Here is a 230686-nt window from a genome sequence, read left to right on the forward strand (position 1 = left end):
ATTCCTTTTTAAAGACAATCTCGTGAAAGTTTTCGTCTTTTTTCAGAATTTCTAAAACATCTTGTATTTTGAGCATGGGTTTTCTGCCTCCTTTATTTATACCATTTAACTCCGGAAGAGAGCTAAATTATAAGGCACTTCACTTAAATGTGGATAGGTGCTTTTTTCTTATACGTAGGCTTAATTATACCATTTTCACCTATATTTTTGTAACTTGATAACCGCTTCATGTTTTCGTGAACAAGAGACGATAGTGTTATAAGAAGTGTTTATCTTGCTTTTACTACAGTCTCTAAGCTTTTAATTTCCTGTTCAAGTTTCAGAGCAATTTGATAGGATTCACATCGTTCAAAAATATATTGACATTTTTTCATTGTTTCTATAGCGCTCGTATCTCCAAAAACCACTTCAAAATGCGCTTTTTGGTATATGAAATTTACTCTTTCAAAAAGATCGATTTCTGGAATGTTTAAAGAAGCAATAAAATCAAGTAACTCTTCTGCTAAATATTTCTGTCTATTTTTAATAAAAATCTTGAGGAAGGTTATTCCAGTTTTTATTTGAGCTTTTTGGGTAAGAGGATGAATGTTTCTGCATCGTGCTGTTTTGAGTATTTTATGGCTAAACTTTGATAAGCTACCTAAGTCTAGAAATCCAGCTATGTCACTCAACAAATCAAATTCATATTCGCCCCATATTTTGATGTTAATTAAGTAGTGTTTAATGACAGTAAGACTTTTAGAAGAGAGGTGATAATGGGGATCTATCTGCTTCATGGTTGCCTCTAAGCGAAATTTATCCAAGTTTAATCTTTGAGTGGAAGATGAGCTTTGTATAAGTGATTTTTCATATTTTTGGATAATTTTTTGAAGATGGAGCGTATTACTGTTTAGATGAGCCATATCACGTTCTTCAAACCAGTCCAAAGGATTGAGTTGGGTATTAAGATGATGGAAAAATTCGTGAGGTGCTACATTTATATTATTCAAGAGATAGAGCAAAACAATGCAAGAAACATAACTGCGTCCATTTTCAAAATTAGAAAGTTGGGAAGTGGAGATGCAGTCCTTCGCCGCTTCCTTAAGGGCGAAATTTTTAGAGGTACGAAAATAACGATATATTTCTCCGATGGGCAGTGTTTTTTTCATAAAAGACTCCTATATTTTTAATATCTTTATGCTTTGAAACTGTGGTAAAAGAGCAAGAAAAAGCTTGTTTATGGCAATTTTTCTATTAACTAAGTCGACAAAGAACTGTCAATATATAGTAATTTAAGCCTAAGTTATAACTGTTTTTAGCTGTAATGTTGTTATAGACTAACTATAAGCGATATAAAGGGATAGGGTTAATCAAGTTCTTCAAGTATTATTCGTATCTTTGCTGAAAAATTCACACATAAAAAATCATAATCACAGGAAGGAAAATTTAATGAAAAGACAAACTAAAAAAGGGATAGTTGGTATGATTGCGCTCACTCTCTTATTTTCGACAGTTGGGCCGTCTGTGACAGGGCTAGTACAAGCGAATGATATTCAAGTAAATCAACAACAAAGTGAAAATTGGGATTCGCTTGAACAGGTTACATTTGATGAATCTGACTTGGCTTTTTTACAACAAAAAGAAAAAGAATTGATGGCAAGTCAAAACGTGCCATTATTGGCACCGCGTGCTTTTTCTATCCGAATGGTCGGAATGAATTTGGAAGGCTTGTGGCATCGTTCAGCAGGGATGCGCAGGGCTTTAACTGCGGTAGGGTTTGGTTGACACAAATTAAGGCTATCGCGCGTGGCGTATATGTCTATAGCTATAGAGTCATTGCGGCTAAAATAGCAACAGTTGCAGCTTGGAACTGGGCCGTTGGCGCTGTTATTGGTGTTTCAGCAGGAGCAGCTATCTATACAATGGGAAATTTCCGGCTTTTTTATTAATCATCCTTATGAATAAAAATAACCAAACTTATATTTTTAGCGCTCTGATTTTCCTTGGTGGTAGTTTTCTTATCTTTGTTTCAGAGGAAAGTGTATTCACGGATTTTGATTCACTTTTAGGGTTTCTTGCGGTAATTCAGAGCAGTTTCATTCTGAATTACATTGGTATATTCATCTTCCAAGACGTGGCATTCATGGAAAGAACAGTGGAGCTGAGCTATTACAAAAAACAACTGCCAAAAATTCAGGCTCTTTCTTACCTGATGGCCCTATCTTGTTTTACTGTAGCTTCGTCCATGGATTTAACCGTAGTCTTGGCAATAGTCTTCTTAATGATGACGAATACGGTAATCCGGGCTTATTTTATCAGTATACGCATGTTAAAGTTAATGTATATCCAACGACAGATAAAGGAGTATTTTTTTAGAGGACTTCTGGGCTTAGCTTTTATCCTGCTTATAACTTATTTTAATTTTTATACCGTGACATTTTTTTCTGTGCTACTTTTATGTCAAACGTTCTGGAATTTCAAGTTAATTATATCTCACGGTTCTAGTAAATAAAGGAACTAAACTTATCCATCTAGAATTTGTAGTTCGAAATAGAACTTATTTTGTCCAAGGAGTGTTATAAACTTTTATTGTCAAAAATCCCTACTTCATGGTAAAATAGAAAAATGAATAGTACAGAAATGACTGATAATCTCAGCATGGAAGAAAAGCTCCAGCAAATGGATGCGGAAACCAAGCGTAAAGAGATTCGAGACAATAAAGCAGCACAGCAGGATACAATGATGCGCGGGACCTTGTGGTTTACTTTAGCGGATATTTTATCACGTCTTCTGGGTGCGATTTACATCATTCCGTGGTTTGCGTGGATGGGAGAACACAATAATGAAGCCAATGCCCTTTTTTCAATGGGGTATAATATTTATGCGCTCTTTCTCTTGATTTCAACTGCAGGGCTTCCTGTAGCTATTGCGCGTGAGGTAGCCCATTATAATGCGATGGGAGATGAAAATCTAAGCAATCGTTTAGTTCGTCATATCTTTATTTTTATGGTTGGGCTTGGTATTGTAGCAGCTGGTGTGATGTATATCGGTGCACCAGCATTAGCAGCTATGTCAGGTGGAGGAGAAAACCTAACAGAGGTGATGCGCTCGCTTTCGCTCGCCATTCTAATTTTCCCGGCCATGTCAGTCATTCGAGGATATTTCCAAGGGCTTAATGATATGAAGCCGATAGCTTTGAGCCAAATTTATGAACAGGTTGTCCGTGTAATTTGGATGTTAGTATTTACGTTTATGATTATGAAGCTTGGCTTCTCAGGTGGAGATTGGACACAAGCAGTTGTCCAATCCACAACAGCAGCCTTTATCGGTATGTTGGGCTCATGTGCTGTCTTGCTCTGGTATTTGATCAAAAACAATATGCTTGGCAAGATTATTAACCCAGGCCCAAGTATTACAAAAATTAGTGCTTGGCGCCTGCTTTCACAAACCATCTATCAAGCTATCCCGTTTGTCGTTATTGGCTCAGCTATTCAAATTTTTAAAATTGTGGACCAAGCGACCTTTGTTACGGTCATGCGGTGGGTATCTGACTATAGTGATACACAGCTTTTAGTTTTCTTCTCATACTTTTCTGCTAATACCGACAAGTTGACAATGATTCTCATTGGTGAAGCGATGACTTTAGGAGCTGTGGCTCTGCCACTTATTGCCTCTAACTTTGTTAAGAAGAATTATAAAGAAACAGCGCATTTGATTTCTTACGATTTTCAACTGTTTGTGGCCTTTATGTTGCCTGCGGTCCTAGGCATGACAATTTTAGCTGCACCAATCTATACACTGTTTTATGGTTCAGTAAATAGCTTGCAGCTTGCACTGTTTATCTGGGCTGTCCTCCAAAGCTTCTTGCTGGCTTTGTACACGATGGTTGCCCCAATCTTGCAAGCTTTGCATTATTCTAAAGTAGCGATGCGTTACTTCATTATTACTTTAGTGATCAAATTGATTTTGCAAGTGCCGTCAATTATGATTTTCCACTCTTATGGTCCGCTTGTGGCAACGACTATTGCTTTTGGATATGGCACATGGATTATTATTCGCAAGATTCATGAAGTTACGGGTTTCCGAGTTAAAAGTACTTTGAAAGGAATTATTGGAATCTCAATTATTACGGCTATTATGGCCGTTGTGACTCTGGTTCTTTATGGGTTGATTTCGTTGATTTTGATGCCACTTTCTCCAGGTCATTTCAAAGCCTTGCTCGTGGTAGCTGTAGCTGGTGGCGGTGGATTCTTCACCTACATTTATATTGCAGCCAAAGCTGGCTTACTTGAAAAATTAATGGGGAGCCGAGGAACAAGACTTCGTCAAAAACTTCATATTTAAAAAAATAAATAAAGCGAATTTCAGAATGCAGAGCTGTTCGGAAGTTTGCTTTTTCTTTTATGTTATAATATAAAAAACGTTTTCAGGAGGTTATAATGACACGAATACAAGATGATTTATTTGCAACAGTAAATGCCGAATGGCTTGAACAGGTACAGATACCAGCTGATAAACCTCGTATCTCTGCTTTTGACGAATTGGTATTGGAAAATGAAAAAAACTTAACAGCCGATTTGCAGCGCATGTCTGTGGAACTTCCAGAAGATAATCCTGAACTGCTAGAGGCTATAAAGTTTTACAATAAGGCAGGAGATTGGAAGAGTCGTAATAAAAACGATTTCTCGGCCGTTATTAGAGAGATGGATAAGGTAACAAATCTTAACTCATTCGAAGATTTTCGTACGCATTTACTTGATTTGATTTTTCATTCTCAAGCCCCATTACCTTTCTCAATCAGCGTTGATGCAGATATGAAAGATGCAGTGCACCACTCTCTGGGCTTCACTGGTCCTGGACTTATTTTGCCTGATACTACTTACTATGAGGAAAGTCATCCTCGTAAAGCTGAACTTTTGAGTTTTTGGCAGGAAAACTCCAAGGAAATATTAGAGCATTTTGGACAAAAAGATGCCCAAGAAATCGCGGCTAAAGCAGTGGCTTTTGATGGCCTTTTGGTGGAATCAGCAAATACTGCGGAAGAGTGGGCTAAATATGCGGAGCTTTATAATCCGGTTCCTTTTAAGGAGTTTGTAGGACATTTTAAAAATATAGATTTTGACTCATTTATTAAGGGCTTGGTTAGCACTGAACCGGAGAAAATCGTTGTCTTTGAAAGTCGTTTTTATGACTCTTTTGACCATATCATCAACGAAGAAAATTGGCCTTTAATTAAAGCGTGGATGTTGGTGAAAATCGCGCGTAAGGCAACCGGCTTACTTTCAGATGAATTACGACTTTTAGGGTCTGCATATGGACGTTTTTTATCGAATGTATCAGAGGCAAGGAGTCAAGAAAAACATCAGCTCGATATAACGGAGAGTTATTTCAGTCAAGTGATTGGCCTTTATTACGGTCTAAAATATTTTGGAGAAGAAGCTAAATCAGACGTTAAGCACATGACTTCTGAGATGATTAAAGTTTATCAAGAACGCTTAGATAAAAATGAATGGCTCAGTCGTGCAACGATTGATAAGGCTATTGAAAAATTGAGTGCAATTACTGTGTTCATAGGCTACCCGGACAAACTTCCAGAAATATATAGTCGTTTTAAAGTTGGAAATGGGAGTCTCTACGAAGATGCCTGTCATTTTGATGAATTGCTCACTGCACGTCACTATGAAAAATTTAGTAAAGAAGTTGATAAGAGCTTGTGGCATATGCCGGCTCATATGGTTAATGCTTATTATAGTCCCGACAGCAATACGATTGTTTTTCCGGCAGCTATCTTACAGGCACCTTTCTACAGTCTTGAACAGTCAGCTAGTCAAAATTACGGTGGTATTGGTGCAGTAATTGCCCATGAAATTTCACATGCTTTTGACAATAATGGAGCACAGTTTGACAAGTATGGCAATCTCAATAAATGGTGGACAGACGAAGACTATGAAGCTTTTGAGAAGAAACAAGAAGAAATGATTGCAGCTTTTGATGGACGAGCAACTGAAGCTGGTCCAGCAAACGGCAAGTTGATTGTTTCGGAAAATATTGCCGACCAAGGAGGAATCACGGCAGCGATGACTGCTGCGCAAAAAGAAGAGGATGTTAATCTTACAGATTTCTTTAGCCAATGGGGGAAAATTTGGCGTATGAAAGCCAGCATGGAATTCCAGCAAATGCTTCTTTCAATGGATGTTCATGCCCCAGCAAAATTGCGCGCCAATATTCCACCGACAAACTTAGAAGAATTTTATCAGACTTTTGAGGTGGAAGAAAGCGACGGGATGTATCGCGCGCCTGAGCAACGTGTCAAAATATGGTAAAGGACTTTGAAGACCTTAAGCCGGAAACGCAGCGGATACTTAAAGAAATCAAAGCGGTACCCTATGGACAAGTGAGTTCATACAGAGATATTGCACTACGGGCAGGCCTTATAAATGGTGCGCGGCAAGTTGCCAGAGCGCTTCACGGTCTATCGGAAAGCCATCACTTACCTTGGTGGCGAATCATCAGATCAGATGGCACTATAGGGATGCACGGTGAAGGGCGTCTAGAACAAATTCGTTTGTTAAAATTAGAAGGTGTTGAGGTGACGGATAGAGGTAAAGTTAAGCTGAAAGAAAAGTAATTCAAGGGTATTTAGACCTTGTAAAGACAGTCGATAAATGATATAATATAGGGTAATGGTTTGTCGACAAATTCTGTGGGAAATATTGTCCCCACGGGTTTTGTAAGCAACGAAACGTCAAGTTTTCGTTGCTTTTTTGCCGTTTCTGAACTGTAAAAAATCTAAAAAGTAATGAAAAAGACAAACTACTGACTTTTCAGAATTTTTCATAAGAAACTTAAAATCGACAAATCTTGTATAACACATCCAGAAAAACTGGAAAAATAGAATGAGGAGAATCAACTTGGCAGGACATGACGTAAAATACGGTAAACACCGTACAAGACGCAGTTTTTCACGAATCAAAGAAGTAATTGGTTTGCCGAACTTGATCGAAGTTCAAACAGCAAGTTATCAAAACTTCCTTGACGAAGGTTTGGCTAACGTCTTCAAAGAAATGTTTCCAATTGACAACTTTGCGGGCACAATGGAGCTTGAATTTGTTGGATATGAAATGAAAGCCCCTAAATACACTGTGGATGAAGCCCGTGCTCACGATGCAAACTATTCTGCACCGATTCATGTGACTTTCCGCCTTGTAAATAAAGAAACAGGCGAATTGAAAACACAAGAAGTTTTCTTCGGTGATTTCCCACTTATGACTGAAATGGGTACATTCATCAACAACGGTTCTGAACGTTTGATCGTCAGCCAGTTGGTACGTAGCCCGGGTTCATACTTCCACCTTAAAACAGATAAAAATGGTTTGGAATCTTATGGTCATACAACTATTCCTAACCGTGGTGCGTGGTTTGAATTAGATACAGACGCTAAAGGTGTTGGTTATGTACGTATTGACCGTACACGTAAGTTAACATTTACAACAATGTTGCGTGCTCTTGGTTTTGGTAGTGACGATGAAATCCTTGAACTTATGGGACCAAGTGAACTCCTCAATACAACATTGGGCAAAGACGTTCACAAAAACCCATCAGACACACGTGTTGAAGAAGCACTTAAAGACATCTATGACCGCCTCCGTCCTGGTGAACCTAAAACAGCGGACAGCTCTCGTGGACTTTTAATTGCACGTTTCTTCGACCCACGTCGTTACGACTTTGCACCTGTAGGTCGTTATAAATTTAATAAAAAGCTTGCGCTTAAAAACCGTATTCTCGGTTTGACTTTGGCAGAGCCAATCGTTGATCCTGAAACAGGTGAAATTCTCGTTGAATCTGATACTCTTGTAACACGTGATGTTTTAGATTCTATCGAAAACCTTTTGGATAATGGTCTCAATACAACAGTTTATCAACCATCTGACGATGCTGTTATTCCTGAGCCAATTGAACTTCAAACATTGAAAGTTTACTCTCCAAAAGATCCAGAACGTGTCGTGACATTGATTTCTAATGGTCAAATTCCTGCAGAAAATCGTGTGTTGATGCCAGCTGATGTGATTGCTAACATCAACTACTGGTTAGGTCTTTCTGAAGGTATTGGTAAAGTAGACGATATTGACCACTTAGGAAACCGTCGTATCCGTTCAGTTGGTGAATTGCTTCAAAACCAAGTCCGTATCGGTCTTTCACGTATGGAACGTGTTATCCGTGAACGTATGTCATCTTCTGAAAATGAAAATATGACACCTCAAGGATTGATTAACATCCGTCCTGTAACTGCTGCAATCAAAGAATTCTTTGGTTCTTCACAGTTGTCACAATTTATGGACCAACACAATCCTTTGTCAGAGCTTTCACACAAACGTCGTTTCTCTGCCTTAGGTCCTGGTGGTATCTCACGTGACCGTGCTTCATATGAAGTACGTGACGTTCACTACACTCACTATGGCCGTATGTGTCCGATTGAAACACCTGAGGGTCCAAATATCGGGTTGATCAATAACTTGTCTTCTTATGCCAAAATCAATGAATATGGTTTCATCATGTCACCATACCGTCGTATTGATCGTGCAACGGGAACAGTTACGGATGAAGTAGAGTATTTAACAGCTGACGAAGAGGACAACTACACTGTTGCCCAAGCTAACTCACCATTGACTGATGACAACAAATTTGTCAACGAAACAGTAATGGCCCGTCACGTTGGTAACAATATTGAAGTTGATGCTTCAACTGCAGACTATATGGACGTTTCTCCTAAACAGGTTATCGCCGTAGCAGCTGCTTGTATTCCTTTCTTGGAAAACGATGACTCCAACCGTGCCCTTATGGGTGCCAACATGCAACGTCAAGCCGTTCCATTGATTGATCCACATGCACCTTGGATTGGTACAGGTATGGAACATCAAACAGCACGTGATTCAGGTGCTGCTGTGATCGCTAAACATGATGGTACCGTTGAATATGTAGATGCTGACGAAATCCGTGTACGTCGAACATCAGGTGAACTTGATATCTATAACATTATGAAGTACCGTCGTTCAAACTCAGGAACTTCATATAACCAACGTCCACTTGCTGAACTTGGTGATAAAGTTGAAGCCGGCGACATCATTGGTGATGGACCATCAATGGAAAATGGGGAAATGGCGCTTGGCCAAAACCCACTCGTTGCTTATATGACTTGGGAAGGTTATAACTTCGAGGATGCCATTATCATGTCTGAACGTTTGATTAAAGATGACGTTTATACATCTATTGCTATCGAAGAGTATGAATCAGAAACACGCGATACAAAGCTTGGCCCTGAAGAAATTACACGCGAAATTCCAAATATTGGTGATGAAGCCCTCAAAAACTTGGACGAAGACGGTATTATCCGTATTGGTGCTGAGGTTGAAGATGGGGACTTGCTCGTTGGTAAAGTAACACCAAAAGGTGAAACTGATCCTACACCTGAAGAACGTCTTCTTCGTGCTATCTTTGGTGAAAAAGCACGTGAAGTTCGTGATACATCACTCCGTGTTCCTCACGGTGGTGGCGGTATCGTTCACGATGTACGTGTATTCACACGTGAAAATGGTGATGAATTGCCATCAGGTGTGAACAAGTTGGTTCGTGTCTTCATCTCACAAAAACGTAAAATCCACGTTGGGGATAAGATGGCCGGACGTCACGGTAACAAAGGTGTCGTTTCAAATATCGTTCCTGTAGAGGATATGCCTTACTTGCCGGATGGTACACCAATCGATATCATGTTGAATCCATTGGGTGTCCCTTCTCGTATGAATATCGGACAAGTTATGGAACTTCACTTAGGTATGGCTGCACGTACATTGGGTATTCACATTGCATCACCGGTCTTCGATGGTGCAAGTGATGAAGATATCTGGGATACCGTTAAGGAAGCTGGAATGGCTGATGATGCCAAAACAGTACTTTATGATGGACGTACAGGTGAAGCTTTTGATAACCGTATTTCTGTCGGTGTCATGTATATGATCAAACTTCACCACATGGTTGATGATAAACTTCACGCACGTAGTGTTGGTCCTTACTCACTCGTTACACAACAACCGCTCGGTGGTAAAGCGCAGTTCGGTGGACAACGTTTCGGGGAAATGGAAGTTTGGGCCCTTGAAGCTTATGGTGCGGCAAATGTTCTCCAAGAAATTTTGACTTACAAGTCAGATGATGTTATTGGACGTACACGTGCTTATGAAGCTATCGTTAAGGGTGAACGTATTCCTAAACCAGGTCTTCCTGAATCATTCCGTGTCCTTGTAAAAGAATTGCAAGCACTTGGTATGGATCTTAAAGTCCTTGATGGTGAGAAAAATGTCCTTGATCTTCGTGAACTTGATGATGAAATCGAAGTTCGTCAAGAAAATATTGACATTACGCCAGAAATGCTTGAAGCTCAGGAGCAAATTGTTACTGAAGCAGTGGAAACTGAACAAGCATTGATTAGCGAAGCAAAAGAAGAAAAATAATTGTTCTTTTCTGTGAACAAGAAGTTTATTAGGAATAAGAAATAGCTTTTCGTAATAAATTTAAGATAAAAACCTTTTAAGGTAAACCGCTGTGCAAGTGTGCTAGGCGGTAATGTAGAACTGTATTTGGATGGATAACTTCTATTTTAAAAATAAGTTCTACATTGCTGCCTAGCACATGAGCTTTGATCCGTTAGATTGAAGATTTTCGGGCAAGATTGTGTTTTAAAAGATACAGCTAGCGGTCTTCACAGAAATGTTTGTCAAGAGCCAAACATTCAACAGAAAAGAAATAAATACAAAGAAAGTGGAGAAAACATTGGTCGATGTAAATAAATTTGAGAGTATGCGAATTGGTATCGCATCTCCACAAAAAATTCGTTACTGGTCATTTGGTGAAGTCAAAAAACCAGAAACCATCAACTATCGTACGCAAAAACCTGAACGCGAAGGTCTCTTCGATGAGCGTATCTTTGGTCCACAAAAGGACTGGGAATGTGCTTGTGGTAAGCTTAAAGGCGTTTTCTACAAAAACCAAGTCTGCGAACTCTGTGGTGTTCAAGTAACGACAGCTAAATCACGTCGTGAACGTATGGGGCACATCGAGTTGGCAGCACCAACTTCACACATCTGGTATTTCAAAGGGATTCCATCACGTATGGGGCTTGCACTTGATATGAGCCCACGTGCTCTTGAAGAAGTTATTTACTTCGCAAGTTATGTCGTTATTGATCCTAAGGAAACAGATCTTGAAAAGAAACAACTTTTGACAGAGCGTGAATATCGTGAACAACTTTTGAAAAATGGTTTTGGTTCATTTGTTGCGAAAATGGGTGCTGAAGCTATCCAAGATTTGCTTAACGATGTTGATATTGATGCAGAAGTTGCTGAACTTAAAGAAGAATTGAAAAATGTTAGCGGACAACGTCGTGTGAAAATCATTCGTCGTTTAGACGTATTAACAGCCTTCAAAAAATCTGGTAACAAATTAGCTTGGATGGTGCTTAATGTGCTTCCAGTTATTCCACCAGATCTTCGTCCAATGGTTCAATTAGATGGTGGACGTTTTGCCACATCTGATTTGAATGACCTTTATCGTCGTGTTATCAACCGTAATAATCGTTTGAAACGTTTGATGGAGCTTAACGCCCCTAATATTATCGTCCAAAATGAAAAACGTATGTTGCAAGAAGCTGTTGATACATTGATTGACAACGGTCGTCGTGGTCGTCCAATCACAGGTGCCGGTAATCGTCCGCTTAAATCTCTTAGCCATATGCTGAAAGGTAAACAAGGGCGTTTCCGTCAAAACTTGTTGGGTAAACGTGTTGACTACTCAGGTCGTTCAGTTATTGCAGTTGGTCCAACACTTAAAATGTACCAATGTGGTGTCCCACGTGAAATGGCTATCGAACTCTTCAAACCATTCGTAATGTCCGAATTGGTTAAACGTGAAATGGCTGCTAACATCCGTGCGGCTAAACGTAAAGTTGAACGTCAAGATGCTGAAGTTTGGGATGTCCTTGAAGAAGTTGTTAAAGAACACCCTGTCCTTCTTAACCGCGCACCTACGCTTCACCGCTTAGGTATTCAAGCGTTCGAGCCAGTACTTATTGATGGACGTGCAATGCGTTTGCACCCATTGGCTTGTGAAGCCTACAATGCCGACTTTGACGGTGACCAAATGGCGATTCACGTGCCATTGTCAGAAGAAGCGCAAGCCGAAGCACGTTTGCTTATGCTTGCTGCTGAACACATCCTTAACCCTAAAGATGGTAAACCAGTCGTTACACCTTCTCAAGATATGGTCTTGGGTAACTACTACTTGACAATGGAAGCAAAAGGACGTGAAGGAGAAGGTATGATCTTCTCTAATCCTGAAGAAGTTGAAATTGCAATGCGTAACGGATATGTCCACTTGCATACACGTATCGGTATTGCAACACAATCAATGAATAAACCTTGGACAGAATTCCAAAAAGGTAAAATCTTGATTACAACTGTCGGTAAAGTAATGTTCAACTCAATCATGCCTGAAGGAAATGAAATTTATCCAGAAGGTATGCCTTACTTGAATGAAAATACCGATGAGAACATCACAACTCAAACAGATGATCGTTTCTTCATGGAACCTGGTGAAGATATCCATAAACGTTTAGCTGAAATTGATACAGTATTGCCATTCAAGAAAAAACACTTGGGTAATATTATCGCTGAAGTCTTCAAACGTTACCGTACAACAACAACTTCTGAGTTCCTTGACTTGCTCAAGAACTTAGGTTACCATCAATCAACATTGGCTGGTTTAACAGTTGGTATTGCGGATATCCCAGTGGTTCCTGAAAAAGCAGAAATCATTGGTGCAGCACACAAACGTGTAGAACAAATTACTAAACAATTCCGTCGTGGTTTGATTACTGATGATGAGCGCTACAATGCGGTTACTGATGTTTGGCGTGGTGCAAAAGATACACTTGAAAAACGCTTGATTGAAGAACAAGATTTGACTAACCCAATCGTTATGATGATGGACTCTGGTGCCCGTGGTAACATTTCCAACTTCTCGCAATTGGCCGGTATGCGTGGTTTGATGGCTGCTCCTAATGGTCGTATCATGGAATTGCCTATCATTTCTAACTTCCGTGAAGGTCTTTCTGTCTTGGAAATGTTCTTCTCAACTCACGGTGCGCGTAAAGGTATGACCGATACAGCCCTTAAGACTGCCGATTCTGGTTACCTTACACGTCGTTTGGTTGACGTCGCTCAAGATGTTATCATCCGTGAAGTGGATTGTGGTACAGACCGTGGACTCTTGATTTCTGATATTGCCACTGGTAAAGAAATGGTAGAACCGTTGGTTGAACGTCTCGAAGGACGTTACACACGTAAAACAGTTGTACATCCAGAAACTGGTGAAGTAATTATTGGCGATGATCAATTGATTACAGAAGATATCGCGAAGCAAATCGTTGCTGCAGGTATCAAAGAAGTTACAATCCGTTCAGTATTTACATGTAAAACACCACATGGTGTATGTAAACACTGTTACGGTAAAAACTTGGCAACAGGTGAAGCCGTTGAAGTTGGTGAAGCTGTTGGTACAATCGCCGCTCAATCAATCGGTGAACCAGGTACACAGTTGACAATGCGTACATTCCACACGGGTGGTGTTGCATCAAGCTCAGATATCACTCAAGGTTTGCCTCGTGTACAAGAAATCTTTGAAGCACGTAACCCTAAAGGGGAAGCAATCATTACTGAAGTTACTGGTACGGTTGAATCTATCGTTGAAGATGCTGCGACACGTACACGTGAAATCACAGTCAAAGGCAAAACAGATACACGTTCATATACAGTATCAATGGCTGATGTACTTATGGTTGAAGAAGGTGAATTTATCCACCGTGGTCACCAATTGATCCAAGGTTCAATTGAACCTAAGCACTTGCTCCAAGTACGTGATGCTTTATCTGTTGAAACTTACTTGCTCGGTGAAGTTCAAAAAACTTACCGTTCACAAGGGGTTGAAATCGGGGATAAACACATCGAGGTTATGGTTCGCCAAATGCTTCGTAAAGTCCGCGTAATGGATACTGGTGATGTGGATATCTTGCCTGGTGGACTTATGGATATTTCTGACTTTGAAAAAATCAATGAAGAAGCTCTCCTTTCTGGTAAAACACCAGCGACAGCACGACCTGTTCTTATGGGTATTACCAAAGCATCATTGGAAACAAATTCATTCTTGTCTGCTGCATCCTTCCAAGAAACAACACGTGTCTTGACCGATGCTGCAATCCATGGTAAAGAAGACCACTTACTTGGTCTTAAGGAAAATGTCATTATCGGTAAGATTATTCCTGCCGGTACAGGTATGTTCCGTTACCGTAATCTTGAGCCATTGTCAGATTTGTCAAATGCTCCTGAGGTCACTGTTTCAGAAACTGAAATTGAAGAAGTAAAATAAAATAAAAAATAGCGATGATTATATCGCTATTTTTTTGTAAAAGAAAAATGGAAGATGAACTCTTATTGAAAAGATAGTCTTCCGTTTTATTATTAACAAATAATCTTTCTTTTTTCAGAAGTTAGAGTCAAAGTGTCATTGGCTTGGATAGTAAAAGACTCTCCATCGATTTGAACGGGTTGAACGGACTGCGATGTTACTGCAGCTGCTGTGGAAACACTATGATGGAAAAGGTTATTGTCTAAATGTTTTCCTTTAAGCAGACTAGGAATTAACGAAAATATTTTCGGGATACTATATCTGTCCAACTCAACCAAATGAATTTCCTGGCTGAGATTAGTCGCTTCAGGTGCAATTTGAATACCACCGCCAAAATAGGGATGCTTAGTAAAGGTCAAGAGAAAGGCATTATCAAACTTAAAAGCATTTTTCATGTTATAAACGCTAAGCTCAAACGGTTTTTTGCTAAATAAAACATGAAGGGCAGTCAGAAAGTAAGAAAGCCTGCCTAACTTGAGTGCATTAAGTATGCTTTTCATACGTCCACTGTTAGTTGCTTTGACAATGGCTGCATCTAAACCGATTCCTACATTATTGAGCGCGTAGCCAGAAAACGATTGCGATTTATAATGGATAACATAAAAGTCTTTGGTCTTATCTTGGCGAATATTTTCGAAGGCTTGGATAGGATCAAAAGAAAGCCCCAAACTCCGGGCAAAATCATTACCTGAACCAGAAGGAATGTAACCAAAGGACAGATCATCCGGTAAAGCATTGAGAGTCAAAGAAATGGTACCGTCACCACCTAAGATGACAATCCGGTCCTCTGCTGATTTCTCTTCCAGGATTTTTTGGATAAAAGCTGCTTCTTGCCCAGTATGTTCGGTCGCAAAGAGTTTGTAAGAGAGGCCCTCTTTTTCAAGATAGGGCAGTAAAAGTTTCAATGAACGCTCCCCTTTGCGTGAACCGGCATTGGGATTGGCAAGAATGTAATAAATCATAGAACTATTTTATCAAAAAAATATATTTTAGAGGTAAATAACATAACAATTTCCAATGATACAAAAAATTTCGTAAGAGTAACAAAGTAAAAAAAGAAAGTTTTCGAGTGAATGGCAAAAAACGCGAACAGCCTTTTATATGTTATAATTAGAAGAAACAGTTAAATATAAGAAAAAATATTTCTGCAATGAAAACTAAAAGTTATGGTTCTCATGCAGGTTAATGAAGAATAATAGGTTAAAAATATGCAATACGAAGAAATAAACGAAAAAACGATAAAGATTAGCCTAACCTTTCAAGATTTGGTTGATCATGATGTCAAACTCTCTGATTTTTTTACAAATCAGTCAATGGTTGAAAATCTTTTTTATGAATTAGTAGAAGAACTAGGACTTGAGGAAAGGTTCTCATCAGGACTTTTAACTTTCCAAATTCAACCTTTCCCTAAAGGGGTGAATATTATTGTTACTGAAGAAAATATTGATATTGATCCCAATAATCTCCCAGATGATCCCGAAGAATTTGAGCAGCTTATGACGGATTTCTTTGGACGTGTGGAAGATTTAAAACAAAATGGCGGAACAATGGCAGATACAAGTACAACTGAAACAAAAGAAACAAAAGTAGAAAATAAACCAGATCCAGATTTTGTCTTCTATTCTCTAGAATTTGAAAACATGTCTCAACTTTTAACAGCAGTAAAAAATGTTAAAATTGATGCAGAGGAATCTGAACTTTATAGCTATGAAGATAAGTTTTATTTGATTATTTTGGACAATCAAAAGTCAAAAGGAAAGACAGCCGTAAGTTCGATGCGTGCCCGAATGTTAGAATACGGACAGGAAACGATCAACAGTCGCGAAACACTACAAGAATACGGCGAGATACTAATCAATACACGTGCTTTGGAAGTTCTCTCAAAAATTTAAGATATGATAGATACCATAAAAGAAATCCCAATTAAGGGGATTCCCTTCACAGTAGAGTTCTTCATTGTGCTCTTCGTGACATTTGGAATGTCCTTGATTTTCACCCCATTAATGACCTTTGTTTCACGCCGAATTGGAGCTGTAGATAAGCCTAACAAGCGACGTGTCAATACTAAAATAATGCCCTCGGCAGGGGGAGTAGCTATTTTTGCATCCTTTGCAATTGCGACACTTTTTATCCTCCCGATGATTGTTTATCCACAACTTCCCCTGATGAGCCCCAAACAGTTGGCGGAAGGAATTAAGCCACATTTTGTGACTTATATCAACTACATTGCACCTTTTATTGTAGCAGGTGGTATTGTTGTCCTTACGGGATTGATTGATGACATCAAAGAAATCTCCCCTAAGATGAAGATGGCTGGGTTGCTTCTCGCTGCTTCAATCACATGGTTTTTTACCCATGCACGTTTTGACAATCTTAAAATTCCTTTCGGTGGTCCTTTTCTTGAGTTTCCCGCTTGGTTATCCTTTATTTTTACCGTTTTTTGGATTGTGTCGATTACAAATGCGGTTAATCTGATCGATGGCCTAGATGGTTTAGCCAGTGGTGTCTCCGTGATTTCACTCTTTACCATGGGGATTGTGTCTTACTTCTTTTTACCAGGTTCAAGTATCTTCTTGCCTATTACCATTTTTACCTTAGTTGCCGCCATTATGGGCTTCTTCCCATATAACTATCATCCAGCAATTATCTATCTAGGAGATACTGGTGCACTGTTTTTGGGATTTATGATATCGGTTGTGTCCCTGCAAGGTTTAAAGAATGCAACGGCAGTAGCTGTTCTAACACCACTTTTGATTTTAGGTGTTCCATTAACAGATACAATCGTGGCAATGGTGCGGCGAAAACTGAATAATCAAAGAATTTCTAGTGCGGATAAAATGCACCTGCACCACCGTTTAATGTACATTGGCTTCACTCATCGAGGCGCTGTATTAGTTATTTATGGCATAGCTGGAATTTTTGCCTTTATTTCCTTGATCCTACAAGTTTCCAGCCGGATCGGTGGTATATTCTTAATTATTGCTTTGCTGCTTGGACTGGGGCTGTTTATTGACTTGGTCGGTATACTTGGTAAAGACCGCCAACCTTTCCTCAATGTTTTGAGGTTCATTGGCAGTTCGGAGTATCGAGAGCAAGTTATAAGTAAGAAACGTAAAAGAAAATATAAACACGACAAAACAGAACGGAAATGAGCTTTTCGTCTGTTTTTTTTGTTATAATGGAGGGTGAAGTGTAAAAGATATTTTACTTATGAATTGAAGGAGTTAGAATGGCAACTTTAGAAATTAAAAATCTTCATGTGAGCATTGAAGACAAAGAAATCCTTAAAGGTGTAAACCTTACTATTAATACCAATGAAGTACATGCAATCATGGGTCCAAACGGTACAGGGAAATCAACCTTGTCAGCAGCAATTATGGGAAATCCAAGTTACACAGTCACTGAAGGAGAAATTCTATTTGATGGTGAAAATGTCCTTGAATTAGAAGTCGATGAACGCGCTCGCCTTGGATTATTCCTTGCGATGCAGTACCCTTCTGAAATTCCAGGGATTACAAACGCTGAATTTATGCGTGCAGCCATTAATGCTAAACGTGCAGAAGATGATAAAATTTCTGTTATGGATTTCATCAAAAAATTGGATAAAAATATGGAATTACTTAACATGAAAGAAGAGATGGCAGAGCGTTACCTCAATGAAGGCTTCTCTGGTGGGGAGAAGAAACGTAATGAAATCCTCCAACTCTTGATGTTAGAACCAACTTTTGCTATTTTGGATGAAATTGACTCTGGGCTTGATATCGATGCGCTTAAAGTAGTCTCAAAAGGGGTGAACGCTATGCGTGGCGATAGTTTTGGTGCCCTTATCATTACCCACTATCAACGTTTACTCGACTATATTACCCCAGATGTCGTTCACATCATGATGGAAGGCCGCGTTGTTATGACAGGCGGAGCCGAACTTGCGAAACGTCTTGAAAAAGAAGGATATGCTAAAATCTCTGAAGAATTAGGGATTGAATATAAGGAAGAAGCATAGGTTGAGGTCGTATGAGGTGTTAAGGGACAGAAAGTCATACATCACCAAATACATCATGGAGATACAATTAAATGAATGAAAAAATAAAAAATTTCTCGCTCATGCATGCTGAACCAAACTGGTTATCAGAGCTTCGTCAAACCGCCTTTGAGGCTATGACAGAGTTAGAGATGCCCAATATTGAGCGTGTGAAATTCAATCGTTGGGGCTTGGATAATACAGAAATAGGGGATTCTGAGCCAAGTGGAAACGTTCCAAGCTTTACAGAACTACCAAATCACCCACTTTTGGTACAAGTAGGCAGCCAAAATGTTATGGAGCAAATGCGTCCAGATTTGGCTGAAAAAGGTGTTGTTTTCACTGATTTTGCTTCAGCGATGGAAGAAATTCCTGAGATAGTCGAAAATTATTTCGGCAAAGCTGTGAGCTATACAGAAGATCGTTTAGCAGCAAGCAATGTTGCCAGTTTCAACTCTGGCGCGGTTCTTTATATTCCGGACAATGTTGAAATTGACATGCCTGTAGAAGCAAAGTTCTATCAGGATTCTGAGTCAGATTTGCCTTTCAATAAACACATCTTAATTATTGCTGGTCGTAACAGTAAGCTTGATTATTTGGAACGTTTGGAAAGTATCGGTGATGGCAACGTTAAGGTCACAGGTAATCTTTCTATCGAAGTTATTGCCCTTGAAGGTGCGCAAGTGAAATTTGCGGCTATTGACCGTTTAGGAGAACATGTCACAGCTTATATCAGTCGTCGCGGGCATTTAGCAAATAATGCTACAATTGATTGGTCTATCGGAACAATGAATGATGGCAATGTTATTTGTGATTTTGACAGCGATTTAAAAGGTGATGGAAGCCACTCACAAATCAAAGTTGTTGGATTATCTATGGGTAAACAAATCCAAGGGATTGATACTCGTGTGACAAACTTTGGCCGTAATTCAGTAGGGCATATCTTGCAACATGGTGTTATTCTTGATCGAGGCACATTAACTTTTAATGGAATTGGTCAAATCATGCGCGGGGCTAAAGGGGCGGATGCGCAACAAGAAAGCCGAGTATTGATGCTTTCAGACCGTGCTCGTAGTGATGCCAATCCTATTTTGCTCATTGAGGAAAATGACGTAACTGCAGGACACGCAGCTTCTATTGGTCAGGTTGATCCTGAGGATATGTACTACCTTATGAGTCGAGGCTTAGATGAAACAACAGCCAAACGTCTTGTTATTCGAGGTTTCCTCGGTGCAGTTGTAACTGAAATTCCAATTAAAGCCGTTCGTGATGAATTTATCTCAATTATCGAGAGAAAGTTGGCAATCTAATGATTGACTTAACAAAAGACTTTAAAATTCTTAATCAAAAAGTTAATGACGAACCATTAGTCTACTTGGACAATGCAGCCACCACCCAAAAGCCACAGCAGGTGTTGGATGTTTTGACAAACTATTATGAGCATGATAATGCCAATGTTCATCGCGGGGTTCATACGCTTGCAGAGCGTGCAACTGCAGATTATGAGGCAGCACGTGAAAAGGTTCGAAAGTTTATTCATGCTGCGTCTACGAAAGAAGTATTGTTCACTCGTGGAACAACAACGAGTTTAAACTGGGTCTCAAAATTTGCGGAGCAAACCTTAACAGCAGGTGATGAGATTATTATTTCCGTTGCGGAGCACCACTCAAACTTTGTCCCTTGGCAACAAGTTGCTGAAAAAACGGGAGCAATTCTAAAAATTGTCTATCTGAAAGACGGTGCTTTAGACGTTGACGACTTAAAAGAAAAACTGACGACCAGAACAAAATTTGTAAGCTTAACACATGCCTCAAATGTCCTAGGTTCAATCACTCCGATTAAGGAAATTGCAGAGCTAGTTCATCATCACGGTGCCTATTTTGTCGTTGATGGTGCGCAGTCTGTTCCGCATATGAAAATTAATGTCCAAGAGTTGGATGTAGATTTCTTTGCTTTTTCGGGGCATAAAATGTGTGGTCCAACAGGAATTGGTGTTCTTTATGGAAAAGAGACTTTGCTTAATCAAATGAATCCTATCGAATTTGGTGGGGAAATGATTGACTTCGTTTATGAAAGTCACTCGACATGGACGGAGTTGCCATGGAAGTTTGAAGCGGGCACACCAAATATTGCGGGAGCTATCGCACTCGGGGCAGCTATTGACTACCTTGAGGCAATAGGAATGGACAATATTCATCGGTATGAGCAAGAGCTTGTAGCTTATGTGATGCCTAAACTAAAAGCGATTGAAGGTTTGGAAGTTTATGGTCCAGAAGCTGTTGAAGAGCGCAGTGGTGTGATTGCCTTTAATATCCGAGGACTTCATCCTCACGATTTGGCGACAGCTTTGGATATGGAAGGTGTGGCTGTACGCGCTGGGCATCATTGCGCACAGCCTTTGCTTAATTACCTTGGTCAAGCGTCAACAGCACGCGCAAGTTTTTATATTTATAATACAAAAGCAGACTGCGATAAACTGGTGGATGCTCTTTTGAAGACAAAAGAGTTTTTCGGCTTATAGTATTCAAAAAAACGGAGAAAAAGAATGGCACTTTCAAAATTAGATAATTTATACCGTGCAGTAATTCTTGATCACTCTTCTGCGCCACGTCATGCAGGTGAATTACAACAGGCTTGTGTTGTTGATTTAAATAATCCAACCTGTGGAGACGTCATTCGCTTGACTGTTGCGTTTACAGAAGATAAGATTAGCGATATTGCCTTTAGCGGGCACGGTTGTACAATTTCAACAGCATCTGCCTCAATGATGACGGAAGCTGTGATTGGCAAGACAAAAGCCGAAGCTTTGGAATTGGCAAAGATTTTTTCAGAAATGGTGACAGGACACGTAGAAGAAGCGCAGGAGCGTTTAGGAGATGCACAATTCCTTGCAGGAGTGTCGAAATTTCCGCAGCGAGTAAAATGTTCAACGTTAGCCTGGAATGCCTTGAAAAAAGCGATTGAGACAGATGGTACCGCGACTGTATCTGAATCTCACTAAAATGCAAATAAAGAGAGGAAAATAATGACAGAAGAAGTTCCAGTATTAGAAGAATATAAATTTGGTTTTCATGATAATGCTGAATTAGTCATGTCTACAGGAACAGGTCTGACAGAAGATGTGATACGTACAATGTCGGCCGCAAAAGAAGAACCAGAATGGATGCTGGATTTCCGCCTCAAGTCCTTCGAAGCCTTCAAAAAATTAGATCTCCCAGAATGGGGGCCTGATTTATCAGACATTGATTTTGATGATGTGGTGTATTACCAAAAACCCACCGATAAACCTGCCCGTACTTGGGAAGAAGTTCCTGATGAAATTAAGGAAACCTTTGAAAAAATTGGTATCCCAGAAGCAGAGCGTGCTTACCTAGCAGGAGCATCAGCACAGTATGAGTCAGAAGTTGTTTATCACAACATGAAGGAAGAATTTGAAAAACTTGGTATCGTCTTCACCGATACGGATTCTGCTCTGAAAGAATATCCGGAGCTTTTCAAAAAATACTTTGCAAAGCTCGTGCCACCAACAGACAATAAATTAGCTGCTTTGAATTCAGCAGTTTGGTCTGGAGGAAGCTTCGTTTATGTGCCTAAAGGGGTAAAATGTGAAATTCCTATCCAAGCCTATTTCCGTATTAATAACGAAAAGTCTGGTCAGTTTGAACGTACTTTAATCATTGTTGATGAAGGTGCTTCTATCCAATATGTGGAAGGTTGTACTGCACCAACATATTCATCAGCCAGCTTGCATGCTGCTGTTGTTGAAATCTTCTGTGAAGAAGGCGGATATATGCGTTATTCAACCATTCAAAACTGGTCAGATAATGTCTATAACTTGGTAACAAAACGAGCCAAAGCAGAGGCAAATGCAACTGTGGAATGGATTGATGGTAACTTAGGCTCACGTGTCTCTATGAAGTATCCAGCTGTCTATTTAGACGGTCCTGGCGCACGTGGTACAATGCTTTCAATCGCCTTTGCTAACGCAAATCAAGAGCAAGATACAGGTGCCAAAATGATTCATAATGCACCAAATACAAGCTCATCGATTATTTCTAAATCCATTTCTAAATCTGGTGGAGCTGTAAATTATCGTGGACAAGTAACCTTCAACAAAAACTCTGCACATTCTAAATCACATATTGAATGTGACACGATTATTATGGATGATATTTCAAAATCAGATACAATTCCATTTAATGAGATTCATAACTCACAAGTTGCCTTGGAACATGAAGCCAAAGTATCTAAAATCTCAGAAGAACAGTTATACTATTTGATGAGCCGTGGTTTAACAGAAAAAGAAGCCACAGATATGATTGTGATGGGCTTTATTGAACCCTTTACTAAAGAACTCCCAATGGAGTATGCAGTAGAACTCAACCGATTGATTTCTTACAGCATGGAGGGTTCAATCGGTTAAAGAAAAAGCACAGCTTTTTCCCGATTGAATCAGTGGATAGAGATTTTCGTAAGAAAATCATCACGCGTATCGGATAAAGAAAAAGCACAGCTTTTTCCCGATTGAAACAGCTCTCAGACACCTTGTCTGAAACAATCTCAATATCAAACTAAAAACTCCTTATATAAGGAGTTTTTTTAGAATTGTTATATAATTTCAATACAAAAACATCTCATATCAATAAAAATATATTGACAATCGATAATTAATCTTATAAAATAAGTCCATCAATATTTATGAAAATTAGGAGTAGAACTATGGAAGTAAAAAGCAAGGAGATAATAAAAGCACTAATTGGCTTCGGTCTTCTTTTTATCGGATTTTATCTTATGGGATCTGTAAATTTACATATCGGTCTTTTTCAAGAGTTGACATTGCTAGTATTTAGCCTTTTAGCTGCTGCACTTATCTTTAAAAACTCCGCACTGGAATGGTTTAGAAAGCCAGAAGGTAAGTATCTTAAAATAATTATTCTTTGCTTTTTTGCAAATGTTATTTGGTCATTTATTGGTGGAGCTTTGGTGCAGATAATCTTTGGCTTAGCCGGAAATCATGGCAACGAGGCCATTGGAAATCTAGCGCTCCTACCTTTTGTACCTTTTATGCTGATGGGAGAAGAACTTTTTTCGATAACTCTTCTGGAAACTTTTCGTAAAAAATTTGCTTGGCCGACATGGATTAGTACCTTGCTGACAGCTTTTATTTTCGGTATGGTTCATTTTCAAACTTATTTTGGCGGGGATGTACTAAGAACAATTGTTCAAATCTTACTCGTGCAGGGAGCTGCCCGTTTGATATTTAACTATGCTTATCTGAAAACAAAATCAATCTGGACTTCTTGGACAGTGCATCTTATCTTTGATATTGTTATGTTAACCGTACCTCTTTTTTTACAGAAATAGTAAGCTGATCCTCTGGATCAGTTTTTACTTATCTGAACAAAATAATAAATGAGGAATAATCTTTACTTAAGGGTATACTCAACTTCCTACTTTTAACTTTTTGTGTTAAACTATTAAACAGTATGTAAAAAAGAAAGAGCTGTAATATGAGTATTATCAATGTAAAAAATTTATCGCATGGCTTTGGTGAGCGCGTGATTTTTGAAAATGTGTCTTTCCGTCTTCTTAAAGGCGAACATGTCGGGCTGGTCGGTGCGAATGGTGAAGGTAAATCCACCTTTATGAATATCATCACAGGAGCTTTACAACCCGATGAAGGTAAAGTAGAATGGTCAAAAAAAGTTCGCGTGGGTTACTTAGATCAACATGCAGTCTTACAAAAAGGGCAAACAATCCGTGATGTTCTTTCAAGTGCCTTTCAGTATCTTTTTGATATTGAAGCGGAAATTAATGATCTGTATTTGAAAATGGGAGATGTGACTCCAGAAGAAATGGATCAACTTTTGGAAGAAGTCGGCGAACTACAAGATATTCTAGAGCAAAGTGACTTTTATCAAATTAACTCTAAAGTGGAGGAAATCGGACGCGGACTTGGTCTTCATGAAATCGGCTTTGAGCGAGATGTTGAAGATCTGTCTGGTGGCCAACGTACCAAGGTTCTTTTGGCAAAACTCTTGCTGACGAAACCCGAAATCCTGATGTTGGATGAGCCAACAAACTATTTGGATGAAGAGCATATTGCATGGCTTAAGCAGTATCTCTTAGATTATGAAAATGCCTTTATCTTAATCTCGCATGACATTCCTTTCTTAAGTTCTGTTATTAACATCATTTACCATATGGAAAATGGTTCCTTAGATCGTTATGTTGGCAATTACGAAGCCTTCCAGTCTGTCTATGAAATGAAGAAAAAACAAGAATTGGCCGCATATAAACGCCAGCAATCAGAAATTGCAGATCTTAAAGATTTTGTTGCACGAAATAAAGCACGTGTTGCGACACGAAATATGGCAATGTCCCGTCAGAAAAAACTAGATAAAATGGACATGATTGAATTAAGTGCAGAGCGACCAAAACCGCAATTTGATTTCAAAAAAGGTGCAACTTCAAGTAAACTTATTTTTGAGACTAAAGATTTAGTTATTGGATATACGGAGCCTTTGTCACGCCCACTCAACTTACGGGCTGAGCGCGGCCAGAAGATAGTTTTTACAGGGGCAAACGGGATTGGTAAAACAACTCTCTTGCGCAGCATTTTGGGAGAAATACAAGCCATTGACGGAGAAGTTCAACGTGGTGAAAAATTAGAAATTGGTTATTTTGAACAAGAAGTGAAAAGTGACAATGGGAAAACATGTTTGGAAGAGATTTGGGATACTTTCCCGGCAATGAACCAAGCGGAAGTTCGGGCTGCATTGGCACGTTGTGGCTTAACAAAAAAACATATTGAAAGTAAAGTTGCGGTTTTAAGTGGTGGTGAAAAAGCTAAAGTTCGCTTGTGTAAATTAATGAATGCTGAAAGTAACGTTCTTGTCCTTGATGAGCCAACCAATCATTTGGATGTGGATGCCAAGGATGAACTCAAACGTGCCTTACAAGAATATAAGGGAACAATTCTTTTAATTTCACATGAACCAGAATTCTACCAAGATGTTGCAACTGAGACTTGGAATTGTGAATCTTGGACGACAAAAGTACTGTAAACAGTACTTTTTATTTATTTAAAGTAACTTTTTTAGAACCGATAATCCTTGCTGTATTTTTTCTTCTAAAAAAAAATCCGTTTTTTTATAATCTTTTTCGTAATTTCATGGAAAAAAGTTGTATAATTGTAGGAGTGCAATTAATCAGTTTTTTAAGGAGAAAACATGGAACAGCAAATCACAAGAAAGCCAGACAATGCTTTCAAAAAGTTGACCCAGTTTTTTATTGTTGATAAGGTCTTTCTTGTATCGTTTATTATCGCCGTTATTTCAGTGAGTATGGGCGGAATACAGACTGAATTTTTTGATAACAAAGTCATTGTAACTGTTTTTGGTTTAATGTTAGTTATTGCTGGTTTTCGATCTACTGGTATTTTGTCCTATATGGGCCAAACATTGGTTAAAAGAAGTAAAACAACGCGTCAGCTTGTACGATTCACCACAATGCTGGCCTTCTTTTTTGCCGTATTTTTTACTAATGATCTCACCATATTGACGATTTTACCGCTTTACTTGACGATTACTCGAGAAATAAAAAATCGTAAGTCTGTTTACATTGGAGCCGCGATGATTGTACCTGCTTGTCATACAGGCTCAAGTCTTTTACCGCAAGGTAATCCTCACAATCTTTATTTATATTCTTTTTATCAAAACCCAGCACATCATTTGGGGCAGTCATTGACAAATTTAGAATTTTTTAAAGGAACAGGATTACTATGGCTCGCAGGCTTTCTGCTCTTGAACTTGGCTTGCCAATTTATTGACAACGAACCCTTGGTCATTGAAACAAAAGTAAACAAGTTTAATCGATTAGAAACCTCAATCTTTATTGCTTTAATGATTTTAATGGCCGCAGCTGTATTTGGTTATGTTAACTTTTATCTTGCTGTAGCTATTGTTGCTGTAATTGTTCTTTTCTATCGCCCCGAACTTTTTAAGGGTGTTGATTACCATTTACTTCTTACCTTTGTTTTCTTCTTCTTGATTGTAGGAAATATCGCAAATATTCAAGTACTTACGGACTTTATTAGCAATACCTTTGTTGGCCCACAGATGTCCTTCTTAGGCACAGTCTTTATGAGCCAGATTATCTCTAATATCGCAGCACCAATTCTTATATCACCTTTTACTCCTCATGCCGTTTCTGTCGTTATCGGAGCAGATATTGGTGGTATAGGGACGATGGTAGCTTCAATGGCAACGTTGATTGCCTATAAAATCATTCGCGTTCAAGCACGTGGTGAAACGGCAGGATTTGTAAAATACTTTGCCTTAGTAAATGCTGGTTTTCTTGCTGTTTTAGTAGTTGTAGGTCTGATTATCGTGAGTTTTGGAATTTAAAAAAATTTTTATAAAAACATGTAGTGAAAAACTACATGTTTTTTCGTATTTAGAACTATGAAAAAAATATCAGAATATGTAAAAGAAAATTGGAAAATCGTTGTTGGAATTGTTTTGGCAGTAACTATTTTAGGGGCTTTTTATTGGAATAAAAAAGTTTTAGATATTCCAAAGCAAGAAGAAAAGCAGTCCGAGTGGGCGGAGCTGAGCAAGGAAAAAGAAGCTACAGGAAAGAAAAAAGTAGAAAAAGACGAAGATGAGAATGAAATCGTCGTTGATGTCAAAGGTGCTGTCAAAAAGCCAGGCATCTACAAGTTATCCTCCAAAAAGCGTGTATCTGATGCAGTAGCAAGTGCTGGGGGCTTTACAGAAGAAGCAGAAAGGAAGGGAATAAATCTGGCAAAAAAATTACAAGATGAAGCAGAGGTCTATGTTCCAGTGAGAGGAGAAACAGATACAAATCACTTGTTAGAAACCAAAGATAATACCAGTAAAACAGCTGAAAAAACTAAAATTAATATTAATACAGCTGATTTAACTGAATTGCAGCAGCTTAGTGGTGTAGGAGCAAAAAAAGCGCAAGATATTCTGGATTACCGTTCTGAAAATGGTTCTTTTGAGTCAGTGGAAGAATTGACCAAGGTAAGTGGCTTTGGTCCTAAAACATTAGAAAAGTTAAAAGAAGCAATCACTGTAGATTAAGAAAGGCTCTGGCAGTTAGATGAAACAAAAATTTACGCTTATCTATTTAGTATATCTCTTAGTTTTTGTTTATTTTCTTATTTTCAGTTTTTCATGGCCTTTACTTATTCTTAGTTTGTTTAGTCTCTTCATCGCTTTTTATCGTCAATACTATAGTTTGTTAGCCCTTTTACTGTGCTTTAGTTTCTTCTTACTCATGGTAAAAAAAGAGACAGAAGTACAGGAAATACAACAACCAGAAAAAATTTCGAAGATTACCCCTTATATGGATACTCTTCAAGTGAATGGAAACAGACTCAGTTTCAGGGGAGAAGTGAACGGAAGAGATTTCCAAGCTTTTTACACATTGACTTCGGAAAAAGAAAAAGAATACTTTAAAAATCTTAGGATAAAGGGGATTTTTTACATTGAAGGCACATTAGAGATACCAGAAGAGCAAAGAAACTTTTCAGGTTTTGATTACAGAAAGTATTTAAGGACGCAAGGTATTTCCCGACTTCTTAAAATAGAAAAAATTGAAGGATTTGAAGAAAAACATGACTTTGATTTACGGCTGGTACGCCGAAAAGCTATTCTTTGGACACAAGAACATTTTCCTTCTCCCATGTCGTCCTATATGACAGGGCTTCTTTTTGGTTGGTTGGATAAAGACTTTGAAGAAATGGGGGAACTTTATACTAGCCTCGGTATTATCCATTTATTTGCCCTGTCAGGGATGCAGGTAAATTTTTTTATTGAACTTCTTCGAAATATTTTATTAAGGCTAGGTTTATCAAGAAAGTTGGTCTATTTTATCCAAATTCCCTTTTCGATATTTTATGCTTTTCTTACTGGCTTATCTCTCTCAATCTTACGTGCGCTTCTTCAAAAAAATATACCTATTAAAAATTCAAGCGATAGATTTTCTATCACTTTTCTTCTTTTAATGATATTCAGTCCATATTTCCTACTGACAACAGGAGGACAACTGACGATGCTCTATTCTTTCTTAATCACATTTTTTTCACAAAAATTCAATGAACTAAAAGGATTAAAAAGAGCATTACTTGATTCTACTGTTCTAGCTGTTGGGGTACTTCCGCTTTTGATTTTTCACTTCCATTCTTTCCAACCATTATCGATTATATTGACTTTATTATTTAGTCTGATTTTTGATTTTTTACTTTTGCCTGGTTTACTTTTTGTCTTTCTCCTTTCTTTATTCGGCATTGATCTTACATTACTTAATCCTTTTTTTATTATTTTAGAATCAATAGTAAGACTGGTTGGCAGTTTATTTGATAAACCGATTGTATTTGGCAAACCAAATCTTATTTTTTTACTTTTGCTTTTTATGCTAAGTGGACTTGCACTCGATTTTTACAGAAAAAGGAACTGGAACTTAGTTGTAATAATTGTCCTTTTCTTTCTTTTTTTCCTTGTTAAAAATCCTAAACACCCAAATATTACAATGGTAGATGTGGGCCAAGGAGACAGCATTCTCTTGCAAGACAGGTGGAACAGTCAAAATATCTTAATTGATACTGGCGGTAGATTAAAAATAAGAGCTGATGAGCAGTGGAAGGAGGGAATTTATAAGAGCAATGCTGAAAGTACACTTCTACCTTATCTGAGAGCGAGTGGAGTGAGCAAAGTAGATGTTCTGATTGTGACACATCCAGATGAGGATCATATTGGCGACTTGGAGAGTGTAGCTCAGAAAGTACCAATAAAAAATATTTATGTATCAGCTAGTGCATTAGAGAAGAAAAATTTTGTTAAAAAACTAAGCAGCTTAAAAAGTCAGATTCACATTGTGCAAGAGGGAGACAAGCTCCCCATATTTAACAGTTATCTCCGGTTTCTAACGACAGGAGGTGAAGGAAAAAGCGATAATGATAATTCTTTAGTGACGTTTGGTGAATTTTATGGGAAGAAATTTCTTTTTACAGGTGACTTAGAAGAAGAGGGAGAGGTTAAACTCCAGAAAGAATATCCACATTTAGAAGTTGATATCCTAAAAGTTGGACATCATGGCAGTAAGACTTCTACAAAGGAAGGTTTTTTAGAAGCGATTAAGCCTAAGGTTGCTCTTATTTCTGCTGGAAAGAATAATCGATATAAACATCCGAGTCAAGAAACGCTTCACCAATTAACTGCACGAGGAATAAAAATTTATCGGACAGACCAGCAAGGAGCAACCCGTTTCCTTTATAAAAAAGGCACTTGGCAAATTCAAACAGTAAAGTAAGTTTGGGTACAAAAAATGTTACATACTATATGACAAAACAGCGTTGCTTTTTGATTGAATAGCAATGAGAATAAGGCGATATGTAATAATTCTTATGTTATAATAGTAGGAAACGTTTACTTGAATCATAAAAGTAAACGGGATGGGAGGAAAAATGGCTATTATAAATATTGAATATTACTCCGAAGTACTGGGGATGAATCGTAAGTTTAATGTGATTTATCCAGAAGCTAGTAAAACAGGTGTAAAAGATGGAAAAGATATTCCAGTGCTTTATCTATTGCATGGGATGTCTGGAAATGAAGATTCATGGCTTATAAGAACGGGGATTGATCGTTTGATTCGTCATTCTCAACTTGCCATTGTCATGCCTTCAACTGATTTGGGCTTCTATACTAATACTAATTATGGTATGAGATATTTTGATGCAATTGCAAAGGAATTGCCACAAGTGGTACATAATTTCTTTCCTAACTTGAGCAGCAAGAGAGAAAAGAATTTTATCGCAGGTTTGTCGATGGGAGGTTATGGCGCATTCAAGCTGGCTTTGGCTACGAAAAACTTCAGTTATGCAGCAAGTTTATCAGGAGCGTTAGATATGACTGACCTAAAAGAACAAAGTGCTGAGAATGAAGCTTATTGGACCGGAATTTTTGGTGACCTTGATCACTTTAATGATAGTGAAAACAGCATTCTCTATCTTGCAGAACATCATGAAGGTGAAAAGCCCAAGCTTTACAGTTGGTGTGGGGAACAAGATTATCTTATCTCTGGAAATAATAGAGCGGCTCAACTTCTTGAGGAAAAAGGCTTTGACCTTCGTTATGAAAAATCGCCGGGTACACATGAATGGTACTATTGGACCAAACAAATCGAGACCGTTTTAAAATGGCTTCCTATTGATTATAAGGAAGAAGAACGTCTAAGTTAAACAGCTTAAAATAAAAATATAAAACCTTGAAACTTAAATAAATCCTAAAGAAAACGTTTGCTCAAAAAAGGCCGAACGATTTATAGAAAAATGTTTGATAATCTTAGGTTAAGTTTTGACAAACGGATTGAATAGGACTATAATTTCATAGTAATAAAAATTTGCGAAAAATCGCACATAGAAAGAGGTCATTAAATGACAACAATCTCAATTGAAGCTCTTAAAGCAGTAGCTATTGGTATTAGTGCACTTGGTGCCGCTATCGGTGATGGACTTATTGTTTCAGCATTTATTAATGCTGTTGCACGCCAACCAGAAATGGAAGGCAAACTCCGCGGAAGTATGTTCCTTGGTGTTGCCTTTGCCGAAGGTACATTCTTCATCGCCTTAGCTATGGCTTTCTTGTTCTAAAAATCGTTGATTTAACTTTTATACTCAACAATTATTTAGAAAGGAAGACTAGCTATGGAATCAACATGGACTTTTAATGTTGGACCAATAACTTTTGACGGAGTCATTCTATATATGACAGCTTTGACCGTTTTAATTGTCTTTGGTCTGATTTATTGGGCAAGTCGCAATATGCAACTGAAGCCTACAGGTAAGCAAAACGTCCTTGAGTGGGTAGTTGACTTTATTAACGGCATCGGACGTGAAAATCTAGGTGCTAAAGAGTCACCAAAGTATGCCCTCATGAGTTTTACACTCTTTTCTTTCCTTTTGATTTCGAATATTATTGGGCTAGTTACTAAAATCACTGCACCGGGTGACATCAGCTTATGGCGCTCTCCAACAGCAAACTCAACAGTTGACTTGACTTTAGCAGTCTTAGTCATTGTACTCGCCAATACCCTTGGTGTGAAACAGTTTGGCTTTAAAGGCTATATTAAAAATGCCTTTTGGAAAGAACCTAAAGCAATGCTTCCGATGACTATTATGGAAGAGTTTACAAATGCCCTTTCTATGGGACTTCGTCTTTACGGTAATATCTTTGCCGGAGAAGTTCTTCTAGGGATTATTGCTGGAATGATCGATTCTGGTTGGTTTATTCTTCCTGTGACATGGATTTTAGCAATGGCTTGGATAGCATTCTCAATCTTTATTTCATCTCTTCAGGCTTATGTATTTGTTCTTTTGACAAATCTTTACATTAGCCACAAAATTTTAGCAGAACACTAGGAAAGGAGTAGAAATGCTTACTACATTATTAGAAACTGCTCCGAATACAGTTCTTGGTAATATTATCGTTGTCAGCGGTGCATTCATCATCTTGCTGATCTTGGTTCGTAAATTTGCGTGGGGTGCTATTACAGGTATCTTTGAAGAACGTGCAAATAAAATCAACAACGATATTACAACTGCAGAACTGTCAAAAAAAGAAGCAGAAACATTATTAGCGCAACGTGAAAATGAACTTGCAGGTTCTAAAGAAGAAGCTGCCAACATTATCCAAACTGCCAATGATACAGCTAAACAAAATCGTGCAAATATCTTGGCAACAGCCAATGAAGAAGCTGCGAATGTGAAAAAACGTGCCCAAGAAGATATTGAGCAAGAACGCAAAGAAGCGCTCAGTTCAGTTAAAGGGGATGTTGCTGATATTTCAGTACAAATTGCTGAAAAACTCATCGGTCAATCTTTGGATTCACAAGCACAATCAGAACTTATTGACAGCTATATTGCTAAGCTTGGCGAATAGGGGGTTGGTTGAAAATGACAACAGTCAATTCTCAAAAATACAGTAAAGCCTTGCTTGAAGTTGCAGAGGAACAATCTCAATTAGAAGTTATTCTTTCTGAGGTTAACGAACTGACACAACTTTTTAAAGAAGATGATCTTGCTTCTTTCTTCGGAACGGAAGTATATTCTACAGCAGCAAAATCAGAAGTTATTGACAGTATCAAAGAAAATTCATCACCTTTGATGAAAAATTTCCTTGATACTGTTCGTGCAAACGGACGATTAGCTGATTTAGCAGAAATTCTTGCTGAAATTAAAAATACAGCAGATGATATGTTTAGAATTGCTGATGTAGAGGTCATTTCAAGCGTGAAATTAACCGAAACACAAATCGAAAAATTTGTTGCTCTCGCTAAATCGAAATTTGATTTGAACGAAGTAACAATCGTGAACACAGTAGATGAAAAGATTGTCGGTGGATTTATTGTAAATTCACGTGGAAAAATCATTGATGCTTCTGTCAAATCACAATTGGCAAAAATTGCCAAAGAGATTCTCTAAGAATCTCCTTTGAGAAAAAATTCTCAGCCATTTAACATGAAAACTCAGAAAGGAGCAAAATACATTTGGCAATCAAAGCGAATGAAATCAGCTCACTGATTAAACAACAAATTGAAAATTTTACACCAGATTTTGAAGTTGCTGAAACTGGTGTCGTCACTTATGTTGGTGACGGTATCGCCCGTGCTTACGGCCTTGAAAATGCGATGAGCGGTGAGCTTGTCGAGTTTGACAACGGCGTATATGGTATGGCGCAAAACTTAGACAGTACAGACGTTGGTATTATCGTACTTGGTGATTTCCTTAGCATCCGCGAAGGAGATACAGTAAAACGTACAGGTAAAATCATGGAAATTCAAGTCGGTGAAGAACTCATCGGCCGTGTTGTAAATGCACTTGGACAACCCGTTGATGGCTTAGGCGATATCAATACAGGTAAAACACGTCCTGTTGAGGCTCCAGCTTCAGGTGTTATGCAACGTAAATCTGTTTCAGAACCACTCCAAACTGGACTTAAAGCTATTGATGCACTTGTACCAATCGGTCGTGGTCAACGTGAGTTGATTATCGGTGACCGTCAAACAGGTAAAACATCTGTAGCTATCGATGCAATTCTTAACCAAAAAGGTAAAGACATTATCTGTATTTACGTTGCCATTGGTCAAAAAGAATCGACAGTTCGTACACAAGTTGAAGCACTCCGTAAACTTGGAGCAATGGATTATACAATCGTTGTAACAGCTTCAGCATCACAACCTTCACCATTACTTTATATTGCACCTTATGCGGGTGCAGCTATGGGTGAGGAATTCATGTACAATGGTAAACACGTTCTGGTTGTTTATGATGATTTATCTAAACAAGCCGTGGCTTACCGTGAACTTTCACTCTTGCTCCGTCGTCCACCAGGTCGTGAAGCTTACCCAGGGGATGTATTCTACCTCCACTCACGTCTTTTGGAACGTGCGGCACAATTGAGCGATGACTTAGGTGGTGGTTCAATGACAGCCTTGCCTTTCATTGAGACACAAGCCGGAGATATCTCTGCCTACATCGCTACAAACGTTATCTCAATCACAGATGGACAAATCTTCCTCGAAAACGACCTTTTCTATTCAGGTATTCGTCCAGCCATCGATGCCGGATCTTCTGTATCACGTGTTGGTGGTGCCGCTCAAATCAAGGCAATGAAAAAAGTTGCCGGAACACTCCGTTTGGACTTGGCATCATTCCGTGAACTTGAAGCATTTACACAGTTCGGTTCTGACCTTGATGAAGCAACACAAGCTAAATTGAACCGTGGTCGTCGTACAGTTGAAGTCTTGAAACAGCCGTTACACAAACCATTGGCTGTTGAAAAACAAGTTCTTATTCTTTATGCATTGACACATGGCCATCTTGATGATGTTCCCGTAGAAGATATTCTCGATTTTGAAGAAAAAATGTTTGATTTCTTCGATGTCAACTATGCTGAACTTTTACAAGTCATTACAGATACTAAAGATTTGCCAGATGAAGCAAAACTTGACGATGCAATCAAAGCCTTCAAGAAAACTACAAATTACGTTAAATAAGGAGGTTCATTATGGGCGCTTCACTTAGCGAAATTAAATCAAAAATTGCTTCAACCGAAAAAACAAGTCATATCACTGGTGCCATGCAAATGGTATCTGCAGCGAAATTGCAAAAATCAGAAAAGATTGCGAAAACTTATCAGGTTTATGCAGATAAGGTGCGTCAAGTGACAACCGACTTGGTTGCTGCAGATCGTGGCCCTTCTAAAAATCCGATGATGACTAAACGTCCCGTTAAGAAAACAGGATATTTAGTTATCACTTCAGATCGTGGCCTTGTAGGAGGTTACAACTCTAATATCTTGAAGTCAGTCATGAATAAATTACGTGAAAAACACCGGGGACCAGAAGAATATTGTATTCTTGCTTTAGGTGGAACAGGAGCAGATTTTTTCCGCTCTCGTAACGTAGAATTATCTTACGAATTACGTGGTTTGACTGACCAACCAAGTTTTGAAGAAGTTCGTGAAATTGTACGTCAAGCTGTATCTCGCTATCAAAATGAAGAGTTTGATCAACTCTATGTTTGCTACAATCACCATATCAATTCATTGACAAGTGAAGCACGCATGCAAAAAATGCTTCCGATTACATTTGATGAATCAGAGGAACCAGAAGATGAAGCACCAGTATCATTGGTGAGTTTCGAACTGGAACCAAGCCGCGAAGCTATTTTAGATCAACTTTTACCTCAATATGCTGAAAGCATGATCTATGGTGCGATTGTTGATGCTAAAACAGCTGAACATGCTGCTGGTATGTCCGCAATGCGTACAGCTACAGATAATGCTAAAACAGTGATTAACGATCTGACAATACAATATAACCGCGCGCGTCAAGCAGCAATTACACAAGAAATTACGGAAATTGTTGCAGGAGCCTCAGCGCTTTAAGCATGTGGTAACCTTTCTTAAAGAATTAAAGACAGAAAAATAAACTAGGAGGAAAAATATTGAGTTCTGGTAAAATTACTCAGGTCATTGGTCCCGTTGTCGACGTTGAATTTGCGTCAGGCGCGACTCTTCCTGAGATTAATAACGCACTCATCGTTTATAAAGATGTAGACGGCGTTAAAACTAAAATCGTCCTTGAAGTGGCGTTGGAACTTGGTGATGGTGCCGTACGTACCATCGCTATGGAATCAACTGATGGCTTAACACGTGGACTTGAAGTTCTCGATACAGGTAAAGCAATCAGCGTACCTGTCGGTCAAGAAACACTTGGACGTGTCTTCAATGTACTTGGAGATGCTATCGATGGTGGCGAAGCGTTTGCTGAAAATGCAGAACGCAGTCCTATCCATAAAAAAGCGCCATCTTTTGATGAACTTTCAACAGCAAATGAAATTCTTGTTACAGGGATTAAAGTTATTGACTTACTTGCCCCATACCTTAAAGGTGGTAAGATTGGCTTGTTCGGGGGTGCCGGAGTTGGTAAAACCGTTCTTATCCAAGAATTGATTCACAATATTGCCCAAGAACACGGTGGTATTTCCGTATTTACTGGTGTTGGGGAACGTACTCGTGAAGGGAATGACCTTTACTGGGAAATGAAAGAATCAGGCGTTATTGAAAAAACAGCCATGGTCTTCGGTCAAATGAATGAGCCACCTGGAGCACGTATGCGTGTTGCTCTTACTGGTTTGACAATTGCTGAATATTTCCGTGATGTAGAAAAACAAGACGTTTTGCTTTTCATTGATAATATCTTCCGTTTCACCCAAGCCGGTTCAGAAGTATCTGCCCTCTTAGGACGTATGCCATCAGCCGTTGGTTACCAACCTACGCTTGCAACTGAAATGGGTCAACTTCAAGAACGTATCACTTCAACAAAACAAGGTTCTGTAACTTCTATCCAAGCGATTTATGTCCCAGCCGATGACTATACTGACCCTGCGCCAGCAACAGCCTTCGCTCACTTGGATGCAACAACAAACTTGGAACGTCGTTTGACACAAATGGGTATCTACCCAGCCGTTGATCCATTGGCTTCTTCATCACGTGCGCTTACACCTGAAATTGTTGGTGAAGAACACTATGCAGTAGCTATGGAAGTACAACGTGTGCTCCAACGTTATAAAGAATTACAAGATATCATTGCTATTCTTGGTATGGATGAATTGTCTGATGATGAAAAAGTATTGGTTAACCGTGCACGTCGTATCCAATTCTTCCTCTCACAAAACTTTAACGTTGCCGAAACATTTACTGGTGTACCAGGATCATATGTACCAATTGAAAAAACTGTTGAAGATTTCAAAGCGATTCTTGACGGTAAATACGATTCAATCCCAGAAGATGCTTTCCGTGGTGTAGGTCCAATCGAAGACGTTCTTGAAAAAGCTAAAAAAATGGGTTATTAAGATAGGAGGTTGCTGAAATGAGTGAAAATGTCATGGCTATTCAAGTCATCACTCCTGCGGGTGTCGTTTATGATCACCATGCAACCTACATTCTTGCGCATACGATTGGTGGAGATATGGGGATTTTACCCAACATGATTTCCACAATCGCTGGTTTACAAATCAGTGAACTTAAGGTGCGCCGTCCTGATGATGTGAAGCACGTTGATTATATTGCTGTTAATGGCGGTATTATTGAAGTGAAGGATAGTATGATTACAGTGATCGCAGACTCTGCTGAGCGTAATCGTGATATCGATGTTCCACGTGCCGAACGTGCAAAACTTCGTGCTGAAAAAGAGCTTGAAGAAGCTAAAGCGGCACATAAGACTGATGAAGCTAAACGTGCCGAAGTTGCACTTCATCGCGCGATTAACCGATTGAATGTATCGAAACACAATTAATAAAAGAATAAAAAACATCCTTAGGATGTTTTTTTTGTTATTTAATATAAATGTAACAAAAAACAGCAAATTAAAATGTTAAAATGTAAATAATAAGTCTTTTTTACTGTTTGATGAATAAATAGTTACGGATGATGGATTTTTGGAACAATTTAGAAATGTAGTATTGAGAAGAGAGAGGGAATTATGGGAAAGGAGGAAAGTGTGGCATTGGATCATTGCCAAGAACTGATGGAAATAGTCGAAACAATAGAAGACAAACTCCATCAACTTGAAGTTATAAAGATCGAATTTCGTCAAGAAATTCAGTACAAAATTAATTACCGCTCGGCTTTACTTGCGTTCAGCTTTCCTGTCCTTATCTTAGCTTTTTATATTATAAACGATTTTTCTTTTATACATGGTCATGGGCAACTGGATCGTTCCGCTTTAGAAACCTTCTTAATCACGTTTATGTTGAGCTTTGCCTTATGGGCTCTGGGAATTTTTCTAAATGATATTTTCAAAAAGATATTTGGAAGTAATACACTTCCCATTGGGCGAAAAGCTCTTGTTAAGCAACTTTTTCCTAAATACAATCAAAAAAGTCAATGTCTGATTGATAGTCTAGAGGAATCGTTGGGATCTGAGACATTAATAAGTACTGAACTCCCTGAAAAGTATCTGAATGTCAAGAGCTTGAACTATATTATTGAGGTCTTAAGTGTAGAAGATGTTCAAACTTTGCATGAAGCAGTTGAACTATTAGAGCTAGAAATAAAAAATTCTCGTGTTGAGCAAAGTTTACTGGCTGAGCCAAGTATCCGTCGAGCGCAAGAAGCGATAGCAACCCAGCATACGTTCAAACAAGGTGTATAGTAGAAATAATGAGAAAGGAGGCAAAAAGCGAATGAGAAAGAAAAGATATTGTATAATTTTAGCAACCACCATAGTATTAGGGCAAACAATCATTCTGAACCCGAGCCAAGCTTATTCTGCATCAGTTTCACGTGTCCAAGCTGAAGAACTGCAGGACAAAAGTGCCAATAATTCGTTAACCGAGGAAGCAAATACAGGCGGTGGATCGACAACACCTGAAAACCCTCAGCCTATTACGCCGACAATGCCTCCGATCGTTCCAGAAACACCAGATATTACACTTCCGCCAGTAATCATAGGTGAACCTGTTCCTATCACACCAACAGTCCCTATAATTCCGGATAATACTCTTCCTTTGGTACCTGTAGGCGAACCTGTGCCGATTACACCTACAGCACCTCCAATTGTACCAGAGCAGCCGGATAATAGTTTACCTTCAATTTCACTAACAACACCAGAAAAAGTAGAGGTACAGAACCCGGAGTCGGATACAGAAAGAGATCAACCTCTTAAAAATCTGGGAGCACATAATCAAGATAAAAAGGATACAACAGAAGTTACCCCAGCAGAAACTATAAAGCCACAAGAAATAGAAAATAAGAATACAACTACTCAAGTTTCTACCAAAGGAGAACTTCCTTATATCTGGAGGGAAGCAAATATCCCACTGATATCACAACATACCTCTATCAATTCACTTGATGATGCGGATAAGGATGCTGTAACGCGTAAACATGCCATAGCTGTGCATGCAGCTGGGACAGGAGGAGTAGTTACAGGAATAGGGACCTCTGTACTCCTTCTCGGAATCCTCAAGAAAGCCAGTTGGATAAAACAAATCTTTGGTAAATAAAAGAAAAAATCTCTGAAAAAAGGGATTTTTTTTGATACAATGAAACAAACAATGAGGAGAAATCCTCTAAAATTTAAAGGAGATTCAGATGCGTAAAGTAGGTATAATTGGGTTAGGGAATGTCGGAGCAATGATTGCTCAAATGATTGTTCAAGCAGGCTATGTTGATGAATTAGTCCTTATTGATAAAAATACTGCGAAATCTAAAGCTGAAGCTTTTGATATGCTTGATGCAGCTAGCCTACTCAATAGTCATACAAAGATTACTGTCGGCGATTATCCAGATCTTTCTGATGCAGAAGTCGTTATTTCTGCTTTGGGCCATATCAAAGCTCTTGATGCCCAAGATCGTTTCCAAGAGTTGAAAATTAATACACCCATGGTCAAAGCAGTAGCAGATGAAATTAATGCTTCAGGCTTTAATGGTGTTTTCTTAATCGTAACCAACCCTAATGACGTGATTGCACAGCTTTATTCACAAGCTCTTAACCTTTCCAAAAACCAAGTTTTTGGAACAGGAACATATTTAGATTCGGCTCGTTTGCACCGTTATATTGCTGAAGAAGCAGGTGTAGATGCGAGAAGTGTGAGCGGCTATATGCTTGGTGAACATGGTGATTCGCAATTTGCAGCGTGGTCAACAGTAAATATTGGTGGCGTACCATTTGAAAAAACAGCAGTGACAAACAATTTTGATCTTGAAAAAATCGAAGATTCAGCACGCCATGGCGGTTTTGTCGTATATGAAGGAAAGGGCTATACGAACTTTGCTATTGCTGCAGCTTCAGTGAGTCTAATGAATCTCATTTTATCTGATGCCAAAGCAGCTGTGGTCTGCTCGCATTACGATGCTGAACTTGATGCGTATTTGTCAACACCAGCACTTGTTGGACGCGATGGTGCACAAGCTTATCCTGGATTTATCGAAAGCATCAGCAAAGAAGAAGCGGATAAATTGAAAGACTCAGCACGTGAGATTCAAGAAAAAATCAAAAAATTTAGCTAAAAATAGCCTATAGATAGAAAATCTCTTATATAAGAAGAGGTTTTTTTCTCTGTTCAATTGCTTTGAAATAAAGTATAATTAAAGATATATATAATAGAAGATAAGGTGAGTTCATGGTTGAGATTTATTTGGTAAGACACGGAAAAACAATGTTTAATACAATCGGCAGAGCCCAAGGTTGGTCGGACACACCGCTCACTGCTGAAGGTGAACGTGGAGCTATGGAGTTGGGGCTGGGCTTCAAAGCTAAAGGGTTGAAGTTTGATCGTGCTTATTCTTCTGACTCTGGCAGAACAATACAAACGATGGGCTTTATCTTGGAATACTCCGAGAATAAAGATATTCCTTATAAGATGGACAAGCGTATTCGTGAATGGTGTTTTGGTTCTTTTGATGGGGGATATGATGGCGAACTCTTTGATGGGGTTCTTCCTATTATCTTTGCTGAAAAAGGTATGCAAGAGACAGGGAAGTTCCCTTCAGATGAAGAACTAGCGCGTGCTATTTATGAAGTCGATACTGCAGGATGGGCGGAAACTTGGGAAGAACTCTCTGGACGTATTATGAATGGCTTTTCTGATATGGCAACTGAAGCAGAAGCAGCGGGAGCGAAAAATATCGTCATAGTTAGTCATGGGATGACGATTGCAAGCTATATCAAAATGCTTCGTCCAGATAAAGAACGTCCGCATAATTTGGATAATGGTTCCGTGACACATCTGACTTTTGAAAATGGAAAATTTGAAGTAGGAGATATCGGATCGATGGAGTATCGCAAACTTGGAGCAGAAATCATAAAAAATGCAAAGAAGAACTAAAAAAAGAAAACTCAAAAAAAGTAGAGTAATCGGAAGTTTCATTATTCTCTTGGTCTTCATTGGACTATGTGTATTTGCTGTAAGTAAACTCAAGACACAAGTCACGAAAAAAACGGCTGAACCAAAACAAACTTCATCTTCAAGTTCGCCAGCTGAAAGTAAGGCAACTGATTTACCGGAAGCTCATCGTTCTGACTGGAATCTTGTTCTGGTAAACAGGGAAAATCCAAAAGAGGAACTCTCCCCAGAGCTTACAACTGTTGGCGCTGTGCAGGTTGATCAACGTATCGCAGATGCTCTTGTTAAATTTTTAGCAGCAGCGCAAGCTATTGATCCCTCAGAACACTTGATTTCGGCATATCGCTCAGTGGCTTATCAAGAACAACTCTTCAATACTTATGTGGAAAATGAAATGGTTGGTGCTGCAGGATCAGTCAATAACACAGGGCAACCTATATCTCGTGAGCAAGCTGAAACTAATGTTAAGACTTATTCACAGCCTGCAGGTAGCTCAGAGCACCAAACAGGCTTAGCTGTTGATATGTCGACAGTAGATGCTTTGAACCAAAGCCCTGAAGATGTAGTCGCACAAGTGAAGAAAATTGCGCCTGAGTACGGTTTTGTACTTCGTTTCCCGGAAGGCGGAAAAGCATCCACTGGTGTGGATTATGAGGATTGGCATTTTCGTTATGTAGGTGTGGATAATGCCAAATATATGACAAAACACAACCTTACACTTGAAGAATATTTGAAGTTATTGCCCCAGTAAAATAAAGGGCGTTAAAAGGAGTCACACAACAATGTTGAATAAAGCCTACTTAATTTTATATGCTAATATTGCCTTATTTCTCTATACTTTAATGATTATTGCACAACGGCTTTTAGCATCACCCAATACCTTTACGACGGTTTTTCAAAATACAAGCCGCACAATAACGGGATTTATCAATAAAACTCTGGCTCCAGTAGCCCAATGGCAAAATATAATAGAAATACTCTTGGTTTTCCTTCTCATCTTACTCATACTCCGCTTTTTCAATGTGGGATTATGGATTTTAGAGATAGCGGCTGTGCTGGTAATTGTTGATTGGGGCTATCAATATCTTATGCATCAGCAAAATCTAGCGCTATTATTTCCACTAGCTGTCATGCTTGTTAGTCTCTTTAGCATCCGTTTCATTGCTAAAGAAGTAGGATTTATTTAAAAAACCAAAAATTAGCACTCTATAAAAAAGAGTGCTAATTTTTGGTTTTTTTGCTTGACAAGATAGGAGATAAGGGTTATAATAATATTGTTAGCACTTGAGGGTGGTGAGTGCTAAAAGCGAAGAAAGGAGATAAAGATGATTACAGAACGGCAACAACAGATTTTGGATTTGATTGTCTCACTTTACGCGAAAGAGCACACACCCGTTGGTTCTAAAGCTTTATTGGAACAGATTAAAGCATCAAGTGCGACAATCAGAAATGATATGAAAGCCTTGGAAAATCTTGGACTCATTCAAAAAGAACATACGTCAAGTGGACGTGTTCCTAGTATTTCAGGTTACAAATACTTTGTAGAAAATGTATTGCGCTTGGAAGAATTTACACAAAATGATCTTTTTCAAATTATGAAATCCTTTGATGGTGAGTTTTATCGCTTATCGGATTTATTTGAAAGAGCAAGTGAAGTTCTCTCAAGATTGACCGGCTTAACTTCTTTCGTACTTAATGTTCCTCAGAAAGAGCAAGTCTTACAGTCCTTTGAACTTGTCACTTTAGATAATCACTCGATGTTGACAGTGATGACCTTAGCGACAGGCGAACTTCGGACAAATCAGTTTGTACTCCCCAAAAGTATGAGTGAACATGACTTGCAAGTCTTTACACGGTTGATTAAAGAACGTTTAGTGGGTAAGAAAGTTCTTGATGTGCATTATGCGTTGAGGACGGATATCCCACAGATAGTACAGCGTTACTTTAAAACAACTGGTGATGTCTTGGAGCTCTTTGAATCCGTCTTTGCAGATTTGTTCACAGAGCATTTGACAAGTAGCGGACGTGAATATGTCTTTGATTTTGCCACAGACAATCTTTCTGAGCTTTATAAAATTTTAAGCGATGATACACGTATGGCTCAAGAAATACGAGAATTAACAAGTACAGATGAGATGCGTTCGGTTGTCATTGACAATATGTCTTATTTTGCTAACCTAACGTTGATCAGTCAAAAGTTTGTTATTCCATATCGTGGTTTAGGAACGCTGACAGTCATTGGTCCTGTAGAACAAGATTATCAGAAAACCTTGAGTACACTGGACTTACTTGCGAAAGTCTTAAGTATGAAACTCATGGACTACTATCGTTACCTTGATGGTAACCATTATGAGATAAGTTAATATATGAAATTATTTAAAAGAAAAGGAAACAATATGGCTGAAGAAAATAAAGAAGAATTAAAGAAAAAAGATCAGGAAGAAGAAGTTGTCGAAGAGATTACTGAAGAAGCACTTGAAGATATCGTCGAAGAAGAAGTTTCTGAGCTTGATGCAGCTGTAGCAAAGGCTGAAGAATGGGAAAATAAATTTCTCCGTATCAGTGCAGAAATCCAAAATATTCAACGCCGTGCCAACGAAGAACGTTCTAGTATCTTGAAATATCGCTCACAAGATTTGGCGAAAAAGATTTTGCCAAGCTTAGATAACTTGGAGCGTGCACTTGCTGTTGAAGGATTAACAGAAGATGTCAAAAAAGGTTTAGAAATGACACGAGAAAGCTTGATCAACGCACTTAAAGAAGAAGGCGTTACAGAGGTCAAAGCAGACGGAGCCTTTGATCCAAACTTCCATATGGCTGTGCAAACTGTCCCAGCTGATGATGAGCATCCTGCAGATCATGTCGTTCAAGTCTTCCAAAAAGGCTACCAAATCCATGATCGTATCCTTCGTCCAGCAATGGTCGTTGTTGCACAATAAGAAACAAGAAGTGACCGAAATGTCCTTAAACTATAAGAATAGATAAAAACAATAAAATAAAAAAAGAGGTAAAGCATATGTCTAAAATTATTGGTATTGACCTTGGTACAACAAACTCAGCAGTAGCAGTTCTCGAAGGAACTGAAGCAAAAATTATTCCAAATCCAGAAGGAAATCGCACAACACCATCTGTTGTTGCTTTTAAAAATGGTGAAATTCAAGTTGGTGATGCTGCAAAACGCCAAGCCGTAACAAACCCAGATACAATCATCTCAATCAAATCTAAAATGGGTACAAGTGAAAAAGTTTCTGCCGGTGGTAAAGAGTACACACCTCAAGAAATTTCAGCAATGATTCTTCAAAACTTGAAAGCAACAGCTGAAGCATACTTGGGCGAAAAAGTTGAAAAAGCAGTTATTACAGTCCCAGCATACTTCAACGATGCACAACGTCAAGCAACAAAAGATGCTGGTAAAATCGCTGGTCTTGAAGTAGAACGTATCGTTAACGAACCAACAGCAGCAGCTCTTGCTTACGGTATGGATAAACAAGACAAAGATGAAAAAATTCTTGTCTTTGACCTTGGTGGTGGTACATTTGACGTTTCAATCCTTGAACTAGGTGATGGTGTCTTCGATGTATTGTCAACAGCAGGTAACAACAAACTTGGTGGTGATGACTTTGACCAAGCCATCATTGATTACATGGTCGCAGAATTCAAGAAAGAAAACGGCATTGATCTTTCACAAGATAAAATGGCCCTTCAACGTTTGAAAGATGCAGCTGAAAAAGCGAAAAAAGACCTTTCAGGTGTAACTTCTACTCAAATTTCATTGCCGTTCATCACAGCTGGCGCTGCTGGCCCACTTCACTTGGAAATGACACTTACACGTGCTAAATTTGACGAATTGACTGCTTCATTGGTTGAAGCAACACGCGAACCTGTACGTCAAGCCCTTTCTGATGCTGGTCTTTCAACTTCTGATATCGATGAAGTTCTTCTTGTTGGTGGTTCAACTCGTATCCCAGCAGTTGTTGATCTTGTTCAAAAAGAAACAGGTAAAACACCAAACAAATCTGTTAACCCAGACGAAGTTGTTGCTATGGGTGCAGCAATCCAAGGTGGTGTCATCACTGGTGACGTTAAAGACGTTGTCCTTCTTGACGTAACTCCACTTTCACTTGGTATTGAAACAATGGGTTCTGTATTTACAAAACTTATCGAACGTAATACAACAATTCCAACATCTAAATCACAAGTCTTCTCAACTGCAGCAGATAATCAACCAGCAGTAGATATCCACGTCCTTCAAGGTGAACGTCCAATGGCAGCAGATAACAAATCATTGGGTCGCTTCCAATTGACAGATATTCCTGCCGCACCACGTGGTGTACCACAAATCGAAGTCACATTCGACATCGACAAAAACGGTATCGTATCTGTTAAAGCAAAAGATTTGGGTACGCAAAAAGAACAAACAATCGTTATCAAATCTAACTCAGGTCTTTCTGACGAAGAAATCGATAAAATGATGAAAGATGCTGAAGCAAATGCTGATGCTGACGCAAAACGTAAAGAAGAAGTTGATACACGTAACGAAGCGGATGCTCTTGTTTTCCAAACTGAAAAAACAATCAAAGAACTTGAAGGTAAAGTTGACGAAGCAGAAGTTAAAAAAGCAGAAGATGCTAAAGAAGAGTTGAAAAAAGCTCTTGAAGGTGAAGATATTGCCGATATCAAAGCTAAATCAGAAGCACTTAGCGAAATCGCTCAAAACCTTGCAGTAAAACTTTACGAACAAGCAAGTGCTGAACAAGCAGCAGCAGAAGGTCAAGAAGCTGGATCAGAAGAAGGTCCTAAAGATGACAATACTGTTGATGGCGACTTTGAAGAAGTTAAATAAAAAGTGAGTTCATAAAATAAAAAAGTTCGAGACTTTGTTTCTCGACTTTTTTTGTTTTTGTGAAAACCATTTTATTTGTTTTCAATATTATAAAATAGGATAATGAAAATAGGAAAGAGAACCTGGATGTGATAGAAAGGAGGTTGGCATGCTTAAGATTTATACCATCTCCTCTAATCAGGAGACGAAAGCAGTAGAGAGCTGGCTCTATGCCCATAAAGTCAAGTTTGTCGAAGTTGATCTTCTCAAAGAACTGGTTTCGACTGAGGAAATTCTCCGAATTGTTTCTTTAACTGAACATGGAGTTGAAGAGATTATCGCAACAGAAACACGGGCTTACACACGTTTGAACCTTAATTTCAATGACTTGAAGTTAGAAGATTTTATGGAGCTGTTAGAAGAAAATGCTACTCTATTGAAAGTTCCACTTATGTTGGATGAAAAACAACTTCAAATCGGTTTTGATGAAGATAAGATGCAAAGGTTTTTAGAAAAGCCAAGTAAAAAAGTTACTGACATAGAACAGCAAGAAATGCAAACAGGCTAGGTTCTCTAAAGAGCAAAGGAAGCGTAATTCCTGGCTCTTTTTTTTATTTAAGGATAGTATATGAAGGAAATCTATATAAATTTCTTTCTTTTTTTTGTAGTTTTTGGAAGTTTTTGATTGACTTTGAAAGAAAATGGTGTATAATGTAAATGTAAACGAATTCAGGAGGAGGATCATATGCTCGCGACAGAACGCAAGGAAAAAATAATGAGCTTGCTCAAAGAGCAAAGAACAGCGACTTTAGAAGAACTTTCAACAATAACTCAAGCTTCTGTCTCGACATTAAGGAGAGATCTCAATGAGCTTGAAGAAGAAAACGCCTTACGTCGTGTTCATGGAGGCGCAGAACTCCAACAAGATCTTTCAGAAGAGTTATCTATCTTTGAGAAATCTTCCAAAAACGTTCAAGAAAAAGAAAAAATCGCAGCTATAGCTTTTGAAAAGATAAAAGAAGGCGACATTATTTACTTGGATGCTGGAACTACAGTTGCGCCACTTTGCCATTTGCTTAATCAGTCGGGCAAGCGTGTCACTATCGTGACCAATTCGATTAGCCATTTACCAAAATTAACCAGTGAAAACCTCATTGTTTATTTGCTTGGTGGTCGAGTGAAACGTCAAACTGATGCCATCATTGGCAGTTCGGCCATCGCTCAACTTAGTACTTACCGTTTTAATCTTGCATTTATCGGAGCCAATGCTTTTGATGAAGAACTGGGGGCTATGACACCGGACAGTGAAGAAGCAGCGATTAAGACACAGGCCATTCGTCAAAGCCGGACAAGCTATCTCCTCCTGGACAGTAGTAAAATCGGTCAAACAAGCTTTGTTAAGTTTGCAGAAAGTGACCAAATAAAACTTATAACGGAGAAATTATGATATACACAGTAACACTAAATCCAGCATTAGATTATTTCATGGATTTTGATCAGGCTAAACTTGGACAAGTCAACCGAGCGACAGAAACGCGTATGCTTCCTGGTGGTAAAGGGATTGTTGAAAGTCGCATGATGTCCCTTTTAAAGGTAGAAAATACGGCTCTTGGTTTTCTTGGTGGCTTCCCTGGGAAATTCATTCAAGATTATCTTGAAAATATCGGAAGTCAGTCCGATTTTACTCCAATTGCAGGAACAACACGTATTAATACAAAAATCAAAGTCAATGCGCAAGAGGAAACCTCCTTTGATGCTGCTGGACCAGACTTATCAGATGCTGAAATTCAGGCCTTCCTAAGTAAATTTGACGATCTACAAAGTGATGACATTGTCGTTTTTGCTGGTACTATCCCTAAAGCTTTAGGGGAAGACTTCTATGAAGTTTTGATTGAGAAAGTAAAAGCCAGAGGCGCACAGTTTGCTATTGATGTTGACGGACAAAAGTTGCTGAAAACATTGAAATATGAGCCACTCGTCATCAAACCTAATCGTGAAGAGTTGGAAGAAATCTATTCTGTTAAGTTTAAATCCAAAGAAGATATTATCCCTTATGGTCAAAAACTTTTAGCAGAAGGGGCACAAAATGTCATGATTTCTATGGCAGGTGATGGTGCTTTACTCTTCACAGGTAAGGAAACTTATTTTGCCGCTCCAATCAAAGGAGAGTTGAAAAACTCTATCGGTGCAGGAGATTCAACAGTTGCAGGTTTCCTGGCCGAGTGGAGCCGAAGTCAGGATACTTTAGCAGCCTTTAAACAAGGTGTTGCCTGTGGTACAGCTAAGGTCTTCTCAGAAGACATGCCGAGTGAAAGCTTCTTAAAAGAATGCTTTGAAAAAGTAACAATCGAAAAAATAAACGAAGATTAGAAAAGAGGAAGATTATGGAAATCAAAGATTTACTCAAAACAGAAGTCATGATTTTGGACCTTCAAGCAACGACTAAAGAAGCTGCCGTGGATGAGATGGTAAACAAGTTAGTCGCAGAAGGTTACGTCAGTGATTTTGATACATTTAAAGCTGGAATTATGGCTCGTGAAGCGCAAACTTCAACTGGTTTGGGCGATGGTATTGCCATGCCACACAGCAAGAATAAAGCGGTTGACGAAGCTGTTGTCCTGTTTGCAAAATCAAATGCAGGTGTGGATTATGCAGCCCTAGACGGACAACCTGTTAATCTTTTCTTCATGATTGCAGCACCAGAAGGCGCAAATGACACACACTTGGAAGCTTTAGCACAACTTTCTAAGTTCCTCTTGCAAGCTGGATTTACAGACAAAGTAAAAGAAGCAAAATATCCGCGTCAAGTGTTAGAGCTTTTCTCTGAAGATACAGAAGAAATTGAGCAAGTCACTGATAGTGAGCATTATGTTTTAGCCGTAACAGCATGTACGACAGGTATTGCACACACTTATATGGCTGAAGAAGCACTTAAAAAACAAGCTGCTGAAATGGGCATCGCCATCAAAGTTGAAACAAATGGGGCGCGTGGGATTGACCACAAGCTGACTGCTGAAGATATTCAAAAAGCTGACGGTATCATCGTTGCAGCGGATAAGAAAGTGGAAATGAATCGCTTTGCAGGGAAACCGATGGTGCAAGTTCCTGTCGCTGCCGCTATTCGTCAACCCGAAGAACTCATTAATAAGGCAGTTTCTGGTAATGCACCAAAATTTGAAGCTGATGCCGCTGATGAGGCAAAAGAAGAAAGCTCTGGCGGTATTGGTAAAGCCTTCTACAAACACCTTATGGGTGGTGTATCTGCAATGTTACCATTCGTTGTTGGTGGTGGTATCTTGATTGCTCTTGCCTTCTTGATAGACCAATCAATGGGTGTGCCTAAAGATCAATTGGCCAACCTTGGTTCTTATCATCCGATTGCGGCTTACTTTAAAAATATCGGGGGCGCAGCCTTTGCCTTTATGCTCCCAGTCCTAGCTGGTTTTATCGCCAACTCAATTGCAGATAAACCTGGTTTAGTTGCAGGTTTCGTTGCGGGTTCAATGGCTGCCTCTGGTCTTGCCTTTGGCAAACTTGATCCAGCTACAATGATTCCATCAGGTTTCCTTGGCGCTTTAGTTGGTGGTTTCATTGCTGGTGGTGTCATTATCCTCTTGCGTAAGCTCTTGACTGTCTTGCCTAAATCGTTAGATGGGATTAAAGCAATCTTGATTTTCCCACTTTTAGGGACATTCATCACAGGATTGCTCATGCTTTTCATCAATATTCCGATGGCAGCAATCAATACAGGCCTTTCAAACTTCTTGAACAGCCTTAATGGAGCATCAGCTTTAGTTCTTGGTATTATCGTTGGTGGTATGATGGCAGTTGACCTTGGTGGACCAATTAACAAAGCTGCTTATATCTTCGGTACAGGAACATTGGCCGCAAGTGTTGCTACTGGTGGCTCAGTCGTTATGGCAGCAGTTATGGCTGGTGGTATGGTTCCACCTCTTGCAACTACAGTTGCCGTCCTCTTCTTCAAAAATAAATTTACAAAAGAAGAACGTCAATCAGGTTTAACAAATATTGTTATGGGACTTTCATTTATTACAGAAGGTTCCATCCCATTTGGTGCTGCTGACCCAGCACGTGCTATTCCTTCATTTGTTGTTGGTTCAGCCTTAGCAGGTGGACTCGTTGGTGCGGCAGGTCTTAAATTGATGGCACCACACGGGGGTATCTTCGTCTTAGCTCTAACAAATGGCCCACTTTTATACCTTCTCTTTGTTTTGATTGGTGCTCTTGTTTCTGGTTTGATGTTCGGTTATTTGAAAAAAGAAAAATAGTATTTTAAATAACAAAAAAGCTTGAATTTCAGCAACAAATCTGTTAGAATATTAAGGTCTAACAAACTTTGGTCTGGCAAACAGTCCAAGGCAGAAAGGAAATTTTGCAAAATGAAAAAAGACATCCATCCTAATTACCAACCTGTTGTGTTCTTGGATACAACTACTGGTTTTAAATTCTTGAGCGGTTCAACTAAAGGTTCGAAAGAAACTGTTGAATGGGAAGACGGAAACACTTATCCATTGATTCGTGTGGAAATCTCTTCTGACTCACATCCATTCTACACTGGCCGTCAAAAATTCCAAGCAGCGGACGGACGTATCGCTCGTTTCAACAAGAAATATGGAAAATAAAAAAGTGCTTCGGCGCTTTTTTATTATCGCTCTAATTTGCTATGGTAAATCAAGTCCAACTGTAAGCAAATTCTGAACATCTTTTAGTTCATTGGGCTATAAAAATTAAAAAAAATATCATATAATAGAAACAGATAGTATACACATATAAAATTAAAGGCATGCGTGAATATGCCTTCTTTTAAACTCACTATAAAGATAAAGGAAAAATAAAATATGAAATGGTCTATTTTAGAAGTATCAAAAAAGAAAATAATTAAATTCGAAGACGCGCTTGATTTAACGCAAGAACTTAAGCAACGCTCAGAAGAAATCCTTGATGCAAAACCTGTAAATGTTCAAGGACAAATCGCCTATGACGATGGCATCTATTACTTGGATTATACACTTGAAGTGGATTTGACTTTACCATCATCACGGAGCTTGAAGCCAGTAGAGTATCTTATGTCAATCGCTGTGAATGAAGCCTTCACCACAGATGAGTTTCTTAAAAAGAATGAAGATTTACTGGACAGTGACATAATATTTACATTGGAAGCAGATTGGATTAGTCTATCAGAATCGGTAGCTGATAATATTCTTTTAGAAATTCCCTTGCAAATTTTAGCAGAAGATGAGAAAGCTGGAGCCACAAGTTTACCTTCTGGCAAGAACTGGTCTGTCTTGTCTGAAGCAGACTATCAGAAACAAAAAGAAGAAGAAGCAGATAAAGAAAATAAATCACCTTTTGCAGGATTGGCAGATTTCTTTTCCGAAGAAAAAAATTAAGAAAAATCTCATAAAACACTTGCAACAAAATTACAATTATATTATAATTTCATTATAGAGGAAATAAAATTAAAAAGAAAAGATATTAATGAGGCTAAACTATGAATTCATCTAAACGTATTTTGATTATCGAAGACGATAAAAACATTGCGAGATTTGTTTCACTTGAGCTTGAACACGAAGGATATCAAACTGCGGTTCAAGACAATGGTCGTAAAGGTCTTGAAGAAGCAATGTCAAAAGATTATGATTTGATTTTGCTCGACTTAATGCTCCCAGAGCTGGATGGCTTTGAAGTTGCACGACGCTTACGCCGTGAAAAAGATACACATATTATTATGATGACTGCACGTGATTCAACTATGGACCGTGTAGCAGGTCTTGATATTGGAGCGGATGACTATATTACAAAACCATTCGCAATTGAAGAATTGTTAGCGCGTGTCCGTTCACTCTTCCGTCGTGAAGACCATATCCACACGATTGAAAAATCAGACAATACTTCATTCCGTGATTTGGTAATTGATAAAACAAACCGCACTGTACATCGCGGAAAAAAAGTTATTGACCTTACACGTCGTGAATACGATTTGCTTTTGACCCTGATGCAAAATGTGGGTGATGTCGTAACACGCGAATACTTGGTTTCTGAAGTATGGGGTTACGAAGAAGGTACAGAAACAAACGTTGTTGACGTTTATATCCGCTATTTGCGTAACAAAATTGACGTGGAAGGCCGCGAAAGTTATATTCAAACGGTTCGTGGTATGGGATATGTCATGCGTGACCGCAAATAATATAGGGAATATATAAGAAGATTTCTAGTGGTTTTGCCACTAGATTTATTCCTTTTATGGCGATGTAAAGAAATAGAAAAATGCGACATGGTAAAATTTTTTGATTCGAAGAAGAAAAAAGCAGAAAATCTGCCCGAGCGTAAGCGAAGCATCATGCTACGTTGGGCCTTTGCAAATACGATTTTTTGTTTTATAACCTTCACTATTTTTACAGTATTAGTTTATCAACTGACCATAACAACCTTCATCAATTCTGAAAAAGAGGACATGATGAAAGCTCTGGACAATGTTGAGCAAAGTTTGTCCCAATCGGAAAGCAAACTGTCGGAGGACAATCTTGCGAATTATTTGGCTTATGCCAAAGACTACACAGCATCCAGTCAGGGAAAAGAAAATGAGCTAGAAACACTTGGAAGTATGATTGGTTCTAGGAAGTCTTTTTATGTCTTTGATGTCGGTGAAAATTTGATTTATTCGACCAATTCGTATGGTTTCCCGCTAAGGAAAGATGTGGGGGATTCTACTCATGCTGTACGTACATTTGGTGAATATTCTGGTTATTTGGTTGAACGACCCGTTCATTCTAAGAAAACAGGGAAACTGATTGGCTATGTGCAGGCTTTCTATGATATGAGTTATTATTACAGCGTGCGAACAAAGCTGCTGATTGCCCTGATTATCTTAGAAATTATTGCTCTCTTTATTGCTCAGTTTGTCGGTTATTTTATGGCAAGTCGCTATATCAAGCCTCTAGAGCGTTTGCACGATGCGATTACTACACGTGCCAATAATTTGAAGGCGGATTTCAAACCTGTAGTGATTCAAACAGGCGATGAAATTGAAGAACTGGCGACTGTTTATAACGACATGATGATTAAGCTTAACGATTACGTTGATCAGCAGAAACGTTTTGTTTCTGATGTCAGTCACGAGCTACGTACGCCACTTGCAGTTTTAGATGGTCATTTGAATCTCTTGAATCGATGGGGGAAAAATGATCCTGAAGTGCTTGAGGAGTCTTTACAGGCCAGTATAGAAGAAGTTAGCACGATGAGAACGATGTTAGAGGAGATGCTTGCATTGGCCCGTCTTGAAAGCATTGATTTTCAAGATGAAGATCTGATCTGTGATCCAACAGAAGTTTCTAATTTTCTTAAGAAAAACTTTCTCCTTATTCATCCTGATTTAAATTTAACTGTTGAGAATTACTTGACGCCGGGTAGTTTGGCTCATATTTATCCCAACCATTATGAACAAGGCTTAAAAATTTTGATTGATAATGCGATAAAATACTCGCCTAAAGATCGCCAAGAAGTGAAAATCCATCTAGAAGAAGATGACAAATACATTATTACAACAGTTGAGGATCGTGGCTATGGCATTAGTCAAGAAGATTTAAAACATGTCTTTGAGCGCTTTTTCCGTGCCGATAAAGCACGAAATCGAGATATAGGTGGAACAGGTCTTGGTCTGTCTATTATCCAACGCATAGTGGAAAACTATGACGGGGATGTCAGTGTGACTTCCATTGTAGGCGAAGGATCGAAATTTACTTTAAAAATTCCTAAGATTAAATAAACATAAAAAATCTAGTGATTATATAAAAGTACTTATTGGGCTTTTAATCTTAATCTTATTTCTTGAGTTTTTTGATAATTCGAGAAAATTGTTGACATTCGTTTAAAAAAAGGTTAAGATTTAAAATACAATATACAAATAAAATGATAGAGGTCGCAATGAATAGGAAGTTTTACTGAGCTGGACAAGCGTTGAAGTAAAACGGAGGAGACATTGCCGAAATGAATTCACTCGTCCAAGTGAGTTTGTTGGGGCAGCAAGGGATACTTGCTGAACTGTCGCAGTTTTGCGGAGTGCTATTCGTTACTTACTGATAATATGAATCACGTACAACGTTTAGCAACCTCTCTGTGTAAAGGTTGCTTTTTATTTGGAAAAATGAAAGAGAGAGTATTATGAGAAGAACAAACTTATTCTTACTTGTCGCGACGTTGTTTACGGTATTATTTATCGGTAGTTCAAAAGTGAGTGCAGAACAGTTCCGTGTCGGAATGGAAGCTGCATATGCCCCTTTTAACTGGACACAATATGATGATAGCAACGGTGCTGTCCCTATTGATGGTGTAGATGGTCAATGGGCTAATGGTTACGATGTACAAGTTGCAAAAAAACTTGCTGATAAGTTAAATAAAGAATTAGTAATCGTCAAATCAAGTTGGGATGGCTTGCTGCCAGCTCTAAAATCCGGAAAAATCGATGGCATTATTGCAGGAATGTCGCCAACTGCGGAACGTAGAGAACAAATCGCCTTTTCAGAACCGTATTACACATCTAACCTTGTAATGATGGTCAAAAGTGGCGGTCCCTTTGCTCAAGCATCGAGTTTAGCAGACTTCTCTGGTGCAAAAATCACTGCTCAGCTGGGAACTTTTCACTATAACATGATTGACCAGATTGAAAGTGTTAACAAGCAAACAGCAATGAAAGATTTTTCAAGCATGCGTGTGGCTTTACAAAGTGAAGCCATCGATGGTTATGTAGCTGAACGTCCCGAAGGAGTGACAGCAGAGAAAGCAAATCCAGACTTCAAAATGATTGAATTTGGCGAAGGAAAAGGTTTTGTCACAAACTCTGATGATACAACAGTCGCAGTAGGTTTACGTAAAAATGATCCCAACTTACCTGTAATTAATAGCTTTTTGACAGGTTTTACACCTCAAGACCAAAAAGAACTGATGGATGAAATGATTGCTGCTCAACCAGAAGCTAAAACACAAGGCGCTTGGTATGATCAAATTATCAGTATTGTAAGAGATAACGGCAAACAGTTTCTTAATGGTACAGGGATGACCTTATTCATCTCTTTGATTGGTACGATTATTGGTACGGTTTTAGGTCTTCTTATTGGCGTTTATCGTACTATTCCAGAAATTAGTAATAAATTTTTAGCCTTTTTACATAAAGTATTTGGCTGGCTTATTTCAGCTTATATTGAAATTTTCCGTGGTACACCAATGATTGTTCAAGCAATGGTGCTTTACTATGGAACAGCTCTAGCTTTTGGCTTGAGTTTGGATCGGACCTTAGCTGCGCTAATTATTGTGTCCATCAATACAGGTGCTTATATGTCGGAGATTGTACGTGGCGGTATTTTCTCTGTGGATCAAGGGCAATTTGAAGCCGCGCAAGCTATCGGAATGACGCATGGGCAAACTATGCGCAAGGTTGTTTTACCACAAGTCTTGCGAAATATTCTTCCAGCAACAGGAAATGAATTTGTCATTAATATCAAAGATACATCAGTCTTATCTGTAATTTCAGTAACTGAGCTCTTTTTCCAAGGAACAACAGTGGCGCAACAAAACTTTATGTATTTCCAAACCTTTGCTGTCATCTGTGCAATTTACTTTGTCTTAACATTTACAGTAACACGTATTCTACGCTTTGTAGAAAGAAAAATGGATGGACCAGACGCTTACGTCCCAATCCAAAATCAAATGCAAGTACAAGAACCGGGGGACGCTTAAATGACAGCAATCTTAGAAATCAATCATTTAAAAAAATCATTTGGCAGTAATGAAGTGTTAAAAGACATTCACTTAACGGTAAATCAAGGCGAAGTTATTTCGATTATTGGTTCATCTGGAAGTGGTAAATCGACATTACTTCGTTCAATCAATTTATTGGAGAAGCCATCTGGTGGAGAAATAATTTATAAAGGTGAAAATGTTTTAGCAAAAGGCTTCGATATTCCTAAATATCGCACGCATCTGGGCATGGTTTTCCAAAGCTTCAACTTGTTTAACAATATGAATGTTATCGAAAATGTTATGGCTGGGCAAGTTACAGTATTGAAAAAAAGCCAAGAAGAAGCTCGGACTATTGCGCTCGAGAATCTGGAAAAAGTGGGCATGGCAAGCTTTGCTAATGCCAAACCTGCACAACTCTCCGGCGGACAAAAACAACGTGTGGCGATTGCTCGTGCAATTTCTATGAATCCAGATGTGATATTATTTGACGAGCCGACTTCAGCGCTTGATCCCGAAATGGTAGGCGAAGTCTTACAGACAATGAAAGGACTGGCTGAAACAGGCTTAACAATGGTTATCGTTACACATGAAATGGAATTCGCGCGTGATGTAAGTGATCGTGTAATTTTCATGGATAAAGGGGTTATTGCTGAAGAAGGACGGCCAGCGGAAATCTTCGGAGCTCCGAAAGAAGAACGGACGCGCGCTTTCCTTTCACGCTTCTTGAAAGCTTAAATAAAAAGAGCAAGCTTATGCTCTTTTTTTCTTTGCAAAAGACCTCTTATTTTCACAGTAAAACTTTCAAATACAAACTCTATATTGAAAAAATAGGTAAATAGCGGTAAAATAGAGGGAAGTAGAAAGAATAGGAACAATGAAAAAAATCAAAACTTTTGAAGAAAAAAAAGTACTCATCCTCGGATTAGCAAAATCAGGAGAAGCTGCAGCACGCTTGCTTCATACTCTAGGTGCACACGTAACTGTAAATGACGGAAAGGCTTTTGAAGAAAACCCTGCCGCGCAAGCCCTCTTGGAAGAAGGCATTGAAGTTATCTGTGGTAGCCATCCCCTTGAACTTTTAGACGAAGATTTTGATTTTATGGTAAAAAATCCAGGTATTCGTTATGATAACCCAATGATAAAGAAAGCATTGGATAAAAAGATTCCAATTGTTACAGAAGTTGAACTTGCTTATCTTGTTTCGGAAGCTCCAATTATTGGGATTACTGGAACCAATGGTAAGACAACAACAACAACGCTGATAGCAGATATTTTAAATGCGGATGGTCAGTCTGCAAAATTAGCAGGAAATATTGGTTTTCCCGCCTCTGAAGTAGCTGCCCATGCGAGTGCTCAAGATACTTTGGTGATGGAACTCTCAAGTTTTCAACTGATGGGAATTGTAGATTTCAAGCCTCAAATCGCTCTCATTACCAATATCTTTTCATCGCATTTAGATTACCATGGCTCTCAAGAAGCTTATGAAGCTGCCAAATGGCGGATTCAAGAAAACTTAACTTCCGAGCAATACCTTATTCTCAACTTTAATCAGGAAAAATGTCGTGCTCTAGCAGAGCACACAGCAGCTCGAGTTGTGCCATTTGCAACTGAAAATAAAGTTGATGGTGCTTATGCGCTGGAAGGTAAACTTTATTTTCGTGATGAATTCATCATGGATGCAGATGACCTAGCTTTGCCTGGGGAACATAATTTAGAGAATGCTCTGGCAGCAATAGCTGTTGCCAAGCTTTCGGGTGCTAAAAATCATGCAATTATTGAAGTGCTGACAAGCTTTTCGGGTGTGAAACATCGCTTGCAGTATCTTGGTGAACTTGCAGGACGTAAAGTCTACAATGATAGCAAGGCCACAAATATACTGGCAACAGAAAAAGCTTTGTCAGGTTTTGAAAATAGTCGCTTATGGCTCTTAGCTGGCGGACTAGACCGTGGAAATGGCTTTGAAGACCTCGCGGATTCTGTAACAGGGATTAAAGGTATGGTTCTTTTTGGGGAGACTGCACCAAAGCTGCAAGAGCTTGCAGATCGCTTGCAGATTCCAACACTCCACAGTGAAAATGTCGCAACAGCTCTTAAAGCAATCTTTAATAAGACGGAAGAGGGGGACACTATTTTACTTAGTCCTGCTTGTGCCAGCTGGGATCAGTACAAGACCTTTGAAGAACGTGGGGATATGTTTATTAAAGCTTTCGAAGAATTGAAAGGTGAATGGAAATAGTATGAAAATTATTGTAACTGGAGGCGGAACGGGAGGTCATATCTATCCTGCGCTGGCCTTTATAAAGCATCTGAAAACTATAGAGCCAGACTCGGAGATCCTCTATGTAGGTACAGAACGCGGCTTGGAGAGTAAGATTGTGCCTGCCGCAGGCGTGCCCTTTAAAACTGTGGATGTACAAGGTTTTCGTCGTAGCCTTTCTTTAAATAACTTTAAGACAATCTACAAGTTCCTGAAATCTACATCAGATGCGAAGAAAATTGTTAAGGATTTTAAACCTGATGTGGTTATTGGAACAGGAGGCTATGTGGCTGGACCGGTACTTTACGCAGCAGCTAAGCTCAATGTGCCGACTATCGTTCATGAACAAAATTCAATTCCAGGAATTACAAATAAGTTCTTGAGTAAATATGTGGACAAAGTTGCGGTCGCCTTTGAAGCAGCCAAGCCCTTCTTCCCAGAATCCAAAACAGTTTTTGCTGGTAATCCACGTGCTCAGGAAGTTGCAACTTTAAAAGCTACCGATATTCTGGAAACAGAATATCAACTTCAAAAAAGTAAGAAAACGGTAGTTATTTTTGGAGGGTCACGAGGCGCTCAAACAATTAACGAGGCGGTAAAAGCTGCTCTACCAAAGTTTGCAGAAGCGGATTACCAAATCGTCTATGCCTCAGGACAAATCTACTTTGATGAAGATCATGAAGAGTTTGCAAAATATGCCGATGCTGCAAATATAGCTATCCGTCCATATATTTCAAATATGCTCGAAGTTCTTGCGTCATCAGATTTAATATTATGTCGAGCAGGTGCGACAACGATTGCTGAAATTACTGCACTTGGTTTGCCAACGATTTTTGTGCCTAGTCCAAATGTCACAGCAGACCATCAAACAAAGAATGCTCAAGCTCTTGTAGATATCGGTGCTGCTAAGATGATTAAAGATGTCAATCTTACAGCAGATACAATGCTTGCCAGCATTTCTGAAATCTTTTCTGACGAAGAGCTTTACCAAGCTATGTCTGTAGCCAGTGAAAAAGCAGGAGTACCTGATGCTAGCGATCGACTATATCAACTTGTGAAAGAAATTAAAAAATAATGAGTGAAGAAAACCTTACGCCTTGGCAAAAGAAACATCTTGAATATCAGCGCCGCAAAGCAGCTGAAAATCAAGAGAAGTCTGAAGAACCCAAAAAACGGAAGTTTTTTAAGAAAAAAGAAGATATTGAAGCAGATTCTCCTGAAGTTCAGGAAGAAATCGAGCAACAAGAATCTTTTGTAGAAGCAGAAGAGTCTGAGCAAGGATACTCAGATGATTTTGTTGAGGATTTTGAAGAACAAGAACCGGAACATTCTTTTTTTGAAGGAAGTTTCGAAGTGTTCAAAAAGATGTGGCCCGTCTTATTCTTGGCAATCTTATTGTTTTTAACTTCGATTTACGCGGTGTCCCCGATAAGCAAAATTGGGACGTTTACGGTTTCAGGTAATAAAAATGAGTCTTTTGAATCTATCGTACAGGCTTCACGTTTGAAGCCAACGGATAGGATTTATGGTGTGCTCAGAAATAAAAGAGCTATTGAAAACAGTATTGTTCAACAATTTCCACGTGTTAAATCTGTCAACTTACACGTAAGTTTTCCCAATAATATCGAGGCTAAAGTCACGGAGTTCGAAAAAGTTGCTTATGTAGAACAAAAGGGTAAAACTTACCAAGTGTTAGAAAGTGGTCATATCCTCAAGGATCAAGAAACAGCTAAGGATAAACTTTCGAAACTTCCGGTACTAAAAAACTTTTCCGATGAAGAAGTCGAAAAGTTTATTACAGCCTATATGAAATTGAAGCCTGAAATACGTGGTTTGATTACGACGGTTACGAAAACACCGACTAAAGCAACTAAAGACTTTATCGCTTTGGATATGTCAGATGGTAATCAAGTACGTGTTTCTCTCAGTCAAATTACCGAGAAGGTTCCTTACTATCCAAGTATTGCGAAGCAACTTCAAGCGCCACAAGTGATTGATATGGAAGCAGGAATTTATGCAAAGCCAAAAGAAGATTATCTGGCTGACCTAAAAAATCCTGAAGGAAATAAGAAGAACTCAGAAAATACAACTGAAATTACCGCAACTCAATAATAAAACTGAAAGGGGATATCCTTTCAGTTTTATTATATTATCTTGCAGAAAAAGAAAAACGTTTGTTTCTTTTAAAGAGACAAACGTTTTTGGCTTTACGCATTCAATACTTTAGATAAGAAGTCTTGTAAACGTGGATGCTGAGGGTTTTCAAAGAGGTCTTCTGGTTTACCATCTTCAAGGATAACACCAGCATCTGTAAACATGACACGGTTAGCAACTTTACGTGCAAAGCCCATCTCGTGTGTTACGATAAGCATTGTCATGCCATCGTCTGCGATACGACGCATCAGGTCAAGAACATCCCCAACCATCTCAGGGTCAAGTGCTGAAGTTGGCTCATCAAAGAGCATAACATCAGGGTCCATAGCCAAGGCACGGGCAATGGCTACACGTTGTTTTTGACCACCTGAAAGCATCTCAGGCATTGTATCTTTTTTCTCTTCTAGACCAACAGCTTCAAGCAAGCGCAGAGCTTTTTCTTTTGCTTCAGTTTTTGTAAGCTTTTTAAGCTCAACGGGCGCATACATAATATTTTCTAAAACGGTCATGTTAGGAAAGAGGTTGAAGTGTTGGAAAACCATTCCGACATGTTGGCGAACCAAGTTAATATCAGTGTTTTTATCTGTAAGGTTGTACCCATTGATAATAACATCGCCACTTGTTGCGTCTTCTAAACCATTTAGTGTACGAAGGAATGTTGATTTACCAGAACCTGAAGGACCAATAATACAAACAACATCTCCTTTGTTAAATTTTGCAGAGATTCCTTTGAGAACCTCGTTTTTACCATATGTTTTGTGAAGATCAGTAACTTCGATTTGTACAGACATATCTTTAATCTCCTTATTTCATTTTTTGTTCGATGCGACGTCCTGCCCACATTAAGAGAAGCAGCACAACCATGTAAATCAAACCAATCAAACCGTAGACACGGAAAGCTTGGAAGTTACGTGCAACGATAATTTGACCTGCTTGCAAGAGTTCAACCAATCCGATAACAGATACCAAGGTTGTATCTTTCAGCGTAATAATAAATTGGTTAATCAAGCTAGGAATGGTAATCTTAACAGCTTGTGGCAAGATTACTTTTCGCATTGTTTTCACATAAGGAATACCAAGAGAGCGGCTGGCCTCCATTTGGCCAGTTGGAACAGCAGCAATACCGCCTCGAACGATTTCAGCAATGTAGGCTGATTCGTTAAGAGTTAAGGCAATAACACCGGCTGTAAACTCATTCAAAGGACTTTGATGACCTGTGAGGAGTTGCAACATATTTGGGATACCATAGAAAATGAAAATTGTTAATACCAAAAGAGGAATTGAACGGTTAAGATCGACATAAATACGTGAAATTGTACGGAGAGCTGGTGATGGACTTGCTGAGAAAAGGCCGAAGATTACACCGACAATCATTGCTAAAACAAAGGAAACTAAAGCCAATTGGATAGTGATCCAGAGACCTTTACCTAACTGTTTCCAGTTGTTTTTCAAGATGCCAAGCATTGTACTTTCCGTATCTGACTCTGTTGCTGATTCAGTTTTTGAAGCTAAATATTTATCAACAATTTCTTGATATTGACCGCTAGCACGTAGTGAAGAAAGACCGTTGTTAAACATTTCGATAAGCTCTGGGTTCGTTCCTTTTTTCACAGCAAAACCGTACTGACCAGTTGGGATACCTTCAAAAGGAGTTTTAAATTCTTGTCCTTGTTTAATGGCATATTTTACTACAGGCTCATCGTCCATAAAGGCTTGAATTGAACCATTGTTCAATGAAGAATACATTGAAGTAGCATCAGTAAATGTTTTTAAAGTATAGCCGTATTTGCTTTCGTTTTTCGTTAAATAGTCATAAGAAGCTGTCCCGTTCTTGGCACCAACTTGTTTTCCTTTTAGGTCTTCCCATTTCTTGATGTCTTCATTTGACTTAGAAACAGCAAGTGTCAAATTCGAATCATAATAGGCATCACCAAAGTCAAAGACTTTTTTACGTGCATCAGTGATTGACATACCCGCCATCATAGCGTCAGCATGTCCTGCTTGAACTGCATCTACCGCAGGTTGGAAACCAACGTGGTTCCATTTGATTTTGAAGCCTTGTTGCTTAGCAATAGCATTAAGTAAGTCTACATCAATACCTGTGAATTTTTTATCTGTGTTTTGGAATTCAAATGGGGCGAAGCTATTATCTGAGGCAATAGTGTAAACATCTTTTTTAGGAGTTGCTTTCTTACCACCAGTATATTTTTGAACGATTTTGTCATACTCGCCATTGGCTTTCATTTGAGTCAAAGCTTTGTTGAAACCATCGATGAGTTTAGAATTTTCACCTTTCATTACAGCAAAACCGTAACCCCCAGGAAGTGAGAAGGAAGGAAGATTGATTGCCAAGTCTTGCCCTTGATTGATGGCATAAGAGATGACAGGAGCTTCATCCATCGCACCTACGATGTTTCCTGCAGCCAGTGAGGCAAACATGTGAACACCGTCAGAGTAAGTTTTGATTGTATAGCCGTATTTATCTTGGTTTTTTTGCAACCAGTCATATGAAGCTGTTCCTTTTTTAGCACCAACAGCTTTGCCTTTAAGTTCATCATAGCTCTTAAGTGTAGAAGACTTTGTTGTAGCTAAAGTAATGGCTGAAGTATAATAAGGATCTGAAACATCAAAAACTTGTTTACGTTCGTCTGTGATCGTCATCCCAGCGATGACCGCATCAGCTTTTCCAGCTTTTAAGTTTTGAAGAGCAGCATCAAATCCAGGGAAAGACATCTCAAGCTTCCAGTCATTGATTTTAGCGACTTCCTTCATGATATCGACATCGATACCTACCCAATTTTTATCTGAATCTTGGAATTCAAAAGGGGCATAAGCATTATCACTCGCGATACGTACGGTTTCCTGAGCGCTAACATTATGAGCAGTTGCAAAGGACATTCCAGTAATCGTGGCGAATATTAAAGATAATGTAAGGAATAATTTCTTCATTTCATTATTTCTCCTAAGTTTCATTAATTATATAAACAATTATATACTTGTCAGTATACCATAAAACAAGGCTGAAAAAAATAAATTGTGTCATAAAATGTGACATGAAAAACAGTCCGAATAAATAAAAATAATAATTTTGTCTAAAAAAATAGACGAATGAGAATTTGATAAAGGCAAGCTTTTAGTGTAAAATAAAAAATGCAGTAACAGCATAACAAAAGGAAAATATAAAAATATGTTTACAACACTTTCGATGTTTGGCTTCTTCAATGACTGGATTTCTGGTTTTTTGAATGCACCAGGCGCACACGTTTGGGTCTATGTTCTTTTAGGAGCTATCATCTTTATTGAAACAGGGCTGGTTATTTTTCCGTTCTTACCGGGGGATTCAATTCTCTTTTTTGTAGGATCGATGGCCGCCATGTATCCAGATAAATTATCAATGCCTCTTCTGATTTTGATTATGGGGAGTTTAGCTTTTCTGGCCAATCTTCTGAATTATGAAATTGGGCGTAAATTTGGAGATGTAATTCCAAAACATAAAACGCTATCTAAATTTTTAAAGCCAGAGTACATTGAAGAAGCAGAGCAGTTCTTTGCTAAATGGGGTTCGTGGGCTATCTTCCTCGGGCGCTTTATGCCAATCATTCGTACGGTTGTTCCTTTTACAGCAGGAACAAGCCGCATGCCGCATAAAAAATTCGTGCTTTATAATTTTTTAGGTGGTTTTGCTTGGGTTATCGTCGCTTTAGGGGCAGGTTTCCTCTTTGGACAAGTACCTTTCATCAAGAAAAACTTTGAACTCGTCATGCTAGCAATCGTTGCTGTATCCTTACTTCCAGCAGTGATTGGCGTTGCCAAACGGTATTTCGCAGGGCGCAAAGCCGCTTAAAATAAGTTATAATAGTATTAGGAAACTAATACTATTTTTTTTATGTCAAAAACAAAGGGAATACAGGTGAACGATGGAAATAAATGGATACACTCGGATGGCTGCTGTGTTAGCACATCCCATTAAGCACAGTCTTTCTCCTTTTATTCATAATCGCGCTTTTGAGCTGACCAATGAAAATGCTGTCTACTTGGCTTGGGATTTGGAAGATGAAAAAATGCTCGAACAGACAATTAACAATGTCAGAACATTGGACATGTATGGTTTGAATATTTCGATGCCTTACAAGCAAAAAGCGGTGGAATTTATTGATGAATTATCCGAAGAAGCACAGTTGATTGGAGCAGTCAACACGATTGTCAATCAGAAGGGGAAATTAATAGGTTACAATACGGATGGTCAAGGTTTCTTCAGGGCGTTAAAGTTTAAACCGTGTCATAAAAAAATCACGCTAATTGGTGGTGGTGGTGCTGCGATTTCCATAATTGTTCAGGCTGCTTTGCTTGAAATGCACGAAATCACGGTTTTTGCTAGACATTCAACCTCCTATGCACGTTTAGAACAGCGTTTGGAAAAATTGTCACATCAGACAAAAATTACCATAAAACTTTACGACCTAGCTGATCATTCACGATTGCAAAAAGAAATTATGACATCAGACTTACTCGTTAATGCAACACCAGTAGGGATGTCTGGCGAAGCAATGCCGCTCCCTACTTCGATTCTTTTGCCCCCAGGAATTCTGGTGGTAGACACGATTTACAAGGTACGTGAAACACCAATGATGAAATGGGCGAAAAGCCAAGGGAGATCAACGATGAATGGAGTTGGTATGCTTATTCATCAAGCTGCCGCTTCTTTTGAATTATGGACAGGAAAAAAAATGCCTGTTGAGCAGATTAGACAGGAATTGGAGGAAAAAGATGAGGTTAAATGTTAATCTTCCAGAGCACCCTTATGATATCATTATTAAGAAGGGAAGCTTGTCACAAGTGGGACTATGGGTTGCACAACTCTGGCAACAACAAAAAGTTGTGCTTGTCACCGATGACAATGTTGAACCTCTCTATGGAAGAGAGGCAGTTTCACAGTTAAGAAATGAAGGATTTGAAGTTTTTACTTTTACTTTTCCAGCAGGTGAAGCAAGTAAAAACTTGTCTACTGTAGAGAAACTATGGGAATTTTGTGCCTTACATGGTTTGACACGCTCCGATGGAGTGATTGCTTTAGGTGGAGGCGTTGTTGGGGATTTAGCAGCTTTTGCCGCCAGTACATATATGAGGGGCATTCACTTTCTCCAAATACCAACAAGTTTAACAGCTCAGGTCGACAGTTCCATCGGTGGAAAAACAGGAATCAATAGTGATTATGCTAAAAATATGATTGGAACTTTTGCTCAGCCAGATGGTGTTCTGATTGATCCTGAGGTATTGAAAACCTTAGAGAAACGTGATTTTCGTGAGGGGATTGGTGAAATCGTCAAGTGTGCCTTGATTGCCGATAAACAACTCTGGATCCGCTTAAATGAGATACAGGATGCCGATGAACTTTTGCAAGAAGCAGAGTATTTTATTCGGGCAGCTTGCGATGTGAAACGGAAACTTGTTGTGGAAGATGAGTTTGATCAGGGAACGCGACTTTATTTGAACTTTGGGCACACAATTGGTCATGCTGTCGAAGCTTTTGCTGGCTATGGGCAGGTCATGCATGGTGAGGCTGTAGCTATTGGAATGATTCAAATAAGTAAAGTGGCGGAAAGTAAGGGGCTGATGCCTAAAGGACTAACTGCTCAAATTAAAGCGGTACTCCAAAAGTTTCAACTTCCTCAAACTTATGAACCATGGGATGAGTCAGCTTTGTTTGAAATCCTAACCCATGATAAAAAAGCGCGAGGCAAGATGATTAAGGCCGTACTTGTTCCCGAAATTGGACAGGCCAAAATTCATGAGATAAGCCTTCAAGAAATGAAGGAATATTTGAAATGAGATACTGGGCATTTCTTCGTGGAATAAATGTGGGTGGTAGTAAACTCAAAATGACAGACTTAAAAAAAGAGTTTGAAGCAGCTGGTTTTACAGATGTTTCACTGTTTTAGCTACAGGGAATGTCATTTTTAGCAGCGAAACCTTGCCTGATCTATCTTTTTTACCTGTGCATAGTTTTATAAAAACCGAACAAGAAATAAGAAAGCTTGTTAAAAATAAACCTTTTCTCAAATTGCTCAAAGCGAGTTTAATGCTCTGAAAACAAGTAGGGAAGAAGGACTTGTCCAAGTGAATACTTTTTATTGGAAGGGGCCAAAGGACGCGACTCTATCAACATCTTTTGGTAAAGTCTTAGGTAAAACAGTCTATAAAGACCTTTTTACAAGTCGCAATATCAATACAATGGAGAGAATAATTAAAAAATTATAATGTTTGTCTATCTTGGAATAGCACTTTTTGCGGGTTTTTTACTAGCAAACCAAAACCCGATTAATGCCGATCTTCGCAAAAATGTTAATTCGCCTTTTTGGGCATCAACAATTTCTCAAATTATTGGGGTTGTTTTCTTAGGTACAATCTCATTACTTTTGACCGGTGATTTGTTCCCCTCTACTGAATTTGTCCAGTCTCATCCTGCTTGGATATGGATTGGTGGATTACTCGGTCCAGTATATGTTACATCGAATGTCTTTCTTTTTCCACGACTAGGTGCTGTGCAGACTGTTATCTTGCCTATTTTGGGACAAATTTTAACTGGAGTTGTTATTGACAGCTTTGGTTGGTTTTACGCGGTCCAAATTCCGATGAGTCCTATTCGTATATTGGGGATTATTGTTACTATACTTGGACTTTTCATTGCCGTTGTTTTACCTAGCTTACGTGAAAAAGCAGGACAAGTTGAAGCCGAGCCCAATTTGATGCTTTGGCGCCTTTGGGCGATAATATCAGGTTCATTCACTGCGGTTCAACAGGCTATTAATGGACATTTGGGCACCTTATTGCATCGGCCGTTTCAAGCTTCATTTATGTCTTTCTTCATTGGACTGATTGCCATTGTCTGTGTGACTTTAGTGATTGAACGTCGCTTAATTACAAAAGTTGAATTAGGTAAGATAAAAAAATGGAATATATTGGGAGGTATCTGGGGAGCCTTCTTTGTTCTTGGCGCCGTTTTAGCAGTGCCAAAAATAGGGGCTGGCTTAAATATAATGATGGCATTACTTGGACAAATCATTGGTTCAATGTTGGTGCAACAGTTTGGTTGGTGGCGTTCAGATCGCTATCCGATACGTCTTATCCAAGTTGCAGGTGTTGCAGTAATGTTGGTAGGGATTATTTGTATAAAATTTTTGTGAGGAAATATGTTTAAAAAAGAATCATTTGAAGTCTTTGATATAGAAGGATTGGAAATGCGTATGCAGGGAGTGCGTGCTGAAATTCAACCGATTTTTATGGAAATAGGAGAACAGCTAAAAGAAAGAATAAAGCAGTCGTTCCCTGAACAGGAGTTTTACCTGCATATTGCACAGCATCGTCGGCGGACAAGCAATGCACCTGAAAACACGTGGTCTGCTATTGGCACACAAAAGCGTGGTTATAAAATGGAGCCGCATTTCCAATTAGGGATTTGGCAAGATTACGTGTTCATCTACCTTTCAATTATTGATCAACCCAAAGGACAAGCAGATTACGCTCAGAGATTGAGTTCGGATCTCTCATTACCCAAGGATTTTGTTCTATCTAAAGATCATACCAAGTCTGATTTTTATGGAAGTAGCCATCTTGAAGAATTTGTTACTCGGTTGAAAAATTTAAAAAAATCAGAGTTAGAGATGGGTAGAGTTTGGAAAGCTGAGCGTTTTGATGGTCAACAAGATGATATGATATTACAGGAAATGCTCGAAACTATCGATGATTTACTACCAATTTACCAAAAAATAATGGAGGATTAAGATGCGCTTTTTTACAGCAGGTGAATCACATGGGCCACGTTTGACAGCAATCATTGAAGGTTTGCCAGCAGGACTTCCACTTCAAGCTTCTGACATCAATGTTGAATTGAAACGCCGTCAAGGAGGATACGGACGAGGTGGTCGCATGAAGATAGAATCTGATCAGGTCGAAATCACCAGTGGTTTGCGTCATGGTAAAACTTTGGGAAGTCCACTTACTCTTAATGTAACCAATCGTGACTTCTCACATTGGACGGAAATTATGGCTGCGGAAGAAGTTGATGATGCCGTCAAGAGACAACGTAAATTGACAAAACCTCGACCAGGACATGCTGACTTGGTAGGGGGGATGAAGTATGAATTTGAGGATTTGCGAAATACACTTGAGCGCTCCTCTGCTCGTGAAACAACGATGAGAGTAGCTGTGGGAGCAGTTGCCAAGGCTTTGCTCAAACAGCTTGATATGGAGCTGGCTTATCATGTGGTTAATTTTGGAGGCAAAGATGTTGTTGCTCAACTTCCAGAACTCACTGTCAGCGAAATCAAAGCCAAAGCTGGTACAAATGATTTGTCTATTGTGGATATTTCAAGAGCTGAGGAAATTCGTTCATATATTGATAAAATAAAGAAAGCTGGCGACACCATCGGTGGAATTGTAGAGGTACGTGCTACAAATGTTCCGGCTGGTTTAGGATCTTACGTACATTTTGATCGTAAATTAGATGCAAAAATCGCAGCAGCTGTCGTTTCTATCAATGCCTTTAAGGGCGTGGAGTTTGGTCTTGGTTTTGAGGCCGGGCGACGTCAAGGCAGTCAAGTTATGGATGAAATCCTTTGGGAAAAGCACACAGGCTATAGCCGAAAAAGTAATAATCTTGGTGGTTTTGAAGGTGGCATGACTAATGGTGAGGACCTTATTATTCGCGGTGTCATGAAACCGATACCGACCCTATATAAGCCTCTCATGTCTGTCAATACTGAAACGCATGAACCTTATAAAGCGAGCGTTGAACGTTCTGATCCAACCGCTCTTCCAGCGGCCGGAGTAGTAATGGAAAATGTTGTTGCTACAGTCCTAGCCCAAGAAATCTGTGATAAGTTTTCAAGCGATAGTTTTAGAGAGCTACAAGAAGCTTTTCAAAACTATAAGGAACGCTTAAAAAACTTCTGATGAAATAAAAACTAGTCTCAAAAATAAGGCTAGTTTTTTTATTACAAAAGTGTAAGTTTGCAGAAAATATAATTTGTTAGAATAAAAGTGTAGGGTTAAGAAAAACAAAACCTAGTAGGAAAGAGGCAACAATATGAAAAAAGTATTATTTGGCTTACTTGCTCTAGCAGTAGTGATTGGTGGTCTAGGATATGGCTGGTACAAATCAAGCTACGGGGGTACAGAACGTTACGTAAAAATTACACAAGATGGTTCGGAAAAAATTGGAAAAAGCGATTCAGGCGAACGCATGGTGTCTTATGAGTACAAGCTACCTTCTTATGATAAAAATGGCGAAGGAAAAGATATTTCCTTTACAGCTACACACAATTTACGTAAAGATGCTTATCTTAAAGTGACAGATAATAAAGCAAAAGGTGTAACAAACTGGGAAGAAGTTCAAAAAAATGACTTGCCAAGTAAAGCAAAAGATAAATTAAATTAATCATCTAAAGGTGACAAGGGAGAAAAAATGCTATTAGAAGTTAAACATATCAAAAAAGTTTTCAAAACACGCTTTTCAAAAGAAGAAACAACGGCTCTTGCTGACATTGATTTTTCTGTCGAAGAAGGTGAATACATTGCTATTATGGGTGAATCAGGTTCAGGTAAAACAACACTCTTGAATATCTTATCAACTTTGGAAAAACCTACAGCTGGTCAAGTTTTACTTTCAGGACGTGACATTACAGCCATTAAAGACAAGGATATCTCAGCATTCCGCCGTGAACATCTCGGATTTGTCTTCCAAGATTTCAACCTCTTGGATACTTTATCAGTAAGGGATAATATTTATCTTCCCATGGTACTTTCTAAAGCGCCAGTAAAGAAAATGAAAGCACGTCTAGAAAACTTAGCACCTAAGTTGAATATCGAGACACTTTTAGAAAAGCAACCTTTTGAATTATCAGGGGGGCAAAAACAGCGTGTGGCTGTTGCGCGTGCTCTGATTTCTCAACCGGATCTTGTTTTGGCAGATGAGCCAACAGCAGCTTTGGACTATAAAAACTCAGAGAGTCTGCTTGAACTTTTCGAAAATATCAATGATGCTGGTCAAACAATCATCATGGTTACTCACTCAAGCTTAGCTGCAAGTCACGCAAAACGTGTTCTCTTCATTAAAGACGGAATGCTCTATCATCAACTTTATCGTGGCGATAAGTCATCAACAGAGTTTGCAAAAGAAATTACCTTATCAATGACTTCATTCTTGGGAGCTTCAGCTGACCCAAGCGAAACGGAGGTAGCCGATAATGCTTAGTTTTAAACTGGCAGCACAAAATCTGAAAAAAGGGTTGAAATCATTTGCGCCTTTCATCGTAGCGAGTGTAACAATGTTTGTCTTGCTTTTTGTTACTGCTGCAATTGCACAATCTCCATCCCTTGAAAAAATGAAGGGTGGCGCAGCAGTTGGGCAAATGATGTCCTTTGCGATGTGGATTTTGGCTATCTTTGGTGGGATTATTCTCATTTATAGTTATCGTTTCCTACAGTTGCAACGCTCACGAGAATTTGGGCTTTATGACATTCTCGGACTAGGGAAAAAGAAAATCGCCCTTGTTTCTTTCTTTGAACTCGTAATGAGTTATATTGCGACTGTCATTATCGGTACAATCGTTGGGATTGCTTTTTCTAAGTTCCTTTTCCTGATCTTTATCAATATGATTGGTGAAAGTAACTTTAACTTAGCGATTACACCCGCTTCTATTCTAACAGTAGCAGTAATATTCTTGCTCTTCTTTACTTTGCTTCTTATTATTGGAACATTTATCATTTGGAAATCTTCAAGTCTTGATCTGTTAAGAGAAGCATCTAAAGGTGAAAAAGAGCCTAAGTCAAACATTTTCATGGCCTTGATTGGTATTGTTTTACTGGTAGTTGGCTATGGCTTAGCACTAAATGTTGATAATCCCGTTAAAGCACTCTCAACTTTCTTCCTTGCAGTTCTGGCAGTTATTTTGGGAACTTACTTTTTCTATATCAGTTTTACCGTTTGGTATTTGAAATGGCGTAAAAAACGTAATTCTTACTATAAATCGCAAAACTTTATTACGATCAGCTCAATGCTTTACCGAATGAAAGCAAATGCGGTTGGCTTGGCCAATATTACCATTCTCTTGTCGATGACTTTAGTAACTTTAGTAGTTACAATCGGTATCTTCTTAGGCTCAACCCAAACTGTTGAACGTGCTTTTCCAAAAGAAGGACAATACACTGTTTATTCACAAGAAAAAACAGGTAATCAGCTGGCCCAAGATTTACAAGAAAAAGCAGACCAAGCGGGTGTAAAAATATCAAATGTCACAACAGCTTTAAGTGTGGACTATTTGATGGGTAACGGTCAAAAAGAAGGAGAAAATACTTTAAATATTACTCCAACAGGCGACCAAAAAACCGCCATTCAATTTTCAATGACAACTTTGCAAACGTTGAAAAATTTGGATGAAAATGTTTCTGATATTTCGGACAACCAGGTTAATATCGTTGATTACTTTGGTGCCTATCCAAAACTTACAGATTTTAACTGGTTTGGAACAAAATATAAAGTGAATGACGTCATGGCTACACAGGATTTAAACAAATATCCTATCATGATAAATATCACAACGCCAATGCTTCTTATCTTCCCAAATGATGCAGCATTACATCAAGCTCTTGAGGTTTATAATAAAGCAAATAATGATGGTGAACAAGCTTATCAAGTGAGTCCATCTGTGACAGTTAACTTTGATATTGCAGAAAAAGATCAAGAAAGATTAACAAATGCGTTAGGTAATAATGATGGAGACCATATGCTCAGCTTCCGTTCAGCTGAGATGAAAGAAGTTAGAACTGGAATCGGTGCCTTTGTCTTTATCGGTTTGGTTCTTGGCATTAGCTTCATTTTAGGTGCTGCCTTGATTATCTATTACAAACAGTTGTCAGAAGGTGTGCAAGACAAACGTTCATTCAAGATTCTACAAGAAGTAGGTTTATCAAAAGAGCAAGTGTCTAAGACCATCAAGTCACAAGTAAGCATGATTTTCTTATTGCCAATCGCAATGACGATTGTACATTTCAGCTTTGCTTACATTATGATTAGTAAGCTTATTGGTATCTTTGGAATCATGGATAGCCAGTTAATTCTTTGGATTAGCTTAGGAACTATTGCTGCTTTAGCCTTTATTTATTGGTTAATCTATAAAGGAACAAGCCTTGTGTATTACAATATTGTGGAGAAAAAATAAATGGAAAAAATACCCTATTACTTACTGGTCCTTGGTGGCTCACTTACTGTTCTTACTTTCTGTGCCTGGTATGTTTGGGGCATCATTCAATTTGTTCAAAGAAAGATTAAGAACTGCAAGGATATCAAACTTTTACAGTCTTTAACGCTTAGTTTGCATATCCTTTCACTTCTCATTATTGTTGGTTTAGGCTATTATGGCTTTACAACATTTTTCTAAAAATCAGATGGAATCATCTGATTTTTTTATATGTTATAATAGGAGAAAGAAAAAATTGATAGTGAAAAAAGAACAAGTGATAACAGATCTGCAAGTTCGGGAGGAAAAAATGCCCAAAATTTTTATTGTTGAAGACGATAAAACGATTGTTAAAATGTTGACTAATGCCTTGAAAAGTGACTTTCAGGTCTATTCTGTTTTAAATTTTCGGGCAGTCAAGCAGGAAATATTGGAAGCAGATCCGGACTTAGTCTTAATGGATATTGGTTTACCCTTTTATAACGGTTTTTACTGGACAACAGAATTACGCAAAGTCTCACAAATTCCGATTATTTTTATCTCGTCGATGAGTGATGATATGAACCAAGTCACAGCCATGAATCAAGGAGCTGATGATTTTGTTACAAAACCTTTCTCCTTGGATATCTTGCAGGCCAAAATAAAGGCATTGCTTCGTCGTTCTTACAACTTTTCTGGCCCTGAGAAATTAGAATTTTCCGGCTTTATTTTATCTGACAACATGGTAAAATCAGGAGAAAGTCAGATTGATCTCACACCTTCCGAAAACAAAATCTTGAGTGTTCTTTTTAGAGCTAACGGAGCTGTTGTAAGCAAAGAAGCTATTCTTCAAGAACTTTGGCAAACAGATGAATTTATCGACAGTAATACTTTAAATGTAAAAATGACACGTTTACGTAAAAAACTAGCAGAAATTGGATTTGCACATTTGGTAACGAAACGAGGTGTAGGCTATGCCTTGGAGTAAAATAAAGCGGTTTTTGCAGACAAAAATTGCACAAATCGGAGTGTTTCTGGTGATGCTCTTTATCTTTGTGAGCAACTTTTTACTCTGGCATCTTCCGATTGAATCCCTTATCAATGCAACTATTCTTGCTTTGATTGTATTTGTGATTTACTTGGTTTCCTCATATTTTCGATGGGCGAATAGAGAAGCACTCTTATGTGACTTGAAACATGAGCTTTTGGATTTGGGAGAAAACCTGCGTGCAAAAGAAAAACACATTAAAGAAACAGAAGATATTATCAAAGTCTGGTCCCATCAAATGAAAATCCCTTTGGCCGCAATCGATTTAATGGCACAAACAGAAATTAATCCAATCGAATTAAAAAACCAAACTTTCGCTTTGGATAATTACTTAAAAATGTTATTGGAATACCAACGTATAGCCAATATTTCAACAGATTTTCATTTTGAGAAATTTTCTGTCGCTGCCCTTTTGCGAGAACTGCTCAAAAAATACAGCAGTTTTTTCATCCAGAAAAATTTATCCGTCACTATTTCAGGTGACTGGGAAATTACTACAGATCGCAAATGGTTCAGCTTGGCAATAGAGCAGTTACTCAATAATGCTATAAAATATACAAATGAAGGCAGTTTAACAATTAGTATCGAAGAAAATAAAATTATTTTAAGTGATACAGGAATAGGGATTTTACCCGAAGATTTGCCACGCATATTTGAGCATGGTTTCACAGGCTATAACGGTCGCAGCTATTATAAAGCATCGGGTTTAGGCTTGTACTTAACAAAACTCATTTTGGATCGACTTGACTTTTGTATTAAGATAAGCTCAGAGCTAGGCGAAGGAACAACCGTTGAGGTGAAAAAAAATGAACAATAAACAAGTAATACTTGCACAACATCAAAATTTTGAAACAGAACGTTTAATTTTTAGAAAAGTAGAACTTGCGGACAAAGAAGACCTTTTTGAATATGCAAGTGATCCAGAAGTTGTACGTTATGTTTCATTTCCCGCACATAAAGATTTAGCTATGACTGAAGAAAGTATTGTGGAGTATTTTATACCACAGCGCTTATTTTGCTGGGCAATTTTGGATAAGCAGAGCGAAAAAATGATTGGAACCATTGATCTAAGGCTCGACGGAGATCAAGCTGTATTTGGTTGGGTGCTTAATCGTAACTTTTGGGGGAGAGGACTAATGCCAGAGGCTGCCGCTTCCCTTAGAGATTTAGCTTTTAACCAACTTGATGTAAAAATTATTGTAGCAGAACATGATGCAGAAAATCCAAAGTCAGGACGTGTAATGGAAAAGATTGGCATGCGAAAAACGGGTCAAGTCTATACATATATGGCAAAAGAGGGACGTTCTGTCCTGTGTGACTATTGGATCTTGACGAAAGAAGAATATTTAAAAACGAAAAACTAAAAAACCACTTGCGCGTAGTGGTTTTTTTGATATAAGGTCAAGAAAAACAATACAATATTACAGCTCTTGACTTGTGCTATAATAGAAGATAAATCGTAGAGAAGAAAGTTTGAAACGCAATGAAACTCGAAATAAAGGCAAAATCACTCACAGGTAAACTTACTGTTCCTGGGGATAAATCAATTTCTCACCGCTCCATAATGTTTGGGGCGATTTCACATGGTCAAACGAGGGTTAAGCATATTTTGCGAGCTGAGGATGTCACAGCTACAATGCAAGCTTTCCAAGACTTGGGTGTTAAAATTGAAGATAAAGAGGAGATAATCTATATTCAAGGACAGGGCTTTGAGGGCTTACAGCCAGCGGATAAGCCCTTGGATATGGGAAATTCAGGAACATCGATGCGATTAATGTCGGGGATTCTCGCTGGTTTAGACTTTGATACAAAATTGATTGGTGATGCTTCGCTCTCGCGTCGCCCAATGGATCGTATTGCTCACCCATTAAAATTAATGGGAGCAAAAATCTCTGGTCAAGGAGAAACTTGCCTGCCACCTTTAGAAATTCAAGGAAGACAACTGCAGTCTATTAACTATCAACTGCCTGTAGCCTCTGCACAAGTAAAATCAGCTTTGATTTTTGCCGCACTACAAACAAAGAGTAATCAAATATCAGAAATTGTGGAAAAAGCGGTGACACGAAATCATACCGAAGAAATGCTTCAACAGTTTGGTGGAAAACTTACAGTATCGGGAAAGCATATCCGAATAAGAGGTGGACAAAAGTTAGAAGGCCAAGAAATTACAGTGCCTGGAGACATTTCCTCAGCAGCTTTTTGGATTGTTGCTGCTTTAATTATTCCAGGAAGCAATATTGAACTGCAAAATGTTGGTATCAATGCCACACGAACAGGAATAATTGATGTTGTTACTGCTATGGGAGGAAAAGTTGAAATCACCAACCAAACTGCGATAGCCGCTACACTCAAAATTCGTTATAGCACATTGACTGCAACCCAGATATCGGGCGATTTGATTCCAAGGTTGATTGATGAGCTGCCGATTATTGCTCTTTTAGCTACACAAGCTGAGGGTGAAACGGTTATTGCAGATGCGGAAGAGCTTCGTGTCAAAGAAACGGATCGTATCTCAGTTGTATCGGAAATCTTAAAAGCGATGGGAGCTGATGTTACACCCACAGCGGATGGGATGAAGATTAGAGGGAAGACAAACCTTCATGCGCCTCATAAAGACATCAATACGCACGGTGATCATCGTATCGGTATGATGACAGCAATTGCGGCGCTTCTTGTACAAGAAGGAGAAGTTGTTTTAGAAGGAAGTCAAGCCATTAAAACAAGTTATCCAACTTTCTTTGACGATCTGAAAGGTTTACTTGGGACAAGCAAGGAGGAACGAGAATGGCAGTAGTGTTGATTGGGTTTATGGGCGCAGGGAAATCAACGATTGCAAGGGCTCTAAATAAGGAAAACTTTATTGACCTTGATCAAGCCATTGAACAAGAGATTGGAATGCCCATTATACAATTTTTTCAGGAATATGGCGAAGCTAAATTTCGACAAATTGAAAGAGAAACACTTGAGGCAGCGGTGCTCTCAGGATTTAATGTTGCCACAGGTGGCGGCATTGTTCAACTTGTAGAAAATCGGGACTGTCTGAAAAAGCTGAAAAATGTCGTTTATCTCAAGGCAGATTTTGAAACGCTCTATGAACGTATTCTTACTGATCAAAAAAATAAAAGACCATTGGCTACACAACCCGTACAAGACGTAGAACAATTGTTTATGCAGCGTGAAAAATTCTACGAAGAAGTAGCGGATATTATTATTGAAACCAAGGACAAAAAACCAGAAGAAATAATTAAAGAAATTCAGGAATTAAAATGAAAATCTATTTTGTAAGACATGGTAAAACGCAATGGAACCTCGAAAAAAGGCTCCAAGGTCAAAAAGGGGACTCGCCTCTTTTGCCGGAATCCTATGAGGCGATAGCCCGAGTAAATGAAAGACTGGGACAAATTGTCCAATTTGATAAAGTGATTTCTAGTCCGCAGCCGCGTGCTGTGACAACCGCAAAATTGTTAACTGCTTTGCCAGTAAATACAGATATTCGCCTTTCCGAATGGAATTTTGGTCAGCTGGAAGGCCAGTTGGTCGCAAATGCACTCTTGAAGTATCCAGATGAAATGTTTGCTTCTCGGAATGAATTGCAAAATTTTGATGGGCGCCATTTTGGAGCGGAAACAGTAGCTAATGTTTTAGCACGTTTTGATAGTTTAGCAAATGACCTCAAAAAGCAAGAGGCTGAAAATATATTATTGGTCGGTCATGGTGCTTCAGGGACAGCGGGAATGCGACATTTAGCGGGCTTTCCGCTACAAGAGTTACGTACAGCTGGTGGCTTAGCCAATAATAGTGTAACTGTTTTAGAAACGAAAGGTCAACGTTTTGAGCTGTTGCACTGGAATAAAGTGTTATGACAGAAAAAATATATTTTACCGGAACAATTGAAGCGATTTTCTTTAGTAATCCTAGTAATTTTTATAAAGTACTTTTAGTAGAAGTGGATGATACCAATAGCGATTATGAAGATTATGAAATTGTTGTAACCGGAACAATTGGGGAGTTGATCGAAGGGGACAGTTATACCTTCTATGGTAAACTTACGACACATCCAAAATATGGGGAGCAGCTTCAAGTTGAAACTTATGAAAAAGCTGTACCGACCAGTGCTGCAGGACTAATTAAATACTTTTCTTCTGATAAATTTCCTGGGATTGGTAAAAAGACGGCAGAAAGAATCGTGGCTCTTTTTCCTGATGATACAGTTGACAGTATCTTAAGTAAGCCGGAAGAATTAGACGATATCCTTCCTTTAGCAAAGAAAAATTCCTTTATTAAAAGACTTCGTGACAATCATGGTGTGGAAAAGATTTTATCAAAGCTTGCAGAATATGGTATCCCCAGTAAGCTCCAATTTCAAATTCATGAGCTTTACAAAGATCAAACCTTGGATATTATCGCCAAGAATCCTTACCAGTTGGTTGAAGATATCAAAGGAATTGGCTTTAAAACAGCGGACCAAATTGCTCAAGAATTGGGAATTGCAGCAGATAGTAGTGACCGCTTTAGAGCGGGATTGATGCATGTGGTTAAAACACACCCTTTAATTACGGGCGATACTTATATTGAAGCGCGTGATCTTTTGCAACAAACAATCCAAGTTTTGGAAGAAGCACGCCAGATAGAAGTTAGCCCAGAGACTGTGGCTGAAGAAATCAACCATCTGCTTGAAGACGGTAAAATGCAACAAGAAGAAACTAAAATATTTGAAAATTCCCTTTATTTTGCTGAGCAAGGCATTAGTGAATACCTCAAAAAACTTATTGGACGTAGTACTCAGACCTACTCAGATGAAAAAATTTTGAAAAATATTGAGCAAGTGGAAACCAAGCTCGGCATTCGCTACGATAAACTGCAGAAAGAAGCTATTTTTCAAGCTTTAAATAGTCAGTTCTTCATTTTAACCGGTGGACCAGGAACAGGTAAAACAACGATTATCAACGGTTTTATCGAAACTTATGCACAGCTTCATGACATTGATTTAGATCCTGGGCATTATCATGATGATGTTTTCCCTATTCTTCTGGCAGCACCAACAGGAAGAGCAAGTCGCCGGATGAATGAACTTACTGGCTTACCGGCAGCAACGCTTCATCGCCATTTAGGTTTAAATACTGATGAAGCAATGGATATGGAAAGTAATGATCTTACGGGTTCACTTTTGATTGTTGATGAATTTTCAATGGTAGATACCTGGTTAGCAAATAAACTTTTACAAGCCATTCCTCCTTCCATGAAAGTACTCTTTGTAGGCGATGCAGATCAGCTGCCGTCAGTTGGTCCTGGGCAAGTCTTTGCAGACTTGCTGAAGCTTCCAGAGGTTCCTTCAGTTCGCTTGGATAAAATCTTCCGTCAAGGCGCCGAATCGACGATTATTGACCTTGCTCATGAGATTAAGGAAGGCCGTTTGCCACAAGATTTTACTAGCCGTCATCCCGATCGTTCTTATTTTGAAGCTGGAACAGGACAAGTTGCTCATCTTGTGAAACAAGTTGCGACTGCGTGGAAAAAAAGAGGAAATAATCCTTTTGAATTGCAGATTTTAGCACCGATGTATAAAGGTGTAGCTGGGATAAACACCTTAAATGGTTTGTTGCAAGAATTGTTCAACCCTCTTGATGAGCGACAAGAGTTTAATTATCAGGATATTCATTTTCGAGAGGATGATAAAGTTCTCCATTTAGTCAATGATGCAGAAAACAATGTTTTTAATGGCGATTTAGGGAGGATTGTTGAGCTTATTCCAGCAAAACATACAGAAAGCAAGCAAGACGAAATTGTGATGGATTTTGATGGTCAGGAAGTGAGCTATCCTCGCGCAGAGTGGTATAAAATTACCTTAGCTTACGCAATGTCTATTCATAAGTCGCAAGGGAGTGAGTTTTCAACAGTTGTTGTTCCAATGGTTTCGTCCTATTCAAGGATGCTGGAACGTAATCTCTTGTATACAGCAATTACGCGAGCCAAACAAAGTCTAATTCTTATTGGAGAACAAAAAGCCTTTGCCCAAGCTGTTCAAAAAGAAAGTGCCAATCGAAAAACTTTCTTAAAGGAGCGATTTACTGGCAAAGCAGAGCCTGTAGAAGAAATAAAGCAAACTTTGGATGATGATAAGAGTGAAACAACTGTGAAAGTTAGTCAACCTCAAACAGAGGAAATTTCGCTTTTTCCTGAAGAAAATTTTACTTCTGCATCATATCCGATTGAGCCTTTTTTAACAGCAGATTTGGTTAATTCGGGTGATTTTGATCCATTGATTGGGCTTACGGAAGCTGATTTTGCAATTTTTAAATAAAAAAAGACGGTTTAAAACCAGTCTTTTTTTATTTTAACTTTTAGCCTCAAAAAGTTAAATCATCAAAATCAGTGAGTTCATCTTGGAGCTTTTGTGTTAGTACTGTATAAGCTACAGCATATTTTTTAGGGTAAGCATCGCTGGCGGATAGTTCGTTTGCTTTCTCTAAAGCAGAGAACAAACCTTCAGTCATATTGACATTATTTAGTATGCACAAGGCCAAATCATGCACGCGTTGTTCTTTTGAAAGACTCATAATATTAAGCCCCTTTCCATAAAGTTGAGTAAAAAATTACGAACGATAAGCTTACCAATATTATAACATGGTAGCGGTTAAGAAAAGTTAAAATTGTTCTGATTTTTAAGGATTTAATAGCTTTCCCTTGTGATATTGAAGTCATTAATTTTTGGCCAAGGGACAACCAATACATAAGTGGCACATTCATCATCTTTTTTACTTCCGAAAATTTTTGGAAATATAAATATGAAGTAGAATTTATACGTTCTTTTAGTCTACAGTGATAAAATAACATTATAAATTTTATCTAGTACGCTTTATAATTTTCACATTTTTGTCAACTTAGGGCTAAAAAAGGTGTTAAACCTCTTGAATGTCTGAAAAATAAAAAAAGAAGCATCTAACCATTGGTTAGATACTTCTCATGAACTATTGTTATGCTAATAGTTCAAATTGGAAGGTGACGTTTAAAGTATTTGCGCGTTTTCCATTTGAAACGTGCAGTTTCTACGCCTTCAGTCATTGCGACATAATCGTCTGCTAAGGTAACAACCCAGCTTTCTTTATAACGTGGCGGTGCTATTGTAGCCCCCCACATATGTTTGACGATGCAGTCGTACTCAAGATCAGAAAGGGTAGTAATTTTTGCTGCATTACGGGCAGCGATACGAGGATGAACATAGGCATGACTTTTGTTAAATTTAGTGTCGCGCCAATCGTAGTAGAAAAGGTCGTGTAAGAGACCTGCACGGGCAGCAGATTTTGCATTCCAGCCCATCTTTTTACAAACTAAATAGCTCACATAACTTACCTTGATTGAATGAATCAAACGTGTTGAAGTATAGTGATGGGTGATTTCATCAAGCTGTTTCAGTTCCGGCATTTCAAGAAAGTGACCAACATAACTCATAAACTCGGCATCTGTCAACCATGGATTTTCATCTAATTTCATATTCATATTATAGCACCATTCTATAAAATGTAAATAGCGATATGCAATTTGACACAAGAAAAAAGAAAAATATTTCAATTTTCTTTTGACAAACAGTTGCTAAAAAGCTAAAAATCCTGTATAATTTATAGGTATTACAAAAATTTGGAGGAAATAATGGCTAATATCAAATCTGCAATCAAACGCGCTGAATTGAACGTTGTTGCTAACGAACGCAACTCACAACAAAAATCTGCAATGCGTACTGCAATCAAAAAATTTGAAACTGCACCAAGCGAAGACACATTCAAAGCTGCAAGCTCTGCAATCGACAAAGCTGCATCAAAAGGTCTTATCCACGCTAACAAAGCTTCACGTGACAAATCACGTTTGGCAGCTAAATTGGGCTAATTCTTAATTGCAAAAAAATATTCCTGTCTGCTGATAGGATTTTTTTTTACTCTAAAAATGGGAGAACTTTGGATGAAGCTGACGATAGAAATAAAACATGTAAGATAAATGTTATAATAATGTTATTAACAACGTTGAATTTATAGGTGGCATGGGCAGGGAGTCGCCAGCGACAAAGAAAGGAGAGGAAAGTAGAAAAAAGAAATAATTTTCTGCTTATTTCCGATACCAAACAATGACAGATTCTATAAAAGTAGATTTTAAAAAAACTGAAAAAGAGTTTTATTTTCCTAAAAAAATTGAAGTAATTACTGTACCTGAGATGTCTTATTTGACTGTTTCTGGTCAAGGTGCACCAGCTGGTACAGCTTTCCAAGAAGCGATTGCTTCACTTTATCCTATAGCATATGCTATTTCAATGTCCTACAAAAGAGAAGATGTGGTGATTCCACAGTTTTACCGTTTTGTTGTGCCGCCCTTGGAGGGTTTGTGGACAAGCCGGACGGCTCCAAAGGCTAATGAGCCTCTACGTAAAGAAGAACTGATTTGGAAAGTTATGATTCGGATGCCAGAATTTGTAACTGAAGAAATTGTTGAGTGGGCCAAAAAAGACACAGCTTCAAAGAAAAAACAAGATTTTTCTCAAGTAAAATATGAAAAGATTACAGACGGACTTTGTATTCAAGCCATGCATAAGGGGAGTTTTGACGATGAAGCTGAAACTTTTACTTTGATGGAGGAATTTGCCGCTGCAGAGGGCTATGAACTTATCCACAAAGAATTCCATCATCGTGAGATTTATCTTAGCGATTTCCGGAAAACTGCCCCAGAAAAGTTAAAAACCGTATTGCGCCAATATGCACAAATTAAAACGAAGGAGAAGGAAGGACAATGAAAAAAACGGATTGGAGTGAACCTTTAAGAGAACGATTGCCTCAGGAATACTTTTCAACCCTTGTTGATTTTATCAATGACGTTTATTCACAAGGCAATGTTTACCCGCCTGAGGATAAGATATTTCGAGCGATTGAATTGACTGCTTTAGCTGATGTCAAAGTTGTACTAGTTGGACAGGATCCTTATCCACAGCCGGGTAAAGCTCAGGGACTAAGTTTTTCCTATCCAGCTTCCTTCGTGGTGAATCGACCAGACTCTATTGTCAATATTCGGAAAGAACTTAAAAGCGAGGGCTTTGATAAAGAGGATTCAGATTTAACACATTGGGCTGAGCAAGGGGTTTTATTGCTCAATGCTGTACTTACCGTCCCTGAGATGAAGTCTAATGCTCATAAAGGAAAAATTTGGGAACCTTTGACAGATGAGATAATAAAAATTGCTTCGGATGATGATCGTCCAAAAGTCTTTCTCTTATGGGGTGGTGATGCACGTAAGAAAGCGAAGCTGATTGATTCTTCTAAGCATTTAATACTTGAATCTGCACATCCTTCACCTCTTTCTGCTTCTCGTGGCTTCTTTGGCTCACAGCCATTTTCGAAAGCCAATACCTTTTTAGAAAAAACAGGACAAAAAGGGATAGATTGGTCAAAATAAGAAAATTATGAAGAAAGAACCCCAAACTAGGACTCAAGTCTGATGACAGCATTGTAAATTTTTGGTAAAATAGTCTTAAAGGTATATTAGAAAAGGAGATACTATGGAAAATCCATTTATAAATAATAATAGAAGTCAAGTATCGCTGAATCAATTTTTTGCTCGCATTTATGGGATTGTCGGGATTGGAGTTGCTGTTTCAGCACTCACATCTTTTTTAACAATAAATTTCTTCTGGGAAGCAACTCAGAATTTTGTTAATCGTGCAGGTTTTGGAATGATTATCCTCTTATTCTTGCCACTGGTTCTCGTCTTCCCTATGCAAAATGCAGCCATGAAAAATAAACCCACAGCTTTGCCAATGTTTGTTGGTTTCTCAGTTTTAATGGGCTTTATCATGAGTTTTACAATTGCAGCTTATACGGCTTCTGATGTCACTTTGGCCTTTGTGTCAACTGCTGGAATGTTCTTTGGGCTTTCAGTTTATGGACGTACAACTAAACGTGATTTGACAGGTATGGGGCGTGCAATGATGGGGATGCTGATTGGTTTAATCATCGCAGGGGTTATTAACATCTTCTTAAGAAGCCCAATGGTCGTCTTTGTTTCTTCAATCATTAGTGTCCTCGTTTTTAGTGGGCTGATTGCTTGGGACAATCAAAAGATTGAGCATGTTTACCGCCAAAATAACGGTAATGTAAGTAACGGCTGGGCGATTAGCATGGCGTTATCACTCTATCTTGACTTTATCAACCTTTTCCTCTCACTCTTGAGAATCTTTGGATTTATGGGAAACAGTCGTGATTAATAAAAAACTTCATCAATTGATGAAGTTTTTTTATTTTTTGGGGGTTAGATAAGCAACTACTTCAAAAAGAGTTCTTCTAATTTATGGGCAACCCCGTCCTCATCATTTGTCCACGGAAGAATTTCAGTGGCATGTGGTGTGAGGCGAGTGGAGGCATTTTTCATAGCATAGGCTTCCTCAGCAAATTTAAACATTTCGATGTCGTTATGCTCGTCACCAAATGCTATAAGGTTTTCTTTTGGAATTTCGAGAACACGGAGAAGATGCTTGAGACCAGAAGCTTTGCTGACACCTTTGGGGACAATTTCTAAAACGCCATTAGGACCGCCCCAGCCACTTACACTGATTTTTCCGTTATAATGATCTTGGATTTGCTTGGCCAGACGAAATTTATCTTTTACTCGTGTAGAAAGGAGTACTGCATGCGGATTGTCATCGAGACGATCTGCGCGCAAACGATTGTAGGGATGGAACTGTTCGACACCAAAAAGTTTAGGGGTTACGTTCCTGAAGTTATTAAGGAAAAATTTACGGCGATATTCAACCGCAAAAAATTCTAAATCAAAGTTTTGTTGATGGCGTAAAAAGTCAAAGACGAATGAACGATCAATATAATGACCTTTGGTGTACTCCCAATTACGATTGTCTGGCTTGGAAATCAAAGCACCATTGAAGTTGATCATCGGACTTTTAAGTTCGAGTTCGCGATAAATATCAACAGCCATACGGAAAGGACGACCCGTGGAGATGCAGATGATGTGGCCTTGCTCCTCAATACGTTTAAAAATATATTTTGTATAGCGACTGATTGTACGCCCGTCGCTATGAAGCGTTGTGCCGTCAAGATCAATGGCAATCAATTTTCTATCTTTGTTTTCCATACTTAATCCTTTAAAATATTTCTTATTTTTTATTATACCAGAAAAGCAGTAAAGCTGCTTTTGGTCTAGGTTACTTTTTAAAAAATAAGATGTGGAGTGTTCATTATTAAGTAATCTACAAGACACTATGAAAAATAAAATTTATGTTTTTGACAACAATTATTAAAATGGACGAACTTTTATAAATATTTATAAGTCTTTAGTTCGGTATTTACGAACATATACGGACTTGTTTTTTTAAATGACTCGAAATTCCTTGTTTCAAACTTAAAATTTATTTATACTGAACATGTATCATTTTATGACGTGTGTCACGAAAAACGAATGTGGCATGCAACTTTTTATTAAAAGGAGAATTTATTCGTGAACAAGTTCTTTAAACTTGAAGAAAACGGCACTACTATGGGCCGTGAAATTATGGCAGGTATTACTACCTTCTTTGCTATGAGCTACATCTTGTTTGTCAATCCTGATGTTTTAGGATCAACAGGGATGCCCGTTCAGGCAGTTTTCTTAGCTACTATCTTAGCTTCAATTGTGGGTTCGGTAGCTATTGGTTTAATCGCCAATGTTCCTTATGCCCTTGCACCAGGTATGGGAATTAACGCCTTCTTTGCTTATACTGTTGTTCTTTCATTAGGCTACACTTGGCAAGAAGCTTTAGCAATGGTCTTCATTTGTGGTATTGTCAATATTATTATTACATTTACTTCAATTCGTAAAGCAATTGTTTTAGGAATTCCTGAGAGCTTACAACACGCTATTGGTGGTGGTATCGGTATTTTCATCGCTTATATTGGTATTAAAAACGCTGGTATTCTTGAATTTATTGCATCACCAGGTACTTATACGGATAACCACGGCACTATCACTGCAGATTCAACAATTGTTCCTGGCTTAGTTAAATTTGATGATCCTGGTGTTCTTGTTGCTTTAGTTGGTATTTTAGTAACAATGTTCTTTGTTCTCCGTAAATGGAAAGCAGGGATTCTCTTGTCAATCGCAGTAACGACTGTACTTGCACTTTTAACAGGTGTTACAAAAGTTGATATGTCTACACTTTTTGCAGACAACAATCTCGGGACAGCAATCAAAGAGATGGGAACAACTTTTGGTGCTGCTTTTGGTCCTAAAGGTTTTGGTAGTTTATTTTCTGATTCATCTCGAATTATTGAAGTTTTGATGACAATTTTGGCCTTCTCGTTAACCTCAATCTTTGATCCGATTGGTACGTTCATTGGTACAGGTCGTAGCACAGGAATCTTTACAGATCAAGATTTTGTGGATATGGCAAATAGCAAAGGTTTCTCATCTAAAATGGACAAAGCACTCTTTGCTGACATGATTGCTACACCAATTGGTGCGATTTTCGGAACTTCAAATACAACTGTTTATGTAGAATCAGCAGCTGGTATTGGAGCAGGCGGACGTACAGGATTGACTTCGATTGTCGTTGCTGTGATGTTTGCGATCTCAAGTCTTTTCTTACCATTACTTGCCATTGTTCCAACGCAAGCAACGGCTCCAATTTTGATCATTGTAGGTATGATGATGTTGTCATCATTCAAGGAAATCAACTGGTCTGAATTGAGTGAAGCTATTCCAGCCTTCTTTGCTTCAGTATTTATGGGTCTTGGCTACTCCATCTCATATGGTATTGCTGCTGGCTTTATCACTTATATCTTCTCAAAACTCTTTACAGGTAAGATTAAAGAAGTAAAACCAATTATTTGGGTTGTGGCAATCGCATTTGCATTAAACTTTGCAGTACTTGCTATTCTCTAAAAAACACCACTATAATTTGTACACTATCATGAGAGAAATCCGCTTTTATCAGCGGATTTTTATGTTAAAATAAAGACATGGAGACACCACTTATTATTGCATTTTCGGTGATTAGTTTTTTAGCTTTAATCCCGACCGTCATTTTTTACACAAAGTCGCATCGTTTGAAGGATATGAGAACTTTACGTTTAGGACGACTTACTATTGGTTTTTTAGCCAGTCTTTTTGTACTGTTTAACGGTATTATGGGGATTCTTTTTTCGGCTAATTATAATTCACATTCCAATATCATTTTAGCCATAATTATTATTGAGCTTGCCCTCTTTTTGATTCCTACTTTTATGATTAGTTTTGTCGTACCTGTGGGGATTGTGGTTTTAACGATTAAAATGTGGCGCCGTGAATCACATAGTTTAGCGAATTTGATTTTGCCGGCCATTATGTTTGTCTTTTTTCTAGTCGATTGGCTCTATATTCGCGTTTCTACTTTATCTGAAGGTTGGCTTTGGCTACAGCTCTTGAGCTACGTTTATCCTGTGTTGGCCTTTTATCTTGTCTGGCAATTCACGGTTTTCTTTTTTGCTAGCTGGACATATGGACGTCGTTTCCGTAAAAAGTCTTCAAAATATCACGTGGTTCTAGGCTCTGGACTGATTAATGGCCAGTTTGTTAGCCCCCTTTTAGCTAACCGTATCCGTGCAGGAATAAAGGCTGCAAATGATAAAACTATAATGGTTTTCTCTGGGGGACAAGGTAGTGATGAACAACTTGCGGAAGCACTAGCGATGCAAAAATACGCTGTCGAAGAACTGGGATTTCCCAAAGAACGAACCTTGGTTGAAGATCAATCAAAAACAACTTTTGAAAATTTAAAATTTTCATCTCAGTTGATTGAAAAAAATGAACAGAAAGCCAATGAAGAATTTCTCTTTTTCTCTTCAGACTATCACGTTTTCCGAGCGGCTCTCTTTGCTGCTCAACAAGGATTAAATGCGCAAGGAGGGATTGGAGGAAAAACACCTTTGTACTTCCGTCTTCCAGCATTTATTCGTGAGTTTATCGCAGTGATGAACAGTCAAAGACGTAAACATATTTTTTGGGTTGGCTTAATCACAGGTGTATTCATAGCATTTGCTCTTTTTATTCTTTTTATGGATCACTTTGTACTTAACCGTTAAGATATAAAGACTCGGATTTTCCGAGTTTTTTTGTTTGCCTTGTGACTTTTAGAGCTATTCTTCGTACTATTTGATATGTTAATAGCTTTGGATAAAGACGGAAAAACAATTAATCTCCTTGACAATTCTTCAATTAGTGGCCCTTTTTATTGCCCAGCCTGTAAGTCGCCCCTTCGTTTAAAAAAAGGGAAGATAAAAATTCCTCACTTTGCTCACATATCCGTAAAAAATTGTGACTCTTGGAGCGAAAATGAATCTGCACAACACTTGGGCTTAAAACTCAGTTTGTATCAATGGTTTAAGAAAAAAGAGAAAGTTGAGTTGGAAAAGTATGTGCCAGAAATTAAGCAAACGGCTGATTTGTTAGTAAATGATAAACTTGCTATTGAAATACAGTGTTCGCCGCTTTCTTTGCAACGTTTAGAAGAGAGAACGGTAAGTTACAAAGAAAAAGGATATTATGTCCTTTGGCTTCAAGGAAGGGACTTATGGCTTAAGAATAACCTATCATCTTTGCAGAAAAATTTGCTCTATTATTCAGCAGTGAGAGGTTTTTATTTTTGGGAATTAGACTGGAACAGAAAAAAACTACGGTTGAAATCATTGGTTTATCAAGATTTGAAAGGACGACCGATTTATCTTACTGAAGAGTTTGACTTCTTTCAAGAGAATCTCTTAGAGCTCTTACGCCAACCCTTTCGAGAAGGAGAAGATCTTAGTTTAGATGCTCCAAAACAGGAAGAGTTACAGTTGTTTGTTCAGAAACAACTGTATTATCAAGTGCCAAAATGGCTTAAAATGCAAGAAAAATATTATGAACAAGGAAAAAATTTGCTAGACCTCAATTGGAATAAGAGCTACTGGAGTCCTCCAGGCTTAAACTTATTGACCTTTGACTTTTCCGATGATACGCCAGAAAGCTTTTTTCAAGTAGATACTCCCTTGGAAAAATATTATCACAGCTTCTATGAAAGTTTTCAGTTACAAGAACACGAAAAACTGCATACACCAAGCTTCTATGCTATAATTAAAGATAAAAATAAAGTGAAAAACGGAGAATGGAATGGCAAAAAAACGTGATGAAATAGCTGAAAACTTAACTTGGGATTTGTCAACTGTGTTTGAAAACGATGCCGCCTGGGAACTAGAACTTAAAAGAGTTTCGGAAAGATTAGGGACGGTAAAGCACTACGAAGGACATCTTCTAGATAGCGCTCAAAGCTTATTAGAAATCACGGAAATTGAGCTGGAAATCTCGCGTGCTGTGGAGAAGGTTTATGTCTATGCCTCAATGAAACATGACCAAGATACGCAAGTGAGTCGTTACCAAGAATACGAAGCCAAAGCCACAAATTTATATGCCAAGCTTGGAGAAACCTTTGCTTTTTACGAGCCGGAATTCTTAGCTTTAACGCCAGAACGTTATGCAAGCTTTAGAAGAGAAGAACCCAAACTGGAGCAATATTCTCATATGTTTGACCGCCTTTTTGCTAAAAAGGAGCATATCTTAAGTCCAAAAGAGGAAAAACTCTTAGCCAGTGCTAGTGAGATTTTTGGTGCAGCCGCCGAAACTTTCGAAATTTTTGACAATGCTGATATTGAGCTTCCGATGATTAAAGATGAAAAAGGGCAGGAAGTACAGCTAACACACGGTAATTATATCTCGCTCATGGAAAGTAAGGAACGTCAGGTGCGAAAGGCAGCTTGTAAAGCCCTTTATAGCAACTATGAACAGTATCAGCACACTTATGCTAAAACGCTACAAACAAATGTAAAAGTCCATAATTTTAAGGCGAAGATGCGTGGCTACCATTCAGCCCGTCAAGCAGCTTTATCAAGTAATTTTATTCCGGAAGAAGTTTACGATAAGCTTTTGGAGTCGGTTAATAAATATTTGCATCTTTTACATCGTTATATTAAATTGCGTGAGCAAATTTTAGGGTTAGAGAACGATTTAAAGATGTATGATGTCTATACACCCTTATCGGACTTGGATTATAAGTTTAACTACTCCGAGGCAGTGGAGAAATCAGAAGAAGTTCTTCAAATTTTTGGACCTGAATATGCTAACCATGTTAAAAAAGCCTTTGAAGAGCGGTGGATTGATGTAGCTGAAAATAGCGGTAAACGTTCGGGTGCTTATTCAGGGGGATGCTATGATACAAATGCTTTCATGCTGTTAAACTGGCAAGAAACTTTGGATGATTTGTTCACCTTAGTACATGAAATGGGCCACAGTATGCATTCCACATTTACACGAGAAAATCAACCTTATGTTTATGGGGACTATCCAATCTTTCTTGCAGAAATTGCTTCAACAACCAATGAGAATATCTTGACTGAAAGTTTACTTGCGGAGTCGACAGATGAAAAAGTGCGGTTTGCTATTTTAAACCACTGGCTTGATGGTTTCCGTGGCACTGTTTTCCGTCAAAGCCAATTTGCTGAATTTGAACATGAGATTCATAAAGCTGATCAAGAAGGAAAAGTTCTGACTAGCGAATTCATGAACCAGCTTTATGCGGGGCTGAATGAAAAATACTACGGTTTAGCTGCTCAGGAAAATCCTGAAATTCAATATGAGTGGGCTCGCATTCCGCACTTCTATTATAATTTTTATGTCTTCCAATACGCAACAGGATTTGCCGCAGCAACTTATCTTGCTGAGGCTATCGTTAATGGTGGCCCAGATGCGCGTGAAAAATACCTCACTTATCTCAAAGCAGGATCAAGTGATTATCCGCTGGCTGTGATTGCTCAAGCAGGTGTGGATATGGAAGAAACAACATATTTAGAATCAGCATTTGCTGTTTTTGAAAAACGTTTAATTGAGCTAGAAAAATTAGTCGAAAAAGGAGCCCATTTATAATGGTTTTAACATACAAGAGAACAAGTAATCCGATGATGAATCGTCCCGTAGTCAAGGAGGAAATTGTTGACTTCATGCGCGAGCGTCAAACGCAAATTACTGGTCCACTAAAGAATGTTGAGACCTTTGCTCATGAGAACAATATCCCGATTATACCTCATGAAACAGTAGTGTATTTCCAAATGCTTTTGGATTTAATGAAGCCCCAAAGAGTTTTGGAGATAGGAACTGCTATTGGTTTTTCTGCACTTATGATGGCAGAAGCAGCACCAGATGCTGAAATAATTACTATCGATCGTAACCCAGAAATGATTGCCTTGGCTAAGGAAAATCTAGCTACCTATGATTCAAGAAAACAGATCACTCTCTTAGAAGGTGATGCTGCCGATCTTTTGGCAGATTTACAAGGGGAATTTGATTTTATCTTCATGGATTCAGCGAAATCAAAATATGTAGAATTTCTGCCTCGTGCCATGGAGTTGCTTTCGGAAAATGGTGTGATTATCATGGATGATATTTTCCAAGGCGGAGAAATACTTATTCCAATTATGGAAATTAAACGGACGCAGCGTGCACTTGAACGTGGGCTTCGTCGTCTCTTTGATGAAGTTTTAGACAACCCTAAATACCGCGCAAGTATGGTTCCTTTAGGAGATGGAATATTAATGATTAAGAAAGTTTGACATTGTAAATCAGTTTAGGTTTATTTAATGTTTTGTGTTATAATATTGTTACAAGAAACAAATGTATCAAGGGAATATACCCAACAAGGAGAAAACTTTGAAATTTAAAAAATTGAACATCTTACTCGCAACAGCTGTTGCGGCTTTAGGACTTGTCACACTTTCAGCTTGTGGAAATAATAACTCAACTGGAGCTAATATTATCACAATGAAGGGTGACACAATCAATGTAGGGGATTTCTACAGTGAAGCAAAAACTTTTCCAAATATGCCTGCCACATCTCTTTTACAAAATTTGACAATGTCAAAAATGTTTGAAAAAGACTTTGGCGATAAGGTTTCAGATAAAGATGTTCAAGCGAAGTTTGACGATACTAAAAAACAAATGGGTGAACAGTTTGCTGCAGCTTTGCAACAACAAGGATTTACTGAAAAGAGTTATAAATCTTACGTTCGTCTTCAACTCTTACAAGAATATGCCATTGAGAAAAAAATCTCAGATACACAATTTACAGATGCTAACTTGAAGGCAGCTTGGGCAGATTTCCATCCAGAAGTTGAAGCGATTGTTGTTCCAGAAACAACTAAAGATGCAGCAACTAAGGCAGTAAAATCTGCGAAATCAGATGCAGCTAAGTTTGAGAAAGACAATGCAAGTAACAAGCAAAAATTTGATTCAACAAGTACTACAATTCCAAAAGAAGTTCAAACTGCAGCCTTCAAATTGAAAAATGGTGAAGTTTCTGATGTTATCGAATCAGCAAATGCCTCAACTGGTGCAACAAGCTACTATGTTGTGAAAATGATTAAAACTTCAGATAAAGGTTCAGACATGAACAAGTATAAAGATAAACTTAAAGATGTAATCAAGGCAGAAAAAATGGCAGATACAACTTATGTTGCTGGTGTGATTGGTGAATACCTTAAAGCACATAATGTCACTGTGAAAGAAGAAGCCTTCTCAACAATCTTCTCACAATTTACATCAAGTTCATCATCTAAATAAATGAATGAAATGACTTTACAGAGAGTCGACATGTGGTGAAAGTCGATAAGTCAACGTGCTGAAAACCTCAAGGTTTTCAAATAGCAGGGAAACTGCTTTACCAAGCAAAAAGAGACGATGGATTCATCGTGAATGAGGGTGGTACCGCGTGAGTGACGCCCCTCGTTTACGATGAATTTTTTGTTTTTATATTGTGTTTTTATTCACAAATCGAAAGTAAATGAAAAATATTTTATTAGGAGAATAGCTATGAAAAAAATGACTTCAACAGAAGTACGTCAAATGTTCCTTGATTTCTTCAAATCAAAAGGGCATTCTATCGAACCTTCACAATCTTTAGTACCAGTGAACGACCCAACTTTACTCTGGATCAACTCTGGTGTTGCGACATTGAAACAATATTTTGACGGTTCAGTTGTGCCAGAAAATCCACGTATTACAAATGCGCAAAAATCGATTCGTACAAATGATATCGAGAACGTAGGTAAAACAGCGCGTCACCATACAATGTTTGAAATGCTTGGAAATTTCTCAATTGGTGATTATTTCCGTGAAGAAGCTCTAGCTTATGCGTGGGAGATGCTTACAAGTAGTGAATATTTTGATTTTCCAGCAGAAAAACTTTACATTACTTACTACCCTGATGATAAAGATACATTTAACCGTTGGGTGGAGCTCGGTGTTGATGCAAGTCATTTAGTTCCAATCGAAGACAACTTCTGGGAAATTGGTGCAGGACCTTCAGGACCAGATACAGAAATTTTCTTTGATCGTGGTGAAGCTTACGATCCTGAAAACATTGGTTTGAAACTCTTGGCTGAAGATATCGAGAACGACCGTTACATCGAGATCTACAATATCGTTTTGTCACAATTTAATGCTGATCCAGCTATTCCACGTAGCGAATATAAAGAGTTGCCACAGAAAAATATTGATACGGGAATGGGACTTGAACGTATGGTTTGTATCATCCAAGGTGGTAAAACAAACTTTGATACGGATCTTTTCCTCCCTATCATTCGTGAAATTGAACGTATTTCTGGTAAAACTTACAATCCAGATGGCGACAACATGAGTTTTAAAGTTATTGCGGATCATATCCGTGCACTTAGCTTTGCTATCGGTGACGGTGCTTTGCCAGGAAATGAAGGACGTGGCTATGTTCTTCGCCGTCTTCTTCGTCGTGCTGTTATGCACGGTAAAAAATTAGGCATTGAAGGTAAATTCTTGGCTCAATTTGTTCCCGTTGTTGGTAAAATCATGGAGTCATACTACCCAGAAGTCCTTGAAAAACAAGATTTTATCATGCAAATTATTGACCGTGAAGAAGAAGCTTTTGGCCGTACAATTGATGGTGGAAGCAAACTCTTAGATGAATTGCTTGCCAAACTTAAAGAAGAAGGCAAGACAATGCTTGAAGGACAAGATATCTTCCGTCTTTATGATACTTATGGTTTCCCAGTAGAGTTGACTGAAGAATTAGCTGAAGATGCAGGCTTCAAGATTGACCATGAAGGTTTCAAAGCAGCGATGAAAGAACAACAAGATCGTGCACGTGCTGCTGTCATTAAAGGTGGTTCAATGGGCGCACAAAACGAAACTCTTCAATCCATCAAAGAAGAATCTGAATTCCTTTATGATGTTGAAAAATATGATGGCAAACTTCTTGTGGCAGTTAAAGATGATGAAAAAGTGGATACCGTCAGCGGTGAAGCGCAACTTATTTTCGATAAAACACCATTCTACGCAGAAATGGGTGGACAAGTTTCTGACCACGGTGTAATCAAAAATGCTGCAGGCAAAGTTGTTGCAGAAGTTAAGGATGTTCAACATGCACCAAATGGTCAAAATCTTCATATGGTTGACATTCTCTCTACTCTTGTAGTCGGTGAAACTTACACACTTGAAATTGATGCAGAACGCCGTCATGGTATCATTAAAAACCACACAGCAACTCACTTGCTCCATGCAGCATTGCACAATATTGTAGGTGAACATGCACTTCAAGCAGGATCACTTAACGAAGTAGAGTTCCTTCGCTTTGACTTTACACACTTTGCTCCTGTAAGCAAGGAAGAATTGGCTGATATCGAACGTCAAGTTAACGAAGTGATTTGGCAATCATTAGCTGTGGAAACGGTAGAAACTGATATTGAAACTGCTAAAGAAATGGGTGCAATGGCTCTCTTTGGCGAAAAATATGGTAAAAATGTCCGTGTCGTTAAAATTGGTGATTACTCTGTCGAACTTTGTGGTGGTACACATACAGCAACAACAAGTGAAATTGGTCTCTTCAAGATTATCAAAGAAGAAGGTATCGGATCAGGCGTTCGCCGTATTGTTGCCGTAACAGGCCAAAAAGCTTATGAAGCATTTAAAGATGCTGAAAATACGCTCAATGAAGTCGCAGCAGTTGTGAAAGCACCACAAGCTGCTCAAGTTGTGTCGAAAGTAACAGCTATGCAAGAAGAGCTTAAAGCGGCTCAAAAAGAAAATGATGCATTAGCAGGTAAATTAGCTGCAAGTCAATCTGATGAAGTCTTTAAAAATGTTCTTAAAGCAGCAGGTACAAGTTATATTGCTAGTGAAGTTGCAGTACCAGATGTAAATGGTCTACGTAATCTTGCAGACATCTGGAAACAAAAAGAGTTGTCCGATGTTCTTGTCCTTGTTGCGAAGATTGGTGAAAAAGTGAGCCTGTTAGTGGCAAGTAAAACAGCTGATGTTAAAGCTGGAAACTTGATTAAAGAGCTTGCACCTTACATTGACGGCCGTGGAGGGGGTAAACCTGATATGGCTATGGCTGGTGGATCGAAAGCCGCTGGAATTCCAGAACTTATCGAAAATGTAGGTTCAAAACTTTCTTAATAATAAAATAAAAAAACTTTTAGTGGCTGATTAAGTCTAACTGGAAGTTTTTTTATATAGAGGTACATCTCAATATTACTATTTCGAAGAAATAAAAAAATGTAATGTGAAAAAGTGATCTGTATAGGAACTTTTTGATAAATTTAGTTTCCATTTTTCATTATCATCATGTTCTATTACATGAATGAGATGTTTTAAACATCCCGTCTAAATGCCTGATTATAAGGAGAAACGAGCTGTATTTATAGTTGATAGTTTTTATTTGCTCCTGTATTTTGTAATAAAAAATGTGCTATACTGGATGCAAGAGTAAGGAATACGGTAGAGGGAGAGAAAAAGATGCTTGAAGATAATAAGCTTAATGCGCTCAATGATTTGGAAAGTAAAATTTTTGAGGAAGTTGTTAAAGCACCAGAAATTATCATGAACATGACCATTCGTGAATTTGCTTCGACTGTCCATGCTTCGCCTACGACAATTGTACGTATGACACATAAGTTAGGTTTTTCAGGCTGGAATGAACTCAAGACTTATTTGCAAAAACAAAAACACCAAATTTCGCTGAAAGCAGAAGATCCAAAGTATGATAATCTTCTTGCCTTCGAGCTCTTTACTAAACGTTTATTGAGTCCTGAATATACTGCCCTTATTGATGAGGCTGCAAAGCTCCTAGAAGAAACCGAGTATACGGTTTTTATGGGTGTTGGAACTTCAGGTGCTTTAGCGGATTATGGCACAAAATATTTTAATAATGCCGGATTACCTGCTTTTGAAGTCATTGATCCTTATCAACCACTAATGACAAATAATGCCAAAACAATGACAGTTGTAGCGCTCTCTATTTCTGGGAAGACCAACTTTATTATTGCTCAGATTGTTGCCTATAAAAGAGATGGCGTTAAGGTTATTGCAATCACTAATGAAGTAAATAACACAATGGCTAATATGGCCGATATTTCTATCCCCTATAATGTGGCACATGAGGGTTCAAAGGTACACGCATTGGGGAATTTAACGACACAACTTCCTGTGATGGCTATTTTAGAACAATTAGCGCATAAGACACAGGAAATACGCCAAAATAAGAAAAATAAACTGATCGATGACACATTTAAAAGCAACTTTGTTTAAAGTTGCTTTTTATTTGTTTAATAAATCAGTTGCTTGAATAATAAAGCGGCCAGAACAGCGCCAACAAGAGGTGCAATTGCCGGAATCCAAGCATATGCCCAATCAGAAGTCCCCTTATGTTTAAGTGGTAAGAGTGTATGCACAAGACGAGGACCTAAATCTCGTGCAGGATTAACTGCAAAACCTGTTGTTGAACCTAAAGATAAGCCTAAAGACATGATAATAACGGCGATAAAACCAGTACTTACTCCTGAAGGAAGTTCGCTTTGTCCCACAGCTAATACAGCCAGAACAAGAAGTGCTGTCCCCTATCATTTTTATATCCTTAAAATTTTCTAGAAAGTTCAAAAGGCATCGGCTATGCTCGATGAGGAAGATACCTTTTATAACAATGAGATTGATTCGATAAAGGTAAAGATTCCTTCATCATAAGTAAAATGAAGGCAAGCCAAGTTACCGAGTGGCACAGGAGGTTGACTCTCAAAGTTAAAAACTTTCTCCTGGGTAAAAAAATGCATTGCTGCACCGTGAGAAAGGGCGAAAACCTTATCGTGCTTGTTTAAACATTCTGATAAACTTTGGTACATCCGCTCAGAGACCTGATGACTGCTTTCACCACCAAAATTTTTGAAGTATGTCGTTTTATCTATAGGCTCCAAGTAATCACTATGCCCCTCATAGGCTCCAAAATTCATTTCTTTAAGACCTTTCAGGCGGCTATATTCTTGATTGGGAAATAACAATTCTAGAGTGTCAGAAGCCCGCTCTTGTGTGGAAGAGTAGAAGGCATCAAAGCAAAGTCGTTTTGCTCGAAGTCGTTCTCTTGCCTTAAGCGTATCATCGATTCCTTTTGGTGTCAGTGGCGAATCACTCCAACCTTGCGTGCGCCCTTGCACATTAAATAGAGTTTGAGCGTGGCGCATTAAATACAATTCTTTCATTAAGAGCTCTCCAGTTGTTTATTTGTGCATTTATTATACCTTTTTCAAAAAATGGAAGCAAACGCTCTCAGGTACTCTTTCGTATTATTAAGGAATTGGTTGGAACAGCGTGATATGTATATTTAAGAGAAGTTAACAAAATAATATGGGTTGTTTTTTAGCCTTTTGTTTCGAGAAATAGTAACAGACTTTCCGTATTTCCGACAGATTGCTCTGATAATTTTTGCTATAATGAAAATATTGATAACGCATACATTACATTGATGTATCTACAATAATCTAAATTATACAAAGGAGCATATAATGCCATTATCTAAAGATTTTCTCTGGGGCGGTGCAACAGCTGCCAACCAATATGAAGGCGGCTGGGATCAAGGTGGCCGCGGACTTGCCAATGTGGATTTGGCCCCACATGGCTCACGCCGTGAAGCTATTATTTTAGGACTTGAAAAGCATTTGCAGCCAGAAGAAGGACTTTTCTATCCTGGACATGAAGCTATTGATTTTTACAATCACTGGCAAGAAGATATTGCCTTGTTTGCTCAAATGGGATTTAAAACTTTCCGTATGTCTATTGCTTGGTCGCGGATTTTCCCAAAAGGTGATGAAACTCAACCTAACGAAGAAGGATTAATGTTTTATGAAAAGGTCTTTAAAGAGCTACGTAAGTATGATATCGAGCCTTTAGTGACCATTACGCACTTTGATATTCCAATGCACTTGGTAACAGAATATGGGGGCTGGCGTAATCGTAAGCTGGTTGGTTTTTATGAAAACTTAGTCACTGTCCTCTTTACACGCTACAAAGGACTGGTCAAATATTGGCTTACCTTTAATGAAATCAATGTGCTCTTGCACGCTCCGTTTATGGGCGCAGGTGTTTATATTGAAGAAGGAGAGAATCGTGACCAAGTCCTCTTTACTGCGGCACACCATGAACTTGTTGCCTCAGCCTTGGCGACAAAAATTGGCCACCAAATAGATCCGGAAAATAAGATTGGCTGTATGGTAGCTGCTGGAGATTACTATCCTTGGGATTCTAAACCAGAAAATGTTCGTGAAGCGCTCGATAAAAATCGTGAAAACCTATTCTTGATTGATGTACAAGCACGTGGCAAATATCCAAATTATTTCTTGAAACAGCTGGAACGTGAGGGCCTTACTTTGCCTATACTGGAAGGTGATGAGGAACTTCTTGCTCAGAATACTGTTGATTTTGTATCCTTCTCTTACTATTCAAGCCGCGTTGCGAAAGTTCAGGAAGAAGGGGATGAAGAAACATCAGGTAATATCTTCGCCTCAGTTAAAAACCCTTATCTCAAAGCATCTGAATGGGGCTGGCAGATTGATCCTGTGGGGCTACGCACAACCATGAATACACTTTACGATCGCTACCAAAAACCACTTTTCATTGTTGAAAATGGTTTAGGAGCTATAGATAAACCAGATGAAACAGGTTATGTAGCAGATGATTATCGTATCGCTTATATGGCTGAACATATTTCAGAAATGATTAAAGCAGTCGAGTTGGACGGAATCGAGCTTCTGGGCTATACTTCATGGGGCTGTATTGACTTGGTATCTGCTGGAACAGGCGAGATGTCTAAACGTTATGGTTTTATCTATGTTGATCGTGATGACCAGGGAAATGGAACCCTAAAACGTACACCGAAGAAATCATTTGACTGGTATAAAAAAGTGATTGCTTCAAATGGGCAAGATTTAAGCAATAACTAATCGAAAAATTTGAAGCTAAACTTTTGAAAGAAAAGCAACATCCCTACTTTTTTGCTATAATAAAATTATGGTAAAAAATACAGTAGATAAGCCCCTGGCCCAAAATAAAAAGGCCCGGCATGATTATGAAATTTTTGAAACGTTTGAGGCAGGGATTGTTCTAACAGGAACAGAAATCAAATCGGTTCGTCAGGCAAAAATTCAACTTAAAGATGGTTTTGCTCGGGTACGAGATGGTGAAGTTTGGCTTTCAAATGTTCATATTGCACCTTTCGAGCAAGGAAACATCTTTAATGTGGATGAACTTCGCACGCGTAAACTTTTACTTAAGAAAAAAGAAATCGTGAAGATTGAGAAGGAGTTGACAGGAACCGGAATTACTTTTATTCCTTTAAAAGTTTATCTGAAGAATGGTTTTGCCAAGGTTTTAATGGGACTCGCACGAGGAAAAAAACAGTACGACAAGCGTGAAACACTCAAACGTAAAGAGCAAAATCGTGATATTGCTCGTCAAATCAAGGCCTACAATCGCTAAAAAGTAAGAGACAATTGTTTCTTGCTTTTTTTTGTAGCAATAATAAAAAGTAAAACCGTTTACTTAGCGTTTACCTAGTATTTACGAAGCATTTACAATTAGAGGTTGCCAACAGTGTTAAGATAGTATTGTAAGCGAAAGAGCTTACGGAGAACATAGAAAATTATTGGAGAAAATCTCATGAATAAAAAGTTACTTTCTGGAATTATCGCTGGTGCAGCTCTGTTGACGCTTGCAGCTTGTGGAAATGGCAATTCATCGTCTAATAGCAGCTCAGGAAGCTCAACGCCAGCTTCAGGTAAAATCATCGCTGGAGGTTCAACAGCCTTGCAACCTATGGCACAACAAGCTTCAACTGAGTACACAGCTAAAAAACCAGAAGTTCAAATCACTGTACAAGGTGGTGGATCCGGTGTAGGTTTGACTCAGGTCTCAACAGGAACCTTCCAAATCGGCAACTCTGACATCTTTGCAGAAGAAAAATCAGGAATTGATGCTTCTAAATTGAACGACCATAAAGTAGCTGTCGTTGGTTTTGCTCCAATTGTAAATAAAGATATTAACATTGATAATCTCTCAACACAACAACTTAAAGATGTCTTCACAGGTAAAGTGAAGAACTGGAAGGAAGTTGGAGGTCCGGATGAAAAAATCACAGTAATTGGGCGTGCAGCAGGTTCAGGAACACGTGTGAACTTTGATAATTTAGCTCTTGGTGGCGAAAAAGAAGTAGAGGGTCCAACGCAAGATGCCTCAGGTACGGCGGTAACTATGGTCTCTCAAACACCAGGTGCAATCTCCTACGTTGCCTTTTCTTACCTTGATAAGAGTAAAGATATCAAAGCAGTCAGTATTGATAATGTAAAACCAACAGATGAAAATGTTGCAGACAATAGCTACAAAGTTTGGTCATACGAACACATGTATACTAATAAAGAAAAAGAAACAGCAGCCGAAACAGATTTTATCAAATACGTGACTGAAGATACAAAAACAATCAAGGAACTTGGCTATATCCCGGTTTCTGATATGAAAGTTGAACGTGACGCTCAAGGAAAAATCACAAATAAATAAGAAATAAGAGTGAGCAGAGTAAAGCATTAAAATTTTCTTTTCATACCTTTGGTTTTACTTTACAAAAACTTATTCTTTTAGAAAATCCTTGTTCTTAATGATGATGCAAAGAGCAAGAGTACTTGGGCCGTGTCTCAGGTGCTCTCTTTGCCGTTCCATTTACAAACTGTTTACATTGTAAGCGGTAAGCTTTTGCTTATTTATGGTTGATTTATGCTAAAATAAGGATATGAAAAAGAAAATTTTAATGGCTTTATTTGCAGCAATGAGTCTTGTGACTTTAGCGGCATGTGCGCCCAACTCAAATCAAGTCACAGTAGGTGGCTCAACGGCAATGAAACCACTGGTTGAACAAGTTTCCTTGGACTATATGAAGAAATATCCAGAAGATATTATTATGGTTCAAGGTGGAGGCTCAGGTGTTGGACTTGCACAAGTGGTCGCAGGCTCTTTCCAAATTGGTAACTCAGATATCTTTGCAGAGGAAAAATCAGGAATTGATGCTTCTAAAATTACAGGAAATAAGGTTGCAGTTGTCGGTTTTGCACCAATCGTGAATCGAAATTTGGATTTATCAAATGTCACTCAAGATCAACTTATTGATATTTTCACCGGAAAAGTAAAAAACTGGAAAGAAGTTGGCGGTCCAGATCAAGAAATTACGGTTATCGGACGGACGGCAGGTTCAGGAACACGTGTCAATTTTGATAACCTTGCCTTGAATGGTGCGCGGGAAATTGACGGCCCTACTCAAGATGCTTCTGGTTCGGTTGTACAATTGGTTGGTCAAACACCAGGTGCAATTTCTTATGTTTCGTTCCCTTATATCCACAAGCCAGGGATTAAACCACTGAACTTAGATGGGGTTGAACCTACAGATACAAATGTAACAACTAATAAGTGGAAAATTTGGTCTTACGAACATATGTATACCAATAATAAAAATGAGAACTTTGTAGAAAATCGCTTTATCAACTATGTTAAAAATGACAAAGTAACACTGAGAAAACTCGGCTATATCCCTGTAACGGAGATGAAAATTGATCGTGATTATAAAGGTAAAGTTACACCAATTAAATAATTAGTAAGGTAGTTATGGAAAACTCAAAAATTAAAGAAAAATTACTTTCAAGTTCAAAAGATTCACGCTTGGAAAAATTTGGTAGGACATTGACATTCTTGTGTATCGCAATTATCGTTTTTGTCGTTGGACTTATTCTGGTCTTTGTCGCTCAAAAAGGTCTTTCAACTTTCTTTGTGGATGGTGTGAATCCGTTCCGTTTCCTCTTTGGAACACATTGGGAGCCTGGAGCAATCGGCCCTGACGGGAAACCTGCAGTTGGTGCTTTACCAATGTTTGCGGGCTCTTTAATCGTTACTGTGCTTTCAGCTTTGGTGGCAACTCCTTTTGCCATCGGAGCAGGAATCTATATGACAGAAATTTCGCCAAAATATGGTGCGAAAATTTTGCAACCGGTTATTGAACTTTTGGTAGGTATCCCTTCAGTTGTTTATGGATTTATCGGTTTGACTGTTGTTGTACCTATTATCCGTAATACATTTGGTGGAACAGGCCTTGGCTTGCTTGCGGGTGTGTTCGTACTCTTTGTTATGATTTTACCAACAGTTACTTCAATGACTGTCGATGCGCTTAAAGCCATCCCACCTCATTATCGTGAAGCTTCCCTTGGTTTAGGGGCAACACGTTGGCAAACCATTTGGCGTGTCTTACTGCGTGCCGCAGCACCTGGGATTTTAACTGCAGTAATCTTTGGTATGGCGCGTGCCTTTGGTGAAGCCTTGGCCATCCAAATGGTTGTTGGTAATGCCGTAACAATGCCACAAGATTTGGTTTCTCCGGCTTCAACTCTAACTTCAATTTTGACATCAGGTATTCCAAATGCGACACCAGGTATTCAATTGAATGCCCTTTGGTCACTTGGCCTCCTCCTTCTCCTTATGTCATTGGTATTTAATATTGCGATGCGTGCTATCGCTAAGAAAGGGAGCCTTAAATAATGAATGCAAAACGCACAGATAAAATTGCCACTGGCGTGCTCTATGCACTTTCAGGTATCATTGTTGCAATACTCGCTTTTCTCTTGATTTATATTTTAGTTAAAGGTTTACCTTTTGTATCTTGGGAATTCTTAACAACACCTTCAAATCCATTGACTGGCGGCGGTATCGCTATTCAACTTTTTAACTCAGTTTACTTATTAGTTGTGACTTTAATTATCTCAATTCCACTTTCATTGGGTGCGGGAATTTACCTTTCAGAATACGCCAATCAAAAACATTGGTTGACTGGTGCAGTTCGCTCAGCAATTGAGGTATTGTCATCACTTCCTTCAATCGTTGTGGGTCTCTTCGGTATGTTGCTCTTCGTTATTCAGTTTGGCCTTGGTTTCTCTGTCTTATCCGGTGCCCTTGCTCTTACAGTCTTCAACCTACCTTTGATGACACGTAATGTTGAGGAATCACTTCGTGCCATTCCGACAATGCAACGTGAAGGTGGCTTGGCTCTCGGTTTATCAAAATGGGAAACAGCCACTAAAGTCATTTTACCAGCAGCAGTACCGGGGATTTTAACAGGGGTTATCTTATCTTCAGGACGTGTATTCGGTGAAGCGGCAGCTTTGATTTATACTGCGGGTCAAACTAACTTGCCAATCAACTGGGCCAACTGGAATCCTATGTCATTGACAAGCCCATTGTCACTCTTCCGTCCTGCTGAAACATTGGCCGTACATATTTGGGCTTTGAACACTGAAGGAACAATCGCAACAGCAACTCAGATTTCTGCAGGAGCTTCTGCAGTACTTATTATCTTTGTATTGTTGTTCAACCTTGGGGCACGTTTCCTCGGAAATCGCCTCCACAAGAAACTCACATCTGGAAATTAGTAAGGAATATAGAAAAATATGGCAACTTATGATTGGAACGAACGTCACATTTTGACTTTCGACAAAAATATCGCTCTTTCAACAAACGATTTGCGGGTTTTCTATAATGGCACAAAAGAAGCAATTCATGGTGTCTCTATGCAATTTCCTAAAAATCAAGTGACGGCTTTAATTGGCCCTTCAGGTTCTGGTAAATCAACTTATCTCCGCGCTCTTAACCGTATGAATGATACGATTGATGGTGCACGAGTTACAGGTGAAATCATGTATGAAGGTGTCAATATCAGTGACCCTAAAGTCAATGTTTACGAAGTCCGCAAGCAAATCGGTATGGTTTTCCAAAGACCAAATCCTTTCCCAAAATCAATCTATGAAAATATCGCTTTTATCCATCGTCGTGAAGGCATAAAAGATAAGAAAAAATTAGATGAAATCGTGGAAACATCGCTTAAGCAAGCAGCTTTATGGGAGCAAGTCAAGGACAACTTGAACAAGTCAGCCTTGGCCCTTTCTGGTGGTCAAGCACAGCGTTTATGTATTGCACGTGCCCTTTCGGTTAAACCGGAAATTATCTTAATGGATGAGCCAGCTTCAGCTTTGGATCCTATCTCTACAATGCAAATTGAAGAAACAATGACCGAACTTAAGAAAGACTATACGATCATTATCGTTACGCACAACATGCAACAAGCCAGTCGTGTTTCTGACTATACAGCATTCTTCTATTCAGGCGACTTAATTGAATACGATGAGACAAGCAAAATCTTCACACAGCCAAATCTTAAAGCGACAGAAGATTATGTTTCAGGACACTTTGGATAATCGAGAGGACAATATGACAAAAGAAGCAATTTTAACAGTCAGCGACCTTTCGCTGTATTATAGTAAGAAAAAAGCGCTCAATCAAATCAATATGGAATTCTATCCTAATGAGATTACAGCACTTATTGGCCCTTCTGGATGTGGAAAATCAACGCTTTTGCGTTCAATTAACCGCATGAACGATTTAATTCCAACAGTAACAATTACGGGCGCAATTATGTATAAAGGACATAACATCTACAGTCCAAAAGTGGATACCGTAGATCTTCGTAAAGAAATCGGCATGGTTTTTCAACAACCAAATCCTTTTCCATTTTCGATTTATGAAAATGTTGTTTATGGTTTGCGTCTCAAAGGTGTAAAAGACAAAGCTTTGCTCGATGAGGTCGTTGAAAATTCACTTAAGGCTGCAAATATTTGGGATGAAGTAAAAGATATTCTTCATACTTCAGCGCTTGGGTTATCTGGCGGACAACAACAACGTGTGTGTATCGCCCGTGTGCTTGCTGTCAATCCTAAAATCATCTTGCTTGATGAACCAACGTCAGCTCTAGATCCAATTTCGGCAGGGCATGTAGAAGAGACACTTTTAGAACTTAAAGAAGATTATACTTTGGCTATTGTTACGCACAGCATGCAACAGGCTTCACGTATCTCTGATCGTACTGCCTTCATGCTTAATGGTGACTTGGTTGAAATGGACAATACGAAAAAAATCTTCCTTAACCCCGAAAAACAGGAAACAGAAGATTATATTGCTGGTAAGTTTGGATAATATGGTATGATGTAAGGAGCACCTATTGCTCTGAGCTTAGTTAAGAGGAGAAAAAATGTTACGTACACAATTCGAAGAAGAACTCAATAAACTTCACAACCAATTTTATTCAATGGGAACACAAGTATCTGCACAATTGAATAAAGCAGTTCGTGCCTTTGTGAGTCATGATCGTGAGTTGGCAGAAGATGTCATTACAAGTGATGAAATGATTAACCAATTGGAAACAAAATTAGAAACAAAATCACTGGAAATGATTGCTTTACAACAACCAGTGTCAGGAGACTTACGTACGATTATCACAGTGCTTAAAGCCTCAAGTGACTTGGAACGTATGGGCGATCATGTAACTTCAATCGCTAAGGCGGCAATCAACCTTAAAGGTGAAGAGCGTATCCATGAAGTCGAAGAAGACATTTCCCTGTTAGGTGAAAAAGTGAAATCAGTCGTTGATGCTTCCTTGAATGCTTATATTCAAGGTAATGATAAACGTGCGCGTGAAATCGCAGATCAATACCAAACAGTTAAAAATATGAGCGGTGAAATCCAAGAAAAAATCTTGGAAGCGATGAAAGAAAATACAGAAACAATCACGACAGGTAAAGATTACTTGATGACTCTTGTTTTCTTAGAACGTATCACTGGCTATGCGGTCAATCTTTGTGAATGGATTGTTTACTTGAAATCTGGGAATATCGTTGAGTTGTAAAATAAAAAAACTTGCTTTTGCAAGTTTTTTTTATTTAATAACTTCTAAACCACCCATGTATGGACGAAGGACTTCAGGGACAGTTACTGAGCCGTCTTCGTTTTGATAGTTTTCAAGGATTGCAGCAACTGTACGACCAACAGCAAGTCCAGAACCATTTAAAGTGTGAAGCAGGTTAACTTTGCCGTCTTCATCACGATAGCGGATTTGGGCGCGACGTGCTTGGAAATCTTCACAGTTTGAACAACTTGAAATTTCACGGTAAGTATTTTGGGCAGGGATCCAAACTTCCAAGTCATAAGTTTTAGCGGCAGAGAAGCCCATATCGCCTGTAGAAAGTGCGATTACACGATAAGCTAAACCAAGTTTTTGGAGAATGTTTTCGGCATTGACAACCATTTTTTCTAGTTCATCGTAAGATTCCTCAGGGCGAGCAAATTTGACCATTTCAACTTTATGGAATTGATGCAAACGAATCAAGCCACGTGTATCACGGCCAGCTGAACCAGCTTCAGAACGGAATGAAGGAGACATTGCTGTGAAGTAGATTGGGAGTTCAGCATTATCCAAGATTTCACCACGGTAGTAGTTGGTCAAAGGTACTTCAGCAGTAGGAATGAGCACAAAACCACGGTCATCATTTACTTCAAAAGTATCTTCTTTGAATTTTGGATATTGACCTGTACCGAACATAGAATCTTGATTGACCATATAAGGCGTAATCATTTCAGTATAACCTTCTTTAGCATGTTCGTCCAACATAAAGTTATACAAGGCGCGCTCTAAACGCGCACCAGCGCCTTTATAAAAGAGGAAACGAGAACCTGTAACTTTACCGCCACGTTCCCAATCAAGGATACCAAGAGACTCACCTAAGTCCCAATGAGGTTTGGGTTCAAAGCTGAATTCAGGCGTTTGACCATGACGACGAATTTCAACATTATCATCTTCATCAGCACCTACAGGCACATCATCATGTGGCAAGTTGGGAAGCGTTGTTGTGTAAGTGGTCAACTTTTCTTCAATATCAGCAAGTTCAGCATCAATAACTTTAATATCAGCAGAAACTTGTTTCATGGCAGTTATTTTTTCAGATGCATCGCCTTTTTCACGTTTAACCAACGCGATTTCATCAGATACGGCATTACGTTCTTTTTTTAAGTTCTCAGATTGTACGATTAGTTCACGACGGCGTACATCAAGTTCATGGAGTTCTTGCAGTGTTTCTTTTTTAACACCACGTGTTTCCAATTTTGCGGCTACTCCGTCAAAGTCTGCACGGATTTTTTTGATATCAAGCATAAAATCTCCTTTTAATATAAAATAAAAAGCCCTAATTCTCCTGAAAGAAGAATTAGGGCGCTATAAGCACGGTTCCACCTAAATTTCCTATCATAAGGATAGGACTTTAGTTCCCTTATCGCGAGAAACACGTTCCTATTTTCATAGGATAAAATCAAACAAGAAGCAGAATGTTTAAAGAATCTTTACTTGTTTTCACCACCCACAAGCTCTCTTGAAAAAGATAGTCTCAAAACTGACTTCTAATGTCATTCTATCAGAAAATTTAAAACTTTGCAAGCGCCTCATAAATCATTAGTTCTTTAAATTCCTAAATGGTATTATAGAATAAAGGGGGTTCTATGTCGATCATTGGAGTAAAGATAGATAAGCAGTTTATAAAAGATTTAATTGTTCTTATTGTAGGAGTGGGTTTTTATATTTTATCGGTAAGACTTTTTGTTATTCCTAATTACTTAGCAAGTAATGGGATTGCAGGTTTTTCAGTATTTGTTGATTTTGTTTTTGGAATCAACCCAGCACTGACTTTCTTTGTAGTTAATATTCCCTTGTTTCTCTTTGGGTGGAAATTGTTGAGCCGAAGAGAGCTTTTGCTGAGTGTTCCTGGTGCAGCTGCGATGAGTTTATGGATGCTGGCTTATGAGGCGATGGGAATTAACGGTTTTCAATTTAATCAAATTATTTTCGCTGGTATTTCTGACGGTATTTTATCAGGAATAGGTGCAGGACTTGTTGTAGTATCCAACGGGACTTTTGGTGGTTCAATCCTCTTGAGTCGAATTATGGAAGATCGCTGGCAATTTACGATTGACCGTGTCTTGTTTGGGATTGATATCGTCGTTATGGGACTATCTTTAGCGACTTATCTAGCCTTTCCAAACTTTGCTGTCACACTCTTGTCATGTTATATTTTCAGCAAAGTCACACGCTTTATTGGACGAAAGGACTACCGTGACAAGATTTTAGATCGTCTATATTTTAATTTATTTAGACGTGAACGAAATGGAACAGATACTTAATCTAGAAAATCATGGTGCATGTGCAGTATGTTTTTTTTGTAAAAAAATAGCCCCCGATGGAGGCTATTTTTTATTTCTTTTTACGGCGGAAGAGGCTAAAGAATTTATCAAAGAATCCTTTTTGACGGACGACTTTTTCATTTCCAATATATTGTCGGATGTATTTTAAGACAGTTCCAGACTCTTTGGCAGCAAAACGAACTTTTTGCTCATTACGAAAGACGATGATAAACTGACGTCCAATTTTTACTTTTCCGTTTTTGGAAACAGAAACATCACCTTCCACACGTTTAATAGAGGCCCAAGGGAATTGCATGTTCTTTTCAACATTAGTATCATTGAAAAACTCGAAAGCTCGGTCTCCAATCATAATTTTACCATATTCAGCAAAGCCAAGATAAGCAATACCAGCAGTGGTAAAGTCGACTTTAGTATTCAGTGATTGTGCCAATTTAGTGCTCCTAACGATATTATAATATATTTATTATAGCAAAAATAATCTTAATAAAAAATCGCCGCGAGTACACGACGATTTTGTTCTTGTTTTAAAATCTTATTAAGCAAGACCTGCAACGTGAAGTACGATACCAAGAACGAACATACCAATGATGATGAACAATGGTGCATTTTTGTTTTTCCATTTGCGCAAGATCCAAAGCACAAGGAAAGTCAAGAGCAATGCGATAAATCCAGGAATTAATGAATTGAACACGTCTTGAAGTGATTGTGTTTGTTCTGGGCTCAAGCCAAGACCAGATGATACTTGACCTAAGATGTTGTGCAATGTAGAACCGTCAACTGTGTTAAGTTGATCAACAGTTACGTAATGTGCGAAACCGTCTTGACCAGCAACACCGTTACCAACAACGTTACCTGCTTGGTCTAACCAATCAAACTTAGCAACACCGTCGCCTGTAGTACCTGTTTGGGCACCTTGAACAACGACTTTACCTGCTTTGTCGATCCATTCACCAACGTAAGCACCATCTGCCAAAGGTTTAGATGGGAGCATAGCGTTAGGACCAGTGAAGCTGATGTTAACCCAACGTTGGATCAATACACCAAGGATGAACATACCAAGGATAGATGCACCTTTAGTAATTTGTTGAAGCATTCCTCCACCGAGGTCGCTTGTAATTGCAGTACCTTGTTTGTAACCAAACTCTTGTGTATACCACAAGAAAGCGATACGGATTGCATTCCAAACAACGAAGAAGAAGATTGGAGCGATAATAGAACCACCAGTTGCAAGTGAGGCAGCGATGGCACCAACGATAGGACGTACTGTGAACCAGAAGACTGGGTCACCGATACCAGCGAGAGGTCCCATCATACCGACTTTCACACCTTGGATAGCTGCTTCATCGATTTCAACACCGTTAGCGATTTCTTCTTCAAGGGCCAATGTAACACCGACGATAGGTGCGGCTACATATGGGTGAGTATTGAAGAACTCCATGTGGCGTTTCAAAGCTTCTTTAGCTTCTTCAGAACCTGGTTTGTAGAACTGTTTCAATGCAGGGATGATTGAATAGAGGAAACCAAGGTTTTGCATACGTTCGTAGTTCCAAGAACCTTGAAGGAACATTGAACGGAACATAACGCTCAAGCGTGTGTTTTTAGAAAGGCTAAACTTTTTATTTGTATTTTCCATTTTTATAAAATCTCCTTCCTAATTAATAATCGTTGAGAATATCGCCGATTGGGTCACCACTTGAAGAAGCAGTTCCACCGTTACCAGCAGTATTAGAAAGATTGAGGTAGATAAGAGCGATAACAACACCAAGGATACCCATACCAATCAAAGTGATTGAAGAAAGTGGTGCGAGTACAAATCCGAGGAAGAAGAATGGCCATAGCTCTTTAGTTGCCATGAGGTTGATAACCATTGCGTAACCAACAACAACAACCATACCACCACCAACAGCAAGACCTTTAGAAACCCAATCAGGAATTGAGTTCAAGGCAGCAGTTACTGTTTCAGCAGGGATAGCAAGGATGATTGCAGCAGGGATAGCAATACGCAAACCTTGAAGAAGGAGTGCGAACATGTGCCAACCAGCAACACCTGAGTAAGAACCTTTTTCAGCAGCAGCATCAGCTAAGTGAACGATACCAACTGAAAGGAAACGAACCAATGTAGTAAGTACGAGACCAGCAGTTGCCAACAAGATAGCGGCAGGTACGATAACACCAGTGATGTGTGTCAAGTCAAAGTTACCACCTTGAACCATCAAGATAGCAGAAGCGACAGAAGCAAGTGCAGCGTCAGGTGCGACAGCGGCACCAACGTTAGCCCAACCAAGGGCGATCATTTGCAATGAACCACCCAAGATAATCCCTGCAGCCATGTGACCAGTAGCGATACCGATCAATGAGCAGGCGATAATTGGTTGGTGAAATTGCCATTGGTCCAAGATACCTTCAAGTCCAGCTAAGAACGCGAAGATAAGAACTAAAATGATTGAAATAATACTCATTTTATAAATTTCTCCTAATAATATTTAATTTTACTTAACGTCTGCTTTGTTAATCAAAGCAAACAAGTCAGATTTAGAATCGTTAGGGACTTTACGAACGTCAAATTTAACGCCGAGATCACGTAACTTTTCAAAAGCGGCAACATCATCTTTGTTTACAGACAATACTGAGTTAAGCATTGTTTTACCTGTACTGTGTGCCATAGAACCCACGTTAAGTGTTTCTACAGGTACGCCACCTTCAATAGCAGCAAGTGCGTCTTGAGGAGTTTCAAACAAGAGAAGAGCTTTAGTTTCACCAAAACGTGGATCTTTAGCAACTTCAATCATTTTCTTGATAGGGACAACGTTGGCTTTAACACCTGGAGGTGCAGCTTGTGTGATAAGTGTTTTACGCATCTCATCTTTGGCAACAGCGTCAGAAACAACGATGATACGGTTTGCTTTTGAATCTGGAGTCCAAGCAGTAGCAACTTGACCGTGGAGAAGACGTGAGTCGATACGTGCAAGATTAATTTTAATCTTACCATCACCAACAACAGTACCTTCTGGGATAGCGGCAGCGTTTACGCCAGCTTCAGCTGGTGTAGCGCTTTCTTCAGCAGGATTAAGCTCTTCTGGCAATGCTTTGATACCAGCTTTAGCTTCCTTAATAATGTTTGCAGCAACTTGTTCAACACCAGCAGAAGCATCCATCATACGTTCTGTGTAGGCTTGAATAAGCATTGGCAAGTTGAGGCCTGTGATGATAGCTACCTTGCGTTCTGGATTGGCACCCATAACAGCACTTGCTTGGTTAAATGGAGAACCGCTCCACAAGTCAGCAAGGACAAGGACTTCATCTTCAGCATCAAATGTTGCGATAGCGGCTTCGATTTTGGCGCGTAAGTCGTCTGGTCCTTCGTTAGGCATGAAAGTAACAGCTTGTACTTTCTCTTGCTCACCGAAGATCATTGAACCAGATTGCTTGATGCCCGCAGCGAATTCACCGTGGCTCGCAATAACAATTCCGATACTCAATTGAGTAACCTCCTTATAAATTTTTATATAATATAATTATTACTGTCCTAGTATACTACAAATTGAAAACATTTGCAAAAATTTGTGAAACTGGTTTCATAAATCTGATTTTTTAATTTAACTGACGAAAATAAAAACAACTTGTCAATCAAAAACAAGCTGTATATATAATGAAAATACCTAATTAAAAATCACGAAATAGTTAGATAAAGAAGTAATTTTATGGTAAAATAAATATCAGAGTTTAAGGTTTTAAGATTTGGTAATCTTTATCGCAGCTGTTGGGCAAGCCTTGGCTGCACTTATTATTTTATCATCAGAAAAATATTCTTTTTCCAGTTTATCGGAATTATTAAATTTAACGATACCGTTATCATGGTAATCGAAGACATCTGGAGCATGTAAATAACAAAGGCCACATGCAATACAATTTTCTGGTATTATGTTTACTTTCATACAATGATGATAATATAAAAAAATAAAAAAGGAAAGGAAAAAGATGTGGCAGAAAAAGAACCGTGGGATAAAGAAATCTATAAGGCCATGAAAGCAGATTCCGAAAAAAGTCGTTCGGGCAGCAAGCCAAGAAAAAAACACAATAACAAGTCATTAACTTCACGTGCTTTAACCTTTACTGTCGTGACGATGTTTTTACTGGTTGGTTTCATGATTGCCTTTATTCTTTGGAATAATCAAACGCAACATAGCGGTGGATTTGCTCAGGAAAATCCAGAAAAAACTGTAGAGCAAACCACGGAGCAACAAACAGAACAGACTACTGAAGAAGTGAAACCAGAAGAAAGTACTGTAGCTCCACCGCCAACCACTGAAGAATCTTCCACTGAAGAGGGTGGAACTTATGTTATTGTAGCTGGAGACGATCCAAGTAAGATATCAGCGAAGACAGGCGTTGCATGGTCTGTAATTGCCAGCCTTAATAATATCTCCGCAACAGGATACAATGCCGATGGTTCACCAATATCACCTGGGCAAGTATTAAAATTAAAATAATAAAAAGTATTCATATATAGGAAAGAAACATGATAAAGTTACAAATTGCTGTTGATGGTCCCGCCTCAAGCGGAAAATCAACTGTCGCTAAAATCGTTGCACAAAATCTTGGGATTATCTATTTAGATACAGGTGCGATGTACCGTGCTGCAACTTTGGTTGCCCTCCAAAACAAAACGGAGGATCCTCAAAAAATTATTGATGTGATCAAGAAAAAACCAATTTTCTTTAAAAATACGGCTGATGGACAACTTGTATTTTTAGGAACAGAGGATATTACTAAGATTATTCGTACAAACGAAGTAACACAGAATGTTTCAAAAATCTCTGCTTTAGCTCCAGTACGGGAATTTTTAGTTGCTGAGCAACAGCGCATTGCTGACGAAGGTGGCATTATCATGGATGGACGTGATATTGGTACGGTTGTCCTACCTCATGCAGATTTGAAGATTTTCCTCGTGGCTTCTGTGGATGAACGAGCAGAGCGACGTTATAAAGAAAATTTACAAAAAAATATTCCTACTGATTTGGAAAAACTCAAAGTGGAAATCGCCGAACGAGATCGTAAGGATAGTACACGAGCAGTTTCCCCTCTAAAACAAGCAGAGGATGCTATTTTACTAGATAGTACAGGAAAAACGATTGATCAAGTGGCAGGTTTCATCGAAGAAAAAGCACGAGAACTCTTATAATCAATCAATTTTTAAAGGAACAAACGGAGTAAAGGTATTCCGTTTGTTTTTCTATAAATGAAGGAGGTCAACATTGGAAATAAGAAGTATTGGGCGAAAAGACTATAAAGAAGTTGAGCAGTTAATTCGTCAATCATTTAGCAGGTCCGAACATGGTTATGGTAATGAAGCAGAGCTTGTGGAAAAGATTCGGACAGATTGCAGCTATGTCGATGGTTTAGAAGTTGTCGCCGCTGAAGGAGCAAAAATTATTGGTTATGGTTTACTAAGTGAAGTCGAGATTATCAACGATAAAGAAAGTTTTACAGGGCTGGTTCTTGCGCCATTAGCTGTTTTACCTTCTTGGCAAGGTAAAAAAGTGGGAGAAAATTTGCTGAAAGAGTTGGAAAAGCGTGCCGTTCAACAAGATTTCCCTTTTATAAGTATTCTGGGGCATCCCCAATATTATTCTCGTTTTGGCTATGTATCTGCTGAAAAATATAAGGTCACGGCACCATTGGACGTTCCAGCAGAAGCTTTTATGATTCGTCCTTTACACCCCAATGCACTAAAAAATATTTCGGGGTGTATCAAATATGCGCAAGCCTTTGATGTATAAACAGGGTGTGAGCAGCAGTAATAATATCAACTTCCACTTGATTTAAGCTATTTCTTTAAACTGGCTCACAATCTCCATTTATAAATTTTGTTATAATAAAGATAAAATTTTAAAAAAGGATTTCTATGCTTACTTATCTCCATGCTATTCAAATAGGTGTATTGCTCTTCTTTGTTTTTTTCTTGCTTAGCCTTATTCCTTATATGATTGTTCAATATCGTAAATATGGACGTGTTAACCCTTGGCGGTTTATTGTCAATTTTTCTTTTGTCCTTTATATAGTTTGTGCTTATGCGATGACTATTTTTCCTTTGCCTGATGTGGCACAGGTTGCACAGATGACAGGTCCTAAGCAAAATCTTGTTCCCTTTGAATTTGTACGTCAGTTCATCGCTTATAACCCGCTGGTACTTAACGAGCCTTCTACATGGCTAATGGCCTTGAAAGCACCAAGTTTCATCCAACCTTTTTTTAATCTTCTTTTGACGTTGCCATTTGGGATATATTTGCGTTACCTCTTTAAGCGTAATTTTTCGCAAACCTTAATGTGGAGTTTCATGCTCACCTTATCGTTTGAACTTTTACAGCGTTCGGCTCTTTTTGGTCTTTATCCTCGTCCTTATCGTCTTTTTGATGTTGATGATTTAATGATTAATACGCTAGGAAGTTTGCTTGGTTTTGGGATTGCTTGCCTACTTGTTAAGGTTTTACCAGATTTGGATGCCAAACAAGCCATTCCTGCTCAGATTGGGATGATACGTCGTAGTATTGCCTTTGGCGTAGATTTTGTTTTAGCAAATATTATTGCAAACATTGTACCTCATTTCTATATAGCAATGCTTATTACATTTGTGGGGATTCCAGTCATTTTTGGTGTCACTTTTGGCCAAAAACTTCTTAAGATAAGGATAGAAGGAAGTCGTTGGAAGATTTTAAGTCGACAACTCTTATCTTTCGTTAATTTTGGGATGATTGGTCTCTTGTCTTATTTCTTACAACGTTCAGCCTATATTCCACAAAAAGAACTGGGACAAAATTTCTTAATGGTAGTCCTTTCTTTCATTCTTCTTCTGTTACCTCTATTAGATATTCTCTTTGCCACACTTTCCCGTACACGAAAGTTGTGGTATGAACGCTTGAGTCAAACAGAGTTAAGTGCAAAAGAAATTTGAAATAAAAAAACGTTAGTAGGTCTAACGTTTTTTTTACTAAAAAGATGATTATTTATAAACGATGCCCGACACCGCGGCCAAATAAACCCGAAGTGGATATTTTGTTATAAAATTCGGTTGTCATAGGCGTTAAATTATAGCGAAGAGCTAGTGGACGTAATTGAGCCTCTAATTGGGTTAAGGCTTCTTCAAGATTACCCTGACTTTCAATGCGATTTTTAGCTTCTAATATTAAAGCACGTTCCCACTCACGAATATGTTTACTCAAGATTAAATTATACATTTCGTTCAATATTTCAGTCTGATTTAACGGTTTTTTCATAGTTAAATTATAGCATGCAAGCCTTTTCGTTGTGCTATAATGTGCTTGGAGGAAGAGCTATGAGTAAAGAAATTGCAGTTTTTGCGGGTGGATGTTTTTGGTGTATGGTTGAACCTTTTGAAACTCGTCCAGGTATACTGTCTGTTACCAGCGGTTATACCGGGGGGCATGTCGATGACCCGACATATGATGAGGTATCGGGTAAATATACGGGACACGCTGAAGCTGTGGAGATAATTTTTGAAAATACCGTTATTTCTTACGAGACCTTGCTGGGAATTTACTGGAGTCTTATTGATCCGACGGATGGAGAAGGTCAATTTTACGATCGAGGCAGTAATTATAGACCAGTTATCTACGTTGAGAATGATGAGCAACGTCAAACTGCTGAGAAAAGCAAGCAGGAATTGTCGGAGTCGGGGCTTTGGGATAAACCAATCATAGTCCCTATAGAAAATGCGCAAACATTTTGGCCAGCTGAAGATTATCACCAAGATTTTTATAAAAAGAACCCTAAAAGATATAAACAGATGCACAAGGCACGTGAACAGTTTCTGAAAGTTAAACGCTTCAGAAATAAATTTTTTGGCAAAAAAGCTTAAGAAAAGGATCTGTATTTTGCTGAGAATTATGAAAGGCTTTTATCAAAAATAAAAAATCATGATATAATAGACAGATAATGAAAGATAATAAACAAAAACGTTTTGAATACTTAAGAGCAAATAAAGCTTACTTAAGTGAACGCGAAAAGCAAGAATATTATGAACTAGTAGAAGAAATAGAAGGGTGGCAGGCCCTTGAAGAAGAATATGCGGCTGACATAGAAGAAGAGCGCGCACAGTCTGAAAGTTCTTCTTCTGAGAGACGGAGTAGATCCAGCCGTTCTTTAGATTCAGCACCAGCGCCCTTTTTATCCAAACGTGGGAAAAAGAAAGATAACCGTCGTGCGGAAGAGAGCATTGATGATGAAAGGTCTGAGGAAGCAGCAAGTAAAAAGCCAAAGAAAAAGAAAAGTTGGATAAAACGGATTTTCTTTATCTTAATCGCCTTGATTTTGATTATGATTGGTTTCTTCATTTATGGTTATCAGCGTGGGATTAGTCGAGAAGGTGGCGCGATCAAAGCCGAACAATTCAATGGTGCTGCCAATGCGGATGGCTCAGTCAATATCCTTCTCTTAGGTGCTGATCAACGACCAGGACAAAGCTCAGGAGTGGCCCATTCAGACAGTATTATGGTTTTGAATATTGGCAAAAGCGGCAAAATGCAATTGGTGAGCTTTATGCGTGATACTTTGGTCAACATTCCAGGAGTTGGTGATGTAAGCCAAGGACCTAACATGAAGCTTAATGCAGCCTTCACGATTGGTGAGCAAAATGAGAATCAAGGTGTTGAACTTGTGCGTCAAACCTTGCAACAAAATTTTGGTATAAATGCTAAATATTACGCTGTGGTTGATTTCTCAAGTTTTGCAACAGTGATTGACTCAATGTTCCCTGGTGGAGTAAAGATTGATGCCAAATTCGCCACAATTAATGGTCAAAAGTTTGATGAAGTCCCTGTACCGGATGATTTAGCAGAAACTGAAGGGATGGCTAAAAACGATAAGGAATTGAGTGCAGAAGAAGCCGCGGCCTTGGGCTATCCTGATGGTGGTGGAATCTTTATGATGATTAAGCAAGGCCCACAACGAATGGATGGACGTACACTTTTGAACTATGCACGTTTCCGCCACGATGATCAAGGAGACTTTGGACGTGTGCAACGTCAACAACAAGTGATGCAAACTCTCACATCGAAAGTTAAAAATCCGTTGACACTCTTTACTGGTGCAAGTGCCTTGGGTACAGCTCGAGCTGTTACAATGACTAATCTTTCTAACACATTCCTGATCACAAAAGCTTTACCGGCAATGTTTGGCGGTATAGAAAACACAACCATCCCATCCGACAATGATTGGCAATCTGCCTATGATATGTACGGAGGTTCAGGTATCCTCATTGATATGGACAAGTATAGTGCAAAAGCACAAGAACTTTTAGGACAATAAAAAAAGCATTCAACTATAGGTTGAGTGCTTTTTTAGTTTGTTATCCTTTATCTGCACCAGCAGTGATTCCTTTAACATAGAATTTTTGCATAACAATGAAGAGAATAGTGATAGGAATGGCGATAATCACACATCCTGCAACAAATTGGGTAAAGTTTGTTGCAGAGGAACCTCTGGAGTTGGTCATCATGTTTTGCAAGCCATAGGCAATGGTCCTTGATTTAGGATCGCCACCACCTAAGATGACACTCGCAAAGAGGAAATCAAGCCAAGGTGCAATAAAAGCAGTTAGGGATGTGTAAACAATCATTGGTTTTGACAAAGGCAAGGTAATTTTGGTGAAAATTTGCCATTTGGTTGCACCGTCAATCACAGCGGCTTCATCAATTGAAGCAGGGATTGTATCAAGGAAACCTTTAAAGATATAGAATCCTAGACCAGAGCCACCTATATAAATCAAAGTCAGTCCCACTAAGTTGGTCATATTGAATGATTTGAGGATGTAATAGAGAGCAATCATCGCCATGATACCTGGGAACATTCCAATGATAAGTGCTAACTGTAGGAAAGGTTTGCGTAATTTGAAGCGTAAACGTGACAATACATAAGACATAACAGTAGTAATCAGCGTGTTAACAACTGCACAGATAACAGCGATGACAAAAGTATTAAGGAGCCAATGTCCGTAAGGATAAACTGGGTTATTGAAAATACCAGTAAAATTATCCAGGGTCCACTGCTGGGGAATGAATGTCGAAACAAAACCAGTGTTATTTTTAGAAAAGCTGGTAAGGATAATCCATACAATTGGGAAAATCCAGATGATTGCAAGTAAGGTCAAGAGCAAGTATCTGAGTACTAATGAAGCTTGACGTTGGCGTTTATATGATTTCATTTTAGCCCTCCTTAAAAGCATTTGTACGGCGGTAAGCAAACAATGAAGCTGTAGCTGAGATGATAAAGATAACGATACCAATAGCTGAAGCGATGTTATAACTTGGAATCGACTTCATGGTTAAGCTATAAAGCCAGGTAATTAATAAGTCAGTGGAACCCGCTTGGAAGTATTCGGCGTTCAGTGGTCCACCACCAGTCAAAAGGAAAATAACGTTGAAGTTGTTAATATTCCCGATAAATTGTTGAATCAAGGCAGGTGTCATAACGAACAAAATTTGAGGGAAGGTAATAGAGCGGAAAATATCAAAACTGTTGGCACCATCAATTTTAGCTGCTTCAATCTGATCTGATGGCAAGTTTTGGATAATCGCTGTTGAAATTAACATAGAGACAGGAATACCAATCCACATATTAACGCCGATAACAGAAAACTTCGCTAACAAAGGATCCATTAAAAATGGAATAGGATGATCAATAAGACCGATACTTTGGAGCCAACTGTTGAGCGGCCCATTGTTGTCTAGGAACATATTCATCATTAAGAGTGAAACAAAAGAAGGAACAGCCATAACGATAACAAAGAGTGTCCGCCAGAAAGCTTTAAATTTAATTCCAGATGATTCAATCAAAAGAGCAAGTAAGACACCAAAGAAGAAAGTTGTCGCTGTTGCAGCCACAGCCCAAACGAGAGTCCAGCCTAAGACAGGGAAGAAAGTTCCAGCAATATTACCAGTCAGAATCTCACCAAATGAAGCGAACCCCGTCCAAGAAAATCCAATAGGATGATCTTGATTAAAATTGGTAAAAGCAATGGTAATCATGAAAAGCAAAGGAGCAATCGTGAAAACTAAAATGCCGAGTAAGGGAATCGCCATTAGTGTGTAATGGAGGCGACTGTCTAAGAGTGTAGCCAAATCCTCCATAGTCGTAGGGATATGTTCTCCGTCACGATTCAAGACATAGAGATGACGTGTGGAACGAAGGCTTGTAATATAGATAACTGCAACCATTGCAATGAGCACTAAGGACATGACACCAAAAAGGAGGATGAGCATGGAGTTGTCAGGTTGTTGAGTGACATAAATTTGTCGTGCTTCATCAAAAACGACTTGCTTAGTCTTGACATTTCCAAGGCTACTCAAAAGACTGATGGAGCTAATGCCATTGAAGATGAGCCAGAAAAGGAAGACAATTTCGATAATGAGGAAGCTAAGGCCCTTGAGCCATTGTTTATTTTTTAGTTGCGCTAAACCCATGATAAAGAAGCTGAGTTTTGTGAAAATATCACCTTCATGCCACACCTCTTTGTATGTTGCTTCAGGAGATGGTTTAATTTTCTTTTTAAACATATATTTTACCCTTTTGTATATAAAAAATAAGAGGATTAGGATGAGCCCAATCCCCTTAAGTTAATCAAAAATTATTCAGTAGCTGATGAGATTGATTTTACGAAATTATCAAGTTGTGCTTGGTATTGTGTAGCCGGAGTCTTACCTGTGTAGGCATTCTCAATAAGTGGGGCAGCCAAGTTCCAGAATGTTGCCATTTGTGGCATCTTAGGCATCAATGTATCGTTTTCTACTTGTTTGATAACTGCAAGAGCTACGGGATCTTTTGCAACTTCAGAATCTTTCTGGGCTTCTTTTGAAACTGGAATTGCATTATTGGCTTTATAGAGTGCTAATTGTGATTCAGTATTTGATAGATACTGAGCTAAAGCAGAAGCAGCAACAGGATCTTCTGATTGTGAATTCACAGCCAGTGTACCGACACCGGAGAAAGCTTGCATTTGTTTAGATCCTGATCCAAAATCAGCAGTTGGTAAGGTTGTTGCACCAAAGTTGTCGCCAAGGATTTCCTTCACTGTGCTACCGTCCCATGGGCCATCGAGGATTGCTTGTGTTTTACCAGATTTGAGGTCGGCCAGAAGGGCTGTACCTGACTGTTTAACACCAGGATTTGCTTTTTGTTGCGCAAACCAAGTCATAGCTTGAACGCCAGCTTTAGTATTTGCATCTGTACCGTCAACCGTTTCACCATCTTTACCGAAGAGCTGTGTTCCATTAGCTAGGAATACAGGATACCAGTTGTAGGAGTTTGTAAAATCTGTTCCAATTGGTGTTTCTGCTGTAAAGTCAGCCCAATCTTTTGGAGCTTCACTAAATTTTGCCTTGTTGTAGTAAACAATATTTGACTGTTCATCTTGTGGATAAGCGTAGAGTTTACCTTTCCAAGAGACAGCATCAACAGCGATAGAAATATCATTTGATTTCACCCAATCTGTTGCTGATGGTGAAAGAGGATTGATGTAGCCCGCTTCAGCCATGGCCCCCAACTGGTCGTTGGGTACTTTAAAGACATCTGCGGCTTGTCCGGGGTCTTTACTCACATCTTGTTTTGCATTTGCAGAACCATTTGGAGACTGTGTGACTGTAACTTTAATGTTTGGATATTCTTTGTTGAAGTTTTTAATTAAATCTTTATAAGAAGCAACATTTGCTGGATCGACCCAGAGAGTAACGGCTCCTTTATGATCTTTAGCATCTGAAGATGAAGAAGTTGTGCTTTCACTACCCTTACTATTCCCACAAGCAGCGAGGCTAGCAAGAGCAATCAGAGAAACGCTACTCAGAGCGATTTTTTTCCATGTGTTCATAAAATATTTCCTCCTAATGAAAATAATTATTCTAATTTGTAATTCTATTTTATGCAAACGCTTCCGTTTTGTCAAGTGCAAACTTATTACAATTTGATTACTGTATATGTTGGTATATACATGTTATGGCTGCATATAATAGAAAGTTTTACATTGGTTTTTATTTTTGATAAAAAAATATACTGCAAACGGTTGCGCAAAAGATGAGCTTGTGCTAAAATGAAAAAAACAAGAAAAAAAGAGGTATTTATTCATGAATAAAGCAGCCATTTATCACCGTCCAGAATCAGAATTTGCTTATCTCTATACAGAGGAAACAATTCATATCCGTTTACGTGTTGCACGTGACGACATTCAAAGTGTTGCATTGATCTATGGTGACCCTTATATGTTTGTAAAACGCGATGATGAATCAGAAATGGTTTGGGATTATCAAGAAGTAGAAATGAAACATGGTTTATCCACAGCAGAAAGTGATTTCTATGTGACAGAGGTCGGCGTTCCACATAAACGTATGGACTACTTGTTCGTGATTACGGATTACGATGGGGAAAAGGTTGTCTATAGCGACTCTGGTATTCTTCCTTACGAAGTAAAATTACTCACAAAAAAATATGCAGCATTTCGTATGCCATTCTTCCATGAGGTTGATCGTTTTAAGGCTCCTGAATGGGTTAAAAATACAGTTTGGTATCAAATATTCCCAGAACGCTTTGCTAATGGAAATCCAGCCATTAATCCAGTTGGAGCGAAAGAATGGGATCCAACTGAATCTCCCAATCGTCAAGACTTGTATGGCGGCGATCTCCAAGGAGTAATTAATCATTTGGATCATCTGACAGACTTAGGCGTAAATGGCATTTACTTTACTCCTGTTTTCCAAGCCTATTCTAACCATAAGTATGATACGGAAGATTATTTGAAAATTGATCAGTATTTTGGTGATTTAGAAGTTTTCAAAACATTAGTGAAAGAGGCACACCAACGAGGGATTAAAGTAATGCTTGATGCTGTCTTTAATCATATCGGTGATACTAGCCCGCAGTGGCAAGACGTTCTCAAGCATCAAGAAAATTCAAAATATGCAGATTGGTTCCATGTTAACGAATGGCCAGCAACCTACACACCAACCGAGGATTTTGAAGTTTCTGAAACAGCAACTTACGATACATTTGCTTTTACACCACATATGCCGAAACTAAATACTGCCAATCCAGAAGTTCAAGAGTATTTGCTCAATATTGCAGAATACTGGATCAAGGAATGTGATATTGATGCGTGGCGTTTAGATGTAGCAGACGAGGTCGATCATGCCTTCTGGAAGAAATTCCGTACAACATGTGATGCAGCGAAAGAAGATTTTTACATCTTAGGAGAAGTTTGGCACTCAGCACAACCTTGGCTCGTTGGCGATGAATTTTCGGCAGTGATGAACTATGTTTATACAAATGCGATTATTGATACTTTTGTGAAAGAAGAGTTAAGCTTAGAACAAATGGTTTCGGCGATTAATGCTCAACTTATGCTTTATCGTAAACAGACGAATCAAGTTATGTTTAACATCTTAGATTCCCACGACACACCTCGTCTTTTAACACAAGCTAAAGGAAGTAAGGACTTGGTCAAACAAGTCCAAGCTTTCATGTATCTCCAACCAGGTGTCCCTTGTATCTATTATGGTGACGAATATGGGCTAGATGGTGGCGCTGATCCAGATTGCCGTAAATGTATGCCTTGGACCGAAGAACATCAAGATTTAGAAATGTTTGCTTTCTTCAAAGCCTTAGTAGCTTTCCGTAGAGAATACGCGGAGACACTAAGCCAAACAGATTTAGACTGGCAGTGTGTTGATGATACTCAAGGAGTGGTGAAACTGGAACGTGGCGCACTTAAGGCAGTCTTTAACAAAGGTGAACAGCCAGTTAGTGTTGAAGAGGGAGAAATAGTCTTGGCCCATTTGGCTGAAGACAATCATGTTCAGAAAAACGGATTTATAATCTATAAATAGTAGAAATTAAACAAGAGATAGAGATGAAACGTTAGCTCATTCTTCTAAAAGATAACTTTGCCCAGATATTGCTTCTTATATGGAAAAATTTTGACATAATAGAGAAAAAGCCCCTCGGTTTCGAGTGAGTGGATGCAGAGACACCTAGAGTAAAATATTTAAGCAGAATTATAGACAAATGTCTTTCTGACTCTATTTATTGTTTGCGAAGGACTGGCTTTAATTTCAAGAGAGATAATCAAAAGGAAAAAAATGAAAAAAGACAATTTTGCGAATTGGACAGGTTACCAGATTTATCCCAAGTCTTTTAAAGACAGTAATGGTGATGGTATGGGGGATTTACAGGGAATTATCGAAAAGCTGCCTTACTTGAAAGATTTGGGGATAGATTTTATTTGGCTTAACCCCATTTACACAAGTCCACAAGTGGATGGCGGCTACGATATAGCTGATTTTTATAGTATTGATGCTCGCTTTGGTAGCTTGGAAGATTTAAAAGAACTTCTGCAAAAAGCGCATGATAACGGCTTGAAAGTGATTATGGATTTGGTTGTGAATCATACTTCCGATCAGCATCCTTGGTTTATTGAAAGTCAAAAATCAAAGGATAATCCCTATCGAGATTACTATCACTGGGCAGATGCAACACCCGAAAAAATGCCGAATGAGTGGCAATCTTTCTTTGGTGGCTCTACTTGGACTTATGATGAGCAGACGCAACAAGCTTATTTTCATGTCTTTGCGAAAGAACAACCTGACTTGAACTGGAAGAATCCCCAAGTGCGTCAGGAAATCTATACGATGATTAAATGGTGGTTGGAATTAGGTATAGATGGTTTTCGTTTGGATGCGATTTCTCATATTCAAAAGGAAGACTGGTCTTTTAATATCAAGTCTCTAAGAGGAAATGACCCTTGGCAGCCTTTTATGAATGTGTCAGGTATTGAAAATTATATGGCTGATTTAAAAGAAATATTTGACCAATATGATGCTTTAACAGTTGGGGAAGCTTCAGGTGTGACTTCAACTGAGGCGCCTGATTGGACGGATGCAAGGTCTGGCTACCTTAAGATGATTTTTGAATTGGAACACAATGTACGTCAGAAGAATTACGCAGGACGTGGCTGGATGTATGGTTACAAAAAGACAATTATACGTTGGCAAAAGGATATGCTTGCACGAGGTTGGAATGCACTTTATTTAGAAAATCATGACCAACCACGAGCAATCAGTTGTTTTGGTGATGGCAGCATCGCGTCGGCTAAAGCTTTAGCCGTATCTTATATGCTTCTTCGAGGGACTCCATTTATCTATCAGGGACAAGAAATTGGAATGAGTAATTTTCCTTTTACAGATATCACCCAGACAGATGCAACTGAAATCAAGCAGGTTTATGAAGCGTTAATTTTTCAGGGGATGACTAAAAGTGAAGCTTTGGATACAGTGATGGCAAACAGCAGAGATCACTCTCGTACACCGATGCAATGGGACACGAGCCCAAACGCAGGATTTACCAGTGGCAAACCTTGGATGCCTATTCATCCAGATTATAAGGAAGTAAACACAGAAAAATCACAGGAGCTTATCGATCTTTATAAAGTCTTAATTCATCTTCGCCATGAGGAAGAAGACATTGCGCGTGGGTCAATAAAGTTTTGGTTTGAGCAACATCTGACAGCCTTTGTTTACGAACGTGACTCATTTTTGATTATTACGAATTTAGGTACTAAAAAAGCACATCTGGACTTTAACCAAGTAGAAATAGAAGATTACCAGCATATTTTAGGAAGCCGCCCAAGAAAGTTGGAAAAGAAGATGACTTTCCTTCCTTGGGAATATCAAGTGTTTAAGAAAAAGTAAGAAAAGAAAAAGATAGGAAAAAAGATGAAAAAAATCAGCAGAATTATGGAAATTGATCCTTGGCATATCCAATCCAGTAAATTAGAAAAGGAAGAACGCCGTCTTCAGGAATCTTTAACCTCAATCGGGAATGGTTACATGGGAATGCGCGGTAATTTTTCAGAAAAGTACTCAGGCGATCACCATCAAGGTACATATATTGCAGGTGTCTGGTTTCCAGATAAAACGCGTGTGGGGTGGTGGAAAAATGGTTACCCAGATTATTTTGGTAAGGCAATCAATGCTTTGAACTTCTCGGGAGTTTCACTTTTTATCGATGATGAAGAAGTTGACCTTTATACTGATAGTACCACTAATTTCCACCTTTCCTTAGATATGCAAAAAGCAGTTCTCTCTTATTCTTATGAAAAAGCTGGCGTTGCTGTTTCCGTTGAGCGTTTTATGTCGATCGTTCATCCAGAATTAGCTGTCTTCTCCTTCAAATTCTCTAGTGTGGATGGTCAATCGCACAAAGTACGTACTGCTTCATTTATTGATGCTGATGTGCACAATGAAGATTCCAATTATGAAGAAAAATTCTGGACTGTTTTAGATAAAGGAGGCGACAAAGAAGGAACTTACATTGCCAATCAAACGATTGCTAACCCCTTTGGTGTAGAGCAATTTACCGTACTGGCAGGGCAAAGTTTTAAGGGAGATTTTCAAGCTCAAGGGCAAGAAACTCAAGAAGAAAAAGTTATTAATTACCATGAAGCAACTGTGGAACAGGAAACACTACATTTTGAAAAACGTGTGCTTGTTCTGACGAGTCGTGATTATAGTAATTTAGCTGCAATGCATGAAGCCTTAGCAAGCCTAGAAGAAGTAATTCAAGTGAAATCTTATACACAACTTTTACAAGAGCATGCAGAAGCTTGGGGCGAACGTTGGGAACTTGCGGATGTGGAAATTAAAGGTTCTGATCAAGCACAACAAGGTATTCGTTTCAATCTCTTCCAACTTTTTGCAACTTATTATGGTGAAGACGAGCGCCTCAATATTGGTCCTAAGGGCTTTACTGGGGAGAAATATGGCGGAGCAACTTATTGGGATACTGAAGCCTATGCAGTTCCGCTTTATCTTTCTTTAGCAGATCAGCAAGTGACGCAAAACTTATTACGCTACCGTCATAAACAATTGCCCCAAGCACAACACAATGCAAGACAGCAAGGTTTGGCTGGAGCACTTTATCCAATGGTGACTTTTACAGGTATTGAGTGCCATAATGAATGGGAAATCACTTTTGAGGAAATTCATCGTAACGGTGCTATAGCTTATGCTATTTATAATTACAGCAATTATACTGGCGATGAAACCTATTTGGCTCAGGAAGGTCTTGAAGTACTTGTAGAAATTTCACGCTTCTGGGCAGACCGTGTTCACTATTCGGAGAGACAAAAAGCTTACATGATTCATGGGGTTACAGGACCAAATGAATATGAAAATAATATCAATAATAACTGGTATACCAACACATTGGCAACTTGGGTTTTGAATTATACAATGGAAGGTTTGAAAAAATACCCTCGGCCAGATTTACAGGTTTCGACAGAAGAATTATCGCAGTGGACTGATATCACAACCCATATGTATTATCCGACAGATGAAGAGTTAGGGATTTTTGTCCAGCATGATGGCTTTTTAGACAAGGATTTGACGCCAGTTGCGGATTTAGATCCCAAGCACTTGCCTTTGAATCAAAACTGGTCATGGGATCGTATTTTGCGCTCACCATATATTAAGCAGGCAGATGTTTTGCAAGGGATTTATTTCTTTGGCAACCAATATAGCTTGGAAGAAAAACGTCGTAATTTTAACTTTTATGAGCCATTAACTGTTCATGAAAGTTCACTTTCTCCATCCATTCACGCAATTTTAGCTGCCGAACTTGGAATGGAAGATAAAGCAGTTGAAATGTATGAACGGACTGCACGTTTGGACCTTGACAACTACAATAATGATACAGAAGACGGTTTACATATTACCTCAATGACAGGTTCTTGGTTGGCGATTGTGCAAGGTTTTGCCCAAATGAAAACGTGGAACGGTCAGTTAAGTTTTGCGCCTTTCATTCCAAATGCTTGGGATGCTTATAGCTTCCGTATTAATTATCGTGGGCGTCTGCTCAAAGTCAGTGTAGGAGAAAAGCTTCAGATAAAATTGCTCAAAGGTGAACCGATTGCCTTAGAAGTTTATGGTGAATCAGTCCAATTGGAAGGTACTTATGAAGCAGAGGTGAAGCATGTTTAAAGCAGTATTATTTGATCTTGACGGAGTAATTACCGATACCGCAGAGTATCATTTTCAAGCCTGGAAAGCTTTGGCTGAAGAATTAGGAATAGCTGGAGTAGATAGAACTTTTAATGAACAGCTCAAAGGTGTATCCCGCGAAGATTCTTTGAAAAAAATATTGGAGCTTGGTGGAAAGAGTGAAACATATGATGCCGAAAGTTTTGCTCAGCTTGCTAAGCAAAAAAATGATAACTATGTCCAAATGATTCAAAAGGTAGGACCAGAGGATATTTATCCTGGCATATTAGATTTGCTGAAAGATTTACGCGCCCAAAATATCAAGATTGCTTTGGCTTCTGCCTCAAAAAATGGTCCATTCCTTCTTGAAGCGATGGAGTTGAGCACGTATTTTGATGGCATTGCTGATCCGGCAAAAGTTGCAGCTTCAAAACCTGCACCAGATATCTTTTTGGCTGCTGCAGCCGGTGTTGATGTTCCTATTACTTCATGTATAGGAATTGAAGACGCCCAGGCTGGTATTGCAGCGATAAAAGCAGCAGGCGCATTACCTTTAGGTGTGGGTTCTGCTGAAGACTTAGGAACGGATATTGCTTTAGTTTCAAATACAAACAGTCTGTCTCTTGAATTATTAACAAAAGTTTGGGAAAATAAGTAGAAGAGAGTAGAATCAGGAGATAGTATATGGCCGTTACGATAAAAGATGTAGCAAAAAAAGCGGGTGTGAATGCTTCAACAGTTAGCCGTGTTCTCAAAGATAGTTCGGAAATCAGTGAGAAGACAAAAGTTAAAGTAAGAAAAGCAATGCAAGAACTCGGCTACACGCGCAATGTAGCGGCTCAGATTCTAGCATCAGGGAAATCTAATACGATTGGAGTCGTCTTTCCTCCTGTCGAAGACAAATCAAACCAACCTTTTTATATGAAAGTTTTGACTTCGATTAATGAAACAGCACGCAAATACGATGTTTCAATTGCTGTTGTGACTGGTTATCAAGAGAGTGAGCTGAAACAACAAGTTGAGTTGATGTATTCCGAGAAGCGCGTGGATGGTTTTATTGTCCTTTATGCGGGGAAAGCAGATAGTGTTCGCAATTACCTTTTTGATAACAAGATCCCTTTCGTCCTTTTAGGCACGCCAACAGAAAAGCAAAATGAAATTACACATGTGGATAACGACAATGTCTTGATGGGGCATGAGGCGACCAGATATTTGATGGATTTGGGGCATTCGGAGATTTCTTTTGTGACCGATACGAAAGATGGTGAAGTCTTTGAGGAACGCTATCAAGGCTATCAAGATGAAATGCTGAAAAAACAAGGTAAGCCGAATTTACTCGTTTTTGAAGAAAACATGACCTTGAAAGATGAAACAGGCCTTGTTGTTATGGATGAAGTCTTAGCTTTGAAAGTAATCTCTCGCTTGTCAGAGCAAGGTGTGAAAGTACCAGAAGATGTCAGTGTGATTACTTACAACAACTCTGCCTTCTCAACACTTGTTCACCCTTATCTGACAACCTTTGACATCAATATCGTACGTCTTGGAGCAGCAACCGTAGAGAAGTTTCTTGGGCTGACGCAAAATAAGGAAGCCTTCCATGATAAAACAATTATTCCTTTTGAGCTTATCTTAAGAGAAACGACAGCGCCTAAAGAAAAAGAGTAAAGAAAAACAGTGAAGAAACCCCTTCACTGTTTTGTAATGAGTAAATTTCAAAAAAGATTGGCTTTCACCTTCTTTTAGCTTTAAATAAGAAAAAAAGGTCATAATAGTGTAAAATAAAGGGAAGGATGGGTAAATTTCTCGTGTAAATTTTCCCGTTAGTGTAAGAAAGATGGATGCGATGATTAAAATATTATTAGTTGAAGATGACCTCTCTTTGTCAAAATCAGTTTACGATTTCTTGAAATCTTTTGCTGAGGTAAAGCAAGTTTTTGATGGCGAAGAAGGGCTTTATGAAGCAGAAATGGGGATTTATGATTTAATCCTCTTAGACTTAATGTTGCCTGAGAAAAACGGATTCGAAGTACTCAAAGAATTACGTGATCAGAATATTGATACACCAGTTTTAATTATGACTGCAAAAGAGTCTTTAGATGATAAGATGCACGGTTTTGATGTTGGAGCAGATGATTATTTGACGAAACCTTTCTATCTTGATGAGTTGAAAGCGCGTATTCAGGCGCTCTTAAAACGTACAGGAAAACTGGAAGATGCTAACGGTCTTTCTTATGGCAAAGTGCGCTTGAATTTGACCAATAAGTCAGCATTTGTGAATGACACACCAGTGGAATTAATCGGTAAAGAGTTTGATCTTGTAGTTTATTTGATGCAAAACCAAAATGTCATCTTGCCTAAAGAACAAATCTTTGACCGCATTTGGGGCTTTGACAGTGACACGACAGTAACTGTAGTTGAAGTTTATATGAGTAAAATCCGTAAAAAACTTAAAGATACAGACTTTGCCCAAAATCTAGCTACATTGCGTAATGTCGGCTATATTTTACGGTAAGTTTTATGAAAAAGATAATTGAAAAAATAAAATCGATGCCAATTGTGAAAAATGATGGGAAAAATTTCCTTCATTTTTTTCTAGATTTCACGATCATCTTCTTTGCACTCACAGTAATTATTTTGCAAGTGCTCACAAGCGGGGTCTATAAGTCTACTGACCAAAATTTACGAGATTTAGCAGCTAATCCAGATATTTTAAGAGCGCTGGCACTTGATCAGGCGGGAGTCAATCAAGGGACATTTGAAATTAATCAAGGCAATTACAGTCCAACAAACAGTATCGTCATGTACGATGAAAAGGGCAATGTCTTAGGACCAACAGGCAGTGTTGATGCAACAACGAAACCAGGAAGCAGCAGTCAGCAACAAATCATACGTGTCGACCTCGTACGTTATCAACTTGAGAAGACAGCCAAGTTAGACAAGGACGCCCTTGGACAAATCAAGTCGATTTCTATTCGGAATCCTTATGGTCCTGATTGGCATTATCGATATGTTACCTTGGCGATGCCACAATCAAACCTGGACACAACCTATGGTGCAAGTAACATTGCTTATATTCAAGTTTTTAGTAACGTGGATCAACTTCAAGATAGCTTGAGCCGGAGTAATTTTATCATCATTACAACAATGGTTATGTTCTGGTTTATTTCCGTGATTATTAGCTTGTATCTTGCCAACTGGACGCTGCGTCCTGTTATGGTTGCCTATGAAAAGCAGAAAGCTTTTGTTGAAAATGCAAGCCATGAGCTAAGAACGCCTCTCGCTATTTTACAAAATCGCTTAGAATTACTTTTCCAAAATCCGAATGCAACAATAATTGAAGAATCTGAAAATATCTCAGAGAGTCTTTCGGAAGTACGTAATATGCGACTTTTGACGACTAATCTGTTGAACATGGCGCGACAGGACAATAACATTAAAACAAATCCTGAGCCAACAGATAAGGAATTCTTTGAAGCCATCTTTAGCAATTACCAGCTCTTGGCAGAAAGTTCTGATAAGTCTTTAAAAACTACCTTAAAATTTGAAGGAGCTTTAAGTTTAGATCAAAGCTTAGTGAAGCAACTTTTAACGATTTTGTTTGATAATGCCATGAAATATACAGGCGAAGATGGTGAAATTCAAGTTGATGTTCAAAAAAATGGAGCAACCCTTCTACTGAGTGTGTCTGATAATGGAGAAGGAATTACAGCAGCTGATAAGAAAAAAATATTTGACCGATTTTACCGTGTGGATAAAGCAAGAACACGACAAAAAGGTGGATTAGGTCTTGGCTTATCCCTTGCACAGCAAATAGCTGAGGCACATAATGGCCGAATCACGGTTGAAGATAATCAACCGCGTGGTACAAAATTTACTGTCCGTTTACGGACAAGTCCATCTCCCAAATCAGCAAAAGTGAACAAAAAGTAATAGAATAGATTGTAAACTTATGCACTATGAATAAAAGTGAAAAATGAGTGGAAAGAGGCAAAGATGACTATTTTAGATAAAGTAAATGCGCCAGCAGATTTAAAAAAGCTAAGCGCTACTGAATTAACCGAACTTGCTCAAGATGTTCGAGGAGCAGTGCTCAATAAAGTCAGTCAGATTGGGGGACATACAGGACCAAATCTGGGTGTCGTAGAATTAACCATTGCCTTGCACAAAGTCTTTCAATCGCCTGTGGATAAATTCGTTTGGGATGTTAGCCACCAAACTTATCCACATAAAATTCTAACAGGACGTAAACACGGTTTTCAAGATGGGCATTTTCATGACATCACGGGTTATACAAGTCAACATGAATCAGAACATGATTTTTTCACTGTTGGACACACCTCAACGTCTGTTGCAAATGCGATGGGACTGGCTAAAGCACGTGATTTAACAGCGCAAAAAGGTAATATTATTGCTATTTTAGGTGATGGTTCACTTTCTGGTGGCTTAGCATTGGAGGCAATCAGCAATGCTGGTGCTTATGATAAAAATTTCATCCTGATTCTCAATGATAACCAAATGTCAATCGCTGAAAATCATGGTGGGATTTATAAAGGATTAGCTGAATTACGCGCAACAGATGGTCAATCACCCAATAATCTGTTTAAAGCATTTGGATTAGATTATAAGTATTTAGCAGATGGTAATAATCTTGAGGCGCTCATTTCTCTTTTTGAAGAAGTAAAGGATATTGACCATCCGATTGTTTTACATGTCAATACCGAAAAAGGACATGGTTATCAACCTGCTGTTGACATGAAGGAAGCCTTCCACTGGCGCTCTCCCTTCAATTTAGCAGACGGTTCTTTGAAAAATATAAGTTCAGCGAAAAATTATTCCCGTATTATTCTTGATTATATGGAAGAAAAAGTTGCTGAGGGTATGCCTTTAGTCGCAGTCAATGGTGGAATTCCAATGGTGAATAACCTAAAGGAATTTGCTGAAAAGCATCCAGAAAACTATGTTGATGCTGGGATTGCTGAACAATATGTGACGACCTTTGGCGGAGCGGTTGCAGCAGGTGGAGCACGTGCAATGATTTTTCACAATTCGACCTTCATGCAACGTGCTTATGATCAATTTTTACATGACTTGGCAATCAACAAGGAACCAGCGGTCGTTATTGTAAAATCAGCCTCTATCTCGGGTTCGGATAAAACTCACCAAGGGAGCTTTGCAATAGGTATGCTCTCTAACATTCCGGATTTGGTCTACTTGGCGCCAACGAGTGAAGAAGAGCTTGTAGCGATGTTGGATTGGGCACTGACACAAAAAGACCGTCCAGTGGTACTACAAATTCCTGAGCATGGTGTTGAAAATCGTTCAACCGTGTTGACTGATTTCAGTAAAGCACAGTATGGAATTGTGCGTAAAGGTGAAGAAGTTGCCATTCTGGCCTTGGGCGGTCTTTTTAGTCACGGTCAAAAAGTAGCAGAAGAACTGGAGAAATTACAGATCAATGCTACGCTAGTTAATCCAATGTTCGTTGCAGAACTTGATAAGAAAACCTTGAAAGAATTGACTGGGGACCATAAAGTCTTTGTGACCATCGAGGATGGTATTCTTGATGGCGGTTTTGGTCAAAAAGTTGCTGGTTATCTTGGACAATTTGGTGTGAAAACATTAAATTATGGTGCAGATAAAGAGTTTAATGACTCCGTTGCTGTGGATGAACTTTATGATCGTTATCATTTGACGCCAGAACTGATGATTGCAGATATTCTAGAAGCCCTAAAATAAAAGGAAAAAATGAAAAAAGTTTTAGTCAAAACTGTACATGGTTATCAGAGATTTATTTCCCCTCTGTTACCGCCGGCTTGTCGTTATTATCCAACTTGTTCGAATTATATGATTCAAGCTATTGAGAAGCACGGAGCGACCAAGGGAATTGCAATGGGAACCTCAAGGCTTTTACGATGTCATCCATTTTGTAAACCAGGTTATGACTTGGTACCTGATAAGTTTTCCCTGCGAAGAAATTACGAGACACCTGAGGACAAAAAGAAGAAATCTTGAAAAATTTGTTATAATCATAGGGGAGGATGAATTTCCAAGACAGATTTAAACAAATCCATAATTAAAATAAGTAAACAGGACAACCTTCAAGTCATTGGGCTTGGGGGTTTTACTCTTGTAATTCTTACATTATAAGTAAAATGATAAAAGGTTAAGATAGGGAAAATATCTGACTTAAAATAATTTAGAAAGTACTTGTTAACTTTTATAAAGTATGCTTTAATTAAATATGTAAAAAGTATTTGACATTATTGGCATCTTCGAGTGACTAGAGCTAAAAAGGAAGAACTCATGTATTTTGGGGCAAAAAATTTAAATGTATATTACGGTAAAAAGCAGGTTCTAAGAGATGTATCTTTGGAAATTGAGCAGGGAAAAACGACAGCGATTATCGGAATAAATGGCTCAGGGAAGTCGACATTACTCAAAGCCCTGGGACGTTTAATCAAGTATGAAGGGGAAGTTATCTATAAAGATGAACGTCTTTCTAATCGTAAAAATCTAGAAATCGCTAAAATATTGACCTTGCTCCCACAAGCCATGCAAGCCCCGAGTGATATAACTGTGTATGAGCTAGTCAGTCTTGGCCGCTTTCCACATCAAAAGCTCACTCAACAGAACTTATCTGAAGCAGACAAGAGCTTTGTGGAGCAAGTCATGAAGGAAACTGAGATTTGGGATCTACGTAACCAAAGAGTTGCCCAACTTTCTGGCGGACAGCGTCAGCGTGCTTTTATCACGATGATTTTAGCGCAAGACAGTGAAATTATTCTTTTGGATGAGCCGACAACGTATCTCGATCTTTTGCACCAACTTGATATTTTAAAACTGTTAAAAACTTTTGCGAAAAAGATGAACAAAACAGTAGTTTATGTCATCCACGATTTAAACCACGCTGCGCGTTTTGCGGATAATTTAGTTATTGTAAAAGAGGGTGAAATCTTTGCTTCAGGCCCGGTGGAAGAATTATTTACAGAGGAAATTATTCATGAGAGCTTTGGATTACATGTTCGATTAGGTCGTGATCTTTTCTGCCAAACTCTTATGATTACAGGGGTTAAAAATGAAGATTAGGAAGTTTTCTTATCAAGTTGCACTGGCTTTGGTGACAATTATGGTCTTGTCTTTCCTATATCTCATGCTCGGTGATCAAAACTATAGCTTCAGCCAGATTTGGCACGAGAGTGTCGTCTTGCACTTGCGTTTACCGCGCTTATTGGCCTTAATGTTTGTAGGAATTCTCCTCTCCAGTAGCGGACTTCTGGTTCAAAGTATGACAGGTAATCCTATTGCCGAGATATCCACATTGGGGATATCAGGTGGTGCAAGTTTTGCACTTGCTTTGCTTTTAGTGTTCAATCTTTCCACAGGTGGTTGGTTGGGCACTGCTGTAGCAAGCTTAGGAGCATTTATTGCTCTCGTTACTGTAGCTGTCCTTACCGTGAAAAGTAAATTTCAACCGATGAAAGTTGTTCTTGTGGGAACTTCTGTTGGCCTTTTTGCGACAAGTCTTGCAAGTATTTTGACCTTTTATAGTAAAAATATGCAGTCTTATTTTTTATGGATTGTGGGTTCCTTTTCTGGAATCACTCCACTAAAATTGGAAATTTTAATGGTTGTGACTGTACTGTTTGTATCAATGGTTCTCTTATTTGCAAATCAGATAAAAGTGTTATCCTTTGGTGAAGAGATGGCAACCAGTCTAGGTATTTCTGTAAATCGTCTCAGATTGTTGATTATGGCTATGGTGGCTCTGGCAAGTGGGGTGACAGTTTCGAGTGTCGGTGTGATTAGTTTTGTCGGACTCATGGCGCCACATTTGGCAAGGCGACTGGTAGGAGGACATTTTTTAAAAAGGTTCTTTATGAGCAATTTATTAGGCGTGATGCTATTACTTGTAGCAGATGTGTTGGCCCGTAATTTGTTCAAGCCTTATGAATTCCCAGCAGGCAGCTTAACTCTTTTATTTGGCGCAATTTTCTTCATTTATATGATGAGTAAGGAGGAAAAATGAAAAAGAAATTTTTATTTTTAATATTCCTCTTGGTTGCCTTTATTATTATCGACTTGACGCACTTTTCGACAGATTGGGATTTACTATCCATATTGATTCCTCAGTTTAGAATGCCAAGGACACTTGTGGTACTTATTGCAGGAACTGCTTTGGCTATGGCTGGCTATATTATTCAGACAGTAGTGGATAATCCTTTAGCAGATGCGGGTACACTTGGAATTACAAGTGGGGCCAGTGCAGGTGCAGTACTGTTCCTTTTTCTTAGTCAGTGGTTGAAACTTTCGGGCTCTTGGATCTTTATGTATCCTTTATTTGCCTTGTTAGGAGGACTCTTTTCCTTTACCTTGCTCTATCATCTTGCGCTAAAGAAAAATGTAAGTAATATCCAAGTCCTTCTGATTGGGTTAGGAATTACCGCTCTATTTCAGGCCTTGATTACCTTAGCTCAACTTTCCATTAATCGGTTTGATTTTCAGCAAGTAGCGGTTTGGTTATCCGGAGACATCTGGCAAACAGATAAAACCTTTATTAGTGTGAATCTGGTCCTGTTGATAATTGGTCTGTTTATTTTCATTTTTTTCCGAAAAGAGCTAGACTTACTAAGTTTGGGTCAAGAAATGGCAACAAGCCTTGGATTAAATGTGAAAAAGAGTAAAATGCAATTTTATATATTGACACTACTTTTTGCATCAATTGGCGTTTTATTAGTTGGCGGTCTTGCCTTTATTGGCTTGATTGCACCACACATAGCCCGCGAACTGGTGGGATTTGAAAGTAAAAAACGAGCTTTGATGACTGCTTTGGTCTCAATGATTATTTTACTTTTAGCAGATAGTTTATCGCAAATTATTATTGCACCGTCAAGCTTACCGCTTGGTTTTATGGTTGCTCTTATAGGTGCGCCTTACTATATATACTTAATACAAAAAATTTGAAAGAGGATTTCATGAAACACCTTAAATTATATTCTATAGCTTTAGCAGCAGTTGGCCTTTTGGGTCTTTCTGCATGTTCAAACTCAGATGTATCACAATCCCAAAAAGAGGAAAAAGTAACCTTCACTGCCTTAAATGGTGAAGTAGAAGTTCCTGCGCATCCGGAACGTATTGCAGTACAGAATTATCCGGATGATGTTGCAACCTTAGGTGGAAATGTAATTGGGACGGATTCTTGGGCTTTTCCTAATCCTTATTTGTCAGATAAACAAAAGGAAAATATGGTTGATCTTGGTTCGCCAAGCTTTAATATTGAAAAACTTATTGGTCAAAAGCCTGATTTGATTGTGACAGTGGATAAAACTCAAGTTTCTGATTATGAAAAAGTAGCACCTACTGTACTTGTTAACTATCAAGATTTGAATGATATGGATAAATCTTTGGATTTCTTTGCCAAATTGTTGAATCGTGAAGATGAAAAGAAAGAGTTTCTCAAAACTTTTGACAAAAAAGCTGAAGAGCAAAAAACAAAGCTAAAAGCTCAAGGCATAGATACTGCACAATCAAGCATTTCCTTGCTAGAGCTCCAAGGCGATAAAATTTACGCTTATGGCGATAACTTTGCGCGTGGTGGTCAAGCACTTACGCGTGGTCTCGGATTCCAAGAATCGCCAAAAATGTCGGAACTATCCGAAGGAACAGGATATGCAGAAGTCAACGCTGAAAGCCTCAAAGATTTTGATGCAGACTATATTTTTATCGATTTTAAAAATGCAGATAAAGCACAATATGAGGCACTTCAAAAAAATCCCGTGTGGAAAAATCTCAAGGCAGTTAAAGAAGGGCATGTCATCACAATGGATTATGAGAAGGTCTATTTCTTTGGCGGTCCCACAGCTTCAATGGCGCAGTTGACTGATTATACAGATGCACTATTAAAACAAACGAAATAAAAATTTGGATACATAAACTCTTGGAAGCTTTTTCGAGAGTTTTTTTAGACAAAAAGGGGGATAGTGTTATTTAAAACTCCTTTTTTGAGCCAAATTCACAAGAAAACAAGAAAAACAGAAAATTTTAGACTTTTATTTTGCTATAATGAAAATAAGCATATAGTAGATGTGTTAAAGTCTCAAATGTTAAAAATAAAAAGGATTTTGCGATCCTTTTTAAAAAGGAATTTTTTCATAAAAAAAAAGATGAAATACCATGATTTCATCTTTTTGCTGTCGACTACATTTGGAAATTTTCTTTATGAAGCAGGATAAAGAGGTTATCCAAGCCATCAGAGGCATTTTTCAAATCTACTTAGCACTTGCAAATTATTTTTATTATGGTACAATTTTGTATTGTAAATGGTTTGTATCATCAAAATATCAGGAAGTACAAATGAAAACAGATTTTGACAAAATTAATGAATGGTTGATTCAACTTTTCCACGACTGCATGAACTTAGAAGAACAGTTCTTGAAGGATTCTGATTACCCAGATGTAACTGTGAAAGAACTTCAACAAATGACACTTATCCATACTTTGGGAACTTGCCGCGCTACAGACATTGCAAGGAATCAAAAATTAGCCCTTTCAACAATCACCATTACACTCAATCGCTTGGAAACTAAGGGATATATCAAGCGCGAACGATCAGATCGTGACCGTCGTGTGGCTTATATCGTATTGACTGAAAAAGGTATGGCTCTCTGTGCATCGCACAGCGAATTTTTCCGTAGCATTTCAGAAAAACTTATGTTAAGTGTTTACGGGACTACCGAAAACAAACTTGCAGGCGAACTTGAAGAATTACATAAGTCATTGGAGAATATGAAATAATGCCTTTCGCTAAAATTACCCAGGTGGCACACTATGTGCCCGAAAATATTGTGTCAAACGATGATTTGGCAAAAATCATGGACACGAGTGACGAGTGGATTTATTCACGGACGGGTATTAAGCAGCGACACATTACAGTTGACGAAAATACCAGTGATCTGGCTGCTAAGGTTGGTGAACAACTCTTAGCTCAAGCTGATTTGTCAGCAGACCAGATTGATTTTATTATCGTGGCGACTATCTCACCTGATAGCAGTATGCCAAGTACGGCAGCCTTGGTCCAAGCAAAAATTGGCGCACATCGTGCCTTTGCTTATGATTTAACAGCTGCTTGTTCTGGTTTTGTTTTCGCTTTATCAACGGCTGAGAAGCTGATTGCCGGTGGCTACAAACGTGGTATGGTTATTGGTGCAGAAGTTTTGTCTAAATCTTTGGATTGGTCGGATCGTTCTACCGCTGTTCTTTTTGGAGATGGTGCAGGTGGTGTTCTTTTGGAAGACACAGGTACACAACCTTTGATTATCGCAGAAAATCTAAGAACAGATGGCTCTCGAGGCGATTCCCTTACCTCAAATTATTTGGCACTTAATCCTGAACTTAGTGGTCAAGTTAACCATGTTACAGAGTTCATAAAAATGGACGGACGGGCGGTCTTTGACTTTGCGACACGTGACGTTCCAAAAAATATCCAAGAAACCTTGGAAAAAGCAAATCTGAAACCTGAAGATATTGACTATTTTTTATTGCATCAAGCAAATTCTCGAATACTTGATAAAATGGCCAAGAAATTAGGTGCTGTACGCAGTAAATTCCTGCAAAATATGCAAGAATATGGCAATACAAGTGCAGCTTCGATACCTATTCTCTTGTCAGAATCGATAAAAAATGGTAAACTTTCTTTGGACGAAAATTATAAAATTGTCCAGACAGGTTTCGGTGGCGGCCTCACATGGGGTACGCTCATTATTAATCTTTGATAAGATTGATAACATTTAAATTTGGTTATATGAGTGATTTATCACGCTATAATATATATACTTTCTACACATTAAAGGAGAAATAACATGGCAGTATTTGAAAAAGTACAAGACATCATCGCTGACGAACTCGGCAAAGAAAAAGAAGAAGTAACACTCGAAACTTCATTTGAAGAACTCGATGCTGACTCACTTGACCTTTTCCAAATCATTAACGATATCGAAGACGAATTCGATGTTGAAGTAGATACAGAAGCGGACATGAAAACTGTTTCTGATCTCGTTAAATATGTTGAAGCTCAACAATAAGAGAATTAATGGGGTGAAAGCCCCGTTTTTCACTTATAATAAATTTTGAAAATTAGGAAAGTGTCACAAAAATCTAAATTTTGTGAAATCTTAAAAATATGAAAACAGCATTTCTTTTTTCTGGTCAAGGCGCTCAAAAATTGGGTATGGCTAAAGACCTTTATGATGAATTTGACATTGTCAGAGAAACTTTTGATCAAGCAAGTCAAGTCTTGGGTTATAATCTTCGGGAGTTAATCGATAATGATGAAACAAAACTCAACGAGACACAATATACACAACCAGCTATTTTAACAACATCTGTAGCAATCCTTCGTTTGCTTTCAGAACAAGGTATTAAGCCAGATCTTGTGGCTGGACTTTCTTTAGGCGAGTACTCTGCATTGGTAGCCAGTGGTGCACTTGATTTTGCGGAAGCTGTTGCTTTAGTAGCAAAACGTGGTCAATACATGACTGAAGCTGCACCAACAGGATCAGGTAAAATGGTTGCTGTGATGAATACAGAAGCTGCTTTGATCGAAGAAATTTGTGAACAAGCAGCGGAACGTGGAATTGTAAGCCCAGCAAACTATAATACTCCGGCTCAAATTGTTATTGGTGGTCAAGCTGAAGCCGTTGATTACGCCGTTGAACTTCTAAAAGAAGCTGGCGTAAAACGTCTGATTGAGCTGAAAGTATCTGGTCCTTTCCATACAGCCATCTTAAAACCCGCGAGCGAAAAGTTAGCCAAAGAACTTGAACAGGTTAATTTTAATAGCTTTAAGTTGGAGCTGATTTCAAATACGACAGCGAAAGTTATGAAAGACTCAGAAGTAAAAGAACTCCTCACGCGTCAAGTTATGGAGCCAGTACGTTTCTACGAATCCATTGAAACAATGAAAGCACTTGGTGTACAGCGCTTTATTGAAGTTGGACCTGGTAAAGTTCTTTCTGGTTTTATAAAAAAAATCGACAAAGAAGCAACCTTTACGAATGTTGAAGATCTTACTTCATTCAAGGCTTTGGTGACAGAAGAAGCTTAAACTTATTCAATGAGTAAAAGTTGTCACTGTAGAACTTGGTTTGAGAGCAATTAAAAATCATAAGAACAGGAAAAAATAATGGAAATTAAAAATAAAAATGTCTTTGTGACGGGCTCAACACGTGGTATTGGTAAGGCGATTGCTTTACAGTTTGCTCAAGCTGGGGCAAACGTAGTTATCAATGGACGTTCTGCCATTTCTGAAGAACTTTTGTCAGAGTTCACTTCTTTTGGTGTTAAGGCTGTTGGCGTATCTGGTGATATTTCCCAGTCGGAAGATGCTAAACGTATGGTTGCTGAGGCAGTAGATGCTTTGGGGTCGGTTGATGTTTTGGTTAATAATGCGGGAATAACTCGTGATGGTTTATCATTGAAAATGAGCGAAGAAGATTTCGAAGCTGTTTTAAAAATAAATCTCACAGGTGCCTTCAATATGACACAGGCAGTTCTAAAACCAATGACGCGTGCGAGAGAAGGGGCAATTATTAATATTACTTCTGTTGTCGGTTTAATTGGGAATGCCGGCCAAGCTAATTATGCAGCTTCCAAAGCGGGATTGATTGGTTTGACAAAATCAATTGCACGTGAAGTTGCTGGGCGCAATGTCCGCGTCAACGCTGTTGCTCCCGGCTTTATTGATTCTGACATGACTGAAGTTCTTTCGGATAAAGTCAAGGATACAATGAAGGGTCAAATCCCAATGAAACGATTTGGTCAACCAGAAGAAGTTGCCACAGTTGTGAAATTCCTTGCAGAGCAAGAATACATGACAGGGCAAGTATTGTCTGTTGACGGTGGTATGGCAATGTAGCCTTATATCAGATTAGACTAAAAAGAAGTTTGTAACAAACTCCAAAGGAGAAAAAATATGAATCGTGTAGTCATTACAGGTTACGGTGTAACCAGTGCTATCGGTAATACACCAGAAGAATTTTGGAATGGCCTAAAATCTGGTCAAACAGGTATCGGTCCAATTACGCGCTTTGATGCTGAAGCGACAGGAATCAGTGTAGCAGCTGAAGTTAAAGATTTTCCATTTGAGAAGCATTTCGAGAAAAAAGATGCCCGTCGTATGGATACTTTCTCACTTTATGCTGTTTATGCGGCTCTTGAAGCTATGGAAATGTCAGGCATAACTCCAGAGAACACAAATTACGATCGCTTAGGTTGTATCATGGCTTCAGGTATCGGTGGCTTGGAGCAAACACAAAAGAACTCACAAGCACTTCTTAAAGGTCCACGTAAAGTAACACCACTTTATGTACCACTGGCAATTGCCAACATGGCGACAGGTAATGTTGCCTTGCGCACAGGTGCTCGTGGTGTATCGCGTGCTGAAGTAACAGCATGTGCAGCAGGTGCAAATTCTATTGGTTCAGCTTTCCGTGAAATCAAACACGGTTATGCAGATGCTATTATCGCTGGTGGTGCTGAAGCTGCAATTTGTGAACTTGGTATTGCTGGGTTTGCCAACTTGACTGCTTTGACAAAAGAGGCAGATCCTTCAATTGCTTGTCGTCCATTCGATAAAGACCGTTCGGGCTTTGTGATGGGTGAAGGTGCAGGTGTCTTGATTTTGGAAAGTCTTGAACATGCTCAAGCACGTGGTGCAAATATCTTAGCTGAAATTGTTGGTTATGGTAACACAAACGATGCTTACCATATGACAACTCCATCAGGTGTTGGTGCTGAAAATGCGATGAAGCTTGCTTTAGAAGAAGCAGGGATTTCTGGAGCAGATGTTGATTATATCAATGCACATGGTACATCAACACATGCTAATGAAGAGACGGAAGCAAAAGCTATCCACAATGTTATTGGGGATAAAGCTCTGGTTTCATCAACAAAAGCTTTGCACGGGCATGCTCTCGGAGCGACAGGAGCTATCGAAGCAGTAGCAACTGTACAAGCCATTTTAAATCAGTTTGCACCAGTTAATGCTGGAACAAAAGAATTGGACGAAGGCATGACAATTAATGTCGTTCTTGGCCAAGGTCAAGATGCTGAAATCAATTATGCATTGTCACAAGACTTTGGGTTTGGTGGACACAATGCCGTATTGGCCTTTAAAAAATTCACAGATTAGTTTAAAAGAAAGATAAGCACTCTGCTTTCTTTCTCAGAGTCTAAGTGCACTTTAACTTAGATTGTGGAAAAGAAAGCGAGCGGGATATAAAAATGAATATTAATGAAGTAAAAGATTTGATGACACAGTTTGACGGTTCGAGCTTGCGTGAATTTTCTTGGCGCACAGCAGAAGGAGAACTGTCTTTCTCAAAAAACGAAAATAAAATTCTTGCAGCGCCCACAGGAACAGCACTTCCAGAAACAAAAGTAAGTGCACCAATGCCTGTAAGCGAAAGCTCTACAGAACTTGCAGTAGAAACAGAACTTGTAGAAGAAGTTGCTACAGTAGAAGGTGAAGCAGTAACAAGTCCTTTAGTTGGTGTAGCTTACTTGCAACCAGCTCCAGGTAAACCTGAGTTCGTTAGTGTAGGAGATTCAGTTAAAAAAGGTCAAACCTTACTCATCATTGAAGCAATGAAAGTTATGAACGAAATTCCAGCACCTAAAGACGGTGTTATCACTGAAATCATGGTTAATGCTGAAGATGTAGTTGAATTCGGTCAAGAATTAGTACGCATTAAGTAAAGGAGCGGTAAAAATGGCAGAAGTAAATATTGACGTCACAAAAATTATGGAGGCATTGCCTCACCGTTATCCTTTCCTTTTAGTGGATCGTGTTATTGATATCGCGGATGATGAAATTACCGCCATTAAGAATGTGACGATTAACGAGGAATTTTTCCAAGGGCATTTTCCTCAATATCCAGTAATGCCGGGTGTTTTGATTATGGAAGCCTTGGCGCAAGCTGCAGGTGTTTTGGAACTTTCAAAACCTGAAAACAAAGGAAAACTCGTATTTTATGCAGGAATGGACAATGTAAAGTATAAAAAACAAGTTGTACCTGGCGATCAATTGATCTTGCATGCAAAGTTTATCAAGCGTCGTGGTCCAATTGCTGTTGTTGAAGCGGAAGCTAAGGTTGATGGTAAATTAGCTGCAAAAGGCACACTAACTTTTGCTTTAGGAAAATAAAAAAATAATCAATGCCACAGTTAGTCTGTGGCAACTTTTAAAAGTAAGTATACTTTGAAGTTTAAAAGCTTTGAGTTTACTGATCGTGGCTTTTGCCACTATAATCCCAAATAATGCACCGAGCTCAAGGCCTGGTGACACTCTTTTATACCAGAAACAGAGGATAAAAGAGAAATTGGTAGGAGTTATCAATCTATGTTTAATAAAATTTTAATCGCCAATCGTGGTGAAATTGCTGTACGTATTATTCGTGCGGCACGCGAACTCGGTGTCGCTACTGTTGCCGTATATTCAGAAGCTGATCGTGATGCATTACATGTAGCACTGGCAGATGAAGCTATTTGTATTGGCCCAGCCCGTGCAACAGAGTCTTATCTGAATATGAATAATATTCTAGAAGCCGCTGTTGCTACTGGAGCCCAAGCTATTCATCCAGGTTTTGGTTTTTTGAGTGAAAATTCAAAGTTTGCACGTCTTTGTGAAGAAATGAATATCAAATTTATCGGTCCCTCAGCCCAGGTCATGGATATGATGGGAGATAAAATTAACGCGCGTGCAGAAATGGTCAAAGCAGGCGTTCCTGTTACGCCAGGTTCTGAAGGTGAAGTGTATACGAGTGAAGAAGCACTGGATTTAGCCAATAAGATTGGTTATCCTGTCATGCTGAAAGCATCAGCCGGTGGTGGCGGAAAAGGTATCCGTAAAGTCAGCAATGCTGAAGAACTCGTCCCCGCTTTCGAAGCAGCTACCGCTGAAGCCAAAGCAGCTTTTGGCAATGGTGCAATGTTTATCGAACGAATGATTTTCCCTGCACGTCATATTGAGGTCCAAATCTTAGCAGACCAACATGGTAATGTTATTCACTTAGGAGAACGTGATTGTTCCCTCCAACGTAATAACCAGAAAGTTCTTGAAGAAAGCCCATCTGTCGCGATTGGACATACTTTACGCGAACGTATCTGCCAAGCAGCTGTCAAAGCAGCAGCGCATGTGAACTATGAAAACGCAGGAACAATTGAGTTTCTCTTGGACGAAGCTTCAGGCGATTTCTTCTTCATGGAAATGAATACACGTGTACAAGTTGAACATCCCGTAACCGAGTTTGTTTCAGGTGTGGATATTGTTAAGGAACAAATTCGAATTGCAGATGGTCAAGAACTGTCTGTGAAACAAGAAGATATTGAGTTCAAAGGACATGCTATTGAGTGCCGTATCAATGCAGAAAATCCAAAATTTAACTTTGCCCCAAGCCCAGGTAAAATCACCAATCTGTTTCTACCAAGTGGTGGTGTAGGCCTACGTGTGGATTCCGCTATGTATACGGGATATACTATTCCACCTTATTATGATTCAATGATTGCAAAAGTCATCGTTCATGGCGAAAATCGTTTTGAAGCCTTGATGAAAATGCAGCGTGCCTTGATGGAATTCGATGTGGAAGGTTTAACAACCAATATTGACTTCCAGCTGGAATTAATTTCAGATGATAATGTTATTGCCGGGGATTATGATACTAGCTTTTTAGCCAATACATTTTTGCCGGAGTATTTGGAAAAATAAAAGCATGAAGTAACTTGATGAGTAAATCATCAAGTTTTTCTATCCTTGTAAGGTTATGTTGACTGCTAGGGAATACATATCTCGCAGTTTTAAGGCTCTTGCTATTACCATGGTGTGATGTTATAATAAGAGTAAATAAAAATGACTTGCGCTAACAAGTCCCAAGTAGCCGTATTAAGAACGGTAGCCGATTTTTTTGTTATAAATAACGTCAACGGGCTAAAGTTGGACGTTATTTTTTATTGTCTTTATCATAAACTTTGAGCACTAATAATGCAAATGCAATCATGAGTGTCAAGGTTTCATAAGTTGACAAGAAAAATTGTCGCCTTTCTGCATTGTGAGGTTATCACCTACAATTTTTCATAAGTATCACCTCCCAGTTGGGCTACCGTCTATAAACTTCTGCTTTCATTATTATATCACACGAAAACCAACTAAAATAGGCCATAAATGGCTTACAATACTCACAAAGACTTAGTAAAATTTGAGAGCAAACTCCTATCCTTCATCAGCAACCCTAAATCCATTTTTCATCGAGAAGTACAAAAAAAATAGAAAGCTCCCACTTTCTGTTTTTTTTTATTTATCAATATTATCCTCTTTCACAAAGTAATTTGGACGTTGTTTGGTTTCGAGGAAGACCTTAGAAAGATATTTTCCAATGATACCGAGAGATAAAAGTTGTAATCCACCAAGCATAAGAATAAGAATAATCAGAGTAGGAAAGCCTTGTACAATTTCGCCCCAGATGATGGTTTTCAAAGCATAAAAAAGGCTCATACAAAGTGAGATAAGGAAGCTAATAAAACCGATAAAGGTAGCTAGGCTAAGTGGGGCATCTGAAAAGTTAATGATACCGTCAATCGAGTAGTGCAACAAGCCCCAAAAGCTCCAAGAGGTTTTGCCAGCTACCCGCTCGACATTATTGTATTCCAAATAGAAAACATCGTAACCCACCCAAGAAAAGAGACCCTTAGAAAAACGATTGTGTTCAGGGAGGTCGAGGATACTATCAACGACTTGCCGTGTCATCAAGCGATAGTCTCGCGCTCCATCCACCATTTGAGTGCTTGAGATTGTGTTCATAATCTTATAAAAAGCTCGAGCAAAAATTGAACGAATAAAGGGCTCATCTTTCCGTGAAACTCTTCGTGTTCCCACAATATCGTAACCTTCTTGAAGCTTATCATACATCTCGTTGAGCATATTTGGTGGATCTTGAAGGTCAGCGTCCATAACAGTTACAAAATCACCTGAAGCGGCACGAAGACCAGCCAAAAGTGCTGCCTCTTTACCGAAATTTCTCGAAAAGCTAATATATTTAACATTGGAATGCTTTTGACTCAGCGTTTTTATCACATCAAGTGTACGATCAGAAGAACCATCATTAATAAAATAAAAGGTTTTATCAAGTGGTAAGTCTAAAGTTTGGGCATTAACTTCATCAAAAAAGAGTTCAATCGTTTCTTCCTCGTTATAAGCAGGAACGATAATCGATAAAGTTTTATTTTTCATGAAAAACTCCCTTCTTCTTGATGAGAAATATATACATAAACCTTGTATTTTAATAGAATTAAACTCTTCATATTATAACATAGTTTGAAAGAGGTAAAGGAAGTTATGACGAAGTTTCGGCGAAATAAATATGTGTGTGTTCTTATATAATTCCGCCATTTTTGGACACTTATCTAGTTCTTGACGAATTTAATTTTTGCGTGTATAATTATATAATTAGACAATTAAAATAAAAAGAACGTAAGCAGATAAAAATCTGCTTAAAGACGTTCGTTATCAAGATGTAAAAATTTTTGATACAAAGGAGAAATAATTGGCTCTCTTTCAAAAGAAAAAATATATTAAAATTAACCCTAATCGTTCAACTGTTCAGGGAGAAATGACGAAGCCTGAAGTGCCTGACGAGCTTTTTGCTAAATGCCCGGCCTGCAAACACAGTATTTACAGCCAAGACCTTGGTGCAAGTAAAATCTGTCCACATTGTAGCTATAACTTCAGAATTACTGCGCCAGAACGTTTGAAGCTTTTAGTTGATTCAGACTCATTTACAGAAATGTTCACTGGAATTGAAAGCAAAAATCCGTTAAACTTTCCGAACTATGCTGAAAAGCTTACGGCGACAAAGGAGAAGACCGGACTGGATGAAGCTGTAATGACTGGTACAGCTATGATTAAAGGCCAGAAAGTGGCTTTAGCAATCATGGATTCAACTTTTATTATGGCTTCTATGGGGACTGTTGTCGGTGAAAAAATCACACGACTTTTTGAAATGGCAACTGCTGAAAAACTTCCAGTGGTTATTTTTACGGCTTCTGGTGGTGCACGGATGCAAGAAGGAATTATGTCTTTGATGCAGATGGCGAAAATCTCAGCAGCTGTCAAGAAACATTCTAATGCAGGTTTGCTCTACATTACAGTGTTAACTGATCCGACAACAGGCGGGGTAACAGCTTCTTTTGCCATGCTTGGCGATATTATCTTGGCTGAGCCACAATCTTTGGTTGGTTTTGCGGGACGTCGTGTGATTGAACAGACAGTGCGTCAAACGCTACCTGATGACTTCCAAAAAGCAGAATTTCTGTTGAAACATGGCTTTGTCGATGCGATTGTTAAACGTCAAGAAATGCGTGAGAAATTAGCCTTACTCTTGAAATTTCACGGAGGTGTAAAAAATGTCTGATATAGCAGAAATTATTAACAAAGCACGTGCTAACGATCGCGTTTCAGTACGGGAAATTATTTCAGAAATTTTTACGGACTTTTTTGAACTTCATGGCGATCGTCAGTTTACAGATGACGAAGCCATTGTTGGAGGGATTGCAACTTTTCAAGACAGAGCTGTCACCGTCATTGGTATTCAAAAAGGAAAAAATCTCGAAGAAAATTTAGCAACAAATTTTGGTCAACCTAGTCCTAATGGTTATCGAAAAGCCTTGCGATTAATGAAGCAAGCAGAGAAGTTTAAGCGTCCAATCATTACTTTTGTCAACACTGCCGGGGCTTATCCAGGGATTGAAGCAGAAGAACGTGGGCAGGGTGAAGCGATTGCGCGCAACCTTTTTGAGATGTCTGATTTGAAAGTCCCTGTTTTAACTTTTATCACTGGTGAGGGTGGTTCTGGTGGAGCCTTAGCTTTAGCAGTCGCAAACAAGGTTTATATGTTGGAAAATGCCATGTATTCGGTTCTTTCTCCAGAAGGTTTTGCAACAATCTTGTGGAAAGATGGCTCACGTCGTGATGAAGCAGCCGATTTGATGAAAATAAAAGCTGAAGATCAGCTTGAAATGGGGATCGTTGAGGGTGTTGTTCAAGAAGAAAACCTTATGGAAAACTTGAAAACGATTATTGAAAAAGATCTCAACAGCTTGGTACAACTTTCAGAAGAAGAACTTCAAGAAAGCCGCTACCAACGTTTTAGAAAATATTAATTTTATACAAGCAAGAGATAATTGCTTGTTTTTTTGTAAAAAAAAAACGCTCTATGAACGTTTTAATTATCCTTTTTACCGAATAAAGCGGAAGCTACAAGTACGACAATAATTGCACCAACGATTGAAGGGATGAGTGACATTCCAGCCAATTGTGGTCCCCAGTTTCCTAAAAGCTTTTGTCCAACAAATGAGCCTAAAAGACCCGCCACAATATTTGCAATACAGCCCATACTTGAGCCTTTTGATGTGATTGCTCCAGCAGCCATACCAATGAGAGCACCAACTATAAGTGACCAAATCATAAAATAATCTCCTTAATTTATATTCTTATCTTATTTTAACATAATCTTTATTTTCTTTAAAATTGCATCCCCCTGTAAAAGTAATAAAAACGAGCAGCTTTGCCCTAGTTTTTGTTAAAATAGAGAACAAGGGAGGATGACAAATGTACGACTTTTATGAATATCCTAAATGTTCAACTTGCCGTAAGGCAAAGGCGACTTTGGATAATCTAGATATTGATTATAATGCTATCGATATTAAGCTAACCCCACCAACAGCTGAGCAATTTGAAAAATGGTTTGCAGAGGTTCCTGTTAAAAAGTTTTTCAACACCAGTGGCTTGGTTTATCGTGAGATGGGCTTAAAAGACAAGTTAGCAGACTTGAGCGAGCACGAAGCAGCGAAACTCTTAGCTTCCAATGGGATGTTGGTTAAGCGCCCACTGATTGTTAAAGATGATAAAATTATTTTGATAGGTTTTAAAGAAGAAGCGTATCAAGAGCTTGCACAATAAGAAAGAAAAGCACGACAAAAGTCGTGCTTTTTAGATATTGATTTCTAAAACGATGGGAACATGATCTTGACGAGCACCTGAATCTAGGGGTTCTGCGCGTGTAATCTGCTCGGCAATGCGGTCAGAAACCAGCCAATAATCGATTCTCCAGCCAGAATTATTGATTTTAGCTGTACGAGAGCGTTGAGCAAACCATGTGTAGATACTACGTTCTGGCGCATAGTAACTTTCTACATTGCCATGAATTTTACGGAAGCTGTCTGTAAATCCAGCAGCTAATAAAAGTCCAAACTTTTCACGTTCTTGATCAGTAAATCCGGCAGAATTACGGTTTCCTTTAGGATTGGCAAGGTCGATTTCTGTGTAAGCAGCATTAAAATCACCACATGCTAAGACAGGTTTTTGGAGGTCAAGCATTTGTAAGTAGGCGCGATATTGATCATCCCATTGTCCACGTAAGTCCAAACGGTTAAGACCATCACCCGCATTTGGTGTGTAAACTGTTGTGATGAAAAACTCGGGGAATTCTAAGGTGATGATACGACCTTCGCTATCCATGGGCTCTGGCGCTCCAATCTCAGGCATGGTGATGATTGGTTCAGGCAAACTTTTCTTATAAAGAAACATCGTTCCCGAGTAACCTTTACGTGCAGGTGGTGTACTGATACGGTGAACAATTTCATATTCTGGGAAATGGCTGGCTAAAACATCAAATACTTTGTTTGTTTTTTTGAGGTCACCATTGAGCTTTGTTTCTTGAATAGCGATAACATCGGCTTCAGATGTGGCAAGTTGGTCAACCACAGCCATTGATAGAGCTGCACGATCACTCGTACCGGTCAATGCTGCGTTTAACGAATCAATATTCCATGAGATAAATTTGTAAGTCATAATAAAATCCTTTTGTCTTTATTAGGTTAATTATAACATACCTTATCGGTTGGCAAATAACACGGGAAACTGAGAGTAAATTTATTTTAGCGAAAAATCAGTAAAACTTATTTAGAATAAGATTTACTTGAAAAGGATATGCTATAATAGAAACAAGGCTTTTTTCAATCTACAATTGGAAAAATACTAATCAAGTGGCTTTCATTAGGGCACGAATTAGGAGAAAAAAATGACTGAAAACAAAAACTTTTATATCACAACGCCGATTTATTATCCCTCAGGGAAATTACATCTCGGTTCAAGCTACACAACGATTGCTTGTGATGTTCTCGCACGTTACAAACGTTTGATGGGCTTTGATACGTTTTATTTAACAGGCCTTGATGAACACGGCATGAAAATTCAACGTAAGGCTGAAGAGTTGGGAATGACACCTAAAGAATATTTGGACCCAATGGCGGAAGATGTTAAAGAACTGTGGAAAATGCTGGATATTTCTTATGACAAATTTATCCGTACTACAGATAAATATCATGAAGAAGCCGTTCAAAAGGCATTTGAACAACTTCTAGCACAAGACGATATCTACTTGGATAAATATGCGGGTTGGTATTCTGTTTCTGATGAAGAGTTCTTTACGGAGACACAGTTGGAAGAAGTTTACCATGATGCAGATGGTAAAGTCATTGGTGGTAAAGCACCATCAGGGCACGAAGTAGAATGGGTCGAAGAAGAGTCATATTTCTTCCGTATGAGCAAGTATGCGGACTGGCTCTTAAGTTATTATGAATCACATCCAGATTTTATCCAACCTGAGATTCGCAAAAATGAGATGATCAACAATTTCATTAAACCGGGCTTGGAAGACTTGGCTGTGAGTCGTACGACCTTCACTTGGGGGATTCCTGTAAAATCCAATCCGAAACACGTGGTTTATGTTTGGCTTGATGCCTTGCTTAACTATGTAACTGCTTTAGGTTATGGTTCAGATGATACCAGCAAACTGGATAAATTCTGGCCCGGTGTGAATATGGTCGGAAAAGAAATCGTACGTTTCCACACTATTTACTGGCCAATCATGCTTCATGCTTTAGGTATGCAACCACCAAAACAAGTCTTTGGTCATGGATGGTTGGTGATGAAAGACGGTAAAATGTCAAAATCTAAAGGAAATGTCGTTTATCCTGATATGTTGGTGAATCGCTATGGTTTAGACCCAGTGCGTTATTATCTCATGCGCGCATTACCTTTTGGTTCTGATGGTGTCTTTTCACCAGAAGACTTTATTGACCGTATCAACTATGATTTGGCAAATGATCTTGGAAACTTACTCAATCGTACAGTTGCTATGGTCAACAAATATAATGGTGGTGTTTTGGTTAAGAATGACGCAACAACAGAATTTGATGCTGCCTTGGAAACAGTCCTTGCTGAAACTTTGGAAAAATTCCACACAGCTATGGATAAGTTTGAATTCAATGTTGCTTTAAATGAAGTTTGGGTTCTTATCTCACGTACAAACAAATATATCGATGAAACAGCGCCTTGGGTCCTTGCGAAATCTGAAGATGACAAAGATAAACTTAACAATGTGCTTTATCATTTAGCAGAAAATCTTCGTATTGTTGCGGCACTCTTGCAACCTTTCATGCGTGCAACAAGCAAGAAGATTTTTGGTCAATTAGGTTTAACTGAAGAAGAGTTCTCTTTAGAAGATTTAGCTTTTGGTTACGAATTTACGCATAAAGTTGTAGAAAAAGGTGAACCTGTCTTCCCTCGTTTGGATAAGGAAGAAGAAGTAGAATACATCAAGTTACAAATGGCTGGTGGAAAACTTCCTGAAAAAGAATGGGTGCCAGAGGATGTTAAACTCAATCTTACTTTACCAGAAATTAAGTTTGATGATTTTGAAAAGATTGAGTTGAAAGTCGCTGAAGTTCTGGAAGTCAGCCGTGTTGAAGGTTCAGATCGTTTGCTTCGCTTTAAGTTAGATGCAGGTGATGAAGAACCACGTCAAATCTTGTCAGGAATTGCCGAATTTTATCCTAACGAACAAGACTTTGTCGGTAAAAAATTACAAATCGTGGCGAACTTAAAACCACGTAAAATGATGAAGAAATATGTCAGTCAAGGGATGATTCTCTCTGCTGAATTTGATGGTAAGTTGCGTGTGCTTGAAGCACCTGCTGACGTACCTGCCGGATCATTAATCGGGTAATAAAAATAGAGAGCAAGAAGTGCTCTCTATTTTTATTTTTTACGCTTACCCATTTGTTTCAATCCGAGATTAAAAAATTTAATATAAAGTTTAGGATGTGCACGCGCTGTATGTACCATCATACGGTCCAAAAAGGAGTTGTAATAACGAGCTTGAGCTTTCTTATCTGTTGCTGCTTTATAAAAAACTTGTGCCAAATCCGCAGAAGTCGCTGAACTCCCAAAGTTACCACTAAGTGCTGCGCGTACAGTTTGAACTAAAGGCTGGTAAGGGCTATCTGGATGAAGATTTTTTTCGGCATTTTCCATAGCGATGGTACTCCAGTTGGAAGCAGTACCGCCTGGTTGTACAACGATTGATCGAATGCCAAAAGCTTTAACTTCCGTATCAAGAACATCAGACCATTGTTGCATTGCAGCTTTTGTCGCATGATAAAAAGCACCTAGCGGCATGTAGACATCACCACCGATACTTGAAATGTTAACGATTCGTCCAAAGTGTTGTTGACGCATGATGGGAAGGACCAGTTGTGTCAATTCTACAGCTCCAAAGAAATTTGTCTCAAATTGTTTGCGAACATTTTCCATGGGAATTTCTTCAGCGGGACCATACTCACCGTAGCCGGCATTATTGATTAACACATCAATTCGTCCTGCATGATTAATGATATGTTGGATAAAGTTTTGGTTACTTTTGCTGTCTGTAACATCAAGTTTTAGTGGGATAATTCCCTCAGCAGTGGGGATTTTTTCAACACGACGTGCGCCAGCATAAACCTGCCAACCGCGTTGAGCAAAAGTTTTGGCAGCTTCATAACCCATGCCGTTTGATGCACCGGTGATGATAACAATTTTTTGATTATTTTCTGTATTTTTCATAGCTTCATTCTAGTTGAAGCAAATCATCTTGTCAAGCTGAAACAAAAAATGACAAAATAAAGCACAAAATGTTAAAATTAAAACACTAATTAAAACACTACTAATATAAGAAGAGTGATGCAGTTTCAGAAAGGAATTAAAGATGACATTTGAAGAAATTCTTCCAGAACTTAAAGCTGGGAAAAAAATAGTACGCACAGGCTGGGGAGGCGCAGAAAACTATGTTGCCTTATATGACAGTATTACACTTGATAATGGTGAAAAACTGCAAGTTACACCTTACTTTCTGATTAATGTCACAGGAGAAGGTGAAGGTTTTAGCATGTGGGCGCCTACACCTTGTGACGTATTGGCGACAGACTGGATTTTAGTGAATGACTAATCAAAAATTTAAAGGGAAAAAGGTTCTAGTAACAGGAGCAGCCAGCGGAATTGGTCAAGCCCAAGCGCAGGCTTTTATACAAGCAGGTGCAGAAGTTATTGGCGTGGACTTACAAGAATTCACTGCAGATTTTAGGACTATCGTCTGTGATGTTTCCTCTCCTGAAAAGGTAGCACAATTAGCCGCACAGGTAGGTGAAATTGATATCTTGCTCAATACAGCAGGTCAGCTCGATGACTATCGGACGATGGAAGATACGGACTTTTCACTTTGGAAAAAAATCCTAGCAACTAATCTTGACAGTATGTTTCTCGTGACCTCTGCCTTTTTGCCTCAAATGAAAAAGCAAAAGTCTGGTGTAATCATCAATATGGCTTCAGTTGCTGGTCTAGTTGCCGGTGGTGGAGGTATTGCCTATACTGCAAGTAAGCATGCTATTGTTGGTTTTACAAAGCAACTTGCCTTAGATGAAGCGCAGCATGGTATCCAAGTTGCCGGTATTGCTCCTGGCGCCATCGATACACCGATGAACGCTAAGGACTTTACTGAAAACAATGGAGAAATGGCAAAATGGGTAGCAAAAGAAACTCCTGCAAAACGCTGGGCAAAACCTCAAGAAGTTGCAGATTTGACCCTATTTCTAGCCAGTCCAGAAAGTTCCTATTTGACGGGGGCAGTGGTTCCTATCGATGGCGGCTGGACAATCAAATAAAAACTCAGTCTTTAAGGCTGAGCTTTTTTATACCTCAGAGAAGTCTTTTCATTTTTCAAGAAAATTGATATAATATAAAAGTTGCAAATTATCAGCAATCCTCAGGACTTTTAACCTTTGCCTGAGCATATTATAGGCGGTATTCAGCCGCTAAAGGAGAAAAAATTGAAAAAATCTACTGTTTACGACATGGTGACGATTGCCATTGTTGCTGCTCTTTACGTTGTCCTTACGATGACACCACCACTCAATGCTATTTCTTATGGTCCTATGCAATTTAGGATTTCAGAAATGCTCAACTTTACAGCTTTCTTTAATAAAAAATATATTATTGCTGTGACTATTGGATGTATGATTTCAAATTTCCTCAGCTTTACTTGGGTTGATGTTATCGTGGGTGGTCTGTCAACGCTTATCTTCTTGACTTTAGGAGTGCTACTTTTTGAACGTTATATGAAACAGTACTTTTTCAATGGTCAGCTCAATAAAGCCTTTTTCTACTTTGCAATATTTTTCTCAATCAGTATGGTAACTATCGCTTTGGAAATGCATTTTCTTTTCGGAATGCCTTTCTTCTGGACCTGGTTTACATTAGCTGTGGGTGAATTTGCAAGTTTGCTTATTGGTGCAATTATTATGGATAAACTGGGCAAGCGGATTGATTTGACCAGATAAAATAAGAGAATAAAAAAAGCAGTGTGTCTAGAGGACGCTCTGCTTTTTGGGTGTCTAAATAAAGTTCCAATGTTTAAAGGCATTCACAATACCTTTTTCTGTATTTTTACTGCTTATAAAATCAGCGATTTCTTTGAGTTCAGGTACCGCGTTACCCATAGCTGTACCATGGTCTGCAGCAGCTAAAAGATGGAGATCATTTCGTCCATCACCGAAAGCATAGGTTTCCCCCTTAAAGTTGAGGACGTCCTTCACATGTGTAATCCCAGTACCTTTATTGGTCGAGATGTTTGTAATATCGATAGAAGTAGGAGCATTCATAAAGAAATTAAGTTCGGGCATCTGTGCTTTGTAATAATCCACTTGTGACAGTTTATCAGTCAATAACAAGAGCATATTGACTTCTTCTGATTTGTAACCTTCGGGGTCAATCTCGGGAAGTGGCATATGTGTATAAGCATAAGCTTGACGGACAAAATCCGTATGACGATCTACCCAATAGCCCTCTTTACCATAAAAGGCAAGTGCTTCGTCTTGCTCGATAGCTAACGTGTGTAATTTTTCGATGTTTTCAATTGAAATAGGATCTTTATATATCGTTTGGCCATCTAAAACGATATATTGTCCATTCATAGCAACAGCACCGGTGATGCCAGTGGCTGCCATAATATTGTCAAGCTCAAAATGTCCACGTCCTGTGGCAATAAAGGGAAGGACACCATTACGGCGAATTTCGTGAATAGCATCGATGACATCAGGGTCTAGCTGACTCTGTCCGTTAAGTAAAGTTCCGTCAAGGTCAAAAAAGGCTAAAGCCTTGTAAGCGTTTATATTTTCCATAAGTTCATTGTATCACAATAGTTTATTTTATGGTTAATAATCTTCTTTTAGTATTATCTATCCTGGATTATTTCAAAACCACTCTAAAAGTTATAAGTCAGAATTTTTTAAATAATATACGATAAATGTTAAGATGAACTTATAGCATAGAATGAAACGAAAGGATGTGGTTGCTTTGAGGAAATATCTGATTCTCTCTGGACTAGCCTTTGTTCTTTTAGTAGGTTGTTCCAAACAAGATAATCAAAGTTCTCATGAAGGCGAAGCTAAACAAAGCACTACGATTTCGACTTCACAAAAGGCAGCATCCACCAACGAAAAGGCAACTTCGAAAAAAGAGGAGGTCAAATCGATGAAAGTTTTAGAGGCTGTAACAGAAAAGAAGAGCTTATCTGAAATTGAAAAAAGTATCAAAGCTAATCAGTCAGATATTAATGAGAGAAATGCACAAGGAGAATCACCTTTACTTATCGCGACTCATGAAAATAATGTTGCCCTAGCTCAGCTATTGATAGATAATGGGGCAGATGTTAATTTACAAGATCACATTCAAGACTCGCCTTACCTTTACGCAGCGGCTCAAGGTAAAACCGAAATCCTGCGATATATTTTGCAACACAGTAAACCTAACCAAAAAGTCTATAACCGCTTTGGAGGAAATGCTTTGATTCCAGCAGCTGAAAAAGGACATTTAGAAAATGTAAAAATGTTACTGGAAGACGGTCAAGTGGATATTGATCATCAAAATAATTATGGATATACAGCATTGATTGAAGCAGTGGCATTGAGAGATGGTTCAGCACACTATCAAGAAATCGTGAAGACCCTCTTGCAATATAAAGCAAACACTGAATTACGTGACAACAATAATTTAACAGCCTTAGATTATGCCAAACAGCTCGGATATTCAGGTATGATTAATTTATTAAGTTAAATAACATGGATATAAACCAGTTCAATGAGAAAAAAGTGATAAAAAACAAAAATTTTAAACTTTTTATTGGACTTTGATATGAAAATATCTTATAATAAAGAAAAAGGAGGCGTTTACAATGAGAGAAAATTACAAAAATATTTTAGTCGCAGTAGATGGATCTGATCAAGCAAATCAAGCTATCCAAGAAGCTATTGAGATTTCTAAAAGAAACCAAGCATCTTTATTTGTAGTACATGCTAAAGATGTTGCGCAACTTTATGGCACAGCTTACATCATGCCAGCTGTTTTGGAAGAAGCGGAAAAACAATCAACAGAAATTCTTGATGAAGCAGGAAAACTTATTGGTGACAAAGTTGAGTACAAAGCTTTTCAAGTAAGTGGTTCTCCTAAAAAAGAAATCGTTGATTTTGCTGAGGAAAATGATATTGACTTGATTGTTATGGGTTCAACAGGTAAAGGTGCTATTGACCGTGTACTTGTGGGATCAACTGCAAGTTATGTTGTTAACCATGCACCATGTAATGTTATGGTTGTAAAATAATGAAGCAAGATAAAAGTCGAAAGCACAAGCTTTCGGCTTTTTAATGTCTTAAAAGCCAGTATTGAAAGATAAGCCTGTAAAATGTTACAATAAAGAGTAATATTAAGTTTTAGAACAGAGAAATAACATGCCCGCAAAAAGAACAACAAAAAGTAAATCAAAACCAAAAGCGAAGCGTTCAACAGCAAAGAAACCATCGACTAAAAAGTCAAATACTAAATTTTGGACGGCTAATAAAAAAATGGCGGCTTTTTTTGGGAGCTTTATTATCATTTTATTTGCTTTAGCACGTTTGGGCTTATTTGGTGTCTTTTTATATAATGTCACCCGACTGGCTGTAGGATCATTAGCAATCACTTTCTTATTAATCGTTTTATTCGTCATGTTTATGACGGTTTTCAAAAAGGATTTCTTTCGTGAAAACAAACGCTTTTTACCAGGGTTAGCTCTCTTTTTCTTTGGACTTCTTCTTGTTTTTCATGCGAGATATGATGTCCTGTCTCCCAATAAAAATGCTTTAGTTTTAGCAATGTCTGATCTGAAAAAAGGACAGGTGACGCATTTTCTTGGCGGTGGTTTTTTAGGAGACTTGTTTTTTGGTCCAGCTAAAGCCCTTTTTTCCGTAATAGGTGTTTATATTATTGTGGGAATTCTGTGGCTTGTCGCATTGTATCTTATGGCACCCGCTTTGATTGCACGGCTACGTATTTTTCTTAAAAGAAATATAAGCGAAACACGTACGCGTATGGCAGATCGTGCTGAAGCAAAACGTGCAGCAGCACTCTTAGAAGAAAAAGCCAAAGCTCAAGAAGAAGCTGAAAGAAACTTACGGGCGATGGAAGCAGAAGAACTTCCTCTCCCAAGCGAGCCCATGTTTGAAGAAAATACAACTTCCGACTTTTCCGAAATTCCTATAGCTATTCCTGATACGCCAGTATCACCTACAAAAGAAATGGGGGCTATACAACCGCAAGAGGAAGTAGAGGATGACCAAGAGCCAATCAGTTTTGAACGTTCTGTTGACAACGAGTTTTATCAACTTCCGACAATTGATTTATTGGAAGAAATTCCAACAAAAAATCAAGCGGGAGAACGAGAAAATGTCCGCAAAAATATTCAAATCTTAGAGCGAACATTAGAATCCTTCAAGATTTCGGCATCAGTTGAATCTGCTGTTGTAGGCCCATCCGTCACCAAGTACGAAATTAAATTAGCTACCGGGGTGAAAGTTTCGCGTGTTGTCAACTTATCAGATGATCTAGCTTTAGCTCTGGCAGCAAAGGATGTACGGATTGAGGCACCAATACCTGGGAAATCCCTTATCGGTATCGAAATTCCTAACAGTGAAGTTGCAACCGTTGGTTTCCGAGAACTTTGGGAAAATGCTCAACCCAAAACGAACAGTTTGCTTGAGTTGCCTTTAGGAAAAGCTTTAGACGGTACGATTCGCACCTTTGATATGACACGTATGCCTCACTTACTTGTAGCAGGTTCTACAGGTTCAGGTAAGTCGGTTGCTGTGAACGGTATTATCACGTCTATCCTGATGAAAGCCTTGCCTAGTGAGGTTAAATTCTTGATGGTCGATCCTAAAATGGTTGAACTTTCTGTTTATAACGATATTCCTCATCTTCTTATTCCTGTGGTAACGAACCCTCGTAAAGCATCACGTGCCTTACAAAAGGTGGTAGATGAAATGGAAAACCGCTATGAACTCTTTAGTCAAGCAGGGGTACGTAATATTGCAGGTTATAATGAAAAAATAGAAAAATACAATGCACAGTCGAATGAAAAATATCAAACCTTACCATTAATCGTCGTTATTGTCGATGAGCTCTCTGACTTGATGATGGTAGCTAGTAAGGAAGTTGAAGACGCGATTATCCGTCTTGGACAAAAAGCGCGTGCAGCTGGTATCCATATGATTTTAGCAACGCAACGTCCATCCGTTGATGTCATCTCTGGCTTGATTAAGGCAAATGTTCCTTCACGTGTCGCTTTTGCTGTATCCAGCGGGACGGATTCTCGCACAATCATTGATACAAATGGTGCAGAGAAACTTTTAGGACGGGGGGATATGCTTTTTAAACCCATTGATGAAAATCATCCTGTACGTTTACAAGGCGCCTTCTTATCAGATTATGATGTTGAGTCAGTCGTGAACTTTATTAAAAATCAATCCCAAGCTGACTATGATGAAAGCTTTGATCCTGGTGAAGCTGAAGAAGACAGCAGCCGTGGCACAGCAGCACCATCAAATTCAGCTGATCCCTTGTTTGAAGAAGCGCGCAATATGGTTATTTCTGCTCAAAAAGCCTCGACGGCCCAGTTGCAACGTGCGCTTAAAGTCGGTTTCAACCGCGCTTCCGATCTGATGAATGAACTGGAGGCAGCAGGTATTGTCGGCCCAGCCAAAGGTACAACACCACGAAAAGTTCTCGTTACAAAAGATGGAGAGTTTTTAGAAGGACAGGAGTTTGACGAAGCATGAGCGCTTTTGAAGAATTAGAAAAAATAAAAAAAGCAGGTCTGCCTCAAATATTGGTACTTTACGGAGAGGAAGAAGATCTTGTTCAAGAACTAAAAAGTCGGCTTTTAGAGTATGTCCATTTTGACAGTACGGACTTAGGGCAAGCATATTTTGACCTGAATAATGCCAATGCAAATCTTGCCTTAGAAGAGCTAGAGAGTTTGCCTTTCTTTGTTGAGCAAAAGCTGGTTATTTTAGAAAATCTCACAAATCTTACAACAGTAAAAAAAGCGGTTTTTGATGAAAAACAGACAGTGCGTTTTGAAAATTTTTTGAATGATCCAGTCGAAACTACACAGCTGATTCTTATTTTACATGGTAAGTTAGACAGTCGACTGAAACTCACGAAAAAACTAAAGACGCAGGCCACTCTGCTCGAAGCACAAGAACTAAAACCTCAAGAGTTAAGTCGAGTTTTTGCAGAAACAGGCCTTTCTGCAAATATTCTCCAAAGGATATTTGAAAAATCAAATTTTTCTTTTCCAGTAATCAAACAAAACATCTCCTTGTTAAAAACATATGTGGGAGAACGAACAATTACTCTGGCGGATGTCGAAAAAGTTGTTCCTAAATCTCTCCAAGATAATATTTTTTTGTTGACCGACTTGATTTTGAAGGGTGATGTGAATCAAGCACGTGATTTAGTTCATGATTTGACTTTGCAAGGTGAGGAGTTAATCAAAATATTGGTTATTTTGACAAATTCCTTCCGGCTTTATTATCAGGTAAAACTGATGCAAAATAAAGGTTGGAATGAACAGAAACAAACTTCTTATCTTAAAATTCACCCCTATCGTGTCAAGTTAGCAAACCAGCAAGTACGTAATATGCAGGAAAACTTTCTGGCACAAGCTACATTGTCCCTCATTGAACTTGATTATAAAATAAAAAGCTCAGGAGTAGATGCAAATTATTTGTTTGATTTAGCCTTGATTAAGTTAGCTTTGAAAGACTTATAACAAGCCATTTATCCGGATATTTGCCAGTGGATAATTGACTTGAAAAATTAAAAAATTTCTGCTATGATTAAAGATGATAAAACTTTGATATGAAATGATAAAAGAGGACGATATGGCAACATTTAAATTTACACCTAAAGATATCTATGAAGCTGACTTTGGAACAAAAATGCGTGGTTATGATAAAGAAGAAGTTGACGAGCTCCTCGATGACGTCATTCAAGATTACGAAGCTTTTCAAGCAGAAGTATTGCGCTTGCAAGAAGAAAACGAGTTTTTGAAGAAAAAAATCGTAGAACTTGAATCTCAAGCAAGTCGTCCTAACCAAGCAAATTTGGAAGAAACACAACGTTTGGATAACATGAGCCGCGTGGTTTCAAGCCGAATCAATAAACCAAAAACAGAAATTGGTCAACCAAGTAACTTTGAGCTTCTTAAACGTATTAACCGTTTGGAACAAGCTGTTTTTGGTCCAGGAAGTACTTCAAGTGAAGAAGCATAAAGCTGACTTCATAATTTAATGAAAAAGAAAAAACAGTTTTTGGATAACTGCGTGATACCTTTGGTATCATGAGGAAAGTCCATGCTCGCACGGGCTGCGATGCCCGTAGTGTTTGTGCTTGGTGAAACAATAAACCAAGGTAGGAGTGTCATGCCTAACGGCTGAAGAAAGTGCTAAGTCTTTTGATATGCATGAGTATTCTGTAAAAGTGCCAAAGAGACGAGGCTTGCTGGAAACGGTAAGATTGGAACGTGGTAAACCCCTCAAGCGAGCAACCCAAACTTATGGTCGGGGCACTTGACTAGCCGAATTGAAGGCGTGGTCGAGGGGGAAGACTATCTTCCCCAGACAGATGGTTATCGACGGTCGCAAGACCTGAACAAAACATGGCTTATAGAAAACTGTATGACACGCTGGGCTAGTCCCAGCTTTTTTTAGAAAGAAACAAAGGAACAAATGAAAAATAATTTTAAGCTGATAGCGACTGCTGCAGCAGGTCTTGAGAGTTTAGTGGCTCGTGAATTACGCAATATGGAAGTCGAAAATGTTACGATTGACGATCGTTCTCGTGTTTTTTTTACAGGAGATACAAGAACAATTGCTCAAGCAAATACTTGGCTTCGTACAGCAGATCGTGTAAAGATTGTTGTGGGTGAATTTAAGGCACGTACTTTTGATGAACTCTTTGAAAATGTATATGCGCTTGATTGGGAAGATTATATTCCTTTTGGTTCAGCCTTTCCTGTAAGTAAAGCAAAGTCTGTGAAATCAACTTTACATAATGAGCCAAGTGTTCAAGGGATTACTAAAAAAGCTATTGTGAAGAAATTGCAAAAAGCCTATCATCGTCCAGAGGGCGTACCTATCCCAGAAAATGGTGCGGGCTTTTCCATCGAGATTGCGATTCATAAAGATAATGCGACGGTAATGATTGATACCACCGGCGATTCACTCTTCAAACGTGGCTATCGTGTTGAAAAAGGTGATGCTCCATTAAAGGAAAACATGGCAGCAGCGATTATTATGTTGACAAACTGGCTGGCAAATCCAAAACGTATGTTTGTTGACCCGACATGTGGTTCAGGAACATTTACGATTGAAGCTGCGATGTTGGCACTTAATATGGCACCCGGTCTTAATCGCAAGTTTGCCTGTGAAGCATGGTCATGGATGAAGCCAGATGTTTTTGAAGAAGTACGCCAAGCCGCAAAACAAGCTATACGTAAAGATTTAGAGCTTGATATTCAAGGCTTCGATATCGATGGTCGAATGATTGAAATTGCAAAAGGAAATGCACTTGCAGCTGGACTTGACCATGTGATAAAATATAAACAGATGCGTCTGCAAGATTTTCATACAGATGCCCTTGATGGGGTTATTGTATCGAACCCGCCATACGGAGAACGTTTGGGAGATGAAGATTCAGTTGCAGGGCTCTATAAAGAGATGGGTGCAACTTTTGCGCCCCTCGAAACTTGGAGCAAATATATTCTGACAAGTGATATTGCTTTTGAAACACATTACGGAGCTAAAGCAACGAAAAAGCGTAAGCTCTATAACGGAACATTGCGTACAGACTTGTATCAATATTTTGGAAAAAGAATAAAAAAATAAGCAAATGCTATGGAGATCTAAATGACAGAAGAAAAAGATAAAGATATCAAAAATTCTGGCGAAAAAGTCTTAAAACTGGGCGATGTCTCAGATTTCACTGTAGGCGAAATTGTAAAAAAAGCGCAAAGGGTAGATAAAGAAAATAGTGAAAGCGAAAGCGTACTTGACAAATACATTCGTCAACATCGTGGAGAGATTGAAGCTGTTAAAAATCAAGCCTTAGAAAAATATATCCAAACTGAGCGTAAGAAAATGGATCAAGAAGAAACTGTTGATCCTAATGAAGAAGTGATTGTGGCTAAAGAAGAAGCTGAAGAAAAGTTAGCTGAGGCGCCAGAGACACAAGATTCAGAAACTGGCACTCAAGAAGCAGAAACAGTTACTCCATCTAAGGAACCAAACTTCAAAGAAAAAAATAAGTCAGAGTTTGATGAAGTAAAAATTGCTGATGATGTACCTCCTGTTGTTCCTGTACCGGTAGAACTTGTCGATAAGGAAAGTGCAGCTGAACAAGCGGAAGAAACAGAAAGTACAGCACAAGATTTCCCAGAGCTTTCCAATCAAGTTCCTGACTCAAAAGAAGAAGTTGCGGAAACAAGCCCTACAGAAGAGTCAGTTTCGACTGTAGACGAGGAGCTGGAAAACTCAATAGAAGCAAAAGAAAATGTACAAGATGAGGAAAAAGAAAGTGCACCTATCGAAGAGGCACAGCTTCCACAAGAAGAAGTTGTTGTGCCTCTAGAAAAAGCACCGGTTGCCGGTGAAACTGTGCCAACACCCTTACCTGTTACACCCGTAGTTGAGTCGGAAGCTTCTGCGCAAGAAGAGCAATCAGAGAAAAAGAAAAATAAGAAACCTTTGATTATTGGACTTTGTGCATTGGTCCTTTTGGCTGCAGGAGGCGCTGGTTATGCACTCTATAATCATAATAATAATGAAAAAGCAGTCAATCAAGCAGCTGTGGAAAACAAAGCTAACTTAAATGCTTTTAATAAAGCTTACGATGAATTTTTTACTGACTCAGATCATCAAGTACTGAAGAATTCTAATTTTGATCAATTGTCAGCTTTGAAAAATAAGCTCAAAACTTTAAAAGGAAGCGATTTTGATACCGCAGAAACAAAGGTAAATGCGCTTGAAGCACAAATAAAAGCAGTTGAAAAAGTTAACGCTCTCTTTAATAAATCAGCTATTGTAGATGGTGAACTTAATAAGGAAGCTCAAGTAAAAGCGGCAGTAAGTATACCAGCGGTTCCAAAGACTGAAAATGAGAAACTGAATAAAGTATTGGCTCAAGCAATTAACTTAGCAAAAACACAGCAATCAGAGGCTAAAGCTAAAGAAGAGCAAGCAGCGACGGCTACGCAAAATAATGCAGCTACTCAACCTGGAAATCAAACCTCAGATCAAACTGCAGGAACATCAGCTTCTACTGATACATCAAATGGAACAACAGGAGCCCCAACACAACCGCAAACAGATAAAAATACAGCACAAGGTGGAGCTTCATCTGCCACAGCTGTAGCGGCTGATGGTGCCCAAAATCCGACAGGTGCTACGCCAGATAATTCCAATGCGCGTGTTCAACCCCAAGCTAATCTTAATCCACAAGATCCAGCTTTCACTTGGAATCCTGGAATCAGAGATAAAGTATTGAATATTGCGCGTCAGCGTGGTTATATCTCAGGTAATGATTTTATTCTTTTACCAGTCGCTATTCATACAATGACTTCCGGTTTCATGGCTGGTCAAGTTGCAGGTTATTTCAACTTGTATCGTCCAGACGGCAGTTACCTATTAACAATAAATAATAAAACGGGATATTTCTTCGGAAATGGTAAAGGTTTACCTACCGACTTTGGATAAAATAAAAACTTCTTTGTGGATAACAAAGAAGTTTTTTTATGTCTAAAATTATATCTATTGCTTTTCAAGATTTTGCACAATTCTGGATAGAATTAAATCAATAACTGCGACCTGAAAAGTTCGAGGGGTAACATCATAGTTGTGGTAGCTAGCAGTCGAAGTATTAGTAGAGATATTTATTTTGCTTAAACGCCCTAGGGGACTACTTTTAGCATTTGTTAGAGAAAGAACTGTGGCACCAGTATGATTGGCTTTTTGCGCAGAATTCGTCAGCCGTTTCGTCTGTCCTGATATGGAGACGTAAATAACCAGACTATGGCGATTAAGAATATTAGGCAATAAATCTAGGAGGGTATCATCCGAAACATGAACGGCAGCATAGTCAAATTGATTTAACTTATGGCTGAAGTAAGCAGCAAGAGATTTAGAAGCTTCAACCCCGGCGATATAAATGGTTTTCGATTTAGATATTTCTTGCGCAAATAACCGCACTTTGTCTGTGGTAATATCTGTGGATAAAAAATTGCAAAAGTTTGTAAGCTCCTCTAAAAAGGAAATCTCGTACTTATTACTTGTCAAACTGAGCAGTTTCTGTGTTTCAAATTTAAACTCCGAAAATCCTGAAAATCCTAATTTTTGGCAAAGTCGTATGATTGAAGTTCCTGAAGAATGGAGCTCTAGTGCAAGTTGTGTTAGATTATTATCTAAAAGCTCTGGCTGGCTATCCAGCTTTAACAATATGGATTGTTCTGTGTTGGAGAGCTGTGTACTCTGATAATTGTCAATAAATATTCCCATAAAATTATTATAACATGATTGTGGAGAATTCTCCGTTTTTTGGAGAAAGCGTTTACTTTTTCCGTGTTATAATATTTAAGAAGTAAGGAAGATAAATATAATGTTTTTCTTATAATAGCCATATCAAATAGGAGAGAATATGAATTTTGGACTTATCGGGCTTGGTAAAATGGGACTTAACCTTGTAAAAAATGCAGTTGATAAGGGTATGAAAGTGACTGTCTTAGACAACGACGAAGCACAAATCAGAAAAGCAGAACTATATTCTGAGCAAGTGATAAGCTGCTCTACTTTAGAAGAATTCATTGAAGTCATACCACAGCCACGGATTGTTTGGCTTATGTTACCTGCAGGAAGTATAACAAATAGTATCGTTGAGGAGTTGACTCAAAAGTTATCCGCTGGAGACATCCTTATTGATGGAGGAAATTCATATTATAAAGATAATCTCCAACAAAATGAAAAGCTAAAAGCTAAGAAAATTGATTTCTTTGATGTTGGTACTTCAGGGGGAATGGCTGGTGCACGTTCGGGGGGGAACTTTATGATTGGTGGTGATAGCAAAAAATCTTGGGAAAAATTGGAACCCCTCTTTCAAAAATTGGCCCAAAAAGATGGCTATCTTTATACAGGTCCGCTTGGAAGTGGCCATTATCTTAAAATGATTCATAATGGCATTGAGTATGGCATGATGCAAGCTATTGCAGAAGGCTTTGAGATTTTAGAAGCTTCTGCCTTTGAATACGACTATGAAGCAGTAGCCAAATTATGGAATCATGGGTCAGTTATCCGTTCGTGGCTTATGGAGCTTGCGGAAGAACAATTTGCAAAGGATGCAAAATTAGATCAAATTATAGGGCGAGTCCAAGCCTCGGGAGAAGGAAAGTGGACAGTCGAAGAGAGTCTAGACTTAGAAGTTCCTGCACCTGTAATTGCCATGTCTTTAATGATGCGTAATCGTTCCTTACAGGAAGATAGCATGAGTGGAAAAGTAGTCGCAGCCCTCAGAAATGGTTTTGGTGGACATGCTGTGGAAAATAAAACTAAGGAGTAAGAGAAAATGGCGCAAGATTTTAATATAATGGCGGAGACTATTCTGCAAGCAATAGGTGGAGTCGAAAATGTTGAAAATTTAACACATTGTATGACACGACTACGTTTTATCTTAAAAGACGAAAGCAAAGCAGATGATGATAAAGTAAAAAACATCAATGGGGTAATGGGGCTTGTCAAGCAAGGCGGGCAATACCAAATTATTGTTGGCAACAATGTAGCCGCAGCTTACGCAGCTATCTTAAAAAAAGGTGTTGCTGGCGGTGCTGTGGCGAACGAGTCAGGTAAACCGAAAGAAAAATTAACCTTGAAAAAAATAGGAACAAACATCCTTGATGCCATTATTGGAACTATGTCTCCTTTGATACCAGCTATTATTGGCGGTTCAATGATTAAGTTGCTCGCGATGCTTTTGGAAATGACGGGGATTCTAAGTATTGATGGTTCAACCTATAACATCTTGAATACCATTGGGGATGCTTCATTTTTCTTTTTACCACTATTAGTCGCTGTTTCTGCTTCTAAAAAATTTGGCTCAAACACTTACTTAGCGATGGCTATCGCTGGTCTAATGGTACATCCGGTCTTTATGGAATGGATGGCAAAGGCTGCTGAGGGTACTACTGTAACTTTTGCGATGATCCCTATGACATCTGTAAAGTACACTTATACTATTATTCCCGCTATCGTGATGACATGGCTCCTTAAATATATTGAAAATTATGTTGATAAAATCACGCCTGTGGTAACGAAAAACTTTTTGAAGCCAATGCTTATCCTACTTGTAGCAGCACCAATCGCTATACTTTTAGTAGGTCCAGCAGGAGTTTGGTTAGGGACAGCTATTTCTAATGGTGTGTTCTTTATTCATGATAAACTAGGGTGGTTAGCAGTAGCCATTGTTGGCGCACTGTGGCCGTTGCTTGTCATGACAGGAATGCACCGCGTCTTCACACCGACAATTGTACAGACTATTGCGGATACAGGTGTTGAGGGAATGGTTATGCCATCAGAAATTGGTGCCAACCTCTCATTAGGCGGTGTTTCTCTAGCAGTTGCTTTGAAAACAAAAAATAGAGAATTACGGCAAACAGCTTTAGCTGCAGCATCTTCAGCTATCATTGCAGGGATTACTGAGCCCGCACTTTATGGTGTAGCTGTACGTTTGAAACGACCGATGATTGCCTCAGTGATTACAGGTTTTGTTGCCGGAGCTGTAGCTGGAATGGCAGGACTTGCCAGCCACTCAATGGCCGCTCCAGGTTTGTTTACGAGTGTTCAATTTATTGACCGTGATAATCCAATGACCATCGCTTGGGTAGCTATCGTGATGATTCTCTCCATTGTATTGTCATTTGTCTTAACCTTGGTTATCGGGTTTGATGATTTGCCTGTGGAAGAAGAAAACTTAAAAGAAATCCATCTGGATCAAGTTGCTCAGACTGTAAGTATTAAATCTCCAGTAACTGGAAAAGTTAAAAAACTTTCAGAAGTTGCAGATGAGGTCTTTTCAAAAGAAGTATTGGGTAAAGGCTTTGCGGTTGTACCAAGTAATGGACAAATTGTTTCACCAATCACAGGGACGGTTACAGCTGTTTTTCCAACAAAACATGCCATTGGAATTACCAGTGATAAAGGATTAGAAGTTTTGGTCCATATTGGTATCGATACAGTAACTTTAGAAGGCAAAGGTTTTACTTCAAACATCAAAATGGGCGATAAAATTTACCAAGGAACTCCAATAGTAGAAGTTGATTTAGCACTGATTGAAGCAGCAGGACTTGCCACAGATACGATAGTTGTTGTGACAAATTCTGCTGAATATGCGAATTTTACGCTTTTAGAAAAGGATGAAGTCAGTGAGGGAGAGGTAATTTTAGACGTTGAAAAATAAAAAAGAAGCAGGAAAATTTCCTAAAGATTTTCTTTGGGGTGGAGCCATTGCGGCCAACCAAGCTGAAGGAGCATGGTTAGAAGGGGGGAGAGGAGCCAGTAATATTGATATGCTGCCTTTAGGTGAAAAACGCTTGCCCGTTAAATTAGGTGAAATTTCTCATCCAATCTTAGAGGAATCAGAATTTTACCCCAGTCATCAAGGCATTGATTTTTATCACCGCTATAAACAAGATATTGCACTGCTCGCAGAAATGGGATTAAAAATATTCCGCACATCAATCTCTTGGTCTCGTCTTTTTCCCAATGGTGATGAAAGTGAGCCTAACAAAGAGGGGATAGCCTACTATCGTCAAATGTTTGCAGAGTGTAAAAAGTATGACATGGAACTTTTGGTAACCTTAGGACATTTTGACGTTCCGATGGGATTAGTTGAAAAATATGGCTCTTGGCGCGACCGTAAAATGATTAGCTTTTTCGAAAGATATGCTCGGACATGTTTTGATGAGTTTGGAGACGATGTAAAGTACTGGATTACTTTTAATGAAATAAATATCATTCTACATAGCCCCTTTTCAGGAGCAGGATTGGCCTTTCAAACAGGTGAAAATAAAGCGCAAGTAATCTATCAGGCTGCCCATCATATGCTCCTTGCAAGTAGTTTGGCTGTGAAAGCTGCACATAAATTGGATAAGGATTTACAAATCGGGTGTATGATTGCTGGAGGTGCTTTTTATCCCTATTCCTGTAAACCTGAGGATGTCTGGCAAGCCTTGCAAGATGAACAGATGAATACATTTTTTACGGATATTCAAGCTCGAGGGTATTATCCTTCTTACACACAGAGGATTTTCCGCGAAAAAAATATCGAGTTAAAGATGGAAGTTGGTGACGAAGACATCTTGAAGCACACTGTGGACTTCGTTTCTTTTAGTTACTACGCTTCGCGTTGTTCAGTTGCAAGTTTTGATGATTTAGAAGTTAATGTAGGAAATGTGGTCAAGTCGGTGAAAAATCCATATCTAAAAACAAGTCAGTGGGGGTGGGCTGTTGATCCACTTGGGTTAAGGATTACCATGAATCAAATTTATGATCGCTATCAAAAACCTATTTTTATAGTTGAAAATGGATTGGGAGCGTCGGATAAGATTGTTGATGGAAAAATCAATGATGATTACCGTATTGCGTATTTAAAAGAGCATATCAAAGCGATGGCAGACGGTATTTCCGATGGAATCCCCTTGATGGGTTATATCGTTTGGGGAGTCATTGACTTAGTTGCAGCTTCCACAGGCGAGATGAGTAAAAGATATGGTATGATTTATGTGGATAGAAAAAATGATGGATCAGGCTCGCTTGCACGGATGAAGAAAAAGTCGTTTGATTGGTATAAGTCTGTTATTGCATCAAATGGAAATGATTTATAAAATAAAAAGGCAATGGAGACTTGCCTTTTTTTGAAAGGAAACACATGGATTATTTAATAGGTATAGATTTAGGTACCACTGCGACAAAAGCAGTTCTCTTTGATCAATCAGGGATTCAGATCGCCACAAGTTCTCAGTCTTACCCACTTTATCGTGATGCCCAAGGAATGGCAGAAGAAGATTTAGAGGAGATATTTACTGCGATGATAAGTGTTGTTGAAAAAATAACACGCCAAATAAAAACAGGAGATTCTATTTTAGCATGTTCTTTCAGCACCCAAATGCATGCCTTGATTGCCTTTGATCAGGAATGGCAGCCTTTAACGCGTGTCTTAACTTGGGCAGATACTAGAGCTGAAAAATACAGTAACGATTTAAAAAGTGAAGATACTTCAAATGCTATATATCATAAAACAGGAACACCTTTACATCCGATGTCGCCTCTTGCTAAACTATTATGGCTCAAGAATGAAAGAAAAGAGATTTTCAAAAATGCAGCGCATTTTATGGATCTCAAAGGCGCAATCTTTCAACGCATTTTCCAAAGTAATACGATGGATCTATCAATTGCTACAGGTACAGGTTTTTTTAACAATCAGAAAATGACCTGGGACGATGATATTTTAAATCTGTTAGGTATTTCAAAAACACAACTTCCTAAAATCGTATCACCTTATGCAATAGAGAAAGGTTTACCAGAAAAATGGATACGAAAGATGGGGCTTTCACCAGATACCGTTTTTGTATATGGCGCTGGCGATGGTCCTATGTCAAACTTAGGTGTTGGGGCAATTAAAAAAGGTGAATTGGCAATTACAGTAGGTACTTCAGGCGCCCTTCGCATGGTAAGTGATGTACCTCAGCTAGATGAAGCAGCGAGAACTTTTAGTTACGCACTTGATGAAGACCATTGGGTAAATGGTGGAGCGGTAAATTCTGGAGGCGATGTTTTTCGGTGGTTAAAAGACAACGTACTTGAGAAGTCTTATGACTTTGCAGCGATTACTGACTTAGCAAGAGGTGTGTCTCCAGGTTCGGATGGATTAATCTTTCATCCTTATCTAGGTGGAGAACGAGCACCATTGTGGAATGCAACAGCTAGGGCTTCTTTTTTTGGACTTAGCTATCGTCATACAACAAGCCACATGGCGCGTGCAGTTCTTGAGGGCATTTCCTTTAACTTACGTATGTTAGAAGAGACACTCACAGAAAATTCAGCATGCCCTAAAATAATAAAAGTTACGGGAGGTTTTTCTCAGTCGGAGCTTTGGTTGCAAATTCTTGCGGACATTTTTGAGTTACCAATAACGGTTCAAAAAGACCATGAGGCGGGATGCTTTGCAGCACAGATCATGGCTCAAAAAGCTTTGGGGATGATTGATAGTATTGAAGATGTTGCTAGTGGAACGATGGAAATAGTTTATAAGCCTCAGCCAGAAAATTTTAAATACTACCGCGCTTTATACCTTCTCTTCAAAAATTTAACACAAGAGTTTGCGAAAAGCTATGCCGAAATAGCTAAATACCAGCAAGAATTTTCATAAGCTCCGTACAGTTTGAGCGAGTACCGGGGGAAAATAGTGTATAATATGTAAAAATAGTTGAGGAGAGTTACTATGCTCAAAATCGCATTTATCTGTGTGCATAATTCTTGCCGTTCACAAATTGCAGAAGCTTTGGGGAAAAAATTAGCTGGGGATAAGTTTGAGTTTTACTCTGCGGGTACTGAGATAAAGCCACAAATTAATCAAGATGCTGTCCGTTTGATGAAAGAAATCTATGACATAAACATGGAAAAAACACAAAGTTCAAAGCTCTTACAAGATATTCCACCTGTGGATATTGTGATTACGATGGGATGTAACGTTGGCTGTCCTTATCTTCCTTGTCAATATAGGGAAGACTGGGGCTTAGAAGATCCAACAGGACAAAGTGATGCAGTCTTTAAGGATATCATCCAGCAAATTGAAACGAAAGTACTTGCTTTAAGAAAACGAGACTTTGGTTAATAAAAAAAGCACTGATTCAGTGCTTTTTCATTTCTGATGATTTTAGAAAATCATCAATTCTTTATTTGTTTTAGTTAAAGGCTCACATCCTGTTTCAGTGACATAGAGACAGTCCTCGATACGTACGCCAACTTTACCTGGGATATAAATTCCTGGTTCATCAGAGAAGCACATGCCTTCTTCGATGATGATGTCCTCAGAACCACCAATAGATGGGAATTCATGGACATCCATACCGATACCGTGTCCAAGGCGGTGGACAAAGTATTCGCCATAACCAGCTTTAGTAATCACATCGCGGGCTACTTTATCAATTTCAAGTGCAGATACACCAGGTTTTACGAAGTCCATAGCAGCCATTTGTGCTTCAAGTACGATTTTGTGGATATCGGCATCAAAATCAGAAGGTTTACCGATTGAGATAGTACGTGTAGCATCAGAAGCGTAGCCATTTTTCATCACACCGAGGTCAAAGAGCAAGAGTTTATTATCTTGAATTTTGACATCTTCTGGCATACCGTGAGGATTAGCTGCACGAGCGCCTGAGAGTACGATTGTTTCAAAACTCATTTGAGGTACGCCCATACGCTTCATTTCGTATTCGATTTTTGCAACAACATCTGTTTCTGTACGATCTGAATTTGCATATTCAAAACCAATTTCGAAACATTTATCTGCGTAATCCCCAGAAATTTTCATTTTTTCGATTTCATCGGCAGATTTGATCAAACGCATACGTTCTACCAATGGTGTCAAGTTGACAAATTCAACACCAGAAAATTGAGATTTGAGCCCTTCAGTTTTTGACAGAGGGATGTCAGAAAATTCGACTGCAATTTTTTGGATATTTTTTGATCCCAAATGTTCTTTTACAACAGCCCACGGATTTTGTGAATCTTCATAGCCAAAAATATCAAAGCCAGTAGTGTTTGCTTTGGCTTTTTCTACCTCCAAAGCTGGAGTGAAGAGAGATGGCGCTTTATCCGGGAAAACCATCAAACCAGCAATACGTTCATGCGGGTCAATGGCAAGACCTGTTAAATAATTCAAGGTCGTAGGATTGGTGATGAAAGTCATGTCGACTTCATTTTCGTTCAGAAAATTAGAGATACGTTCGAGTTTGCTCATAGTATCCACCTTTCTATAATTATTATCTCTATTGTACGCTAAATTCTGAAAAAAATCATGTGCGACAATATCTACAATATACTACCAAAAATTATTGAAACGGTTTTCAAAAAGTGATATAATTAAATTTGGAAAAACTTTTCATAAATATTAAAAGATATAAAAAACAGACAAAGATTATTATAATTGAGGTTTAAAAAGAATGGAAGAATCAACAACAACAATTTATGACGTTGCTCGAGTTGCGGGCGTGTCAATGGCTACCGTAAGTCGTGTAGTCAATGGTAACGCCAACGTCAAAGAGAAAACACGTCAAAAAGTCCTTGATGCAATTGAAGAATTGGACTACCGTCCAAATGCGGTTGCACGTGGATTGGCAAGCAAACGTACAACGACAGTTGGGGTTGTTCTCCCAACAATCACGTCGCCATATTTTGCTGAAATCGCTCGAGGCATTGATGATATTGCTTCAATGTACAAGTATAATGTCATTCTCGCAAATAGTGATGGTGATGAAGAAAAAGAACTTAAAGTTATTGAAAGTCTCTTTTCTAAGCAAGTTGATGGTATTGTTTATATGGGCAGCTTCATGACAGAAAAAGTTCGTAAACAGCTTAAATCAACACGTACACCGATTGTTCTTGCTGGAATGATTGATGTTGACAAACAAATGTCATCTGTGAATATCGATTATCATCTTGCAGCACACCAAACAACTGCTGAACTGGCAAAAAACAATAAACGTATTGCTTTCGTATCAGGTTCTTTAGAAGAAGTTGAAAATACAGAACGTATGGTTGGCTATCAAGAAGCTTTGAATGAAGCAGGCATTGATTTTGACGAGTCACTTGTGTTTGAAGGTAATTACACTTTTGAAAATGGACAAGCTTTAGCAGAACAAATGCTTGCCAAGAAAATTAATGCTGCCATCGTGTCTTATGATACTGTAGCAGTTGGCTTACTCAATGCTTTGCTCTCAAAAGGTATCAAAGTACCTGAAGATTTCGAAATTATCGCAGGTTCAAACAGCCCGATTACAGCATACACTTACCCAGGTTTGACTTCTGTCAATCAACCGCTTTATGACTTGGGAGCAGTTTCAATGCGTTTGTTGACAAAACTTATGCACAAGGAAGAAGTTGAGGAAAACCAATTGATCCTCGCTCATCAAATCATTAATCGTGGTTCGACAAAATAAAAAACAAAAGATACAGTGATGTATCTTTTGTTTTGGTCTCTAAGAGTAAGTTATAGCTTGGTTTTAACCATGAAGAGGAGAAGCGATTTGACTTTCTGGACAAAGCATGATACTATTAAGAGGTAAATTTAGTCTAAGTTATATATTTTTAATGTTTTCTTTCACATAATGATTTACAAATATGACGAAAGGAAAATATATACTATGACAAAAGGAACTGTAAAATGGTTTAACGACTCTAAAGGTTTTGGTTTCATCACTGCTGAAGATGGTACTGATGTGTTTGCACACTTCACTCAAATTCAAAGCGATGGCTTCCGTAAACTTGAAGAAGGCGAAAAAGTTACATTTGATATTGAACAAGGTCAACGTGGCCCTCAAGCATCAAACATTACTAAAGCATAATGATAAGGCACTCTTGGGAGTGCTTTTTTTATTTTAAAGTGCAAGATTAGGACTTTAGCTAAAAGTGTGTTACAATAGGTGTACCATTTGGATACATCCATAATGGAAGATCTCGTCCACTCAGTTATAGCGTGACTTTGGGATAGTTCAAATTTCTTCCATTTTTATTAGCGCGGGATGGAGCAGCTAGGTAGCTCGTCGGGCTCATAACCCGAAGGTCGTAGGTTCAAATCCTGCTCCCGCAATTGAGATATAGATTCCTGTTTTTCAGGGATTTTTTATTTATTTCAATTGAAAAAATATCTTCAGTGACGTTCAGGATTATGTTTGGTACGCATGCAAATGTGTGCTAAACTTAAAATATGAGGAAAACGAAAATTGTAGTACCCGTTCTTCCGACAACAGTGGCGGAAGTACAGGAATTAAACGTAGAAAAGTACAGAAAGGCTGACATTATTGAATGGCGGGCGGATTTTTTGGGAGATATAGAAAGTATTCTTCAGGCTGCGCCTTTTATCTTTGAGAAATTTAAAGATTTTTCCCTTCTTTTTACTGTACGCACAGCCAATGAAGGCGGCAATATCTCCATTTCTAAAAAAGATTATGTCACTCTTTTAAAAAAAGTAGCCAAATTTGACCCAGATTATATTGATATTGAATATTTTTCCTATCGAAAAGCCTTACCACAGCTACTTGAATTTAAAGAAAAAATTGTCTTGTCTTATCATAACTTTTTCGAGTCACCTACAGATTTAACTGCTCGAATGATGAAAATGCAAAGAGAAGAAACAGGCTTTGTAAAAGTGGCGATTATGGCACAACGCGAGTGTGATGTTTTGGATTTGCTACAGATTACACGTGATTTTACGATGGAATATGGACCAAAATTTATCGGTATTGCAATGGGAGAACTGGGTAAAATTTCCCGCGTTGCCGGAGGTTTGACCGGATCTGTATGGACTTTTGTGGCACTCGATAAGGAAGAAGGAAGTGCTCCCGGGCAATTGACATTACCTCAGATGCTGGATGTTCTTGATGCCTTAGAAGCTTAACATTCGTCTTTTCCACATATTCCGTCAATAAATTGAGAATATTAGAGAAATTCCCGAAAAAATTTCTCCAAAATGGTATAATTTATAGTAAGTTAGAAATTTGGAGGAACTATGGTTATCAATCGTTACAGTCGCCCAGAAATGGCGGCAATCTGGTCGGATGAAAACAAGTATAAGGCGTGGCTTGAAGTCGAAATTCTTGCGGATGAAGCTTGGGCTGAACTCGGAGAAATTCCAGCAGAAGATGTAAAAAAAATTCGTGAAAAAGCAAGTTTTGATGTTGATCGTATCTTGGAGATTGAAAAAGAAACGCGCCACGATGTGGTTGCCTTTACGCGTGCTGTTTCTGAAACACTTGGCGAGGAAAGTAAGTGGGTACACTATGGACTTACTTCAACCGATGTTGTAGATACAGCTTATGGCTATCTCTACAAGCAGGCTAATGATATTATCCGCCGTGATTTGGCTAACTTTTTGGAAATTATTGCTGATAAAGCGCGTGAGCACAAGTACACTGTATGTATGGGACGTACGCACGGTGTCCATGCAGAACCAACAACTTTTGGCCTTAAATTAGCAACTTGGTATTCTGAAATGAAGCGTAATATCGAGCGTTTCGAACATGCAGCTAAAGGGGTTGAAGCGGGTAAAATTTCTGGTGCTGTAGGTACATTTGCCAATATCCCGCCTTTTGTTGAAGAATATGTATGTGGCAAACTTGGAATTCGTCCACAAGAGATTTCGACACAAGTATTACCCCGTGATTTACATGCAGAATACTTTAGTACACTGGCACTGATTGCGACTTCGATTGAGCGTATGGCGACAGAGATTCGTGGTCTTCAAAAATCAGAACAACGTGAAGTAGAAGAGTTCTTCGCTAAAGGTCAAAAAGGTAGCTCAGCAATGCCACACAAACGTAATCCAATTGGTTCTGAAAATATGACTGGCTTGGCGCGTGTTATTCGTGGACATGTTGTGACAGCCATGGAAGATGTTGTTTTGTGGCATGAACGTGACATTTCACACAGCTCGGCAGAGCGTATCATTACCCCAGATACAACTGAATTAATCAACTATATGTTAAACCGTTTTGGTAATATTGTTAAAAATCTGACTGTATTCCCAGAAAATATGAAGCGTAATATGGATGCAACTTTTGGATTGATCTATAGTCAACATGTTATGCTTATGCTTATTGAAAAAGGAATGACACGTGAAGAAGCTTACGATTTGGTTCAACCATTGACAGCAAAAGCTTGGGATGAACAAATCATGTTCCGCCTACTGGTAGAAAGCAATGAAAAAATCCGTGAAAAACTGACAGATGAAGATATTGATGCAGCTTTTGATTATAATTATCATTTGTCACGTGTAGATGTCATCTTTGAACGTCTTGGTTTGTAAAAATAATAAGATCCTAACACTTTCGTTTAGGATTTTTTTGTACAAAAAATTTAGATTTGAATAGATTTAAACAATTCAGTATTGACTAATATGAGTAAGTTTGATAACATATTATTACAAACTAATATAAAGAGATGAATAATGAATTTAACCGAAAAACGTCAAAAAGTGATTCATGCCTTGTCTAATACGACAAGGCTTAATGTCCTTGAAGCATTACGTGAAAAGGAAATGACAGTCACAGAACTACTTAATAAAACTAAATCAGGACAATCTAATCTCTCGCAACATTTATCATGTTTGCGTGATTGTGGGTTAATCACAAGTCGCAAAGAAGGAAAATATATTTATTATTCCTTGACAACCCCTGAGCTTAACCATTTACTAGAAGTCATTGATGCTACAGTTGAGTCAATGCACTGGTCCCCAACAGAAGATATCCATTGTGATACATATATAAAATAAAAGGAGTTTCATATGTTTAAATCTACTCAAAACAAGGCAACACATGATGCACGCTGTGTAAAAGGTACATGTAATTGCCTCAATCACAAAGCCAAAGCAGCTCTTACTACTGCTGAAGAGAGTGAGGGCTCAAGTAGCTCAGAAGTCACAGGGAGTTCTGACGATTCAGACCCTGCCTGTTGCAACACAACAATACATCTAAATACGAGTTTAGATGAAGGTGAAGAAGAGGGTAAATATGAGCTGTTGATTATTATCATCACCGCTTTATTATTGGCCGCCTTAAGTTTTTTAGACTTTACACCACAGTTTAAAACCCCACTTTTCATTTTAACCTATTTGTTGATTGGGCACAGTGTTTTGCTCAAAGCAATCAAACAATTGCTTAAAGGAGATATTTTTAACGAATTCTTCCTCATGAGTATTGCGACTGTCGGGGCATTTGCTTTAGGAGAATATGCTGAAGCAGTTGCTGTTATGCTTTTTTATCAAGTCGGAGAATATTTCCAAGATCGTGCGATTGGGAACAGTAAAAAGTCAATCACCGCTTTGATGGACCTTCGACCAGAAGTTGCGACTGTTAAGCGACAAGGAAAACTTATTGATATGTCTCCAGAAGAAGTCAATATCGGTGAAGTTATACAAGTGAAGCCTGGAGAAAAAGTACCACTTGATGGTCTTGTATTATCGGGAAAATCAAGCGTTAATACAGCAGCTTTGACTGGTGAATCACTGCCACGTGAGGTGAGCAAGGGAGAAGAAGTTCTTTCAGGTTTTTTGAATATTAATAGTCTGCTGGAGATCAAAGTTGAAAAAACGTTTGGGGAATCATCAGTATCTAAAATTTTAAATCTCGTTGAGAATGCTCAAGAAAATAAAGCACCGACTGAACAATTCATTTCAAAATTTGCACGTTACTATACTCCAGTTGTGGTATTTGCAGCAGCGATAATCGCTCTAGTACCCCCACTTTTCTTCCAGCAAGATTGGTCAGACTGGTTAACACGCGCCTTTACGTTTTTAATTATTTCGTGTCCTTGTGCGATGGTAGTTTCCATTCCCCTTGGATTCTTTGCTGGGATTGGCACCGCATCCAAAAACGGTATTTTAGTTAAAGGGGGTAATCACCTTGAAGCTATGACCAAGATAAAACATGTGCTCTTTGATAAAACAGGTACGTTGACACAAGGGAACTTTAAAGTTACTCAAGTTTTTCCAGCAGAAGATGTTGCACGAGAAGATTTACTCTATCTGGGAGCTATCGGTGAACTTAACTCCACCCATCCCTTGGGACTTGCGCTTAAAGAAAACCAAAACTTAGATACAGTAAATGTAACAGAGTCGGAAGAAATTTCAGGTCATGGTACACGTACATTCTATGAGAGTGATGAGATTCTTGTCGGAAATGCAAAACTGATGAAAATGTACAACGTTAACTTTACCGAAAGCAACGCCTTAGGTTCTTTGATTTATGTTGCTAAAAATGGTATATATCAAGGCGTTATCCTTGTAGCGGATGTCCTTAAAGAAGATGCTGAAGAAGCAATTGCGGCTTTGAACCAGCTTCACATTTCCCAAACGATGCTGACAGGCGATAGTGAAAAAGTTGCCGCTCAGGTTGCTGGGAAACTGAACATCACGGATTATCATGCCAATCTTTTACCGGAGGATAAAGTTGCTTTGTTAGAGCAAGTAATTGCAAAAGGTGATGGTCTTACCGCTTTTGTTGGTGATGGAATTAACGATGCACCAGTTATTGCGCGTGCTGATATCGGTTTTGCGATGGGGGGATTAGGCTCTGATGCTGCGATTGAAACAGCTGACGTGGTTTTAATGACAGATAAACCATCAAGTATCGCGAAGTCTGTTAAAATCGCCAAGAAAACTAAACGACTTGTGGTCCAAAATATCGTTTTAGCTCTTGGTGTAAAAGCCGTTTTCCTGATCCTTGCGGTCTTTGGTATTGCCACGATGTGGGAAGCAGTTATCGCAGATGTTGGAGTAACACTCATCGCTATATTGAATGTTTTAAGACTCTTAAAATAAGACGAAACTCCCAAGATGGGAGTTTTTTTGCGCTTGCTTTTATCAGATGAAAATATGCTAAAATAAGGACATGAATGGTTTAAAAAACGGTGTGATCTTGCTTTTCAACTTTGCAAAAATCCAAGCCGCTTGTTGTCTCTTTCCACTTGCCGTTTTTGCTACCTTAGCAATAACACGTGGATTGACTTTTCCCAATATCCCACGTTATGATTTAATCTTTGTGATTTTACTTGTGTTTCAAGTTTTGATGGTTAAATTAAAATTTGAAACACTTGAAGAGTTAAAAATTATTTGCTTGTTTCATATCTTAGGGTTAATTTTAGAGATTTTTAAAGTCAATATCAGCCACAGTTGGACCTACCCTGAGCCGGCTTACTTAAAAATTTGGAATGTCCCTTTTTACTCGGGGTTTATGTATGCCAGTGTCGGGAGTTATGTTGTTCAATCGTGGAAAAAGTTGCAGCTAAATGTGGAATATTGGCCGCCATTAGGGCTTAGTTTTGGCTTATCCACAGTTTTGTATCTGAACTTTTTTACCAATTATTTCTTCCATGATTTACGGTATTTTATTATTCTGGCTATTGTCTTAATCTTTTGGCGCACTCAGTTCACTTTTTGTATTAATGGAAGAAAAAGATATAAAATGAAGGCACTCTTCTCTTTTGCTCTGATTGGCTTCTTTATCTACATAGCTGAAAATATTGCTTCATTTTTTAATGCTTACCGGTATCCTAATCAAGCAGAAACCTGGCATCTCGTAGGATTTGGGAAAATGTCTTCATGGTTTTTACTGGTCATTGTCAGTATTGTTTTAGTCGTTAATCTCAAATTAAAGCAGTCATCGAGAGAAAATAAGTTAATAAAAAAGACAAGGTAAAACTTGTCTTTTTTTGTTTAAGTAGGAAGGTTTATAAAACATTGCACAATGCCGCAATCATAAAAAGAAACAATTCCCTTCACGACAGATAGTTCCAATTCATGATTAGCCCCTCCAGAATATGCTATAATAAGACCATGAATAACACGATTAAAGCAAAGCTGGAGCTCTTACCGGATAGTCCAGGATGCTACTTACATAAAGATAAAAATGGGACAGTTATCTATGTAGGGAAGGCGAAAAATCTGAAAAACCGCGTACGCTCCTATTTTCATGGCTCCCACAATACAAAAACTGAGCTTTTAGTCAGTGAGATAGAAGATTTAGAATGGATTGTTGTTGAATCAAACATTGAGTCTTTGGTTCTTGAAATTAACTTAATTCAACGTTACAAGCCCAAATATAATATCATGCTTAAGGATGATAAATATTATCCTTTTCTCATGATTACAAATGAAAAATATCCACGTTTGATGATTACACGTCGTGTCAAAAAAGATGGGGCAATGTATTTTGGACCTTATCCCGATGTTAAAGCAGCCAATGAAGTTAAGCGCCTCTTAGACCGCATCTTTCCTTTTAGAAAATGTGGTTTGCATGAAAAGAAAGTTTGTTTCTACTATCATATCCATCAGTGTCTTTGTCCAGTCGTTAATCATGTAGACCCTCAAGTTTATAAAGATATGGCTCAGGAAGTGAAGCATTTTTTAACGGGTGATGATAAAAAAATCATCAATGAACTTAAAGCAAGAATGTTTGCAGCTTCGGAAAAAATGGAATTCGAGCAAGCTGCAGAATACCGTGATGTGATTAATTCTATCGGTACTTTGAGAACAAAACAACGTGTCATGAACCACGATTTAAAAGATCGTGATGTTTTTGGTTACTATGTAGATAAAGGTTGGATGTGTGTGCAGGTTTTCTTTGTACGACAAGGTAAAATGATTCAACGTGATGTCAATATGTTCCCTTATTACAATGATGCAGAAGATGATTTCTTAACTTATATCGGACAGTTTTATCAAGAAGCTGAACACATGGTACCTAAAGAAATTTTAGTACCCTCAGGAATTGATGTAGAGGCTGTTGAAGCGGTAACTCAAACAAAAGTTCTCAAACCAAGTCGTGGGGAGAAGAAGCAACTTGTAGCAATGGCGACTAAGAATGCACGCACACAATTACAATTAAAATTTGACCTCCTTGAAAAAGACCTGATTAAAACTCAAGGTGCTATCGAAAATCTCGGTAAAATTCTCAACATTCCTACACCAGTTAGAATCGAATCGTTCGATAACTCTAACATAATGGGGACCTCACCTGTCTCGGCAATGGTTGTCTTTATTAATGGCAAGCCCTCAAAGAAAGATTATCGGAAATATAAGATCAAAACTGTCGAAGGTGCCGATGATTACGCATCAATGCGTGAAGTGATTACAAGACGTTATAGTCGAGCCATGCGTGAAGGGACTGCTTTACCTGACTTGATTGCAATGGATGGTGGTGCAGGTCAAGTCAATGCAGCCAAGGCCATTCTGCAAGAGATAGGGTTAGATATTCCTGTTGCAGGTATGGCTAAAAATGATAAACACCAAACCAGTGAGTTACTTTTTGGTGATCCTTTGGAAGTTGTGCCATTGAGTCGACAATCGCAAGAATTCTTTCTCCTTCAACGCATTCAAGATGAAGTTCACCGATTTGCGATTACTTTCCATCGGCAAGTACGTGGGAAAAATACCTTTTCTTCAAAACTGGATGGTATTACAGGTCTTGGACCAAAACGTAAGCAAAAATTAATGACGACCTTCAAGTCACTTAAAGCCATTTCTGAGGCTGATGTTGCTCAAGTCGCTGAAGCAGGTGTACCTTATGAGGTCGCTGAAAGGGTAAAGGAAGTTTTGGGAAAAGAAAATTATTAATTCTTTCAGAAAAAATTCTCTCAACGAGGGATTTTTTTATTACAAAAGTGTAAGAAATTTGCTTTAAATTAGGAGTAAAATAGTTTTGAAAATAAAAATTGAGGTATAAATAAATGAAAAAAATATTGGTGACTCTTATTGCTGGAGCATTGTTGATTATTGGTGGCGGCTATACTTGGTATAATTACGAATATGGCGGTCAAGAATATTATGTTCAGATACACACAGATGGGGATAAAATTTCGAGCAAAACTACTGATGGTGGAACTTGGCAGGGATTTAACTATAAACAAAAAGGTTATGCAGATTCTGGCAAAGAAAAGGATCTAGAATTTACTTCAATTCATAATCTCAAGCATGATGCTTATTTGAAAGTTACTTATAATAATAAGAATGGTGTGACTAAATGGGAAGAAGTTCAAAGAAAAGATGTGCCCCAAAAAGCATTGAATAATATTTAATTAGCAAGCCTGTTTAGGACAGGTTTTTTTGTTCCCCAGATAAAGTCCTCTTTAAGAGCTTACTATTTGACTTTGTTTTATATAAATTTAATAATAGAGCTTATGAATAAAACCGAAATAGAAAAGTTCCAGCAGGATTTATTAGGATGGTACAATATTCACAAAAAGCCTTTGCCGTGGCGTAAAAATACAGAGGCTTATTCTGTTTGGATTTCTGAAATCATGTCTCAACAAACACAGGTTGAAACAGTAATGCCCTATTATCTGCGCTTCATGGAGAAGTATCCTCAGATTGAGGATTTGGCAGCCGCAGATGATGATGAGCTGCTGAAACTTTGGGAAGGGTTGGGTTATTACTCGCGCGCTCGTAATTTAAAAATTGCAGCTCAGCAAGTCATGACAGAATTTGATGGGCAATTTCCTAAACAGCTAAAAGACATTCAAAGTTTGCAGGGGATTGGTCCTTACACAGCAGCGGCTATTGCTTCGATTTCTTTTGGCTTACCTGAACCGGCCATTGATGGAAATTTGATGCGCGTGACCAGTCGATTATTTGAGATTGAATCAGATATTTCTAAGGCTGCTTCGCGGAAAATATTTGATGAAAAGCTGAGAGAGCTAATCTCGGAAGAAAATCCCGGAGATTTTAACCAAGCACTCATGGACATAGGTTCCATGGTTTGTACGCCCAAAATTGCCAAGTGTGAGATTTGCCCCTTAGCTGCGTATTGCCAAGCCAGACCTAAAGGTACGCAACTGAAGTATCCTGTCAAAAGTAAAAAGATTAAGCAGCAGCATATTTACTACAATGCTTATGCATTAAAAAATTCGCAAGGCGAATACTATCTACAAAGACGTCCTAGCACAGGTTTACTTGCTAATATGTGGACTTTCCCTATGCAGGAGATATCTAAAGAAGAATTCAATAATGATAGGTTAGCGCCGCCAACAAATGTGCCAGATAGCATCTCACGCATGACAAAAGTTGGAGAAATCACACATGTTTTTTCTCACTTGAAGTGGTTTGTTCAAATTATTGAATGTATCCCTGAGGAAAATTTTATTGTTCAAGAAGAAAAACTGGATGAAAATCAACTTTGGGTAAAATTGACGGACCTTTCAAAAGTCGCTCTGCCTACACCACAAGTCAAAATGTTTAAGTTTTTTAAAGACTAGTTTTCACTTTATAAATGCAAACGTTTTACTTTTTTGGTATAATTATAGGAGTTTAGAAAACCGACTTTTTGTGAATATATTATCAAGAAGTCAAAATAATGGAGGCAATCATGACAACTATTGATTTTACTGCAGAAGTAGAAAAGCGCAAAGACGCAATGCTCGAAGATTTGTTTGAACTTCTTCGTATCGATTCAGCAATGGACATGGACAATGCGGACAAAGAAAACCCATTTGGCCCTGGACCTCGTAAAGCCCTTGACAAATTTTTGGAATTGGCTGAACGTGATGGCTACCAAACTAAAAACTATGATAACTATGTTGGTCACTTTGAATACGGAGAAGGTGATGAAGTTTTAGGCATCTTCGGTCACTTGGATGTTGTACCTGCCGGTTCTGGTTGGGATTCAAACCCATTTGAGCCTGAAATCCGTAATGGAAACCTTTACGCACGTGGAGCTTCAGACGATAAAGGCCCAACTATGGCTTGTTACTATGGTTTGAAAATCTTGAAAGACCTTGGTGTGCCATTATCTAAAAAAATCCGCTTCATCGTTGGTACAAACGAAGAAACAGGTTGGAAAGATATGGATTACTACTTTGAACACTGTGAATTGCCATTGCCAGATTTCGGATTCTCTCCAGATGCTGAGTTCCCAATCATCAATGGTGAAAAAGGTAACGTTACAGAGTACCTTCACTTTGACGGAAAAAATGCTGGTGCTGTAGTACTCCACTCTTTCAAAGCTGGTTTGGCTGAAAATATGGTCCCTGAATCTGCAACTGCAGTAATCTCAGGTGCGACAGACCTCCAAGCAAAATTGGAAGCATTTGTTGCTGAAAATGCAGACAAAAACTTACGCTTTGACCTTGAAGAATCTGACGGTAAAGCAACAGTAACGGTCTATGGTAAATCTGCACACGGTGCAATGCCATTTAAAGGTATTAACGGTGCAACTTACCTTGCTAAATTCCTTAACCAATTTGACTTTGAAGCAGGTGCAGCTGCATACATCAAACTTGCTGCTGAAACATTGATTGATGACCATGAAGGTGAAAAATTAGGTACAGCCTACAATGATGACCTTATGGGTGCAACTTCAATGAACGCTGGTGTTTGGAACTTTGACGAAAACGGTGAAGGTACAATTGCATTGAACTTCCGTTTCCCACAAGGTACTGACCAACACAAAATCAAAGCAGTTCTTGAAGCTCTTGAAGGCGTAAAAGAAGTGACTATGAACGATCACGTGATGGAACCTCACTACGTACCAATGGAAGATGAACTTGTTTCTACATTGATCAGTGTTTATGAAAAACACACTGGCCTTAAAGGTTACGAAACAGTAATCGGTGGTGGTACATTTGGTCGTCTCCTTAAACGTGGTGTTGCTTATGGCGCAATGTTTGAAGGTGAAGAAGATACAATGCACCAAGCAAATGAATACAAACCATTGGATGCTCTCTTCAAATCAGCAGTTATCTATGCTGAAGCAATTTACGAATTGGCTAAATAATATGAGAAAATTAAAATCCCCCTTATCGGGGATTTTTTTATTATTTTTTACATGAAATTTCATTCCATTATTTAAAAAACGATTCAAGATAAATTCAGTTAAACAACGGTTTTACAGGATTTATCTTTTTTATTTAAAAATAATGTGGAAAAATTTAAGTAAATTGTTGAAATAAAGTTTTGGATATGTTAAAATGAATGCGTTAACAAAAGAAATAAAGTTTCAGAGATAGAGAGGTGTTTATGTTTGGCTTTTCAATTTTTATGAATGAAGATCTTTCTACAAAAGATATTCATTATATAAAAAGTATGAAACAAGCAGGATTCAAGGGGATATTTACTTCAATGCATATTCCTGAAGATGATGCTCAAGCGTATAAAATGCGCTTAGAAAAATTAGGAGCTTGTGCTAAAGCAAACCAATTGGAGCTGATGGTAGATATTTCAGGTGAAGCTCTAGAACGTGCAGGTTACTCATTTGATCATTTAGAAGAACTTACTCACCATGGTGTCGCAGGTTTACGGATGGATTATCATATTGACAATAAACAGATTGCCAAAGCCAGCCATAAAATGAAGATTAGTTTAAATGCCAGCACGTTGGTAGAAGATGAGATAGAGGAACTAAGAAGATTAGGAGCTAACTTCTCTAATTTAGAAGCTTGGCACAACTATTATCCTCGCCCTGAAACTGGGCTGGATACGGAATATTTGCTCAAGCAGAATCAATGGTTGCAAAAATATGGTCTTAAGCGAGTTGGTTTTGTTGCTGGCGATGCTCAGAAACGTTTACCTTTAAGACTTGGACTTCCGACACTCGAAAAGCATCGGGATAGACATCCGCTGGCTGCGGCTCTTGATTTATTAAAGTATGAGACGGATGAAGTTTATATTGGCGATGGAGATTTAGCAGCAACAACGATTGATCAGTTTGAAAATTATATGCAGTGGGATAAAATAGTTTTACATGTAGAAAACCATGATTCAGCTTATTTTACGTCAGTTTTAGGAGAACATGACAATAGAAATGATCAATCTCCTGACTTGATAAGAAGTGCAAATGCCCGCTTTAAGAAGGTTGAACAAATTCAAAAAGAACATACAGAAAAGCGCAACAAAGGGGCGGTAACACTGGATAATGAACTTTATGGACGCTACATGGGTGAAACACAAGTGTGTAAAAAATCACTACCAGCTCACCCTAATATTAACGTTGTAGCGTATGTTATCGAAAAAGACAGAGATTTACTCGATGTAATTTACTCGAAGCAAAAGTTTGAATTAAAAGAAAAGGAAAGAAAATGAATTTAGAAAATTTGACAACAGAACGACGTAATGAAGAAACTTTTGGATTGGACGAAATGTCGGTCTCAACTGCTCTAGAAAAGATGAATAAGGAGGATAAAAAAGTTGCAGAAGCTGTAGAAAAAGCACTTCCGATGATTGAACCAGTTATTGAAAAAACGATTGAAAGTTTCAATCATGGGGGGCGACTTATTTATCTCGGTGCAGGGACGAGTGGACGTCTAGGTGTGCTTGATGCTGCAGAGTGTGTGCCTACTTTTGGTGTTGAAGCAAGCATGGTTGTGGGACTTATTGCAGGTGGAGAAAAAGCAATGACTCTTGCTGTGGAAGGCGCAGAGGATGACCTTGAGCTTGGAAAACAAGACTTGATTGACCTTCAGCTAACCAAAAATGACATGGTGATTGGAATTGCCGCAAGTGGACGTACCCCTTATGTGATTGGTGCGCTTGATTATGCGAAGAGTATTGGTGCACATACAGGTTCTCTAGCATGTAATATGAATGCCGAAATTAGCCAACATGCTGAATTTCCTATTGAAGTAGACTGTGGCGCTGAATTTTTGACAGGATCAACCCGCCTCAAATCAGGTACAGCACAAAAATTAATTTTGAATATGATTTCGACAATAGCGATGATTGGTATTGGAAAAGTATACAACAACTTAATGGTTGATGTGCGTCCAACAAATGAGAAATTAGTGGAGCGCAGCAAACGTATCATTATGGAGGCAACAGATTGTGATTATGAAACAGCAGAAAAAACCTTTATCCAAGCGGGAGAAGATGTTAAGCTGGCGATTGTCATGATTTTAACCAATAGTGCAAAAGATGAGGCGCAGGAAAAACTCGTACAGGCAAAAGGATTCATTAAAAATACATTGAGCTAATAAATAAAAATTAGGAGATGAAGATGGCAGAAGATAAAGTAACACGTATTGCACGGCAAATTTACGAAGAAATTGGTGGACCAGAAAACGTTCAAAGTTTAGTTCATTGTATGACGCGCGTTCGACTTTCAATGATTGACGAAACAAAAGTAGATCTTGAAAAACTTAAAGCTATTGATGGTGTTATGGGAGTTGTTGAAGGTGAAACTCTACAAGTTATCGTTGGACCAGGGACAGTAAACAAGGTAGCCCAAAAAATGGTTGATACTGTGGGTGTTAAGCTTGGCGAACCGTTTCCATACTCAGCAGGACTCAGCCTTGAAGATCGGGCAGCTCAAACCAAAAAGGCAGCCAAGGAAAAATACAATAAACCTTCAAAGATAAAAGAAGTACTGAACTCGATTTCACGTATTTTTACACCGTTGATTCCTGCCTTTGTAGGTGCCGGACTTATTGGTGGTATTGCTTCTATCCTTGCAAACTTAATCACCGCTGGCACGATTGATGGTGCGACTTTTGCACAGATTGTTGCTGTCTTAGGTGTGATTCAAAAGGGTATCTTCGCTTATTTGGTAATCTATGTGGGGATTAATGCAGCGACCGAGTTTGGGGCAACACCTTCACTTGGGGGTGTTATTGGTGCTGTGACTATGTTAACTGGGATTACACCAGAAGCACCAATTAACAATATCTTTACAGGGCAGCCATTATCTGCACAACAAGGCGGGATTATTGGCGTAATCTTTGCTGTATGGCTTTTATCTCTAGTGGAAAAGAATTTACGGAAAGTTATTCCAGATTCGATTGACATTATCGTGACGCCTACACTTTCTCTCCTTGCTATCGGACTTTTGACGATTTTCTTCATCATGCCTGTTGCGGGAACAATTTCGACATCTTTAGTAGGCGGGATTAACGCTGTACTTAATGTTGGTGGTGGATTTGCTGGCTTCCTCTTAGGTGCTCTCTTCCTGCCAATGGTTATGTTTGGCTTGCATCAAATTCTTACACCGATTCATATTGAAATGATTGACAAAACGGGTTCAACTACCTTGCTTCCAATTCTTGCCATGGCCGGAGCTGGTCAAGTCGGTGCGGCTTTGGCACTCTGGGTACGTTTACGTAAAAATAAAGAATTTGCCGAAATTGTTAAAGGTGCTTTACCTGTAGGTTTCTTAGGCATTGGTGAACCTCTTATTTATGGTGTTACACTTCCGATGGGGCGTCCATTTATTACAGCTTGTATTGGTGGAGGTATTGGCGGTGCTATTATCGGGTCACTCGGTCATGTCGGTGCCATTGCTATTGGTCCAAGTGGGATTGCTTTAATACCTTTAATTGCAGATAACCGCTGGTTGATTTACGTATTTGGTTTAATTGGTGGTTACGTTGGTGGTTTTGTTGCTACCTACTTCTTCGGCATTCCTCAATCTGAAAAAGATAAAGCAGACAACTATGGAGATGAAGAAACAGTAGTACCATCTATTGTTGCAAATCTTGATAAAACAGTTGCTTCACCGATGTCAGGGAAAATTATTCCTTTAGCGAAAGTAGAAGATGAAGTTTTTTCTAAAGGGATGCTTGGGCAAGGTTTTGGTATTCAGCCTCGTGATGGGAAAGTTTTTGCACCATTTGATGGTACAGTGACGACAGTTTTCCCTACAAAACATGCAATTGGGTTACTTAGTGACTCCGGTGTAGAAATACTTATTCATGTGGGATTAGATACAGTGTCATTAGAGGGTAAACCCTTCATCACTAAAGTAACGGACGGAAGCAAGGTTACTAAAGGCGACTTGCTTTTAGAAGCAGACTTAAAGATGATTGAAGATGCTAACTTGTCACCAGTAACTTTAGTTGTTGTTACAAATTCTGATGAATTTAAGCACATCTATATCGAAGCTCCTGAAGAAGTGGCTTCTGGTGAGCAAGTCATCATTGCAGAATAAAAAAAATAGGTTGAGTGTAAGCTCAGCCTATTTTTAATTCTTTAAGCTTAGAATAAGAAGAATGATTTTAAATAAAGTATCTGAAAATTTGGTATAATAGAAAAATGATCTACGGTATAGGAACAGATAATGTCGAGATATCGCGCATTGTCCAAGCATTGGAACGCAATGATAAATTTGCACAGCGCGTTTTGACAATAAATGAGTTTGCTCATTTTTCAAGTTTTACTTCAAAAAAACGTCAAGCTGAATTTTTAGCGGGACGTTGGGCGGCAAAAGAAGCCTTTTCAAAAGCCTTAGGAACAGGTTTTGACAGCCAGCTTTCCTTTCATCATATAGAAATTTCTAAAAATGAAAAAGGGAAACCATATTTTCTAGAACATCCCTTTGCTGGCCAAGCGCATTTGAGTATTTCACATAGCAATCTAGAAGCAGTTGCTATGGTTGTTCTTGAAAGCAAAGATTGAGTATAAAAAGAAGGTAAATAATATGAAAGCAGCACCACATCGCCATACACCAGCGATTATTAAATTATCCGCAATTGAAAATAATGTCAAAAAAATGCGCGAACATATCGGTGATAAACCAGAACTTTGGGCTGTTGTAAAAGCTAATGCTTACGGTCACGGAGCAGTTGCTGTTGCGCAGCATATTGATGGTCTTGTGGATGGTTTTTGTGTGTCCAACTTTGATGAAGCCATCGAGTTGCGTCAACAGTTGATTATTAAACCAATACTTGTACTGTCTGGTATTGTACCTGACCATGCAGAAATTGCAGCCAGTCAGCATATTACTTTAACAGCACCAAGTTTAAAGTGGCTCCAACAAGTCATTGATTCAAATAAAAATAAACACTTTTCACGTTTGCGTATCCATATCGCTGTCGATACAGGTATGGGCCGAATCGGTGTGACAACAGCCGAGGAAGCTAATCAAATTATCGAGCTAGCAGACCAATATAATATTAGTGTGCGAGGTATTTTTACACACTATGCCACTGCTGATGAAGAAGATACGACACAGTTTAAAGAACAAAAGGCAAAATTTGATGCCTTAGTTAGTCAATTGAGTCGTCGTCCAAAATATGTCCATTCGACAAATTCAGCGGCTGGCTTGTGGCAAAATCAAGAAGTGCAAGATATTGAACGTATTGGTTTAGCAATGTATGGTTTAAACCCAAGTGGTGATGAACTTGCTCTCCCTTATGAGTTGGAACCTGCTTTGAGCTTGCATTCTGAGTTGACGCATGTTAAAAAGATCCACAAGGGAGACACTGTGGGTTATGGGGCAACTTTCCGTGCAGAAGAAGATACTTATGTAGGGACTGTGTCTATTGGCTATGCGGATGGTTGGACTCGTGATATGCAAGGCTTTAAGGTCATTGTAGATGGGCAATACTGTGAAATTATTGGTCGGATTTCGATGGACCAGATGACGATACGTTTGCCGAAAAACTATGAGATGGGTACACAGGTCACACTGATTGGAAAAAATGGTGATAAAGAGATTACTGTTCAAGATATTGCCAACTGGCGTCATACGATTGGCTACGAAGTTATCTGTCTTTTATCAGATAGAATTTACCGTGTCTATGAAGAATAAAAGCTGCTTTTGTGCGGCTTTTTTTCATTACATTTTCATTTAAAAATAAGTCCTAAGTTGAGTAATTTGACAATGACTTTAAAAATGATATAATTATATTAAATACATATGAGATAAAATTAAGAAAAGTGAGGGAAGGGATATGATTAAAGTATATACTGTCATGGCTTGCAGTTCTTGCAAAAAAGCCAAAGAATGGCTAACGAATCACGAACTAGAATTCGAAGAAATCAACTTGATAACTGACAAAATAGATCCCGAAGACTTTCTTAAGATTTTCTCTTTAACGGAAAATGGAACAGAGGAGATTATTTCCACAAGAAGTCGTGCTTACAAACGCTTATCTTTGGATTTTGAACGCCTTTCCCTTCATGAGCTGGTTAAGATAATCGAGGAAAATCGTACATTATTGCGTCGCCCTTTGATCCTTGATGATAAAAGGTTGCAAGTGGGCTACAATGAAGATGACATTAGGAAGTTTTTACCACGTTCAGTACGTCGTGTCGAAATGCTTGAGGCGACCCATAATATTCGTCAGTTAGACATAGAACGAGCACTAGAAGAACAAGCATAAGAGAAAAATGGAACAGAAATTGTTTCATTTTTTTTGTGTATTTCGTAAAAGAAATTCGTTTTTTCATTCCCGTCCGTGTTATAATTTAATAATCAAATTAAAAAGAGGAAACAATGAAAAACTATATTATTTGGTTGAAACATGAACTCAAATCTATCAATACAGCTGGCAGCGTAATGCTGGCTTTTATCATAGGCGTACAGCTTGCTTTTTTTCTTACGGCGCCAATAACTTTATTGTCTGTGATTACACTTTTTGCGACTCTTGTAGGCTCGGCTTGTACGGTCTATATGATGATTGGGCGGCCGATTAATGGTTTACTCGGATTAATTAGCGCTTTCGGCTTTATTTATATTAATTGGACTGCAGGACATTATGCTTCTGTTTTAGATCAAATCGTCTTTATCGCCTTTATTGATATTCCTTTAATCCTGACTTGGAAAACCTGGGGACATCGTATTGAAAACGGTGTGAAGTTTATGACGGTCAAAGGTTGGTTTATTGCAATAGCTTTAATGCTAATCGCTTGGTGGCCAATGATGCAAGTTTATGCACATTTGGGGGATACGAACCCTTTATGGGATTCTATTACGCTGATTATTGGCGCAACAGCTTCATTACTCGTTTTCAAAGGGTATGGTGACAGTTACTCTTTATGGTTACTTTCTAATATTGTAACCATTGTATTATGGGCTACAGCATTTGCACAAGGCTACTCTGCTAGTGCATTGCCGATGCTTCTCACCATCATCTTCTATTTGGCGACAGCGCTCTATGGGAAATATTTTTCAGTATGGAAAAGAGCAAACAAAAAAGCCTAATTTAAAGCTAGGTTTTTTGTTTTCCTCTAGAAAGCCGAGACAAATCAATGACCACTTGTAACTTTTATCCCGATTAGTCCAACAACAAGCATCAGAACAAAGACCCAAGTCAGTGAAGGGACCTTGTCCTTAAAGATAAGGGCACCCACTAAGATAGCCCCGACAGCTCCAATTCCTGTCCAGATGGGATAAGCAATTCCTAAAGGAAGTTTCTTCATAGCTAAGGTCAAAAATCCAAAACTAACAAGCATTCCGATAATCGTTAAAATATCATACTTGATGATAGAAAAACCTTGACTTAACTTCATTGTTGAAGCCCAAACAACTTCAAAGATTCCCGCTAGAAATAAAAAAATCCACGACATATTACACCTCTTTCGAAAAGATTATTGAGCTAGCGTTAAAGGACCAGAAAAGAGCTAGCAAGTGATAAATAAAAAGAGTCATGTCAACTAACCACAAGGCCTAAGGTTAGTTGGCATGACTCTGATAAGCATCGCTCCGGCGAGTGATACTTTAGTCCTTCTTTATTATATTATCATTATTTCACATTTGCTACCTAAGGTCAAGTTCTAGACTTGCGAGATATGAAATGAGCAGCAAAGAGATAAGCATCGAAGCTGATTTTTATCAGCCATCATGAAAGGGATAGTAAGATAAAAGTTAGAGGAGAGATTTAACTCAAATAATAAAACTGCTATAATAAAAACAGATAAATTTAAACAAAAAAGGAGTCCATGGTAAATGTACTATGGACTCCGGGTTGATTTATACTTTTATTCTATCACTAAATCAGAGGTTTAGCTGACAATTTGATTATTATTTTGAAAAGTTTATGTAATGGAGGATGATAATGAATCTTTTTATGACCTTTATAATCTATTCGGTCATTGGCTGGCTTTGGGAGACAGTCTATTGTTTAGTTAAATATAAACGTTTTGTTTTCTGCGGTGTACTCTTGGGTCCGTATTGCCCAGTCTATGGCTGCAGTATCGCTACGATTCTTCTTTTAACAAGAGATATTCAAAATTCCCATCATCTTTTTCTACTCTATTTATTTATCGTCTTAATTGTTACGCTTATTGAATATATCGGCAGCTGGATATTGGAAAAGTTATTTAACATGAAGTTATGGGATTATTCAAATCTTCCCTTAAATTTTCAAGGAAGGGTAGCTCTTCCTATTTCTTTATTTTGGGGTATAGGTGGTTTGGTATTGATCAAGCTTATTAATCCAGTCATCCAAGATTTTTTGAGGGGATTACTAACAGTAACAGGCGATACACTTGTATTTATACTAGTGCTTATTTTTCTAGCCGATGTTGTTTCCACATTTAGCTTTACACTATCAGCTAAAAAGGATTTCATGCCGCTTGTTGATTCTTCGGACAATCAAAATCCTAACTTGAAAGAATTGAGGTTCCAGCATATTTTTGTTGCTGATAAACCCTCAACTAATCGTCAAAAAATATTGGAATGGCTTAGCAATAAACCGACCAAGTTTAAGTATTATAACTTAAAAAGGATTATCAAAAATCATCCTAATATCAAAATTATCAAAAAATAATAGCCAGATTCTGGTACTTTAGCTGAAAACGAACGTTCCCGAAAAATTTTTTCGAATCACGAAACACCTATTGGCACATATTTATGGAGTCTGATATAATAAATAGTATGAAAATAATTGATGGAAAAGCCCTTGCTGAAAAGATGCAAGAAGAACTCAAAAATAGAGTTATCAAACTGAAAGAACAAGGCATTCAGCCAGGACTCGCTGTCATTTTGATTGGAGAAAATCCAGCCAGTCAAGTTTATGTGCGAAATAAAGAGCGTGTAGCTGCAAAGCTTGGATTTAAGTCAGAAGTGATTCGGCTTCCTGAAACAACGTCTGAAGCGGAGCTGTTAGAGCTTATTGAAAGCTTTAACGAGGATCACTCTTGGCACGGAATTCTTGTGCAGTTGCCGCTGCCTTCACATATATCAGAAGAAAAAGTCTTACTCGCGATTTCTCCTGAAAAAGATGTAGATGGCTTTCATCCAATAAACATGGGTAAATTGTGGAGCGGAGCGCCATTAATGATTCCTTCAACACCAGCAGGAATCATGGAAATGTTCCGTGCTTATAATGTTGAACTTGCAGGAAAAAAAGCTGTTGTTGTGGGACGCTCTAATATCGTTGGAAAACCGATGGCACAACTGATGATGATGGCTAATGCTACTGTTACTATTGCACATTCACGTACAGAAAATCTTTCTGAACTTACACGTTCTGCTGATATTTTAGTCGTAGCCATTGGCCAAGACCGTTTTATCAAAGCAGAAGATGTAAAAGAAGGGGCAACAGTTATTGATGTCGGTATGAACCGTGATGAGAATGGAAAACTTCATGGAGATGTTGACTTTGAACAGGTGAAAGAAATTGCTGGATTAATCACGCCAGTACCTGGAGGCGTGGGTCCGATGACAATCACTATGTTGATGGAACAGACTGTACGTGCAGCAGAAGCCTCTGTAAAATAAAAAAGAAAATTTCGTCCAGATTTATTTACAAGTCAGTACATGTAGATAAGCAGTGGATTTAGAAAGATTAAGGCATGACAGAGTATTTAACCGTATCAACTCTAACAAAATACTTAAAAGCAAAGTTTGACCGCGATCCATATTTGGAACGCGTTTATTTGACCGGAGAAATTTCTAACTTTCGCCAACGACCTAATCATCAATATTTTGCAATTAAAGACGAAAAGTCTGTCATACAAGCAACGATGTGGGCAGGTCAATTTAAAAAGCTCGATTTTAAACTTGAAGATGGAATGAAGGTGCTTGTAACAGGGCGTATCAGTCTTTATGCTCCATCAGGTTCTTATTCTATTAATATTGAAAATATTGTACCTGATGGTATCGGCGCTTTGGCAGTTAAGTTTGAACAGTTGAAGAAAAAGCTAACAGCGGAGGGATTATTTAATCCACAATGGAAGCAAGAGTTGCCGCTTTTTTCCAAAAAAATTGCAGTAATTACTAGTCCTTCTGGAGCTGTTATTCGAGACATTATTACTACCGTAAATCGCCGCTTTCCGATGAGTCAGATATTACTCTATCCGACAAAAGTTCAAGGCGCTGGCGCTGCGGAAGAAATCGCCGCAAATATTGAAGCAGTGAATAATCGATCTGATATCGATATTCTTATCGTTGGACGTGGAGGAGGATCGATCGAAGACCTTTGGTGTTTTAATGAAGAGATTGTCGTTCGTGCTATCTTTGAGTCTCGTATTCCCGTTATTTCTTCGGTTGGTCACGAGACGGATACGACCTTGGCGGATTTTGTTGCAGATCGCAGAGCAGCTACACCAACAGCCGCAGCTGAACTTGCAACTCCTAATACAAAACTAGATTTGCTTGCTTGGTCAAATGACCAAGAACTTCGTATGAGAAATCGTGTAACACACCTCATCAAGGTCCAAAGAGAACGGGTGGAAAAGTTATCAAATTCGGTTGTTTTTCGTCAGCCAGAACGTCTCTATGATGGCCATATTCAGAAAATCGATCACCTCACGAGCCGTTTACAAAATCTAACTGAAACTAAGCTGAGTCGTGAGAAACACCGTTATGAACTAATATCAGGAAAACTAGTACCTGCTTTTGCAAAAAGCTATGAACAAAAGAAAAATCAAGTTGATAACTTGGTACAGGCGCTTCTGTTGATGGATATTAGTAAAATCAAGGCGCGTGGTTTTTCAGTGGTAACTGCGAATGATGGTAAAATTATAAAGAGTGTTCACGATGTTCGAGCTGGTGAGACAGTGAATATCGATTTGAGTGATGGCACCGTTCATGCAGAAATAAAGTAAAGGATACATATGGCAATAAAAAAAGAAGCAAAATTTGAAGAAAATTTAGCAGAACTCGAAACAATCGTAAAAAAACTAGAAAGCGGAGATGTGGCTTTAGAAGATGCCATCTCTGAATTTCAAAAAGGAATGCTCCTTTCTGAAAAACTCAAAACAACATTAAATGAAGCCGAAAAAACACTGGTAAAAATCGTCGGAAAAGACGGATCTGAGAGTGAATTTTTAGGAGAATAAAAAGATTGCTTAGGCAATCTTTTTTTGTTATGGCTTCCTGAATTAATTTTTTACACAAAGGTTTGGTGCTATAATAACACTAGCAAGTAAAAGTGAGGAAAAAAATATGAAAGTAGTAGTAGCGATAGATTCTTTCAAGGGATCAGCCACGAGTGCTGAGTTGAATCAGGCAGTAAAAACTGCGATTTTATCTACATTTCCCAAAATCAAGGTTGCGACGTTTGAAATTGCTGATGGGGGCGAAGGGAGTGTGTCCGCTCTTCAATCTGGTTTAGAGGGAAAACTTATTAATGTTAAAACGGTTGATTTAATGCAACGTCCCATGCAAGCCTCCTATTTACTCATCGATGAGCGTCTGGCTGTGATTGAGGCAGCTGAGGTGGTCGGTATCGATAAAATAAAACCAAATGAAAAGACAATCAAAGAAGCCACAACTTTCGGACTTGGTGCCTTATTTCTTGATGCTAAAAAAAGAGGAGCGACTGAGATTATTCTAAGCCTGGGAGGGAGTGGCACCTCTGATGGTGGGTTGGGCCTTTTGGAAGCTTTAGAAGCTGAAGATTTTTCGGAGATAAAAATTACAGGCTTAGCAGATGTTACTAATGTTTATGCTGGCGCTGAAGGATATGCCAAAGTTTTTGGAAAGCAAAAAGGTGGGACAGCAGAAATTCTGGAACAACAGGATAGAGCTGCACAAGCTTTTGTCCAAAAGATAAAAAAAGAGAGAAAGATTGATTTACAAAAGATTCCAGGGACAGGTGCAGCTGGTGGTTTAGGTGGTGCTCTTATCCTACTAGGGGGTACACTTGAGCCTGGATTTAATAAAATAGCTGAGCTTTTAAAGATTGAAGAAGCAATCAAAACGGCAGATTTGATTATTACAGGCGAAGGGCAGATGGATTTCCAAACAGCCAAGGGCAAAGTTCCGTTTGGAATGGCAAAGCTGGGAGCGAAATATCATGTCCCTACAATCGCTTTTTGTGGCAGTTTATCGGAGGATTTAGGAGAGATGAATAAGGTTTTACTGGCAAGTTATAGCATTCAGAGAAAGGTGCTTCCTTTAGCAAAAGCAATGGAAAAAGAAGTAACGCTAAAAAACATTGAAGTGTTAACGAAAAATGTTCTGAAAACATGGTGTTCTGGACAAAATGATTGTCAATAAAGACTTGTGGCACTGAATTTTGGTCATGTTTGAATAAAACTCGCTTCAGTACGAATCATTGATTTGTATGTCAGCACTTGTGTTATAATAACACTATAAAAAAGGAGAAATTATGGATTTAAATAACCTTGTAGATAAAGCAAAAGATTTGGCTTCAAACGTGCCAGAGGATATGAAGCAAAAAGCAGAAGAAGTTATTGATGAGCAAGTGGATAAATATACTCCAGAAAATATGAAAGAACAAGCTCAAGGGCTCGTAGATGGCTTAAAAGGCAAACTCGGTCTATAATTCTGAAGTGCACGTAAACGTTCCTTATTTTAAAGAACGTTTTTTTCGTATTGAGAAATTATGTAAGAGTGAGGTACTCTATTTTCTATTGGACATTATTTCTGTGAAATGGGATAATATAACTAATGATTACCGATATGAATAGGCTCAATCAAGAGCTGATAAAATTTTATAAAAAAGCTGATGTTCCTCAACATCTTGCAGATGCTGTGACTTACTCACTTGCTGCAGGAGGTAAAAGAATTCGTCCACTTTTGTTTCTGAAGATGTTAGAATCACTAGGAGTTACACTTGAAACAGCACATTATCAAGTGGCGACAACTGTTGAGATGATTCATGCGGGCAGCTTGATTCATGATGATCTACCCGCTATGGATAATGATGATTACCGCCGAGGTCAGCTCACCAATCATAAAAAGTTTGATGAAGCAACAGCGATATTGGCGGGAGATGCGCTCTTTTTAGACCCCTACTATCTATTGGCTACTGCTTCTTTACCAGCTGCAATGGTTGTTGCCTTAGTCAAAGAACTTTCTTTTGCAAGCGGTGCTTTGGGCATGGTTGCTGGACAAATTTTAGATATGGATGGCGAAGGAAAAACATTATCTTTAGAGCAAGTAAAGAAAATTCATCATTTGAAAACAGGGAGAATGTTAACCTTTCCTTTTGTTGCTGCTGGAATTATTGCTGAACAGTCTGAAGCAGTAATCGCAAAACTAAGAGAAATTGGTCAAAATCTAGGCTTAGCTTTCCAAATACGTGACGATATTATTGATGTTACGGGAACATTTGAAGAAATAGGAAAAACGCCTGGAAAGGACCAAGCAGAAGAAAAGTCAACCTATGTGGCCTTACTCGGATTAAAAGGAGCTCAAGAAGCTTTAGAAGAATTATTAACGGCTGTGAAAAGTGATTTGGCACAAATAACTTCAAGTGCTGAAATTGTCGAAATTATAGAAAGTTTAGAAATAAAATGAAAGAAAGAGTAGATGTTTTAGCAGCAAATCAAGGCTTGTTCGAAACGCGAGAACAAGCAAAACGGGGAGTTATGGCTGGCTTAGTAGTAGATGCCAAGTCAGGGGAACGCTTTGACAAACCAGGACAAAAGATAGAAGAAGCAACAGAACTAAGACTCAAAGGTGAAAAACTTAAATATGTGAGTCGCGGTGGCTTGAAATTAGAAAAAGCTCTTTTAGAGTTTGGACTTTCTGTGGAAAATAAAACTTGCTTGGATATTGGAGCTTCAACTGGTGGTTTTACAGATGTTATGCTACAAAATGGCGCCAAACGTGTCTATGCTCTCGATGTCGGAACCAACCAACTGGCATGGAAACTTCGTAAAGACGAGCGTGTGGTTGTTATGGAACAGTTTAACTTCCGGAAGGCTGTCTTAGATGATTTTACGCAAGGACAACCTGAGTTTACTTCGATTGATGTGAGCTTTATCTCACTTGACTTGATTTTACCGCCTTTGTTTGATATTTTAGCTCAAGATGGTGATGTGGCTGCCTTGATCAAGCCACAGTTTGAAGCTGGTCGTGAGCAAGTGGGGAAAAATGGTATTATTAAAGATCCAAAGGTTCATAAGCAAACGATTGACAAAGTGATTCAAAAAGCTTTGAGTACTGGATTTTCAGTCAAAAATCTCACCTTTTCACCAATTAAAGGTGGCGCAGGAAATGTTGAATTTCTAGTACACTTAAAAAAAGAAGAGACAGCTACAGTGGCGCCTCTTGTTGATATTGAAGCTGTACTCCAAACAGAAAAGGAAACATTAGTATGAGAAGAGAAGAACGCCTTGATTTTATTTCAAGACTCATCACAACTAAAGAAGTACAAACACAAGATGAGCTTGTCCAAGAGCTTTTGGCTAATGATATTGATGTGACACAAGCCACAGTCTCTCGTGACATTAAGTCACTTGCCCTAATTAAAATTCCTGGAAGTCGTGGGGGTTATCGTTACGCATTGCCCCAACAACATGATGAAGAACAAAAGGACCTGCTGCATAATGAGTTAGCCAATGAGGCCATCTTAGAATTGAAGATGCATGATAATATGATTTCAATCACTGCTAAACCAGGGACGACCAGTGTGATTAAAAAAAGCCTCATCAATCGTTACAATAAGAAGATTTTTTCTATTATGACGGACGATGATAGTATTTTGATTATTTGTGAAACAAGACGGCAAGCAAATACCGTTTATGACGAATTAAGTTTGTAAAAGGAAAAAGTATGCTACAAGAAATTTCTATCAAGAACTTTGCGATTATCGAAGAGATTCATCTTTCTTTTGAAAGTGGGATGACCATTTTGACTGGGGAGACAGGCGCTGGTAAGTCAATCATTATTGATGCTATGGGACTTTTACTCGGTGGACGGAGTTCCAGTGATTTTGTCCGTACAGGTAAAGATAAGGCCGAAATTGAAGGTCTATTTTTTGCAGGGAAAAATGCAGAGTTGGATCAAAAGTTAGAAAACTTGGGCCTTGAAAGAAGTACTGAGCTCATTTTACGCCGTGATATTTTTGCTAATGGGCGCTCTGTTTGTCGGGTGAATGGGCAAATGGTAAATCTGACTACCTTACGTGAAATCGGCGAGCTTTTGGTTGATATTCACGGGCAACATGACAATCAAGAATTGATGAATGCTAAACACCATCTTCGACTTCTTGATGAGTTTGGTGATGAAAATTTTGAACAAATTAAGGCAGAATACCAAGTTAAGTTTGAGCATTATAAAAAAATTCGTCAAGCACTTGAAACACGTCAAAAGAACGAACAAGAATTTGCCCAACGTATCGAAATCTTGCAGTTTCAAGTTGAAGAAATTGAAGCAGCTGAGATTGATCTAAAAGAAGATGAGCAATTGCAGATTCGCCGTGATAAGCTGAACAACGCTAAAAATATAGCAGATGCTTTAAATACAGCCTATTTGGCTTTAGACGATGAAGAGGGTGATTTTTCAAGTCTGAGCGGAATACGTACAGCCATGGCAGAACTCGAAAATGTTGCAGAATTTGATCAAGATTACCAAGATTTGTCTGATAAAACGATGGATGCTTATTACTTGCTTGAGGAAGTTTCAACCAAGTTATCAACAGCAATTGAAGGTATAGAGTTTAATCCCACAGAACTTTTGCAAATCGAAGAGAGAATTCTCACTTTGAATACTTTGCGAAAAAAATATGGTCCAGAACTTTCTGACGTGTTGAAAACCTTGGAAAAAATCCAACTTGAACTCTCAGATTTGATGGGTGGAACTGAAAATAGTGAGAGCCTTGAGGAAGCACTGAAAGAAGCGCAAGCAGAATTACTAATTGCAAGTGAACATCTTAACACAGCACGTCATGCAATCGCGAAAGAATTAGAGACAGATATTAAAAAGGAACTTGCTGATTTGTATATGGAAAAAGCTGATTTTTCTGTACAGTTTGAGAGTGGGAAATTCTCAAGCAAGGGTAACGAACAAGTAGAGTTTTATATTCAAACTAATCCAGGTGAGGGGTTCAAACCCTTGGCCAAAACGGCTTCAGGAGGCGAACTTTCACGCTTGATGCTTGCTATTAAATCAAGTTTTTCAAGACGTGAAAATAAAACATCGATTGTGTTCGATGAGGTTGATACAGGTGTATCTGGACGAGTAGCCCAAGCTATTGCTCAAAAAATTTATAAAATCGCTCAAGCAGGTCAAGTTTTAGCTATCTCACATTTACCACAGGTGGTGGCTATTGCTGATACACAATTTTATATTGAAAAGGCGTCGACAGATGATGTCACTACTTCAACAGTAAGAAAATTGAAACTGGAAGAGCGAGTTGAAGAAGTAGCAAAAATGTTAGCTGGAGATGACATAACAGTAGAAGCTCTCGCGCAAGCAAAACGATTATTAATGAAATGAGGAGATTATGTTTAATTTGAAAGAGTTCAAACAATCCTATCAAAAATTTTGGTTAGGCTATATTTCTTTTAAAGAAAGAACCAGTCGAAAAGACTATTGGCTCGCAATGTTAGGCCATATTTTAGTGACAGTTGTCCTACTTGCCTTTGCCACTTTGTTCCATCTTTTATCAAGTGATGTTTTACCAGATTTGTGGTCTGTATTTTCATATTTTTTCATTGCTTTATGGATATGTTATGGTCTAGTGGCTTTCTGCCCTTTCTTGGCTATAGCCGTACGTCGCTTACGCGATGTTAGTCTTCCTTGGGAATTGATTTTTGTAATTCTAGCTCCTTTTGGTGGTTTCTTCGGTATTCTTATTTTGAATGCTCTGCCTGGTGCTCAAGCTGCAGCGGACTTACCAGAATTTTCAGCACCAACTTATGGGCCAGCACGGATAGAAGAAAATGGTAAAGAGAACTTTTTGCAAGCGATCAAAAACTATTTTCTCGGTTATGTTTCCTTCAGAGGAAGAACAAGTCGCCTAAGTTTTTGGTTTGTTCAACTGATATTTGCTCTGGTATTTGCAGTGCTAGGAGTAATGTTTGTGGGGATTCATTTCTTTGAAAACATCCTCTTCGGAGGTGCATTTATTGCGACCTGGATGATGCTTGCCTTACTCTTTCTTATCGGAGTTGGCTTCTTGTTACCCACACTTGCATTGTTTACACGTCGCTTACGCGATGCTGGCTTGTCCAATTATGGGATTGGATTAATCTTTTTTGTAGCTTTGTCTTTGTTCTTATTGAGCAATATAAGCCACGCTGTAGATGCTGTTAGCTTTGGAATTCATGATTTTTCATTGCTCAATTATCTTCTCTTCCTTGCTGACTTTGTCTTCATTATTACTCTCCTCTTTGTTTTACTTCAAGACAAAGATCAACTTTTACAAAAGGAAAAAACACTTCTATTTAGAAGGAAAGGCTGAAATATTCAGTCTTTTTTGCTATAATAAATAAAACCACTAAAGAAATAAGGATATGTTTTGAATTATAAATTAAGAGAAATTTCAGCTGAAGAATTCGCTCAATTCAATGAAAATGTAAGCCAAGGGAGTTTTTTACAGACTCCTGAAATGGCAGAGCTGATGATGGCAAACGGCTGGGAAGTAACTTTATTGGCTGTCCAATCAGATAAAATTGAAATGGCTGCTCTTTTGGGCGCAAAAAATATGACTGGAGGAAAACACTACGAAATCCAGTATGGCCCAATTTACCAAGAGTACCAAGAAGACGTAGAAAAGTTTTTCTACAAAGAATTACGTCAGTTTGTTAAAGACCATGGTGGCATGGAACTTTTAGTTATTCCTAATACAAATTATCAAGAGTTTGATAGTACAGGTAATGCGTTGACTGCCGAAAACAAGCAGTTTATTCAATCAATGCAGGAGTTGAATTACGAACATACGGGCTTAGAAGTTGGTTACAACAAACGTGGCGAGTCTACATGGCACTATGTGAAAGATCTTTCTGATATCGCAGATGATAAAAAACTTTTAAAATCTTATACGAAAGATGGACAATACTCTGTTAAGAAAACCCAACAGTTTGGGATTCGAGTGCGTCCTTTAGCTTATGAAGAACTGGATAAGTTCAAAAAGATTACTTCAGAAACGTCGGAACGCCGTGGTTATGATGATCATGATTTGCCTTATTATCAGAGTCTTTATAAAACTTTTGGCGACAAGGCAGAGTTTTTAGTGGCTGAGATTAATTTCGCAGACTATGAAGCGGCAATTTTAGCTCAAATGGATAAACTTACTGGACAGATTGAAAAAACGAAAAAAGAAGGTAAACGCAAAGAGTTAGAAAGCCAGCTAGAAACTCAAAAAGTTCGTTTAGCAGAAGCGCGTGAATTTATTGCTCAACATGGGCGCGAGGATATTATCTTAGCGGGATCACTCTTTATCTATGGTGCAAGTGAAACTATCTATCTGTTTAGTGGATCATATGAAGCTTTTAAAAAGCTATATGCGCCGTTTGCTATTCAGCATTACGTAATGAAGAAAACCCTTGATAAAGGCGTGAAAAGTTATAATTTCTTTGGAGTAGCTGGAACTTTTGACGGTACAGATGGTGTTCTGCACTTCAAACAGAACTTTGCAGGGTATGTTGTACGTAAAGTTGGTTATTTCAATTATTATCCAAAACCAGTTAAACACAAAGTTTTAAGTATGGTTAAGACACTTTTAGGTAGAAAATAATGGAATTCTTAGAAATCTCACAAGAACAATTTACAGCTTTTGCAGCTGAAAAAACGGAGTCATTTTTACAAACTCCACAAATGGCAGAAATGTTGGAAAAACGTGGTTATAAACCGATTTTCCTTGCTGTAAAAGTCAATGACCAGATTAAAATGGCAGCACTTATGACTTCTGTTTCTGTTTCAGGCGGTGCAAAGTTGGAAATTAACTTTGGCCCTATTGGCAATTTTGATCAGATGGTCTATAACTGTTTTATTCAAGAATTAAAAAAATATGCGAAAAATCAGCAAGCTCTAGAAGTGAAGATACGTCCAGCTGTCGACTATATGGTTTATGACAGCAAAGGTCAAGAACTTCAAGAAGCTAATGAGTCTTTTATTTCAGAAATGAAAAAGCTTGGCTTAACTTACAATGGGCGACATGTGGGTTATGAAGAGCAGGATGCCGTTGCCGAATGGCAATACATCAAAGATCTTTCTGAAATACACAGTGAAGAAGAACTTCTCAAGAGTTACAACTCTAACGCAAAACGTAACGTTAAAAAAGCGATAAAAAATGAAGTAACAGTTAAAATAGCTACTTATGAAGAACTCTTTGAAGTGGAACGTTTGATTGGTAACACAGGTGAAAAGCGTCATTTTGCAACCAAAGATTTGGCCTATTATCAAGAACTTTATAAGGCTTTTGGCAATAAAATCGAATTTTTGATTACTTATAAAGATGGAGTGGCAATTGCAGCTGGTGTCTTTATTGAAGTCAATCAAGAATTTCTTTACCTTTATGGTGGATCTGACGGCGCTTATGGCAAGTTAGGTGGCCCTTTCCTTATGCAGCATACAGCCATGCTTCATGCAATTGAGCGTCAGATGAAAACCTATAATTTTTATGGTATCTCAGGAAACTTTGATGGCAGTGATGGTGTTTTGAAATTTAAGCAAAATTTTGGGGGCTATATCACACAAAAAGTAGGAGAATTCTCCTACTATCCAAACCCTGTAAAATATAAACTTATTCAAGGTATGAAAAAAATATTAGGGCGTGTTTAACTTAAAAAGCTGACGAAATCGTTTCGTCGGTTTTTTGTGTTAAAGATGGATGGAATTTAAAATGTAAAAAACTTTTGACAAATTTGCTATAATGAAGGCATGGAAACTTTATACGATTTAACAATTATCGGTGCTGGTCCTGTTGGACTTTATGCCGGGTTTTATGCTGGGATGCGGGGGATGACGGTCAAGATAATCGAAGCTCTAGAAGAAGCTGGCGGTCAACCTCAAACACTTTATCCCGATAAAATGATATATGATATAGCAGGTTTGCCTGAGATTTCAGGAGCAGATCTAACGGCCAACCTTTTGTCACAACTTGCTCGCGTGCCACATGAACTATATTTAGATGAAAAAGTTGAAAATATTAGCCAAGAAGAGAAAAATAAGCATTTTGTACTGCAAACAAGTAAAAGTACACATCATTCGAAAGCAGTATTGTTAACAACAGGATCTGGCTTGCTCAGTCCGCGTAAGCTTAATCTCGAGCAAGAAGAAGAACTTCATGCATTAGGGAAATTGAATTACTTTATTCAAAACTTAGAAGAATATCGTGAAAAAGAAGTTGCGGTTCTTGGTGGGGGCGACAGTGCACTGGATTGGGCACTGATGTTGGAAAAAGTTGCCAGCAAAGTTCACCTTATTCATCGTCGACCTTCTTTCCGAGCCCATGCTTTAACAGTGGCAGAGCTGGAACAATCAACCGTTGAAATACATACCCCTTATCTTCCGCAGGAACTATCACTTGAAGGTCTTAAGTTGCAACGTGTAAAATCCGATGAGCTCAATCATTTAGCAGTAGATAAAATACTCGTAAACTATGGAATGATGACAAACCATGTTGATTTAAATGAAGAACTCGAACTAAGCCGTAGAGGAAGAATAACAGCTAACCGCCAACAAGAGACAAATCTCGCAGGTCTTTATGTAGCGGGAGATGCCAGTGATTACGATGGGAAAGCTCCCTTAATGTCAGTTGGTTTTGGAGAAGCTGTACTGGCAATCAATGATATGACTCAAAAGCTTGAATTTAGCCATAGCTTACAAAAAGGACATTCTTCAAGCCTGTTTGGTAAATGAGGAGAAAATAAGGTATAATGGGTAGTAAACGAATGATTTACAGAAATTTAGGAAAACATTATGCTTATTAACTTACTTATCTTAATATTACTTATATGGGCCTTTCTGGTTGGCTATTCAAGAGGTCTAGTCTTACAGGCTTTATATAGCTTGGGGATCATTATATCTGCAATTATTGCCTTCTTAAATTATAAGGAACTTGCTTCAAAATTAACGATGTGGGTACCTTTCTCCAGTGCAACAGCAGATTCACGATTACTGTTTTTTGATAATAACTTGCTTTTCCAAATCGATGATGCCTTCTATGCTGGTCTTGCTTTTATGATTATTTTCGTTATTTCTTATGCGGTGATACGTCTACTCGGACTTTTTGTCCACATTACACGTTTGCAACCCTTCGGAAAAACTGGAAAAATTATCGCAGGTGTTCTTGCACTCGGAGCAACTTATTTCGGCCTACAAATGGCTGTTACTTTACTTGCGCTTGTACCCATGCCCACTGTTCAAAACCATTTGAATGCTTCCGCTTTGGTTCGCTTGATGGTTAGCCACACTCCGATTTCTTCGGGGATGCTGAAAAATATATTTATTGAAAATATAATAGGTAATATTTAGAATTTATGAATAAAAAAATTATCCAAATTTTAGAATTTGACAAGGTCAAAGAGCAATTCTTGGCCTTTTTAACAACCGCTCAAGGTAAAAAAGAGTTGGAAGAACTAGAACCCCTCTCTGATGCCACTAAAATCCAAAACTTATTTGATGAATTGGCAGAATTTGAAAAGTTAGCTCAAGAAAATGGACAAATTCATCTTTCGAAAACAGCAGATATCAGTGAAATTTTACGCCGCTTAGAGTTAGATGCTCAATTGAGTGGGCGAGAGTTTGTTGAAATAAAAAAAGTTGTCCAACAGGGGCTTAATATTCTGCGTTATTTTGACGAAGCAGAGAATGTTGAAATACCAACACTTGAGGAACTCATCCAAAAATTCTCAGATCTTTCTCCTGTACATAAAACACTTGAAATTTTTGATAACTCTGGTTCACTTTATGATAATGCATCTGCTGAACTGATGCACATTCGTTCAGCCATTAAACGTTATCAGTCAGATATTAAAAAGGTGATGCAGGAACTTTTGTCTAAAAATGCAGGTTCTCTCACTGAAAATTTAATCACGGTTCGTAATGATCGCCAAGTATTGCCTGTACGTGCAGACAGTAAAAATAAAATAGCAGGTGTGGTGCATGATATGTCTGCCTCAGGACAAACACTCTATATTGAACCCAATGCTGCCGTTTCGCTTAACAATAATTTAAACCAAAAGAAAATCGAAGAAAAAAATGAAATGCTTCGAATTTTTCGGGCCGTCAGTGAAGAACTTAAACCCTATAGTTTAGATATCCGGCAGAATGCGTGGTTACAAGGCCATCTCGACTTGATTAAAGCCAAGTATAACTACTTATTGAAGCATAAGGCTAGTATTCCTGAGTTAACCCAAAACAAAGACATCTGTTTTTATGAGGCACGTCATCCTTTGATTGATCCAAATGTAGTTGTGGCCAATGACATCAAATTTGACAGTAGTTTAAACACAATTGTAATTACGGGACCAAATACTGGGGGTAAAACAATTACCCTAAAAACTGTAGGTCTGCTTACTATTATGGCGCAATCTGGTTTGCCTATTCTTACCAGTACAGGCAGTCGTGCACATGTCTTCCAGGATATTTTTGCGGATATTGGGGATGAACAGTCAATTGAGCAAAGTCTCTCGACTTTCTCTAGTCACATGACCAATATTGTCGCTATTCTAGACAAGGCAGATCATAACGCATTGGTGCTCTTTGACGAACTTGGTGCAGGGACGGATCCCAAAGAAGGTGCCGCTTTGGCCATTGCAATTTTAGAATATTTACGTGGTAAACATGTGAAGACAATGGCGAGTACGCACTATCCAGAACTTAAAGCATATGGTGTTGAAACACCTGAAGTTCTTAATGCGAGCATGGAGTTTGATATCGATAAAATGCGCCCTGTTTTTCGTCTGCAGCTGGGTGTACCAGGTCGCTCAAATGCTTTAGAAATTTCACGACGTTTAGGTTTGTCAGACCAAATCATTCAGGAGGCTAGTAACTTGGTTTCTGATGAGGAACACGATGTCAATCATATGATCGCAAGCTTAGAGGAAAAAACGCGTGAAGTAACAGAAGCAGCAGCCAATATTAAGAAGTTAGAACGAGAAAATATAAATCTTCATAAAGATTTAACCAAGGTTTATGATCAGATTAATCGAGAGCGTGAGCATGAGCTAGAGAAGGCAAAACGTGAAGCCCAAGAAGTTGTGAAAAAGGCCAGTCAAGAAGCTCAAGAAATTCTCAAAACATTGAATGATAAAGCGCAGCTCAAACCTCACGAAATCATTGCAGCCCGTAGCGAGCTTGAAAATCTAGTTCCATCTGTTGATTACAGTAAAAACAAAGTTTTAAAGAAAGCCAAGGCACAGCGCGGATTGAAACAGGGGGCTGAAGTTTTGGTAACAGCATATGGGCAACGCGGAAAACTTATTCGTCTGGAAAAAGATGGACGTTGGCAGGTGCAAATGGGATCAATAATGACCAAACTGCAAGAAGATGAATTTGAGTTAACAGAGGAAGAGCTTGCTAAGAACCAACCAGCAAAAACGAAAGCCATAACCCGTAAAGTTAGTAACAAAGTGAAAGCACAGCTTGATTTACGTGGTATGAGATATGAGGAAGCAGAGCTAGAATTGGATAATTATATTGATCAGGCCTTGCTTGCTAACTTATTACAAATTACCATTGTTCATGGTATCGGAACTGGTGTGATTCGTGAAATGGTACAGAAGAAGCTGCAAAAACACCGGCATATTAAGAGTTATGAGTATGCTCCTGTGAACGCTGGCGGAAGTGGCGCAACAATTGCAACCTTGAAATGACTCAAAATATAAAAACAATCATAATATTTGTAAAGTAGATAAAAATTCGCTAGAATGTACTCATAATAAAGAACGAGGAACGAAAAATGGAATATAACATTACTGATGCTACATTTAAAGAAGAAATTAAAGAAGGACTTGTACTAGTAGATTTTTGGGCAACTTGGTGTGGCCCATGTCGTATGCAAGCTCCAATTCTTGAACAATTAGGAGAAGAACTTGACGAGTCTGAACTTAAAATTTGTAAGTTAGACGTTGATGAAAATCCTGAAACACCTCAAGCTTTTGGTGTTATGAGCATTCCAACTTTGATCTTCTTTAAAGACGGTCAAATGGTGAAACAAGTTGTTGGTGTTCAAACAAAAGCTCAATTGAAGGCAGTTGTAGCAGAACTTTCATAAGAAAATAAAAAGAATGCCTCTTGGGGTATTCCTTTTTTTATTTCAAATTATTGGATATGTTTGACAATAAGGTACAGTGCAATTAAAAGGGAAGACTCACACGAACAAAAACAGCGTGACAAAAACTCGGCAAAATGGTATCATTGAAAAGTTGAGATGGAAATCTCTAGATATGAAGGATAAAGGAGACTGATGATGTCGAAGAAAAAAGATACAGAAATTGAAGTTATTGACACAAAAACAGGTGTTCAAGTCAAATCAGGTAAAAAAATCATCGCTGATATTAATGAAGAAAATGGTAGTTTTGTTGTTGTGGCTTCTGGTAAAGAACTGGCGGTTACCCGAAATTTTGCAGATGCCATGGAAGAAGCAATCAAAGCCTATAATTTAGGCGCCTAATTTTATTTTATATCTCAGAGGTTAGAGTTAATCCTTGAAATCCTCTCATGATTTTGATAAAATATTTACTGTTGTCGAAAGATAGACAGTGGGGTATAGCCAAGCGGTAAGGCAAGGGACTTTGACTCCCTCATGCGTTGGTTCGAATCCAGCTACCCCAGTTGGTCAAACAGGTTCAAACTGAGCCTGTTTTTTTTAATAATTTTTGATAGAATAGAGATATGTACACAGTAAAAATTGGACTCGATCCTCAACTACATGACAAGTTTGTTGCTGCCTCTGGTATGCCAAACCTTTTACAAACCTCAAAATGGGCGACCATCAAAAGCAGTTGGAAATCGGAAATCATTGGATTTTATCAAGATGATAAGCTGGTTGCAAGTAGCTTGGTCTTGATTCGCCCTCTTCCATTGGGATTCACAATGCTTTATATCCCACGCGGAATTTTGATGGATTATACAGATAAAGCTTTATTAAAGTTTGTTCTGTTAGAATTGAAAAAATTTGGTAAAAGTCAAAAAGCACTTTTTATCAAGTTTGATCCGGCTTACAAATTTGACGATGCATATGATCTTCTGACGAATTTAACAAGTGCAGGTGTTGAGTATACTGGACGTACTACAGAAATGCATGATACGATTCAGCCTCGCTACAATGCTGTCATTTATAAAGAAGATTTTTCAGAAGAAAATTTAGATAAAAAAACACGTCAATTTATTCGTAAAGCACGCAATTCTTATCCAGAAGTTACTTTTGGTGGAAAGGAGTTAGTTCCTGTTTTTGCTGAATTGATGAAGAAGACAGAAGCACGTAAAAACGTAAGTCTTCGTAATGCTGATTATTATACAAAACTTTTAGACACCTATGGCTCGGATGCTTTTATTACTTTAGTAAAATTTAATATGGCTAAGGTAAAAAAAGATATGGAAGCAAATGTTGAAAAGATTAAAGATAATCAAGCAAAAGCCAAAAATGAAAAACGCTTAAAAACTTTAACTGAAGAACTTGCTATTGCTGAGAAAAACGTTGCGGACATTACGCAGTTTATCGCAGAAAAAGGAGAGATTATTCCGGTAGCAGGAACTTTATCTATCAATGCTTTTGGCGCTGCTGAAACCCTTTATGCTGGGACAGATACAGCATTCCAAAAATATTATCCTTCTTATCTAGTATGGTTTGAAACAATTCAACATGCATTTGAAAATGGAGCAAATACTTTGAATATGGGTGGCCTTGAAAATTCCCTTTCCGAAAAAGATGGATTATTGAAGTTTAAAAAGCACTTCAATCCACGTATTGAGGAATATGTAGGCGAGTTTGACCTCCCTGTAAGTAAACTTCTTTATAAAATGGCAAACGCCATGTATATGCGTCGAAAGACCAAACATTAAGAACAAGAGAAAAAAAGTTTACAATATATTGTAAACCACTATACATTTTGGAGAAAAATGTTATAATGAATATTAGCTATTAGGGAAGGATGGCGTTTTTCGCCTGTAAACTTGTAAACATGGAATTCAAGCATGATACTGTAATGCTACACGAAACTGTTGATATGCTTGAGGTGAAACCTGATGGCATCTATGTGGATGCAACTCTTGGTGGTGCAGGTCACAGTGAGTATCTTTTGAGTAAGTTGACAACAGGTCATCTCTACGCATTTGACCAAGATGATACTGCCCACGAAAATGCAAAGGTTCGTCTTAAAGCTGCTTTGGCAGAAAACAAGGTGACATTGATAAAGAGTAACTTCCGCTACTTACGTTCAAGTCTTGCAGACTTAGGAGTTACAAAAATTGATGGTATTCTTTATGATTTAGGTGTCTCAAGCCCACAGTTTGATGACAGCCAACGTGGTTTTTCTTATAAGAAGGAAGCACGATTAGATATGAGAATGGATCAATCTCAAGCACTTTCTGCATATGAAGTTGTAAATGACTATCCTTATGAGGATTTAGTACGCATCTTTTACCGCTATGGTGAAGAGAAGTTTTCAAAGCAAATTGCTCGAAAGATTGAACAAGCACGTAAGCTTCAACCTATTGAAATGACGACAGAGCTGGCGGATATCATTAAGTCAGCACTTCCTCAAAAAGAGCTCAAGAAAAAAGGCCATCCTGCCAAGCGTATTTTTCAAGCAATCCGAATCGAAGTAAATGACGAACTAGGAGCAGCTGAAGAATCAATAGAAGAAGCGATTGATCTGCTTAACGTTTCTGGACGAATAAGTGTGATTACTTTCCATTCTTTAGAGGATCGTTTAACGAAAACAATTTTTAAAGAATACAGCACAGTTGACGTGCCGAAAGGACTTCCTATGATTCCGAAAGATATGGAAGCAAAACTCAAGTTAGTCAATCGTAAGCCCGTTCTTGCGAGTGAAGAAGAACTTGCTTTTAACAATAGAGCGCACAGTGCTAAGCTTCGTGTGGCTGAAAAACAAAAAGATTAAAACTGATGAAAAAGGAGAGAGGAGAGAAAAATATGGCAGCGCAACCTAAAGAATATTTTGACATTGAAACAGCGGCCAAAAAGGACAGCTATGCGATTTCAAAAGACTCATTAGCACCAGAAGTTTTGGCCAAAAAGTTCAAAAGATTTTCTGGGGTTGAAAAAGTATTTTATCTTTCTATGGTAGTCGTAGCCTTGATGCTTGCGGTTACTCAACTCTTCATTCAAACAAAAACGCAAGAAATTGAAAGTAGCACCTTGCACTATAACAGTCAAATTACTGTTAAAGAGCAAAAAAATTCTGAGTATGACCAGAAAATTCAGGAGTTAACATCCCAAGACAAATTACAAAAAGTTACGGATAAGTATGGTATCTCCTACAATTCTGATAATGTATTGAAAGCGACAAAATGAAAAATATTTTTCGAATAATTACTCTCCCTTTCAGACGTATTTCGAAAAAAGCGAAAAAAAGTCATCAAAGACCTGAACAAAATCGTAAACATGTAGGTAAAAGTCTATTTGTAGTAGCTATTGCTCTGTTTGCGATTTTTATATTTCGCTTTGTCTGGATTATTACAGTGAATCAAATCGGTGGTGTAAACATCTCCGAAATGGCTAAGACGAACTATTTAAACACAACGACTGTTTATGCTAAGCGAGGCACAATTTTTGACCGAAATGGTGTGCCACTTGCAGTTGATGCAAGTGATTACACGATTTATGCTGTGCTCGATAAGACACAAGTCGACAATAACAATAATAAGCTTTATGTTGATGAGGCTGACTTTCCGAAAGTTACAGAATTTCTTAATAAAGAATTGGGAATTGACAAGGAGTTGATTGAGCAACAACTCAATTCTGGAAAAGCTCAAGTCCAATTTGGTTCGGCAGGAACAAAGATTCCTCTCGCTAAAATGGAAAAGATAAAAAAAGATGCAGAGAATGCTGGATTAGTAGGTATTGGTTTCACACCTAACTTGACACGTTCTTATCCAGAACCAAATTACGCTTCACAATTTGTAGGTATAGCTTCTTTGAAAACGCCTGGGGATTCTGCCTCTGGTTTGGTTGGAATCAACGGCTTAGAAGCCTCGTTTAATGATGTTCTCAGCGGTACAAATGGTGAGGAAACTTATGAGAAAGACCGTTATGGTCGTCCCTTACCAGGAACAACAACAGTAAGCAAGCAGGTAAAAAATGGTCAAGATCTTTATACAACCTTAGATGCCCGTTTGCAAGGTAATCTTGAATCGCTGATGGATACAGCTGTAGAAAAGTCAGGTGGTCAGCAACTTTCTGCCACACTGATGGATGCACACACAGGTGACATCTTGGCTACAACACAGCGTCCAACAATTACCGCCAATAACTTTAATGATAAAGCAGCGCGGGAACAGCCACATTTCACAGAGAACAGCATGCTTTACCAGTCACAATTTGAACCTGGTTCTGTTATGAAAACTTTCTTGATGGCTTCAGCTTTGGACAGTAATAAAGTGGATCTGAATGCCTCTTACTTCCGTCGTGTCAATCTCTATGATGTCGTTATTAATGACTGGGATGCCAATGAAAGCGAAGATGGAACTTTTAAACTTCCATCAACAGTTACTTTTGCTGAAGGATTCAAGATGTCTAGTAATGCTGGAATGACACGGATTGTTCAAAATATGGGTAGCGACCTCTGGGACAGCTACTTGCGCCGCTTTAAATTTGGTGTTCCAACCCGTATTGGGATGGGTGGAGAACAGTTTGGTGCTCTTCCTGACAATAACCCAGTATCTCAAATCCAATCTTCATTTGGGCAAGGTATCAGTACAACACAAATTCAACTTCTACGTGGTTGGACAAGCTTTGCAAACAAAGGAGAAATGCTTGAACCTCATGTTGTGAATAAAATTGTAGACAAAGATAAAAATACCTATTTGCAAAGTAAGGCAGAAGTTGTTGGACGTCCGGTGTCCGAAGATGCGATAAATAAAACAAAAGATTTGATGGTAGGTGTTAATACTGACCCAACATGGGGAACTTCTTATCTGACAGTAGAATCGCAAGGGCATGAACCTGGCCCGCTCTTCATGGTTAATGGCAATACAATGGCTGTCAAAACAGGTACAGCACAGATTGCATCGGATACAGGTGGCTATATGAAGGGAATGCAAGATAATATTTATTCTGCAGTTGCCATGTATCCACCAGAGAATCCAGATTTCATTTTCTATATGAATATCAAAATTCCATCAAGCACTTGGTCATTGACTTATATCTCAGATGTTGCTAATTCTTTGATTACGCGCGCAGAGCAAATAAAAAACCAAGAAGCAGCTCCACAGGATACTTCAGGTCTGAAGGCTGGAAAAGTTACTCTCGAAGATTACACAGGGAAATCTCCAGGTAACGTTTCAGATAGTCTACGTCGTAATCTTTTAGCACCGATTGTGATTGGTCAAGGTACAAAAGTAACCAAACAATCTGTAGCTAAAGGGCAAGAAGTTGGGGCAAATACACCTGTCATGCTTCTTACTGATGGCGATCATATCATGCCAGATATGTTTAAATGGTCTAAAGAACAAGTTGAGCAACTCGCAAAATGGTACAATCTGAAAATTGAATATCAAGGTTCTGGCGACCATGTAAACACACAAAGTGTGGGAATGGGAACCAAACTTAAAGACAATCAAACAATCACAGTCACAATGAATTAGGCGAAAATTTTCGCCTCTTTCAATTTTGAGCTGAGTAAGCTCTATAAATAAAGGAAACAAAGTTTCTAAGTAACAGTCGGAGGCACTATGTTAATCACTGCATTTTTAGCAGCTCTAGTCGCGTTGGTTTTGACCGCAATTGGAATACCACGCTTTATTATGTTTTTTCATAAGAAAAAACTTGGGGGACAACCCACTCTTGAAGAAGTAAAACAACATGCAAGTAAGTCAGGCACACCAACCATGGGAGGTCTTGTATTTGTAGTTGCAGCCCTCCTAGTTTCAGCAGTATTTGCTCTGATTTTTGCACAATTTACTCCTATGTTCATCACAGCATGGTGGGTATTAGCGATGTACTCTCTGATTGGTTTCTTAGATGACTTCATGAAAATCTTTAGCCAAAAAAATCATGGCGGGCTTAAAGCCAGTCATAAACTCTTAGCCCAAATAGCCACAGGTATTGTTTCTTATCTTATCTTGATGCAGGTGGATAGTACAAATGTACTTAATATCTTGGGGTGGAAAATTGATTTAGGATGGTTCTTTGCAGTTTTCATTATCTTCTGGCTTGTAGGTTGGTCAAATGCCGTGAATCTTACAGATGGTATTGATGGCTTAGCCAGTATCACAGTGGCTATCTCTCTCAGCGCATATGCTGTAATTGCAGCTGCTCAAGGACGATATGATGTCCTACTTATCATTCTTTCTGTCATTGGTGGTTTGATTGCTTTCTTTTTCTTCAACCACAAACCAGCAAAGATCTTTATGGGAGATGTGGGAAGCCTTGGTTTAGGAGGTTTTATTGCCATCGTTTCGATTCTTTTACATGTCGAATGGACGCTCCTTTTGATTGGCTTTATCTATATCTTAGAAACCGTTTCTGTTATGATGCAGGTTTCGTACTTTAAAGTAACACATGGTAAACGTATTTTCCGTATGACGCCGATTCACCATCATTTTGAACTTGGTGGCTTCTCTGGTAAAGGAAAAGGTTGGAGTGAATGGAAGATTGATATTGTCTTTTGGTGTGTGACAGCACTTTTATCTATTTTAGCTTTAGTCATTTATTTTAATATATAAAAAAGAGGGAGGTATTTCCTCTTTTTTTGTCCTCTATTTAAGTTGAGTGCATTTTAAGATTATAATTGTATAATTTTAATTATATTAAAAGGAGCCTATGCTCCTTTAATTTTATTTGCAACCGTAAGTGGGAAGGGAAACAGAGTATTTTCTAAAGCTGATAAATTTCGCAGCCTCTGGTATAATAGACATATGTGAAAACTCTTTCAAGAATGGAAATGAATATGAATAAAGAAATAAAAACGACCCGCTTTGAAGTTGAAGAGTTTGAGAAACTCAAGCGAAATTTGGTGAAATACGAATGTGCTTTGGCAGTCATCATGACAGAGCTTTCTAATCTTAATGCTTATTACAATGCTTATGAACCTGTTAACCCGATAGAACATATCAAGCAAAGAATTAAATCGCCAGAAAGTATTGCAGGCAAGTTGAAGAAAAAAGCCTTACCTGTAACGGCAGAAGCAGCTGAAAAAAATCTTTCAGATATAGCCGGTGTAAGAATTATATGTGCTTATGCCAAAAATATTTATGAAATCGTAGAAATCATTAAAAATCAGGAAGCTTTCAATGTAATCAGTGAAAAAGATTATCTTAATCATCCGAAGCCGAGTGGTTATCGTTCTTATCATATGATACTAGAAGTTAATCTTGGCCCGCTTTTTAATAATGAAGCTCGTCGTGTCGAGATACAACTACGCACATCGGCAATGGACTTTTGGGCGACATTGGAACATAAGGTTCGCTACAAATACGGCGGTGAAATGCCAGATCACTTAAGTAATGAATTGCAAGTATGTGCTGAGCAGATTCACGCATTAGATAATCGAATGTATTTGATTCATGAACTGGTAGACATGATTAATGAGGAGGAAATATAATGAGTAAAACAATATATATTGCGGATGACGATGATAATATTCGCTTAGCAATCAAAGCTTTTTTGGAAAAAGAAGATTTTAAAGTAGAGGACTTCTCGACTGGTGATCAACTCTTAGAGCGTTTTAATGAAGAGCCAAGTGATTTTGTTATTTTAGATGTGATGATGCCTGGCTCTAACGGATTTACAATCTTGAAAGCTTTACGTGCACAAAGTATCGTACCCATTATTATGTTGACAGCTCGAGACAGTGACTTAGACTATGCGACAGGATTGGATTTGGGCAGTGATGATTACTTCACTAAGCCTTTCAGTCCGATGGAGTTGGTGATGCGTGTTAAAGCTATTTTCCGTCGAATCGAGTTTGAAAAACAAAAAAATGAAGAAGCAGAGTAAGGAGCGATGATGATTAGGAGAAAACCTCTCAGCATCAAGACGCGCTTGCTTCTGACAAATATTGGTTTTGTCTTCTTTGCTTTTCTGTGGATTATCCTCATTTTTAATATCTTGATAAACAGCTATATTAGCAATTCGGCCTCACGGCAGTTATCTCAAGTCAGGATTTATCAAGCACAAGTTACTCCACCCTCAGGAAGTACCTCTGCGGACTTAGAAGATGCACCTCGTGGAAGCTTTAATACTCACCCCGTTGCTTTTAATATCAATGATAATTATGAAGTACAGGATTTGGAAAAAGTTGGTAACTTTGAGAGAGAGACAGCAAATAATATCGCACAAGCTTTAAAAAATCAAAAAGTTCCACTGAGTAAGGTAAAAAATTATCGTCTGGATACGTCAGGAAGTACCTTTTATATTGAAACCATTCGTCAAAGTTCTGGAGAGTATCAAGTCCTATATGTGGATATCACCGGGATTATTAATTTTACAAACTCAGTTAACCTGTTCTTGGTCTCTGTTGCCCTAGCTGTCATTGTCATCCTTAGTCTAGCCGTTACTTTTGTAACGCAGCGCTTGATTAAGCCTTTATCAATTTTAGCGAAATTTGCGACACGTATTGGCCAAGGAGATTTTACTGAATATCAAGGAACATTTCAGGACCGTGAGTTGGCTACTTTAGCACATAATATGAATGTTGCTGCTCGGCAATTGGATCATAACGATAAAAACCAAAAACTCTTCTTTCAAAATGCCTCGCATGAACTTCGGACCCCTTTAATGGCAATAAAAAGTTATGCTGAGGGGATTTCCTATGAGGTGATGGACCCCAAAAAGGCAAGTGAAACAATACTTTATGAGACCGATCGTATGAGTGAGCTAGTAGAAGATCTTCTAACTCTCTCACGCTTAGACAGCCTAAGTGTGCATCAAGAGCTTGTTTACCAAGATGTTCGTCTAATCATGAAAGATATTGCGAAAGAGCAAGAGATATTTGCTGAGCAAAAAGGCATTAAAATTACAACAGTTTTTGATAAAAAAGCGGTGATGCTTACTTGTGATTATAAAGCTTTACGACGAGCAATAAGTAATCTAGTTTCCAATGCTATGCGGTATGTCGAAACAGAAATTGTACTTACCTGTACAAAAAAAGATGGTGCAGTGGTGATTTCGGTTGCTAATGATGGGAGTGGAATTGATCCAGAGACTTTGCCACATATCTTCGAGCGTTTTTATAAAGGTGCTGGTGGCGTTCATGGAATTGGTTTAGCGATTGTCCAAACGATAGTCGAACAACACCAAGGGGAGGTATCTGTTGAAAGTGATGAACACCAAACGACTTTTACAATGACTTTTACTAAAAACCCAAAGAAAGCTCTTGAAAAGAAAGCATAAATTTGGTAGAATGTTATAAGTGCCAATTTGGCATAAATAAAACTGTTTATCCGCTGGGCCAATGGCTTTATTGATGAGCAAAAGGAGAAAAAAATGTCTATTTCATTGATCGATTCTATCAATGCAGGTCAACTTCGTTCAGATATCCCTGAATTCCGCGCTGGAGACACTGTACGTGTTCACGCTAAAGTTGTCGAAGGAACTCGCGAACGTATCCAAATGTTCGAAGGTGTTGTTATTGCACGTAAAGGTTCTGGTATCTCAGAAACTTACACTGTTCGTAAAATCTCAAACGGTGTTGGTGTAGAACGTATCTTCCCACTTCACACTCCACGTGTTGAAAAAATCGAAGTTATCCGTCACGGTCGTGTGCGTCGTGCTAAACTTTACTACTTGCGTGCATTGCAAGGTAAAGCGGCTCGTATCCCAGAACGTCGTAAATAATTTTGACTTGTCTAACCGCTCTGTTGAGCGGTTTTTCTTTTTGTTTTATTTTATTGCAAAAGTAGAAACGATAAATTTTATGCTATAATATTCATTGCCTCTAGTGGTATATGGATTTAATGTCTATGAAGTTTGAAGTTATTTAACGATATCCAGTATCAAATGATTTATAGAATGATAAAGGAGACGAATATGCGAAAAAATAAAGATAAAGAATGGTTATCAGGTCCAGGACTTGTTGTTCTGGTTATTATGTCGCCAATAGTGGTCATACTTGCTGTGCAAGCCTTAACAGCAGTTTATACAGTTTTACACTAATTTTTAATTTTCTAAATAACGGTAAAACAAGCTTGAAAATAATAGAAACGGCTGTTATAATACACCTACAAGGATTCATAAATTTTATGTATTCTTAATCGTATAAAAAATGAAATAAAAGCGTTAACAAACTGTGGAGAAAAAATGAATTTTGAAAATATTAACTCAAGTCTACAAGAGATTTGGAACAGTGCACCAGCAAATTTTTGGTTGGCTCTCTTTGTGTTAGTCATCGCAATTCTCATTTTCTTTTTGCCCGTCAAAATTGCCAGTTCTCGGGGCTTATCTGGGGGACAAATATTCGGAGTTTTTTTGGCTACGATATTTGGTTTCTGGTTTCTAGGATTAATCCTAGCACTTGTCTTGCCTCGTTCAGTTTAATATACATCTTTAGTATGGAGCAGATGTTGGTAATAATAAAGGCATGCAAATATATTTCTAAGGGCTTAATAGCCCTTATTTTTATGGAAAAAAGAGGGAGTTAAATTATTTAGAAAAATGAATTGAACAAAACAATCTCATAAATCAAGGAAGCGTTTTCTTGAATGGAACAATTGTGTATGCTACAATGAAGAAAAAGAAAAGCGAGGTATATTATGAATAAGAAACTTCTCTCATTGTTAGCTGTATCAACTTTGTCATTGGGAGTTTTGACAGCTTGTGGATCTGGTGAAAAAAAATCAGAAGAAACAAAAACTGAACAATCAGCTGAAGTGTTTGCTGGGGCAACTGCAGGCACAGATAATTTTGATACCCTTTCTAAAGGACTTTCGAAGGATGGTGCTTGGATTGCGGCCATTAATAAAGACTTAGATGCATCAGACAAAACTTTGAATGTTGAAGGCGAATTTAAAAATAAAGAGGGCGAAGAAGCACGTAAATTAGCCCTTTATACGCAAGATGCAGACCGTAAGGTTACAGATCGCTATACACTTACTGTAAAAAAACTTGAAGTAAATTCTCCACAGTTCTATATTTCAAATGGTACAGTTAAGGGAGATGTTGAAGTAAATGCTGAAGGCTTCCATGGTCAAACTGGGAAAGGTGTTGATGGAGAAGCAATGATTGATGGAAATCTTATCTTTAAAAATCAAGAATTGTTGGATACTTATAACAAACTTCCTAGCGAAGAACAAGTTAAAGTAACTGGGGAAACGACTGTTAAATAAAAAGGGGGTTCCCCTTTTTATTTACCTTACGAGCAAATCGTCTGAATAAGAACGAAAGTATTTTCCGATATCAATTTCTTGTTTTCTCTAACTTTAAATTATAAAATGTTATTAAAATAATATTCAGAAAATTAACGTAGTTCAAGAACTATGAAGAATTACTTCAATATTATGAAGAAGTCTTTGATTTTACTGGATTTTGTCCTTGCAATAAAAAATTATCTTTTAAGAAAAGATAATAAAAAGTATTTTTGGAGGTATAAAATGGTAGAAAGAATTTCCTTAGAAACAGCTGCGCTAGAATTTAGTGAAGCAAATGCGCCCCATCCTCGTATTTATGAACTTCCAGTAGAAGAGGGAAGAAGCTTATTAAATGAAGTTCAGGATTCTCCAGTCGCAAAGGAAGACGTCGATATTGAAGATATCGCTGTTGATACAGGAGACTGGGGGGAAATAAATGTCAGATTTATTCGCCCCCTTAATCAAGAAAAGAAATTACCTGTAATCTTTTATATCCACGGAGCAGGCTGGGTTTTTGGCAATGCACATACACATGATAAACTAATTCGTGAGCTTGCCGTACGGACCAACTCCGTTGTGGTTTTTCCTGAATACTCCCTGTCACCCGAAGCCAAATACCCAACAGCTATTGAGCAAAACTACGCTGTCTTACAACAGCTAAAAGATTTTTCTAACGATAAGAAATTTGATGTAAATCATCTCACTGTAGCTGGAGATTCTGTTGGCGGAAATATGGCCACTGTGATGACACTTTTGACTAAACAAAGAGGCGGTCAAAAGATTGGACAACAAGTTTTGTATTATCCCGTAACAGATGCCAATTTTGATACGGATTCTTACAATAAATTTGCGGAAAACTACTTTTTGACTAAAGAAGGAATGATTTGGTTCTGGAATCAATATACGACAAACGAAGAAGAACGTAATCAAATCACAGCTTCACCGCTTCGTTCGACGAAAGAAGATTTGACAGATTTACCTGCTGCTTTGATTATTACTGGTGAAGCTGATGTTTTGCGAGATGAAGGTGAAGCTTATGCACGTAAATTGCGAGAAGCTGAAGTGGAAGTAACTCAAGTGCGTTTCCAAGCCATTATCCATGACTTTGTTATGGTGAATTCAATGAATGATACTAATGCGACACGTGCTGCGATGACACTCTCCACTGAGTGGATCAACGAAAAAAACAGTAAATAAGATAATGAGATAAAAGGAGTCTATAAGATAGGCTCTTTTTTGTGGAAAATTATGCTGCATGATTTGACATATTTAAGCGTTTTTATTTTAAAAAGAAACTATGGTAGAATAAAAGATAAGTGAAAGGCTTAAAAAGTCAAAGAAGAGGATAAATATGCTGAGTTTTCAGGAACGCGTAAAAAATAAAGAGAATAAGTTAACAGAGTTGGAAGAAGATTTGGTAGACTACATCTTGAAAAATAAAGAAGCGGTGAGTCAGACCAAGATTGTTATTTTATCACAGAAATTTTACACTGTGCCCAATACAATAACTCGTTTCTGTAAAAAATTAGGCTATGAAAATTTCTCTGAATTTAAGATTAACCTCAAACAGGAGCTTACAACTCCTGAAAGTATGAATGCACATAAGCATATTCTTTTAAAAAACTTTGATCTAATCGATAAAGAAAGAGAAATGAAGGTTGTGCAGCTAATGCAAAGAGCCAAGAGTGTAAATTTTTATGCGCTAGATCAAACAGGCCTTCTGACGAAGATGTATGTAAAAAGTCTCTTTGCTCTCGATGACAAATTTCAATTTTATGAATATCAGCAGGAAATGAAAAAGAAGATTTTAAGCTCTTCTCATGAAGTATTCTTTTTTGTTTCTTTATCTGGGGAAACACCTTCTGTTTTGGAATTAGCAGAACTGGCCAAATCCAGAAATCATAAATTGATTAGCCTTACCAATTTAACTGAAAATAGTTTGGTACAAATAGCTGATATCCCTCTTTATTGCTTAACACAAAAGGAAGAAGTAAATGGATATGACACGACCGATAAGACACCTTTACTTTTGGTTTTGCAATCACTTTACTACACTTATCGTGGAATTTTACACATTTAAAAAAATACTTTCAAATGAGAAGGTGTTTTTTTAGTAATTTTCGTGAAAGCGTTTTACATTGTGTTAATATTAACTTACAACAAAAATATAAAGGTAGGTTAAAAGATGAGTAACCAAAAAAACCTCTATTCTCCTTTTGAGGGAGAAATTATCCCATTGCAGGATGTTAAAGACCCTATTTTCTCTGAAAAAACAATGGGAGATGGGTATGCTGTAGAACCAACAGGTGAAACAATCTATGCACCAGTTTCTGGTACAGTAAGAATGGTTCAAGGACATGCTGCTGGATTTAGTACTGCAGATGATTTGCAAGTATTACTTCATATTGGTATTGATACGGTCAGTCTGGATAAGGCAGTATTTGAGTTTACCATCAAAGAAGAAGAAGCTGTTAAAGCGGGCCAAGTAATTGGGCGCGTGAATTGGAAAGCAGTCGAAGATGCGGGACTTGAAAAAACAGCCATTGTTGTTATTACAAATACAGCAGAAAAATTAAAGAGTATGACGATCAGTGCCTCAGGAAAGGTAAAAGGAGGTTCACCAATAGGAAAAGCTTTGGCTAAAGGTACCGAAATAAAAACTAAAGTGCCACAAGCCAAGAAAAAGAAAAAATTTGCCCTAGGTGGTTTCTTCCAAGAATTAGGTAAAACTTTTATGCTCCCTGTAGCCTTAATGGCTTTTATGGGTCTTCTTTTAGGGCTAGGAAGTTCGTTTTCGAGTCAATCTACTATTGATGCTTTTCCTTTCTTAGGAAACGAAGTACTGCAAGTAGTCTTTCGTTTCTTTTCAGCCATTGGTGGTTTTGCATTCAGTAATTTACCCGTGATGTTTGCTATGGCTATTCCTCTCGGTTTAGCTAAGAAAGAAAAAGGTGTAGCAGCTTTCTCAGGATTCGTTGGCTATATGGTTATGAATCTTTCTATCAACTTCTTTTTGACTGAACGTGGACAGCTTGCTGATCCTGAACTCATGCAAAAGGCTGGGCAAGGTATGGCTTTGGGTGTCCAAACTATCGAAATGGGTGTTCTTGGAGGTATCATTACTGGTATTATTGTTTACAATCTCCACAAGAAATTTTACAACATTCAACTTTCAGATAGTTTTGCTTTCTTTGGCGGATCAAGGTTTGTACCAATTATTACTGCCTTAGTTATGGCTTTGGTAGGTCTCGCGATTCCTGTCATTTGGCCACTGTTTGCCCTTCTTATCCAGCAAGTCGGCAACTTGATTCAACGTGCAGGTATTTTTGGGCCATTTCTCTTTTTCTCTGGCGAACGTCTGCTTTTACCCTTTGGTTTGCATCACATTCTTGTTGCAACCATTCGCTTTACTCAGGCTGGTGGAACAGCACTCATTGATGGACATGAAGTTTACGGTGCTTTAAACATTTTCTATGCCGAATTAGCAAATCGTTTACCAATTTCCGGCTCTGCGACAGCTTTCTTGTCTCAAGGAAAAATGCCAACGTTTATGTTTGGGCTCCCAGCAGCAGCTCTTGCCATGTATCGTACAGCAAAACCTGAAAATCGAGCAAAAGTCAAAGGGCTCCTGATTTCGGGTGTGATTGCTACTTTTGTAACAGGGATAACAGAACCAATTGAGTTTCTCTTCTTGTTTATCAGTCCTTTCCTTTGGATTTTCCACGTGATTATGACTGGTCTAGGGGCAATGATTGTCAGCCTATTAGGCGTAAAAATTGGTAATACAGATGGTGGCGTGCTCGACTTCCTTATCTTTGGGGTAATGCAAGGCTCATATACACAATGGTTCTTGATTCCTCTCGTGGGTGCCTTTTGGTTTGCGGCTTACTACTTCACATTTAAAAAGGTTATCCTATGGAAAAACTTGAAAACACCAGGACGTGAAGCTGTACTCGAACCGGAATATTCAGAGCAAGAAATAGCACATGGTGGCAATACATCTGGATATAATGCCGAAGCAATCTTAGCTGCATTGGGTGGAAAAGAGAATATTGTCACACTCGACAACTGTATTACACGTCTCCGTTTGATTTTAAATGATGGTGACCTTGTTGAAGATGAAAAGCTTAAAGATTTAGGTGCTTTAGGAGTCGTACATTTAGATGATACAAGTGTTCAAGTTATTATTGGAACGAAAGTAACGACTGTCCGCAACGCATTGGATAATTTGATTTAGAAGGAGAACAGTAAAACAAGACAAACGTCTTGTTTTACCATTTATTGATATGACAGAATTTGATAAAATAATTGAGCGAAAAGGAACGTTTTGTACACAGTGGGATTTTGTAGAAGATCGTTTTGGTCAAAAAGATTTATTGCCTTTTACCATTTCAGATACTGATTTTGCTATCCCAGAGACGGTTAATCAGGCCTTGCAAAAGAGGATTCAACATCCGATTTATGGCTATACACGTTGGAATCACAAACATTTCAAATCAGCTGTCTCTGCTTGGTATCAAAAACAGTTTGATTTTGCGATTGAGGAGGACTGGATTTTGTATAGTCCAAGTGTGATTTACTCACTTTCTCAGTTGATTGAAATCAAGTCTCAGCCACAAGAAGGTGTTGTTGTCCAGACCCCAGCTTATGATGCTTTCTTTAAAACCATTACAGCCAACAATCGTTTGTGTGTAGAAAATCCATTGATTTTTAACGAAGGAAAGTATACGATTGATTTTATAGATTTAGAAGAAAAACTCGCACATCCGAACAACAAAATCCTTCTCTTTTGTTCGCCCCATAACCCTACAGGACGTGTGTGGACAAGTGAAGAACTACAACAAGTGGTATTGCTTTGTCAAAAGTACGATGTCTTCTTAATTTCAGATGAAATTCACATGGATGTTTTACGCAAGGATAAGCAACACCACCCGATTTTGCAATACGGTACAGAAAATATTGCTCTTTTAACATCTGCCAGCAAAACCTTTAATTTTCCAGGATTGATTTTTTCCTATTTATTAATTCCAAATGAGAATCTTCGTGAAGAATTTTGTCAACATTTAAAGGAAAAAGATGGACTCTCTTCTTGCAGCATTTTAGGAATGGAAGCGACGATTTCAGCTTACCAGACATCTGATATATGGCTGGAAGAATTGAAAAACTATTTGGACGATACGGTAGACTTCACGCGAACTTTTTTAAAAGAGTATTTGCCAAAAATAAAGCTTATCGAATCAGAAGCAACTTACCTTTTGTGGCTTGATGTTTCAGAACAGGGTGTTCCTATGGATAAGTTACAACAAGCATTAATCAACATAGGAAAAGTAGCTATTATGGATGGAGAAGTATATGGTCAGGAAGGAAGGAACTTTCTCCGACTAAACATTGGGTGTTCACGAGCCAAGGTAAAAGATGGACTCGAAAGACTACTTAAAAGTATTCAAGCTTTATAAAAAAATATCCAAACATAGGGTTTGGATATTTTTTGGATAATTAATTAGTTGATAAGCTTACTGAGTATTTTTGTAATTTCTTCAGGCGTTTCTTTACGCTTACGACGAATCCAGGCCTGTGTAAGACCAAACATAGCATTAGCATAATAAGTTGCAGCATAAATTTTACCTAAGCGACCGAGGTTATTTCTTCTTGAATCTCTTGGAATAATTGAGTTTTCAATCATACTTTTTAACTTCGCTTGCATGAATTGATGGATTTCCTTGCTGCCGTTCTCAGAAAGCAGGGCTGCGTAGATTTCGTTATTATCTAAAAATTCATAGGTTTCAAGCATTGTTTTTTGCAAGTCTCCATCATTTTTTTCAAAGACATATTGAATTGTGTTGATCAATGTTTTTTGATATTGATCAATCATTTCATACTTGTCTTGATAATGCGTATAAAATCCGCTCCGACTAATCTTTGCAACTTTGACAAGCTCAGTGGTTGTAATTTGATCAAATGGCTTTTCATGTAAAAGTTGAGTCATTGCATCGCGAAGTCGCGCTTTTGTACGTTCTTTTCTATTCTCCACAGTGTATCCTTTTCCCTACACAGCAAGTGCTGTCTTAAAACTTTATATCACTATAATTATAACAATTTTTAGACGTTGTGTCTATAAAATGATTTATAAATTATCTTTTACTCTTCTCGTCAAATTTTTAAAAATATGGTAGAATAACAATGTCAAATAGATTTTACAATGAAAATGTGGAGAAATTTATGAGTGAAGAAAGCAAATATTCTGATACACAAATAGAAGAAATTAAAACAAAGATTTTAGCAGCCTTGGAGACTGTTATTGACCCTGAGCTAGGTATTGATATCATTAACTTGGGCTTGGTCTATGAAATTTCCTTTGAAGACAATGGGTTTACTGAAGTTAAAATGACACTGACAACAATGGGTTGTCCGCTAGCAGACGTTTTGACTGATCAAATTCATGATGCGCTCAAAGAAGTTGAAGAAGTAACTGAAATCAAAGTCAACCTCGTCTGGTATCCAGCGTGGACAGTAGATAAAATGAGCCGCTATGCGCGTATTGCTTTAGGTATTCGCTAAATAGAAATTTCAAAATAAGACCAAAGACCGAGCATGGAGCGGTCTTTTTTTGGTAGAATAGAGGTATGAATAGACGGATAAAAACATTTATTGTTATAGAGCTTTGTATCATAGTTGCTTTGCTTTTGCATATTATAAAATCACCGTACTTTCTTGTATTGCTTGCTTTAGCTATATCTTTCAGTATATTGTCACGTAAAATAACCTTTCTCCGTCCTGTCACAGCTGTGCTCTGGATTTTCTTTGCAGTAATGCTCTTGACAGCTGGATGGTTTTGGCTTGCTCTTCTCTTTCCTCTTTTGGTTGGGATTAGTTTTTGGAAAAGGCAAGCCTACACGATGCCAAATTCTTCTTATAGCCAAGCTTATGCGGAGAGTCAGGAAGACATCACACGGGCAAATGGAAATGATGTAATTGATCTCTACGATGTCAATTTTAGGCCTGAAGGAAACAGCTTGAGCATCAAAAAATCAGCAGGAAATACTAAAATTATCGTGCCGGAAGATGTTGCCGTAGCTTTAGAAATTACGGTACACAATGGCATTGTCAAGATTTTTGATGAAGAGACCGAAATTAACCCTGTAAATTTTCGTTATTTCTCAGATATGACAGAAGATACGCAAAAACGGATGCGTATTAAACTCCAGGTTGAAACAGGAAATGTTGAGGTGGTGAAAGGATGAAGAAATCAATCATTAAAACCTTTACCGTCCTTTTTATCATTATTGTTTTGGTTGATGTGCTATTGTTTTCAATCACGAGCGGTGTTTCAACAGCCAGTATTATGGGCGAGATTGCGAATAATTTTTATGGGATCTGGATTTTTCTCTCGGTAGCAGGATTATTGGCCTTAGTTTTTACTTTTTTCAATTTTTTGGAAAACAGCAAAATTAAGAGAGATTTTTATGAAGATATCCAGCGTGTGAGTCAAAATCAAGAACCGGAGCATCCAGAATTGAAGGCTCTTCATTTGCGCTTAAAAGAGATGTCTGTCGAACTGCAAGAACTCTCAAGTCAAAAATCAGCAAATAAAGCAGAAATTGTGGAAACGGAAAGAAAACGTATTTCACGTGAGCTTCATGATTCGGTCAGTCAAGAACTTTTTGCCGCAACGATGATTCTCTCTTCTGTAACGGGTAGCGAAGCTGAAAACTCTAATCTCACACAAGATCAAATTTTGACGCAAACACGTTTAGTTTTAAAAATATTGCATGAAGCACAAAATGAGATGCGAGCCTTATTGTTACATTTAAGACCTATTGAATTGGACGGCAAGTCCCTTTCGGCAGGTTTAAATTCCTTGACGGATGAATTGCAAGCAAAGATATCCGCCAATATCAATGTAAAACTCAGTGATATTAAAGCTTCCTCTAACATTGAAGATAACCTCTTCCGCATGGCACAGGAAATTCTGAGCAATGCACTACGGCACTCACAAGCTGATAATATTGAAGTTGTTCTGAAAGAGCAGTATGACAATATTATTCTTAGAATAGCAGATGATGGTGTCGGCTTTGATACACGAGACAGTAAATCAGCCAGCTATGGTCTGGTCAATATAAAAGAGCGCGCGCTTTTGCTCGGTGGGGATGTTAAAATTATTAGTGCGCCAAATCAAGGTACAAGTGTCGAGATACGCATTCCACAAGTGAACCAATAAGAAGTTAAAAGGAAAAAATGGATAAAATAAAATTATTAATTGTTGATGATCATCAAATGGTCCGCTTAGGGCTCTCTAGCTTTATGAATATTCAGCCCGATATTGAAGTCGTAGGAGAGGCAGCGGATGGCGAATCAGGCTATCTTAAAGCAAAAAATTTAAAACCAGATGTCATTTTGATGGATTTGGTTATGGACCGTCTAGATGGCATTGGGGCGACGCAAAAAATATTAGCGGAAATGCCAGAACAGAAGATTTTGATTTTGACGAGCTTTTTAGATGATGAAAAAGTCTTTCCAGCTTTGGCTGCTGGGGCAAAAGGCTATATTCTCAAAACTTCTCAGGCTGCCGAAATTGCCAGTGCTATCCGTAAAGTTGCGAGCGGGCAAGATGTTTTGTCGGGAGCGGTTAAAGAAAAAATCAATCAACAAAAGCATCGAAAACCTGAATTGTATGACAATCTCTCAAAAAGAGAAATGGAAGTTTTGAAAATATTAGCTCAGGGACTTTCTAATCAGGAGATTGCGGATCAACTATTTATAAGTCTTAAAACAGTTAAAACACATGTTTCTAACATCTTTAATAAATTAGAAGTGAATGATCGGACGCAAGCAACAATTTATGCTATCCAACACAAACTGGTCGATCAGTAAAAAATTTTAAAAAGTAGAAATCATCATCCCTAATTGTATGTACAATAGCGAAAATAACCTATATCTGGTATAATAGAGTCATGAAAGATTTAATCGAAAAAGCTTCAAAAATCAAAATTATTTTTTTCGATATTGATGATACTTTACGTGACCTAAAAACAGGCTATATACCCGAAAGCTTACCCTTTATCTTTGAAACTTTACGCCAAAAAGGAATAAAAACAGGTATTGCGACAGGACGAAATTACTATAATGTTCTCCCTGAAATCCGCAATTTAAATCCTGATTTTTTTGTAACGATTAATGGTGCTTTGGTGCAAAACCAGGCGCAGGAGATTATTTACAAAAATCCCTTGGATAAAAAAACTGTTGATGAAATAGTGTCTTGGCTAAAGAGTGAAGGTGCTGAATATCTTTTTGTAGGAAATGAGAACTTAAAAGCTTCAAAATGGGAAGGATTAACTGAGAGCGTTATTCCAGCTGATTATGGCGTACTCGAAGTTAAACCAGATTACTACAAAGAGCATGATGTTTTTCAACTCCTTACAATCTCTGAGCATGATCAAAGACTTCGACTGCCTCAACGTTTGGCTCAAAAAGTAAGAATGGTACGATGGCACCCGAATTCTTCCGATATTGTTCCGGTTTTAGGGAGCAAAGCCAATGGTTGTATGAAAGTATTAGAATATCTCGGTCTTGCACCAGAAAATATGATGAATTTTGGCGATGAGCTTAATGATAAGGAGCTTTTTGATTTGGCTGGACTTTCGGTGGCTATGAAAATCTCACATCCTCTCATTTTGGAAAAAGCAGACTATGTCACGGATACAGTACAGAAAGATGGTATTTTAAAAGCTTTGCGTACACTTCAACTCATCGATTAAACTTACAAAAATGAAAGTCTCATCTACGAGATTTTTGATAAAATTTAGAAAAGAGAAACAAATGACTTACCCACAACTTAATCTTGAAGCATATGATGGAACAACAGCAATCATCCATACTAATCATGGGGATATGACTGTGAAACTCTTTGACGAGCTTGCTCCAAAAACTGTTAAAAACTTTGTTGAACTCAGCAAAAAAGGATACTACGATGGTATTATTTTCCACCGTATTATCAAAGACTTTATGATTCAAGGTGGCGACCCAACAGGAACAGGTATGGG

The 230686-nt window shown here is 38.4% G+C and carries 222 protein-coding genes, 2 tRNA genes, 1 other RNA gene, 2 pseudogenes and 2 riboswitches (2 of these 229 cut by a window edge); of the genes and pseudogenes, 198 read left to right on the forward strand and 29 right to left on the reverse strand.

The window, feature by feature from the left end; all coding sequences use genetic code 11:
* Both lgb_RS01980 and lgb_RS01985 read right to left on the reverse strand, forming a co-directional pair.
* On the reverse strand, positions 1–76 hold the 5' portion of the coding sequence (locus lgb_RS01980; protein ID WP_019293334.1) for a UDP-N-acetylmuramoyl-L-alanyl-D-glutamate--L-lysine ligase. The gene continues 1376 nt to the left of window position 1, outside the view; the window shows 76 of its 1452 coding nt (coding positions 1–76); the start codon lies at positions 74–76; its stop codon lies off the left edge, out of view.
* A gap of 193 nt (positions 77–269) precedes the next feature.
* Entirely contained in the window at positions 270–1148 is an 879-nt protein-coding gene (locus lgb_RS01985) for a helix-turn-helix domain-containing protein (RefSeq protein ID WP_019293335.1), read from the reverse strand.
* A gap of 280 nt (positions 1149–1428) precedes the next feature.
* On the opposite strand from lgb_RS01985, the pseudogene lgb_RS01990 reads away from it, so the two are divergent.
* The 7 genes and pseudogenes from lgb_RS01990 (at position 1429) to rpoC (ending at position 14448) form a co-directional block, all read left to right on the forward strand.
* A pseudogene (locus tag lgb_RS01990) lies at positions 1429–1928 on the forward strand (hypothetical protein).
* 8 nt (positions 1929–1936) lie between these two features.
* On the forward strand, positions 1937–2491 hold the full coding sequence (locus tag lgb_RS02000; protein ID WP_019293338.1) for a hypothetical protein: 555 nt from the start codon (positions 1937–1939) through the stop codon (positions 2489–2491).
* Positions 2492–2604: 113 nt separating this feature from the next.
* Complete coding sequence (locus lgb_RS02005; RefSeq protein ID WP_019293339.1) at positions 2605–4323, forward strand: putative polysaccharide biosynthesis protein; 1719 nt, start codon at positions 2605–2607, stop codon at positions 4321–4323.
* 95 nt (positions 4324–4418) lie between these two features.
* On the forward strand, positions 4419–6302 hold the full coding sequence (gene pepO, locus lgb_RS02010) for an endopeptidase PepO (RefSeq protein WP_131005679.1): 1884 nt from the start codon (positions 4419–4421) through the stop codon (positions 6300–6302).
* On the forward strand, positions 6296–6607 hold the full coding sequence (locus tag lgb_RS02015; protein WP_019292412.1) for an MGMT family protein: 312 nt from the start codon (positions 6296–6298) through the stop codon (positions 6605–6607). Before pepO ends, lgb_RS02015 begins: the two co-directional genes overlap by 7 nt.
* A 283-nt stretch (positions 6608–6890) precedes the next feature.
* Positions 6891–10481: a DNA-directed RNA polymerase subunit beta gene (rpoB, locus tag lgb_RS02020; protein ID WP_019293602.1), complete on the forward strand. Its 3591-nt coding sequence runs from the start codon at positions 6891–6893 to the stop codon at positions 10479–10481.
* A gap of 319 nt (positions 10482–10800) precedes the next feature.
* Complete coding sequence (rpoC, locus tag lgb_RS02025; protein WP_019292410.1) at positions 10801–14448, forward strand: DNA-directed RNA polymerase subunit beta'; 3648 nt, start codon at positions 10801–10803, stop codon at positions 14446–14448.
* Positions 14449–14540: 92 nt separating this feature from the next.
* Here the strand turns inward: rpoC and lgb_RS02030 are convergent, their stop codons facing one another.
* Positions 14541–15449 (reverse strand): diacylglycerol/lipid kinase family protein, encoded by a 909-nt coding sequence (locus lgb_RS02030; protein ID WP_019293601.1) that lies wholly within the window; start codon positions 15447–15449, stop codon positions 14541–14543.
* 246 nt (positions 15450–15695) lie between these two features.
* Between lgb_RS02030 and lgb_RS02035 the strand changes: the two genes are divergently transcribed.
* From lgb_RS02035 to lgb_RS02245, 43 genes are all read left to right on the forward strand, one after another.
* Positions 15696–16379, forward strand: a complete 684-nt coding sequence (locus lgb_RS02035) for an adaptor protein MecA (protein WP_019292408.1) — start codon at positions 15696–15698, stop codon at positions 16377–16379.
* 3 nt (positions 16380–16382) lie between these two features.
* Complete coding sequence (locus lgb_RS02040) at positions 16383–17639, forward strand: glycosyltransferase family 4 protein (RefSeq protein WP_019293600.1); 1257 nt, start codon at positions 16383–16385, stop codon at positions 17637–17639.
* A gap of 77 nt (positions 17640–17716) precedes the next feature.
* A complete protein-coding gene (gene sufC / locus lgb_RS02045; RefSeq protein ID WP_017368843.1) occupies positions 17717–18487 on the forward strand; it encodes a Fe-S cluster assembly ATPase SufC in 771 nt (256 codons plus the stop codon).
* Between the two features lie 71 nt (positions 18488–18558).
* Positions 18559–19815: a Fe-S cluster assembly protein SufD gene (gene sufD, locus lgb_RS02050; protein ID WP_019293599.1), complete on the forward strand. Its 1257-nt coding sequence runs from the start codon at positions 18559–18561 to the stop codon at positions 19813–19815.
* On the forward strand, positions 19815–21026 hold the full coding sequence (locus tag lgb_RS02055; RefSeq protein WP_019292404.1) for a cysteine desulfurase: 1212 nt from the start codon (positions 19815–19817) through the stop codon (positions 21024–21026). Before sufD ends, lgb_RS02055 begins: the two co-directional genes overlap by 1 nt.
* A 24-nt stretch (positions 21027–21050) precedes the next feature.
* A complete protein-coding gene (gene sufU / locus lgb_RS02060; protein WP_019292403.1) occupies positions 21051–21506 on the forward strand; it encodes a Fe-S cluster assembly sulfur transfer protein SufU in 456 nt (151 codons plus the stop codon).
* Between the two features lie 24 nt (positions 21507–21530).
* Positions 21531–22928 (forward strand): Fe-S cluster assembly protein SufB, encoded by a 1398-nt coding sequence (gene sufB, locus lgb_RS02065; protein WP_004259194.1) that lies wholly within the window; start codon positions 21531–21533, stop codon positions 22926–22928.
* A 296-nt stretch (positions 22929–23224) separates the two neighbouring features.
* The gene (locus lgb_RS02070) at positions 23225–23869 is read left to right on the forward strand and encodes a CPBP family intramembrane glutamic endopeptidase (RefSeq protein WP_019293598.1); all 645 of its coding nucleotides are present in this window, start codon (positions 23225–23227) and stop codon (positions 23867–23869) included.
* Positions 23870–24015: 146 nt separating this feature from the next.
* Positions 24016–25572: an ABC-F family ATP-binding cassette domain-containing protein gene (locus lgb_RS02075; RefSeq protein WP_019292098.1), complete on the forward strand. Its 1557-nt coding sequence runs from the start codon at positions 24016–24018 to the stop codon at positions 25570–25572.
* 165 nt (positions 25573–25737) lie between these two features.
* The gene (locus tag lgb_RS02080) at positions 25738–26913 is read left to right on the forward strand and encodes an SLC13 family permease (RefSeq protein WP_019292097.1); all 1176 of its coding nucleotides are present in this window, start codon (positions 25738–25740) and stop codon (positions 26911–26913) included.
* A gap of 57 nt (positions 26914–26970) precedes the next feature.
* Positions 26971–27615, forward strand: a complete 645-nt coding sequence (locus tag lgb_RS02085) for a helix-hairpin-helix domain-containing protein (protein ID WP_019293627.1) — start codon at positions 26971–26973, stop codon at positions 27613–27615.
* A gap of 19 nt (positions 27616–27634) precedes the next feature.
* Positions 27635–29845, forward strand: coding sequence for a DNA internalization-related competence protein ComEC/Rec2 (locus lgb_RS02090; RefSeq protein ID WP_019293626.1), 2211 nt, complete (start codon positions 27635–27637; stop codon positions 29843–29845).
* Between the two features lie 154 nt (positions 29846–29999).
* Complete coding sequence (locus tag lgb_RS02095; protein WP_029343492.1) at positions 30000–30776, forward strand: alpha/beta hydrolase; 777 nt, start codon at positions 30000–30002, stop codon at positions 30774–30776.
* A 195-nt stretch (positions 30777–30971) separates the two neighbouring features.
* Positions 30972–31187: a F0F1 ATP synthase subunit C gene (locus tag lgb_RS02100; protein WP_003135074.1), complete on the forward strand. Its 216-nt coding sequence runs from the start codon at positions 30972–30974 to the stop codon at positions 31185–31187.
* A 54-nt stretch (positions 31188–31241) separates the two neighbouring features.
* Positions 31242–31955 (forward strand): F0F1 ATP synthase subunit A, encoded by a 714-nt coding sequence (gene atpB, locus lgb_RS02105; protein WP_019293624.1) that lies wholly within the window; start codon positions 31242–31244, stop codon positions 31953–31955.
* A 13-nt stretch (positions 31956–31968) separates the two neighbouring features.
* On the forward strand, positions 31969–32475 hold the full coding sequence (atpF, locus tag lgb_RS02110) for a F0F1 ATP synthase subunit B (protein WP_004259173.1): 507 nt from the start codon (positions 31969–31971) through the stop codon (positions 32473–32475).
* A 14-nt stretch (positions 32476–32489) separates the two neighbouring features.
* Positions 32490–33017: a F0F1 ATP synthase subunit delta gene (locus tag lgb_RS02115; RefSeq protein ID WP_019292093.1), complete on the forward strand. Its 528-nt coding sequence runs from the start codon at positions 32490–32492 to the stop codon at positions 33015–33017.
* A 65-nt stretch (positions 33018–33082) separates the two neighbouring features.
* Positions 33083–34591, forward strand: a complete 1509-nt coding sequence (gene atpA, locus lgb_RS02120) for a F0F1 ATP synthase subunit alpha (protein ID WP_004259170.1) — start codon at positions 33083–33085, stop codon at positions 34589–34591.
* Positions 34592–34602: 11 nt separating this feature from the next.
* On the forward strand, positions 34603–35484 hold the full coding sequence (locus lgb_RS02125; protein ID WP_019293623.1) for a F0F1 ATP synthase subunit gamma: 882 nt from the start codon (positions 34603–34605) through the stop codon (positions 35482–35484).
* Between the two features lie 59 nt (positions 35485–35543).
* Positions 35544–36953 carry a F0F1 ATP synthase subunit beta gene (gene atpD / locus lgb_RS02130; RefSeq protein ID WP_004259151.1) on the forward strand — a complete coding sequence of 470 codons (1410 nt, stop codon included), beginning with the start codon at positions 35544–35546 and terminating at the stop codon, positions 36951–36953.
* A gap of 17 nt (positions 36954–36970) precedes the next feature.
* Positions 36971–37396 carry a F0F1 ATP synthase subunit epsilon gene (locus lgb_RS02135; RefSeq protein WP_019292091.1) on the forward strand — a complete coding sequence of 142 codons (426 nt, stop codon included), beginning with the start codon at positions 36971–36973 and terminating at the stop codon, positions 37394–37396.
* A 186-nt stretch (positions 37397–37582) separates the two neighbouring features.
* Positions 37583–38254, forward strand: a complete 672-nt coding sequence (locus tag lgb_RS02140; protein WP_019293622.1) for a hypothetical protein — start codon at positions 37583–37585, stop codon at positions 38252–38254.
* 31 nt (positions 38255–38285) lie between these two features.
* Positions 38286–39107 (forward strand): hypothetical protein, encoded by an 822-nt coding sequence (locus lgb_RS02145; RefSeq protein ID WP_019293621.1) that lies wholly within the window; start codon positions 38286–38288, stop codon positions 39105–39107.
* Positions 39108–39195: 88 nt separating this feature from the next.
* On the forward strand, positions 39196–40113 hold the full coding sequence (locus lgb_RS02150; protein ID WP_019293620.1) for a lactate/malate family dehydrogenase: 918 nt from the start codon (positions 39196–39198) through the stop codon (positions 40111–40113).
* 113 nt (positions 40114–40226) lie between these two features.
* A complete protein-coding gene (locus lgb_RS02155; RefSeq protein ID WP_019293619.1) occupies positions 40227–40931 on the forward strand; it encodes a histidine phosphatase family protein in 705 nt (234 codons plus the stop codon).
* The gene (locus lgb_RS02160; protein ID WP_019293618.1) at positions 40915–41700 is read left to right on the forward strand and encodes a M15 family metallopeptidase; all 786 of its coding nucleotides are present in this window, start codon (positions 40915–40917) and stop codon (positions 41698–41700) included. Before lgb_RS02155 ends, lgb_RS02160 begins: the two co-directional genes overlap by 17 nt.
* Before the next feature lie 31 nt (positions 41701–41731).
* The gene (locus lgb_RS02165) at positions 41732–42136 is read left to right on the forward strand and encodes a hypothetical protein (protein WP_019293617.1); all 405 of its coding nucleotides are present in this window, start codon (positions 41732–41734) and stop codon (positions 42134–42136) included.
* A 138-nt stretch (positions 42137–42274) separates the two neighbouring features.
* The gene (gene hrcA / locus lgb_RS02170) at positions 42275–43312 is read left to right on the forward strand and encodes a heat-inducible transcriptional repressor HrcA (protein WP_017368864.1); all 1038 of its coding nucleotides are present in this window, start codon (positions 42275–42277) and stop codon (positions 43310–43312) included.
* A 3-nt stretch (positions 43313–43315) separates the two neighbouring features.
* The gene (gene grpE / locus lgb_RS02175; RefSeq protein ID WP_255538669.1) at positions 43316–43888 is read left to right on the forward strand and encodes a nucleotide exchange factor GrpE; all 573 of its coding nucleotides are present in this window, start codon (positions 43316–43318) and stop codon (positions 43886–43888) included.
* A 77-nt stretch (positions 43889–43965) separates the two neighbouring features.
* Entirely contained in the window at positions 43966–45792 is a 1827-nt protein-coding gene (gene dnaK / locus lgb_RS02180) for a molecular chaperone DnaK (protein ID WP_004259123.1), read from the forward strand.
* Positions 45793–45940: 148 nt separating this feature from the next.
* Complete coding sequence (locus lgb_RS02185; protein WP_019293250.1) at positions 45941–46339, forward strand: Spx/MgsR family RNA polymerase-binding regulatory protein; 399 nt, start codon at positions 45941–45943, stop codon at positions 46337–46339.
* Between the two features lie 177 nt (positions 46340–46516).
* A complete protein-coding gene (locus lgb_RS02190; protein WP_019293249.1) occupies positions 46517–47218 on the forward strand; it encodes a DeoR/GlpR family DNA-binding transcription regulator in 702 nt (233 codons plus the stop codon).
* Positions 47215–48141: a 1-phosphofructokinase gene (gene pfkB / locus lgb_RS02195; RefSeq protein WP_019292080.1), complete on the forward strand. Its 927-nt coding sequence runs from the start codon at positions 47215–47217 to the stop codon at positions 48139–48141. Before lgb_RS02190 ends, pfkB begins: the two co-directional genes overlap by 4 nt.
* Positions 48142–48155: 14 nt before the next feature.
* Positions 48156–50060 carry a PTS fructose transporter subunit IIABC gene (locus lgb_RS02200; RefSeq protein WP_019293248.1) on the forward strand — a complete coding sequence of 635 codons (1905 nt, stop codon included), beginning with the start codon at positions 48156–48158 and terminating at the stop codon, positions 50058–50060.
* A 111-nt stretch (positions 50061–50171) separates the two neighbouring features.
* The gene (locus lgb_RS02205; RefSeq protein WP_003135050.1) at positions 50172–50414 is read left to right on the forward strand and encodes a type B 50S ribosomal protein L31; all 243 of its coding nucleotides are present in this window, start codon (positions 50172–50174) and stop codon (positions 50412–50414) included.
* 216 nt (positions 50415–50630) lie between these two features.
* Positions 50631–51182 (forward strand): YceD family protein, encoded by a 552-nt coding sequence (locus tag lgb_RS02210; protein WP_019293247.1) that lies wholly within the window; start codon positions 50631–50633, stop codon positions 51180–51182.
* A gap of 101 nt (positions 51183–51283) precedes the next feature.
* Positions 51284–51979 (forward strand): response regulator transcription factor, encoded by a 696-nt coding sequence (locus tag lgb_RS02215; RefSeq protein ID WP_019292077.1) that lies wholly within the window; start codon positions 51284–51286, stop codon positions 51977–51979.
* A gap of 87 nt (positions 51980–52066) precedes the next feature.
* A complete protein-coding gene (locus lgb_RS02220) occupies positions 52067–53557 on the forward strand; it encodes a HAMP domain-containing histidine kinase (RefSeq protein WP_019293246.1) in 1491 nt (496 codons plus the stop codon).
* Positions 53558–53696: 139 nt separating this feature from the next.
* Positions 53697–53864, forward strand: a riboswitch (Lysine riboswitch).
* A gap of 88 nt (positions 53865–53952) precedes the next feature.
* The gene (locus lgb_RS02225; protein ID WP_249663233.1) at positions 53953–55524 is read left to right on the forward strand and encodes an ABC transporter permease subunit; all 1572 of its coding nucleotides are present in this window, start codon (positions 53953–53955) and stop codon (positions 55522–55524) included.
* Positions 55525–56262: an amino acid ABC transporter ATP-binding protein gene (locus lgb_RS02230; protein WP_019292074.1), complete on the forward strand. Its 738-nt coding sequence runs from the start codon at positions 55525–55527 to the stop codon at positions 56260–56262.
* Positions 56263–56401: 139 nt separating this feature from the next.
* Positions 56402–57763, forward strand: coding sequence for a UDP-N-acetylmuramoyl-L-alanine--D-glutamate ligase (murD, locus tag lgb_RS02235; protein WP_064305289.1), 1362 nt, complete (start codon positions 56402–56404; stop codon positions 57761–57763).
* Position 57764: 1 nt separating this feature from the next.
* Positions 57765–58859 (forward strand): undecaprenyldiphospho-muramoylpentapeptide beta-N-acetylglucosaminyltransferase, encoded by a 1095-nt coding sequence (murG, locus tag lgb_RS02240; protein ID WP_019293243.1) that lies wholly within the window; start codon positions 57765–57767, stop codon positions 58857–58859.
* Positions 58859–59896: a cell division protein FtsQ/DivIB gene (locus tag lgb_RS02245; protein ID WP_019293242.1), complete on the forward strand. Its 1038-nt coding sequence runs from the start codon at positions 58859–58861 to the stop codon at positions 59894–59896. Before murG ends, lgb_RS02245 begins: the two co-directional genes overlap by 1 nt.
* A gap of 95 nt (positions 59897–59991) precedes the next feature.
* On the opposite strand, the gene lgb_RS02250 is transcribed toward lgb_RS02245, so the two are convergent.
* Together lgb_RS02250 and lgb_RS02255 are read right to left on the reverse strand one after the other, a co-directional pair.
* Entirely contained in the window at positions 59992–60729 is a 738-nt protein-coding gene (locus tag lgb_RS02250) for an amino acid ABC transporter ATP-binding protein (RefSeq protein WP_014024357.1), read from the reverse strand.
* A gap of 13 nt (positions 60730–60742) precedes the next feature.
* Complete coding sequence (locus tag lgb_RS02255; protein ID WP_061413561.1) at positions 60743–62887, reverse strand: amino acid ABC transporter substrate-binding protein/permease; 2145 nt, start codon at positions 62885–62887, stop codon at positions 60743–60745.
* 238 nt (positions 62888–63125) lie between these two features.
* Between lgb_RS02255 and lgb_RS02260 the strand changes: the two genes are divergently transcribed.
* The 18 genes from lgb_RS02260 (at position 63126) to recD2 (ending at position 79502) form a co-directional block, all read left to right on the forward strand.
* A complete protein-coding gene (locus lgb_RS02260) occupies positions 63126–63782 on the forward strand; it encodes a VTT domain-containing protein (protein WP_014024359.1) in 657 nt (218 codons plus the stop codon).
* Positions 63783–63855: 73 nt separating this feature from the next.
* Positions 63856–64722 carry a shikimate dehydrogenase gene (locus lgb_RS02265; protein WP_019293108.1) on the forward strand — a complete coding sequence of 289 codons (867 nt, stop codon included), beginning with the start codon at positions 63856–63858 and terminating at the stop codon, positions 64720–64722.
* Positions 64706–65767, forward strand: a complete 1062-nt coding sequence (aroB, locus tag lgb_RS02270; protein WP_019293107.1) for a 3-dehydroquinate synthase — start codon at positions 64706–64708, stop codon at positions 65765–65767. Before lgb_RS02265 ends, aroB begins: the two co-directional genes overlap by 17 nt.
* On the forward strand, positions 65764–65877 hold the full coding sequence (locus tag lgb_RS10310; RefSeq protein WP_019293106.1) for a DUF1697 domain-containing protein: 114 nt from the start codon (positions 65764–65766) through the stop codon (positions 65875–65877). Before aroB ends, lgb_RS10310 begins: the two co-directional genes overlap by 4 nt.
* Positions 65878–66195: 318 nt before the next feature.
* Positions 66196–67122 (forward strand): DMT family transporter, encoded by a 927-nt coding sequence (locus lgb_RS02280; protein ID WP_019292066.1) that lies wholly within the window; start codon positions 66196–66198, stop codon positions 67120–67122.
* A gap of 6 nt (positions 67123–67128) precedes the next feature.
* Positions 67129–67719, forward strand: a complete 591-nt coding sequence (locus lgb_RS02285; RefSeq protein WP_019293105.1) for a DUF1054 domain-containing protein — start codon at positions 67129–67131, stop codon at positions 67717–67719.
* A gap of 1 nt (position 67720) precedes the next feature.
* Positions 67721–68890, forward strand: a complete 1170-nt coding sequence (aroC, locus tag lgb_RS02290; RefSeq protein WP_019293104.1) for a chorismate synthase — start codon at positions 67721–67723, stop codon at positions 68888–68890.
* A gap of 133 nt (positions 68891–69023) precedes the next feature.
* Entirely contained in the window at positions 69024–69374 is a 351-nt protein-coding gene (locus lgb_RS02295) for a YxeA family protein (RefSeq protein WP_019293103.1), read from the forward strand.
* Positions 69375–69401: 27 nt separating this feature from the next.
* A complete protein-coding gene (locus lgb_RS02300; RefSeq protein ID WP_019293102.1) occupies positions 69402–70190 on the forward strand; it encodes an ABC transporter ATP-binding protein in 789 nt (262 codons plus the stop codon).
* Positions 70183–72156, forward strand: a complete 1974-nt coding sequence (locus lgb_RS02305; protein ID WP_019293101.1) for an FtsX-like permease family protein — start codon at positions 70183–70185, stop codon at positions 72154–72156. The genes lgb_RS02300 and lgb_RS02305 overlap by 8 nt, the downstream gene beginning before the upstream one ends.
* Positions 72157–72375, forward strand: a complete 219-nt coding sequence (locus tag lgb_RS02310; RefSeq protein WP_019292060.1) for a hypothetical protein — start codon at positions 72157–72159, stop codon at positions 72373–72375.
* 109 nt (positions 72376–72484) lie between these two features.
* Entirely contained in the window at positions 72485–73141 is a 657-nt protein-coding gene (locus lgb_RS02315) for a response regulator transcription factor (RefSeq protein WP_029345660.1), read from the forward strand.
* On the forward strand, positions 73128–74018 hold the full coding sequence (locus lgb_RS02320; RefSeq protein WP_019293099.1) for a sensor histidine kinase: 891 nt from the start codon (positions 73128–73130) through the stop codon (positions 74016–74018). Before lgb_RS02315 ends, lgb_RS02320 begins: the two co-directional genes overlap by 14 nt.
* Entirely contained in the window at positions 74008–74565 is a 558-nt protein-coding gene (locus tag lgb_RS02325) for a GNAT family N-acetyltransferase (RefSeq protein WP_019293098.1), read from the forward strand. The genes lgb_RS02320 and lgb_RS02325 overlap by 11 nt, the downstream gene beginning before the upstream one ends.
* Before the next feature lie 119 nt (positions 74566–74684).
* Positions 74685–75995, forward strand: a complete 1311-nt coding sequence (gene aroA, locus lgb_RS02330; protein WP_019293097.1) for a 3-phosphoshikimate 1-carboxyvinyltransferase — start codon at positions 74685–74687, stop codon at positions 75993–75995.
* Positions 75986–76471: a shikimate kinase gene (locus lgb_RS02335; RefSeq protein ID WP_019293096.1), complete on the forward strand. Its 486-nt coding sequence runs from the start codon at positions 75986–75988 to the stop codon at positions 76469–76471. The genes aroA and lgb_RS02335 overlap by 10 nt, the downstream gene beginning before the upstream one ends.
* Entirely contained in the window at positions 76468–77064 is a 597-nt protein-coding gene (locus lgb_RS02340) for a histidine phosphatase family protein (protein ID WP_019293095.1), read from the forward strand. The genes lgb_RS02335 and lgb_RS02340 overlap by 4 nt, the downstream gene beginning before the upstream one ends.
* Positions 77061–79502 (forward strand): SF1B family DNA helicase RecD2, encoded by a 2442-nt coding sequence (gene recD2 / locus lgb_RS02345; RefSeq protein ID WP_019293094.1) that lies wholly within the window; start codon positions 77061–77063, stop codon positions 79500–79502. The genes lgb_RS02340 and recD2 overlap by 4 nt, the downstream gene beginning before the upstream one ends.
* Positions 79503–79548: 46 nt before the next feature.
* On the opposite strand, the gene lgb_RS02350 is transcribed toward recD2, so the two are convergent.
* Together lgb_RS02350 and lgb_RS02355 are read right to left on the reverse strand one after the other, a co-directional pair.
* Positions 79549–79758: a hypothetical protein gene (locus tag lgb_RS02350; protein WP_019293093.1), complete on the reverse strand. Its 210-nt coding sequence runs from the start codon at positions 79756–79758 to the stop codon at positions 79549–79551.
* A 430-nt stretch (positions 79759–80188) separates the two neighbouring features.
* Positions 80189–80698, reverse strand: a complete 510-nt coding sequence (locus lgb_RS02355) for an HD domain-containing protein (RefSeq protein ID WP_017368896.1) — start codon at positions 80696–80698, stop codon at positions 80189–80191.
* A gap of 150 nt (positions 80699–80848) precedes the next feature.
* Between lgb_RS02355 and rpsT the strand changes: the two genes are divergently transcribed.
* From rpsT to lgb_RS02375, 4 genes are all read left to right on the forward strand, one after another.
* A complete protein-coding gene (rpsT, locus tag lgb_RS02360; protein WP_004259004.1) occupies positions 80849–81082 on the forward strand; it encodes a 30S ribosomal protein S20 in 234 nt (77 codons plus the stop codon).
* A gap of 235 nt (positions 81083–81317) precedes the next feature.
* The gene (locus lgb_RS02365; protein WP_019293092.1) at positions 81318–81977 is read left to right on the forward strand and encodes a GyrI-like domain-containing protein; all 660 of its coding nucleotides are present in this window, start codon (positions 81318–81320) and stop codon (positions 81975–81977) included.
* Entirely contained in the window at positions 81974–82633 is a 660-nt protein-coding gene (locus lgb_RS02370; protein ID WP_019292050.1) for a uracil-DNA glycosylase, read from the forward strand. Before lgb_RS02365 ends, lgb_RS02370 begins: the two co-directional genes overlap by 4 nt.
* Positions 82634–82736: 103 nt before the next feature.
* Positions 82737–83441 carry a Bax inhibitor-1/YccA family protein gene (locus tag lgb_RS02375; RefSeq protein WP_019293091.1) on the forward strand — a complete coding sequence of 235 codons (705 nt, stop codon included), beginning with the start codon at positions 82737–82739 and terminating at the stop codon, positions 83439–83441.
* A 56-nt stretch (positions 83442–83497) separates the two neighbouring features.
* Here lgb_RS02375 and lgb_RS02380 read toward each other — a convergent pair whose 3' ends face one another.
* A complete protein-coding gene (locus lgb_RS02380; RefSeq protein WP_019293090.1) occupies positions 83498–84322 on the reverse strand; it encodes a Cof-type HAD-IIB family hydrolase in 825 nt (274 codons plus the stop codon).
* A 363-nt stretch (positions 84323–84685) separates the two neighbouring features.
* On the opposite strand from lgb_RS02380, the gene lgb_RS02385 reads away from it, so the two are divergent.
* The 8 genes from lgb_RS02385 to lgb_RS02420 all read left to right on the forward strand — a co-directional run bounded on the left by lgb_RS02385 (position 84686) and on the right by lgb_RS02420 (position 95842).
* Entirely contained in the window at positions 84686–86107 is a 1422-nt protein-coding gene (locus lgb_RS02385) for an NCS2 family permease (protein ID WP_019293089.1), read from the forward strand.
* Positions 86108–86184: 77 nt separating this feature from the next.
* The gene (locus lgb_RS02390; protein ID WP_019293088.1) at positions 86185–87285 is read left to right on the forward strand and encodes a YdcF family protein; all 1101 of its coding nucleotides are present in this window, start codon (positions 86185–86187) and stop codon (positions 87283–87285) included.
* Between the two features lie 75 nt (positions 87286–87360).
* Complete coding sequence (locus lgb_RS02395) at positions 87361–88365, forward strand: competence protein CoiA (RefSeq protein ID WP_019293087.1); 1005 nt, start codon at positions 87361–87363, stop codon at positions 88363–88365.
* On the forward strand, positions 88349–90154 hold the full coding sequence (pepF, locus tag lgb_RS02400; RefSeq protein WP_064305291.1) for an oligoendopeptidase F: 1806 nt from the start codon (positions 88349–88351) through the stop codon (positions 90152–90154). Before lgb_RS02395 ends, pepF begins: the two co-directional genes overlap by 17 nt.
* The gene (locus lgb_RS02405) at positions 90154–90837 is read left to right on the forward strand and encodes an O-methyltransferase (protein WP_019292044.1); all 684 of its coding nucleotides are present in this window, start codon (positions 90154–90156) and stop codon (positions 90835–90837) included. The genes pepF and lgb_RS02405 overlap by 1 nt, the downstream gene beginning before the upstream one ends.
* Positions 90838–90934: 97 nt before the next feature.
* Entirely contained in the window at positions 90935–91843 is a 909-nt protein-coding gene (locus tag lgb_RS02410) for a peptidyl-prolyl cis-trans isomerase (protein ID WP_019293085.1), read from the forward strand.
* A 249-nt stretch (positions 91844–92092) separates the two neighbouring features.
* The gene (gene alaS, locus lgb_RS02415) at positions 92093–94711 is read left to right on the forward strand and encodes an alanine--tRNA ligase (RefSeq protein WP_019293084.1); all 2619 of its coding nucleotides are present in this window, start codon (positions 92093–92095) and stop codon (positions 94709–94711) included.
* Positions 94712–95050: 339 nt separating this feature from the next.
* The gene (locus lgb_RS02420) at positions 95051–95842 is read left to right on the forward strand and encodes a MurR/RpiR family transcriptional regulator (protein ID WP_019293083.1); all 792 of its coding nucleotides are present in this window, start codon (positions 95051–95053) and stop codon (positions 95840–95842) included.
* A 17-nt stretch (positions 95843–95859) separates the two neighbouring features.
* On the opposite strand, the pseudogene lgb_RS02425 reads toward lgb_RS02420, so the two are convergent.
* Both lgb_RS02425 and lgb_RS02430 read right to left on the reverse strand, forming a co-directional pair.
* A pseudogene (locus lgb_RS02425) lies at positions 95860–96135 on the reverse strand (aquaporin); the annotation flags it as partial.
* A 90-nt stretch (positions 96136–96225) separates the two neighbouring features.
* A complete protein-coding gene (locus lgb_RS02430) occupies positions 96226–96783 on the reverse strand; it encodes a histidine phosphatase family protein (protein WP_019293081.1) in 558 nt (185 codons plus the stop codon).
* Positions 96784–97086: 303 nt separating this feature from the next.
* Here lgb_RS02430 and lgb_RS02435 point away from each other — a divergent pair, with 303 nt between their 5' ends.
* The 9 genes from lgb_RS02435 to phoU all read left to right on the forward strand — a co-directional run bounded on the left by lgb_RS02435 (position 97087) and on the right by phoU (position 105341).
* Positions 97087–98520, forward strand: a complete 1434-nt coding sequence (locus lgb_RS02435; RefSeq protein ID WP_019292038.1) for a 6-phospho-beta-glucosidase — start codon at positions 97087–97089, stop codon at positions 98518–98520.
* A 67-nt stretch (positions 98521–98587) separates the two neighbouring features.
* Entirely contained in the window at positions 98588–99055 is a 468-nt protein-coding gene (gene smpB / locus lgb_RS02440; protein WP_019292037.1) for an SsrA-binding protein SmpB, read from the forward strand.
* Positions 99056–99235: 180 nt separating this feature from the next.
* Positions 99236–100129 (forward strand): PstS family phosphate ABC transporter substrate-binding protein, encoded by an 894-nt coding sequence (locus lgb_RS02445; protein WP_019292036.1) that lies wholly within the window; start codon positions 99236–99238, stop codon positions 100127–100129.
* 229 nt (positions 100130–100358) lie between these two features.
* Entirely contained in the window at positions 100359–101210 is an 852-nt protein-coding gene (locus lgb_RS02450; RefSeq protein ID WP_019293080.1) for a phosphate ABC transporter substrate-binding protein, read from the forward strand.
* Positions 101211–101224: 14 nt separating this feature from the next.
* Positions 101225–102148, forward strand: a complete 924-nt coding sequence (pstC, locus tag lgb_RS02455; RefSeq protein ID WP_004258934.1) for a phosphate ABC transporter permease subunit PstC — start codon at positions 101225–101227, stop codon at positions 102146–102148.
* Positions 102148–103035 (forward strand): phosphate ABC transporter permease PstA, encoded by an 888-nt coding sequence (gene pstA / locus lgb_RS02460; RefSeq protein ID WP_014024391.1) that lies wholly within the window; start codon positions 102148–102150, stop codon positions 103033–103035. The genes pstC and pstA overlap by 1 nt, the downstream gene beginning before the upstream one ends.
* Positions 103036–103053: 18 nt before the next feature.
* Entirely contained in the window at positions 103054–103857 is an 804-nt protein-coding gene (pstB, locus tag lgb_RS02465) for a phosphate ABC transporter ATP-binding protein PstB (protein WP_014024392.1), read from the forward strand.
* 13 nt (positions 103858–103870) lie between these two features.
* Complete coding sequence (gene pstB / locus lgb_RS02470) at positions 103871–104632, forward strand: phosphate ABC transporter ATP-binding protein PstB (RefSeq protein ID WP_004258923.1); 762 nt, start codon at positions 103871–103873, stop codon at positions 104630–104632.
* Positions 104633–104687: 55 nt separating this feature from the next.
* Positions 104688–105341: a phosphate signaling complex protein PhoU gene (phoU, locus tag lgb_RS02475; RefSeq protein ID WP_003134981.1), complete on the forward strand. Its 654-nt coding sequence runs from the start codon at positions 104688–104690 to the stop codon at positions 105339–105341.
* A gap of 30 nt (positions 105342–105371) precedes the next feature.
* Here phoU and serS read toward each other — a convergent pair whose 3' ends face one another.
* The gene (serS, locus tag lgb_RS02480; RefSeq protein ID WP_019293079.1) at positions 105372–106643 is read right to left on the reverse strand and encodes a serine--tRNA ligase; all 1272 of its coding nucleotides are present in this window, start codon (positions 106641–106643) and stop codon (positions 105372–105374) included.
* A gap of 341 nt (positions 106644–106984) precedes the next feature.
* Here serS and lgb_RS02485 point away from each other — a divergent pair, with 341 nt between their 5' ends.
* Positions 106985–107662, forward strand: a complete 678-nt coding sequence (locus tag lgb_RS02485) for a YitT family protein (protein WP_019293078.1) — start codon at positions 106985–106987, stop codon at positions 107660–107662.
* Between the two features lie 70 nt (positions 107663–107732).
* On the opposite strand, the gene lgb_RS02490 is transcribed toward lgb_RS02485, so the two are convergent.
* The 5 genes from lgb_RS02490 to lgb_RS02510 all read right to left on the reverse strand — a co-directional run bounded on the left by lgb_RS02490 (position 107733) and on the right by lgb_RS02510 (position 111618).
* Entirely contained in the window at positions 107733–108113 is a 381-nt protein-coding gene (locus tag lgb_RS02490; RefSeq protein WP_004258908.1) for a DUF956 family protein, read from the reverse strand.
* Between the two features lie 105 nt (positions 108114–108218).
* On the reverse strand, positions 108219–109316 hold the full coding sequence (locus lgb_RS02495) for a PTS system mannose/fructose/sorbose family transporter subunit IID (RefSeq protein WP_017368922.1): 1098 nt from the start codon (positions 109314–109316) through the stop codon (positions 108219–108221).
* Positions 109317–109338: 22 nt separating this feature from the next.
* Positions 109339–110142 carry a mannose/fructose/sorbose family PTS transporter subunit IIC gene (locus tag lgb_RS02500; protein ID WP_003134975.1) on the reverse strand — a complete coding sequence of 268 codons (804 nt, stop codon included), beginning with the start codon at positions 110140–110142 and terminating at the stop codon, positions 109339–109341.
* A gap of 30 nt (positions 110143–110172) precedes the next feature.
* Complete coding sequence (locus lgb_RS02505; RefSeq protein ID WP_017368923.1) at positions 110173–111162, reverse strand: mannose/fructose/sorbose PTS transporter subunit IIB; 990 nt, start codon at positions 111160–111162, stop codon at positions 110173–110175.
* 252 nt (positions 111163–111414) lie between these two features.
* A complete protein-coding gene (locus tag lgb_RS02510; protein WP_019293077.1) occupies positions 111415–111618 on the reverse strand; it encodes a ferredoxin in 204 nt (67 codons plus the stop codon).
* Positions 111619–111663: 45 nt separating this feature from the next.
* Between lgb_RS02510 and lgb_RS02515 the strand changes: the two genes are divergently transcribed.
* The 4 genes from lgb_RS02515 (at position 111664) to lgb_RS02530 (ending at position 114635) form a co-directional block, all read left to right on the forward strand.
* On the forward strand, positions 111664–112173 hold the full coding sequence (locus lgb_RS02515; protein WP_004258888.1) for an SAG1386/EF1546 family surface-associated protein: 510 nt from the start codon (positions 111664–111666) through the stop codon (positions 112171–112173).
* Positions 112174–112202: 29 nt separating this feature from the next.
* The gene (gene cmk / locus lgb_RS02520; RefSeq protein ID WP_019293076.1) at positions 112203–112865 is read left to right on the forward strand and encodes a (d)CMP kinase; all 663 of its coding nucleotides are present in this window, start codon (positions 112203–112205) and stop codon (positions 112863–112865) included.
* A 73-nt stretch (positions 112866–112938) separates the two neighbouring features.
* Positions 112939–113463: a GNAT family N-acetyltransferase gene (locus tag lgb_RS02525; protein ID WP_019293075.1), complete on the forward strand. Its 525-nt coding sequence runs from the start codon at positions 112939–112941 to the stop codon at positions 113461–113463.
* Between the two features lie 125 nt (positions 113464–113588).
* Positions 113589–114635, forward strand: coding sequence for a VanZ family protein (locus lgb_RS02530; protein WP_019293074.1), 1047 nt, complete (start codon positions 113589–113591; stop codon positions 114633–114635).
* A 52-nt stretch (positions 114636–114687) separates the two neighbouring features.
* Here lgb_RS02530 and lgb_RS02535 read toward each other — a convergent pair whose 3' ends face one another.
* On the reverse strand, positions 114688–114957 hold the full coding sequence (locus tag lgb_RS02535; RefSeq protein ID WP_019293073.1) for a bacteriocin immunity family protein: 270 nt from the start codon (positions 114955–114957) through the stop codon (positions 114688–114690).
* 59 nt (positions 114958–115016) lie between these two features.
* Here lgb_RS02535 and msrA point away from each other — a divergent pair, with 59 nt between their 5' ends.
* Together msrA and lgb_RS02545 are read left to right on the forward strand one after the other, a co-directional pair.
* A complete protein-coding gene (msrA, locus tag lgb_RS02540) occupies positions 115017–115559 on the forward strand; it encodes a peptide-methionine (S)-S-oxide reductase MsrA (protein ID WP_019293072.1) in 543 nt (180 codons plus the stop codon).
* A gap of 77 nt (positions 115560–115636) precedes the next feature.
* Complete coding sequence (locus tag lgb_RS02545) at positions 115637–117007, forward strand: LCP family protein (RefSeq protein ID WP_019293812.1); 1371 nt, start codon at positions 115637–115639, stop codon at positions 117005–117007.
* A 40-nt stretch (positions 117008–117047) separates the two neighbouring features.
* On the opposite strand, the gene lgb_RS02550 is transcribed toward lgb_RS02545, so the two are convergent.
* From lgb_RS02550 to lgb_RS02560, 3 genes are all read right to left on the reverse strand, one after another.
* Positions 117048–117902 (reverse strand): sugar ABC transporter permease, encoded by an 855-nt coding sequence (locus lgb_RS02550; RefSeq protein WP_004258862.1) that lies wholly within the window; start codon positions 117900–117902, stop codon positions 117048–117050.
* Position 117903: 1 nt separating this feature from the next.
* Complete coding sequence (locus lgb_RS02555; RefSeq protein WP_019293811.1) at positions 117904–119253, reverse strand: carbohydrate ABC transporter permease; 1350 nt, start codon at positions 119251–119253, stop codon at positions 117904–117906.
* Between the two features lie 71 nt (positions 119254–119324).
* A complete protein-coding gene (locus tag lgb_RS02560) occupies positions 119325–120560 on the reverse strand; it encodes an extracellular solute-binding protein (RefSeq protein WP_019293810.1) in 1236 nt (411 codons plus the stop codon).
* Positions 120561–120813: 253 nt separating this feature from the next.
* Here lgb_RS02560 and lgb_RS02565 point away from each other — a divergent pair, with 253 nt between their 5' ends.
* The 22 genes from lgb_RS02565 to lgb_RS02670 all read left to right on the forward strand — a co-directional run bounded on the left by lgb_RS02565 (position 120814) and on the right by lgb_RS02670 (position 144475).
* On the forward strand, positions 120814–122568 hold the full coding sequence (locus lgb_RS02565) for a glycoside hydrolase family 13 protein (RefSeq protein ID WP_249663234.1): 1755 nt from the start codon (positions 120814–120816) through the stop codon (positions 122566–122568).
* A 252-nt stretch (positions 122569–122820) separates the two neighbouring features.
* Positions 122821–124428 (forward strand): alpha-glucosidase, encoded by a 1608-nt coding sequence (locus lgb_RS02570; RefSeq protein WP_019293808.1) that lies wholly within the window; start codon positions 122821–122823, stop codon positions 124426–124428.
* A 24-nt stretch (positions 124429–124452) separates the two neighbouring features.
* Complete coding sequence (locus tag lgb_RS02575) at positions 124453–126717, forward strand: glycoside hydrolase family 65 protein (protein WP_019293807.1); 2265 nt, start codon at positions 124453–124455, stop codon at positions 126715–126717.
* Entirely contained in the window at positions 126710–127375 is a 666-nt protein-coding gene (gene pgmB / locus lgb_RS02580; protein ID WP_019293806.1) for a beta-phosphoglucomutase, read from the forward strand. Before lgb_RS02575 ends, pgmB begins: the two co-directional genes overlap by 8 nt.
* A gap of 26 nt (positions 127376–127401) precedes the next feature.
* Complete coding sequence (locus lgb_RS02585; RefSeq protein ID WP_019293805.1) at positions 127402–128382, forward strand: LacI family DNA-binding transcriptional regulator; 981 nt, start codon at positions 127402–127404, stop codon at positions 128380–128382.
* Positions 128383–128560: 178 nt separating this feature from the next.
* Positions 128561–129229, forward strand: coding sequence for a response regulator transcription factor (locus lgb_RS02590; protein ID WP_216634041.1), 669 nt, complete (start codon positions 128561–128563; stop codon positions 129227–129229).
* Positions 129230–129234: 5 nt separating this feature from the next.
* Positions 129235–130647, forward strand: coding sequence for a sensor histidine kinase (locus lgb_RS02595; protein ID WP_019293803.1), 1413 nt, complete (start codon positions 129235–129237; stop codon positions 130645–130647).
* Positions 130648–130710: 63 nt separating this feature from the next.
* On the forward strand, positions 130711–132453 hold the full coding sequence (locus lgb_RS02600; RefSeq protein ID WP_019293802.1) for a 1-deoxy-D-xylulose-5-phosphate synthase: 1743 nt from the start codon (positions 130711–130713) through the stop codon (positions 132451–132453).
* A 9-nt stretch (positions 132454–132462) separates the two neighbouring features.
* Positions 132463–132729, forward strand: coding sequence for a membrane protein insertion efficiency factor YidD (yidD, locus tag lgb_RS02605; protein ID WP_019293801.1), 267 nt, complete (start codon positions 132463–132465; stop codon positions 132727–132729).
* 291 nt (positions 132730–133020) lie between these two features.
* Positions 133021–133803, forward strand: a complete 783-nt coding sequence (locus lgb_RS02610; RefSeq protein WP_019293800.1) for an ABC transporter ATP-binding protein — start codon at positions 133021–133023, stop codon at positions 133801–133803.
* A complete protein-coding gene (locus tag lgb_RS02615; RefSeq protein ID WP_019293799.1) occupies positions 133793–134743 on the forward strand; it encodes a FecCD family ABC transporter permease in 951 nt (316 codons plus the stop codon). The genes lgb_RS02610 and lgb_RS02615 overlap by 11 nt, the downstream gene beginning before the upstream one ends.
* A complete protein-coding gene (locus tag lgb_RS02620; RefSeq protein WP_019293798.1) occupies positions 134740–135678 on the forward strand; it encodes a FecCD family ABC transporter permease in 939 nt (312 codons plus the stop codon). The genes lgb_RS02615 and lgb_RS02620 overlap by 4 nt, the downstream gene beginning before the upstream one ends.
* Before the next feature lie 11 nt (positions 135679–135689).
* Positions 135690–136631: an iron-hydroxamate ABC transporter substrate-binding protein gene (locus lgb_RS02625; protein ID WP_019293797.1), complete on the forward strand. Its 942-nt coding sequence runs from the start codon at positions 135690–135692 to the stop codon at positions 136629–136631.
* Positions 136632–137067: 436 nt separating this feature from the next.
* Positions 137068–137508 carry a MarR family winged helix-turn-helix transcriptional regulator gene (locus tag lgb_RS02630; protein WP_004258807.1) on the forward strand — a complete coding sequence of 147 codons (441 nt, stop codon included), beginning with the start codon at positions 137068–137070 and terminating at the stop codon, positions 137506–137508.
* Positions 137508–138485, forward strand: a complete 978-nt coding sequence (locus tag lgb_RS02635) for a beta-ketoacyl-ACP synthase III (protein WP_019293795.1) — start codon at positions 137508–137510, stop codon at positions 138483–138485. Before lgb_RS02630 ends, lgb_RS02635 begins: the two co-directional genes overlap by 1 nt.
* A gap of 87 nt (positions 138486–138572) precedes the next feature.
* The gene (locus lgb_RS02640) at positions 138573–138794 is read left to right on the forward strand and encodes an acyl carrier protein (protein WP_003135454.1); all 222 of its coding nucleotides are present in this window, start codon (positions 138573–138575) and stop codon (positions 138792–138794) included.
* Positions 138795–138892: 98 nt separating this feature from the next.
* Positions 138893–139816, forward strand: coding sequence for an ACP S-malonyltransferase (gene fabD, locus lgb_RS02645; protein WP_019293794.1), 924 nt, complete (start codon positions 138893–138895; stop codon positions 139814–139816).
* Positions 139817–139894: 78 nt separating this feature from the next.
* Positions 139895–140626 (forward strand): 3-oxoacyl-[acyl-carrier-protein] reductase, encoded by a 732-nt coding sequence (fabG, locus tag lgb_RS02650; RefSeq protein ID WP_019293793.1) that lies wholly within the window; start codon positions 139895–139897, stop codon positions 140624–140626.
* 57 nt (positions 140627–140683) lie between these two features.
* The gene (fabF, locus tag lgb_RS02655) at positions 140684–141901 is read left to right on the forward strand and encodes a beta-ketoacyl-ACP synthase II (protein ID WP_019293792.1); all 1218 of its coding nucleotides are present in this window, start codon (positions 140684–140686) and stop codon (positions 141899–141901) included.
* A gap of 92 nt (positions 141902–141993) precedes the next feature.
* Positions 141994–142467, forward strand: a complete 474-nt coding sequence (gene accB, locus lgb_RS02660) for an acetyl-CoA carboxylase biotin carboxyl carrier protein (protein ID WP_019293791.1) — start codon at positions 141994–141996, stop codon at positions 142465–142467.
* 13 nt (positions 142468–142480) lie between these two features.
* Entirely contained in the window at positions 142481–142915 is a 435-nt protein-coding gene (gene fabZ, locus lgb_RS02665; protein WP_004258779.1) for a 3-hydroxyacyl-ACP dehydratase FabZ, read from the forward strand.
* A 195-nt stretch (positions 142916–143110) separates the two neighbouring features.
* A complete protein-coding gene (locus lgb_RS02670) occupies positions 143111–144475 on the forward strand; it encodes an acetyl-CoA carboxylase biotin carboxylase subunit (RefSeq protein WP_019293790.1) in 1365 nt (454 codons plus the stop codon).
* A gap of 582 nt (positions 144476–145057) precedes the next feature.
* On the opposite strand, the gene lgb_RS02675 is transcribed toward lgb_RS02670, so the two are convergent.
* On the reverse strand, positions 145058–145993 hold the full coding sequence (locus lgb_RS02675) for a glycosyltransferase family 2 protein (RefSeq protein ID WP_019293789.1): 936 nt from the start codon (positions 145991–145993) through the stop codon (positions 145058–145060).
* A gap of 313 nt (positions 145994–146306) precedes the next feature.
* Between lgb_RS02675 and accD the strand changes: the two genes are divergently transcribed.
* Together accD and accA are read left to right on the forward strand one after the other, a co-directional pair.
* Positions 146307–147173, forward strand: a complete 867-nt coding sequence (accD, locus tag lgb_RS02680; protein ID WP_019293788.1) for an acetyl-CoA carboxylase, carboxyltransferase subunit beta — start codon at positions 146307–146309, stop codon at positions 147171–147173.
* Positions 147166–147921: an acetyl-CoA carboxylase carboxyl transferase subunit alpha gene (gene accA, locus lgb_RS02685; protein ID WP_019293787.1), complete on the forward strand. Its 756-nt coding sequence runs from the start codon at positions 147166–147168 to the stop codon at positions 147919–147921. Before accD ends, accA begins: the two co-directional genes overlap by 8 nt.
* A gap of 62 nt (positions 147922–147983) precedes the next feature.
* Here accA and lgb_RS02690 read toward each other — a convergent pair whose 3' ends face one another.
* Positions 147984–148226 (reverse strand): GlsB/YeaQ/YmgE family stress response membrane protein, encoded by a 243-nt coding sequence (locus lgb_RS02690; RefSeq protein ID WP_017368954.1) that lies wholly within the window; start codon positions 148224–148226, stop codon positions 147984–147986.
* Between the two features lie 143 nt (positions 148227–148369).
* On the opposite strand from lgb_RS02690, the gene lgb_RS02695 reads away from it, so the two are divergent.
* On the forward strand, positions 148370–148720 hold the full coding sequence (locus lgb_RS02695; RefSeq protein ID WP_019293786.1) for an arsenate reductase family protein: 351 nt from the start codon (positions 148370–148372) through the stop codon (positions 148718–148720).
* A gap of 30 nt (positions 148721–148750) precedes the next feature.
* Here the strand turns inward: lgb_RS02695 and lgb_RS02700 are convergent, their stop codons facing one another.
* Entirely contained in the window at positions 148751–149611 is an 861-nt protein-coding gene (locus lgb_RS02700) for an exodeoxyribonuclease III (RefSeq protein WP_019293785.1), read from the reverse strand.
* Between the two features lie 229 nt (positions 149612–149840).
* Here lgb_RS02700 and metG point away from each other — a divergent pair, with 229 nt between their 5' ends.
* Positions 149841–151829 (forward strand): methionine--tRNA ligase, encoded by a 1989-nt coding sequence (metG, locus tag lgb_RS02705; protein WP_019293784.1) that lies wholly within the window; start codon positions 149841–149843, stop codon positions 151827–151829.
* Positions 151830–151861: 32 nt separating this feature from the next.
* Here the strand turns inward: metG and lgb_RS02710 are convergent, their stop codons facing one another.
* Positions 151862–152707 carry an SDR family NAD(P)-dependent oxidoreductase gene (locus tag lgb_RS02710; RefSeq protein ID WP_019293783.1) on the reverse strand — a complete coding sequence of 282 codons (846 nt, stop codon included), beginning with the start codon at positions 152705–152707 and terminating at the stop codon, positions 151862–151864.
* Between the two features lie 142 nt (positions 152708–152849).
* Between lgb_RS02710 and lgb_RS02715 the strand changes: the two genes are divergently transcribed.
* The 3 genes from lgb_RS02715 to lgb_RS02725 all read left to right on the forward strand — a co-directional run bounded on the left by lgb_RS02715 (position 152850) and on the right by lgb_RS02725 (position 154476).
* Positions 152850–153089 (forward strand): DUF2829 domain-containing protein, encoded by a 240-nt coding sequence (locus tag lgb_RS02715; protein ID WP_004258747.1) that lies wholly within the window; start codon positions 152850–152852, stop codon positions 153087–153089.
* Positions 153082–153801, forward strand: a complete 720-nt coding sequence (locus tag lgb_RS02720; RefSeq protein ID WP_019293782.1) for a 3-oxoacyl-ACP reductase — start codon at positions 153082–153084, stop codon at positions 153799–153801. The genes lgb_RS02715 and lgb_RS02720 overlap by 8 nt, the downstream gene beginning before the upstream one ends.
* A 63-nt stretch (positions 153802–153864) precedes the next feature.
* Positions 153865–153968: riboswitch (PreQ1 riboswitch) on the forward strand.
* On the forward strand, positions 153967–154476 hold the full coding sequence (locus lgb_RS02725; RefSeq protein ID WP_019293781.1) for a QueT transporter family protein: 510 nt from the start codon (positions 153967–153969) through the stop codon (positions 154474–154476). It overlaps the preceding riboswitch by 2 nt.
* A 54-nt stretch (positions 154477–154530) precedes the next feature.
* On the opposite strand, the gene lgb_RS02730 is transcribed toward lgb_RS02725, so the two are convergent.
* Entirely contained in the window at positions 154531–155316 is a 786-nt protein-coding gene (locus tag lgb_RS02730; RefSeq protein ID WP_019293780.1) for a Cof-type HAD-IIB family hydrolase, read from the reverse strand.
* A gap of 151 nt (positions 155317–155467) precedes the next feature.
* Between lgb_RS02730 and lgb_RS02735 the strand changes: the two genes are divergently transcribed.
* The 8 genes from lgb_RS02735 to lgb_RS02770 all read left to right on the forward strand — a co-directional run bounded on the left by lgb_RS02735 (position 155468) and on the right by lgb_RS02770 (position 164265).
* Positions 155468–156250: an ankyrin repeat domain-containing protein gene (locus tag lgb_RS02735; protein ID WP_019293779.1), complete on the forward strand. Its 783-nt coding sequence runs from the start codon at positions 155468–155470 to the stop codon at positions 156248–156250.
* A 118-nt stretch (positions 156251–156368) separates the two neighbouring features.
* Complete coding sequence (locus tag lgb_RS02740) at positions 156369–156794, forward strand: universal stress protein (RefSeq protein ID WP_019293778.1); 426 nt, start codon at positions 156369–156371, stop codon at positions 156792–156794.
* A 127-nt stretch (positions 156795–156921) separates the two neighbouring features.
* Complete coding sequence (locus tag lgb_RS02745) at positions 156922–159285, forward strand: DNA translocase FtsK (RefSeq protein ID WP_019293777.1); 2364 nt, start codon at positions 156922–156924, stop codon at positions 159283–159285.
* Complete coding sequence (holA, locus tag lgb_RS02750; RefSeq protein ID WP_019293776.1) at positions 159282–160283, forward strand: DNA polymerase III subunit delta; 1002 nt, start codon at positions 159282–159284, stop codon at positions 160281–160283. The genes lgb_RS02745 and holA overlap by 4 nt, the downstream gene beginning before the upstream one ends.
* Positions 160284–160395: 112 nt before the next feature.
* A complete protein-coding gene (locus lgb_RS02755) occupies positions 160396–160785 on the forward strand; it encodes a cell division regulator GpsB (protein WP_019293775.1) in 390 nt (129 codons plus the stop codon).
* A gap of 35 nt (positions 160786–160820) precedes the next feature.
* Positions 160821–161184, forward strand: an RNA gene (gene rnpB, locus lgb_RS02760) — RNase P RNA component class B.
* Between the two features lie 57 nt (positions 161185–161241).
* On the forward strand, positions 161242–162399 hold the full coding sequence (locus lgb_RS02765) for a THUMP domain-containing class I SAM-dependent RNA methyltransferase (protein ID WP_019293774.1): 1158 nt from the start codon (positions 161242–161244) through the stop codon (positions 162397–162399).
* 21 nt (positions 162400–162420) lie between these two features.
* Positions 162421–164265 carry a cell division site-positioning protein MapZ family protein gene (locus lgb_RS02770; protein WP_019293773.1) on the forward strand — a complete coding sequence of 615 codons (1845 nt, stop codon included), beginning with the start codon at positions 162421–162423 and terminating at the stop codon, positions 164263–164265.
* A gap of 54 nt (positions 164266–164319) precedes the next feature.
* Here lgb_RS02770 and lgb_RS02775 read toward each other — a convergent pair whose 3' ends face one another.
* Complete coding sequence (locus tag lgb_RS02775; protein ID WP_019293772.1) at positions 164320–165063, reverse strand: MurR/RpiR family transcriptional regulator; 744 nt, start codon at positions 165061–165063, stop codon at positions 164320–164322.
* A 139-nt stretch (positions 165064–165202) separates the two neighbouring features.
* Here lgb_RS02775 and gnd point away from each other — a divergent pair, with 139 nt between their 5' ends.
* The 5 genes from gnd (at position 165203) to lgb_RS02800 (ending at position 171445) form a co-directional block, all read left to right on the forward strand.
* On the forward strand, positions 165203–166117 hold the full coding sequence (gene gnd / locus lgb_RS02780) for a phosphogluconate dehydrogenase (NAD(+)-dependent, decarboxylating) (protein WP_019293771.1): 915 nt from the start codon (positions 165203–165205) through the stop codon (positions 166115–166117).
* A gap of 6 nt (positions 166118–166123) precedes the next feature.
* Positions 166124–168010 (forward strand): PTS cellobiose/arbutin/salicin transporter subunit IIBC, encoded by a 1887-nt coding sequence (gene ascF / locus lgb_RS02785; RefSeq protein WP_019293770.1) that lies wholly within the window; start codon positions 166124–166126, stop codon positions 168008–168010.
* A complete protein-coding gene (gene ascB, locus lgb_RS02790; RefSeq protein ID WP_019293769.1) occupies positions 168000–169436 on the forward strand; it encodes a 6-phospho-beta-glucosidase in 1437 nt (478 codons plus the stop codon). The genes ascF and ascB overlap by 11 nt, the downstream gene beginning before the upstream one ends.
* Before the next feature lie 44 nt (positions 169437–169480).
* Positions 169481–170980, forward strand: a complete 1500-nt coding sequence (gene gntK, locus lgb_RS02795) for a gluconokinase (RefSeq protein ID WP_019293768.1) — start codon at positions 169481–169483, stop codon at positions 170978–170980.
* A 72-nt stretch (positions 170981–171052) separates the two neighbouring features.
* Positions 171053–171445, forward strand: coding sequence for an arsenate reductase ArsC (locus lgb_RS02800; protein ID WP_019293767.1), 393 nt, complete (start codon positions 171053–171055; stop codon positions 171443–171445).
* Positions 171446–171487: 42 nt separating this feature from the next.
* Here the strand turns inward: lgb_RS02800 and lgb_RS02805 are convergent, their stop codons facing one another.
* On the reverse strand, positions 171488–172573 hold the full coding sequence (locus lgb_RS02805) for a M24 family metallopeptidase (RefSeq protein WP_019293766.1): 1086 nt from the start codon (positions 172571–172573) through the stop codon (positions 171488–171490).
* Between the two features lie 202 nt (positions 172574–172775).
* On the opposite strand from lgb_RS02805, the gene ccpA reads away from it, so the two are divergent.
* From ccpA to pnuC, 19 genes are all read left to right on the forward strand, one after another.
* Positions 172776–173771, forward strand: a complete 996-nt coding sequence (gene ccpA, locus lgb_RS02810; RefSeq protein WP_019293765.1) for a catabolite control protein A — start codon at positions 172776–172778, stop codon at positions 173769–173771.
* Between the two features lie 204 nt (positions 173772–173975).
* Positions 173976–174176 carry a cold-shock protein gene (locus lgb_RS02815; protein WP_003135419.1) on the forward strand — a complete coding sequence of 67 codons (201 nt, stop codon included), beginning with the start codon at positions 173976–173978 and terminating at the stop codon, positions 174174–174176.
* A 171-nt stretch (positions 174177–174347) separates the two neighbouring features.
* A tRNA-Met gene (locus tag lgb_RS02820) sits at positions 174348–174421 on the forward strand.
* A 117-nt stretch (positions 174422–174538) separates the two neighbouring features.
* Entirely contained in the window at positions 174539–175228 is a 690-nt protein-coding gene (aroD, locus tag lgb_RS02825) for a type I 3-dehydroquinate dehydratase (RefSeq protein WP_019293764.1), read from the forward strand.
* A gap of 111 nt (positions 175229–175339) precedes the next feature.
* Positions 175340–176635 carry an adenylosuccinate lyase gene (gene purB, locus lgb_RS02830; RefSeq protein ID WP_019293763.1) on the forward strand — a complete coding sequence of 432 codons (1296 nt, stop codon included), beginning with the start codon at positions 175340–175342 and terminating at the stop codon, positions 176633–176635.
* Positions 176636–176776: 141 nt separating this feature from the next.
* Positions 176777–177100, forward strand: a complete 324-nt coding sequence (locus lgb_RS02835; protein WP_019291983.1) for an ArsR/SmtB family transcription factor — start codon at positions 176777–176779, stop codon at positions 177098–177100.
* 12 nt (positions 177101–177112) lie between these two features.
* A complete protein-coding gene (locus lgb_RS02840) occupies positions 177113–179146 on the forward strand; it encodes a heavy metal translocating P-type ATPase (RefSeq protein WP_019293762.1) in 2034 nt (677 codons plus the stop codon).
* A 70-nt stretch (positions 179147–179216) separates the two neighbouring features.
* Positions 179217–180023: a DUF817 domain-containing protein gene (locus lgb_RS02845; RefSeq protein ID WP_019291985.1), complete on the forward strand. Its 807-nt coding sequence runs from the start codon at positions 179217–179219 to the stop codon at positions 180021–180023.
* A gap of 137 nt (positions 180024–180160) precedes the next feature.
* The gene (gene uvrC / locus lgb_RS02850) at positions 180161–181939 is read left to right on the forward strand and encodes an excinuclease ABC subunit UvrC (RefSeq protein ID WP_019291986.1); all 1779 of its coding nucleotides are present in this window, start codon (positions 180161–180163) and stop codon (positions 181937–181939) included.
* A 113-nt stretch (positions 181940–182052) separates the two neighbouring features.
* Positions 182053–182400 (forward strand): YxeA family protein, encoded by a 348-nt coding sequence (locus tag lgb_RS02855; protein ID WP_019291987.1) that lies wholly within the window; start codon positions 182053–182055, stop codon positions 182398–182400.
* 102 nt (positions 182401–182502) lie between these two features.
* Positions 182503–183576 (forward strand): A/G-specific adenine glycosylase, encoded by a 1074-nt coding sequence (mutY, locus tag lgb_RS02860; RefSeq protein ID WP_019293760.1) that lies wholly within the window; start codon positions 182503–182505, stop codon positions 183574–183576.
* 110 nt (positions 183577–183686) lie between these two features.
* Positions 183687–185093, forward strand: coding sequence for a dipeptidase PepV (gene pepV, locus lgb_RS02865; protein WP_017368994.1), 1407 nt, complete (start codon positions 183687–183689; stop codon positions 185091–185093).
* A gap of 242 nt (positions 185094–185335) precedes the next feature.
* Positions 185336–186397: a MupG family TIM beta-alpha barrel fold protein gene (locus tag lgb_RS02870; RefSeq protein WP_064305294.1), complete on the forward strand. Its 1062-nt coding sequence runs from the start codon at positions 185336–185338 to the stop codon at positions 186395–186397.
* Entirely contained in the window at positions 186394–187284 is an 891-nt protein-coding gene (gene murQ, locus lgb_RS02875) for an N-acetylmuramic acid 6-phosphate etherase (protein ID WP_019291990.1), read from the forward strand. Before lgb_RS02870 ends, murQ begins: the two co-directional genes overlap by 4 nt.
* Positions 187285–187307: 23 nt before the next feature.
* Positions 187308–189233, forward strand: coding sequence for a glucose PTS transporter subunit IIA (locus lgb_RS02880; protein ID WP_019293758.1), 1926 nt, complete (start codon positions 187308–187310; stop codon positions 189231–189233).
* A 104-nt stretch (positions 189234–189337) separates the two neighbouring features.
* Complete coding sequence (acpS, locus tag lgb_RS02885; protein ID WP_019291992.1) at positions 189338–189700, forward strand: holo-ACP synthase; 363 nt, start codon at positions 189338–189340, stop codon at positions 189698–189700.
* A gap of 22 nt (positions 189701–189722) precedes the next feature.
* Positions 189723–190835 carry an alanine racemase gene (alr, locus tag lgb_RS02890; RefSeq protein ID WP_019293757.1) on the forward strand — a complete coding sequence of 371 codons (1113 nt, stop codon included), beginning with the start codon at positions 189723–189725 and terminating at the stop codon, positions 190833–190835.
* A gap of 142 nt (positions 190836–190977) precedes the next feature.
* Positions 190978–191409 (forward strand): Spx/MgsR family RNA polymerase-binding regulatory protein, encoded by a 432-nt coding sequence (locus tag lgb_RS02895; RefSeq protein ID WP_019293756.1) that lies wholly within the window; start codon positions 190978–190980, stop codon positions 191407–191409.
* 113 nt (positions 191410–191522) lie between these two features.
* Positions 191523–192230 (forward strand): nicotinamide riboside transporter PnuC, encoded by a 708-nt coding sequence (gene pnuC / locus lgb_RS02900; protein WP_017369001.1) that lies wholly within the window; start codon positions 191523–191525, stop codon positions 192228–192230.
* 44 nt (positions 192231–192274) lie between these two features.
* On the opposite strand, the gene lgb_RS02905 is transcribed toward pnuC, so the two are convergent.
* Positions 192275–192595 carry a DMT family transporter gene (locus lgb_RS02905; RefSeq protein WP_019291995.1) on the reverse strand — a complete coding sequence of 107 codons (321 nt, stop codon included), beginning with the start codon at positions 192593–192595 and terminating at the stop codon, positions 192275–192277.
* A 488-nt stretch (positions 192596–193083) separates the two neighbouring features.
* On the opposite strand from lgb_RS02905, the gene lgb_RS02910 reads away from it, so the two are divergent.
* From lgb_RS02910 to lgb_RS03075, 35 genes are all read left to right on the forward strand, one after another.
* Positions 193084–193797, forward strand: coding sequence for a putative ABC transporter permease (locus tag lgb_RS02910; RefSeq protein ID WP_019293755.1), 714 nt, complete (start codon positions 193084–193086; stop codon positions 193795–193797).
* Positions 193798–193904: 107 nt separating this feature from the next.
* Positions 193905–194750: a bifunctional methylenetetrahydrofolate dehydrogenase/methenyltetrahydrofolate cyclohydrolase gene (locus lgb_RS02915; protein WP_019291997.1), complete on the forward strand. Its 846-nt coding sequence runs from the start codon at positions 193905–193907 to the stop codon at positions 194748–194750.
* 74 nt (positions 194751–194824) lie between these two features.
* A complete protein-coding gene (gene xseA / locus lgb_RS02920) occupies positions 194825–196078 on the forward strand; it encodes an exodeoxyribonuclease VII large subunit (RefSeq protein ID WP_019293754.1) in 1254 nt (417 codons plus the stop codon).
* A gap of 9 nt (positions 196079–196087) precedes the next feature.
* Positions 196088–196312 carry an exodeoxyribonuclease VII small subunit gene (locus lgb_RS02925; RefSeq protein WP_019293753.1) on the forward strand — a complete coding sequence of 75 codons (225 nt, stop codon included), beginning with the start codon at positions 196088–196090 and terminating at the stop codon, positions 196310–196312.
* 106 nt (positions 196313–196418) lie between these two features.
* Positions 196419–197474 carry a glycerate kinase family protein gene (locus lgb_RS02930; RefSeq protein WP_019293752.1) on the forward strand — a complete coding sequence of 352 codons (1056 nt, stop codon included), beginning with the start codon at positions 196419–196421 and terminating at the stop codon, positions 197472–197474.
* Between the two features lie 112 nt (positions 197475–197586).
* Positions 197587–197763: a hypothetical protein gene (locus tag lgb_RS02935; RefSeq protein ID WP_019293751.1), complete on the forward strand. Its 177-nt coding sequence runs from the start codon at positions 197587–197589 to the stop codon at positions 197761–197763.
* A 125-nt stretch (positions 197764–197888) separates the two neighbouring features.
* Positions 197889–198740: a polyprenyl synthetase family protein gene (locus lgb_RS02940; RefSeq protein ID WP_019293750.1), complete on the forward strand. Its 852-nt coding sequence runs from the start codon at positions 197889–197891 to the stop codon at positions 198738–198740.
* On the forward strand, positions 198737–199546 hold the full coding sequence (locus lgb_RS02945) for a TlyA family RNA methyltransferase (protein WP_019292002.1): 810 nt from the start codon (positions 198737–198739) through the stop codon (positions 199544–199546). Before lgb_RS02940 ends, lgb_RS02945 begins: the two co-directional genes overlap by 4 nt.
* Positions 199543–199989: an arginine repressor gene (locus lgb_RS02950; protein ID WP_019293749.1), complete on the forward strand. Its 447-nt coding sequence runs from the start codon at positions 199543–199545 to the stop codon at positions 199987–199989. Before lgb_RS02945 ends, lgb_RS02950 begins: the two co-directional genes overlap by 4 nt.
* Before the next feature lie 11 nt (positions 199990–200000).
* Positions 200001–201665: a DNA repair protein RecN gene (gene recN, locus lgb_RS02955; RefSeq protein ID WP_061413393.1), complete on the forward strand. Its 1665-nt coding sequence runs from the start codon at positions 200001–200003 to the stop codon at positions 201663–201665.
* Between the two features lie 7 nt (positions 201666–201672).
* Positions 201673–202632: a DUF805 domain-containing protein gene (locus lgb_RS02960; protein ID WP_019293747.1), complete on the forward strand. Its 960-nt coding sequence runs from the start codon at positions 201673–201675 to the stop codon at positions 202630–202632.
* Positions 202633–202689: 57 nt separating this feature from the next.
* Positions 202690–203907, forward strand: coding sequence for an aminoacyltransferase (locus lgb_RS02965; protein WP_017369012.1), 1218 nt, complete (start codon positions 202690–202692; stop codon positions 203905–203907).
* Complete coding sequence (locus lgb_RS02970; protein ID WP_019292007.1) at positions 203907–204953, forward strand: peptidoglycan bridge formation glycyltransferase FemA/FemB family protein; 1047 nt, start codon at positions 203907–203909, stop codon at positions 204951–204953. The genes lgb_RS02965 and lgb_RS02970 overlap by 1 nt, the downstream gene beginning before the upstream one ends.
* Positions 204954–205052: 99 nt before the next feature.
* Entirely contained in the window at positions 205053–206033 is a 981-nt protein-coding gene (locus tag lgb_RS02975) for an NAD(P)/FAD-dependent oxidoreductase (protein WP_242810634.1), read from the forward strand.
* 60 nt (positions 206034–206093) lie between these two features.
* Positions 206094–206648 (forward strand): CvpA family protein, encoded by a 555-nt coding sequence (locus lgb_RS02980; RefSeq protein WP_019293745.1) that lies wholly within the window; start codon positions 206094–206096, stop codon positions 206646–206648.
* A gap of 5 nt (positions 206649–206653) precedes the next feature.
* Entirely contained in the window at positions 206654–208990 is a 2337-nt protein-coding gene (locus tag lgb_RS02985) for an endonuclease MutS2 (protein WP_019293744.1), read from the forward strand.
* Between the two features lie 86 nt (positions 208991–209076).
* Positions 209077–209391: a thioredoxin gene (gene trxA / locus lgb_RS02990; RefSeq protein ID WP_019292011.1), complete on the forward strand. Its 315-nt coding sequence runs from the start codon at positions 209077–209079 to the stop codon at positions 209389–209391.
* Between the two features lie 195 nt (positions 209392–209586).
* Entirely contained in the window at positions 209587–209790 is a 204-nt protein-coding gene (locus tag lgb_RS02995; protein ID WP_004258597.1) for a DUF2969 domain-containing protein, read from the forward strand.
* Between the two features lie 89 nt (positions 209791–209879).
* A tRNA-Gln gene (locus tag lgb_RS03000) sits at positions 209880–209951 on the forward strand.
* A gap of 60 nt (positions 209952–210011) precedes the next feature.
* Entirely contained in the window at positions 210012–211181 is a 1170-nt protein-coding gene (locus lgb_RS03005) for a peptidoglycan bridge formation glycyltransferase FemA/FemB family protein (protein ID WP_019293743.1), read from the forward strand.
* Between the two features lie 119 nt (positions 211182–211300).
* Positions 211301–212242, forward strand: a complete 942-nt coding sequence (rsmH, locus tag lgb_RS03010) for a 16S rRNA (cytosine(1402)-N(4))-methyltransferase RsmH (RefSeq protein ID WP_004258590.1) — start codon at positions 211301–211303, stop codon at positions 212240–212242.
* A gap of 32 nt (positions 212243–212274) precedes the next feature.
* Positions 212275–212655 (forward strand): cell division protein FtsL, encoded by a 381-nt coding sequence (locus tag lgb_RS03015; protein WP_019292013.1) that lies wholly within the window; start codon positions 212275–212277, stop codon positions 212653–212655.
* Positions 212652–214946, forward strand: coding sequence for a penicillin-binding transpeptidase domain-containing protein (locus tag lgb_RS03020; protein ID WP_019293742.1), 2295 nt, complete (start codon positions 212652–212654; stop codon positions 214944–214946). Before lgb_RS03015 ends, lgb_RS03020 begins: the two co-directional genes overlap by 4 nt.
* A gap of 87 nt (positions 214947–215033) precedes the next feature.
* The gene (gene mraY, locus lgb_RS03025) at positions 215034–216026 is read left to right on the forward strand and encodes a phospho-N-acetylmuramoyl-pentapeptide-transferase (RefSeq protein ID WP_017369022.1); all 993 of its coding nucleotides are present in this window, start codon (positions 215034–215036) and stop codon (positions 216024–216026) included.
* A gap of 224 nt (positions 216027–216250) precedes the next feature.
* A complete protein-coding gene (locus tag lgb_RS03030; protein ID WP_017369023.1) occupies positions 216251–216904 on the forward strand; it encodes a GTP pyrophosphokinase in 654 nt (217 codons plus the stop codon).
* On the forward strand, positions 216904–217299 hold the full coding sequence (locus tag lgb_RS03035; RefSeq protein ID WP_019293741.1) for a response regulator transcription factor: 396 nt from the start codon (positions 216904–216906) through the stop codon (positions 217297–217299). The genes lgb_RS03030 and lgb_RS03035 overlap by 1 nt, the downstream gene beginning before the upstream one ends.
* Positions 217300–217308: 9 nt before the next feature.
* Positions 217309–218694 carry a sensor histidine kinase gene (locus lgb_RS03040; protein WP_019293740.1) on the forward strand — a complete coding sequence of 462 codons (1386 nt, stop codon included), beginning with the start codon at positions 217309–217311 and terminating at the stop codon, positions 218692–218694.
* A 93-nt stretch (positions 218695–218787) separates the two neighbouring features.
* Positions 218788–219138, forward strand: coding sequence for a 50S ribosomal protein L19 (rplS, locus tag lgb_RS03045; RefSeq protein ID WP_004258564.1), 351 nt, complete (start codon positions 218788–218790; stop codon positions 219136–219138).
* A gap of 192 nt (positions 219139–219330) precedes the next feature.
* Positions 219331–219456 (forward strand): hypothetical protein, encoded by a 126-nt coding sequence (locus lgb_RS10265; protein WP_016170978.1) that lies wholly within the window; start codon positions 219331–219333, stop codon positions 219454–219456.
* A 144-nt stretch (positions 219457–219600) separates the two neighbouring features.
* Positions 219601–219837 (forward strand): hypothetical protein, encoded by a 237-nt coding sequence (locus lgb_RS03050; protein WP_019292019.1) that lies wholly within the window; start codon positions 219601–219603, stop codon positions 219835–219837.
* Positions 219838–220052: 215 nt separating this feature from the next.
* The gene (locus lgb_RS03055; RefSeq protein ID WP_064305296.1) at positions 220053–220625 is read left to right on the forward strand and encodes a hypothetical protein; all 573 of its coding nucleotides are present in this window, start codon (positions 220053–220055) and stop codon (positions 220623–220625) included.
* 264 nt (positions 220626–220889) lie between these two features.
* Positions 220890–221843 carry an alpha/beta hydrolase gene (locus tag lgb_RS03060; RefSeq protein WP_019293738.1) on the forward strand — a complete coding sequence of 318 codons (954 nt, stop codon included), beginning with the start codon at positions 220890–220892 and terminating at the stop codon, positions 221841–221843.
* Between the two features lie 154 nt (positions 221844–221997).
* Positions 221998–222726 (forward strand): MurR/RpiR family transcriptional regulator, encoded by a 729-nt coding sequence (locus lgb_RS03065; protein WP_019293737.1) that lies wholly within the window; start codon positions 221998–222000, stop codon positions 222724–222726.
* A 105-nt stretch (positions 222727–222831) separates the two neighbouring features.
* Positions 222832–224883 (forward strand): maltose/glucose-specific PTS transporter subunit IIBC, encoded by a 2052-nt coding sequence (gene malX, locus lgb_RS03070; RefSeq protein WP_019293736.1) that lies wholly within the window; start codon positions 222832–222834, stop codon positions 224881–224883.
* Positions 224884–224932: 49 nt separating this feature from the next.
* Positions 224933–226102, forward strand: a complete 1170-nt coding sequence (locus tag lgb_RS03075) for a MalY/PatB family protein (protein WP_019292024.1) — start codon at positions 224933–224935, stop codon at positions 226100–226102.
* A gap of 44 nt (positions 226103–226146) precedes the next feature.
* On the opposite strand, the gene lgb_RS03080 is transcribed toward lgb_RS03075, so the two are convergent.
* Positions 226147–226677: a TetR-like C-terminal domain-containing protein gene (locus tag lgb_RS03080; protein WP_019292025.1), complete on the reverse strand. Its 531-nt coding sequence runs from the start codon at positions 226675–226677 to the stop codon at positions 226147–226149.
* A gap of 188 nt (positions 226678–226865) precedes the next feature.
* On the opposite strand from lgb_RS03080, the gene lgb_RS03085 reads away from it, so the two are divergent.
* The 6 genes from lgb_RS03085 to lgb_RS03110 all read left to right on the forward strand — a co-directional run.
* A complete protein-coding gene (locus lgb_RS03085) occupies positions 226866–227204 on the forward strand; it encodes a metal-sulfur cluster assembly factor (protein WP_017369035.1) in 339 nt (112 codons plus the stop codon).
* Between the two features lie 65 nt (positions 227205–227269).
* A complete protein-coding gene (gene liaF / locus lgb_RS03090; RefSeq protein ID WP_019291665.1) occupies positions 227270–227887 on the forward strand; it encodes a cell wall-active antibiotics response protein LiaF in 618 nt (205 codons plus the stop codon).
* Positions 227884–228864, forward strand: coding sequence for a sensor histidine kinase (locus lgb_RS03095; RefSeq protein WP_019293735.1), 981 nt, complete (start codon positions 227884–227886; stop codon positions 228862–228864). The genes liaF and lgb_RS03095 overlap by 4 nt, the downstream gene beginning before the upstream one ends.
* Before the next feature lie 17 nt (positions 228865–228881).
* A complete protein-coding gene (locus lgb_RS03100; protein WP_004258491.1) occupies positions 228882–229517 on the forward strand; it encodes a response regulator transcription factor in 636 nt (211 codons plus the stop codon).
* Positions 229518–229597: 80 nt separating this feature from the next.
* Positions 229598–230401 (forward strand): Cof-type HAD-IIB family hydrolase, encoded by an 804-nt coding sequence (locus tag lgb_RS03105; protein WP_019291663.1) that lies wholly within the window; start codon positions 229598–229600, stop codon positions 230399–230401.
* 61 nt (positions 230402–230462) lie between these two features.
* Positions 230463–230686 carry the 5' portion of a peptidylprolyl isomerase gene (locus lgb_RS03110; RefSeq protein ID WP_019291662.1) on the forward strand. The gene runs 367 nt beyond the window's last position, so the window shows 224 of its 591 coding nt (coding positions 1–224); its start codon is at positions 230463–230465; its stop codon lies beyond the right edge, outside the window.

Origin of the sequence: Lactococcus petauri (genome assembly GCF_023499275.1) — a bacterium.
Lineage (GTDB): Bacteria > Bacillota > Bacilli > Lactobacillales > Streptococcaceae > Lactococcus > Lactococcus petauri.

Coding starts and splice junctions, on each gene's coding strand:
- lgb_RS01985 (WP_019293335.1), bottom strand. CDS start 1,148: ATGAAAAAAACACTGCCCATCGGAGAAATATATCGTTATTTTCGTACC.
- lgb_RS02000 (WP_019293338.1), top strand. CDS start 1,937: ATGAATAAAAATAACCAAACTTATATTTTTAGCGCTCTGATTTTCCTT.
- lgb_RS02005 (WP_019293339.1), top strand. CDS start 2,605: ATGAATAGTACAGAAATGACTGATAATCTCAGCATGGAAGAAAAGCTC.
- pepO (WP_131005679.1), top strand. CDS start 4,419: ATGACACGAATACAAGATGATTTATTTGCAACAGTAAATGCCGAATGG.
- lgb_RS02015 (WP_019292412.1), top strand. CDS start 6,296: ATGGTAAAGGACTTTGAAGACCTTAAGCCGGAAACGCAGCGGATACTT.
- lgb_RS02030 (WP_019293601.1), bottom strand. CDS start 15,449: ATGATTTATTACATTCTTGCCAATCCCAATGCCGGTTCACGCAAAGGG.
- lgb_RS02035 (WP_019292408.1), top strand. CDS start 15,696: ATGCAATACGAAGAAATAAACGAAAAAACGATAAAGATTAGCCTAACC.
- lgb_RS02040 (WP_019293600.1), top strand. CDS start 16,383: ATGATAGATACCATAAAAGAAATCCCAATTAAGGGGATTCCCTTCACA.
- sufC (WP_017368843.1), top strand. CDS start 17,717: ATGGCAACTTTAGAAATTAAAAATCTTCATGTGAGCATTGAAGACAAA.
- sufD (WP_019293599.1), top strand. CDS start 18,559: ATGAATGAAAAAATAAAAAATTTCTCGCTCATGCATGCTGAACCAAAC.
- lgb_RS02055 (WP_019292404.1), top strand. CDS start 19,815: ATGATTGACTTAACAAAAGACTTTAAAATTCTTAATCAAAAAGTTAAT.
- sufU (WP_019292403.1), top strand. CDS start 21,051: ATGGCACTTTCAAAATTAGATAATTTATACCGTGCAGTAATTCTTGAT.
- sufB (WP_004259194.1), top strand. CDS start 21,531: ATGACAGAAGAAGTTCCAGTATTAGAAGAATATAAATTTGGTTTTCAT.
- lgb_RS02070 (WP_019293598.1), top strand. CDS start 23,225: ATGGAAGTAAAAAGCAAGGAGATAATAAAAGCACTAATTGGCTTCGGT.
- lgb_RS02075 (WP_019292098.1), top strand. CDS start 24,016: ATGAGTATTATCAATGTAAAAAATTTATCGCATGGCTTTGGTGAGCGC.
- lgb_RS02080 (WP_019292097.1), top strand. CDS start 25,738: ATGGAACAGCAAATCACAAGAAAGCCAGACAATGCTTTCAAAAAGTTG.
- lgb_RS02085 (WP_019293627.1), top strand. CDS start 26,971: ATGAAAAAAATATCAGAATATGTAAAAGAAAATTGGAAAATCGTTGTT.
- lgb_RS02090 (WP_019293626.1), top strand. CDS start 27,635: ATGAAACAAAAATTTACGCTTATCTATTTAGTATATCTCTTAGTTTTT.
- lgb_RS02095 (WP_029343492.1), top strand. CDS start 30,000: ATGGCTATTATAAATATTGAATATTACTCCGAAGTACTGGGGATGAAT.
- lgb_RS02100 (WP_003135074.1), top strand. CDS start 30,972: ATGACAACAATCTCAATTGAAGCTCTTAAAGCAGTAGCTATTGGTATT.
- atpB (WP_019293624.1), top strand. CDS start 31,242: ATGGAATCAACATGGACTTTTAATGTTGGACCAATAACTTTTGACGGA.
- atpF (WP_004259173.1), top strand. CDS start 31,969: ATGCTTACTACATTATTAGAAACTGCTCCGAATACAGTTCTTGGTAAT.
- lgb_RS02115 (WP_019292093.1), top strand. CDS start 32,490: ATGACAACAGTCAATTCTCAAAAATACAGTAAAGCCTTGCTTGAAGTT.
- lgb_RS02125 (WP_019293623.1), top strand. CDS start 34,603: ATGGGCGCTTCACTTAGCGAAATTAAATCAAAAATTGCTTCAACCGAA.
- lgb_RS02135 (WP_019292091.1), top strand. CDS start 36,971: ATGAGTGAAAATGTCATGGCTATTCAAGTCATCACTCCTGCGGGTGTC.
- lgb_RS02140 (WP_019293622.1), top strand. CDS start 37,583: ATGGGAAAGGAGGAAAGTGTGGCATTGGATCATTGCCAAGAACTGATG.
- lgb_RS02145 (WP_019293621.1), top strand. CDS start 38,286: ATGAGAAAGAAAAGATATTGTATAATTTTAGCAACCACCATAGTATTA.
- lgb_RS02150 (WP_019293620.1), top strand. CDS start 39,196: ATGCGTAAAGTAGGTATAATTGGGTTAGGGAATGTCGGAGCAATGATT.
- lgb_RS02155 (WP_019293619.1), top strand. CDS start 40,227: ATGGTTGAGATTTATTTGGTAAGACACGGAAAAACAATGTTTAATACA.
- lgb_RS02160 (WP_019293618.1), top strand. CDS start 40,915: ATGCAAAGAAGAACTAAAAAAAGAAAACTCAAAAAAAGTAGAGTAATC.
- lgb_RS02165 (WP_019293617.1), top strand. CDS start 41,732: ATGTTGAATAAAGCCTACTTAATTTTATATGCTAATATTGCCTTATTT.
- hrcA (WP_017368864.1), top strand. CDS start 42,275: ATGATTACAGAACGGCAACAACAGATTTTGGATTTGATTGTCTCACTT.
- grpE (WP_255538669.1), top strand. CDS start 43,316: ATGAAATTATTTAAAAGAAAAGGAAACAATATGGCTGAAGAAAATAAA.
- dnaK (WP_004259123.1), top strand. CDS start 43,966: ATGTCTAAAATTATTGGTATTGACCTTGGTACAACAAACTCAGCAGTA.
- lgb_RS02185 (WP_019293250.1), top strand. CDS start 45,941: ATGCTTAAGATTTATACCATCTCCTCTAATCAGGAGACGAAAGCAGTA.
- lgb_RS02190 (WP_019293249.1), top strand. CDS start 46,517: ATGCTCGCGACAGAACGCAAGGAAAAAATAATGAGCTTGCTCAAAGAG.
- pfkB (WP_019292080.1), top strand. CDS start 47,215: ATGATATACACAGTAACACTAAATCCAGCATTAGATTATTTCATGGAT.
- lgb_RS02200 (WP_019293248.1), top strand. CDS start 48,156: ATGGAAATCAAAGATTTACTCAAAACAGAAGTCATGATTTTGGACCTT.
- lgb_RS02205 (WP_003135050.1), top strand. CDS start 50,172: ATGAAAAAAGACATCCATCCTAATTACCAACCTGTTGTGTTCTTGGAT.
- lgb_RS02210 (WP_019293247.1), top strand. CDS start 50,631: ATGAAATGGTCTATTTTAGAAGTATCAAAAAAGAAAATAATTAAATTC.
- lgb_RS02215 (WP_019292077.1), top strand. CDS start 51,284: ATGAATTCATCTAAACGTATTTTGATTATCGAAGACGATAAAAACATT.
- lgb_RS02220 (WP_019293246.1), top strand. CDS start 52,067: ATGGTAAAATTTTTTGATTCGAAGAAGAAAAAAGCAGAAAATCTGCCC.
- lgb_RS02225 (WP_249663233.1), top strand. CDS start 53,953: ATGAGAAGAACAAACTTATTCTTACTTGTCGCGACGTTGTTTACGGTA.
- lgb_RS02230 (WP_019292074.1), top strand. CDS start 55,525: ATGACAGCAATCTTAGAAATCAATCATTTAAAAAAATCATTTGGCAGT.
- murD (WP_064305289.1), top strand. CDS start 56,402: ATGAAAAAAATCAAAACTTTTGAAGAAAAAAAAGTACTCATCCTCGGA.
- murG (WP_019293243.1), top strand. CDS start 57,765: ATGAAAATTATTGTAACTGGAGGCGGAACGGGAGGTCATATCTATCCT.
- lgb_RS02245 (WP_019293242.1), top strand. CDS start 58,859: ATGAGTGAAGAAAACCTTACGCCTTGGCAAAAGAAACATCTTGAATAT.
- lgb_RS02250 (WP_014024357.1), bottom strand. CDS start 60,729: ATGTCTGTACAAATCGAAGTTACTGATCTTCACAAAACATATGGTAAA.
- lgb_RS02255 (WP_061413561.1), bottom strand. CDS start 62,887: ATGAAGAAATTATTCCTTACATTATCTTTAATATTCGCCACGATTACT.
- lgb_RS02260 (WP_014024359.1), top strand. CDS start 63,126: ATGTTTACAACACTTTCGATGTTTGGCTTCTTCAATGACTGGATTTCT.
- lgb_RS02265 (WP_019293108.1), top strand. CDS start 63,856: ATGGAAATAAATGGATACACTCGGATGGCTGCTGTGTTAGCACATCCC.
- aroB (WP_019293107.1), top strand. CDS start 64,706: ATGAGGTTAAATGTTAATCTTCCAGAGCACCCTTATGATATCATTATT.
- lgb_RS10310 (WP_019293106.1), top strand. CDS start 65,764: ATGAGATACTGGGCATTTCTTCGTGGAATAAATGTGGGTGGTAGTAAA.
- lgb_RS02280 (WP_019292066.1), top strand. CDS start 66,196: ATGTTTGTCTATCTTGGAATAGCACTTTTTGCGGGTTTTTTACTAGCA.
- lgb_RS02285 (WP_019293105.1), top strand. CDS start 67,129: ATGTTTAAAAAAGAATCATTTGAAGTCTTTGATATAGAAGGATTGGAA.
- aroC (WP_019293104.1), top strand. CDS start 67,721: ATGCGCTTTTTTACAGCAGGTGAATCACATGGGCCACGTTTGACAGCA.
- lgb_RS02295 (WP_019293103.1), top strand. CDS start 69,024: ATGAAAAAAGTATTATTTGGCTTACTTGCTCTAGCAGTAGTGATTGGT.
- lgb_RS02300 (WP_019293102.1), top strand. CDS start 69,402: ATGCTATTAGAAGTTAAACATATCAAAAAAGTTTTCAAAACACGCTTT.
- lgb_RS02305 (WP_019293101.1), top strand. CDS start 70,183: ATGCTTAGTTTTAAACTGGCAGCACAAAATCTGAAAAAAGGGTTGAAA.
- lgb_RS02310 (WP_019292060.1), top strand. CDS start 72,157: ATGGAAAAAATACCCTATTACTTACTGGTCCTTGGTGGCTCACTTACT.
- lgb_RS02315 (WP_029345660.1), top strand. CDS start 72,485: ATGCCCAAAATTTTTATTGTTGAAGACGATAAAACGATTGTTAAAATG.
- lgb_RS02320 (WP_019293099.1), top strand. CDS start 73,128: ATGCCTTGGAGTAAAATAAAGCGGTTTTTGCAGACAAAAATTGCACAA.
- lgb_RS02325 (WP_019293098.1), top strand. CDS start 74,008: ATGAACAATAAACAAGTAATACTTGCACAACATCAAAATTTTGAAACA.
- aroA (WP_019293097.1), top strand. CDS start 74,685: ATGAAACTCGAAATAAAGGCAAAATCACTCACAGGTAAACTTACTGTT.
- lgb_RS02335 (WP_019293096.1), top strand. CDS start 75,986: ATGGCAGTAGTGTTGATTGGGTTTATGGGCGCAGGGAAATCAACGATT.
- lgb_RS02340 (WP_019293095.1), top strand. CDS start 76,468: ATGAAAATCTATTTTGTAAGACATGGTAAAACGCAATGGAACCTCGAA.
- recD2 (WP_019293094.1), top strand. CDS start 77,061: ATGACAGAAAAAATATATTTTACCGGAACAATTGAAGCGATTTTCTTT.
- lgb_RS02350 (WP_019293093.1), bottom strand. CDS start 79,758: ATGAGTCTTTCAAAAGAACAACGCGTGCATGATTTGGCCTTGTGCATA.
- lgb_RS02355 (WP_017368896.1), bottom strand. CDS start 80,698: ATGAATATGAAATTAGATGAAAATCCATGGTTGACAGATGCCGAGTTT.
- rpsT (WP_004259004.1), top strand. CDS start 80,849: ATGGCTAATATCAAATCTGCAATCAAACGCGCTGAATTGAACGTTGTT.
- lgb_RS02365 (WP_019293092.1), top strand. CDS start 81,318: ATGACAGATTCTATAAAAGTAGATTTTAAAAAAACTGAAAAAGAGTTT.
- lgb_RS02370 (WP_019292050.1), top strand. CDS start 81,974: ATGAAAAAAACGGATTGGAGTGAACCTTTAAGAGAACGATTGCCTCAG.
- lgb_RS02375 (WP_019293091.1), top strand. CDS start 82,737: ATGGAAAATCCATTTATAAATAATAATAGAAGTCAAGTATCGCTGAAT.
- lgb_RS02380 (WP_019293090.1), bottom strand. CDS start 84,322: ATGGAAAACAAAGATAGAAAATTGATTGCCATTGATCTTGACGGCACA.
- lgb_RS02390 (WP_019293088.1), top strand. CDS start 86,185: ATGGAGACACCACTTATTATTGCATTTTCGGTGATTAGTTTTTTAGCT.
- lgb_RS02395 (WP_019293087.1), top strand. CDS start 87,361: ATGTTAATAGCTTTGGATAAAGACGGAAAAACAATTAATCTCCTTGAC.
- pepF (WP_064305291.1), top strand. CDS start 88,349: ATGGCAAAAAAACGTGATGAAATAGCTGAAAACTTAACTTGGGATTTG.
- lgb_RS02405 (WP_019292044.1), top strand. CDS start 90,154: ATGGTTTTAACATACAAGAGAACAAGTAATCCGATGATGAATCGTCCC.
- alaS (WP_019293084.1), top strand. CDS start 92,093: ATGAAAAAAATGACTTCAACAGAAGTACGTCAAATGTTCCTTGATTTC.
- lgb_RS02420 (WP_019293083.1), top strand. CDS start 95,051: ATGCTTGAAGATAATAAGCTTAATGCGCTCAATGATTTGGAAAGTAAA.
- lgb_RS02430 (WP_019293081.1), bottom strand. CDS start 96,783: ATGAAAGAATTGTATTTAATGCGCCACGCTCAAACTCTATTTAATGTG.
- lgb_RS02435 (WP_019292038.1), top strand. CDS start 97,087: ATGCCATTATCTAAAGATTTTCTCTGGGGCGGTGCAACAGCTGCCAAC.
- smpB (WP_019292037.1), top strand. CDS start 98,588: ATGGTAAAAAATACAGTAGATAAGCCCCTGGCCCAAAATAAAAAGGCC.
- lgb_RS02445 (WP_019292036.1), top strand. CDS start 99,236: ATGAATAAAAAGTTACTTTCTGGAATTATCGCTGGTGCAGCTCTGTTG.
- lgb_RS02450 (WP_019293080.1), top strand. CDS start 100,359: ATGAAAAAGAAAATTTTAATGGCTTTATTTGCAGCAATGAGTCTTGTG.
- pstC (WP_004258934.1), top strand. CDS start 101,225: ATGGAAAACTCAAAAATTAAAGAAAAATTACTTTCAAGTTCAAAAGAT.
- pstA (WP_014024391.1), top strand. CDS start 102,148: ATGAATGCAAAACGCACAGATAAAATTGCCACTGGCGTGCTCTATGCA.
- pstB (WP_014024392.1), top strand. CDS start 103,054: ATGGCAACTTATGATTGGAACGAACGTCACATTTTGACTTTCGACAAA.
- pstB (WP_004258923.1), top strand. CDS start 103,871: ATGACAAAAGAAGCAATTTTAACAGTCAGCGACCTTTCGCTGTATTAT.
- phoU (WP_003134981.1), top strand. CDS start 104,688: ATGTTACGTACACAATTCGAAGAAGAACTCAATAAACTTCACAACCAA.
- serS (WP_019293079.1), bottom strand. CDS start 106,643: ATGCTTGATATCAAAAAAATCCGTGCAGACTTTGACGGAGTAGCCGCA.
- lgb_RS02485 (WP_019293078.1), top strand. CDS start 106,985: ATGTCGATCATTGGAGTAAAGATAGATAAGCAGTTTATAAAAGATTTA.
- lgb_RS02495 (WP_017368922.1), bottom strand. CDS start 109,316: ATGGAAAATACAAATAAAAAGTTTAGCCTTTCTAAAAACACACGCTTG.
- lgb_RS02500 (WP_003134975.1), bottom strand. CDS start 110,142: ATGAGTATTATTTCAATCATTTTAGTTCTTATCTTCGCGTTCTTAGCT.
- lgb_RS02510 (WP_019293077.1), bottom strand. CDS start 111,618: ATGAAAGTAAACATAATACCAGAAAATTGTATTGCATGTGGCCTTTGT.
- cmk (WP_019293076.1), top strand. CDS start 112,203: ATGATAAAGTTACAAATTGCTGTTGATGGTCCCGCCTCAAGCGGAAAA.
- lgb_RS02530 (WP_019293074.1), top strand. CDS start 113,589: ATGCTTACTTATCTCCATGCTATTCAAATAGGTGTATTGCTCTTCTTT.
- lgb_RS02535 (WP_019293073.1), bottom strand. CDS start 114,957: ATGAAAAAACCGTTAAATCAGACTGAAATATTGAACGAAATGTATAAT.
- msrA (WP_019293072.1), top strand. CDS start 115,017: ATGAGTAAAGAAATTGCAGTTTTTGCGGGTGGATGTTTTTGGTGTATG.
- lgb_RS02545 (WP_019293812.1), top strand. CDS start 115,637: ATGAAAGATAATAAACAAAAACGTTTTGAATACTTAAGAGCAAATAAA.
- lgb_RS02550 (WP_004258862.1), bottom strand. CDS start 117,902: ATGAAATCATATAAACGCCAACGTCAAGCTTCATTAGTACTCAGATAC.
- lgb_RS02555 (WP_019293811.1), bottom strand. CDS start 119,253: ATGTTTAAAAAGAAAATTAAACCATCTCCTGAAGCAACATACAAAGAG.
- lgb_RS02560 (WP_019293810.1), bottom strand. CDS start 120,560: ATGAACACATGGAAAAAAATCGCTCTGAGTAGCGTTTCTCTGATTGCT.
- lgb_RS02565 (WP_249663234.1), top strand. CDS start 120,814: ATGAATAAAGCAGCCATTTATCACCGTCCAGAATCAGAATTTGCTTAT.
- lgb_RS02570 (WP_019293808.1), top strand. CDS start 122,821: ATGAAAAAAGACAATTTTGCGAATTGGACAGGTTACCAGATTTATCCC.
- lgb_RS02575 (WP_019293807.1), top strand. CDS start 124,453: ATGAAAAAAATCAGCAGAATTATGGAAATTGATCCTTGGCATATCCAA.
- pgmB (WP_019293806.1), top strand. CDS start 126,710: ATGTTTAAAGCAGTATTATTTGATCTTGACGGAGTAATTACCGATACC.
- lgb_RS02585 (WP_019293805.1), top strand. CDS start 127,402: ATGGCCGTTACGATAAAAGATGTAGCAAAAAAAGCGGGTGTGAATGCT.
- lgb_RS02590 (WP_216634041.1), top strand. CDS start 128,561: ATGATTAAAATATTATTAGTTGAAGATGACCTCTCTTTGTCAAAATCA.
- lgb_RS02595 (WP_019293803.1), top strand. CDS start 129,235: ATGAAAAAGATAATTGAAAAAATAAAATCGATGCCAATTGTGAAAAAT.
- lgb_RS02600 (WP_019293802.1), top strand. CDS start 130,711: ATGACTATTTTAGATAAAGTAAATGCGCCAGCAGATTTAAAAAAGCTA.
- yidD (WP_019293801.1), top strand. CDS start 132,463: ATGAAAAAAGTTTTAGTCAAAACTGTACATGGTTATCAGAGATTTATT.
- lgb_RS02610 (WP_019293800.1), top strand. CDS start 133,021: ATGTATTTTGGGGCAAAAAATTTAAATGTATATTACGGTAAAAAGCAG.
- lgb_RS02615 (WP_019293799.1), top strand. CDS start 133,793: ATGAAGATTAGGAAGTTTTCTTATCAAGTTGCACTGGCTTTGGTGACA.
- lgb_RS02620 (WP_019293798.1), top strand. CDS start 134,740: ATGAAAAAGAAATTTTTATTTTTAATATTCCTCTTGGTTGCCTTTATT.
- lgb_RS02625 (WP_019293797.1), top strand. CDS start 135,690: ATGAAACACCTTAAATTATATTCTATAGCTTTAGCAGCAGTTGGCCTT.
- lgb_RS02630 (WP_004258807.1), top strand. CDS start 137,068: ATGAAAACAGATTTTGACAAAATTAATGAATGGTTGATTCAACTTTTC.
- lgb_RS02635 (WP_019293795.1), top strand. CDS start 137,508: ATGCCTTTCGCTAAAATTACCCAGGTGGCACACTATGTGCCCGAAAAT.
- lgb_RS02640 (WP_003135454.1), top strand. CDS start 138,573: ATGGCAGTATTTGAAAAAGTACAAGACATCATCGCTGACGAACTCGGC.
- fabD (WP_019293794.1), top strand. CDS start 138,893: ATGAAAACAGCATTTCTTTTTTCTGGTCAAGGCGCTCAAAAATTGGGT.
- fabG (WP_019293793.1), top strand. CDS start 139,895: ATGGAAATTAAAAATAAAAATGTCTTTGTGACGGGCTCAACACGTGGT.
- fabF (WP_019293792.1), top strand. CDS start 140,684: ATGAATCGTGTAGTCATTACAGGTTACGGTGTAACCAGTGCTATCGGT.
- accB (WP_019293791.1), top strand. CDS start 141,994: ATGAATATTAATGAAGTAAAAGATTTGATGACACAGTTTGACGGTTCG.
- fabZ (WP_004258779.1), top strand. CDS start 142,481: ATGGCAGAAGTAAATATTGACGTCACAAAAATTATGGAGGCATTGCCT.
- lgb_RS02670 (WP_019293790.1), top strand. CDS start 143,111: ATGTTTAATAAAATTTTAATCGCCAATCGTGGTGAAATTGCTGTACGT.
- lgb_RS02675 (WP_019293789.1), bottom strand. CDS start 145,993: ATGAAAAATAAAACTTTATCGATTATCGTTCCTGCTTATAACGAGGAA.
- accA (WP_019293787.1), top strand. CDS start 147,166: ATGTCTGATATAGCAGAAATTATTAACAAAGCACGTGCTAACGATCGC.
- lgb_RS02690 (WP_017368954.1), bottom strand. CDS start 148,226: ATGATTTGGTCACTTATAGTTGGTGCTCTCATTGGTATGGCTGCTGGA.
- lgb_RS02695 (WP_019293786.1), top strand. CDS start 148,370: ATGTACGACTTTTATGAATATCCTAAATGTTCAACTTGCCGTAAGGCA.
- lgb_RS02700 (WP_019293785.1), bottom strand. CDS start 149,611: ATGACTTACAAATTTATCTCATGGAATATTGATTCGTTAAACGCAGCA.
- metG (WP_019293784.1), top strand. CDS start 149,841: ATGACTGAAAACAAAAACTTTTATATCACAACGCCGATTTATTATCCC.
- lgb_RS02710 (WP_019293783.1), bottom strand. CDS start 152,707: ATGAAAAATACAGAAAATAATCAAAAAATTGTTATCATCACCGGTGCA.
- lgb_RS02715 (WP_004258747.1), top strand. CDS start 152,850: ATGACATTTGAAGAAATTCTTCCAGAACTTAAAGCTGGGAAAAAAATA.
- lgb_RS02720 (WP_019293782.1), top strand. CDS start 153,082: ATGACTAATCAAAAATTTAAAGGGAAAAAGGTTCTAGTAACAGGAGCA.
- lgb_RS02730 (WP_019293780.1), bottom strand. CDS start 155,316: ATGGAAAATATAAACGCTTACAAGGCTTTAGCCTTTTTTGACCTTGAC.
- lgb_RS02735 (WP_019293779.1), top strand. CDS start 155,468: ATGAAACGAAAGGATGTGGTTGCTTTGAGGAAATATCTGATTCTCTCT.
- lgb_RS02740 (WP_019293778.1), top strand. CDS start 156,369: ATGAGAGAAAATTACAAAAATATTTTAGTCGCAGTAGATGGATCTGAT.
- lgb_RS02745 (WP_019293777.1), top strand. CDS start 156,922: ATGCCCGCAAAAAGAACAACAAAAAGTAAATCAAAACCAAAAGCGAAG.
- holA (WP_019293776.1), top strand. CDS start 159,282: ATGAGCGCTTTTGAAGAATTAGAAAAAATAAAAAAAGCAGGTCTGCCT.
- lgb_RS02755 (WP_019293775.1), top strand. CDS start 160,396: ATGGCAACATTTAAATTTACACCTAAAGATATCTATGAAGCTGACTTT.
- lgb_RS02765 (WP_019293774.1), top strand. CDS start 161,242: ATGAAAAATAATTTTAAGCTGATAGCGACTGCTGCAGCAGGTCTTGAG.
- lgb_RS02770 (WP_019293773.1), top strand. CDS start 162,421: ATGACAGAAGAAAAAGATAAAGATATCAAAAATTCTGGCGAAAAAGTC.
- lgb_RS02775 (WP_019293772.1), bottom strand. CDS start 165,063: ATGGGAATATTTATTGACAATTATCAGAGTACACAGCTCTCCAACACA.
- gnd (WP_019293771.1), top strand. CDS start 165,203: ATGAATTTTGGACTTATCGGGCTTGGTAAAATGGGACTTAACCTTGTA.
- ascF (WP_019293770.1), top strand. CDS start 166,124: ATGGCGCAAGATTTTAATATAATGGCGGAGACTATTCTGCAAGCAATA.
- gntK (WP_019293768.1), top strand. CDS start 169,481: ATGGATTATTTAATAGGTATAGATTTAGGTACCACTGCGACAAAAGCA.
- lgb_RS02800 (WP_019293767.1), top strand. CDS start 171,053: ATGCTCAAAATCGCATTTATCTGTGTGCATAATTCTTGCCGTTCACAA.
- lgb_RS02805 (WP_019293766.1), bottom strand. CDS start 172,573: ATGAGCAAACTCGAACGTATCTCTAATTTTCTGAACGAAAATGAAGTC.
- ccpA (WP_019293765.1), top strand. CDS start 172,776: ATGGAAGAATCAACAACAACAATTTATGACGTTGCTCGAGTTGCGGGC.
- lgb_RS02815 (WP_003135419.1), top strand. CDS start 173,976: ATGACAAAAGGAACTGTAAAATGGTTTAACGACTCTAAAGGTTTTGGT.
- aroD (WP_019293764.1), top strand. CDS start 174,539: ATGAGGAAAACGAAAATTGTAGTACCCGTTCTTCCGACAACAGTGGCG.
- purB (WP_019293763.1), top strand. CDS start 175,340: ATGGTTATCAATCGTTACAGTCGCCCAGAAATGGCGGCAATCTGGTCG.
- lgb_RS02835 (WP_019291983.1), top strand. CDS start 176,777: ATGAATTTAACCGAAAAACGTCAAAAAGTGATTCATGCCTTGTCTAAT.
- lgb_RS02840 (WP_019293762.1), top strand. CDS start 177,113: ATGTTTAAATCTACTCAAAACAAGGCAACACATGATGCACGCTGTGTA.
- lgb_RS02845 (WP_019291985.1), top strand. CDS start 179,217: ATGAATGGTTTAAAAAACGGTGTGATCTTGCTTTTCAACTTTGCAAAA.
- uvrC (WP_019291986.1), top strand. CDS start 180,161: ATGAATAACACGATTAAAGCAAAGCTGGAGCTCTTACCGGATAGTCCA.
- lgb_RS02855 (WP_019291987.1), top strand. CDS start 182,053: ATGAAAAAAATATTGGTGACTCTTATTGCTGGAGCATTGTTGATTATT.
- mutY (WP_019293760.1), top strand. CDS start 182,503: ATGAATAAAACCGAAATAGAAAAGTTCCAGCAGGATTTATTAGGATGG.
- pepV (WP_017368994.1), top strand. CDS start 183,687: ATGACAACTATTGATTTTACTGCAGAAGTAGAAAAGCGCAAAGACGCA.
- lgb_RS02870 (WP_064305294.1), top strand. CDS start 185,336: ATGTTTGGCTTTTCAATTTTTATGAATGAAGATCTTTCTACAAAAGAT.
- murQ (WP_019291990.1), top strand. CDS start 186,394: ATGAATTTAGAAAATTTGACAACAGAACGACGTAATGAAGAAACTTTT.
- lgb_RS02880 (WP_019293758.1), top strand. CDS start 187,308: ATGGCAGAAGATAAAGTAACACGTATTGCACGGCAAATTTACGAAGAA.
- acpS (WP_019291992.1), top strand. CDS start 189,338: ATGATCTACGGTATAGGAACAGATAATGTCGAGATATCGCGCATTGTC.
- alr (WP_019293757.1), top strand. CDS start 189,723: ATGAAAGCAGCACCACATCGCCATACACCAGCGATTATTAAATTATCC.
- lgb_RS02895 (WP_019293756.1), top strand. CDS start 190,978: ATGATTAAAGTATATACTGTCATGGCTTGCAGTTCTTGCAAAAAAGCC.
- pnuC (WP_017369001.1), top strand. CDS start 191,523: ATGAAAAACTATATTATTTGGTTGAAACATGAACTCAAATCTATCAAT.
- lgb_RS02905 (WP_019291995.1), bottom strand. CDS start 192,595: ATGTCGTGGATTTTTTTATTTCTAGCGGGAATCTTTGAAGTTGTTTGG.
- lgb_RS02910 (WP_019293755.1), top strand. CDS start 193,084: ATGAATCTTTTTATGACCTTTATAATCTATTCGGTCATTGGCTGGCTT.
- lgb_RS02915 (WP_019291997.1), top strand. CDS start 193,905: ATGAAAATAATTGATGGAAAAGCCCTTGCTGAAAAGATGCAAGAAGAA.
- xseA (WP_019293754.1), top strand. CDS start 194,825: ATGACAGAGTATTTAACCGTATCAACTCTAACAAAATACTTAAAAGCA.
- lgb_RS02925 (WP_019293753.1), top strand. CDS start 196,088: ATGGCAATAAAAAAAGAAGCAAAATTTGAAGAAAATTTAGCAGAACTC.
- lgb_RS02930 (WP_019293752.1), top strand. CDS start 196,419: ATGAAAGTAGTAGTAGCGATAGATTCTTTCAAGGGATCAGCCACGAGT.
- lgb_RS02935 (WP_019293751.1), top strand. CDS start 197,587: ATGGATTTAAATAACCTTGTAGATAAAGCAAAAGATTTGGCTTCAAAC.
- lgb_RS02940 (WP_019293750.1), top strand. CDS start 197,889: ATGATTACCGATATGAATAGGCTCAATCAAGAGCTGATAAAATTTTAT.
- lgb_RS02945 (WP_019292002.1), top strand. CDS start 198,737: ATGAAAGAAAGAGTAGATGTTTTAGCAGCAAATCAAGGCTTGTTCGAA.
- lgb_RS02950 (WP_019293749.1), top strand. CDS start 199,543: ATGAGAAGAGAAGAACGCCTTGATTTTATTTCAAGACTCATCACAACT.
- recN (WP_061413393.1), top strand. CDS start 200,001: ATGCTACAAGAAATTTCTATCAAGAACTTTGCGATTATCGAAGAGATT.
- lgb_RS02960 (WP_019293747.1), top strand. CDS start 201,673: ATGTTTAATTTGAAAGAGTTCAAACAATCCTATCAAAAATTTTGGTTA.
- lgb_RS02970 (WP_019292007.1), top strand. CDS start 203,907: ATGGAATTCTTAGAAATCTCACAAGAACAATTTACAGCTTTTGCAGCT.
- lgb_RS02975 (WP_242810634.1), top strand. CDS start 205,053: ATGGAAACTTTATACGATTTAACAATTATCGGTGCTGGTCCTGTTGGA.
- lgb_RS02980 (WP_019293745.1), top strand. CDS start 206,094: ATGCTTATTAACTTACTTATCTTAATATTACTTATATGGGCCTTTCTG.
- lgb_RS02985 (WP_019293744.1), top strand. CDS start 206,654: ATGAATAAAAAAATTATCCAAATTTTAGAATTTGACAAGGTCAAAGAG.
- trxA (WP_019292011.1), top strand. CDS start 209,077: ATGGAATATAACATTACTGATGCTACATTTAAAGAAGAAATTAAAGAA.
- lgb_RS02995 (WP_004258597.1), top strand. CDS start 209,587: ATGTCGAAGAAAAAAGATACAGAAATTGAAGTTATTGACACAAAAACA.
- lgb_RS03005 (WP_019293743.1), top strand. CDS start 210,012: ATGTACACAGTAAAAATTGGACTCGATCCTCAACTACATGACAAGTTT.
- rsmH (WP_004258590.1), top strand. CDS start 211,301: ATGGAATTCAAGCATGATACTGTAATGCTACACGAAACTGTTGATATG.
- lgb_RS03015 (WP_019292013.1), top strand. CDS start 212,275: ATGGCAGCGCAACCTAAAGAATATTTTGACATTGAAACAGCGGCCAAA.
- lgb_RS03020 (WP_019293742.1), top strand. CDS start 212,652: ATGAAAAATATTTTTCGAATAATTACTCTCCCTTTCAGACGTATTTCG.
- mraY (WP_017369022.1), top strand. CDS start 215,034: ATGTTAATCACTGCATTTTTAGCAGCTCTAGTCGCGTTGGTTTTGACC.
- lgb_RS03030 (WP_017369023.1), top strand. CDS start 216,251: ATGAATAAAGAAATAAAAACGACCCGCTTTGAAGTTGAAGAGTTTGAG.
- lgb_RS03035 (WP_019293741.1), top strand. CDS start 216,904: ATGAGTAAAACAATATATATTGCGGATGACGATGATAATATTCGCTTA.
- lgb_RS03040 (WP_019293740.1), top strand. CDS start 217,309: ATGATTAGGAGAAAACCTCTCAGCATCAAGACGCGCTTGCTTCTGACA.
- rplS (WP_004258564.1), top strand. CDS start 218,788: ATGTCTATTTCATTGATCGATTCTATCAATGCAGGTCAACTTCGTTCA.
- lgb_RS10265 (WP_016170978.1), top strand. CDS start 219,331: ATGCGAAAAAATAAAGATAAAGAATGGTTATCAGGTCCAGGACTTGTT.
- lgb_RS03050 (WP_019292019.1), top strand. CDS start 219,601: ATGAATTTTGAAAATATTAACTCAAGTCTACAAGAGATTTGGAACAGT.
- lgb_RS03055 (WP_064305296.1), top strand. CDS start 220,053: ATGAATAAGAAACTTCTCTCATTGTTAGCTGTATCAACTTTGTCATTG.
- lgb_RS03060 (WP_019293738.1), top strand. CDS start 220,890: ATGGTAGAAAGAATTTCCTTAGAAACAGCTGCGCTAGAATTTAGTGAA.
- lgb_RS03065 (WP_019293737.1), top strand. CDS start 221,998: ATGCTGAGTTTTCAGGAACGCGTAAAAAATAAAGAGAATAAGTTAACA.
- malX (WP_019293736.1), top strand. CDS start 222,832: ATGAGTAACCAAAAAAACCTCTATTCTCCTTTTGAGGGAGAAATTATC.
- lgb_RS03075 (WP_019292024.1), top strand. CDS start 224,933: ATGACAGAATTTGATAAAATAATTGAGCGAAAAGGAACGTTTTGTACA.
- lgb_RS03085 (WP_017369035.1), top strand. CDS start 226,866: ATGAGTGAAGAAAGCAAATATTCTGATACACAAATAGAAGAAATTAAA.
- liaF (WP_019291665.1), top strand. CDS start 227,270: ATGAATAGACGGATAAAAACATTTATTGTTATAGAGCTTTGTATCATA.
- lgb_RS03095 (WP_019293735.1), top strand. CDS start 227,884: ATGAAGAAATCAATCATTAAAACCTTTACCGTCCTTTTTATCATTATT.
- lgb_RS03100 (WP_004258491.1), top strand. CDS start 228,882: ATGGATAAAATAAAATTATTAATTGTTGATGATCATCAAATGGTCCGC.
- lgb_RS03105 (WP_019291663.1), top strand. CDS start 229,598: ATGAAAGATTTAATCGAAAAAGCTTCAAAAATCAAAATTATTTTTTTC.